General features: G+C 32.7%; 204 protein-coding genes, 1 other RNA gene and 5 pseudogenes (1 of these 210 cut by a window edge). 161 read left to right on the forward strand and 49 right to left on the reverse strand.

The window, feature by feature from the left end; genetic code table 11:
• Positions 1 to 151 precede the first annotated feature (151 nt).
• The 4 genes from guaB to G9F72_RS02300 all read left to right on the forward strand — a co-directional run bounded on the left by guaB (position 152) and on the right by G9F72_RS02300 (position 4055).
• Positions 152 to 1606, forward strand: coding sequence for an IMP dehydrogenase (guaB, locus tag G9F72_RS02285; protein WP_164959525.1), 1455 nt, complete (start codon positions 152 to 154; stop codon positions 1604 to 1606).
• A 72-nt stretch (positions 1607 to 1678) separates the two neighbouring features.
• Positions 1679 to 3211, forward strand: a complete 1533-nt coding sequence (guaA, locus tag G9F72_RS02290) for a glutamine-hydrolyzing GMP synthase (protein WP_164959524.1) — start codon at positions 1679 to 1681, stop codon at positions 3209 to 3211.
• Between the two features lie 213 nt (positions 3212 to 3424).
• Complete coding sequence (locus tag G9F72_RS02295) at positions 3425 to 3664, forward strand: MerR family transcriptional regulator (protein WP_164959523.1); 240 nt, start codon at positions 3425 to 3427, stop codon at positions 3662 to 3664.
• A gap of 1 nt (position 3665) precedes the next feature.
• A complete protein-coding gene (locus G9F72_RS02300; RefSeq protein WP_164959522.1) occupies positions 3666 to 4055 on the forward strand; it encodes a recombinase family protein in 390 nt (129 codons plus the stop codon).
• A 543-nt stretch (positions 4056 to 4598) separates the two neighbouring features.
• Here the strand turns inward: G9F72_RS02300 and G9F72_RS02305 are convergent.
• Positions 4599 to 5156, reverse strand: coding sequence for an OB-fold protein (locus G9F72_RS02305; protein WP_164959521.1), 558 nt, complete (start codon positions 5154 to 5156; stop codon positions 4599 to 4601).
• Between the two features lie 792 nt (positions 5157 to 5948).
• The gene (locus tag G9F72_RS02310) at positions 5949 to 6227 is read right to left on the reverse strand and encodes a hypothetical protein (protein WP_164959520.1); all 279 of its coding nucleotides are present in this window, start codon (positions 6225 to 6227) and stop codon (positions 5949 to 5951) included.
• A 310-nt stretch (positions 6228 to 6537) separates the two neighbouring features.
• Between G9F72_RS02310 and G9F72_RS02315 the strand changes: the two genes are divergently transcribed.
• The 3 genes from G9F72_RS02315 to G9F72_RS02325 all read left to right on the forward strand — a co-directional run bounded on the left by G9F72_RS02315 (position 6538) and on the right by G9F72_RS02325 (position 8813).
• On the forward strand, positions 6538 to 6870 hold the full coding sequence (locus tag G9F72_RS02315) for a hypothetical protein (protein WP_164959519.1): 333 nt from the start codon (positions 6538 to 6540) through the stop codon (positions 6868 to 6870).
• A 91-nt stretch (positions 6871 to 6961) separates the two neighbouring features.
• Positions 6962 to 7645: a response regulator transcription factor gene (locus G9F72_RS02320; RefSeq protein ID WP_164959518.1), complete on the forward strand. Its 684-nt coding sequence runs from the start codon at positions 6962 to 6964 to the stop codon at positions 7643 to 7645.
• On the forward strand, positions 7638 to 8813 hold the full coding sequence (locus G9F72_RS02325) for a sensor histidine kinase (RefSeq protein ID WP_164959517.1): 1176 nt from the start codon (positions 7638 to 7640) through the stop codon (positions 8811 to 8813). Before G9F72_RS02320 ends, G9F72_RS02325 begins: the two co-directional genes overlap by 8 nt.
• Positions 8814 to 8994: 181 nt before the next feature.
• Here the strand turns inward: G9F72_RS02325 and G9F72_RS02330 are convergent, their stop codons facing one another.
• A complete protein-coding gene (locus G9F72_RS02330) occupies positions 8995 to 10710 on the reverse strand; it encodes a methyl-accepting chemotaxis protein (protein WP_164959516.1) in 1716 nt (571 codons plus the stop codon).
• 347 nt (positions 10711 to 11057) lie between these two features.
• On the opposite strand from G9F72_RS02330, the gene G9F72_RS02335 reads away from it, so the two are divergent.
• Positions 11058 to 11615: a DUF1697 domain-containing protein gene (locus G9F72_RS02335; RefSeq protein WP_164959515.1), complete on the forward strand. Its 558-nt coding sequence runs from the start codon at positions 11058 to 11060 to the stop codon at positions 11613 to 11615.
• Positions 11616 to 11990: 375 nt separating this feature from the next.
• Here G9F72_RS02335 and G9F72_RS02340 read toward each other — a convergent pair whose 3' ends face one another.
• Both G9F72_RS02340 and G9F72_RS02345 read right to left on the reverse strand, forming a co-directional pair.
• Positions 11991 to 12560, reverse strand: a complete 570-nt coding sequence (locus tag G9F72_RS02340; RefSeq protein WP_164959514.1) for a dihydrofolate reductase family protein — start codon at positions 12558 to 12560, stop codon at positions 11991 to 11993.
• Positions 12561 to 12797: 237 nt separating this feature from the next.
• Positions 12798 to 12911, reverse strand: a pseudogene (locus tag G9F72_RS02345) (IS1595 family transposase); the annotation flags it as partial.
• A 129-nt stretch (positions 12912 to 13040) separates the two neighbouring features.
• Here G9F72_RS02345 and G9F72_RS02350 point away from each other — a divergent pair.
• From G9F72_RS02350 to G9F72_RS02360, 3 genes are all read left to right on the forward strand, one after another.
• Positions 13041 to 13190, forward strand: a complete 150-nt coding sequence (locus G9F72_RS02350; RefSeq protein WP_224675927.1) for a hypothetical protein — start codon at positions 13041 to 13043, stop codon at positions 13188 to 13190.
• A gap of 108 nt (positions 13191 to 13298) precedes the next feature.
• Positions 13299 to 13592, forward strand: a complete 294-nt coding sequence (locus G9F72_RS02355; protein ID WP_263486688.1) for a Fic family protein — start codon at positions 13299 to 13301, stop codon at positions 13590 to 13592.
• Positions 13514 to 13771, forward strand: a complete 258-nt coding sequence (locus tag G9F72_RS02360; protein WP_263486689.1) for a Fic family protein — start codon at positions 13514 to 13516, stop codon at positions 13769 to 13771. The genes G9F72_RS02355 and G9F72_RS02360 overlap by 79 nt, the downstream gene beginning before the upstream one ends.
• 96 nt (positions 13772 to 13867) lie before the next feature.
• Here G9F72_RS02360 and G9F72_RS02365 read toward each other — a convergent pair whose 3' ends face one another.
• On the reverse strand, positions 13868 to 15148 hold the full coding sequence (locus tag G9F72_RS02365) for a glycosyl hydrolase family 18 protein (RefSeq protein ID WP_164959513.1): 1281 nt from the start codon (positions 15146 to 15148) through the stop codon (positions 13868 to 13870).
• Positions 15149 to 15561: 413 nt separating this feature from the next.
• Here G9F72_RS02365 and G9F72_RS02370 point away from each other — a divergent pair, with 413 nt between their 5' ends.
• Together G9F72_RS02370 and G9F72_RS02375 are read left to right on the forward strand one after the other, a co-directional pair.
• Positions 15562 to 16911 (forward strand): glucose-6-phosphate isomerase, encoded by a 1350-nt coding sequence (locus G9F72_RS02370; RefSeq protein WP_164959512.1) that lies wholly within the window; start codon positions 15562 to 15564, stop codon positions 16909 to 16911.
• 4 nt (positions 16912 to 16915) lie between these two features.
• Positions 16916 to 17368 carry a YaiI/YqxD family protein gene (locus tag G9F72_RS02375; protein WP_164959511.1) on the forward strand — a complete coding sequence of 151 codons (453 nt, stop codon included), beginning with the start codon at positions 16916 to 16918 and terminating at the stop codon, positions 17366 to 17368.
• A 116-nt stretch (positions 17369 to 17484) separates the two neighbouring features.
• Here G9F72_RS02375 and G9F72_RS02380 read toward each other — a convergent pair whose 3' ends face one another.
• The gene (locus G9F72_RS02380; RefSeq protein WP_164959510.1) at positions 17485 to 17664 is read right to left on the reverse strand and encodes a hypothetical protein; all 180 of its coding nucleotides are present in this window, start codon (positions 17662 to 17664) and stop codon (positions 17485 to 17487) included.
• 286 nt (positions 17665 to 17950) lie between these two features.
• Here G9F72_RS02380 and G9F72_RS02385 point away from each other — a divergent pair, with 286 nt between their 5' ends.
• The 14 genes from G9F72_RS02385 (at position 17951) to G9F72_RS02450 (ending at position 32963) form a co-directional block, all read left to right on the forward strand.
• The gene (locus G9F72_RS02385; RefSeq protein WP_164959509.1) at positions 17951 to 19957 is read left to right on the forward strand and encodes a triple tyrosine motif-containing protein; all 2007 of its coding nucleotides are present in this window, start codon (positions 17951 to 17953) and stop codon (positions 19955 to 19957) included.
• A 121-nt stretch (positions 19958 to 20078) separates the two neighbouring features.
• Positions 20079 to 20795: a pseudouridine synthase gene (locus tag G9F72_RS02390; protein WP_164959508.1), complete on the forward strand. Its 717-nt coding sequence runs from the start codon at positions 20079 to 20081 to the stop codon at positions 20793 to 20795.
• 502 nt (positions 20796 to 21297) lie between these two features.
• Complete coding sequence (gene rnr, locus G9F72_RS02395) at positions 21298 to 23490, forward strand: ribonuclease R (protein WP_164959507.1); 2193 nt, start codon at positions 21298 to 21300, stop codon at positions 23488 to 23490.
• Positions 23491 to 23655: 165 nt separating this feature from the next.
• Entirely contained in the window at positions 23656 to 24123 is a 468-nt protein-coding gene (gene smpB / locus G9F72_RS02400) for an SsrA-binding protein SmpB (protein ID WP_164959506.1), read from the forward strand.
• Positions 24124 to 24349: 226 nt separating this feature from the next.
• Positions 24350 to 24701: a transfer-messenger RNA gene (gene ssrA, locus G9F72_RS02405) on the forward strand.
• A gap of 622 nt (positions 24702 to 25323) precedes the next feature.
• Positions 25324 to 27201: an acyltransferase family protein gene (locus G9F72_RS02410; protein WP_164959505.1), complete on the forward strand. Its 1878-nt coding sequence runs from the start codon at positions 25324 to 25326 to the stop codon at positions 27199 to 27201.
• A gap of 187 nt (positions 27202 to 27388) precedes the next feature.
• On the forward strand, positions 27389 to 27865 hold the full coding sequence (locus tag G9F72_RS02415; protein ID WP_164959504.1) for an RNA polymerase sigma factor: 477 nt from the start codon (positions 27389 to 27391) through the stop codon (positions 27863 to 27865).
• A gap of 22 nt (positions 27866 to 27887) precedes the next feature.
• Complete coding sequence (locus G9F72_RS02420) at positions 27888 to 28790, forward strand: DUF3298 and DUF4163 domain-containing protein (RefSeq protein WP_164959503.1); 903 nt, start codon at positions 27888 to 27890, stop codon at positions 28788 to 28790.
• Positions 28791 to 29016: 226 nt separating this feature from the next.
• On the forward strand, positions 29017 to 29313 hold the full coding sequence (locus tag G9F72_RS02425) for a hypothetical protein (protein WP_224675928.1): 297 nt from the start codon (positions 29017 to 29019) through the stop codon (positions 29311 to 29313).
• A gap of 140 nt (positions 29314 to 29453) precedes the next feature.
• Entirely contained in the window at positions 29454 to 29615 is a 162-nt protein-coding gene (locus tag G9F72_RS02430) for a hypothetical protein (protein WP_164959501.1), read from the forward strand.
• Between the two features lie 286 nt (positions 29616 to 29901).
• A complete protein-coding gene (locus G9F72_RS02435) occupies positions 29902 to 31071 on the forward strand; it encodes a TIR domain-containing protein (protein ID WP_164959500.1) in 1170 nt (389 codons plus the stop codon).
• Positions 31072 to 31253: 182 nt separating this feature from the next.
• Positions 31254 to 31634: a hypothetical protein gene (locus tag G9F72_RS02440; RefSeq protein ID WP_164959499.1), complete on the forward strand. Its 381-nt coding sequence runs from the start codon at positions 31254 to 31256 to the stop codon at positions 31632 to 31634.
• Between the two features lie 411 nt (positions 31635 to 32045).
• Positions 32046 to 32183, forward strand: a complete 138-nt coding sequence (locus G9F72_RS02445) for a hypothetical protein (RefSeq protein WP_224675929.1) — start codon at positions 32046 to 32048, stop codon at positions 32181 to 32183.
• 15 nt (positions 32184 to 32198) lie between these two features.
• Positions 32199 to 32963: a recombinase zinc beta ribbon domain-containing protein gene (locus tag G9F72_RS02450; protein ID WP_263487097.1), complete on the forward strand. Its 765-nt coding sequence runs from the start codon at positions 32199 to 32201 to the stop codon at positions 32961 to 32963.
• Positions 32964 to 33460: 497 nt separating this feature from the next.
• On the opposite strand, the gene G9F72_RS02455 is transcribed toward G9F72_RS02450, so the two are convergent.
• On the reverse strand, positions 33461 to 35155 hold the full coding sequence (locus G9F72_RS02455) for a CocE/NonD family hydrolase (RefSeq protein WP_164959498.1): 1695 nt from the start codon (positions 35153 to 35155) through the stop codon (positions 33461 to 33463).
• 284 nt (positions 35156 to 35439) lie between these two features.
• Between G9F72_RS02455 and G9F72_RS02460 the strand changes: the two genes are divergently transcribed.
• Positions 35440 to 36024: a TetR/AcrR family transcriptional regulator gene (locus G9F72_RS02460; RefSeq protein ID WP_164959497.1), complete on the forward strand. Its 585-nt coding sequence runs from the start codon at positions 35440 to 35442 to the stop codon at positions 36022 to 36024.
• 199 nt (positions 36025 to 36223) lie between these two features.
• On the opposite strand, the gene G9F72_RS27315 is transcribed toward G9F72_RS02460, so the two are convergent.
• A complete protein-coding gene (locus G9F72_RS27315; protein WP_164959496.1) occupies positions 36224 to 37045 on the reverse strand; it encodes a methyl-accepting chemotaxis protein in 822 nt (273 codons plus the stop codon).
• A gap of 204 nt (positions 37046 to 37249) precedes the next feature.
• Between G9F72_RS27315 and G9F72_RS02470 the strand changes: the two genes are divergently transcribed.
• Positions 37250 to 38524, forward strand: coding sequence for a thiolase family protein (locus G9F72_RS02470; protein WP_202054898.1), 1275 nt, complete (start codon positions 37250 to 37252; stop codon positions 38522 to 38524).
• 16 nt (positions 38525 to 38540) lie between these two features.
• Positions 38541 to 38975 carry a Zn-ribbon domain-containing OB-fold protein gene (locus tag G9F72_RS02475; protein ID WP_164959495.1) on the forward strand — a complete coding sequence of 145 codons (435 nt, stop codon included), beginning with the start codon at positions 38541 to 38543 and terminating at the stop codon, positions 38973 to 38975.
• Between the two features lie 147 nt (positions 38976 to 39122).
• Here G9F72_RS02475 and G9F72_RS02480 read toward each other — a convergent pair whose 3' ends face one another.
• Positions 39123 to 40040, reverse strand: coding sequence for a LysR family transcriptional regulator (locus G9F72_RS02480; protein ID WP_164959494.1), 918 nt, complete (start codon positions 40038 to 40040; stop codon positions 39123 to 39125).
• 411 nt (positions 40041 to 40451) lie between these two features.
• On the opposite strand from G9F72_RS02480, the gene G9F72_RS02485 reads away from it, so the two are divergent.
• The 5 genes from G9F72_RS02485 (at position 40452) to G9F72_RS27505 (ending at position 43304) form a co-directional block, all read left to right on the forward strand.
• Entirely contained in the window at positions 40452 to 40955 is a 504-nt protein-coding gene (locus G9F72_RS02485) for a VOC family protein (RefSeq protein ID WP_164959493.1), read from the forward strand.
• A 44-nt stretch (positions 40956 to 40999) separates the two neighbouring features.
• The gene (locus G9F72_RS02490; RefSeq protein ID WP_164959492.1) at positions 41000 to 41473 is read left to right on the forward strand and encodes a VOC family protein; all 474 of its coding nucleotides are present in this window, start codon (positions 41000 to 41002) and stop codon (positions 41471 to 41473) included.
• 85 nt (positions 41474 to 41558) lie between these two features.
• Positions 41559 to 42104 (forward strand): nuclear transport factor 2 family protein, encoded by a 546-nt coding sequence (locus G9F72_RS02495; protein WP_202054897.1) that lies wholly within the window; start codon positions 41559 to 41561, stop codon positions 42102 to 42104.
• Between the two features lie 105 nt (positions 42105 to 42209).
• On the forward strand, positions 42210 to 42599 hold the full coding sequence (locus tag G9F72_RS02500) for a DUF4286 family protein (RefSeq protein ID WP_164959491.1): 390 nt from the start codon (positions 42210 to 42212) through the stop codon (positions 42597 to 42599).
• A 522-nt stretch (positions 42600 to 43121) separates the two neighbouring features.
• Positions 43122 to 43304, forward strand: coding sequence for a CoA-transferase (locus tag G9F72_RS27505; protein WP_411955946.1), 183 nt, complete (start codon positions 43122 to 43124; stop codon positions 43302 to 43304).
• On the opposite strand, the gene G9F72_RS02510 is transcribed toward G9F72_RS27505, so the two are convergent.
• Positions 43235 to 44446: an AraC family transcriptional regulator gene (locus G9F72_RS02510; protein WP_164959489.1), complete on the reverse strand. Its 1212-nt coding sequence runs from the start codon at positions 44444 to 44446 to the stop codon at positions 43235 to 43237. The two genes, G9F72_RS27505 and G9F72_RS02510, sit on opposite strands and share 70 nt — an antisense overlap.
• Before the next feature lie 399 nt (positions 44447 to 44845).
• Here G9F72_RS02510 and G9F72_RS02515 point away from each other — a divergent pair.
• The 7 genes and pseudogenes from G9F72_RS02515 (at position 44846) to G9F72_RS02545 (ending at position 55976) form a co-directional block, all read left to right on the forward strand.
• A pseudogene (locus tag G9F72_RS02515) lies at positions 44846 to 45742 on the forward strand (alpha/beta hydrolase).
• A gap of 271 nt (positions 45743 to 46013) precedes the next feature.
• Positions 46014 to 48305 carry a glycoside hydrolase family 3 C-terminal domain-containing protein gene (locus tag G9F72_RS02520; protein WP_224676259.1) on the forward strand — a complete coding sequence of 764 codons (2292 nt, stop codon included), beginning with the start codon at positions 46014 to 46016 and terminating at the stop codon, positions 48303 to 48305.
• 143 nt (positions 48306 to 48448) lie between these two features.
• Positions 48449 to 49231 (forward strand): MBL fold metallo-hydrolase, encoded by a 783-nt coding sequence (locus G9F72_RS02525; protein ID WP_164959485.1) that lies wholly within the window; start codon positions 48449 to 48451, stop codon positions 49229 to 49231.
• A gap of 130 nt (positions 49232 to 49361) precedes the next feature.
• Positions 49362 to 50375, forward strand: a complete 1014-nt coding sequence (locus G9F72_RS02530; RefSeq protein ID WP_164959484.1) for an NAD-dependent epimerase/dehydratase family protein — start codon at positions 49362 to 49364, stop codon at positions 50373 to 50375.
• Between the two features lie 7 nt (positions 50376 to 50382).
• Positions 50383 to 51897, forward strand: coding sequence for an NAD-dependent epimerase/dehydratase family protein (locus tag G9F72_RS02535; protein ID WP_164959483.1), 1515 nt, complete (start codon positions 50383 to 50385; stop codon positions 51895 to 51897).
• Positions 51898 to 52537: 640 nt separating this feature from the next.
• Positions 52538 to 53824, forward strand: coding sequence for an MFS transporter (locus G9F72_RS02540; RefSeq protein WP_164959482.1), 1287 nt, complete (start codon positions 52538 to 52540; stop codon positions 53822 to 53824).
• A 592-nt stretch (positions 53825 to 54416) separates the two neighbouring features.
• Positions 54417 to 55976 (forward strand): carboxylesterase/lipase family protein, encoded by a 1560-nt coding sequence (locus G9F72_RS02545; RefSeq protein ID WP_164959481.1) that lies wholly within the window; start codon positions 54417 to 54419, stop codon positions 55974 to 55976.
• Between the two features lie 1035 nt (positions 55977 to 57011).
• On the opposite strand, the gene G9F72_RS02550 is transcribed toward G9F72_RS02545, so the two are convergent.
• Entirely contained in the window at positions 57012 to 57761 is a 750-nt protein-coding gene (locus G9F72_RS02550; protein ID WP_224675930.1) for a recombinase family protein, read from the reverse strand.
• Positions 57762 to 58106: 345 nt separating this feature from the next.
• Between G9F72_RS02550 and G9F72_RS02555 the strand changes: the two genes are divergently transcribed.
• The 7 genes from G9F72_RS02555 to G9F72_RS02585 all read left to right on the forward strand — a co-directional run bounded on the left by G9F72_RS02555 (position 58107) and on the right by G9F72_RS02585 (position 63017).
• Complete coding sequence (locus G9F72_RS02555; protein WP_164959480.1) at positions 58107 to 58367, forward strand: TfoX/Sxy family protein; 261 nt, start codon at positions 58107 to 58109, stop codon at positions 58365 to 58367.
• Between the two features lie 193 nt (positions 58368 to 58560).
• Positions 58561 to 58971: a peptide deformylase gene (locus tag G9F72_RS02560; RefSeq protein WP_164959479.1), complete on the forward strand. Its 411-nt coding sequence runs from the start codon at positions 58561 to 58563 to the stop codon at positions 58969 to 58971.
• Between the two features lie 184 nt (positions 58972 to 59155).
• Positions 59156 to 59416 (forward strand): hypothetical protein, encoded by a 261-nt coding sequence (locus tag G9F72_RS02565; RefSeq protein ID WP_164959478.1) that lies wholly within the window; start codon positions 59156 to 59158, stop codon positions 59414 to 59416.
• Between the two features lie 527 nt (positions 59417 to 59943).
• Positions 59944 to 60942 carry a hypothetical protein gene (locus tag G9F72_RS02570; protein WP_202054896.1) on the forward strand — a complete coding sequence of 333 codons (999 nt, stop codon included), beginning with the start codon at positions 59944 to 59946 and terminating at the stop codon, positions 60940 to 60942.
• Positions 60943 to 60999: 57 nt separating this feature from the next.
• Positions 61000 to 61347 (forward strand): hypothetical protein, encoded by a 348-nt coding sequence (locus G9F72_RS02575; RefSeq protein ID WP_164959477.1) that lies wholly within the window; start codon positions 61000 to 61002, stop codon positions 61345 to 61347.
• Positions 61348 to 61361: 14 nt separating this feature from the next.
• A complete protein-coding gene (locus G9F72_RS02580; RefSeq protein ID WP_164959476.1) occupies positions 61362 to 61958 on the forward strand; it encodes a hypothetical protein in 597 nt (198 codons plus the stop codon).
• Positions 61959 to 62381: 423 nt separating this feature from the next.
• The gene (locus G9F72_RS02585) at positions 62382 to 63017 is read left to right on the forward strand and encodes a Type 1 glutamine amidotransferase-like domain-containing protein (protein WP_164959475.1); all 636 of its coding nucleotides are present in this window, start codon (positions 62382 to 62384) and stop codon (positions 63015 to 63017) included.
• A 653-nt stretch (positions 63018 to 63670) separates the two neighbouring features.
• Here G9F72_RS02585 and G9F72_RS02590 read toward each other — a convergent pair.
• The gene (locus G9F72_RS02590; protein WP_318010969.1) at positions 63671 to 64141 is read right to left on the reverse strand and encodes a recombinase family protein; all 471 of its coding nucleotides are present in this window, start codon (positions 64139 to 64141) and stop codon (positions 63671 to 63673) included.
• A gap of 400 nt (positions 64142 to 64541) precedes the next feature.
• Between G9F72_RS02590 and G9F72_RS02595 the strand changes: the two genes are divergently transcribed.
• The 6 genes from G9F72_RS02595 to G9F72_RS02620 all read left to right on the forward strand — a co-directional run bounded on the left by G9F72_RS02595 (position 64542) and on the right by G9F72_RS02620 (position 70512).
• Positions 64542 to 65021, forward strand: a complete 480-nt coding sequence (locus G9F72_RS02595; RefSeq protein ID WP_164959473.1) for a MarR family transcriptional regulator — start codon at positions 64542 to 64544, stop codon at positions 65019 to 65021.
• Positions 65022 to 65537: 516 nt separating this feature from the next.
• Positions 65538 to 65921 carry a RidA family protein gene (locus G9F72_RS02600; RefSeq protein WP_164959472.1) on the forward strand — a complete coding sequence of 128 codons (384 nt, stop codon included), beginning with the start codon at positions 65538 to 65540 and terminating at the stop codon, positions 65919 to 65921.
• A gap of 19 nt (positions 65922 to 65940) precedes the next feature.
• Positions 65941 to 67125: a MalY/PatB family protein gene (locus G9F72_RS02605; protein WP_164959471.1), complete on the forward strand. Its 1185-nt coding sequence runs from the start codon at positions 65941 to 65943 to the stop codon at positions 67123 to 67125.
• Positions 67126 to 67167: 42 nt separating this feature from the next.
• Positions 67168 to 68433, forward strand: coding sequence for a dicarboxylate/amino acid:cation symporter (locus G9F72_RS02610; RefSeq protein WP_164959470.1), 1266 nt, complete (start codon positions 67168 to 67170; stop codon positions 68431 to 68433).
• Positions 68434 to 69092: 659 nt separating this feature from the next.
• Entirely contained in the window at positions 69093 to 69683 is a 591-nt protein-coding gene (locus G9F72_RS02615; RefSeq protein ID WP_164959469.1) for a type IV toxin-antitoxin system AbiEi family antitoxin domain-containing protein, read from the forward strand.
• 55 nt (positions 69684 to 69738) lie between these two features.
• Positions 69739 to 70512: a nucleotidyl transferase AbiEii/AbiGii toxin family protein gene (locus G9F72_RS02620; protein ID WP_164959468.1), complete on the forward strand. Its 774-nt coding sequence runs from the start codon at positions 69739 to 69741 to the stop codon at positions 70510 to 70512.
• Positions 70513 to 70710: 198 nt separating this feature from the next.
• Here G9F72_RS02620 and G9F72_RS02625 read toward each other — a convergent pair whose 3' ends face one another.
• Positions 70711 to 71292 carry an NAD(P)H-dependent oxidoreductase gene (locus G9F72_RS02625; RefSeq protein ID WP_164959467.1) on the reverse strand — a complete coding sequence of 194 codons (582 nt, stop codon included), beginning with the start codon at positions 71290 to 71292 and terminating at the stop codon, positions 70711 to 70713.
• Between the two features lie 81 nt (positions 71293 to 71373).
• Positions 71374 to 72561 carry an MFS transporter gene (locus G9F72_RS02630; RefSeq protein WP_224675931.1) on the reverse strand — a complete coding sequence of 396 codons (1188 nt, stop codon included), beginning with the start codon at positions 72559 to 72561 and terminating at the stop codon, positions 71374 to 71376.
• Between the two features lie 169 nt (positions 72562 to 72730).
• Between G9F72_RS02630 and G9F72_RS02635 the strand changes: the two genes are divergently transcribed.
• Positions 72731 to 73615 carry a LysR family transcriptional regulator gene (locus tag G9F72_RS02635; protein WP_164959465.1) on the forward strand — a complete coding sequence of 295 codons (885 nt, stop codon included), beginning with the start codon at positions 72731 to 72733 and terminating at the stop codon, positions 73613 to 73615.
• 256 nt (positions 73616 to 73871) lie between these two features.
• On the opposite strand, the gene G9F72_RS02640 is transcribed toward G9F72_RS02635, so the two are convergent.
• Both G9F72_RS02640 and G9F72_RS27510 read right to left on the reverse strand, forming a co-directional pair.
• On the reverse strand, positions 73872 to 74078 hold the full coding sequence (locus G9F72_RS02640; protein ID WP_164959464.1) for a recombinase family protein: 207 nt from the start codon (positions 74076 to 74078) through the stop codon (positions 73872 to 73874).
• Positions 74079 to 74146: 68 nt separating this feature from the next.
• Complete coding sequence (locus tag G9F72_RS27510) at positions 74147 to 74629, reverse strand: hypothetical protein (RefSeq protein WP_411955926.1); 483 nt, start codon at positions 74627 to 74629, stop codon at positions 74147 to 74149.
• Between the two features lie 129 nt (positions 74630 to 74758).
• On the opposite strand from G9F72_RS27510, the gene G9F72_RS02650 reads away from it, so the two are divergent.
• The 3 genes from G9F72_RS02650 to G9F72_RS02660 all read left to right on the forward strand — a co-directional run bounded on the left by G9F72_RS02650 (position 74759) and on the right by G9F72_RS02660 (position 76379).
• Positions 74759 to 74953, forward strand: coding sequence for a transcription initiation factor TFIIIB (locus tag G9F72_RS02650; protein ID WP_164959463.1), 195 nt, complete (start codon positions 74759 to 74761; stop codon positions 74951 to 74953).
• Between the two features lie 235 nt (positions 74954 to 75188).
• Positions 75189 to 75455, forward strand: a complete 267-nt coding sequence (locus tag G9F72_RS02655) for a transposase zinc-binding domain-containing protein (RefSeq protein WP_224676260.1) — start codon at positions 75189 to 75191, stop codon at positions 75453 to 75455.
• A 405-nt stretch (positions 75456 to 75860) separates the two neighbouring features.
• Positions 75861 to 76379 (forward strand): IS3 family transposase, encoded by a 519-nt coding sequence (locus tag G9F72_RS02660; RefSeq protein WP_164959461.1) that lies wholly within the window; start codon positions 75861 to 75863, stop codon positions 76377 to 76379.
• Here G9F72_RS02660 and G9F72_RS02665 read toward each other — a convergent pair.
• On the reverse strand, positions 76329 to 76691 hold the full coding sequence (locus G9F72_RS02665) for a DUF6155 family protein (RefSeq protein ID WP_164959460.1): 363 nt from the start codon (positions 76689 to 76691) through the stop codon (positions 76329 to 76331). The two genes, G9F72_RS02660 and G9F72_RS02665, sit on opposite strands and share 51 nt — an antisense overlap.
• 689 nt (positions 76692 to 77380) lie before the next feature.
• Between G9F72_RS02665 and G9F72_RS02670 the strand changes: the two genes are divergently transcribed.
• Positions 77381 to 78031, forward strand: coding sequence for a hypothetical protein (locus G9F72_RS02670; protein WP_224675932.1), 651 nt, complete (start codon positions 77381 to 77383; stop codon positions 78029 to 78031).
• Positions 78032 to 78164: 133 nt separating this feature from the next.
• On the opposite strand, the gene G9F72_RS02675 is transcribed toward G9F72_RS02670, so the two are convergent.
• The gene (locus G9F72_RS02675; protein ID WP_224675933.1) at positions 78165 to 78869 is read right to left on the reverse strand and encodes a BTAD domain-containing putative transcriptional regulator; all 705 of its coding nucleotides are present in this window, start codon (positions 78867 to 78869) and stop codon (positions 78165 to 78167) included.
• 437 nt (positions 78870 to 79306) lie between these two features.
• On the opposite strand from G9F72_RS02675, the gene G9F72_RS02680 reads away from it, so the two are divergent.
• The 17 genes and pseudogenes from G9F72_RS02680 (at position 79307) to G9F72_RS02760 (ending at position 99964) form a co-directional block, all read left to right on the forward strand.
• A complete protein-coding gene (locus tag G9F72_RS02680) occupies positions 79307 to 80623 on the forward strand; it encodes a YjiH family protein (RefSeq protein WP_164960179.1) in 1317 nt (438 codons plus the stop codon).
• Between the two features lie 376 nt (positions 80624 to 80999).
• Positions 81000 to 83087 (forward strand): methyl-accepting chemotaxis protein, encoded by a 2088-nt coding sequence (locus tag G9F72_RS02685; RefSeq protein WP_164960178.1) that lies wholly within the window; start codon positions 81000 to 81002, stop codon positions 83085 to 83087.
• A 40-nt stretch (positions 83088 to 83127) separates the two neighbouring features.
• On the forward strand, positions 83128 to 83907 hold the full coding sequence (locus G9F72_RS02690; RefSeq protein WP_164960177.1) for an amidohydrolase family protein: 780 nt from the start codon (positions 83128 to 83130) through the stop codon (positions 83905 to 83907).
• Positions 83908 to 84083: 176 nt separating this feature from the next.
• Positions 84084 to 84590, forward strand: a pseudogene (locus G9F72_RS02695) (amidohydrolase family protein); the annotation flags it as partial.
• Between the two features lie 255 nt (positions 84591 to 84845).
• Entirely contained in the window at positions 84846 to 87881 is a 3036-nt protein-coding gene (locus G9F72_RS02700; protein ID WP_224675934.1) for a tetratricopeptide repeat protein, read from the forward strand.
• A 287-nt stretch (positions 87882 to 88168) separates the two neighbouring features.
• Positions 88169 to 90196 (forward strand): urocanate hydratase, encoded by a 2028-nt coding sequence (locus G9F72_RS02705; protein WP_164959733.1) that lies wholly within the window; start codon positions 88169 to 88171, stop codon positions 90194 to 90196.
• A 22-nt stretch (positions 90197 to 90218) separates the two neighbouring features.
• Entirely contained in the window at positions 90219 to 91472 is a 1254-nt protein-coding gene (hutI, locus tag G9F72_RS02710) for an imidazolonepropionase (RefSeq protein WP_164959734.1), read from the forward strand.
• Between the two features lie 30 nt (positions 91473 to 91502).
• Entirely contained in the window at positions 91503 to 92399 is an 897-nt protein-coding gene (gene ftcD, locus G9F72_RS02715; protein WP_164959735.1) for a glutamate formimidoyltransferase, read from the forward strand.
• A gap of 42 nt (positions 92400 to 92441) precedes the next feature.
• Positions 92442 to 94121: a formate--tetrahydrofolate ligase gene (locus G9F72_RS02720; RefSeq protein ID WP_164959736.1), complete on the forward strand. Its 1680-nt coding sequence runs from the start codon at positions 92442 to 92444 to the stop codon at positions 94119 to 94121.
• Positions 94122 to 94157: 36 nt separating this feature from the next.
• Positions 94158 to 94778 (forward strand): cyclodeaminase/cyclohydrolase family protein, encoded by a 621-nt coding sequence (locus G9F72_RS02725; RefSeq protein WP_164959737.1) that lies wholly within the window; start codon positions 94158 to 94160, stop codon positions 94776 to 94778.
• A gap of 153 nt (positions 94779 to 94931) precedes the next feature.
• A complete protein-coding gene (gene hutG / locus G9F72_RS02730) occupies positions 94932 to 95945 on the forward strand; it encodes a formimidoylglutamase (RefSeq protein ID WP_164959738.1) in 1014 nt (337 codons plus the stop codon).
• 75 nt (positions 95946 to 96020) lie between these two features.
• The gene (locus tag G9F72_RS02735; RefSeq protein ID WP_164959739.1) at positions 96021 to 96803 is read left to right on the forward strand and encodes a folate family ECF transporter S component; all 783 of its coding nucleotides are present in this window, start codon (positions 96021 to 96023) and stop codon (positions 96801 to 96803) included.
• A 59-nt stretch (positions 96804 to 96862) separates the two neighbouring features.
• Complete coding sequence (locus G9F72_RS02740; protein WP_164959740.1) at positions 96863 to 97723, forward strand: formate/nitrite transporter family protein; 861 nt, start codon at positions 96863 to 96865, stop codon at positions 97721 to 97723.
• Positions 97724 to 97874: 151 nt separating this feature from the next.
• Positions 97875 to 97997: pseudogene (locus G9F72_RS02745) on the forward strand (DUF2935 domain-containing protein); the annotation flags it as partial.
• Positions 97998 to 98664: 667 nt separating this feature from the next.
• A complete protein-coding gene (locus G9F72_RS02750; RefSeq protein WP_224675935.1) occupies positions 98665 to 98931 on the forward strand; it encodes a transposase zinc-binding domain-containing protein in 267 nt (88 codons plus the stop codon).
• Between the two features lie 21 nt (positions 98932 to 98952).
• Complete coding sequence (locus tag G9F72_RS02755; protein ID WP_164959742.1) at positions 98953 to 99624, forward strand: transposase; 672 nt, start codon at positions 98953 to 98955, stop codon at positions 99622 to 99624.
• A 154-nt stretch (positions 99625 to 99778) separates the two neighbouring features.
• Entirely contained in the window at positions 99779 to 99964 is a 186-nt protein-coding gene (locus G9F72_RS02760) for a hypothetical protein (RefSeq protein WP_164959731.1), read from the forward strand.
• 79 nt (positions 99965 to 100043) lie between these two features.
• On the opposite strand, the gene G9F72_RS02765 is transcribed toward G9F72_RS02760, so the two are convergent.
• Both G9F72_RS02765 and G9F72_RS02770 read right to left on the reverse strand, forming a co-directional pair.
• A complete protein-coding gene (locus G9F72_RS02765) occupies positions 100044 to 100310 on the reverse strand; it encodes an IS3 family transposase (RefSeq protein ID WP_164959743.1) in 267 nt (88 codons plus the stop codon).
• 53 nt (positions 100311 to 100363) lie between these two features.
• Positions 100364 to 100636 (reverse strand): transposase, encoded by a 273-nt coding sequence (locus G9F72_RS02770; RefSeq protein WP_164959744.1) that lies wholly within the window; start codon positions 100634 to 100636, stop codon positions 100364 to 100366.
• 146 nt (positions 100637 to 100782) lie between these two features.
• Between G9F72_RS02770 and G9F72_RS02775 the strand changes: the two genes are divergently transcribed.
• The 8 genes from G9F72_RS02775 to G9F72_RS02810 all read left to right on the forward strand — a co-directional run bounded on the left by G9F72_RS02775 (position 100783) and on the right by G9F72_RS02810 (position 108991).
• A complete protein-coding gene (locus tag G9F72_RS02775) occupies positions 100783 to 101589 on the forward strand; it encodes a hypothetical protein (RefSeq protein WP_164959745.1) in 807 nt (268 codons plus the stop codon).
• A 439-nt stretch (positions 101590 to 102028) separates the two neighbouring features.
• Positions 102029 to 102247, forward strand: coding sequence for a hypothetical protein (locus G9F72_RS02780; RefSeq protein ID WP_164959746.1), 219 nt, complete (start codon positions 102029 to 102031; stop codon positions 102245 to 102247).
• Between the two features lie 30 nt (positions 102248 to 102277).
• A complete protein-coding gene (locus G9F72_RS02785) occupies positions 102278 to 102634 on the forward strand; it encodes a hypothetical protein (protein WP_164959747.1) in 357 nt (118 codons plus the stop codon).
• Between the two features lie 771 nt (positions 102635 to 103405).
• Complete coding sequence (locus G9F72_RS02790; RefSeq protein ID WP_164959748.1) at positions 103406 to 105313, forward strand: acyl-CoA dehydrogenase family protein; 1908 nt, start codon at positions 103406 to 103408, stop codon at positions 105311 to 105313.
• A 58-nt stretch (positions 105314 to 105371) separates the two neighbouring features.
• Positions 105372 to 106571, forward strand: coding sequence for an FprA family A-type flavoprotein (locus tag G9F72_RS02795; protein ID WP_164959749.1), 1200 nt, complete (start codon positions 105372 to 105374; stop codon positions 106569 to 106571).
• A gap of 288 nt (positions 106572 to 106859) precedes the next feature.
• Positions 106860 to 107576: a CoA transferase subunit A gene (locus G9F72_RS02800; protein WP_164959750.1), complete on the forward strand. Its 717-nt coding sequence runs from the start codon at positions 106860 to 106862 to the stop codon at positions 107574 to 107576.
• Between the two features lie 34 nt (positions 107577 to 107610).
• Positions 107611 to 108270, forward strand: coding sequence for a 3-oxoacid CoA-transferase subunit B (locus G9F72_RS02805; protein WP_164959751.1), 660 nt, complete (start codon positions 107611 to 107613; stop codon positions 108268 to 108270).
• Positions 108271 to 108577: 307 nt separating this feature from the next.
• Positions 108578 to 108991 (forward strand): RrF2 family transcriptional regulator, encoded by a 414-nt coding sequence (locus G9F72_RS02810; RefSeq protein WP_164959752.1) that lies wholly within the window; start codon positions 108578 to 108580, stop codon positions 108989 to 108991.
• Positions 108992 to 109625: 634 nt separating this feature from the next.
• Here G9F72_RS02810 and G9F72_RS02815 read toward each other — a convergent pair.
• On the reverse strand, positions 109626 to 110072 hold the full coding sequence (locus tag G9F72_RS02815) for a hypothetical protein (protein WP_224675936.1): 447 nt from the start codon (positions 110070 to 110072) through the stop codon (positions 109626 to 109628).
• A 168-nt stretch (positions 110073 to 110240) separates the two neighbouring features.
• Here G9F72_RS02815 and G9F72_RS02820 point away from each other — a divergent pair, with 168 nt between their 5' ends.
• The 3 genes from G9F72_RS02820 to G9F72_RS02830 all read left to right on the forward strand — a co-directional run bounded on the left by G9F72_RS02820 (position 110241) and on the right by G9F72_RS02830 (position 113014).
• On the forward strand, positions 110241 to 110435 hold the full coding sequence (locus G9F72_RS02820) for a transcription initiation factor TFIIIB (protein ID WP_164959754.1): 195 nt from the start codon (positions 110241 to 110243) through the stop codon (positions 110433 to 110435).
• A gap of 597 nt (positions 110436 to 111032) precedes the next feature.
• Entirely contained in the window at positions 111033 to 111674 is a 642-nt protein-coding gene (locus G9F72_RS02825; RefSeq protein WP_164959755.1) for a hypothetical protein, read from the forward strand.
• A 47-nt stretch (positions 111675 to 111721) separates the two neighbouring features.
• Complete coding sequence (locus tag G9F72_RS02830; RefSeq protein ID WP_164959756.1) at positions 111722 to 113014, forward strand: VanW family protein; 1293 nt, start codon at positions 111722 to 111724, stop codon at positions 113012 to 113014.
• A 323-nt stretch (positions 113015 to 113337) separates the two neighbouring features.
• On the opposite strand, the gene G9F72_RS02835 is transcribed toward G9F72_RS02830, so the two are convergent.
• Positions 113338 to 114744: an amino acid permease gene (locus G9F72_RS02835; RefSeq protein ID WP_164959757.1), complete on the reverse strand. Its 1407-nt coding sequence runs from the start codon at positions 114742 to 114744 to the stop codon at positions 113338 to 113340.
• A gap of 642 nt (positions 114745 to 115386) precedes the next feature.
• On the opposite strand from G9F72_RS02835, the gene G9F72_RS02840 reads away from it, so the two are divergent.
• The 10 genes from G9F72_RS02840 (at position 115387) to G9F72_RS02885 (ending at position 129625) form a co-directional block, all read left to right on the forward strand.
• A complete protein-coding gene (locus G9F72_RS02840; protein WP_164959758.1) occupies positions 115387 to 117780 on the forward strand; it encodes a hypothetical protein in 2394 nt (797 codons plus the stop codon).
• The gene (locus G9F72_RS02845; RefSeq protein ID WP_164959759.1) at positions 117780 to 118715 is read left to right on the forward strand and encodes an ATP-binding cassette domain-containing protein; all 936 of its coding nucleotides are present in this window, start codon (positions 117780 to 117782) and stop codon (positions 118713 to 118715) included. Before G9F72_RS02840 ends, G9F72_RS02845 begins: the two co-directional genes overlap by 1 nt.
• Positions 118712 to 119593: an ABC transporter permease gene (locus G9F72_RS02850; protein ID WP_164959760.1), complete on the forward strand. Its 882-nt coding sequence runs from the start codon at positions 118712 to 118714 to the stop codon at positions 119591 to 119593. Before G9F72_RS02845 ends, G9F72_RS02850 begins: the two co-directional genes overlap by 4 nt.
• A gap of 16 nt (positions 119594 to 119609) precedes the next feature.
• The gene (locus G9F72_RS02855; RefSeq protein WP_164959761.1) at positions 119610 to 121214 is read left to right on the forward strand and encodes a hypothetical protein; all 1605 of its coding nucleotides are present in this window, start codon (positions 119610 to 119612) and stop codon (positions 121212 to 121214) included.
• Positions 121215 to 121227: 13 nt separating this feature from the next.
• On the forward strand, positions 121228 to 122211 hold the full coding sequence (locus G9F72_RS02860) for an AAA family ATPase (protein WP_164959762.1): 984 nt from the start codon (positions 121228 to 121230) through the stop codon (positions 122209 to 122211).
• Between the two features lie 12 nt (positions 122212 to 122223).
• Positions 122224 to 123096, forward strand: coding sequence for a DUF58 domain-containing protein (locus tag G9F72_RS02865; RefSeq protein ID WP_164959763.1), 873 nt, complete (start codon positions 122224 to 122226; stop codon positions 123094 to 123096).
• The gene (locus tag G9F72_RS02870; RefSeq protein ID WP_164959764.1) at positions 123093 to 124883 is read left to right on the forward strand and encodes a vWA domain-containing protein; all 1791 of its coding nucleotides are present in this window, start codon (positions 123093 to 123095) and stop codon (positions 124881 to 124883) included. Before G9F72_RS02865 ends, G9F72_RS02870 begins: the two co-directional genes overlap by 4 nt.
• Positions 124884 to 124896: 13 nt before the next feature.
• Positions 124897 to 127674, forward strand: coding sequence for a VWA domain-containing protein (locus G9F72_RS02875; RefSeq protein WP_164959765.1), 2778 nt, complete (start codon positions 124897 to 124899; stop codon positions 127672 to 127674).
• Between the two features lie 331 nt (positions 127675 to 128005).
• Entirely contained in the window at positions 128006 to 128947 is a 942-nt protein-coding gene (locus G9F72_RS02880) for a tRNA dihydrouridine synthase (protein ID WP_164959766.1), read from the forward strand.
• 300 nt (positions 128948 to 129247) lie between these two features.
• On the forward strand, positions 129248 to 129625 hold the full coding sequence (locus G9F72_RS02885; RefSeq protein ID WP_164959767.1) for a hypothetical protein: 378 nt from the start codon (positions 129248 to 129250) through the stop codon (positions 129623 to 129625).
• Positions 129626 to 129652: 27 nt separating this feature from the next.
• Here G9F72_RS02885 and G9F72_RS02890 read toward each other — a convergent pair whose 3' ends face one another.
• Positions 129653 to 130642 carry a 3-oxoacyl-[acyl-carrier-protein] synthase III C-terminal domain-containing protein gene (locus G9F72_RS02890; protein ID WP_164959768.1) on the reverse strand — a complete coding sequence of 330 codons (990 nt, stop codon included), beginning with the start codon at positions 130640 to 130642 and terminating at the stop codon, positions 129653 to 129655.
• Between the two features lie 438 nt (positions 130643 to 131080).
• On the opposite strand from G9F72_RS02890, the gene G9F72_RS02895 reads away from it, so the two are divergent.
• The 6 genes from G9F72_RS02895 (at position 131081) to G9F72_RS02920 (ending at position 138611) form a co-directional block, all read left to right on the forward strand.
• On the forward strand, positions 131081 to 132013 hold the full coding sequence (locus tag G9F72_RS02895; protein WP_164959769.1) for an NDP-sugar synthase: 933 nt from the start codon (positions 131081 to 131083) through the stop codon (positions 132011 to 132013).
• Positions 132003 to 133112 carry an aminoglycoside phosphotransferase family protein gene (locus G9F72_RS02900; protein ID WP_164959770.1) on the forward strand — a complete coding sequence of 370 codons (1110 nt, stop codon included), beginning with the start codon at positions 132003 to 132005 and terminating at the stop codon, positions 133110 to 133112. The genes G9F72_RS02895 and G9F72_RS02900 overlap by 11 nt, the downstream gene beginning before the upstream one ends.
• A 68-nt stretch (positions 133113 to 133180) precedes the next feature.
• Complete coding sequence (locus tag G9F72_RS02905) at positions 133181 to 134065, forward strand: AraC family transcriptional regulator (protein WP_164959771.1); 885 nt, start codon at positions 133181 to 133183, stop codon at positions 134063 to 134065.
• A 208-nt stretch (positions 134066 to 134273) separates the two neighbouring features.
• Positions 134274 to 135287 carry a UDP-glucose 4-epimerase GalE gene (gene galE / locus G9F72_RS02910; RefSeq protein ID WP_164959772.1) on the forward strand — a complete coding sequence of 338 codons (1014 nt, stop codon included), beginning with the start codon at positions 134274 to 134276 and terminating at the stop codon, positions 135285 to 135287.
• A 477-nt stretch (positions 135288 to 135764) separates the two neighbouring features.
• Complete coding sequence (locus tag G9F72_RS02915) at positions 135765 to 137096, forward strand: FAD-dependent oxidoreductase (protein WP_164959773.1); 1332 nt, start codon at positions 135765 to 135767, stop codon at positions 137094 to 137096.
• A gap of 312 nt (positions 137097 to 137408) precedes the next feature.
• Positions 137409 to 138611: an NAD(P)/FAD-dependent oxidoreductase gene (locus tag G9F72_RS02920; protein ID WP_164959774.1), complete on the forward strand. Its 1203-nt coding sequence runs from the start codon at positions 137409 to 137411 to the stop codon at positions 138609 to 138611.
• Positions 138612 to 138698: 87 nt separating this feature from the next.
• On the opposite strand, the gene G9F72_RS02925 is transcribed toward G9F72_RS02920, so the two are convergent.
• Positions 138699 to 138869, reverse strand: coding sequence for a GyrI-like domain-containing protein (locus G9F72_RS02925; RefSeq protein WP_164959784.1), 171 nt, complete (start codon positions 138867 to 138869; stop codon positions 138699 to 138701).
• Positions 138870 to 139007: 138 nt separating this feature from the next.
• Here G9F72_RS02925 and G9F72_RS02930 point away from each other — a divergent pair, with 138 nt between their 5' ends.
• From G9F72_RS02930 to dhaM, 4 genes are all read left to right on the forward strand, one after another.
• Complete coding sequence (locus G9F72_RS02930; RefSeq protein WP_164959775.1) at positions 139008 to 139979, forward strand: aromatic acid exporter family protein; 972 nt, start codon at positions 139008 to 139010, stop codon at positions 139977 to 139979.
• A gap of 90 nt (positions 139980 to 140069) precedes the next feature.
• Positions 140070 to 141068 carry a dihydroxyacetone kinase subunit DhaK gene (gene dhaK / locus G9F72_RS02935; protein ID WP_164959776.1) on the forward strand — a complete coding sequence of 333 codons (999 nt, stop codon included), beginning with the start codon at positions 140070 to 140072 and terminating at the stop codon, positions 141066 to 141068.
• Between the two features lie 62 nt (positions 141069 to 141130).
• On the forward strand, positions 141131 to 141781 hold the full coding sequence (gene dhaL / locus G9F72_RS02940) for a dihydroxyacetone kinase subunit DhaL (RefSeq protein ID WP_164959777.1): 651 nt from the start codon (positions 141131 to 141133) through the stop codon (positions 141779 to 141781).
• Between the two features lie 3 nt (positions 141782 to 141784).
• The gene (gene dhaM / locus G9F72_RS02945) at positions 141785 to 142174 is read left to right on the forward strand and encodes a dihydroxyacetone kinase phosphoryl donor subunit DhaM (RefSeq protein ID WP_164959778.1); all 390 of its coding nucleotides are present in this window, start codon (positions 141785 to 141787) and stop codon (positions 142172 to 142174) included.
• A 46-nt stretch (positions 142175 to 142220) separates the two neighbouring features.
• Here dhaM and G9F72_RS02950 read toward each other — a convergent pair whose 3' ends face one another.
• From G9F72_RS02950 to G9F72_RS02980, 7 genes are all read right to left on the reverse strand, one after another.
• Positions 142221 to 142637 (reverse strand): MaoC family dehydratase, encoded by a 417-nt coding sequence (locus tag G9F72_RS02950; protein WP_164959779.1) that lies wholly within the window; start codon positions 142635 to 142637, stop codon positions 142221 to 142223.
• A gap of 33 nt (positions 142638 to 142670) precedes the next feature.
• The gene (locus G9F72_RS02955; protein ID WP_164959780.1) at positions 142671 to 144050 is read right to left on the reverse strand and encodes a GntP family permease; all 1380 of its coding nucleotides are present in this window, start codon (positions 144048 to 144050) and stop codon (positions 142671 to 142673) included.
• A gap of 71 nt (positions 144051 to 144121) precedes the next feature.
• Positions 144122 to 145669, reverse strand: a complete 1548-nt coding sequence (locus G9F72_RS02960; protein WP_164959781.1) for an acyl CoA:acetate/3-ketoacid CoA transferase — start codon at positions 145667 to 145669, stop codon at positions 144122 to 144124.
• 252 nt (positions 145670 to 145921) lie between these two features.
• Positions 145922 to 147280: a sigma-54 interaction domain-containing protein gene (locus G9F72_RS02965; protein WP_164959782.1), complete on the reverse strand. Its 1359-nt coding sequence runs from the start codon at positions 147278 to 147280 to the stop codon at positions 145922 to 145924.
• 300 nt (positions 147281 to 147580) lie between these two features.
• Complete coding sequence (locus G9F72_RS02970; RefSeq protein WP_224675937.1) at positions 147581 to 148591, reverse strand: electron transfer flavoprotein subunit alpha/FixB family protein; 1011 nt, start codon at positions 148589 to 148591, stop codon at positions 147581 to 147583.
• A 14-nt stretch (positions 148592 to 148605) separates the two neighbouring features.
• Positions 148606 to 149388, reverse strand: coding sequence for an electron transfer flavoprotein subunit beta/FixA family protein (locus G9F72_RS02975; RefSeq protein WP_224675925.1), 783 nt, complete (start codon positions 149386 to 149388; stop codon positions 148606 to 148608).
• A 14-nt stretch (positions 149389 to 149402) separates the two neighbouring features.
• Positions 149403 to 150542 carry an acyl-CoA dehydrogenase gene (locus tag G9F72_RS02980; RefSeq protein ID WP_224675938.1) on the reverse strand — a complete coding sequence of 380 codons (1140 nt, stop codon included), beginning with the start codon at positions 150540 to 150542 and terminating at the stop codon, positions 149403 to 149405.
• A 453-nt stretch (positions 150543 to 150995) separates the two neighbouring features.
• Between G9F72_RS02980 and G9F72_RS02985 the strand changes: the two genes are divergently transcribed.
• From G9F72_RS02985 to pssA, 10 genes are all read left to right on the forward strand, one after another.
• Positions 150996 to 152132: a sensor histidine kinase gene (locus G9F72_RS02985; protein WP_164959186.1), complete on the forward strand. Its 1137-nt coding sequence runs from the start codon at positions 150996 to 150998 to the stop codon at positions 152130 to 152132.
• Positions 152133 to 152157: 25 nt separating this feature from the next.
• A complete protein-coding gene (locus G9F72_RS02990; protein ID WP_164959185.1) occupies positions 152158 to 153867 on the forward strand; it encodes a tetratricopeptide repeat protein in 1710 nt (569 codons plus the stop codon).
• Between the two features lie 227 nt (positions 153868 to 154094).
• Positions 154095 to 154529, forward strand: coding sequence for a hydrogenase maturation protease (locus G9F72_RS02995; RefSeq protein ID WP_164959184.1), 435 nt, complete (start codon positions 154095 to 154097; stop codon positions 154527 to 154529).
• 130 nt (positions 154530 to 154659) lie between these two features.
• Positions 154660 to 155898 (forward strand): ATP-binding protein, encoded by a 1239-nt coding sequence (locus G9F72_RS03000; RefSeq protein WP_164959183.1) that lies wholly within the window; start codon positions 154660 to 154662, stop codon positions 155896 to 155898.
• A gap of 2 nt (positions 155899 to 155900) precedes the next feature.
• A complete protein-coding gene (locus G9F72_RS03005; protein WP_164959182.1) occupies positions 155901 to 156779 on the forward strand; it encodes a response regulator in 879 nt (292 codons plus the stop codon).
• Positions 156780 to 156939: 160 nt separating this feature from the next.
• Entirely contained in the window at positions 156940 to 158151 is a 1212-nt protein-coding gene (gltS, locus tag G9F72_RS03010) for a sodium/glutamate symporter (RefSeq protein WP_164959181.1), read from the forward strand.
• Between the two features lie 227 nt (positions 158152 to 158378).
• Positions 158379 to 158567 (forward strand): ferredoxin, encoded by a 189-nt coding sequence (locus G9F72_RS03015; RefSeq protein ID WP_164959180.1) that lies wholly within the window; start codon positions 158379 to 158381, stop codon positions 158565 to 158567.
• A gap of 254 nt (positions 158568 to 158821) precedes the next feature.
• On the forward strand, positions 158822 to 160534 hold the full coding sequence (locus G9F72_RS03020) for a sigma-54 interaction domain-containing protein (RefSeq protein WP_164959179.1): 1713 nt from the start codon (positions 158822 to 158824) through the stop codon (positions 160532 to 160534).
• A gap of 389 nt (positions 160535 to 160923) precedes the next feature.
• A complete protein-coding gene (locus G9F72_RS03025; protein WP_164959178.1) occupies positions 160924 to 162102 on the forward strand; it encodes an acetyl-CoA C-acetyltransferase in 1179 nt (392 codons plus the stop codon).
• Positions 162103 to 162347: 245 nt separating this feature from the next.
• Entirely contained in the window at positions 162348 to 162866 is a 519-nt protein-coding gene (gene pssA / locus G9F72_RS03030) for a CDP-diacylglycerol--serine O-phosphatidyltransferase (protein WP_164959177.1), read from the forward strand.
• Between the two features lie 122 nt (positions 162867 to 162988).
• On the opposite strand, the gene G9F72_RS03035 is transcribed toward pssA, so the two are convergent.
• Positions 162989 to 163759, reverse strand: coding sequence for a polysaccharide deacetylase family protein (locus tag G9F72_RS03035; RefSeq protein ID WP_164959176.1), 771 nt, complete (start codon positions 163757 to 163759; stop codon positions 162989 to 162991).
• A 376-nt stretch (positions 163760 to 164135) separates the two neighbouring features.
• On the opposite strand from G9F72_RS03035, the gene G9F72_RS03040 reads away from it, so the two are divergent.
• The 8 genes and pseudogenes from G9F72_RS03040 (at position 164136) to G9F72_RS03075 (ending at position 172178) form a co-directional block, all read left to right on the forward strand.
• The gene (locus G9F72_RS03040; RefSeq protein WP_164959175.1) at positions 164136 to 164381 is read left to right on the forward strand and encodes a TM1266 family iron-only hydrogenase system putative regulator; all 246 of its coding nucleotides are present in this window, start codon (positions 164136 to 164138) and stop codon (positions 164379 to 164381) included.
• A 69-nt stretch (positions 164382 to 164450) separates the two neighbouring features.
• A complete protein-coding gene (gene hydG / locus G9F72_RS03045; protein ID WP_164959174.1) occupies positions 164451 to 165866 on the forward strand; it encodes a [FeFe] hydrogenase H-cluster radical SAM maturase HydG in 1416 nt (471 codons plus the stop codon).
• Between the two features lie 584 nt (positions 165867 to 166450).
• On the forward strand, positions 166451 to 167656 hold the full coding sequence (gene hydF, locus G9F72_RS03050; RefSeq protein ID WP_164959173.1) for a [FeFe] hydrogenase H-cluster maturation GTPase HydF: 1206 nt from the start codon (positions 166451 to 166453) through the stop codon (positions 167654 to 167656).
• 181 nt (positions 167657 to 167837) lie between these two features.
• A pseudogene (locus G9F72_RS03055) lies at positions 167838 to 168581 on the forward strand (IS1595 family transposase); the annotation flags it as partial.
• A gap of 113 nt (positions 168582 to 168694) precedes the next feature.
• Entirely contained in the window at positions 168695 to 169171 is a 477-nt protein-coding gene (locus G9F72_RS03060; RefSeq protein WP_164959172.1) for a hypothetical protein, read from the forward strand.
• A 1017-nt stretch (positions 169172 to 170188) separates the two neighbouring features.
• A complete protein-coding gene (locus G9F72_RS03065; RefSeq protein WP_164959171.1) occupies positions 170189 to 170749 on the forward strand; it encodes a hypothetical protein in 561 nt (186 codons plus the stop codon).
• 460 nt (positions 170750 to 171209) lie between these two features.
• Positions 171210 to 171599, forward strand: coding sequence for a hypothetical protein (locus tag G9F72_RS03070; RefSeq protein WP_164959170.1), 390 nt, complete (start codon positions 171210 to 171212; stop codon positions 171597 to 171599).
• Between the two features lie 210 nt (positions 171600 to 171809).
• The gene (locus G9F72_RS03075) at positions 171810 to 172178 is read left to right on the forward strand and encodes a DUF3888 domain-containing protein (protein WP_164959169.1); all 369 of its coding nucleotides are present in this window, start codon (positions 171810 to 171812) and stop codon (positions 172176 to 172178) included.
• Positions 172179 to 172193: 15 nt separating this feature from the next.
• Here the strand turns inward: G9F72_RS03075 and G9F72_RS03080 are convergent, their stop codons facing one another.
• The 3 genes from G9F72_RS03080 to G9F72_RS03090 all read right to left on the reverse strand — a co-directional run bounded on the left by G9F72_RS03080 (position 172194) and on the right by G9F72_RS03090 (position 175579).
• Positions 172194 to 173828, reverse strand: coding sequence for an ABC transporter ATP-binding protein (locus tag G9F72_RS03080; protein WP_164959168.1), 1635 nt, complete (start codon positions 173826 to 173828; stop codon positions 172194 to 172196).
• Between the two features lie 349 nt (positions 173829 to 174177).
• On the reverse strand, positions 174178 to 174498 hold the full coding sequence (locus tag G9F72_RS03085; protein WP_164959167.1) for a hypothetical protein: 321 nt from the start codon (positions 174496 to 174498) through the stop codon (positions 174178 to 174180).
• Between the two features lie 469 nt (positions 174499 to 174967).
• A complete protein-coding gene (locus G9F72_RS03090) occupies positions 174968 to 175579 on the reverse strand; it encodes a hypothetical protein (RefSeq protein ID WP_164959165.1) in 612 nt (203 codons plus the stop codon).
• Between the two features lie 222 nt (positions 175580 to 175801).
• On the opposite strand from G9F72_RS03090, the gene G9F72_RS03095 reads away from it, so the two are divergent.
• The 4 genes from G9F72_RS03095 to G9F72_RS03110 all read left to right on the forward strand — a co-directional run bounded on the left by G9F72_RS03095 (position 175802) and on the right by G9F72_RS03110 (position 180334).
• Positions 175802 to 176815: a tyrosine-type recombinase/integrase gene (locus G9F72_RS03095; RefSeq protein ID WP_164959164.1), complete on the forward strand. Its 1014-nt coding sequence runs from the start codon at positions 175802 to 175804 to the stop codon at positions 176813 to 176815.
• Positions 176816 to 177194: 379 nt separating this feature from the next.
• Positions 177195 to 177449 (forward strand): (2Fe-2S) ferredoxin domain-containing protein, encoded by a 255-nt coding sequence (locus tag G9F72_RS03100; RefSeq protein WP_164959163.1) that lies wholly within the window; start codon positions 177195 to 177197, stop codon positions 177447 to 177449.
• Entirely contained in the window at positions 177442 to 179160 is a 1719-nt protein-coding gene (locus tag G9F72_RS03105; protein WP_164959162.1) for a [Fe-Fe] hydrogenase large subunit C-terminal domain-containing protein, read from the forward strand. Before G9F72_RS03100 ends, G9F72_RS03105 begins: the two co-directional genes overlap by 8 nt.
• Position 179161: 1 nt before the next feature.
• Positions 179162 to 180334, forward strand: a complete 1173-nt coding sequence (locus tag G9F72_RS03110) for a SpoIIE family protein phosphatase (RefSeq protein ID WP_164959189.1) — start codon at positions 179162 to 179164, stop codon at positions 180332 to 180334.
• Positions 180335 to 180381: 47 nt separating this feature from the next.
• On the opposite strand, the gene G9F72_RS03115 is transcribed toward G9F72_RS03110, so the two are convergent.
• The 3 genes from G9F72_RS03115 to G9F72_RS03125 are packed head-to-tail and all read right to left on the reverse strand — an operon-like array spanning position 180382 to position 184555.
• Positions 180382 to 182118 carry an NADH-dependent [FeFe] hydrogenase, group A6 gene (locus tag G9F72_RS03115; RefSeq protein ID WP_164959161.1) on the reverse strand — a complete coding sequence of 579 codons (1737 nt, stop codon included), beginning with the start codon at positions 182116 to 182118 and terminating at the stop codon, positions 180382 to 180384.
• A 49-nt stretch (positions 182119 to 182167) separates the two neighbouring features.
• Positions 182168 to 184063 (reverse strand): NADH-ubiquinone oxidoreductase-F iron-sulfur binding region domain-containing protein, encoded by a 1896-nt coding sequence (locus G9F72_RS03120; protein WP_164959160.1) that lies wholly within the window; start codon positions 184061 to 184063, stop codon positions 182168 to 182170.
• Positions 184064 to 184075: 12 nt separating this feature from the next.
• A complete protein-coding gene (locus tag G9F72_RS03125) occupies positions 184076 to 184555 on the reverse strand; it encodes an NAD(P)H-dependent oxidoreductase subunit E (protein WP_164959159.1) in 480 nt (159 codons plus the stop codon).
• A gap of 582 nt (positions 184556 to 185137) precedes the next feature.
• Between G9F72_RS03125 and G9F72_RS03130 the strand changes: the two genes are divergently transcribed.
• From G9F72_RS03130 to G9F72_RS03150, 5 genes are all read left to right on the forward strand, one after another.
• Positions 185138 to 185764, forward strand: a complete 627-nt coding sequence (locus G9F72_RS03130; RefSeq protein ID WP_164959158.1) for a hypothetical protein — start codon at positions 185138 to 185140, stop codon at positions 185762 to 185764.
• Positions 185765 to 186062: 298 nt separating this feature from the next.
• Positions 186063 to 187331: an HD-GYP domain-containing protein gene (locus G9F72_RS03135; protein WP_164959157.1), complete on the forward strand. Its 1269-nt coding sequence runs from the start codon at positions 186063 to 186065 to the stop codon at positions 187329 to 187331.
• 13 nt (positions 187332 to 187344) lie between these two features.
• On the forward strand, positions 187345 to 187878 hold the full coding sequence (locus G9F72_RS03140) for a DUF5317 domain-containing protein (protein WP_164959156.1): 534 nt from the start codon (positions 187345 to 187347) through the stop codon (positions 187876 to 187878).
• A 137-nt stretch (positions 187879 to 188015) separates the two neighbouring features.
• Complete coding sequence (locus G9F72_RS03145) at positions 188016 to 188219, forward strand: hypothetical protein (RefSeq protein WP_164959155.1); 204 nt, start codon at positions 188016 to 188018, stop codon at positions 188217 to 188219.
• A gap of 184 nt (positions 188220 to 188403) precedes the next feature.
• Positions 188404 to 188616: a heavy-metal-associated domain-containing protein gene (locus G9F72_RS03150; protein ID WP_164959154.1), complete on the forward strand. Its 213-nt coding sequence runs from the start codon at positions 188404 to 188406 to the stop codon at positions 188614 to 188616.
• A gap of 179 nt (positions 188617 to 188795) precedes the next feature.
• Here G9F72_RS03150 and G9F72_RS03155 read toward each other — a convergent pair whose 3' ends face one another.
• Both G9F72_RS03155 and G9F72_RS03160 read right to left on the reverse strand, forming a co-directional pair.
• The gene (locus G9F72_RS03155) at positions 188796 to 189653 is read right to left on the reverse strand and encodes a phage holin family protein (RefSeq protein WP_164959153.1); all 858 of its coding nucleotides are present in this window, start codon (positions 189651 to 189653) and stop codon (positions 188796 to 188798) included.
• 170 nt (positions 189654 to 189823) lie between these two features.
• On the reverse strand, positions 189824 to 190315 hold the full coding sequence (locus G9F72_RS03160) for a metallophosphoesterase family protein (RefSeq protein ID WP_164959152.1): 492 nt from the start codon (positions 190313 to 190315) through the stop codon (positions 189824 to 189826).
• Positions 190316 to 190557: 242 nt separating this feature from the next.
• Here G9F72_RS03160 and G9F72_RS03165 point away from each other — a divergent pair, with 242 nt between their 5' ends.
• From G9F72_RS03165 to G9F72_RS03180, 4 genes are all read left to right on the forward strand, one after another.
• Complete coding sequence (locus G9F72_RS03165) at positions 190558 to 190914, forward strand: DUF2500 domain-containing protein (protein ID WP_164959188.1); 357 nt, start codon at positions 190558 to 190560, stop codon at positions 190912 to 190914.
• Positions 190915 to 190937: 23 nt separating this feature from the next.
• Complete coding sequence (locus G9F72_RS03170; protein ID WP_164959151.1) at positions 190938 to 191648, forward strand: hypothetical protein; 711 nt, start codon at positions 190938 to 190940, stop codon at positions 191646 to 191648.
• Between the two features lie 127 nt (positions 191649 to 191775).
• Entirely contained in the window at positions 191776 to 192423 is a 648-nt protein-coding gene (locus tag G9F72_RS03175) for a murein L,D-transpeptidase family protein (protein ID WP_164959150.1), read from the forward strand.
• Positions 192424 to 192619: 196 nt separating this feature from the next.
• Positions 192620 to 193597 (forward strand): 2-hydroxyacid dehydrogenase, encoded by a 978-nt coding sequence (locus tag G9F72_RS03180; protein ID WP_164959149.1) that lies wholly within the window; start codon positions 192620 to 192622, stop codon positions 193595 to 193597.
• Positions 193598 to 193656: 59 nt separating this feature from the next.
• On the opposite strand, the gene G9F72_RS03185 is transcribed toward G9F72_RS03180, so the two are convergent.
• Both G9F72_RS03185 and G9F72_RS03190 read right to left on the reverse strand, forming a co-directional pair.
• The gene (locus G9F72_RS03185) at positions 193657 to 194121 is read right to left on the reverse strand and encodes a nucleoside deaminase (RefSeq protein WP_164959148.1); all 465 of its coding nucleotides are present in this window, start codon (positions 194119 to 194121) and stop codon (positions 193657 to 193659) included.
• Positions 194122 to 194137: 16 nt separating this feature from the next.
• On the reverse strand, positions 194138 to 194779 hold the full coding sequence (locus G9F72_RS03190; RefSeq protein WP_164959147.1) for a transcriptional regulator: 642 nt from the start codon (positions 194777 to 194779) through the stop codon (positions 194138 to 194140).
• Positions 194780 to 195140: 361 nt separating this feature from the next.
• Between G9F72_RS03190 and ade the strand changes: the two genes are divergently transcribed.
• From ade to G9F72_RS03225, 7 genes are all read left to right on the forward strand, one after another.
• The gene (gene ade / locus G9F72_RS03195) at positions 195141 to 196865 is read left to right on the forward strand and encodes an adenine deaminase (RefSeq protein ID WP_164959146.1); all 1725 of its coding nucleotides are present in this window, start codon (positions 195141 to 195143) and stop codon (positions 196863 to 196865) included.
• 102 nt (positions 196866 to 196967) lie between these two features.
• Positions 196968 to 198326, forward strand: coding sequence for an 8-oxoguanine deaminase (locus tag G9F72_RS03200; RefSeq protein ID WP_164959145.1), 1359 nt, complete (start codon positions 196968 to 196970; stop codon positions 198324 to 198326).
• A 19-nt stretch (positions 198327 to 198345) separates the two neighbouring features.
• Positions 198346 to 198972 carry a transcriptional regulator gene (locus G9F72_RS03205; protein WP_164959144.1) on the forward strand — a complete coding sequence of 209 codons (627 nt, stop codon included), beginning with the start codon at positions 198346 to 198348 and terminating at the stop codon, positions 198970 to 198972.
• A 37-nt stretch (positions 198973 to 199009) separates the two neighbouring features.
• Positions 199010 to 201289: a xanthine dehydrogenase subunit XdhA gene (gene xdhA, locus G9F72_RS03210; protein WP_164959143.1), complete on the forward strand. Its 2280-nt coding sequence runs from the start codon at positions 199010 to 199012 to the stop codon at positions 201287 to 201289.
• Positions 201290 to 201308: 19 nt separating this feature from the next.
• Positions 201309 to 202196: a xanthine dehydrogenase subunit XdhB gene (xdhB, locus tag G9F72_RS03215; RefSeq protein WP_164959142.1), complete on the forward strand. Its 888-nt coding sequence runs from the start codon at positions 201309 to 201311 to the stop codon at positions 202194 to 202196.
• Entirely contained in the window at positions 202189 to 202677 is a 489-nt protein-coding gene (gene xdhC / locus G9F72_RS03220) for a xanthine dehydrogenase subunit XdhC (RefSeq protein WP_164959141.1), read from the forward strand. Before xdhB ends, xdhC begins: the two co-directional genes overlap by 8 nt.
• An 81-nt stretch (positions 202678 to 202758) precedes the next feature.
• Positions 202759 to 204123 (forward strand): NCS2 family permease, encoded by a 1365-nt coding sequence (locus G9F72_RS03225; protein ID WP_164959140.1) that lies wholly within the window; start codon positions 202759 to 202761, stop codon positions 204121 to 204123.
• Positions 204124 to 204221: 98 nt separating this feature from the next.
• Here G9F72_RS03225 and G9F72_RS03230 read toward each other — a convergent pair whose 3' ends face one another.
• From G9F72_RS03230 to dpaL (G9F72_RS03255), 6 genes are all read right to left on the reverse strand, one after another.
• A complete protein-coding gene (locus G9F72_RS03230) occupies positions 204222 to 205565 on the reverse strand; it encodes a uracil-xanthine permease family protein (RefSeq protein ID WP_164959139.1) in 1344 nt (447 codons plus the stop codon).
• A 29-nt stretch (positions 205566 to 205594) separates the two neighbouring features.
• Positions 205595 to 206524, reverse strand: coding sequence for a carbamate kinase (arcC, locus tag G9F72_RS03235; protein ID WP_164959138.1), 930 nt, complete (start codon positions 206522 to 206524; stop codon positions 205595 to 205597).
• A gap of 107 nt (positions 206525 to 206631) precedes the next feature.
• The gene (locus G9F72_RS03240; protein ID WP_164959137.1) at positions 206632 to 208005 is read right to left on the reverse strand and encodes a nucleobase:cation symporter-2 family protein; all 1374 of its coding nucleotides are present in this window, start codon (positions 208003 to 208005) and stop codon (positions 206632 to 206634) included.
• Between the two features lie 207 nt (positions 208006 to 208212).
• The gene (ygeW, locus tag G9F72_RS03245; protein ID WP_164959136.1) at positions 208213 to 209406 is read right to left on the reverse strand and encodes a knotted carbamoyltransferase YgeW; all 1194 of its coding nucleotides are present in this window, start codon (positions 209404 to 209406) and stop codon (positions 208213 to 208215) included.
• A 26-nt stretch (positions 209407 to 209432) separates the two neighbouring features.
• Positions 209433 to 210743, reverse strand: a complete 1311-nt coding sequence (locus G9F72_RS03250; protein ID WP_164959135.1) for a YgeY family selenium metabolism-linked hydrolase — start codon at positions 210741 to 210743, stop codon at positions 209433 to 209435.
• 51 nt (positions 210744 to 210794) lie between these two features.
• Positions 210795 to 212006 carry a diaminopropionate ammonia-lyase gene (gene dpaL, locus G9F72_RS03255; RefSeq protein ID WP_164959134.1) on the reverse strand — a complete coding sequence of 404 codons (1212 nt, stop codon included), beginning with the start codon at positions 212004 to 212006 and terminating at the stop codon, positions 210795 to 210797.
• A gap of 383 nt (positions 212007 to 212389) precedes the next feature.
• Between dpaL (G9F72_RS03255) and xdh the strand changes: the two genes are divergently transcribed.
• From xdh to G9F72_RS03330, 15 genes are all read left to right on the forward strand, one after another.
• Positions 212390 to 214948 (forward strand): selenium-dependent xanthine dehydrogenase, encoded by a 2559-nt coding sequence (gene xdh / locus G9F72_RS03260; RefSeq protein ID WP_164959133.1) that lies wholly within the window; start codon positions 212390 to 212392, stop codon positions 214946 to 214948.
• Between the two features lie 110 nt (positions 214949 to 215058).
• Positions 215059 to 215793: a selenium cofactor biosynthesis protein YqeC gene (gene yqeC, locus G9F72_RS03265; protein ID WP_164959132.1), complete on the forward strand. Its 735-nt coding sequence runs from the start codon at positions 215059 to 215061 to the stop codon at positions 215791 to 215793.
• Between the two features lie 396 nt (positions 215794 to 216189).
• Positions 216190 to 216786, forward strand: a complete 597-nt coding sequence (gene mocA / locus G9F72_RS03270) for a molybdenum cofactor cytidylyltransferase (RefSeq protein WP_164959131.1) — start codon at positions 216190 to 216192, stop codon at positions 216784 to 216786.
• The gene (gene yqeB, locus G9F72_RS03275) at positions 216779 to 217588 is read left to right on the forward strand and encodes a selenium-dependent molybdenum cofactor biosynthesis protein YqeB (RefSeq protein ID WP_164959130.1); all 810 of its coding nucleotides are present in this window, start codon (positions 216779 to 216781) and stop codon (positions 217586 to 217588) included. Before mocA ends, yqeB begins: the two co-directional genes overlap by 8 nt.
• A gap of 4 nt (positions 217589 to 217592) precedes the next feature.
• A complete protein-coding gene (locus G9F72_RS03280) occupies positions 217593 to 218402 on the forward strand; it encodes an XdhC family protein (protein ID WP_164959129.1) in 810 nt (269 codons plus the stop codon).
• A gap of 29 nt (positions 218403 to 218431) precedes the next feature.
• Positions 218432 to 219454, forward strand: coding sequence for a molybdopterin-binding protein (locus G9F72_RS03285; protein ID WP_164959128.1), 1023 nt, complete (start codon positions 218432 to 218434; stop codon positions 219452 to 219454).
• Positions 219455 to 219721: 267 nt separating this feature from the next.
• Positions 219722 to 220972: a diaminopropionate ammonia-lyase gene (gene dpaL / locus G9F72_RS03290; RefSeq protein ID WP_164959127.1), complete on the forward strand. Its 1251-nt coding sequence runs from the start codon at positions 219722 to 219724 to the stop codon at positions 220970 to 220972.
• Between the two features lie 93 nt (positions 220973 to 221065).
• Complete coding sequence (locus G9F72_RS03295) at positions 221066 to 222373, forward strand: dihydroorotase (RefSeq protein WP_164959126.1); 1308 nt, start codon at positions 221066 to 221068, stop codon at positions 222371 to 222373.
• A 32-nt stretch (positions 222374 to 222405) separates the two neighbouring features.
• Entirely contained in the window at positions 222406 to 224088 is a 1683-nt protein-coding gene (locus G9F72_RS03300) for a PucR family transcriptional regulator (protein WP_164959125.1), read from the forward strand.
• Positions 224089 to 224151: 63 nt separating this feature from the next.
• On the forward strand, positions 224152 to 225246 hold the full coding sequence (locus G9F72_RS03305) for a DUF2877 domain-containing protein (protein WP_224675939.1): 1095 nt from the start codon (positions 224152 to 224154) through the stop codon (positions 225244 to 225246).
• Positions 225224 to 226792, forward strand: coding sequence for an acyl-CoA synthetase FdrA (gene fdrA, locus G9F72_RS03310; protein ID WP_164959123.1), 1569 nt, complete (start codon positions 225224 to 225226; stop codon positions 226790 to 226792). Before G9F72_RS03305 ends, fdrA begins: the two co-directional genes overlap by 23 nt.
• A gap of 14 nt (positions 226793 to 226806) precedes the next feature.
• A complete protein-coding gene (locus G9F72_RS03315; RefSeq protein WP_164959122.1) occupies positions 226807 to 228231 on the forward strand; it encodes a DUF1116 domain-containing protein in 1425 nt (474 codons plus the stop codon).
• A gap of 14 nt (positions 228232 to 228245) precedes the next feature.
• Positions 228246 to 229037 (forward strand): cyclase family protein, encoded by a 792-nt coding sequence (locus tag G9F72_RS03320; protein ID WP_164959121.1) that lies wholly within the window; start codon positions 228246 to 228248, stop codon positions 229035 to 229037.
• A gap of 55 nt (positions 229038 to 229092) precedes the next feature.
• A complete protein-coding gene (locus G9F72_RS03325; protein ID WP_164959120.1) occupies positions 229093 to 229767 on the forward strand; it encodes a hypothetical protein in 675 nt (224 codons plus the stop codon).
• A protein-coding gene (locus tag G9F72_RS03330; protein WP_164959119.1) for a thiolase C-terminal domain-containing protein crosses the window boundary here: on the forward strand, positions 229764 to 230686 show its 5' portion. It continues 274 nt past the right edge of the window; 923 of the gene's 1197 nt are visible here — the first part of the coding sequence; it begins with the start codon at positions 229764 to 229766; its stop codon lies beyond the right edge, outside the window. Before G9F72_RS03325 ends, G9F72_RS03330 begins: the two co-directional genes overlap by 4 nt.

Raw genomic sequence — 230686 nt, forward strand, 5'->3', positions numbered from 1 at the left:
TTTCTATATTAATTTTAAAAAGTTGTATATATAAATATTTTTATGCTAATTATAAAGATAAATAAGGCCCACTTTAATAAAAAACATGTGTGCATGTTGGTCTCTTTATTTTCATTTATATAAAATAGAATTCTGAAAGGGTGTTGATTAAATGGCAAAGATATTAAAACAAGCATATACATTTGATGATGTATTATTAGTTCCAAATAAGTCAGAGGTTTTACCAAGGGACGTTAGCTTAGTTACTTACCTTACAAAAAAAATAAAACTTAACATACCTCTAATAAGTGCAGGTATGGACACAGTTACTGAATCTAGAATGGCTATTGCTATGGCTAGAGAAGGTGGAATAGGAATCATACATAAGAACATGAGTATTGAAAGCCAAGCTATCGAAGTAGACAGAGTTAAAAGACAAGAAAATGGTGTAATTACAGATCCGTTCTTCCTATCTCCAGATAATATTTTAGAAGATGCACTAGCATTAATGAGCAAATATAGAATATCAGGAGTGCCAATTACAACTAATGGTAAATTAGTTGGAATAATTACTAATAGAGATATAGTTTTTGAAACTGATTATAGTAAAAAAATTAAAGACATAATGACAAGTGAGAATTTAATTACTGCATCAGAAGGAACAAGCATGGAAGAGGCTAAGCAGCTTCTTAAAAAACATAAAATAGAGAAGTTACCTTTAGTAGATAGCGAAAATAATTTAAGAGGACTTATTACAATAAAAGATATAGAGAAAACAATAAAATTTCCTAATGCTGCAAAGGATTCTAGAGGAAGATTATTATGTGGCGCATCTGTTGGAGTAACTTCCGATATGATGGCGAGAATAGAAGCCTTAGTAAAGGCTGGAGTAGATGTAATAAATATAGATACAGCTCATGGTCATCATATAGGAGTAATCGACGGAGTAAGGAAAATAAGATCTGAATACCCAGAACTTCAAATAATAGCAGGAAATATTGCAACAGCTGAGGCAACTCGTGATTTAATCCAGGCAGGAGCAGATTGTGTAAAAGTAGGCATAGGCCCTGGATCAATTTGTACTACAAGAATTGTAGCAGGAGTAGGAGTTCCACAACTCACAGCAGTTATGGATTGCGTTTACGAAGCGAATAAATATGGAGTACCTGTAATTGCAGATGGTGGTATAAAGTACTCAGGAGACATCGTTAAGGCATTAGCAGCAGGGGCTAAAGTGGTTATGATGGGATCTATGTTTGCAGGTTGCGAAGAAGCACCTGGTGAAATGGAAATCTACCAAGGAAGAAGCTATAAGGTATACAGAGGCATGGGTTCACTAAGTGCTATGGCTTGTGGAAGTAAGGATAGATATTTCCAAGAAGGAAATAAAAAGTTAGTGCCTGAGGGCGTAGAAGGAAGAATAGCTTTCAAAGGAACTGTTGTTGAAACTATATATCAGATGATTGGTGGTATACGTTCAGGGATGGGATATTTAGGATCTGCAACCCTTGAACAATTATTTGAGACTTCAACCTTTGTTATACAAAGTTCGGCAGGGCTAAGAGAAAGTCATCCACATGATGTGCACATTACAAAAGAAGCACCAAATTACAGTGTGAACAGCTAAGAATAGCTGAAAATAGCTAAGAATAGCTAAAAATAGTTAAGAAAAAGCCTTAAGGTTATAGGAGGAAAAACATTGAACAATAGAGAATTAATTTTAGTAGTTGACTTTGGTGGTCAATATAATCAACTTATTGCAAGAAGAGTTAGAGAAAATAATGTTTACTGTGAGATAATACCCTACACATTTTCTGCAGAAAAAATAAAAAATATGAATCCAAAAGGTATAATATTCACTGGTGGTCCAAATAGTGTTTATGCGCAGGGCGCTCCAAAAGTGGAGAAAGAAATATTTGAGATGGGGGTTCCTATTTTAGGAATATGTTATGGTGCTCAATTAATGGCACAGTCCTTTGGTGGAAAAGTTATAACTCCTGATGTTCGTGAATATGGGAAAATAGAAGTTGACTTATGTAAGGATGCTATTATTTTCAAAGGAATAGAAGAAAATCAATGCTGGATGAGTCATACAGACCATATATCCATGGCGCCAGAAGGATTTGATATAATAGCAACTTCTAAAGATTGTCCAGTAGCTGCTATGGCTAATGTTTCTAAAAAACTCTATGGAGTTCAGTTCCACCCAGAAGTAAAACATACTCTTTTTGGTGAAGAAATGATTAGAAAGTTCCTATATGGTGTATGCGAAGTTAAGGGTGATTGGTCAATGTCATCTTTCGCAGAAGAAAAAATTAAATCTATACGCGAATTAGTTGGAGACAAAAAAGTACTTTGTGCTTTTTCAGGAGGAGTAGATTCTTCAGTTGCCGCAATGCTTGTACATAAAGCAATAGGTAAGCAGCTAACTTGCGTATTTGTAGATCATGGTCTTTTAAGAAAAGATGAAGGCGATCAAGTTGAGACAATATTTAAAGATGAATTTGATATGAATATAATAAGAGTTAATGTTCAAGATAGATTCTTAGGTAAGCTTAAAGGCGTAAGTGATCCAGAGCAAAAGAGAAAGATAATTGGAGAAGAATTTATAAGAGTTTTTGAAGAAGAGTCTAATAAACTTGGACAATTAGATTTCCTTGTGCAAGGCACAATATATCCGGATGTAGTTGAAAGTGGTACTGCAACTTCTGCTACTATAAAAAGTCATCATAATGTTGGTGGACTTCCAGAGGATATGCACTTTAAACTAATAGAGCCTCTACGCGAACTATTTAAAGATGAGGTCAGAGCAGTGGGAGAAGAACTTGGAATTCCTCACCACCTTGTGTGGAGACAGCCATTCCCAGGACCAGGCCTTGCTATAAGAGTGCTTGGAGAAATAACACCGGAAAAATTATTTATAACTAGCGAAGCAGACGCAATATTTAGAGATGAAGTGGCTAAAGCAGGGCTAGAAAGTGAAATATGGCAATACTTTGCATGTCTGCCTAACATCCAATCCGTTGGAGTAATGGGAGATGAGCGAACATACTGTCATACAGTTGCTCTAAGAGCTGTAACTAGTTCAGATGGAATGACTTCAGATTGGTCGAGAATACCATACGAAGTATTAGATAAGGTGTCTAGAAGGATTGTTAATGAAGTTAAAGGAGTAAACAGAATTGTTTATGACATAACCTCAAAACCGCCTTCAACTATTGAGTGGGAATAAGATAAACTCCTCTAGATGCAGTAATATCAACGTTTATATAAAATAAAAAGTGTCTTAGATTTATTTTTTAATTAAGATAAATTTAAGGCACTTTTGTATTTTTTGTGCCTTAAAAAGGAGGTATAAGCAGCTATAATATATATGAACATTTAATAACATTTATATACATATAAATACTATTATTGTTTAACCTAATAGTAGAGGTGATCGTATATGCATGAATATGTAAGTATAACAAAAGCTGCTCAATTTTTAACACCTAAAACTATGAGAGTGTGGGACAAAGAAGGGATACTAAAAAGTTATAAAACTCCCAAAGGTCATAGAAGGTATTTACTAGACGAAATAGAAACTTTAACGCTCGGCAGAGTTGCGAATAGCACTGTAAATATAGATAATAAAGTTTATATATATTCAAGAGTTTCTACAAAAAAAACAATTTGTAAGCGGTAATTTGGATAGACAAACTCAAAGATTAAAAGAATATTGCTTAAATAAAAATTATGAAGTTATTGAGACATATAGCGAAATAGCCTTAGGATTAAATGACAAAAAGGTAAAGTTAATTAAAATGTTATCTAACTTAAATGGGATAAGTAAAATAATTGTAGAATATCCAGATAGTTTAACTAGATTTGGTTTAAACTATTTAATAATAATGCTAAAAAACCTAGGGATAATTGTAGAATTCGTTGAAAGTAATGAAAATAACTCTGTTAACGAAGATATGACTAAAGATATTATAAGTATAATAACCTGCTTTTCTGCTAAATTGTACGGTGCTAGAGGTGGGCGAAAAGTTAAAAGGACTTTAAAGGAATTAGCTCTAAATAAAGCTGAGTAGAACAGGTGGTGAATATAATTATGAAGGTAGCTTTTCAATCTGTAGCAAGGAGCATTGATTAATGCACATGGGTTCAACCCTGCTATTCTGTGTATAGAATTTGATACCAAAATACCTCTGTAAATGGCATGGTTATGCCATTTTTTTCATTTTCTCTTATTCTTATTTAGTATACTAATTAAATCAAGTTTGAACTTTACAACCTCAAAAAATATAATTATATACAAAAAGAAGATTTCAACTCCTGTAATCATTGCAGGAGTATTTTTTATTTTAAATAAAATTTAGGAGGAAGAGAAATGAAAAGTAATATCGTTGTAGTAAAGGAAAAAGGAATTGCGTTAGTTTTTGCAAGAAATAGAAGGGATAAGGCATTCAGTACACCACACGTGCCTTATTCTCAATTCTAAGGTACTTTAAATAGCATGGAGTGTAGCGATACATAATTGTTGAAAAAATAATACCCCCAACCTCTTTTTTAAAAAGGTCAAGGGTATTATTTCAAGCAATATATCATTCTTTATAATTGCATTTCATTAAAAATTATTTTAACGTACATTTATTGACACCGACATTCATTGATTTTCCATCAACAACACCTTGAATAGTAACTTTATCACCTTTTTTCAAACTAGCTATCTTATCAATTTCTGTTTTTTCATCAAAGAAACATTGAACATTTGTTATTGCAAAATCTTTTTCTGCTGAAAGAGTAATGAAAGTTTGTCCAAGCAAAACACCAATATCGTCTATTTTCCCTGTTGTTTCAATAGTTTTATCTTTGTAATTTTTATCTGCATTTACTTCATTTGCTTCATATGCTTTTGCTAAATCAGCTGCCGAAACCTTTAATGCTTCTACCTTTTTTTCTACAGGTTTATCTTTAGTAGTTGTACTTGTAGCAGGAGCAGTTGTACTAGCACTATCTTTATCTCCACCCATTGCCGAGCCGATACCACCTAAAATAACAAGTGCTAAAATAACAGTTAATACCTTATGTTTCATAAAAAAGTTTCTTTGGTCTTTACCACAATGAACGCATTTGTTTACACCTTTTGCAATTTCTTTATTACATGCCTTACAATTTACCATTTTTGTCATTTGTTTGTCCACCTTTTGTTTTTTTATTTATTTATTTAATTTTCCATTCACAAGTATATTGTATCTTTTGCATTGTGTCAATTGAAATCCTTAATTGTAATTATATGTATTAAATTATACCATTTATTTGAAATATATTTTCATTACAGTATGTGATTACGGAGCATTAAATAGGCAAAACAAGGCGAAATAGGGTAATTGGGTGTATGGTCAATGGTTTGCCTGTGCCTGTAATATAAGTGACATACCGTCATTAACCCATTACAAAAATCTAATATCAAACTGTCTAATTTGACTATATTTGACTATATTAAACCGTATAATCCAATTAGGTTCGGAGTAGTCCCGATAAACCTTTCATTTGCTCTGTTTTAAGAGATTGTTTAATAAAAGGGGGACTATGACACCTTTTGACCCTGTAATGTCTTTAAATCAAGTGTAATGGGTGTAAGTCATCATAGCGAATACTACACTCTACCCTGTTACGTTCATATTAAAAGGTTGTTGATATAGGGTATACCCTAAAAATGTTAAGTTAAAAAACCATAATAATATCAAATTCATTAAAGGTATTAAAATAGAATTTTTAAATTGAAATTATATACCATTAATTGTACAATGGATATATATATGGTCGGTTCGGGTGTGTAATAAATATGAAATAGTTGAAAAAATCATTAATTAAAGATATTACTAAGTAGCTGATTGCAAAACTCTAAAAGATTTTAGTGTGCTATCTATCTGATATTTTAGCGAACTTAATAAGCATTAACTTAATCATAAAAAAAATGATTAGGCTATTAAAGATTTTATAGATAAGAGATGAGATTTTTTATCAAGCTTATCAGCAATCAAAATTACAATTTGTTGTGTTATTGCAGCGAGGATTACTTCAACCTTAAGGGAAACTGTATTTTTAAGCTTTGTATATCCAAGTCCCATAGGGAATTTTACCATGAAGTTTGTTCTTTCTATTATTGTTCTTTTTTTATAAAGCTGAATCCATTTATCTGATCCTCTTGGGATAACAGTATTTAATCTGTAATTATCATTAACATTAGTATGATGCATTCTACCACAAGGGGATGTAGTACAAGGTTTTTCACAGGATAGAGTATAAGTTGTTTTACCTTTTATAGTTTTCTTCTTTGGAAGTGGTTCTGCTGTATGCTATTAAATGGGTATATCATAACCACTTTTTTAATGTTTTTAAATAAATAATAGAGGGAGTTATGAAATTGAAAAAGGGGATATCTAAAGGACAACAAATAATTTAAATATATCATTAAGAAATAAAAATTAACCTTGATTTTACATTGACTATGCTAATATGAAAATGTACTTAGCAATAAGTAACAAATTATATTAGGAGGACAAAAAAATGAAAAAATTACAATTAGGAGCACTAGCATTAGTAGCAGTATTAACAGTAGGTGGAGCTACTACTTTTGCATCACAAAATGAGAATGAAAATAAATTAGGTACAGCAAGTATAGCAGCTACACTAACTACAACAGCAACAAAAGCCACGGCTGAAGAAATAGCTCAACATGAAAAGATGGTTAAAGATGGTACAGCAACTTCAGCAACTGCAAGTACATCAGCAATAAAAGCTACAGCAGAAGAAATAGCTCAACATGAAAAGATGATTAAAGATGGTACTTTAGCTACACCATCTACAGCTGCAACTTTAACTGAAGCTTCAACTAAATAAATAGTAGCTCAGGATGCTGGTTATATTAATGATTATTGATTATAATTATTGATATAATCGGCATTTATTATATATAGATAAGGAGATCTTTATGAGATTGTTAATTGTGGAAGATGAAATCAGTATATTAGAAGCACTCCAAAAAGGTCTAAAAAAGGATGGCTACGCAGTAGATATGGCACCAGATGGAGATGAGGCTATAGAGCTTATAAGTTTTAACACCTATGATTTAATTGTGCTAGATATTAATTTGCCTGGGGTGGATGGTTTCTCTATTCTAAAGGATTTAAGAGAAAATAACCCAGATACTAGAGTAATAATTGTATCTGCTAATAGAGAAATTGAAGATCGCATAAAAGGATTAGATTTAGGGGCTAATGATTATTTAGTTAAACCCTTTGATTTCCAAGAGTTAAAGGCAAGAATACGGTGTTTATTACGAAGAGAATTTGTTAGTAAACCTAATATTCTAAAGGAAGACGGTCTTGAACTTAACTTTTCTACTCTTAAAATAAGTTATGACGGAAAGGATATTCCGTTAACACTAAAGGAATATTCTATATTAAAATACTTGCTTCAAAATAAAGGAAGGGCCGTGAGTAGTGAGGAGTTATTTAATCATATTTGGGATGATCATACAGACCCTTTCACAAAGGTTATTAGAGTGCATATTTATTCCTTGAGAAAAAAATTGATAAGTGCTACAGGTAAAGAGGATATCATCACCACACTAAAAGGCGTTGGATACCTATTTAGAGGTGCTCAAAATGAATAAACTAAATATCACACTTAAATGGAGATTTACTCTATTAACAGTTATTCTTATCGCCATATCCTGTGTTGCTATTGTAACTTCTATGAATATCGATATTAAAAGAACAATACCAACTGGTAGTCTTACTAGTAGCTATACTGAAAATTTTAAGGCAAAAGAAAATGGGATCTCACCAGCCCTGCCAACGGGTTCTATAGATAATAGTCAATCATCTACAGCAGCCATTGTAGCATCTGAAGCCACAATGGCAAAGGCTGTTTCTAGTATATATACGGGATCTATCATAACTCTACTCATAATTATTTCTCTAGGAGGCATAAGTGCCTATCTCATTGCAGATAAGGCTTTAAAACCTGTACAGGTCCTAAATGAAAATATAAAAAATATTAGTGAAAATAATTTATTAGCCAATCTAGAGGTCCAAGGTCCACATGATGAAATTAAGGAGCTTACCATTTCATTTAATCAAATGTTAGCAAAGCTTAACAACGCCTTTACCTCTCAAAAACGATTTAATGCCAGTGTAGCCCATGAACTTAAAACACCTTTAGCCGCCATGAAGATTAATATAGATGTATTAAATGACGGAGAACAAAAAACGGTAGAAGAGTATAAAGAAACGCTAGATATTGTAGAAAAATCAGTAGGTAAGATGAACAGCATGATAGAAACTCTTTTAGACTTAGTTAGAGAGGAAAATACTTCTTTAGATGACCAGGTTTATGTGGTTAATATTATAGAGGATGTAGTTGAGGATTTAACAATCATTGCAGAAACCAATCATATAGCGTTAGATTTCAAAATATTGACATCCGTTTCATCTATTAAAGGAAATGAAGTGCTCCTCTACAGAGCGATTTATAATGTGGTAGAAAATAGTATAAAATATAACAAGTTAAATGGAAAAGTTACAGTTAACTGCGAACAGGAGAAGGATACCATAAGGATTGAAATTAAGGATACAGGTAAAGGTATACCTATAGAAGAAATTAATAATATCTTTGAACCCTTTTATAGAGTGGATAGATTTAATGTAAACTCAAGTAATGGCATGGGATTAGGCTTATCCTTAACTAAGTCAACTATCACCATTCATGGCGGTGAGATTAAGGTTTATAGTGAACCTGATAGGGGAACTAGGGTTACAATCAGCTTACCTGTAATTTGACCCCATAGCCATCAACCTAAGGACACTCAGTTGTTAGGGGAGAATTGAATTACAATAAGGTAAAAAAGAAACCCAAAAATATATATTGGAATTTTAAAGTCACACTTTACTTTAATATAAAAAGCTGTGAATTAACAATTCACAGCTTTTTCATTATATTCTAAAATAGAACAGCCAAATATTATATTTTAAATACAGATATTCCTTTATTTAATCCTTCTACACTTTCTGTGGTTTTTTTTACTTCCTCAATAATTCCATTAGATCTTTCAGTTATATCAGATACCTTTTGGGCTATGTTTGTGGTTCCTTCTGCGCCTTCATTTGAAGCCTGTGATACCTGCTCTATGGTCTTTATCACATCTTGAATTGAAGCTAAAAGTTCCTCTGAAGTTGAGCTAAATTCTAATACAAGATTGTTTACAAAGTCTGCATCATTGCTATATTCCCCTGCCACATTTAATAATGTATTATAGTCATTCAGAACATCCTCCGATACAAAATTTAATAATTCATTAGAGCTTGCGGATAAATCCGTTACTGAACTAGTTACTTTCTCTGTTATGCTTTGTATTTCAGTCACTGTATTTCTTGATTCTTCTGCAAGTTTTCTTATTTCATCTGCAACTACTGCAAAACCACGCCCTGCCTCACCAGCTCTTGCTGCCTCAATGGATGCATTTAATGCCAAAAGATTAGTTTGGGAAGATATCTGCATGATGGATTCAGATAATACACTAATTTGTGCCACTACTTTGGAATTTTCAATTGCTATTTCTAATTTATCTTTGGTTTTTGAAAATACCTGTAGTGCTTTGTCTTTTGATTCTGTAACATTATTTTTAGTAGCCATTGCTCTTTTGTTTATCTCTTGAGCTTCGATAGCCCCTTCTTGTGCTTTTTTTGATATAGATTGAACTGCTCTTTCTATTTCATCAGCTGTTGCATTCATCTCTTGGGTGGAGGCTGCTGTTTCTTCCATTCCTGCGGATAATTCCTCCGTAGTTGCAGATACGTCCTCTATGTTCATATTTAAAATTTTTACATTTTCAGAAGCACTATGTACTACTGATTTAATCGTATTAGATTCTTGACTTACATTTGTAATTAAAAGTTTTAATGAATTTTGCATACCGTTAATTGCCTTTGCTATATCGCCCATTTCATCTTTTCTCTTTTTAGTCTCTTCTGGAACATCCTTTGTAAAATCGCCACTAGCTATGAGATTTAAATGATTTACAGATAAAACTAATGGATTCGCAATAGCTTTTTTAAGTATAGAGGTTAAACCTACGCCAATACATAATGCAAGTAAAAATATTGCCAGAGTTATATTTTGGGAAGCATTAAAATCTTTATTGTTTTGTACACTTAAATCATTAGCTATTTTTATGTTATATTGTGCCAGTTCTTTTAAACTCTGTTGAAATGCTACTTCATAATTTTCAACAGAGCTTAATTCGGCCATAGATTCTCCCAATTTCCCCGACATTGCTAGTTTAATAGCCATATCTCTTCCTTTTATGAATTTTTCTCGATTGGCTTCAATAACAAGAATTCTATCTTTTTCATATTGATCATTATCGGTTTGTTTGTAATTTGACCAATTTGTGGCAAATGTTTTTTGCCTAACTTCTATGTCTTTAATTTTTTCATTTTGCTTATCTTTATCGGCTCTATTCAATAATATATAATATGTATCCCCCTCTATGCCCCTAGTTTGATTTCTATTATCATTTAAGTATTGAATGCTTAATAGATGTTCCTTATACATTGTTGTCATATCTTTGTGTTCTTTTGAAAGATAATAATATCCAACTCCACTCATCATGGTAATAAGTAATAATGCAGCCATTGAAAAAACTATGAGTTTTGATTTTACCTTTAAGTTATTCATTTTAAGCTCCTTCTTTTGTGTTTTGTCATAATTGTACACTAGACTAATAAATTTAACAATATTTATGAATATATATATAAATACTTAATTTTTGATAAAAATTTTTTTATAGAACATCAGATTTTTTAGATTATGTATACCATATTGGTGTTACAGCTGCTGAAAATAAAGGTATATATTCGGAAAACACATTTATATAGAAGTTTAATTTTAATGTTATAAGGAAAGCAATTCTTTCAGATATATTGAATAATATATTTTAGATTAAGGAAGGATAAACTTGCAATTATATTATATAATTGTATTAACAAATTTTTAAATAAACATCTGAAAGAAGAGGTTAAATTATGACTATTTATATCGCACTATTACGAGGCATTAACGTAGGCGGAAAGAATATTATTAAGATGGCTGATTTGAAACGTACATTTGAAACTATAGGCCTTAGTTCAGTGCAAACATATATTCAAAGTGGAAATGTTTTATTTAAATCAAATGAAGAGGAAGAAACTCTGCGTAAGAAAATTGAACATGAGATTGAGGGGGTTTTTGGATTTTCTGTAACAATTGTTTTGAGAACGGCCGCAGAGATAGAATGGATTATCCGCAATTGCCCATTCTCCCAGGAAGAAGTAACAGATGCAGAAGCCTCATCGAAAGTAGAATGCCTATACGTCTCACTGTTAACAAATGCCCCATCACAAGAAAAAATTCAACACTTGAACTCTTACACAAGTGAAAGTGATAAGTATAAAATTGAAGGGCGAGAGGTATTTCTTTTATTTCATAATAGTATTAGAAATTCCAAGCTTGTAAACAATCTTAAAAAATTAGAGGTACCGTGGACTGTGCGTAACTTTAAAACCATGAACAAGCTGAATGAGCTAACAAAACATATGATGTAATGAACAAATATTAGCACACAAAAACAGGAAGATTTTTCGCCTTTATTATAAGAGAATTTCGGCAGCATTAACAAAGTATAAATTCCTGTTATGTATTAATACTTTAATTATATAATATCTCTTGGGTAGCATTTTTAATTATAGTTTATATATCGACATAATAATTGAATAAAAATTATATAGTGCTTATCATATATGATAAGCACTATATAATAGAATTTTTTATTTTTAATTTAGGCTATGTTTAATAACAGTGTTGATAATATGACAATTTTTAAGGGAAGCCAAAAATGGCTTCCCTTAATTCACATTTAAAGAATTTTGCGACGCTCCCTTTACATTTTAAACTTTATTTTGCTTTTGGTCTGTTAAAAATTAATTACCATTCCAATGATAGATTAGTTGTACAACGCCAGAAGAGAACGTTCTGGTATTAACCATTTTTAAATTCAATCTCTGTTTTATATCAATAAACAACGGTTTTCCTTCTCCCAAAATAACAGGGTGAATAGATAATCTAAATTCATCAACAAGCCCTAAATTTATAAAAGTTGTAATGAGACTTGCTCCTCCATATAGCCAAATGTCTTTACCAGGCTTATTCTTCAATTTATTTACTTCTCCAAGAATATTTTCATTTATAAATATTGCTTGATTATCAGTATCTATTTGTGTTCTGGAAAACACATATTTCTCTTTACTATGAACCAATTTCCAAATTTCTTTTTCATTATCAGAATCTTCATCTTGGGGAATATATTGTCCCCATAAATCGTAACTTTTTCTACCATATAAAATAGTGTCAATTTCATTCAAGAAATTAGTGAACCCCATATCAGTGTCCATAATGCACCAATCAACTTCCCCATTTTTCCCTTCAATAAAGCCATCTAAAGTAGTTGCTAAATCTAAAATTATTCTTCTCTGCTCTACGTTATTTGACATAACTCTTCCTCCTTCTTATATTCTTCCTTGAAAAACTTTAATTGTGACACAATATTTTACTATTGTATCTGTATTTAATTATACAACTTAGTAATGTAATTATTTAAATATTTAACAAAATTAAATATAAATCGCTTCCCTAATTTTAAAATCTTTTAACTTTGTATCAGAATGAGATGTATGCGACGGGACTTATAAATGTTTGGTTTTTACAGTATCCTTCTCTGTATTAAAAAACTGTAACCATTTAAACCAGTACATGTAGTTAGCAAGATATTTTGTGGCTACACTATGAAAACTATACATCCATTCTTTTAGTTTGCTATGAAAAGCATTTATGTGCTGTATATACATTTATCTTAAACATAGCCTTAATTTAATATAATTAAGACTAGTACATTTCATAAATATATAGGATATAATATAAATAGTGAATTTTTATTAGTAGGAAAAGAGATAATTTAGACAGGGGGTATAATTATGTTTAAGGAAATAGATGAGAAAAAGGTTTTATTAGATAGTAAAAGACCGTTAAGCGGGAATGCTATAGACAATTTAAAAAAGTATTTTGATGTGGAACTTACATATAATTCAAATGCCATAGAGGGAAATACTCTAACAATTACATAAACTAAAGTCATTATAGAAGAGGGATTAACAATAGGAAGAGGAAAGAGCTTACGAGAACATCTAGAAGTAATAAATCATAAAGAAGCAATAGATTATATTGATGATATATTGAGTAAGAGCATAAATATATCAGAAAGAGTTATAAAAGATTTGCACTATATAATATTGAAAAGTATAGATAGTAAAAATGCTGGAGAATATAGAAAAACAAATGTTTTAATTAGTGGTAGCCAGCATAGGCCCGTTGAGCATTTCTTAGTACATGAAAGAATGGAAGAATTAATTGGTATAATGAAAATAAAGATAAATTACATCCAATCCATTTGGCTGCTGAATTTCATTGTAAATATGTATATATTCATCCCTTTATTGATGGCAATGGGCGAACAGCAAGATTACTAATGAATTTGATTTTAATGATCAATGGGTATCCTATTACTGTTATAAAAACTGAGAATAGAGATATTTATATGAAAGCATTAGAAAAAGCTAGTGCTCAAGGTGATATTAGTGAATTTATAAATATTTTTTTAGAAGCTGTGGATAGAAGCCTGGATATATATCTTTATATAGTATCCTAATATAGTATCCTAATATAATAGATTATGCTAACAAAAGGATATATTGCGTAAAATGCAACATATCCTTTTCTCTATAGCGTAATCTAGGAAAAACCTCTAAAGCAATTTCTTTACATCGAATAGTGAATTTTGAACCAGCCAAGCTTGAGGGAAGTATTTTCCGATTGTCCAATAACTAACTCCGCCCAAATTATATGCACTAGCAGTCCTAAGCTTAGCATTCATGCTCCTAGCATCCTCGAACCATACTTCATGTCTTTTTCCATTAGCATCGTAATAGTTAAAGAATGGCGCTTGAGAAGTATAGTCATATTGAATAGATGCAAATACTTTTCTTGCAAGATCTACTGCGTCTACATTACCTAATGCAGTTGCCGTAGTCCCTTTTACGAAAGGCAGCGTCCAATCATAGCCATAATTAGGTATTCCCATAAAAATTTTCTTGCTTGGTATTACTGTTACAGCATAATCAAGGACTTTTTTAACTTGATTAATTGGAGCTACCGCCATTGCTGGTCCAGCAGTGTATCCCCACTCATAAGTCATCAGTATAACATGGTCAGCTAAAAGACCATGAACTGGATAATCATGAGCTTCATAAAGCAATCCTTTTAGGTCACCAGAGGTTTTAGGTGCTAAGGCTGTAGTAACAATATAGCCTAATGGTTTTAGTTTGCTTACTGTTTTGCGTAAAAAATTATTATAATTTTTTCTATCTTCAGGAAAGACATACTCTATATCCAGATCTAAACCATAATAATTTTTATTTTTTAATGTATTAACTATGTTATCCAATAATGTGTTTTGTATTTTTTCATCTGTAAGTATAGTATGGGCTAGGTCACTATCAAATCCCCCACCCTCCTTTAAATTTGTAACTACCATCATAGGAGCTACTTTAGCTTTTCTAGCGGCTTGTATTAAAGGAACATCATTTATGTCTTTTAGAGTTCCATTAGCTAGTATCTGATAACTAAATATACTGAGGTAAGTGAGACTTGGAAGAGTCTTTACAAGAACATCCATATCCGTAGTAGGAAGAGCATAGCCATTAACTTCAATAGACCCTAATTTTTGTGTGGATGGTGGTATAATAATAATTTTACCAGGGTAAATTGGTGTAGTGGCATTAATGTTAGGATTTGCAGTTAGTATATTTAAAACAGTTACGCCATACATTTTAGCTATCATGTAAAGGGATTGACCAGGAAGAATTTTATGTGACCTTGTACCTTCAAGTATTACAATGGTTTGGCCTACCACAAGGTCATTTGGGTTTGTGAGTTCATTATCAGAAATAATTTTATTATATGAAACTCCATATAATTTAGAAATTTCATATAAACTTTCTCCGCTTTTTACAACATGAATAATCAAAAAAAATCACACCTCGTATAGTAATATAATTTAATATATGCAACATAATGCATGGGAGTACATAGTATATTATTTTTAATTTATTATTTGGGAAATTATTAGAATAAATAGAACATTCACAGAAAATACTAAAGCTAGTAAGTAGGAGGAACTTCTGATTTTATGATATCATTATCTTAGATTCAATTATATAAGTTTTGACAAAGCATGATAACATAATATGTTATAAATACTAATTTCTATTTAAAAACTTGATTTATTTAAGTGAATAAACTAAAATTAATTATGTTGTTTTAACAAGCTAACGTATAAGCAGATAAAAGTTTATAGTTTTTATCTGCTAAATGAGAATATATGCAGCAAAGCAATTAATAATTATTTTGCTGCCAGAAGATAAACAAGGAGGAATATTAATGGAAAAAATCTTATCTTTAGATTTAAGTAAAACAGTTCCCTATTTAGGTGAACATGAAGTTTCTTATTTTCAACCAATGGTATCTACTGCACATAAAATGCTTAGGGATAAAACGGGTCCAGGAAGTGATTTTTTAGGATGGATAGACCTTCCTGTAAATTATGATAAATCAGAATTTGATAGAATTAAAGTGGCCGCAGAAAAAATAAGAAGTAATTCTGAAGTACTGATAGTAATTGGAATAGGTGGGTCTTACCTAGGAGCTAGAGCCGCTATAGAAGCATTATCTCATAGCTTTTATAACAGCCTAACAAACGAAAAAAGAAAATCACCCGCAATATTCTTTGCTGGAAATAATATAAGTTCTACATATATGGCAGATTTGCTTGATGCTGTAGAGGGAAAAGATATTTCAGTAAATGTAATATCAAAATCAGGAACCACTACAGAACCTGCTATTGCTTTTAGAATCTTCAAAGAACTATTAGAAAAGAAATATGGAAAAGCAGGAGCAAAAGAAAGAATTTTTGCGACTACGGATAAGTCCAAAGGAGCTCTAAAAAAATTAGCAGATGCAGAGGGCTATGAAACTTTTGTTATTCCAGATGATATAGGAGGAAGATTCACAGTGCTCACTCCTGTAGGATTGCTTCCAATAGCAACAGCGGGTATAGACATTGATGAAATGATGAAGGGTGCAGCGGACGCTAGGGAAGTATACAGCAATGAGGATATAAATAATAATGATTGTTATAAATATGCTGCAGCTAGAAATGCACTATATAGAAAAGGAAAGGTTACAGAAATTTTAGTTAACTATGAGCCAGCACTTCAATATTTTGGGGAGTGGTGGAAACAGCTTTATGGCGAAAGTGAAGGAAAAGACCAAAAGGGAATATTCCCAGCAGCAGTTAATTTCTCTACAGATTTGCATTCAATGGGACAGTATATTCAAGAAGGTGTAAGAAATATATTTGAAACAGTTGTAAATGTAGAAAAGCCAAGAAAAGAAATAGTAGTTAAAGAAGAAAGTGGAGATCTGGATGGATTAAACTTTTTAGCAGGTAAAACTATGGATTTCGTTAATAAAAAAGCTTTTCAAGGAACAGTACTTGCACATAATGATGGAGATGTACCTAATATTATTTTAAATGTGCCAGCATTAACAGCATATAATTTTGGGCACATGGCTTATTTCTTTGAGAAATCTTGTGCAGTAAGCGGATATTTATCAGGTGTTAATCCTTTTGATCAACCAGGAGTAGAAGCATACAAGAAGAATATGTTCGCGCTTCTTGGAAAATCAGGATATGAAGATATTAAAGCAGAACTTGAAAAAAGGCTTTAAATAAATGAGGATTATTGTAGATGCAGATGGGTGCCCAGGGAAAAATCTAATAGAAAAAGCAGCTAGGGAAAACTCTATAGAGCTCATTATGTATTGTGATATTAATCATGTTTTAAGTAGCGAGTATGCCTCAATAAGATATGTAGATAGTGGATTTCAAAGTGTTGATATGAAAGTAGCTAATGAAGCAAGACCTAAGGACATAATAATTACTCAAGACTTTGGGGTTGCTGCTATGGTTTTAGCTAAAGGCGCTTATGCTATGGGACCTAAAGGACATATATATGACGATGATAACATTGATAAATTATTATTTGAAAGACATATGTCTGGTAAATTAAGACGTAGTGGAGGCAAAACCTTTGGTCCTAAAAAGAGAACAAGCGAAGATGATGAAAAACTTTATAATAATTTAATTAAGCTTATTTTAAAAGGGCAATTAGTAGAAGAAAAATGATTTCCATATAACATAAAAAATAGCTAGTAACTGTTTTTTTATAGCTATTTTAAAGGTATTTTAGAGGGCTAAGCAATTCATAATTGTTTAGCCCTCTAAAATTTTTAAGTTATAAGTTAATCAAAGGTATTTAGATCTTGCATATCAATACTGTTTTTAATAGCTTCTGGATATAGTGAACCGTTATTTACCTGCTCTATCATAGGATAGCCAGCCTTATTACCTTTATCAATAGTTATATCTTCTTTTTTATAAGTATAATCGGGGTTATAATGATCTAATTTTTCCTTGGTCATAATATTGCTCCTTTCACCAATTATTAAAAAACAATTTATGTTTATAATAGTTTTACCCTATTAACAAATTTTATAATAACAACATCACTACCATAAAAAATTATAAAATTTAAAATATTATTATTTTTAATTAAAATAATGAGTGTTTATGTCTATAAATAAAGGAAAAAAAAGAAAGTAAGTACTGTTACAAATAATGGAATTATAGTATAATATACCATAATAGAGAACGTTTTAAAAAAATATTTCCATTGTTTAGCTTATTTATAAAGGTAGGTGAACTAAAATGAATGAAATGAATATATTGTTTAGTTTAGAAAATCCTGAGGAAAAACATAAGGAAATTGTAATAAGTGTTGAAAATGAATTAGAGGATAATTTGAACTATAAATTTCTTGTAGGACTTGAAGGAACATGGACTACATTAAGGGAATTAAGTGCAACTAGTGCCGTTGTATGGAAACCAGAAACAGATGCTAAGTACTCTATAATGGTACAAGCTAAAAGAAAAGAAAGCAAAAGAGCATTTGATTTCATGTCGAAAACAGAATATGTAGTTGGAAATATTGAAGAAAAACTAATAAATGATATTTACATAGACAAAAAAGAAGTAATGGTTGGTGAAAAAATCACCTTAACAGTAGAGGCCAAAAAGGTTCCTATTATGTATAGATATTGGATACGTAAAAAGGGAAATTGGCAGCTTATAAAGGACTATTCAGCAGAAAATGTAATGACTTGGACTTCAAAATATTCTGGAGAGCAAGAATTTTTGGTGGAATGCAAGGATTTAGATTCTAAAAATGTTTTTGATGACTTTATGAAAATACAATTCAATGTACGCGCTGTGAAACCCTTAGAAATTATGAGGTTTAAATGTTTGACACAGGAAATGCTTTCAGGTAGGGAACTAGTTTTTGACGTGGAGGCGAATCATGAGGATAGCAGAATGATTTTATACAAATTTGTAAAAATTAATCCTGAGGGGAATTGTATTTGTATACAAGATTATTCAACTAAAAAATTAGTTAGTTATGTTGAAGAAAATATGGGCAATTATAAGCTATTGTGCATGGCAAAGGATATGTATTCACTGCATGAATTTGATGATAGAGCGTTAATTCATTATACCGTAAAGCCTTATGAAGAAATAAATATACAAAGTTTCACTAGTGATTTAAGTTCACCACAACTATGCGATACTCCTATTAATTTAAGATGTATTGCTAGAGGTGGAAAGGACTTATTGTACAAATTCAAAATCAATGGAAAATGCCTAGAGGATTCTGGTTATACTAGAAAAACCAATTATGTATGGACACCAAGTGAAGCAGGAAATTATAAAGTTTATTTATGGGTTAAGGACTCATCTTTTCAAGGAGAATATGAGAAGAGTGTTTGTTTGGACTTTATGATTGATGATATAGGTAATACAAATGTTATTATCGACGATATAATTTTGGATAAGAAAAACACTGTACTAATAGGTGAAATTGTTCATGTAAAAGTTAAAGCAACAGGGGGAACTTCTTTAAGATATAGTTTTTCGGTTTTCGAAAATGATAGCGAAATAGAAAAAATTGAATTTGGAACACATGACTTTGTAGATTTTACTCCAGATAAAAGTGGCAAATTCAAAATAGAGGTAAGAGTAAAAGATAAATATTCTAAAAGAGAATTTGATTGTCATGCAGTGGTATATATTGAGGCTTTAGTGTGTATTCCAGCTAAAATAGACTATGTTTTAATGCCACCACTAGAATATTATATGGTAGGAGATACTATTGCACTAGAAGTAATATCTGAGAACACGAGAAATACCCTTGTAAATTATGTTTTAAAAATAAATGGACACTTAGTAGAGCAAACAAACTTTGTGCAGCATAAGAATTATGAGCTTAAGCCTAAATGTAGTGGAACTTATTTAATAGAACTAAGAGCTAAAAATAAAGCTAGCATAGAGGAATATGATTGTATGAAGGAAATAAAAATACAAGTACATGAGACATTACCTATAACAGATACAAAGATTTTATGCGATAAGACAAATTTTAAGACCAATGAAGCAATAACCGTTGCAGCGCAAAGTCTAGGAGGAAAAGATGTTGTGTATGAGTTCTATCTTATGGAAAAGGGCGAATGGACATTAGTACAAAGATTTAGTAAGAAAAATGATTATACCTTTATGGCCTTTACTAAAGGAATTTATAGAGTACTAGTATTATCAAAAAACTTTTATAAGAGTATTTCATATGAAGATTATGATATAATGGAGATAGAAGTTATAGAATAAATTTAAAACAGCTTTTCAAGGCTGTTTTTTTTATGAGAAAAGGGTTTATACTAAGTAGGTACAATACTATTTTATATGTTTTACTTGAAGTTTTAAGAAACAGTTGAGGAGATGAATTTATATGGAAAGAATAGACAAAATATTATCAAATTTAGGCCACGGAACAAGAAAAGAAGTAAAGGGATTGTTAAAAAAAGGAAAAGTAGAGATTGATGGAGTTATAGCATCAGATAGTGCTATGAAGATTGATCCAGATAAGGCTGTAATAAAGGTATCAGGTGAAGAAATTAAATATAGAAAATTTATATATTTAATTATGAATAAGCCAGCAGGTGTTGTTTCTGCTACTGTAGATAATCATGATGAAACTGTAATTGATTTGTTAGATGAGGAGTACCATTCCTTCAAGCCATTCCCTATAGGCAGGCTTGATAAAGATACAGTAGGTTTACTACTAATTACTAATGATGGGGAATTGAATCATAAATTAATAGCACCTAAGAATCATGTAGATAAAGTGTACTATGCTGAAATCAATAAATTTATAGATACAAAGGATATTGCTACCTTTAAGAATGGCGTTGTAATAGACGATGGCTACAAGTGTATGCCAGCCATATTAGAAGTGTTAAATGCAAATGAGGATGGATCAGAAGTAATGGTTACTATTCAAGAAGGTAAATTTCATCAAGTAAAAAGAATGTTTGAAAGTGTAGATAAAAAAGTCGTATTTTTAAGGAGAATTAGTTTTGGACCACTAAAATTAGATGAAAATTTACAAGAAGGACAATACCGAGAATTGTCGGAAGAAGAGATAAATTTATTAAAACAGGTTTAATTGAATCTATAATATAATAATATACGGTGAAAATGAATAAAATATGAATAAAACACTACCATTTTAAAAATTATTTACAATAAAATGTCTAAAACCCCTTGCAAAATTAAGCTAAGTTTAATATAATTAAAGAGTAAAGATAAATAGAGAGATAAATAGCCCCCTTTTTATTTATTATAAAACAGCCCAACCCCAAGGGCTGTTTTATTTTGTAAAAAAAAGTCGATTTCTGAGAAGAAATGATTATACAGTATATTTCGACAATATGCCCACATTAAATAAAACTATTTAATGTGGGCATTTTTTAATTGAAAATGGGGAAGTATATAATCATATAGTATATACTAGATGTATTTTTTGGATTATAATGAATGTAAGTAAATATAGAATTAGATGTATAATTCGCCATAATAGGTAGTTATTTCTAAAGTCGTAATGAATATTATTCAGGAATAATTTAAAAATAAATTAATGAAAAAAATTATATAGGAGGAAAATTTTTATGGAAATAAAAGAAGCACTAATAAGTTTTATGACAGAACAAGCATACAAACCTATGAACATAGCAGAACTTTCTAAAGTATTTAGTATAAAAAAAGCGAGTATGAAAGAATTTACTAACTTACTAACGGAGATGGAGAAAAATGGTCAAATAGTTAAAACACGCACAGAACATTATGGTATTCCAGAGAAAATGGGCATTGTAATAGGTAAATTTCAAGGTCATCAAAGAGGCTTTGGATTTGTAATAGCCCGAGAAGAAAGACCGGATATATTTATACCAGCAGATAATGTAAATGGAGCAATGAATGGTGATATAGTTCTTGCAAAAATTTTAAAAGAACAAAATAACGGTAAGAAATGTGAAGGCGAGATTACAAGAATAGTAGAAAGAACTAATAAAACAATTATAGGGACTTACGATGATAGTAAAAACTTTGGTTTTGTAGTAGCTGACGACAAGAGAATTGCCCAAGATATATTTATTCCTAAAGCAGAAAGAAATGGTGCAAAAACTGGGCAAATAGTAATAGCTGAAATAACTGAGTGGCCAGAACAAAGAAGAAACCCTGAAGGTAGAATTATTGAAATTCTCGGAAATAAAGGAGACGCTGGCATTGATATATTAACTATAATTAAAAAACATAAGTTGCCAGAGGAGTTTCCACAAAAGGTTGAAGATTATGCAAGCAATATTGATGAAAAAATTCCAGAAGAAGAATATAACAGGAGAACAGATCTGCGAGGCTTGCAGATGGTAACTATAGATGGAGAAGATGCTAAAGATTTAGATGACGCTGTGTCTATTGAAATTTTAGCTAATGGCAACTATCGTTTAGGTGTTCATATAGCGGATGTTTCTAACTACGTTAAAGAGAAAAACCCACTGGATATAGAAGCTTTAAATAGAGCGACTTCAGTATACTTAATTGATAGGGTTATACCAATGCTTCCTAAAAAATTATCTAATGGAGTTTGTAGTTTAAATCCTAAAGTGGATAGATTGGCTCTTACTTGCTTTATGGAAATAGACAAGAATGGTAAAACTGTAGATCATGAGATAGTAGAAACCATTATAAAAACAAATGAGAGAATGACCTATACTGATGTTACAAAAATACTAAAAGATAAAGATGCCGAAACAATCAAGAAATATGATTATTTATATGAAGATTTTAAACACATGGAAGATTTATGTGGCATTCTTAATAAAAAGAGAATGGGTAGAGGCGCTATAGATTTTGATTTTGATGAGTGTAAAATAATATTAAATGAATTTGGAAAACCTGTAGACGTTGTGCCTTATGAAAGAGGCATTGCCAATAGAGTCATTGAAGAATTCATGTTAACGGCTAATGAAACCGTAGCTGAGCATATGTTCTGGCTCAACGTACCTTTTGTATACAGAATCCATGAGGATCCAGATGAAGAAAAATTAATACATTTTAGTGAATTTGCGCATAATTTAGGATACCCTATAAAGTGGGGAAAAGAGATACACCCTAGAATGCTTCAGGAAGTAATAGCAAGAGTAAAAGGAAAGAAAGAAGAGATGGTGCTAAGTACATTATTACTTCGTTCTATGATGAAAGCAAAATATTCTCCAGAATGTAGCGGTCATTTTGGTTTGGCATCAAAATATTACTGCCACTTTACGTCACCAATTAGAAGGTATCCTGATTTAATAATCCATAGGATAATTAAAGAGGTTATAAATGGCGGGCTAAGTGAAAAAAGAACAGAAAAATTAAAAAAAGAAGTAGAGATAGCATCAAAGCAATCCTCAGATATGGAAAGAGTGGCAATGGAAGCTGAAAGAGAAGTAGATGATCTTAAGAAAGCAGAGTACATGAGTGAAAGAATAGGTCAAGAATTTGATGGTATTATTTCTTCAGTAACTAATTTTGGATTGTTTGTGGAACTTCCAAATACTATAGAAGGATTAGTTCATATGAGTAGCTTAGATGATGATTATTATGTTTTTGATGAAAGGCATTTAACCCTTGTAGGTGAGAGAACTAAGAAAATGTATAGATTGGGAGAAGAGGTAAAAATCATAGTAAGTAAAGTTGATTTAGCTTCTCATGAGGTTTATTTTGATATAATTAAAGATGATGAAGATGAAGAAGAAAAGGACGAAGAATATTCCGTTAAAGATTTAGATGAACTTATAAAAGATGATTCTGCAAAGTAGGATTATGTTGTAGAAAAAATCAAAAACAAAAATACAGAAGGGGATAAACCGCCTCTTCTGTTTATTGTTTTTAAGATTGTTTTGTGAAAATAACCCATATATTCTTGAAAAACAATGTATTATATAGTATAATGATATATTAATAAGAATAAAGCAGGTGAAGTTATGGCAAAGGAAACAGGAAATAAAACACTAGTGGAAAATAGAAAAGCAAGACATGATTATTTTATAGAGGAAGCAATGGAAGCTGGCATAGAACTGGTTGGTACGGAGGTAAAATCTATTAGAGCTGGAAAGGCAAATTTAAAAGATAGTTATGCAGATGTTATAAATGGTGAAGTATTTATTAAAAATATGCATATAAGTCATTATGAAAATGGGAATCAATTTAATGCCGATCCATTAAGAGTCAGAAAATTATTGCTCCATAAAGAGCAAATAAATAGACTTCAAGGATTTACATCGCAAAAGGGGTTTACTCTAGTTCCATTATCTCTTTATCTTAAAGATACTAAAGTTAAAGTTAATCTTGGTGTTGTTCGCGGTAAGAAAGATTACGATAAGAGAGATGCAATGCTAGAAAAAGATGCTAAGAGAGACATGGCTAGACAATTAAAGGAAAGAATGAGATAACAAGCAGTAATACACAGTAAGTCCATAATATTAGCACTTGATAAAGCGCCTAATATAGTGTATTATTAAGACATAGACAGCAAGGCAGTAAAACATTAAAGACTAATATTTAATCCATTAACAAGAATACAAAAATAAAATAAATATAAAATTGCGTTATAAATATGCAATAAGTTACACACAATATTGCATTGCAAAGGATTTGAATTAAATCTTTTGACAATACGGGGGCGTACTTGGTTTCGACGGGGGTACGTTGCATCGAGGAAGCGAGCCGAGGGAACCTATGGACCCGCGTAAAAAACTATAGGGACAATTTAAACGCAAACGATAATTTAGCACTAGCAGCTTAGTCTGCTACGTCTTACCTTTGATTACCGCGACTTAGGATAGGGCGCCGACAGCGGTGAACCGAGTCTGGGAAAGCTTTGACCCAGAAACGGAAAATATGAAGCTACCAAAACCTAAACCCGGCCAGTAGGGGTTAAGTAGAGGGAAATTTAAAGTATTGGCTACGCTCGTAGATGCCTAGGTGTTATGGCTTTCGGACAGGGGTTCGACACCCCTCGCCTCCACCAGTGAAACCCTCGACTAATTAATTTTAGTCGAGGGTTTTCTTATGCCCCAATTTAGCTGGATTAGAATAATGAGTGGTGAACATTATCACAAGTAACGTGGGTTTTCTTTAAAACCATTGATATGACTGGTTTAAAGAGATATGCCAAGCGCCTAAATCCTATCATAATCCAAACAAATTATAAAAGCTCCAGAAGATAAGAAAACTTTATTACAATTGATTATAAGTAATATGAATATAAAAAACAAGAAGATATAGACAGTATTGAGCTACACTTAGATGGAAAAGTATAGAAATATTTCATAAATAATAAAGAAGAGATCCTCAATAATGGGGATTCTCTTTATTGGGTTTATTACAGTTAGAATAGAGTTGGTTTAGAAAATCAAAGCGGACTTTTGAAATGGTTTAGGTTGTTGAAAAATTTTTTTGATAAAATATGCAAAAAGATAAACTTTTTGCATACCCTCCTGCGTCTATTATTATGAAAGCCAATTAATTCAACTAATTTTGAATAACATTACCGCAGTAGTACTAGAAATATTTTATGTTCCAGTTTTAAGCCGCATAATTGTTATTAATTATATTATACTTTGAGAAAAATAGTAGGGGGATAGAATGTTATGTTAATTAATTCGAAGAATAATCAATATATTGCAGCATTAGATGGACTTCGTGCCTTTGCTGTATTAGCAGTGTTTGCCTATCATTTAGGATTAAGCTGGGCCGGAGGTGGCTTTTTAGGGGTTGATATCTTTTTCGTTATATCTGGTTATCTTATAACATCAAATATATTGCTTTCATTGGAAAGTGAAGATGGTTTTAGTTTGCAGAAATTTTGGATTGGGCGTATTCGACGGTTGATACCAGCTGCTTACGTTATGATAATAACCACTTTCATGTGGGTAACTTTTTATAACGGAAACATAGTAACTGAAACTTTATGGGATGGATTGTCATCCATTTTTTATGCTAATAATTGGTGGTTTATTTTTCATAAAGTATCATATTTCGATAGTTTTGGTTCACCTTCACCTTTTAAGAATCTATGGTCCTTAGCAGTAGAAGAGCAATTCTATATTGTATGGCCAATTCTTATGCTAATAGGACTTAAGGTTTTTAAGAGGCGAATGAAGTTTGCTAAAATTATTTTTATAGGGGCATTATGCTCAGCTACGTTAATGGCGATATTGTATAAACCTGGGATGGATCCTAGCCGTGTTTATTATGGGACAGATACTCGTGCTTTTGAATTACTTATAGGAAGTTTACTAGCAATTATTTGTCCAACACAAAAACTTTTATCACGGAAAATTTCTATTAAAAAAAAGAAAGAGCTAAATATAACTGGCATAATTACTTTCGCTGTCTTTGTTCTCAGTGTTGTCTATATGAATGAATATCAAACATTTATTTACAGAGGCGGCATGTTACTAATTTGCTTAAATACAGCTGTACTTATAGTTTGTATTTCCCATAGAAACAGCTATTTAAGTGGTTTATTTTCTTGGAAGCCGCTGCGCTGGGTTGGAAAAAGATCCTATGGGATTTATCTTTGGCATTACCCTATCATTGTTTTGAGTACTCCTGTCCATGAAATTGGGAATATACCCTACTGGCGTATGTGCATGCAGCTGGTAATTACGTTTATTATTGCAGAGCTTTCATACCGTTTTATAGAAATGCCTATACGAAAATATGGATTTCGCGGATTCCTTAGAAAATATAGATCCACTAATACTTTTAAGAGAAGAAGGATAGCTTTCACCACAATAACTTCATTATTAATTGTTTTTTTTATGATTGGGTGTGATCTCCATATCAGTACTATCTCAACAAGTGCTGGACAACAAATTGATATGCCTCAGTCATCTCAATCTGAAAAAATAACAAACAATAAAGATGCATCAATTAGTACAAATACAGATATAAGCTCTGACAAAAACAATGAGGTAAGTACAAATACAGATATAAGTTCTGATAAAAATAATGAGTCTAGTTCTTCAACTAAAACTAAAGCTAAATCTAAATCCTATAACGGAATACTTGCTATAGGAGATTCTATCATGTTGGACATTGAACCACGGTTGACAGAAATGTATCCAAACATTACAGTTGATGGTAAGGTTGGAAGGCAATTAAGTCAAGTGATTGAACCTCCATCAGCTTATAAAACTTTTAATGATCCAAATAAAGCTGTAATTATTGAACTGGGCACAAATGGTTATTTTACAGATAAGCAGCTTGATAGTTTACTCAACCATTTTTCTGAAGCACATATTTTTTTAGTAAACATACGGGTCCCAAGACAATGGGAAAATGAAGTGAATAAAGTAATAGATAGAAAAGCTAAAGAAAATAAAAATATAACTCTAATTGATTGGCATTCAGCTTCAATTAATAACCCAGAATACTTTTCATCTGACGGTGTGCATTTGCAGCCTAAAGGGATTGAAGCGTTAACATCCTTAATAGATCAGGCATTAATAAATCAAGATTAATATTTTATTTAACTTAACAACTTTTTTATACTGCTTAAACGTCTATTATATTAGAGAACAGATATGGTACCTATCTGGAAAGTTCATATTAAATTATTATGCATTGTGTAGAATTTAAAGAAAGAAGGACAATTTTTAATAAAGTATGCATATTTATCAAGACATAACAAAGGAGTTTGTGTTATCCATGGAGAAGAATTGCTTGCAACAAGAAATAGCTGAGTATGTTATTAGATATAAGGAAAATCACTATAGGTTAGCATATAGTTATGTGAAGAATGCTGATGATGCGATGGACATTGTCCAAGAATCTATATATAAGGCAATTGCCTCTATAGACTCACTTAAATCATCCAGCAGCATTAAGACCTGGTTTTACAGGATTATTGTAAATACATCACTGGATTTCCTTAGAAAACAAAGAAAGGTAAGTGTCGTAGAAGATGAGACCATGCTGAGGCTAGACTCAGGAGTTCTTGATGAGTATGAAAACTTTGATTTACAAAGGGAATTGGATAATCTACCGGATGACTATCGTACGATAATAAAGCTACGATATTTTGAGGATCTGAAGATAGGTGAAATTGCAGAAATTCTTAACGAAAATCTCAGTACAGTAAAATCTCGATTATATAAAGCACTTGAAATATTAAAATTGAAGTGAAGGAAGACGAGGTGGTTTAATTATGAAAAATAAAAATATAAAGGAACTTAAAAAGGAATATATGGAGGTTCCTATCCCCGATGAATTAGATTTTTTAGTAAAAAAAGCCTTAAAAGATAGTGGCGCTTATAAAAAGAAAGGAAATTGGGCTACTAAAGGATTAGGTATAGCAGCTGCTGCAGTGATTTTAGCTGTAGGTATAACTACAGTTGGGGTTAATACTAATCAAGCATTTGCGTCTACTTTATCAAAGGTACCTATATTAGGTAGTCTCATAAAGGTTGTGACTTTTAGAGAATATAATGTAAATGAAAACACATATAAAGCAGATATAAAGGTACCTTCTGTAAAAGGTTTGGATAACAATAAAGCATTAGAAAACAGCCTAAATGAAAAATATGTTACAGAAAATAAAAAGCTATATGAAGCCTTTATGGCTGATATGGAAAAACTAAAGAAAAATGAAGGTGGTCATTTAGGTATAAAGAGTGGATATGAAGTAAAAACAGATACAGATAATATACTATCAATAAAACGTTATTCTGCAAGTACTGTAAATAGTTATTCGAGTACTAAGTACGATACTATAGATAAGAAGAATCAAGTTTTAATTACTTTGCCAAGCTTATTTAAAGATGATAGTTATGTGAAAATAATAAGTGATAACATCAAGAAACAAATGATTCAACAAAACAACGCTGATAGCAGTAAGCATTTTTGGGTAGAAGGTATAGAAAAGAATCCTAATTTGTGCGTATTTAAAGAAATCTCTAAAGAGCAAAACTTCTATATTAATTCAGAAAACAAATTAGTGATTTGTTTTGATAAATATGAAGTTGCACCAGGAGCTATGGGAAGCCCAGAGTTTGTAATTGCAACTGACATAATATCTAATGTATTAGTAGGTAATGAGTATATAAAATAAATATTAGAAATCTTGAATGCTTTATTACAATAGTCCAAAGAAATATATTAAGAATGAACGATGTTATCTATTTGGTTTTCTTATTAAAGTATATAAAAAATGGCTTACTTCAAGGAGGTAAGTCTATTTTTATATCTATTTAGCAGCAACTTAAGAAGTCTTCGTTATAACCGTTACGGTGAACCGTACCATAAATAACGTAGACTTTTTTGTGTGTTAGTAATTTATGGTTTTATTAAAAAAGGTATTTTTATATTTGAGTCTAATAAGTGATATGGCAGTTGATTTTAATATATCATTAATCAATAAAGAATTTCAGTATTTAGACTTATTATTCAAAAATATAGATAGTAAATTTGGAACGCAGGTTGTTGAATGTGTATGTTGTAAAAAAAATGAAAATTACAAAGGCCAAGGGTTTCTAATTGACCATAAATATATTGATGAAGTGTGCTTTAAGAACTACATTGGTAAATGGCTCTGTTCTCAAGAATGCAAAGAGAGCTTTAATGGATGGAAGTAAGATTATATATACAAAACTAAGTAAAAGATTATATTAAAGATGTGGGTTAATAGGCAAGGATTGAGAAAATTGATAAGCAGATTAATAATAGAGTTAGTGCAATTATGCAAGGATTTGCGCATGAGGGGTTTAAAACAAAGATGGATGACTTAAAGGATAGAAAAACTAAACTTGAAGTTACACTAAAAGAGAAAGAAAATAGAAGTCAAGCTCCTAAGATAACAGAAGAGCTGGTAAAGAATTTGTTTTCAATGTTCAGAGGCTTTGTAACAGAGCGGAATATGCCAGAGTATAAGAAATAATACAGAATTATGCTGATAAAGTAATTGTTTATAAAGACCTCGTTGAAGTAATATTCAACGTGGTCTTTGATTTTTTGAAGAATAAAGAAAGTATAATAATCAAGTATTCTGTAAAGAAGACTTTCTATTTGAGAGGTATAGAAATATTGCTTAATTACAAATACAAGAAGTATATATGAATATTAAATTAATAAAACAAAAAAAGTAAATGGCAATTTGGTAAACATTGAAATATTAAAAAAATAATAGTATAATAGTATAAAAATGTATTTAAATGGAGGGTATAATGGAAGGTATAATGGAAGAAAATAAAGAAAATAAGCAGATATTAAAGGAAATATGTAATAAGAAACCAAGAAACCGAATAAGTCAAACAGATATACCACTATATACACTTAAACAAGCATTAGTAGTGCCAAAGGCTATTTTAGATAATTTTGCTGGAAGACCTATAGCCCCAATTCAGGTTGCATTAGCTTTAAATATATCGCCAGGAAGTACTAATTGGAGATATTTAGCAGGTGCTTCAACGGCTTATGGTCTCACAAATGGAGGTTATAATTCAAAGGATATTTCTTTGACTGATTTGGGAAAAAGGATAATAGCACCTCTAGAAGAAGGAAAAGATATAACTGCAATTATAGAAGCTGTTTTAAAACCAACACTATTAAATAAATTTTATAATAGCTATAATAATGCAAAGTTTCCTAAAGACAATATCGCAGAAAGTGTATTAGTTAGTATGGGTGTGCCAATAGAAAAAGTTAAAAATGTGTTGGGTTTAGTAAAAGATAATGGTGAATTTGCAGATATTATTGCTGATACTAAAAATGGGTGGTTTGTATTTATTAATCCTGAGCGGGTTGTAGCAAGTGAGAGTGATTATTCTGGTCAAGAGGAAGAATGTAAATTTGAAGATGATATTATGAAAGAAGAACCAGATGAGATTATACCAGATGTAGTGCTACAAAGAATGAATATAAAAAAGGAAGAAAATAAAATACAACCTATTCAAGATTATGTAAAACCTTTGAAACAAAAGGTTTTTATTTCACATGGTAAGAATAAAAAAATTGTTGAGCAGTTAAAGGAACTATTGACTTTTGGACAATTTGAACCAGTAGTTTCTGTTGAACGAGAAACTACTGCAATACCTGTACCAGAAAAAGTGTTTTCTGATATGTCTGAATGCCAGGCTGGAATTATTCATATTGAAGGAGAAATTAAACTTCTTGATGAGAAAGGAAATGAGCATCATAAGATTAATGAGAATGTTTTGATAGAAATTGGTGCAGCAATAGCTTATTATAAGAAAAAGGTCACCTTACTTTGTCAAAAGGGTGTGGTGCTTCCTTCAAATTTACAAGGGTTATATAGATGCGAATATGAAGGGGAACAATTAGATTATCCAGCAACAATGAAATTACTTAAAACATTTAATGAGTTTAGGAATTAATAGAATAGATAATTAATAAAAAACAAACAAGCAATGTTAAGAAGAAAGGACATCGTTATGGATAGAGATGAAGTATTGAAAAAAATATCGGAGTCATTAATTTTTGGGAATTTGGGTTATTAAGTTTACTTCTAAAAGAATCTACTACAATATTTATTGGTTATGGATTAGGAGATTTTAATGTGTTAACTGAAGTTGATTGGGCAAATAATGTCCTTGTAAACTACAATAATGATTATCCGCATTATTTAATACAAGTTGTTTATAAAGAGGATAACCCAGCTGACAACCCATATGAAAGTGGTAATGGAGTTATTATTATAGAAACAAACAATCTAAATAACTTCATGATAGAATTAAATGAATTTCATAATAAGGAACTTACTCAGTATAATTTAGAAATTAGCAAAACAGCTAATTTCAGAGCGGAACTAGTTTCTGCTTCTAAGTGTGACTTTGATAGATTTATTGATGATGATGTTGTTAGATTTAATATATTGGATAAGTTTAATATGTGTAGAATAGAAACTTCTTCCGCGTTTTTAACTTTCTTAACAAGTTGATTAGATGTTTCTTGGGAAAGGACTAGACCTAAAGGTGCATTTAGCGCTTATGCAGATGTATTAAAAGTAATCATCGATATATTTAGTCTTATAAATGATAAGATATTTCCAGAAGTTATATTAAACTATATAGTTTCATCCTTTGACGGACTGGCTTTTCATATAGGTAAAGGTTATGGTGATAGTTATGTTGCATACGAGTATTCGGATAAAAATAAATCAAGAATAACACCATATATGTTAGAGTATTTAAAAACTTATGCCGATATATGTGGCATATAAAAATAAAGAATTTATTATAATTTGTGGGTTTCACCTACCACGCTTCGCCTCCACCAAGAAGAAAGCCGTAGTATTTCAGAAAACGTTACATGGGGCCAGCGCAAGAGGCTTGCTGATGGTAAGGTAAGCATGCCCTATGGACAGTTCCTTGGATATGAAAAAGGTGAAGATGCCATACCTAAAATTGTAGAAAAGGAAGCCGCAGTTGTGAGGTTGATTTATAAACTTTTCCTTGAGGGAAAGACACCAGCAGGTAAAGAGATTTGACAGCCTAGCACAGTACTGAGCATACTTAAAAATGAAAAGTATAAAGGTGATGCTATGCTACAAAAAAGCTTTACTGTGGATTTTCTTACGAAGGAAAAGAAGGTTAATAAGGGAGAAATCCCTCAGTATTATGTTGAAAACAGCCATCCTGCAATTATTACTCCAGAGGTATTTGACCTGGTTCAACATGAATTTAATAAACGCAAAAACGTCAAGGGTTATAAAACAGGAGGAGAATGTTTTTCAGGAAAAACCATCTGTGGTGAGTGCGGTAGCTTCTACGGGAGTAAGGTGTGGCACTCAACCAGCAAATACCGAAGGATGATATGGCAGTGCAACGCAAAATTCAAAAACGATAAAAAATGTGGCACACCTCATCTTTACGAGGATACTTTAAAACTCGCCTTTACTGAGGCCTTTAATAACATTCTTGAAAACAAAGAAGAAATATTACAAGGCTATGAAGCTATAATTCAAGCATTGACCGATACTTCAAAGCTTGATAAGGAGAGTGTAAAGCTACAGAGTGAAACTGAGGTTGTTAATGAACTGCTCCAAAAGTGTGTGGAGGAAAATGCTCATAGCGCATTAGACCAAGCGGAATATGAAGAACGTTACAAAGCCTTAGCAGAGAGATATGGAAATATAAAAAATGGGATTGAGGGGATAAATGAAAAGCGTCTTGAACGAAGAGCTAAACAAGAAAACATTGTGACTTTTATTAAAGAGCTTGAACAAAGAGAATATATTGTGGATTTTTTTATTATAAATCGAATATAAGTGAAGTATAGTGTTTAAATGTAAATATTGTAATATGGTTGATGTTTGAACGTATGGTGTTATAAACACTCTTCATTACCAACATCCTCTAATAGTTAAAATTTTTTAATTGTTGCAGAGGCTTAATTAAAAAACTGTAGTTTTTCAGTGGCCTCTGGCTCAGGTGGTCCAAACGCATCACTTTCTAAAACTCCAATACCATTTTGTACCCTTCTGAAAACCTTTCAAGGGTATCAATTACCTCCACATTTGATATTTCAGGTTCCGGCTGTTTACGAGCCAACTGGGGAGTCTGTAAGTAGATAACCTCTTGCTCTTGTGTGTCAGAATACTTTATCAGCTTTCTTTTAACGCCTCTTAACATAATATACACATTTTTTCAAATTGATATATTAATTAAAGTTACTATAGGACTCCTTATAGTAACTTACCCACTGGGATTATTTTGCTGAGTCCCACCAGCGGAATTTGCACACTTGACGGGACTCAAACTTTCACTAATCTTTCTTTGGAATTAACGGTACTAGAAGGAATGAATCATACTTCCCGCCAACATAAATGGAATGAGTTCCTTTATTAACTGTATCATTATGTGCATATCCCCTTGAAATCCCTGATGTGGTTTCTTCTATGACTATCTGGCTGCCTTTTATAACTAGCACTAGACTTTCTCCACCTTTTAGAAGAACACTTGAAGGTAATATTTCAATTTCTACTGGCACAATTTCATTTTTATTAAGCTTCAGTAGGTTCCTGTGCTTAAGTACTGGTTGATAAGGCGTAGATCTTTCAGTATCTAGCTCTCTATGCGAAACTCTCAGCCAACCATTTGCCACCTGACCATTTTCACTATGATTAAAATCAGGTAAAAACACTTCATTGCCACGTTTGTCGTACTTCTTAATACCGATAAAAATATCCATATCATCTGCGTCATCTGCAGAAACCCAAAGCTTAAGCTTCATATTTCCGGTGATCTCCATATCCTTTTCAGCGGTGAATTTAAACTTCAACTCATTGTTTTCGCTTTGATTAGGCTCCGCATTATATGTAAGTTTAGTTTCCTTTTGGGCCTGGACGTTCTGCATGGACATTCCTTCCCCATTAAGATAATACTCAGAATATACTGTATGAGCTATTGGCCATTCATTTCCAACTCGCATTTGTCCCTTATAGAATTTCTCTCTAACTTCATAACGTACTCTAGGTGTATCCATCCAATCATTTTCAATGCCCTTTAGGAAATAATCAAAGAACTCCTTCTGTTGTTCTAGGGATTCACGCAAATGGTAGGTTTCCCACTCTTTGCGGCCATGGACAAGCAGCCACTTGTCTTTGGAGGAAGACTGTTTAAAACCTTCAAAGGTTCCACGACAATGCAAACCTTGGGTGGACCAACTAGCGCAAACAAACATTGGCACCTTTATATCGGACAATTTCACCTGTCTATCTTCCCAGTGCTCATCCAGTAGTGGATGCTGTTTTTGAGCTTCTACCTGAGCTTCTACCTTATTGTTTGGCCATCTGGTTTTCAGTAACTTCTCAAAATCTGATGAGAAACCTGTTTCTGGTATTCCGCCGTGAAAGAACCATTCCCTATATAGATCACTTGTACCTTCCCAAGGAATTATAGCCTTTAGATGTGGTGGATTCAAAGCAGCCACCCTCCATTGGGTCATTGCAAGGTAGGACACTCCGTTTAACGCCACATTGCCATCTGACCAATCCTGAACTCCAGCCCATTCGATAACTTCATAATAATCTTCAGTTTCATTTTTACTCCAAGGATAGAGTTCCCCTTCAGAATTTGAGCTTCCTCTAGCAGCAATTTTGATCAATATATAGTCGTTTGGAACCCAGAAACCTGGATCTGGTGACTCCATTGGTGTAAAAAGAGATGTGTCGATACCTCCTAAGGTAGGCCAGTTTGGACGTAAAAATGCATAGGGAGGTAAACCATCTTTATTATAAGGGTCCATACTCATTACCACTGGAAACTTTCCAGGTTGATTTGGACGAAATACATTGACGTATATAGTGACTCCATCACGCATTTTGATAGGAACATCCTTCTCCATTATCATCTCTTGATTACCGTAATGAGCAGTAGTCATAACTATTTTATTTAAACCTGATGTAGCCTCACTAGGATGTGTAGGCTTTAAGTCGGGGCGGCCCATGAATTTAATCATTGTACATCTACTTCCTTTCAATTAGAAATTGATTGCTGGAACCCATAAGCTCTTTAACGTTAAATTTGTTATTCCATCAATCCTTAATCAAATAATACTCTGCTCTATATTTCTAAACAACCATCAAAGCTTTGAACTTATGTTTGTTAAGCAACGAAATACAATAAAATGTTGCTTAACAAACATAGTTTCATCAAAACATTTTATATTTATAGATACATGCTGTTACATTCTTGTTGTCTAGGTTATAATATATCTATAAAATACGAAATTTAAGAGGTATTATGGAACACAAAAAGGATTTAAGAATAATTAAGACAGAGAACAATATAAGAACCACCTTTATTCAATTGATAAACGAAAAGGACTTTAACTCCATAACTGTGCAAGATATATTGGACAGGGCTTTAATTAACCGCTCAACCTTTTATAAGCACTATACTGATAAATATAATTTAGCAGAAACAATCGCTGAGAACTTTATAGATGAGTTCAAGTCTTTAGCTAATTTTAGACTCTTAAATAGAGAAACCTTTAAAGAACTATTAAATGTTAAGAATAAGTTACTTAAAGAACTTTACGCACAAAAGATGACTATTCTTGGTTTGTGGAAGATTCACACAGAGAAGATTCATGTATATGATGATATGCAGGCAATTCTAAAACAGAGATATATTGAGCTTATAGATGCTGCGCTTAAAGAGAATAACGATAATGAATACGAATCTTATATTTGTGCTTCAATTTTATTATCAACTCTTAAATTTATTTTGGAAGGTCAGAGGGTTTACACAGTTAATGAAATAACGGACGGACTACGAAACTTTCACAATTCTTTTGTTTCTACCGCTATAAAAAATAATGAGTAGAAGGTTGGTAAGGAATTAAAGAGTTTCATTTACTCCACTAATTTTTAAGCCTTTCCAATTATCCTTTTCATTGACAATCGCAGTGAAGTAGTTAAAGTTTTGAGTGTATATAAAACTTTAGCTACTTCAGCGAAATCTTTCAAATATATATTTCCATGAAATTTCTAGAAATCAATAAAAGCACTATGGATTGATTAATTTAAATTGTTTTAGCCATGGACTCTAGGATTTTAAGAGCAACAGCCATTTCTGATATAGTTGCTGTAATTTCTTCAGTAGCAGCGGCTTGGGTTTCAGCTATTACATTTGAATCACTAATAACCGTTACAATGTCCTGTATAGATTTTCTTATCTCGAGCAAGGTTTCAGATACTTTTTTTGCAGAGGAACTACTTAGTTGAGATAGCTTTTTTATTTCCGAGGCAACAACACTAAAACCTTTTCCTGACTCACCAGCTCTTGCAGCTTCTATGGCAGCATTTAATGCCAATAAATTAGACTGTGAAGCTATATTTTGAATGGATGTGAGAATTGAAGCAGTATCATTTATTTTTTGTTCAGCGAATTCTCCAGAAGTTACTACAACTCCGATTGTATTTACCAGTCTTTGCGAACCTTCTGCAATGTCTTCTATACTTAAACTAGTTTGCTCCATAGAGGAGTGAAGATCCGTAGCCGCATTTGTAAATTCAATTATCCTCTCCATGTTTGTAGCAACAGTAATTGCTCCAAATACATTTCCTGAATCATCAACAAGAGGATAAGTTATTATCTTAAGATCAGCACCCACAGTTTTCTTATTAACAAAACCCACAAAAGTTTTTTTAGTTTTCATCACCATCAATGTAGGAGATCCTTCTTTAAGGTGATCACCTACTTTTATTGCTGCTGGAACTTTTTCATTTGGCCAAAAACCAATAATTTTTTCCTTGTCGCTAAGTGTTATAGCTACATCATCTTGCAGCACCTTCTTAAATATGGGTAAGGTTTCAATTAGCGATTGAAATATTCCTTCATTCATAATTATGACCACCTTTCAATTTAAAACACAGTTTATGCTGTGAATTTTAACATATTTTTAAACACACTGCAATTACATTATTTATTGGTGTATACATTTAATGAATACAAAGCTGCAATGGTTTTCACATATACAAAAAAACAATTTTACGGGATACGGTAAATTAAGATATAGTTAATTCATAAGAAAGAAAGGAGATAAATTATGGAAACTAAACTTACACGCCCCGTTTCAATTATTGGAACCAGCACTCTTCCACAGAGATATTTTGATGACCCTATGTATGAAGGCCTTTCCATCTATGAACTTTGGACCTGTGCCTGCCACCAGGCACTGGAGGACGCTGGTGTTAAACCTAAAGATATTGATAAAATAGTATATTCCCAAATGGCCAATTTTGTAACTTCAGGAAATACCCTAGCCATGGTAGGTACCCTAGAGGAGTGGATCGGTATGGCTGGAAAACCTATCATGCATATTGAACAGGCCTGTGCCAGCGGCTATATTGCTTTTATGGAAGCCTGCAACGCTGTTGCTTCTGGTAAATATGACATCGTTTTGTGTGCTGGTATTGAATCACCAAAGCACTTCATTCCAAGAAATCAGCCTGCACATAAGATACGTCCTATTTCTGAGTATGATGGATGGTGGTCACCAGGTAGATCCTTGTTTGACACCACATATTCCCGTTTTGACGGCGTTAGCGATAATTTGCTTACCGAGGAGCAGGGCAAATACTATATACAGAACTATGGTATCTCTGAGGAAACTATTGACGACACATATAACGCTATGGCAGTGAATTTGCGTCGTAATGCTTCGCGGAATCCTAGAGCCATTGAGAGAGAGGAATATACCGATATCGCCAAGAAGTGTGGATATGACGATGTTATGGAATACATGAGATCGAAATACAATCCCAAGATCACTCAATATATTCGCAAGGGTGGCAGCCTTGTCCACAATGTAGCCGCTGGAGCCATTGTTGTTTGTGCTTCTGATATTGCAAAGAAGTTTAAGGAGAAGCCTATTGAAGTGGTTGACTATGCGAGCTCTTCTAACACGCAGAGATTCCCTTTCAATTTCCACCAAATGAATGTAGACGTTCGTAATGCCCTCTACAAAGACGGCATAGATCCTAAGGAACTCGATTTAATGATTACCACAGTTATGACCTCAGGTGAGCAGTTGGATAGTGCCGAAGTGTTTGGTTATCTGCCAGAAGGAAAGGGCTACCAATATGAATTAGATGGCAGAACCTGTTTCGATGGAGACAAGCCTATTAACCCACATGGTGGTGACCTTAGCTTTGGACATGCATTTGGTGTTGCTGGCATCAATATGATTAGTGAAGCTATTCTCCAAATGCGCGGTGAGGCCGGAGACTGCCAGGTAAAGAAACCTGTCAACAAGTGCCTAGTACGTGGTATGGGCGGCGGTCATACTACTGTTGGTATAATTCTTGAGGTAAAGGAATAAGAGGGGGGGATTAGATATGTTTGAACTGCGACCAATTTTGAAGACCTATTATGATGCACTGGAAGAGGGTAAAATTCTTGGAATGAAATGTGAGGAATGTGGTGATGTTGTATGGCCTCCTTTGCCTACCTGCCAGAAATGCGGCAGCACAGAATTGAATTGGATTGATATGGGCCATGAAGCCATTATTGATGAAATAAGATATGAGGATTCTAGTGTGGGAGGAGATTATACTTTCAGAAAAGCCAATGATTATTTCGTAAATAAAGAGCCATACTGCATATGTGTTGGACACTTCCAAGAGGGAACACGTCAGTTTCATGCAGCATTATATGGTGTAACCAAAGATAATGTGGATGAATTGATTAGTAAGCTACCTTTTAATGCCAAGGTAGAGTTTATTCAGATGGACGGCGGCTTTAAATCTGTTGGATTCAGGGTAAAAGATTGAGCTTAGTGTTTACCAGGTTTAATTGTTAGAATCATATTAACTAAGAATATATAGCCAGGCTATATAATGAGGGCTTGGAAGCTTTCCCGCTTCCAAGCCCTCATTATATATTGCTCTATTTTGCGCTCTGCAGAGTTTACACCAAACTTAGGTCACACCTATGTTAGTTGCTGGGTTCATTAATCCAGCAACTAACATAGGAATGATTGGATTTACGTTATCTCTTTTGAATGCTAATACGAAATTCAAATCGTTATCAAGTTGTTCTATGCTTAGCACCTTAATATCATAGGATTCATCGGGACTCTTTATGTTGTTTGTAGAATGTAGAAAGGCGATGCCCTTGCCTGAACCAACTAAAAGCAACGCTTTTTCTGCATCATTAACGTAATAGGAAGCATTTGGCGAAAATCCATTTTTCATACACAGACTGGTAGCGTAATCTACGGTAAATGGAGAAATTTTACGTTCAAGCATTATAAAATTCTCATTGGCCAATTCCTTCATATCAATAGAGTCGTACTTTGATAATCTGTGGCTTCGTGGAACTGCTATTTGTAGTTTATTTTCTTGGAGCTTTATACATTCTATATTTGGAATAGAGGCAAAACATGTATTTAATGCAAATACCACATCATATTTGTTAATTAAAAGATGATGTCTTAGTTCGGCAGGATTACCCCGCGCCAGCGAAAAATCAATACGCGGATGCTTTTGGGTTAAAGATTTTAGCGTATTATGCATGAGTTTGGTATCAAGGAAACCTTGATATCCTATGCTTAGCAATCCTATTACGGTGCCATCATCATGTTCCTGCTTCACGATGTCCCGAATATTATCACATCTTCTTATGATCTCCGTTGCTTCAGGCAAAAAACGACTACCTTGCTCTGTCAAAGATAGAGAGTGCCTGCCACGTACGAAAAGTTGTACACCTAGCTCTTCTTCAAGGTCTAGTATTTGCCTGCTTAAAGTTGGTTGTGTTACATATAGGTGCTCGGATGCTTTCGTAAAACTTGAATATTCCGCTATAGAAATAAAATATCTCATACTAAGTAAATTCATGTGGGATCCCCTCTCAGTATTAAAAAACACTGGTTTTATTGGCAATTAGTCTGGGCAAATTTAAAAAGAGTATTAGATACATATTTTAATTGTATCTAATTTTCGTCAACAAGTAAACAGACATATCGACTATGATGTATACAAAGATAAACAAAAAATAATGTGTCCAAATATAAATTGTAACTTTCACGGTGAGATGGGTATCCCCGCTTACACTGTAGATGAAGCTATAGTGTAAACGGCTTCTTTTTTCGTGAGGCACTGTCGGGCGATATACTTATTTTGTATGGTTGTTTGAATGCGTATACTTATCAGGCATTTCATTTTTGGGAGGGCGTTGGTTATAATAAGTACATACAAATTGACGGAATTACCGATCATTTGATTTGACTATGAGGAGATGAATTCAACATGCTTATTAAAAAACTCATGCACGTCTGCATAGCCGTGCCGGACCTTAACGAAGCGCTCAAGTTCTATCGGGACGTGTTGGGATTTCAATCTGTTTTTCAAACAGAAAATGACAAAGCTGATGGGAAACTCTTGGGATTTGACACGGAAGAGATAGGCCTTCGTGCCCATCACTTACTGTCAGTAGGCGCACAGCCCGATCAAGCGACTGAAATAAACATCATTGAATATACCAACCCAAAGATGATCATCGGTGAAGGTCCTTATAACCAGATGAACCATGTGGGGATAACCCGCCTAGCTTTACTTGTTGACAATGTGGACGAAGCATTAAATGAAATCCGAAATTTTAAGGGCGTTGAAATCGTCTGCGAGACGAAGGACATTCTTATTGTTGAGCCTGAGGTTACCATTACAGCAACGTGGTGTAGTTTCAAAGATCCTTTCGGGATATTTATAACGTTGTCTCAGCCCCCTAAGGTAGAACCCAAAACAGTAAAATAGCCAATGGCATCAAAAAAATCAAGTAACTAAGGAGAGATATTATTATGGAAAAATACATTACAAGACTGTTTCACGTTTGCATTACGGTGGAGGATATCGAAGAAGCGCTTAAATTTTATTGCGACGTACTGGGGCTCGAGTCTATTGGAAGTCTGAGGAACGAGAAGGCCGATGGCGCGGTGCTTGGTTTCCCGGGGCAGGAAATTGAAATTAACGCAGACCATCTGGTTGGTACTACGAAGGAAAATGCTACTGTCATCGACCTGATTGAGTATATCACCCCTAAGACCGTATATGGTGACGGACCTATCAAGGAAATGAACCGTGTAGGCCTTACCCGTATGGCTTTTGGTGTGGATAACATTGATGAAATTTACCAAAAACTTTTGAAGCGCGGAGATATTGAATTTTTCTGCGAGCCTATAAAATTAAACGCCGTTGATGGAGGCTGGCTAAAGGTCGTGACTTTTAGGGATCCATTCGGTATTACTATGGAGTTCATTGAAAGCGGGCATTAATTTTAGTAGGATTCAAATGAGGAACCAATTCAGAAAAAAAGCCATTTGGCATTGCACAATCAATGAGTAAAGCAGATTTTCAATAATGAGTAAAGGAGATTTGATTAATATGAGCAACAACGACACTACTGAGATCATCCAAATCATCAACCTCTACGGTCTAGCGCTGGACTCCCATTCGTGGGACCTGATGCCTGAAATATTCACGGAGGACGTTATAGCGGACTTCGGACCTGCCGGGGCTCTTTGGGTGGGCGTCGAAAAGCTCACGTACGCCTTCAAGATCTTCCACGAGACCCTCGACAACCACATGCACACGATGTATGGTCACGTGGTGCACGTGGAAGGTGACAAGGCCCATGCGTTCACATATGGCGATTGGCTGCTCGTGCGCGATTTAGCAGAGGGTGGTCCGTCCTGGTTGGGGCGTGGCTGGTATGACGATGAGCTCGTCCGCACTGAAAAAGGCTGGCGCATTAGTAAGCGCGTCTGCCGGCTGGCCTCTTGGAGCGGCAACCCGTCCGTTCCGCAACCCTCCTACGAACAACATCCGGTTATGGACACCTTCGTGGTTCGTAAGTTCCGCGAAGAGGGAAAGCTTGAGACACTGAAGGTGATCTCAGCGAAGTAGAAGCCCCCTAGTGTAGTCTATAATTATACAAATCAAGATGACGGGATTACCGATATTTTGATTTGTGAATATGATAAATAAAAGAAAAAATAAAGGAGTATTTTTATGAGTCAAGATATAAACGGACTGTTTAACGTATGCAACGGTGTGATATGGATTGTTGGAACCCAATGCAGACCTGGTGTAGATGAAGATAAATTTAACAAATGGTATGATGAAGTTCATGTCCCTATGTTACTAGAAGGCAATTTGGTTAAGAAAGTAACCCGCAACAAGATTTCAGATAAAACTTACCATGTAGCAAATGCAACCCATGAGTGTGCCAAATATCTCACTATATATGAATTTGAAAATCTAGAAGCATTTGAATCATGGATGACGGCACCAGAACGCGCCGCTGCTGGAGAGGACAAGCTGGCAACATGGGGCGATGGCGGAGGATACGAAGTCTTCTGGGCAACACGGTATGACAACATGCAAACTTGGGAAGGATAGAGCCTGCCGTATTCTTTAGCAAAAGGTAATTTGATGATGAGTGACCACATGAAGCATAATCCCTGGAATTTCTCATAGGTTTCAATTTTAATCTATGCTTAACAGTGGATTTTTATAAGTTTTAGGGCAAAGAACAGAGTATCATTTTGATGCTCTGTTCTTTGTGTAATGCCTCATTGCAACAAATATCGCAAGAATGAACGTTAGTTTCAGGCTCGAGTGGATGTACAAAATTTAAGGTATAATTGAACTTGAATTGTTACTTATAATCACATATAATTACTGTAAAAAATTGGAGTTGTTGGAGGGGTGCTTGTGAACCTGTTGACCTTGAGATAGTTCATCACACATACTTATTAAAAAACTCATGCACGTCTGCATAGCCGTGCCGGACCTTAACGAAGCATTAAAGAAAATTCGGAATTTTCTGCATTCAAAATAGAAGGAGAGGAAATCATAATGAAAAACAAGATTATGACAGCGAAGGAAGCTGTTGCTGGTATTCAGGACGGCGCAACTATCATGGTAGGAGGCTTCATGGCTTGTGGTACCCCTGAAGTCCTTATCGATGCATTGGTAGAAAAGAACGCAAAAGATCTTACCATCATATGCAACGATGTTAATTTGTACATAAATTATAAATCTGATTTGGCGTCTCGAAATCTGTTTGGGGTTATGCCGGTATATTTTTTAAATACTGTTTGAAAATGACTTTGCGAGGAAAAAGCTAGATGCAATGCAATTTCAGAAATACTTTTGTTAGTAAACTGCAGTAATCGCTGAGATTCTAAAATTTTTTTCTGCAAAATATATTGCGTTAAGGTAATACCGGTTTGTTTATGAAACTGAGTACATAAACGACAGCGTGATATTCCAAATTCGGCAGCCATTTCTTCAACTTTGATATTGTCAAACAAATTTTCGGAAACATAATTTGCACATCTTAAAAATAATTTAGAGGAGTTATTGCAATTATATTTTGCCTGTTTTGTACGTTCGGCAAAATCTAATAACATTTGCTTGATTAATGGGTATATGGATGCAGAATTGCGAAGCATTTCAAACTTTTGAATATACAAATCGGATAAATGAAATGCAGTCTGGACATTTAATCCCCCTTCGATTGAGGCCCGAGAAGCCACGGTAGCGCAACAAATTCCCATGTCCTTAAGTTGGCGCAAGGTATCATTGGCCATTGTTCCGGCCTTTATTTTTGGAAAGGCACTGAACAATTCTTTTAAGTTTTCAGGCTGACCGTTTTTTATATAGAACAATAGCATTTTTTCATTTTGATAGTTATCGACAATAAGAGTATTGGCTTCTTTTTCATCAGAAAAAAGAAATGTATTCTGTATACTGCTATTCATAATATCATGTTGATGATTCTCTGATTTGGTTTCTACAAATACGTCTTCTACAAAAAGAGGATTCTTATTGATGGCGGAAGCAATAAAGGAAAGGAGCCATCCTATACGTTCGGCAGAGATAGAGGGGGCGCACTCCAGTTTACCAATATATTCTTCCTTATATTTTTCTTTTACATCCAATAAAAATAAAAGGTTATCCATTTTATCTTTGTCTTTCGTTAAAATGGAAGATGGACCTATCACAATTCGATAATCCCCATCCAAAGAAACATAACCATAAAATTGAAACAAGTCGGTAGTAATGATACCAGCAGTTTGCTCAGACTGTAGCATATCTTTCTCATAAAGCAGAAAAGGATCAGGGTTCATGGGATATACCGAGTAGTAGTAGACTTGATTTTCTCTTTGGTAAAGTCGGACAGAAGCACTTGTGGATTTGGCAAGTGCTTTACTTAAATATTCTAATTCATTTAAATTCATGTATATTACCCCCTTTCTCAGATTCGTGCTTTTTATATAATTTATAAAACAAATCTGAAATACAAGTATAATTTTACCATATAAAATGTAATTAATCAAAAAAATATATCGCTGTAATAATGCGTAACCCAAAACGGATAGCAGAGCAGAAAAGGAGGAACAGGCTAAATGAAAAGAAAATATCATGAGGATCTTTTAGAAGCAATAAAACAAAATGAAAAAGAGGAAGTAGTAAATGGTATTAAAGTATTGGTCAAGCCTATTCCAGAAGGTGGAGAACCGGGAGATATGGATCCACGGCTTTATAAATCAATGAGGAAAGTTGCTATGTTGATAAAGTTTATGCCAAAGCCCAAAAAGAATCAAAGTGCTTTGAAAAGAATAAAGCCTATGCGAAAGATGTTTAATGAGTATAAGGGAATTCAGCTGGTTGAAGAGGGTGTTACCACACAATACTTTAATGTAAGCAGCGCAGATGGTTATCAAGTACCGGTTCGAGTGTATAAAGGAACGAACGCCGGCACAAATTTACCCATGTTTGTTTACTTTCACGGTGGTGGATTTTTTGGCGGTTCTGCCGATGTTGTAGAACAGATGTGCAAAGTTCTGGTACAAAATATTGATTGTGTAGCCTTTAATGTTGATTACCGTCTATGCCCAGAGAACCACTATCCACAGCCTTTTGATGATTGTTTCTTTGCAACAAAGTGGGCATATGATAACGCAGAAAAATTTGGTGCTGATAAAAACAAAATAGCAGTATCTGGAGACAGTGCGGGTGGGAATTTGGCAGCAGCAGTTACCTTGCGTGACAGGGAAGAAAAAACCGGAATGGTAAAACTTCAGGTCCTAATTTATCCTGCGGTCAACATTTCGGGAAATAAAACGGAATTTTATCAAGGTGTGGATTTAAGCAAATATCAGCGCAGCAAAAAGCATGGGAAGGTTTTGGATGCTACGTTGTCTATGATGAACAGTTAGTTGGAGGGTGGCGGTGACATCAGTATGCTGGAGGAGGTCTATTTGCAAGGGAACATAAATCCGGAACATATATATGCATCTCCATTATTGGATGATATGCATAATTTACCTCCTGTTTTATTGATCTTCGGAGAACATGATTTCTTAGTATTTGAAGATTTTGCTTATGCAAGAACATTTGCAAAAGCTGGTGGAAAAATAAAGACAATTGTATATCGCGGATTGGGGCATGGGTTTGCGGATCAAATCGGAGTAATACCACAGGCTGAAGATTGTATGAAAGAAATTGCTTCTTATATGAAAGAAATTTTATAGTATCAAAATTAGAAGGTAATCAGAAGCGGTAAAAAAGAGAGGGTTATTAAAAAAAGAGAGATAGAAAGAAGCTAAATATGCAATTGTTATGGCTCAAAAGAGCGCAGAAAGGAGTTTGAACATGGAAAAAGTTAATCATACGTTAAAAAGTGTTTTACCAAGAGCAAAGGAACTTGTAAAGAAGATGTCTCTTGAGGAAAAAGCTAGTCTTTGTTCTGGAAAGGATTTCTGGCATACAAAAGAAATAGAACGTCTTGGAATAAAATCAATAATGGTAACGGATGGGCCACACGGTTTACGTAAACAGGGAGGAGATTCCGATCACTTGGGTATTAATAATTCGGTATTATCTACTTGTTTCCCTACGGCTGTAGCAACAGCCTGTAGCTTTGATCGTGATTTAGTGTATGAAATGGGTATTGCACTTGGAGAGGAATGTGTACAAGAAGAGGTTGCTGTGATTCTGGGACCAGCAGCAAATATAAAGCGTAGTCCACTTTGTGGCCGTAATTTCGAATACTTTTCAGAAGATCCACTTCTGACTGGAGAAATGGCTGCGGCACTCATTGGTGGAATACAGAGTAAAAACATAGGTACCAGCCTGAAGCATTATCTTGCGAATAATCAGGAAAAAGCGCGTCTTATCTCAAATTCGGTAATTGATGAGCGTGCATTGAGAGAAATATATCTTACTGGATTTGAAATAGCTATAAAGAAAGCAGAACCTTGGACATTGATGTGTTCGTATAATAAGATTAACGATATTTATGCTTCAGGACATAAACGCCTTATGACAGACATCCCTCGTGGTGAATGGGGATTTGAGGGAGCAATAATGACGGACTGGGGAGCAATGAGTGACAGAGTTGAAGGTGTACAGGCAGGGTTAGATTTGGAGATGCCAGCTTTTGATGGAGCTACGGACCGATTGATTGTTGATATGGTTCGAGCAGGGAAATTGGATGAAAAACTTGTTGATCTTTGTGCTGTGAGAATGACGGCTATTGCACTACAGGCAGAGAAAACACAGAAAACATCATATGATGTAGAAGCACATAATGAATTGGCACGACGTATTGCACGTGAAAGTGCAGTGTTGCTAAAGTTAGGAAATGTACTGCCGGTAGATAAAAATAATAAGATAGCTTTAATAGGTGAATTTGCCAAAGTTCCTCGTTATCAAGGTGCAGGAAGCTCAAAGATATCTCCAATCAGGATTACTTCCGTAACTGATGCCTTTGATGCGGAAAATATAAGCTATTCTTTTGCACCAGGTTATTCGGTAGCCAGTGATGAACCGAATGAAGCTTTGATTAGCGAAGCAGTTGGAGTAGCAAAAGAAGCGGATGTGATATTTGCCTTTGTTGGATTACCGGATAGCTATGAAAGCGAGGGCTTTGACCGTACTCATTTAAATATGCCAAAAGCACACACTAGATTGATAGATGAACTGGTTGCTACGGGAAAAAAGATAGTAGCTGTTATAAGTTCAGGGGGAGTTGTAAATATTCCGTGGCGTGACAAAGTTGATTCAATACTTTTAATGAATCTTTCGGGACAAAACAGCGGTTACGCCGCATATGATTTGCTTTTTGGGGATTATTCTCCATGTGGTAAACTAGCAGAAACCTATCCGTTAACACTTACTGAAACTTCTAGTATTGCTCATTTTGGCACAGGAGGCAATATTGAATACCGAGAAAGTATCTATGTGGGGTATCGTTACTTTGATAAAGCACAAAAACAGGTAATGTTTCCATTTGGACACGGGCTTTCCTATACAACATTTACCTATTCGGGATTAAAGCTTAGTGCAAAAAAGATTGGAGACAGAGATACACTTCAAGTAGAGGTAGTGGTTACCAATACCGGAAAGTGTGCCGGAAAGGAAATAGTTCAGTTGTATGTTTCAGCACCAGAAAGTACTGTTTATAAATCTGTGCGTGAACTTAGAGATTTCGCAAAAGTGGAATTGCAGATGAATGAAAGTAAAACTGTTACATTTACATTGGAAAGTCGTGCATTTGCCTACTATAATGTTAATGTGAAAGACTGGTTTGTGGAAAGTGGCGATTACAAGATTGAAATTGGTGCATCCTCAAGAGATATACGATTAAATGATACGGTTACCGTTGAAAGTAAACAAGAGGGAGCCATACCTGATTATCGTACATCAGCACCTGGCTATTACAATCTTTTAAAACCAGGAATTTATGATGTTCCAAAGGAACAATTTGAGGTAGTTTTAGGAAGAAAAGTACCGGAAGAGCGTAGTCTAAGACCATTTGACATTAATTCTACTTTGGGAGATATCAGAGCTCACTGGATTGGACGTATGATGAATAAGCAAGTAGAAAAGTCTGTAATGAAGATGTTCTCAGGGGATGAAGCTAATTCAGATAACGAGGTTGTGAAGATAATACAGGCAATGATGGTAGATATGCCACTTCGTCAGTTGGGTATGATGTCACAAGGTGCGTTATCAATTAAAATTATTGATGGACTAGTAGATATAATGAATGGACATATTCTAAAGGGACTTCGTGGATTAATGAAAAAATAAAACGCAGTAGTACCTTATCCAGCATTAGGAGATTTAGTTTACTTGAGATTATTCAATTCTTAAAGTGAATTAATAAAAAGGTTAAAATTGATATGAACTATGGCTTTTTGGCAAATAGGGAAAATTAAGCGAGGAAATATAAGATGGATAATATAAAATCAGGTTTACACACGGTTGAACAGATAGCACCTAACACCTACCGAATAGATGAGAATGGTGCCGTCAATTGCTATCTTGCGGTGGGCAAAGATAGGGCATTACTCATAGACACGGGCTGCGGCATAGGAAACCTTAAAAGTACCGTGGAACAGATTACGGCCCTGCCGGTAGATGTTGTTCTAACTCATGCCCACTGTGACCATGCAGGTGGTGTGGGTTGGTATGAGCGTTTTTTTGTACACGAAGCTGACCGTGCTTTTGCATATAGAATTCTGAGCTCTCGTTTAGCAGCAAGAACTATCGTGAGAAAAACTGCCAGTAAAAGTGACTTTGCAAAACTACCCTTTAAATCAAAGCCTATGCCCATAAGCAACGGGCATATTTTTGAACTTGGTGGTAGAAGTATTAGTGTCATTCATACTCCTGGGCACACCCGAGGTTCAATAGTGCTGCTAGATGACAAACATAAAATAATGTTTACAGGTGACGATATCAATCCGTTTTTGTTGATGTGCCTTCCAGGATGTACCTCTTTGAAAGAATGGCTGACTGGTGGAGAAAAGATATTAGAATTTTCAAAGGAATATACAGCATATTATGGACATGGTGATGGAGTTCAGACGGTAGAACAAATGGAAAAAACCATAAACTACATTCGTGATATCCTCTCTAGCAAGGTAAAGAATACATTTTTTTCAAAAAATATAAATTACACTGATAATAATGGGGATATTCAAATAGTTTACGACTCCCGGAAGGTAGTTTGATTTGAAATGTGACAAGCCATAAGCAACAAAAGAAACCATAAAAGGTTCCAATACCAGGAGTATTACCATAATGAAATCGGCATAGTATGGCATATAGAGTTATACAAAATAAAGGGAGGTTAGCGGTAAAATGAAAGTATTTATGATTGGAGGAACAGGTTTACTTGGTTCAGAAGGAGCAAAAGAATTGATTCGTAGGGGACATGAGGTATCTTCAATTGCACTGCCTCCAATTCCGGAGGGCGCAAATTTACCACCAAAGATGAAATTGTCTTTTGGTAACTACATGGAATTAACAGATGCAGAAATTAGAAGCTTCATGGAGGGCTGCGAAGGTTTTGTATTTGCGGCTGGAGTAGATGAAAGGGTAGAAGGACCGGCACCAATATATGATATGTTTTACAAGTACAATATTAAACCATTGGAGAAGCTGTTAAGAATTGCTAAGGAGACCGGAGTAAAACATGTTGTTGTGCTGGGTTCATACTTCGCATATTTAAATAGAGCATGGAAAGACCAAAATCTATATGATACCCATCCTTATATAAGAAGCCGCGTAGATCAAGCCAATATGGCATTATCCTTTGCAGATGAAAATATGGATGTATCTGTTTTGGAATTGCCTTATATATTTGGCTCTCAACCAGGACGTAAGCCTGTATGGGTTTTCTTAATAGAACAGATAAGTAAAATGAAAGGCTCCACCCTCTACCCTAAAGGCGGAACAACTATGGTTACAGTTAGACAAGTCGGGCAATGTATTGCAGGAGCCCTTGAACGTGGCAAAGGTGGGAAAAATTATCCTGTAGGCTACTTTAATCTAACTTGGAAGGAAATGCTTAAAATCATTCATAAACATCTGAATGTCCCAGACAAGAGGATTATTACAATACCAAAATTTTTATATAGGCTTGGTATGAAATCTATAATAAATGAATATAAGCAAAAGCACATAGAGCCAGGACTTGATCCCATTGGTTTGGTTGAAATAATGACCAGGCAAGCGTTTATTGATAAAAAAACAATTGTAGAAGAACTGGGTGTAGAAGAGGATGATATTGATATGGCTATTGGTGAATCTGTTAGACTTTGCATGGAAGTTATAGATGGAAAGCAGCAGACAATTAGTATGAAAGGTGAGTGAAGATATTATGATAAAAAAGAAAACAGTTTTTCTTACTGGAGCGACAGGTTCTATGGGTTTTTGCGGTTTAAAAGAACTGTTGAAAGAACCATTAAAATATAACGTTGTTATCTTAGCGAGACCATCAGCGAAGAATAAGCAAATACTTAAGCAATACGAAGGACTCGACAATCTGAAAATAGTCTGGGGTGATTTGAATAACTATAATGATGTTAAGACATGTGTTAATGGTGTGGACATTATTCTTCATGTAGCTGCATTTGTATCTCCTGAGGCTGATTATAACCCGGAACAAGCTATGAAAATTAACTATGGCTCAACAGTGAATATCATTAACGCCATAAAGAAAAGCGGAAATTGTGACAACATTAAGCTTGTTTATATAGGAACGGTTGCACAGACCGGAGATAGAATGCCTCCTATTCATTGGGGGAGAGTGGGAGATCCTATAAAGCCAAGTGTTCATGACTATTATGCAGTATCAAAAATTGCAGCGGAAAGGGCTGTCATTGAATCTGGACTAAAGTATTGGGTTTCTCTAAGACAGACAGGAATCATCTCACAACATATGTTAGATATAAAAGACGGTATCACGTTCCACAATTGCCTGGACAATGTTCTTGAATATGTGAGTGATCACGACTCAGGTGTTCTTCTAAAAAATGCTTGTGAGGATCTGCCGGAAGATTTCTGGGGTCATATATACAACATTGGCGGAGGGGAAAAGGCAAGACTAGGCACATATCAAATGTTTAAGGACTTATTTGAAGTGATGGGACTTACTAAAATGGAGTATGCCATTGACGCAAACTGGTTTGCCACAAGAAATTTCCATGGGCAATACTATTTGGATTCGGATAAACTGGAGAACTATTTACACTTCAGAAGCCAAGGTGCAGAATATTACATTGATCTTTACAAGAAAAACAATGAAAGTGCCATTAGGGCGGCTAAAATAATTACAAAGTTCCCAGGTGGACAAAAGCTTATTGGTAATAGTGTAAGAAAGCAGTTTGAGAAAATAGCAAGAACAGAGCATGGCCCACTTTTCTGGGTAGAAAACAACAAGCTTGAGTACATTGAGACCTTCTTTATCTCCAAGGAGGCAAGAGATGCTATTTCACCAAGTATAAAGGATTTTAAGCCGTATTCAAATTATGACAGAGTAGTTCATATCGATCACGGTTATGATGAAACAAAGCCTGAGAGCAAGCTTGATATTGAAGATTTAAAAAAAGCAGCAGCTTTCCGTGGGGGCAAATGCATGTCTGATAATATGACAATGGGAGATATGAGGACAAAGCTCGGTTTCAAGTGTGCTTTCGGTCATGCCTTTGATGCAAGTCCAAGGCTTATATTGGAAGGCGGCCATTGGTGTCCTCAGTGTGAGCGTGAAAGCTGGAACTACCATGAAATTGCAAAAACAAGTGAGTTTTTTGCTCAAGTATGGTATACGCTTCATAGTAAAAATGAACCAAGTAAGGTTTATCCAAAGAAGGTTAATGAACTCGACTATATTTAAATTAAGAATGTGAAAATTTTTTATGTATATTAGGCAATAGTTGAACAGGTTCATGAGTTAGCTGAACATGTTTTCAATATACGTATTTCTTGCTATGGCGTGACATTGCTTGTTTTGATAAAATTAACAAAATAAATAAATATGGTATATATGATCGTTTGAAAAACAGCTTATTAAAGAAAGAAAGCGCAAAACATCTCCTTAAACACAGCAAAAATTGCATATTAAGCTTCCAAAAATTGTGTTATATTATAGCAAATGTATTTTATAAAAGGAGTTTTGGTGGGGAATTTACAAGCCATGCCATTCTATCTGACTGATGAAGACTCCTAGTTATAAGCATAAACTCCATGTTGAAAACGTTTAAAAAGGAGGGATAAATGTTTAAATAAATGAGCGATTCCTGACCCAGATTACCAGCAAAGCAACTGCCACGGATATTGAGAATTTAATGATAATGAATTATGTGTATGCTGTTACTGATTACTATAACAAATTAATATTAATAGAGAGAAATGACCTTGAAACAACTATTAATAATAAATAAAATATTTTCGAAAAATTATAAAATATTAACAAACTTATATTTTATTACACAGTTTGAAAAGTTACAAACTAACTCAATAGGGGGGGAAATATTATGGAAACAATTAAAACACCTTTTCCGCGATTAGCTGCGGGTATCGTAATTGGTTTTGGGCTGATGATTATGGGGTTCCTGACCACTGGTGCACTATTGGTGCCACTCAAGGTTATGGCTATCGCTCCTAATGGTTACGCCTCATCCTATGGTCTGGTGGCAGGTGTAAGCGCAATTTTTGCTTTAATCGGTAACCCGATTGGTGGTGCCATCAGCGACCGAAGCACTGTGGCTTTTGGAAGACGCCGTCTTTGGATTTTACTGGGTTCGTTGATTGGCTCATTATGCATCATGTTCATTTTATTTTCGAAAACGATTTTAGGCGTTGTGATAGGATGGTCAGCAGCACAGTTTTTCTTTAATTTTACCTGGGCGGCTTATACAGCTTTGATTCCCGATCAGGTTGAGGAATCCAAACGCGGTACAATGTCGGGTATATTTGGCATTATTATGCCTGCTTTTATGACTGTAGGAATGATATTGATTAATGTCATTGTCCATGCTACCGATGCAGTTAAGTTCACCACGTTCGCATGTATTAGCATTATCGGACCAATCATCAGCTTGTTTATTATAAAAGAAGGCAAGGTGGAATTCGTCAAAAAGAGCGATAATATATCCTTTGGTAAAAAGATCAGCAAGGTTTTCCCAAGTCCTAAAAAATATCCTGAGTTTACATGGGCTTTGTTCTCAAAGTTCCTTCTGATGATGGGCTATTGCAGTATGTTTTATATAACAGTTATGCTGGGTGGCCGTATGCATATGGATCCAGCACAGATAACATCCACTTACTCCATAATCATGATTTTGGGCTTTGCTTTTACTATTATTACCAGCCTTCTGGGTGGTATTTTATCAGACAAAATCAGAAAGCAAAAAATCTTTCTTTATATTTCTACCGTGATTATCACAATCGGTATTTTGATGTTCATTATACCAAACGTTAAGGTCTTTTTTATTGCAGCTATAGTGCTTAACATAGGTGGAGGCTGTTTTATGGCTGTAGATACGGCTATGGTTGCCCGTGTATTGCCCAATAAAGAGGATACTGCCAAGGACTTTGGACTCATGAACGTTGCCAATTGTCTACCACAATCGATAGTGCCTGCAATAGGACCGTTGCTACTTTTCATTGGAGGCTGGAACTTCTTTTATATATTCCTTGCGATCATGCCGATTATAGGTATATTCACCATTATGCCTATACCGGAAGTAGGTCATAAGCTGAAGTCCGAAAGAGAAGCGGAAACAAATATCCTTGCTGGTACGGTAGTTGAAACAGAATAAGGAAGTAAGATATATGGTTCCTTCAGAAGCACAAACTACTGCTGGCGCTTACCGGAAACTTGTGGATGTTCTTGGAACCAAGTACGATGTTGTGGACCGCAAGGGAATCGACATGGTGGTCAAAAAGATTCTTCCACTCTTGAGCCCACACAGCAACTTAGTGCCATGAGGACTTCAATGGGTTGGGATAATGCAGATGGAAGGCTTGCAAATAAAAATGAAATGACAAGGAGTTCTGATTATGATAGAGGCCGACTTGAAAGCAAGACGTGAAACCTCATCTCAGAATGCTGAACAAGTTGCTACTCAAAAAAATTAAACAATTTGGTCCGTGGGGCCTTTTGCCCCACGGAGTTTTTGTATTGAAAGGGTTGATAAATAGCCCGGCAGACATAATTACGAGATACTTCCAAAATATGAGAAAATTGTGTTTGGTATGTTAGATATGATGCACGCTTTTCTTGACAGCATGGGTGTACTGCCACAGGCCGAGGACCGCGTGCTTGAGGTTATCGAATTTGTAAAAAGGACGCTGAAAGCGTAGTTTAAAGGAGTGCTGAGAATTAAAAACATAATATTGGAGGTAAAAAGGATGGTAAAAAAATTTTTATTTGATGAATTACCTGTTGTTCAGACAAAAGCAGGTCAATTAAAAGGTTATTTTTATGACGGGATTTATATTTTCAAAGGAATTCCTTATGCACAGGCAAAAAGGTTTCAGATGCCAGAGGAAGTAACTCCATGGGAAGGCATCAAGGATGCTACGTCTTATGGATATGTATGTCCACTTATGGAACAGGATCGTCCAGGTGCAGAATTGATGGTGCCACACCGTTACTGGCTTCAGGATGAAAATTGCCAGAATCTTAATATCTGGACGAAAGCTCTTGATGAGAATGCTAAAAAGCCAGTTTTAATATGGCTCCACGGTGGCGGATTCACTGCTGGATCATCCATTGAACAGGTAGCATATGACGGTTTTAATATGAGTCAACTTGGGGACGTAGTGGTAGTGAGTGTGAATCACCGTCTCAATATCCTTGGATATATGGATCTTTCACCTTTTAGAGAGAAATATAAAAATTCCCAGAATTCCGGTCATGCTGATCTTGTAGCATCTTTGAAATGGGTTCACGAAAACATAGCCCAATTTGGCGGAGACCCTGAAAATGTTACACTGTTCGGACAGTCTGGCGGCGGTATGAAAATTACCGGTCTGATGCAGATACCGGATGCGGATGGACTCTTCCATAAGGGAATTGTTATGAGCGGAATTGACGATGGTAAGCTGATGCCTCAACCACATGGAGATGGAAGAATGATTGTAACAGCCATGTTGGAAGAAATGGGGCTTTCAGAAAATGAAGTGGAAGCTCTAGAAACACTTCCTTACCATGAACTGGTAAAAACTTATGGCAAGGTATGTCCGATGGTTATGCAAAAGGGCGGCTATATGGGCTGTGCGCCAATGAAAAATGATTATTATTATGGAGAGCCTCTCATACATGGATTTACAGAACATGCAAAAACAATTCCACTGATGGTAGGCTCTGTATTTGGTGAGTTTGCATTTAAACCAATGCCTTTTAATAAATATGAGCTTTCTGATGAGGAGGAAAAAGCAATCCTTGGTCAGCGTTATGGCCAGCATGCACAGGAGCTTACAGATTTGTTTGTCAAAGCTTATCCTGACAAGAAAGCAGTTGATTTATTGACGCTTGACAGGATTTTCCGTATGCCTTCCAAGGCACTGGCAAAACTGCAGGCAGAAGGAGGAAAGGCTCCTGCGTACCTGTATCATTTCACTCTGGAATTTCCTTATGCGTATGGAAAGGCAGCTTGGCATTGTTCAGACATTCCTTTTGTCTTCCATAATTCAGATAAAGTTGAAATCTGTAATATTGATGGCGTTTCAGATGAACTGGAAGAAAAGATTTTCCAAGCGGTCATCCATTTTGCACATACCGGTAATCCAAATCACCCAGGGCTACCTGAGTGGCAAGCTGTGAAACCAGAAGACGAGCCTACCATGATTTTTGACCGAGATTGCAAGATCTGTCATAATTATGATGATGAATTGATAAAGTTGTATGATGAAGTAAGTGGTCCTATTAGCCTTGCCGATTTATTCTCGCAGGACGTTCAGCATTAAGAAGTTAGTACATGAGGTTACATTGCTTGGGCGTTATGATCTTATAAAGGAATATGATCACGTTTATATCTCAAAGGTATTCTCTTTTTATAAGGCACCGGAAAATCTCATTGACTATAAAAATATAACAATTTCTAATAAATACAAATGAATAATTTATATTCTTCATTTTAAGCCTTTTAGTATCATACATGTATATAAAGCATCACAAAATAACAATATTATAAAAGAATAAATGACAAGAATACATTTTCTCTTAACTTAAGTGTGATGTGCTTTTATGTAAAATAGTATTTATGCATATTAGAATTATTTTTCAAAAACACATATGGACACGTCTTACCTTTGATTACCGCAACTTAGGATAGGGCACCGACAACGGTGAACCGAGTTTGGGAAAGCTTTGACCCGGAAACGGAAAATATGAAGCTACCAAAACTAAAACCCGGGCAGTAGGGGTTAAGTAGAGGGAAATTTAAAGTATTGGCTACGCTCGTAGATGCCTAGGTGTTATGGCTTTCGGACAGGGGTTCGACACCCCTCGCCTCCACCATACATAAACAACAATTTTGATACAATGGAAAACCCTTGAATTCAGGGGTTTTTGTTGTTTTTTGGGCAAAATGCAAGCTAGAATTTGAGACTGAAAGCACGAAAACTTGGATCGAATTGAAATAAATGCACACCCCCTATGAAATTTAGTGTAGGGGGTGTGCATTTTTAGTAGGGGGTGTGCACTTTTTAGCGGAAATAGAAAGCTAGTGTTTTAGGGACTTTGAGTATAATTACGAAATAAATGCAGCAATTCTCTCACCAATCATTATCTGATAGAAAATTTAGCCTACTCAACATTGTTTTCTGTTATTGTTGATCTTTTCATACTGTAGTGAGTAGTTTTGCGAGTCGCATTATCATCAACTACCTGAATATTGCTGCGTCTTGTTTTTTTCAACTGAACTTTATCAAATAATTCCTGTGAAATAATAGGAAAGTGGCAGTCTATTGCTAAATATTTCTGGAAGTCACCTTTGTTGATTATTCTTTTATTGTTAGGATATTCAAGGCCGTAAGTTTTCCAACCACCACATTGCCCGTGTATTTTTCATTTGACAGCATTGTATCAATTGTACGCTTAGCCCAATGTTCTTTGCCTGTTGGAGACTTTATACATTTTTCTTCAAGGTAACGAATTATTGCTAGAATGCTATATCCATTAAGATATAACTCATAAATTTTTTGTACTACTTTGGATTGATCTTCATCTATAACAATATTTCCATCAGAAGCATTAATATAGCCATAACACTTGCGATTATAAAATTTTGAGTTTCCGGTCTCAAAGCCACGCTGAATACCCCACCTAATATTTTGGCTTCTTGATTCACTATCAGCTTGTGCCACTGCGTTGAGAATGGATAATAGAAAAGTCTTACTTGTCTCTGAAATATTAATGTTTTCAACCTCAAAGTGCACATCAATAAGTAGGCTATGCAATTTATTTATCACATCTAGTGTATCCACTGTATTGCGTCCAAAGCGACTTACTGATTTGGTAATTATTAAGTCAATTTTGTGGTCATAGCAATCTGAGAGCATTCTTTGGAATTCTACCCTGTCGGTAGTATTTTTCCCGGATTTAATATCTGCATATATATCAACCAGTTCCCAATCAAGGTGCCGCTTAACCATCTGCTTATATTGGTGGATTTGGTTGTTAAGGCTTTCTATTTGATCAGCATGCGCCGTGCTGACTCTGCAGTATATTGCTACCTTTACTTTTAGCATGAGAGGTATTCTCTCAATTTTTGTGACTTTTCTTTCATTACTAATAATCGCATCATTCCTTTAAAAGAATTGAAAAGATAAAATTTTCCTACTCACATGTATCTCATATGAAAATTTCATCCAATATAATGATTATTGCCAAAATGTATTAAAATAATTAGCCTAACCATCTCACTTCGGAATTAGATTTATATTTAGGCTATGTTAAAGAGTAGTGATGAAAATCATACACACCAATTATAGCCAATATTATCCTTTTGTTGTATAATGGTGTTAATTCAGACTTGTAAAAAAAGACGAAGTGGAGATAATATGCAACAAATAGTAATTTGAAGGGGTGTTGTTATGGGAGAATTATCAAAACTATCTAATATTGGAAAAGAAGTTGAAAGTCAGTTAAATATAATAGGTATATTTACTTATGATCAATTAAAAGATATTGGCACAGAACAAGCGTGGCTGAAAATACAAGAAGTTGATGCTTCTGCGTGTATTCATAGATTATTAGCACTGGAAGGTGCAATTCAAGGGGTTAGGAAAACAGCCTTACCACAGGAACGAAAAGCAGAACTAAAAGATTTTTATAATTGGCATAAATGTAAATAGTAATTTGTCATTGAGTTAAACATAAATTTCTTACAGTGCAATGTATCATAATAAACAATTTGTAAAAAATTCTAAAAATTGCAACTCGATCAGTGTCATTGATGTGCCAACTGTGTGTTGGACTAGATGTGGTAATTTTATATATGATATAGTATGATTTATAAAAAATATAACTGAAAAAGAGGTATAAATTATGATAAAACCAATTATAAAAGACATATTGTTTTTAGAACAAAAATCAGAAGATGCAACTAAAAATGATATAGCAGTAATTGATGATTTAGTAGATACATTAAGAGCAAACTTAGAGTATTGTGTTGGATTGGCTGGGAACATGATTGGAGTAAAAAAACGTATATTGGTATTTACTGTAGTCAACCTTATTATACCTATGATAAATCCAGTTATATTAAAGAAAGAAAAGCTTTATGAAACAGAAGAGAGTTGTTTATCTTTAATTGGCTTTAGAAAAACAAATAGATATGAAAAGATAGAAGTGGAGTATCTTGATAGAAATTTTAAGAAGCAAAAGCAAGTGTTTACTGGATTTATAGCACAAATAATTCAACATGAAATGGATCATTTTGAAGGTATAATAATCTAATTGAATAATTAAAATATGAAGTAATTATTAGCCTAGAGGTCATTGAGAACCATGTGAGTTTGATAAGTGAGGTTTTCCTCTGATCATTAATTAATAATGATTAGGGCTACTGTTATTTAGAAACATAGTATATACTTGATTTGAAGAGAAATAGGTATTTTAAAAAAGAAAGAGAGTGAAAAGAATGGAAAAATTTTTTAAAGCAATAGAGGAAAAGATAAGAAAGTCAGGATATCCTGGAGAAGTCAGTGGCGAAGAAATCTACGCTGAAATAAGTGATGAGGCCGAGGATCAAGAAGAAGGAAGTTACTTATTCATGAAGAAGCAAAATGATAATATCATGTTCGAGTACAGAGTGGATATTTTAGAGGACAATATTAATTTAGCAACCCTCACGATACATACATCAGAGAGAAATTACTTTATTGATTTTGATGCTGAGTAGATAGACGTATTGGGGATGAAGTATGTTACTGGTAAAATAAAATTGGATTTTAAGAATTTTTGTGATTTTTTAATTAAGAAATAAATTTGTTGATAATAACTATGGTGTGATTACACTGGAAGGAAACTTATTTCCAGTTAGAAAGCCTAGCGACAGGTATAGAAATAATAATATTGAAGCAATAACAAAAAGAAATTCTGAAATTTTTGCATAAATTTAAAGACAAATTCCAATTTGTAGAGCTGAATTAACATGATTTTAGACGCAATTATTTCACATTTTTCATATATTAAGTAATAAAGGCAGCCTTGAGAGGTTGCCTTTCAATTTCAACATTATTCTTAAACAGAGCCTTTATTTAACATAAAAACCTTTGATTTTAAAGAGTCATCATAAAAAATGGCTGGGTGGAAGATGACCTGGCGATGGATAATATATCATTGCTACATTCAAAACTTACCAGCGATGAGATAATAAACTATTTTGAAGTAAGCGCCGATTCGATTGACAGCGTTCTGGATATCTTTGTGCGCGTTAATTCCGGCGGTACGGTCTTATCTAAGAGTGACCTTTTGTTTTCAACTATTATTTCTCACTGGGATAAGGCAAGAGACGAAATCGATAAACTGCTAGCTGAAATAAATAAGATCGGAGAAGGATATAAATTTACAAATGATTTTGTAATGCGTACTTGCCTCTATCTATTAGATATGTCTGTAACTTTAAAAGTTGAGACCTTCAAAAGGGATAGCGTATTAAAAATAAAAGATAATTGGGCAGCAATCAGTACCTCTGTAAAAGATACTGTACATTTGTTAAATGAATTTGGATTTAACTCTAATAACATAATTTCTTATGTTGCAATAACGCCTATTGTTTATTATAAGTATAAAGGCGGTGCCTTTGACACTGGCAGTAAATCAGAATTAAGAAAATATATTGTAATGGCACAAGTTAAACAGATCTTTGGTGCAGCAACTAATTCGGCTCTTGCAAATATTAGAGAAGCACTTAAGATTTCGCCATCTGATTCGTTCAAAATGAGCTACTTAACAAATGTGCGCTTTACAGGCGATAGAAGCTTGCGGTATACAGCGGATGAGATCGATGCGTTGTTTGACACGTTTGGGATTGGTGCTTATACATTTATGCTTTTATCTCTGCTGTACCCGAATTTGAAATATAGTCAAAAAGGCTTCCATCAAGACCATATGCATCCACATACAGGATTTGAGGAAGAAAAGATCAAGGACCTAGTTTTACCGGATGGTATTGTTATTGATGATGACAGAAAAGTTGAATGGTGCCGTAGAAGAAATACTCTCGCAAATCTTCAATTGCTTGAAGGTAGAGAAAACGAAAGTAAAAATGCTATGCCTTTAGTGGACTGGTTAAAGATTCCGGAGAACAGTGATAATGTTAAATATCTGCCTACTTTTGTTTCTTGTGAATTAGCACATTTTGAGGAGTTCATGGAAAAAAGGCAGAAATTAATGAGTGACGCATTAAAAGCAATCCTATTGTAATTATGAACAATTGTGTACCGTGAGGAATTAGTTTCATTGAAGGAGGAAGAAATATACATGTATATAGGTTCGTTAGAAGAACGCCGAGCTAGAGGAAGTGAAATAAAACTTGTAACTGCTGCTTTGTATGAAGCAAAAGTTAAGGACGAAGAAATCGTGCGAGTATTGATGAAGGTATGTGATGCAGATAGAGAGGAAGCAACTAATGCGTTTCGTAATGAAAAGTTCATGTTGTATCCACGTAGAGAATTGTATCAATACCTGATTCTAGAAAAAGGCTTTGAAGAACATGACGCTGATGTGTTTATACGCAATAAAGCTACACGCGCGTTGGCTGACAACAGGGAGCTAAGTAAATTATCACCAGCTAAAATGTTTGACGCTATTAATAAGGCTAATAAATAAGTGGAGGAAAACTAATGGCTAAAAGAGATCGTTATAATGCGCTGGTTATTCTTACAAATAATGCGGCTCTCATATGGAAAGAAGCTCGTGGGATAGCGCCGGATTCGGCGTCAGATAAGCTGGACGATGCTATGCTCGAATGGCAAAGCGAATTAACTAAAACATTGAAAATTTGGATTGATAAAGGTCTCACAATGACTACAGGTGAGCTGATTCTTGCACGTGCAAACCTTGGTGCAGTCGTTGAATCGTGGCTTAAATTCTTTTACTGTGTTTATTATGAAGATTATTGTAAGAGCCCGATTACAAATAATAAAGGCAAAATGATAGAGCCGGAAAAAGCGTCGTTCGATAATCTTAAAGAATTTAGTAGTGGAAAGCTATGGGATGATGTAAAGTCACCAGAGTACGCTTGGGTTGATTCTGTACAGCATAAAAGGAATGCAATTCATTCGTTCAGATACAGAAATATTGGAACTCCACAGGAATTTTTGGATGATATTGATCATCTTTATGATTTTGTAGATAATGTGCTTTCACACTTTCCACCGCTTGAGGACTATATCGAGGCATATCCAGCGGGCTATGTGATGAATCCATATTTTGATTGATATGTTCCCGAGAACCCTAAAACCGTTGATATGTTCTCGCATACTACGAAAAACGTAAAAAACGGTTGACCTGTTCCCGAGAACCCTGACGTAAATAATGGCAACTCGGGCCACGTAGAGTGCGTGGTAGGACTATGTCGAATGTACTCTTGAAAGTGGCGGAATTTAGGCATTTATGTGAGTTTTATTCATTCGATAGAGAGAATAAGGGTTATGGTAAACGTAGCACACAGACTGAGGTTACGGTTTGTGTGGCCGTTGGCATTGGGAGTTAAAAACACCGTAAAGTCACAATTTCAAGACTATGTAAAAGTTGTTGACTTGTAATTTCTTGCAGTTTATTATGTATATAATCTCAATAATCATTTGATGATTGGTTTGAGTGGTTAATTTAGTTAATTTATATTTACGGAGGGATACGAAATGAAATTATTATTATCAGGAGGCAACGCCGAAGGCGTTGTCACACTTGACGAATTTTTTGCTTCTCAAATTGATTTAAGTCGAACAGTATTATATGTACCAGTCGCTGATAAAGAAACTAATTACGACCAACGCTTTGAATGGTTCAAACGCACTTATAATAAATATGGAATTTTCAATATAGAAATGTGCATTGACCTGAACAAAGCAGTTATAAGCGATATATACACCGCAATATATATCGGAGGTGGCAACACTTTTAAGCTTTTGAAGGAAATAAAAGAGAGTGGATTTGATAAAAAGCTCATTGATTTTATAAATCGAGGTGGATTTGTATATGGCTTATCAGCAGGAAGCATTATTTTTAGTGAAGATATAACGAGTACAACCTATGATAGTGAAAACACTATTGGCTTTGAAGATTCAACAGGACTAAATTTGGTAAAAGGTTTTAACATTTGTTGTCATTATGGGAATGGGGATTATGATAATACAAACTATAAACGAAATAGGATTCAAGAGTATTCAGCGCAGTCATATGGCACAATCGCATTGCCGGATGGTTGTGCGGCTTATATTCAAGATGATACAATTACTTTTATGGGTAGCGGAGTTGTACTGTTTAAGAAGCCTTAACGTTTATCCATATCGTCGTATGTTATAAGCAAACTACCGTTTAAATTACACTTTGACTACTTTTAGAGAAAATAAAAATACTCGACATTTAACATTACAAATTTATGTCTGAAAGTATAGGCCGTATGACTGAAGACGGCACGGCAGAACCCTACTACAGTATATTCGTATTTAAGACAGGTTACACAACTACAGCAATGGCTGAAGAACCTCGCAGAAACAAGCGTTCTATTATATGTTCTCATAACGGTGACACTCCATCCAGTATGGGGAAACATATCAAAAAATAGAGGGGTGTGCACCTTTTAGCAGAAACCCCATACAATTTAGCGATAATAAAATTAATTCCTTCATTGATAAACTTGATAAATTGCATCAAAATCATAGTTGTTAGACATACATAAACAATGATTTTGATACAATGGAAAACCCTTGAATTCAGGGGTTTTCGTTGTTTTTTGGATATTTTAGAGTAGGGATTTTTAAGGTTTAGAGATTAAATTTATAGATTTTTATGTTGGACATGCACACCCCTATGGATTTTGAAGTTAGGGGTGTGCATTTTTAGGGTGGGGTGTGCACTTTTTAGCGGAAAGAATATGTAATATGTAGAATGAAAACATATGTGCAAGTTATAAAAAGAAAATTTTAGCCTACTCATCATGAACACGACATAAGGAAGATTTCTTCATACTGTAGCGTGTATGCTTTATTTTTGAATTATTTCCATCAATCTGGATGTTGCTTCTTCTGATTTTTTCTGCTTGTACTTGATCAAACTGTTCCTGGGTTATTATAGGAGTGCGGTTACTATTAATTAAGTATTTCTGATATTCGCCTTTATTGACCCTGCGCTCATTATAAGGGAAATCAAGTGCGAAAGTTTTACCAACAATTACGTTACCTATATATATTTCGTTAGAAAGCATTGTATCGATTGTACGCTTTGACCGGTGGGCTTTGCCAGTAGGAGATTTTATTTCTTGTTTCTTAAGTTCACGAATTATGGCCAGGATACTATAACCACTAAGATATAAATCAAAAATCATTTGTACTATTTTTGATCCTTGCTCATCTAATATAATATTTTCTTCTGATTCGTGACGATAGCCATAACAATTGATTTACAAACTGCCACTATTGAAACTGTTGTGGTGCATTCAGAACATGAGATAACTTTTACATTTAAAGATGGAATGAATATATAAGAATACAAAAACATACAGAGTTAATGTATTGATATGCTCCCCTTAAAGGTGTTTTTTAAAAATTATAAAATGATTTTGTTTTATGAAAAATATTAGTAAGTTAGCCCTAAACAAATGTTTTGTATTGGTTGCGAATAAAATAATTTTATGTTACAGTAAATTTACTGGAAAATGTTGAAAACCTTATTAATTTAAAATTTAGCAAAAAATCTGATTATTAATGGAATACCAACTTGTTTAAGTTTAAGTATAAAAAATTTAAATTTATATTTTTTATGAAACAATATAATATAACTCGGGTAGAAGGAGCGGTAGAATGTCTGAATATAGTAACAAAAGTGAGATTGATATGATATATGAACAGCTTAGTCCTCGGGCAAATGAACTATATCAATTTGTAATTCATTACAACGCATATATGAATCAACCTCGTGATTATGATGGTTCTGGTGAACTTATTAATATGGTAGAGATACATATATTAACTATAATCGAAGACCAACCTGGTATTACAGTAAGTCAACTTGCAATAAAATGGGGTACAACTAAAGGAGCTGTTTCACAAACTCTTAAAAAACTTGAAAAGAAAGAATTGATTTTTAGACAAAATGAAAATGATAATGCTAAGACAATTCACCTTTATCCTACAGAAAAGGGAGATCGCTTAAGTACTGCTCACAAGTCTTATGATAATGCGGACATCCTTCAAACTCAACATGAATTATTAAAAAGTTGCACATTAGAAGAAGTTGATACATTTTATAAGGTAGTACATGAATATATTAAATTGTTTTAAAAACAATTGAAGAATGCAAGTATTTTGTTTAGATGATAAATAAAATACTTGTATTTTTTTAATTTATAAATCGACATAAGAAATTGAAAGATTACGGTAATTTTTTTTAAACTATAATAACATATATTATAAAAAGGTATATCTGATAAACAAAATTGATTAGATAAACGATTATATTTATAAATATAGCAAATAAAAGGAGAAACAAAGCATGAAAACTTAAAAAGATACGTATATAGTATATCAACTAAACAAAATATATAAATTTTAAAAATATTATAAATTTTAAAAATATTATAAAATTATATTGACTTATTATTTAACTTTGATTATAATAAAGAAATAAATAGTTTAGCAGCTAAACATAAATTTGAAACAATAATTATTATTGTAGTAAATTAATGGCCATATAATTTATGATAATTATGAAAACGTTATGAAAAGCATTTAAACAAATATCAACCACAATTTATAATATTTACTAGTTAATTAAAGATTGAAGGAGGAGTATTTTACATGGGAAAAATTATTATATCAACATTAAAAGCCCCACAAGCCATCGGACCTTATTCACAAGCAACAGGTATTTCAGAACTAGTTTTTGTATCTGGTCAACTTCCAATTAATAATGAAAGTGGAAAAATTACTGATAACGATATTGAAGAACAAACCAAACAATCGTTAACTAATTTATCTGAAATTCTTCAAGCAGCAGGAAGCGATTTAAATAAAGTTTTAAGAACAACTGTCTATTTAAGTGATATGAAAAATTTTGAAAAGATGAATAAAGTTTATAAAACATTTTTTAAACCAGGAAACTATCCTGCTAGGACTGCAATTGAGGTATCTAAATTACCAAAAGATGCATTAGTTGAAGTTGAAGCAATAGCTCATTTATAAATAAATAGGAGGTTTTATTATGAATATTAAAGAATTTTGCGAAAAGTATGCAATAAATAGACTAGGTACAAATTGCCTAAAATGGGATGCGCTAGATAAGCGTTATGGAAATAAAGATTTAATTGCTATGTGGGTTGCAGATATGGAATTTAAAACTCCAGAAGTCGTAATTGAAGCAATGAAAAAAAGAATTGAACATGGAATATTTGGATATTCTTTTGTGCCTGAGTCATATTATAATGCCTTTATTAATTGGGAAAAGAATGAACATAACTATGAAATAAATAAAGAATGGATACGTTTTACAACCGGTGTTGTTGTTGCCTTATATTGGTTTGTTAATGCTTTCACAAAACCAAATGATTCAGTAATTATTATGACTCCAGTTTATTATCCTTTCTTTAATGCTGTTAAGGATAATGGAAGAAAACTAGTTACCTCAGGATTAATTAACACTAACGGAATATATACCATTGATTTTGAGAATTTCGAAAAGAATATTATTGAAAACGATGTTAAATTATATATCCAGTGTTCTCCTCATAATCCAGCTGGTAGGGTTTGGACAGAAAAAGAATTGGATACAGTTTTATCTATATGTAAAAAACACAATGTACTTGTTGTTTCAGATGAAATTCATCAAGATATTATAATTGGAAATAATAAACATTTGCCAGCAGCTATTGTAAGTGGCGGAAAATATGCAGATAATTTAATAACAGTTACAGCACCTTCAAAAACTTTCAATCTAGCTGGGTTATTAAATTCTCACGTAATCATATCCAATGAAGAAATAAGGGCACAATATGATGCTTATGCAAAAACTGTTAATCAAACAGAAGTAAATATTATGGGATTAACTGCAACTGAAGCTGCTTATACTCATGGAAAAGAATGGTTAGAATCTCTATTAGATGTGATAAGACACAATTATAACAATGTTAAAACTAGATTGAATGAAAAAGCACCGAAAATAGTTATCACTCCATTAGAAGGAACTTATCTTGCTTGGTTAGATTTACGAGCATATATGGATCCTAATGACACAAAAGTCTTTATACAAGATAAATGTAATCTTGCTATTGATTTTGGTGAATGGTTTAGCGAAGATTGTAAAGGTTTTGTTAGACTCAATATGGCTACGGATCCGAAATATGTTGAACAGGCTATAGATAACATTATAAAAAATATCAATTGTTTATAAAAAATATCAATTATTTATAAAAACAAAAGGAGGCGAACATAAATGCAATTTTTAAAAAATTATAAATTTTCTTTTATTCTTCTGGGAGGAATGTTACTAGGGTCCATTCTAGGATTAATACTTGGACCCAAAGCTGTAATCCTTACTCCTATAGCAGATATTTTTCTAAATTTATTATATTGTTGTGTGGTACCTATGATTTTCGTATCATTAGTATCTTCCATTGCCAATATGGAGAATCTACATAAGCTAGGTAAAATATTATCTATCATGATGATATTGTTTATTGTAACAGAAATTATAGCCAGCATTTACATGGCTGTCATCTGTGGTGTGTTTGATCCAGCTCGTGGAGCAAATATAGTTATGAACGAAACAGTGAAAGATATGACGAGTAATAGTAATTTCTTATCAATGTTTACTGTAAATGACTTCTCACTATTATGGTCAAGAAAAAATTTGATGGCTTTAATTATTTTTTCAATGATTTTCGGGGTATCTACCGTTGCTATAGGAGAAAAAGGAAAGCCTGTTGTGCAATTCTTTGACTCACTATCTAATGTTATTATGAAAATGGTTGGGTATGTTATGCTTTTAGCACCAATAGGACTAGGTGCATTCTTCGCTACTTTAATTGGGCAGTATGGTGAACAAATCGCCGGCCCACTATCAAGAGCATTAATAATATATTTTATAGCTGCAATAGTATATTTCTTCTTATCAAATACTATTTTCGCTTTCATTGGTGATGGTACTAGAGGAATTAAGAATTTTTGGAAAAATATTGTGCCACCAACTCTAACATCTTTAGGTACATGCTCTAGTGCTGCATCTATTCCAAGTAATCTTATCGCCTCAAAAAACATTGGCATTCCAGAAGATATTAAGAATATTACTATTCCTATGGGCTGTAATCTTCATAAAGATGGAGCGTGCTTAATTTCAATTTTAAAAATTGCATTTATGTGTTCTATTTTTAAGATTAACTTTCTAGATCCTAAAAACTTATTGACTGCTATTGTGGTATCTGTAGTAGCATCATCAGTAATGGGTGCAATACCAGCGGGTGGATATGTTGGAGAAATATTTATTGTAGCTGCTTTTGGATTCCCTGCTGTTTCAATTCCAATTATGGTCTTAATTGGAACGATAACAGACGCACCAGCAACAGCAATTAACGCTACTGGTGATACTGGGATTGCAATGATTATTTCTCGCATCATTGAGGGTAAGCATTGGGCTGATAAAAAAATTGAGAAGGTTGTCACTAATAAAAAAGTTCATATAGAAACAAAAATATCTATGTAAATTAGAAACAAGCTAATATAATTCCAGCAAAGGTAATATTTTGACTGGAATTATATTTTTTCTATTTAATTGAAACTTCGAATAATAAAACAACAAAAACTTAAAAGAAATTTAAACCAATAAATATTCCAAGGGAATAAAGAAAAACTTTAGTGTGGGTAAAACATAACTTGAAGTTTTTTGTTAACTGTATATATGCTTCTTTCAATGGACAGTGATATAGTTAGTAGAGGTTCGCCTCCACCATACATAAACAATGATTTTGATACAATGGAAAACCCTTGAATTCAGGGGTTCTCATTGTTTTTTGGATTAAAACGCAGTGTGAAAATTAAACTTGAAAGCATAAAAAATTGGATTAAATTGAAAAAATGCACACCCCCTATGGATTTTAGTGTAGGGGGTGTGCATTTTTAGGGTGGGGTGTGCACTTTTAAGCGGAATTATAAAGGCTTGTTTAATATGGTCCATGAAGGTACATGTTGAGATAGTATTAACTCTGAAGTGAAATTTAACTAGAAAATAAAGATTATACTATAATTACGCGGACTAGTGAGGAATTTTTAGCTTTATAAATTTTCTGATTTATACTGCAAAATTCTTTACAAATATACTGACTTCAAGTATAACATCAGTATGTTTGTGATGAGGTGAAGTAAATGGATTATTTAAATAAATTAGAAAATTTAATTGAGCAAAATAATGGTATATTATTTACATCAGATTTAGCGCGTCTAAATATTCCACGAACGTATTTATCTAAGCTTGTGAGTATAGGGAAATTAGAACGAGTAAGCAGAGGTGTATATATTTTGTCGGGTGAAATTGAAGATGAGATGTATTATATGCAGATTAAATATCCAAAGTTAATTTATTCACATGAAACAGCTCTGTTTATACATGGGTTATCTGACAGAACGCCATTTGAATATTCAGCAACTGTACCAAGTAGTTATAAGGTTGTAGAAAATATTTCTGAAAACAACAAGATTTATTATATAAAAAATGAACTACATTCTTTAGGTGTTACTGCTGCAAAAACTTCTTTTGGAAATGATATTAAATTGTATAATATTGAAAGGACAATTTGTGATATCGTACGAAGCAGAAACAAAATAGACATTCAAATTTTAAATGATGCTTTAAAGAGATATATTAAATTAAAATATGCTGATTTTAATTTGCTAGGCGAATATGCGAAAAAGTTCCATGTAGACAAAATAATAAAAAAATATATGGTACTTTTATGAGTAGCAAAGGCATGAGTTAAAGGCGAAAATTAAAAACCTTGCCAAAAGCAAAGATATGTCTGCACAAGTTGTTTTGCAAAACTATATGTTTGAGAGGTTTTTAGAACGCATATCAAAATCTGAATACAAGAATAAGTTTATATTAAAGGGTGGGATGTTAATAGCTGCCATTGTGGATATAGATAATCGTTCAACAATGGATATGGATGCAACGTTAAAAGGATATACATTAAATGAGGATTCATTATCAAAGGCTATAAATGATATTTGCTCAATTGATGTAGACGATGACGTAATCTTTTCTTATATTAAGGTTGAGCCTACCAGAGAAGATGATGATTATGGTGGGTATAGGGTAAGTATACAATCTGTTTACGATACCATTATAACTCCAATGCAAATTGATATTACAACAGGAGATGCTATAACTCCAAGAGAAATCCTATATAGATTTAAAATGATTTTTGATGATAATACTATTGATATTTGGGCATATAACATAGAAACAGTTTTAGCGGAAAAATACGAGACCATATTAAGGCGCGGAGAATTTAACACAAGATTAAGAGATTTTTATGATATATATATTTTGACAAAAACACAAGACTTCAATAAAAAGCTGTTCAATGAAGCAATTTTAAAAACATCGAAACATAGGGGAACAACACATATCTTCAAAAATATTGAAAAAAGAATATCAGTTGTTGAAAACAGTAAAGATTTAAAAAAGCTATGGGATAAATATAAGAAAAATTATAGCTATGCAAAAGATATTTCATTCGAGGATATAGCTTTTGTTTTGAAGGAATTGTTAGTAGTAATAAAGTAAAGTTAAAAGCATTTCATTTTGGAGTGTCTTTACTTAGTAAGTTCAGTCAAGTCAGTCTCTTTCAGCCAATGGATGTGTTCCCTCATACGTTTTGAGGGAATTTTTCATTTTTTATTTTACTATGAAAATAGGCTGCCAACTATTGTTGTTGACAGCCCGAAGTTATGTAGACTATCTATATAACTCCTTAATTATTATTTATTGTTGGTCAAAATAACCTCTGATTTCATTCAACTTTTCTTCAGCATAAGGTCTACCACCAGTTGCAATTTGATCAATTTGAAAATGTTTTAAAACTTCAAAACCGCAGGTTTGAAGAGTATCTTTTATAAAGCTGCCAGTAATAGGATTTTGCAATTGATTGTTATAGTAGTCGTTAGGTGTTTGCATAGTTGTAATAACGACTGCTTTTTTATTTTTTAATAATCCAATCATTGTTCCATTTGCTCCATATTTATATGCCCAGCCAAGCTGAAAAACTTTATCACAAAATCCTTTTAAAGCAGCAGGCATTGATGCCCACCATAGTGGAATTGGAAATACCACTACATCCGCTTTATCTATTTCTGCTTTATATTTTAACACCAATGGATCTTCTATCTGTCCTTTTCTCCACTGCAACAAGTCTTGCCCTGTCATAAGAGGGTTAAATCCATCTTTTACCAAATCGATGCATTCAACAGAATGCCCATTTTTTGAAACAGTTTCAGCAACAGTTTTTGCTACTCCTGCGTTAAAGCTTCCTTCATAAGGGTGGCTGCTAACAATTAAATAATTCATACTATCAATCTCCTTTTTTATTATATAGATTTGTTATATTGTATTAATGTCACAGAGATCTGTAACATGCGACATTCGTCATTAAAACTTTGCAATAATCGCCATTATGATTCCAAATATGCCAACAGGCACAACAGCAAGCCCGGCCTTAGTATAATCACCGCCGCAAATACCTATGATGGAGGGGAAAGTAGCTGTGGCAAGGAAAAACCCTATATTCTGAAAAGTAATTACTACCCCTGTACCTATACCCACAAATTTATGATTTTTTACAATAGAATTAATAGAAATAAAAATCATAGCAGGGCCAGCAAGACCAATAAGTCCTAAAAATATTGTAGCAGTAAGTATAATAGGTATTGATGGTATAAAGCACAGCGCAGTAGCTACAGTAGATACTATAACGGTTATCACAAAAATCGGTTTAGCACCTGTGGATTCAGAAAGCTTACCTAATATAGGACAACCTATAATAGAGGCAATCATTGGAATAGAAGCAATAAAGCCTGCTTGTGATACACCCATTAACCTGCTATGTGCAGCAAAGCTAGGAAAGAAAATGATAACACAAAACAACAAATAAGCGCTTGAAGCAAATGCAAGAGACGCACAGATTAAATCCTTATTTTTTATAACCTCTAAAAAGCTTACTTTTTCTTGATTTTGATAAGAAGTATCGACTCCTTCAGGGGCCTTGATTACAAAATGTACAGCAAGTGTAGTGATCAAGCTAACGACTGCAAATACAACCCAGATAGAGTGCCAACTTAATTTCATGGTATTAAACATAAAAGGTGTTGCATTAAAAGCAATAATTTGTCCAATAGGCATCCAAACGGCAAATATACCCATTGCGCTACCAATCTTGGCTGGAGCACAATACGAAATTATTGTCATAGGAGCACCTACACAAAGAAAAATAAATCCTATACCTTCAATTGCACGACTAACTATCATTACGGCTGCTGTTGTTGAAAGTGCACCAAGAAGAGCACCAGCCGTTGCCATTAATCCGGCCATAATAATAATTTTCTTTGGACCATATTTCTGCGATAAAGTACCCGCTGGAAGCGCAAATGCAATACCAATCAGTGTGTAGATTGACATAAGCCATGGAGCAGAAGACTCTCCCATATGCAGGCTTGCTGCCACATCTTTCATGATCATAGGAACCTTAAACTGATTCATAGCGATAGCAGCCGCTACGATCATAATAACTAGTCCAATGACTTTATAGTCTTGGTACTTAACGTTTTTATCATTTTCCATTATTCAATACTCCTTATAATTTTTAACTCGCTTCTTAAGTTAAGCGGTGTGCTATATTTTAGCGGGATTTTAAAATCATTTTAATTATACATCTTGAAACTTCATAAGTAAAATAGTATAATTTTATTATATGTATAGTCAATTACCTATGGAAAGAGGTGTATAATAAATGACCTTGAGGCATTTTAGGATTTTTATTGCAGTTTGTGAGAACAATAGTATAACTGCTACTGGCAAAAAACTTCACATTACACAGCCATCTGTAAGTATTGCCATTCGTGAACTTGAAGAAAACTATGGAGTTAAACTTTTTGACAGAGTGTCACGAAGGCTATATATTACAGAGACTGGTAAGCAATTATTAGAGTATGCAACGCATATTGTTTCGCTAACTGACGAAGTGGAAGTAGGAATAAAAGATTGGGACTCCTTCGGCACTCTACGTGTGGGATCAAGTATTGCAATCGGTTTTGGTATATTGCCTTCTTATGTCAAAGCTTTTGAGCAGCAGATCCCTTCCGTTAAAGTAAATGTCGCTGTAAATGATACTAAAACAATAGAAGAATATATTTTAAGAAATACTGTTGATATTGCCCTAATTGAAGGTAAAGTACAGAGTCCAAATATTGAACAAATTAAGTTTATGGATGATGAATTGGTTTTAGTTTGCGGTAAAAAACACCCATTTAGCCGTTACGATGAAATAGAGCTAAACATGCTAGATGGACAAGATTTTATACTACGAGAAAGAGGTAGTGATGACAGAGAATTTTTTGAGAGTTTCTTAGCAGCACACGAATTAGAAATCAATACACGATGGGAGAGTATAAGCATACTAATCATTTTTGAGGCAGTAAAAGCAGGGTTAGGATTAACCATTCTTCCTGAGGTAATAGTAAAAGCAGGTGTATCATTAGGTAATATCCATGTTTTAAAAATTAAAAACGTTTCGCTAAAACGTCAATTTTCTATTATTTATCAAAAAAATAAATTTCTTACCAAATCAGCAAAAAAATTTATCAGTCTTTGTATTAATAATAACGTAAACCCATAGTTTCCCAATCTAATAAAATGCAAACGGAACGCCACTTAGTCTTCTGATTAGGTGGCGTTTTAAGTTTTGCTTTAGACGAAAAATCATAAAGTGAATTGTTATAACTTTTGTTGAGTCGTATTTTATAGTTATATCCATATAAAATGAGGAAACAAATGCCCTTGGGGTGTTTATTTTTACATGTATGTAAAAATAAGTTAATATGCTATTTAATTTGTATATTCATAACCCTGCGCTCATTATAAGGAAAATCATTTCAATAAGTTTTTCCAATTATTACATTGTCGATGAATTTTTCATTGCTAAGCATGGTATCAATTGTACGTTTTGACCAATTCTCTTTACCAGTTAGTGATTTAAACCCTTGCTTTTCAAGTTCATGAATGATAGCTAGGATACTGTATCCACTAAGGTATAAATTGAAAATCTTTTGAACTATTTTTGATTCTTGTTCATCTATCATAATATTTTCTTCTGAATCATGGCTATAGCCATAGCACTTACGATTATATAGTTTTGAACTTCCGTTTTCTAAACTATGTTTGATTCCTCATTTGATATTTTGGCTTTAGTAGTGTAAGAATAATTATAGTCATGTTTTGATTTGAATTTAGGAAAATCAGTATGTGCTTTAAAGAATTTATGATAAGCATTATCTAAATTATAAATAGAATTAGTTAAAGCAAATTTATATACGTCTTTATCATCTTTATTTCTTAAGTTAAAATCTAAAATATTTGATAACTTGTTTATATCGCCATTAAACACAAAACTTAATAATTTGTTTTCATCAAAAATTAGATAACAAGGTGGTTCATTTTCAGGAATTAAGATATATACTTCACTTACAAGTGCATTGAATGACTTACAGTTCACCTTAACAATTGGGTCTAAAGGAATCTTTACCACATATCCATCGTCAGTAGCGGGGTCGTTTTTATATAATCCTTCTAAATTGGTAATCCAACTTGTAATCATATCTTGAATTTGTGGATTTGATTGGACTACTTTCACAACTTTATCTTGTTTCGGGTCAAAAATTTCAACATATTTAAAACCCTCAGCATTTACACATAGTCATAATAATTAAATTTTCTGAATAGTAGTATCTTATGGAAAAAAATATTGCAGGAGGATAATCTAATGGAACGAGAAAAGAAATGTCCAGAATGTGGTTGTGAAAAAATTGCACAGGCTAAACTTGATATTAATGCAAAATTATATCCTATTGACGCATTTTTCAAAATTATGAATGGGTCAGAAGTGAATGCAGAGGTATGTACAAAATGTGGTTATATTTTAAATATGAGGGTATTAACACCAGAGAAATTCAAGTGATAATTCACATTTTTCATATATCCTGTCTCAATAAATTATGAAAACCCTTGAATTCAGAGGTTTTTGTTGTTTTTTTGTTATATAGGAAACAGCTTGCGGAAGTGGCTGTGGATAACAGTTTACAGAAAAAACATATGGAAAAATTCAGAAAAATATGAGATGATAAAACTATGGAAAAAAATAAGATTACTATAAAACAAATATTTAAAGACCAATCAAGAATTTTGGAAAAAGAATAAAGAAAAGTACCAAGTACCCTGAAAAAATGAGAGAACATATGCACATAGAAGTTATGAAAATGATAGGATGCGGGGATATTTCTTTAGGTTTTGTGGCATATATATGCTTAAAATGTTTAGAAGTATTTAAAGTAGGATTTACATGCAAAAGTAGATTTTGCAGTAAATGCGGTAAAAAATATATAAATGAGTGGGTAGAGAAACAAGTGAGTAAAATTTTAGATGTACCACATAGACATTGTGTATTTTATAAGAGTTTTTAACTCTTATTTTAAAGGGAGTAATTACGTATACACAGGAATTTAGGGAGTTTTTTGTTAGAGAATATGAAAATGGTAACACACCTGCTCAGATATTGAGAAAAGCTGGTTTCGAGCCAAAGATGTTTGGAAAACCACGTCTTCATAGCATTTGTACAAATATGCGAAAAATGGCCAGTCGCAAAGAAGGGCTTACAGATACAAGAAAAGGATAGTCTGGAAGAATATCGACTAAGGGTTTTACTCCTGAGGAAGAAATACAACGTCTCAAGCAGAAAGTAAAATATCTTGAACAGGAAAATACCTTTTTAAAAAAATCAGATTCTTAGACAAGAAAGTTCAACATGCGCACGACCGGAAGAAAAATTCAAAATCATCCAGGCTATGATTTCTCATGATAATAATGAATTGAATATATGTTGGTTATGTGAAAATGCAGGTGTATCACGAAGCGGATACTATAATTGGCTAAAGACAGAAAGTAAACGAATGAATAAAGAAGCCAAGGATCGTGCTGACTTTGAATTAATTCTTATCGCATACCAATACCGTGGGTATGACAAGGGAAGGCGTGGCATCTACATGCATCTTCTACATATGGGAATCATAATGAACCAGAAAAAGATACGTAGGTTGATGAAAAAGTACAATCTATTCTGTCCTATTCGAAAGGCAAATCCATACCGAAGAATGGCTAAAGCTATTCATACTGATTCTGTATCAGATAACCTGGTAAATAGAGAATTCCGTGAGCAAGGTGCAGGCATGATTATTCTAACTGACATAACATATCTTTTTTACAATAAAGGTGATAAAGCATATTTATCCGTAATGAAAGATGCTTGTACCAATCAAATTTTAGCATATGTACCAAGCTTAGCTGATATCACCATACTCATTAATAAATTCTACACCCATTTCTACTGAAAACAGCATTAAATCAATAATATGCTTGTCATCCTTTGAAATCGGCTTAAAGTCTACAATTACTTTTTCAACAATAGCTACTCTTAGCTTTCCAAAGCCTTTTTCAGGCAGGAATTCATTTTTTATTTTCTCCTTGCATGGGCTCAGTAAATCAGCAACGCCAGTATCGCCTTTAAGCCTAGCATTAATAAGGTTTTTAACTTTATCGCTCATCTTATAAGTTTCAACTAGAAGCTTCATAAGTTCTTCTGGTTGTAGTTGTTTGAGCTGCTTTTTAAGTTCAGTTATTGATAGATTTTTATCTTTTATCATTTGAAGTTCCACCCCAACTTATTTTTTATAATTCCATTTTATTTAAAGTAAAGTAACACCTCATGCACATTAATATGTTACTTTATCTAATTCACTATCACACCTCAAACATTTTTGCACTGCATGACCTTTTTCTTCATCTTCATAACTACACTGATCACAATAGTTCACCTTACATTTTGGACAATCAAAAATTGCATTTACCTGTCCGCCTGTTCGCTCACTAATTTCTCCTTAGATAATTCCTCAATATAATAAAAACTATTCAAAAGAACTACTTGAAACTTTAGATAATGTAAGAAGCCCTTAATCTGTATCTCTAATTTGTGTAGCTCTTGGTTTTATAGCTAATGAGGATGCAATCCCAATTATATATGATAAATACTTTGAATTGAAAAAAATATATAAGAATGAAAGTTATGCACAAGGTCCTTTACTTACTCTTTTTAAGTTGAAGGAAAGATTTTATATGCAGAAAAAATAATATAATGCCTCAAATAATATTCATAGGATGGATTAATAATGGAATACATAGGCGGTATAGTAGAAAGAATTACATATGAGAATGAAGAAAATGGATTTTGTGTTATTAAAATAAAGTCTAAGGGGTATTCTGATCTGAAATAGACCATAAAAAGAAAATAATACTTATTTTTGAAGATATTCAGTGGATTGATTATGGTAGTTTAATGTTTTTAAGTAGCATGATTTTGCATGGACATACTAATCTTTTGTGTTTAATGACATATAGAAACGAATACAACATCGAAATAGATAAATTTCTAGTTTCTGCAAATAAACATAATAAAATTTTAAGGTTGGATTTATTAAGATTTGATAATAATGAAGTAGAAAATTTTATTAAAATTGGTCTTCCAAAAAAGAATTTCACTAAAGAGATATTAAATAAAATTTATAATGAAACTGAAGGAAATGCATTTTTTTTAACAGAATATATTAATACTATAAAGTTTAATAGTGATATAAATATTATGTCCTCGAAAATGCAGGATGTAATGAAAAGCAGGTTTTTAGATATTTCAGAGGAGTGTAAAAACATTTTAAGAATTTCATCTTTATTTTTGGATGAAATTCCTTTATATATTTTGCATGAACTTACAGGGGAAGATGAACTTAAGATAATGGACGCAATAGAAGGACTTGAAAATAAATTCTCTATAAAGATTTCCCATAAAAGTGGAATTTCTATGTTTTCATTTTTCATGATTTCAGAAAGTTTAGATACTATAACATTCCACGGCTTTAAAATTAATCCTTTTCAAATTGAAAACAATAAGTTTCTAAAACATAAGCTGTATTCTTATCTACTATATCTATAAACTTATCTTTCAGCATAGTTTTACCTATACCAGCTTCGCCTACTAAAAACACTGCTTTCGAACAGTCATTTTTTATAAAATCATTATAATTGTTTTATAGTATCCTTATTTCATTATATCTTCCAAAGAAAAATTAAATAGCTTTTTTAGTAACTTCCTTAGTATTCATAATATCTATTATTTCATTAATTATATTTAATATTTTATCATCAAGAGAAATAGATAATTCATCTTTAAATAAATTTTTAACACCATTGTATGTTTCAATTGCCATGTTATATTTACCTTGATTTTTATAACTTTGTAGTAAATATAAGTAAGCATCTTCATTAAATTCATCTGTTTTTATTAATAATTTTGAATATTTTTCAACAATATCATAATTGTTATTATGTAAAGCATTTTCTATTTTTTTATTCAATCTATTGGTATACATACATTTTAAACTTTCACGAATTTCTAAAAGCCAAATTTCAAAGTTAGTAGCATTTTTAGGGCAAAATCCTTGTAGAAATTCCCCATTAAAAACATCTATTTCGTTTTCATCATTCATAAATCTATATACGTCTAACTCTATTTCTATATCTGGATTAATCATAACTATTGATTTTTGAGGAGATATTAACACAGGTACATTAGAGAATTTATTTATTTTATAAATAGCATTTCTTAGATTTTTTATAGCGTCGCCTTCTTCTTGGTTAGCCCAAAAAAGTTCTGAGATATGTTTTCTATCATCTTGTTTATTCAAAAGTAAATAACAAAAAAGGCCTTGGGCTTTACTGTAAGGCAAGAAAATTTCTTTTTCATTGACAGTTAAATAAAAATTACCAAACATCTTTCAATGTATATAATGCATAAAAACACTCCCGGTTAGTGACATAAACTTTCTTATATAAAATATATAACACTATAGATTATACTACATTATAAACATAATTCCAAAATTAAATTCTTACTGAAAGTTTTTATTAATAATAAGTAACTATTTATAATATTCATTTATTTGACGTTTTGATGTTCTAATTAATTTATAATAATGATAAAGGAGGAAGTGATAAAGATAATGTTACATTTCATCAAAGTAAATCTAGAAAAACCTTGTACAGAAGAAGGACTAAATAAAAATAGTATCAGACTTAAAACGAGTGGAGGCGAGTTTTGAGCAAATGCTACATATTTATGCTTTTGGTTAAAGCAACTAAGTAATCGTTTAGAGATGTATATTAGTAAAGTTAAAGAATTTGTTTGAAATTCAGGGGGGGAAGGTAAATCATGATTAATACAGAACATGTAAGCGCAACCAGAACTAGCGATATATTTAAATTTGTAGGTTATAGTGTAATTGGAATATTTATGTTTTTTATAACAATAACTATAAATGGAAAGACGACTATTCCAATAGACCATGTGGTTACAGCATTAAAAGGATTATCTGGGGGAGGTGGTGGAATCTATGGGCTAATAGTTATCATTTTAGGAGGAGTATATCCTTTCTATAAAAAAACATGGAATAAAGATAAGGTAACATTAGTATTTTCTATACTTAAATTATTAGGTATAGTAATAGGGTTCATGGCGTTCTTTAATTTTGGACCTAGCTTTCTATTTGAGAAAGATATGATTCCATTCTTATTTAATTCATTAGCTATCCCAGTAGGAATAATTGTTCCCGTAGGTTCAGTATTTTTAGCATTTTTAGTTGGGTATGGACTTATGGAATTTATAGGCGTTATAATGAAACCGGTTATGAGACCTTTGTGGAAAACTCCAGGACGTTCTGCTGTTGATGCAGTTGCTTCCTTTGTGGGAAGTTATTCTATTGCATTGTTAATTACCAATAGGGTATATAAAGAGGGGAAATATACAACAAAAGAGGCTGCAATAATTGCTACAGGATTTTCTACCGTATCTGCAACTTTTATGATTATAGTGGCAAAGACATTAGGAATAATGAATTTGTGGACTAAATACTTTTGGGTAACATTAGTAGTTACATTTATTGTTACAGCTATCACGGCAAGGTTAAGACCATTAAGCAAAAAGTCTGATGAATACTATAATAATCAAAAGGGTGATCCGGAAATACCTAGACAAGGAAATATGCTTAAAAATGCATGGGAGGAAGGAATTAAAGCTTCTAAAAGTTCAGTATCAATAGGAAAAAATATTGTTGATAATTTAAAAGATGGATTTGTTATGGCTATGGGAATCCTACCATCAATAATGTCTGTAGGATTAATAGGGTTAATTCTTGCAAAATATACCCCTGTGTTCAATATAATAGGGTATGTTTTTTACCCAATAGCGTTATTGTTTAAATTGCCAGAACCATTGCTTGCATCAAAAGCATGTGCAGTGGGTATAGCTGAAATGTTTTTACCAGCATTATTAGTTGTTGGCGCTCCTCTTGTAACAAAATTTGTAGTTGCTGTAGTATCAATTTCAGCAATACTGTTTTTCTCTGCATCAATACCATGCATACTGTCAACAGATATACCAATAAGTATACCTGAGATAATTGTAATATGGTTTGAAAGAACTGTTCTCACATTAATGATAACCATACCTATTGCGTATCTAATATTATAAGTAAGTTCCACTGGCAATTAAGGTGAAAAAAGGTAACCAATAGTAAATATATAAGGATAAAAAGTTAAAATATTAAATAGATATAAAAAATCTAGGAGCATAATCCATTATGTATGAATTATGCTCCTAGATTATTATATTTCAACTAATTCCTTTAATCGGTGCAGATGGGGTACGGCAACATAGCCATCAAGCTAAACTAGAGATAATTGTTTTAAATTTGATTGCATGGAATTCTCTCCCTTCGGTGAATTTAGTTGTGATGAATATAAATTCGACGAAAGTGGGGAAATTCTTATATGATTGTAGAGCCTTGCAGTCACTTGATTACAAGGTTATGCAATTAACTAAAACTATATTCTAAAGGGGGATATTGGTGAAAAATAAAATTAGCACTAAAATAGTTATTGCTATAGTGAGTTGTTCAATTTTAGTATCAGCGATGGTAGGAATTACGAGTATTGTTAAATCCACAAGTATAATTAAGCAGGAAGCCACAGAGAAACTATTAAATATAGCTTCTAGTAGAGGAAATGAATACACAGTACAAACTACAAAGGTTGAAAACACTGTAAAGGAGTTATCAGGACTAGTTTTAAACACAATAGAAGTTTCTAAGGTTAAAGACCCAAGCTATATAAGTACATACGAAAAACAGATAAGTTCTTTAATGAAGAGTTTAGGTGATAGTAATAATGGGCTTGTAGGGCTATATATAATTTTTGATCCTAAATTTACAGGTGGAAGTAAGACTTATGATGTAGCTTATAATTATGATGAGCAGAAAAAGCAAAGCTATATGACTAATGATGGTTTAAATTTAGCGGATTTTAAGGAAAGCAATGCCGCTATGGATTGGTATTATAAATCAATTAAGGATAAACTAGGAGTGTGGTCAAAACCTTGTGTGGACCCAGTACGTAAAATAAATGTGATATCTTATACCATGCCTGTATATTCTAATAATGAATTAGTTGGAGTTACAGGTATGGATATTTCCTTTGAAAGTTTGAGAGGGATAATTTTAAATACAAAGATATATGATACTGGTTCTGCATTTTTGCTAGATAAGCATTATAGTTTTATAGTTGATGGAAAGAAAAAATCAACTGATAAATTAGATACCTTAGAAAGTGGAAAATATAAATTTATAACTGATGAATTAAAAAATAAAAAATCAATTGCGCTGGAGACAAACTTTGAAGGACATAAGCAAATGATGGGTTATTATACTTTGAATAATGATCAAATTATGGGATTAAAAGTGCCTAGCTCAGAAGTGTTCAAAAATTTAAATAAAACAATATATATTATTGTTTTAATTATAGCTCTAGGAATTATAGCTTCAATAATTATTGCATTAGTTATTGGCAGGAGAATATCTAGACCAATAGAAGTTGCAACAAGTTTTATAGGCAAATTAGCTAAACTAGACCTAACCTATAATGACAAGAACCTAAACCAAATGCTATCAAGTAAAGATGAAATAGGTGTTATGGGAAATAGTTTAATAGAGCTAAGGGAAGAATTAATAAAGGTTGTTGAGGAATTAAAGAAGGATTCTGATGAGGTAGTGGAATATTCAAATACTATTTCTGTCAATGCGGAGGAAACATCATATGCTATTACTGTTCTTTCACAAACAGTTGAAGAATTAGCTAAGGGAACTGTTGAACAAGCAAGTGAGGCTCAGGATGGCTCATATAAATTGAATATACTTGCCGGTGAGATAGAAGAAGTTGTGGCTAGCATTACTAGTCTTAAAGAATATTCAATAGAAATGGAAAAAATGCAAGAGAAGGGTAGCAAAGCAATTAAAGAGCTTAATGTAAAGCTCCAATTAAATGTACAAGCCACTGAAAAAGTTGCTAATAATATAGATGGACTATCAGATAAATCAAGCTTAATAGGAGAAATTATAAGTACTATTCAATCTATTGCAAGCCAGACAAATCTACTAGCTTTAAATGCGGCAATTGAAGCAGCAAGAGCAGGTGAGAGTGGAAAAGGTTTTGCAGTGGTAGCAGAGGAAATTAGAAAGCTTGCAGAAAAAACAGCTACGTCCACACATCAAATAGATGATATAGTAAAGCAAATTCAAAGTGAAATAAGTTTAGGCAAAAACAATATGGATGAAGCTAAAAATACTGCTAAAGAAGCAAATTTTGTAATGGAAACGTCTACAGAAGCCTTTGAGGTTATTGGAGAGGCAATATATAATACTAAATCAAAAATACAAAGCATTGCATCTAGCATCAATACAGTAGATAAAGGAAAAGAGGATATAGTTGAAGCCATTCAAGGAATATCTGCAATAACTGAGGAAGCAGCAGCATCAACGCAGGAAGTGGCTGCAACTATGGAAGAACAAGAAGCCGCAATTAAAACTGTATCAGAAACAGTAGAGGAATTAAAAGAATTAGCAGTTGTATTAGATAAAATAGTAGGTAAATTCACTGTGTAAAATAATATAGTGCTAGAGGAGGGGAAATTATGAAAAAAATATGTCCTATTTCGTAGTGCTTGTGTTAAGTATTGGCCTAATGGTAGGATGCACAGAAAATGCATCAAAAACAGCAGACATGATTCTTACTAATGGTACTATTTATACGGAAGATGCAAACAATACAGTAGCTAAAAATGTTGCAGTTAAAGACGGTAAGATTCTGTCTGTAGGTACAACATCAGATATTGAAAACTACAAAGGAGCTTCTACTCAAATTATTGATTTAAAATGCGAAACAGTTATGCCGGGGTTCTTTGACAGTCATATGCATCCTGCAATGTCAGCAGTAGATTATGTATTCTCTGTTGTTGTTTCAGATGTTAGTGGAGTAGAAAGCTATGCAAAGAAGATTAAAGAATTTGCTGTTGCCAATCCTGATTTGAAAGTTATTCAAGGAGCAGGCTATTATCGTTCTGATTGGGATGAACTTGGTCCACGAAAAGAAACTTTGGATGCAATCGATTCAACTAGCCCCATTATCATGCTCTCAAATGATGGACACTCGATGTGGGTAAACTCAAAAGCACTTAAAATGGATGAAATTACAAAAGATACTCCAAATCCAGAAGGAGGAATAATCCAAAAAGATCCTAAAACAGGAGAGCCATCAGGTCTTCTTCAGGAAAGTGCTATGGATCTTATGAAAGATATTTCTATTAAATATTCAAAAGAGCAATATAAAGAAGCTATCCTTTGGGTTCAAAAACTATTAAATTCTAGAGGAATAGCTAATGTATTTGATGCAAATGCTAATTTGGACAACCCTAATTATTATTAAGCTTATAACGAACTTGCTAATGAAGGGAAATTAACTATAAGAGTAAAAGGAGGTTGGTTATTAGAACCTACAATGGGCGATAAAGTAAGCTCAAATATTGATAAAAGTATTGAACTTTCAAAAACATTTACTTCACCATATTTTAAAGTAAATGCATTTAATTTTTTGCAGACAAAGTATTGGAAGAAGAAACAGGTCTTTTGTTAAAGCCTTATGCACACAGATCAGATAACTGGTATGGACTTAAAGTATGGACAGATGAATCAATGAAAGCAGCATTTGAAAAAATTGATGCAGCTAGATTCCAAATTCATGTTCATTCAATAGGTGATGGTGCTGCTAAATATACTCTAAATGCGCTAGAATCTGTAAGGAAGACTAACAGTGAAAGAGACTCAAGACATACATTGGCACATTGTCAATTTATGGCGCCTGAAGATATGAAAAGAATGGCGGATATGGGAATGACAGCTGTTGTAGCTCCTTATTGGATGCAAGTTGATGATTACTTTTGGAATCTGTATTACCCATATTTAGGCAAGGAACGTGCATCGATACAATATCCTTATAAGAGTCTATCTGATTCTGGTATACTTAATTCCTTTCGGATTGAATTTTTACAAACACCTTTAAAATGCTTTTTTTTCATAATTTTCACAAAAGCTATTGAAATCAATATTTAATTGTATTATGATGTTCTTAGGGTTTTTTGTTGTAGTTAAATCCTAAACAAAAGCACAAGTTGTATTCAATACATCTTGTGCTTTTCTATACAACATATTTACAGTTGCTGATATTCATGTCTAAAATGGAGGATTTACTGCAAATTAAAGTGTCCTCTAACAACAAAATCTAGGTAGATAAGCTCTTGATTGTTTGTATATATAAATATTATGGTCTTATAAGGGAGTGATATGGTGAATAGTATATATTGTGAGATGTTTGGAAATTTTTGTTTAACTGTCAATGAAAAAGAAATATTCTTACCTTACAGTAAAGCGCAAGGGCTCTTTTGTTATTTACTTATAAATAAACAAGATAACAGAGAACATATCTCAGAACTTTTTTGGGCTAATCAAGAAGAAGGCAATGCTAAAAAAAATTTAAGAAATGCTATATATAAAATAAATAAATGCTCTAATATTCCAGTATTGGTATCGCCTCAAAAATCAATAATTATGCTTAATCCAGATATAAAAATAGATGCGGATGTATATAAGTTTATGGGTGATGAAAATGAAATAAATGTTTTTAAGGGAGAATTTCTACAAGGATTTTGTCCTAAAAATGCAGAGAATTTTGAAGTTTGGCTATTAGAAATGCGGGAAAATTTGGAGTGTATTTATATTGAACGATTAAATGCGAAAATAGAAAAAGAATTAAAAAATAATAATTATGATATTGTTGAAAAATATTCAAAGCTATTAATAAAGGTAGATGAATTCAATGAAAATGCATATATATATTTACTTGAAAGTTATAAAAACCAAGGCAAATATAACATGGCAATTGAAACATATAATAATGTTAAAAAATTATTTAAAGATGAATTATCGATTACTCTTGATGATAAAATATTAAACGTAATTAATGAAGTAATAGATGTTATGAATACAAAAGAAAGTAATAAAAAAACTGATGAATTTTTCTATGGAAGATATAATGAATTAAGAATATTACAAAATAATTATAATGATTTTATAAAGAATGAACCTTCTAAAGCCATGTTTTTGGTAGGGGAAGCCGGCATAGGAAAAACAAGATTAAAAGATAAATTTGTAGAAATAATAGATAATGAAACAGCTTATATTTTAGAAACTTATTGTTTTCAATTTGAAAAGGATTGCATTTTGAAGCCTTGGAATGTTATATTATCTAAGCTTTCTCAAATTATGAAAAATGAAAATGTAAAAATTCCAACTTTGTGGGAAAATATTATAGAACATTGTTTTTCTGAGTTTAATGATTTAGATAATAAAGAACAAAGTACTAAAATTTTAGAGAGTAATTATGCGTTAAAATATGAGGTTATTGAGAATATAATAACTAATATTCTTACTGAAATAGACCATAAAAAGAAAATAATACTTATTTTTGAAGATATTCAGTGGATTGATTATGGTAGTTTAATGTTTTTAAGTAGCATGATTTTGCATGGACATACTAATCTTTTGTGTTTAATGACATATAGAAACGAATACAACATCGAAATAGATAAATTTCTAGTTTCTGCAAATAAACATAATAAAATTTTAAGGTTGGATTTATTAAGATTTGATAATAATGAAGTAGAAAATTTTATTAAAATTGGTCTTCCAAAAAAGAATTTCACTAAAGAGATATTAAATAAAATTTATAATGAAACTGAAGGAAATGCATTTTTTTTAACAGAATATATTAATACTATAAAGTTTAATAGTGATATAAATATTATGTCCTCGAAAATGCAGGATGTAATGAAAAGCAGGTTTTTAGATATTTCAGAGGAGTGTAAAAACATTTTAAGAATTTCATCTTTATTTTTTGATGAAATTCCTTTATATATTTTGCATGAACTTACAGGGGAAGATGAACTTAAGATAATGGACGCAATAGAAGAACTTGAAAATAAATTCATTTTAAAGGAAATAAATAACGATAATATTATAAGCTTTATGTTTACCCATCAGAAATTAAGAGAATTTATTTATATTAATCTATCCACGGCAAGAAGAAAAATTTTTCATAATAGGGTGGGTTATATTCTTGAAAAGAATTTAACAAACAATAGAAGCGACGTAACCGTTTACAATAAACTTGTTTATCATTTTTCAAATGCAGATAATAATTTAGCAACATTAAAATATAGCATAAAAAATTTAAATGTATATTTAAATTTTAGTCATGAACTTTATCCCATACTATATGATAAGGATGTTAATTTTTATAATAACTTATATTTTAGCAACAGTAAAACCATTAAAAGCATAAAGAAAATAGAAATTCTACTATTAAAAGTAAAAAATGACTGTAAAGATTCTAAGGAAGTTTTAAAATTAGACATAGAGTTTCTACATATTAAAGGAAGATATCTTATAAGAGAAGGAGATTATGAAAAAGGTGTTGAGTTTATAAATGAAATGATAGAAAAGGCTAATGAAATTAGTGATTCAGATTACGCTATAGAAGGATACAGGCAGATGATTTATTATTGTATACAGACCAATAGTATTGATGATATGATAAAATATGTAAGCCTTGGTTTAGATAAAGCCGCGGATTGTAATTATCATATGGAAATAGGCATTTTTCTAAGGTTTAAAGCATTATATAAAAAAATGCAAGGAAATTATAGCGAAGCAGAAAAACTCTTTAATGAATCTATAAATATCTTTAATGTAACTAAAAGTGTAGCTGATAAATATGCCTTGAGTATAGCAGCTGCTTATAATTACATCGGAGATATAAGAAGACAACAAATGAAATTTGAAGAGGCTTTAGAATTTTTCACTAAAGCAATAGAAATATGTGAAGAAAAAAACATATTTACCAGTCTTTCAATTTTTAATATAAATGCTGGTGAAACATGTTTTAATATGGGAGAGTATTCTCATGCGAAAAAATATTTTCAAAAGTCTATGGATATATATAAACAATTCGATTTAATGTGGGAAAAGTCTATCGTAGAAGCATTTATGTCTCGAATAATAATTAGTGAAGGAAATTATGAAAGTGCTTTAGAATATTTAAAAAATTCGGATTCCCATTCAAGGTTGCTAAAAAATCCTCATGAAATCGGGATAGTAAATATGGTAAAAGCTCAAATAAAATATGAAATGAAAAATAACGATAAATTAAATAGAGTTTTTAATATATACTTGAATGAAACTTTACAATCTTATTGTGAAAATAGTATTAAATTTTTAACCACATCAAGGGATAATTATGAAATAAATTTGTTGAAAACTTTAATAAAACAAGAGAGTATTATCTGATGGGGGTATGATATTCTATTCTCTGAGAGCTAATATATCTATAGTTATACTATTGATATATTAGCTCTCTATTTATTTTACCAATAAAAGTATTTTATTAACTTACAAAAATATTTTATTAACTTACATTCTTAGCAATTCAAAAAAAAGTTGTGAGTTTTCTAAAAGATAAGAGATAAAGCTGAAAAATAGACGTTTTAATGACTAGCTAGTATTAAAATATGATTATAAGTAAAAAAAATCGGTGTACAAGCAAGTACACTAGATATATTAAGGAGGGACAAGTGATGATTAATAATATTGACATAAAAGATGCAATGACAATTGCTTTAGATGATTATTTACCTAATATGCCTGAATTTACTAAGGGAATAAGAAGAGCTCCAGATAGAGGGTTTCATCTTTCAAAAGCTCAGACGGAAATAGCAATTAAGAACGCACTTCGTTATATTCCAGAAAAGTATCATGAGGAGCTTATACCAGAATTTATGGAGGAGCTTACAACAAGAGGTAGAATATACGGATACAGGTATCGTCCTGAAGGAAGAATATATGGAAAATCAATAGATGAATATGAAGGAAGATGTACTGAAGGTAAAGCTTTTCAGGTTATGATTGATAATAATCTTGATTCTGATGTGGCTTTATATCCTTATGAACTTGTTACTTATGGTGAAACAGGAAGTGTATGCCCAAATTGGATGCAATATAGATTAATAAAAAAATATCTAGAAATAATGACTCAAGACCAAACCTTGGTTTTAGAATCAGGACATCCTCTTGGACTTTTCAAATCAAAACCTGAAGCACCAAGAGTAATAATTACAAATGCGTTAATGATAGGCATGTTCGATAATCAAAAGGATTGGGAAATAGCAGAGGAAATGGGTGTTGCAAATTATGGACAAATGACTGCAGGCGGATGGATGTATATAGGACCTCAGGGCATAGTTCATGGTACATACAATACACTATTAAATGCAGGGAGGATGAAGCTAGGAATCCCAAATGATGGTGATTTAAGAGGTCATATATTTGTAACATCAGGTTTGGGCGGTATGAGTGGTGCTCAGCCAAAGGCGATTGAAATAGCAAATGCTGTAGGAATTGTAGCGGAGGTTGATGAATCAAGAATTCAAACAAGACTGGATCAGGGATGGATTATGAGACAATCTTCAGACCTTGATGAGGTATTCAAAATTGCTGAAGAATATTTGGAAAAGAAAGAGCCGATGTCAATTGGATATCATGGAAATATAGTTGATTTATTGGAGTATATAGTAAAAAATAATAAAAAAATTGATTTATTATCTGACCAAACATCTTGCCATGCGGTATATGAAGGTGGATATTGTCCGAGGGGAGTAACATTTGAGGAAAGAACAAATCTACTTGCGAAAGACAGAGATACTTTTTGTAAATTGGTAAATAAGAGCTTAAGAATTCACTTTGAACTTATAAAAATATTAGTTGAAAGAGGAACATACTTCTTCGACTATGGAAATTCATTTATGAAAGCAATTTATGATGCTGGCGCTGTGGAAATATCCAAAAATGGAGTAGATGAAAAAGATGGTTTTATATTCCCATCTTACGTAGAAGATATAATGGGGCCACAGCTATTTGACTATGGTTATGGACCATTCAGATGGGTATGCTTAAGTGGAAAAAATGAAGATTTAATAAAAACAGATCATGCTGCAATGGGATGCATAGATCCAAAGAGAAGATATCAAGATAGAGATAACTACAACTGGATAAGGGATGCAGAAAAAAATAATCTTGTGGTAGGCACCAAAGCAAGAATACTTTATCAGGATGCTACAGGAAGAATAAACATAGCTCTTAAATTCAATGAAATGGTAAGAACCGGCGAGATAGGACCTGTTATGATGGGTAGAGATCATCATGATGTAAGTGGTACTGATTCACCATTTAGAGAAACTTCCAACATAAAAGATGGAAGTAACGTTATGGCAGATATGGCTGTTCAGTGCTATGCAGGAAATGCAGCAAGAGGTATGAGTCTTGTAGCACTTCATAACGGTGGAGGTGTAGGAATCGGGAAATCAATAAATGGAGGATTTGGTCTTGTACTTGATGGAAGTTATAGGGTAGATGAGATAATTAAATCTGCACTTTCATGGGATGTTATGAGTGGAGTTGCAAGACGTTCATGGGCAAGAAATGAACATTCTATAGAGACAGTTATAGAATTTAATAATACACATAAAGGTACAGACCATGTTACTATTCCTTTTTTAACGAATGAAAAGCTTGTAGCGGATGGAGTTAGTAAGTATTTCGATAAGTAATATAGTTGAGAGGGATGCATTTATGAAAAAAAAGAATTTACTTATAAAAAATGCCTCGGAGCTTGTTACCTGCAGCGGTAGCAAGGCAAAATACGGTGAAGAAATGAAAAATATTTATACCATTAAAAATGGAGCCGTTGTCATTGAAGATGGAATAATTAAAGCTGTTAATACTACAGAAGAAATATTGAAAATTTACAATGAAGAAGATTATGAAGTTATAGATGCATCTAACAAATGTGTACTTCCAGGATTTGTAGATTCTCACACTCATTTTATATTTGGTGGCTACAGGGCAGATGAATTTGCTTGGAGACTCCGTGGAGACAGTTATATGGATATAATGGAGAGAGGCGGTGGAATACAAAGTACAGTAACCTCAACAAGGAATTCTTCTGAAGAAGAACTTTATAATGTTGGATTTGAAAGGCTTAATGACATGCTTAAGCTTGGAGTAACAACTGTAGAAGGTAAAAGCGGTTATGGCCTTGATTTTGACACAGAAATAAAGCAGCTTAAGGTTATGAAGAAGCTTAATAAAGATCATGCTATGGACCTGGCAATTACATTTTTAGGTGCACATTCAGTTCCACCTGAATACAAAGGGAAAAATAATGAGTATATTGACTTCATTATAACGAAGGTACTCCCTGTGATTAAAGATGAAAATCTTGCAGAGTTTTGCGATGTTTTTTGTGAAGACAAAGTTTTTTCTATAGATGAATCAAGAAAACTTCTTTTAAAAGCAAAGGAAATGGGTTTTAAACTTAAACTTCATGCGGATGAAATAATCACTCTTGGAGGGTCGGAGCTTGCAGCAGAAGTTGGCGCTATATCAGCCGACCATCTATTGCATGCGTCAGACGATGGAATAAAAGCCATGGCAGAGAAAAAGGTGATTTCTACTCTCCTTCCATGTACTGCATTTTGCTTAAAAGAGCCATATGCAAGGGCAAGGGAAATGATTAGTAGTGGTTGCGCGGTAGCACTGGCATCAGATTTTAATCCAGGGAGCTGTTTTACATATTCAATACCCTTGGTATTTGCAGTGGCAGCTATATATATGAAGATGAGTATGGAAGAGGCTATAACAGCACTTACAATAAACGGTGCTGCTGCTATTGGTAGAGCAGATTCTATTGGAAGTATAGACCCTGGTAAAAAGGGCGATATTGTTATTTTGAAATATCCTTCTTATAATTTTATACCATATAATACAGGCATAAACATTGTAGAGACCGTAATTAAAAATGGGAATGTAGTTGTTAACCTATAATTAATCTTAAATAGTAAAGGAGATAATATTATGGCAAAATTAGTGGAATGTGTTCCAAATTTCAGTGAAGGAAGAGATAAGCAAATAATTGAAAGTATAGTTGATGAGGTAAGAAATACAGAAAATGTAAAACTACTTGACTATTCTTCAGATAAGGATCATAACAGGACAGTTGTTACATTTGTTGCTACACCTGAAGATGCTAAAAATGCGGCTTTTAAGCTAATTAAGAGAGCATCAGAGCTTATAGATATGCGAAATCAACAAGGTGCTCATCCAAGAATGGGTGCTACAGATGTGGTTCCATTTATTCCAATTCAGGATATTACTACAGAAGAATGTATCGAATTGGCTAAAGACCTTGGTAGAAAGGTTGGAGAAGAATTAAATATACCTGTTTATCTTTACGAAGATGCAGCTACTTGTAAGGAACGAACAAATCTTGCTAATATTAGAAAAGGACAGTATGAAGGATTTTTTGAAAAAATAAAACTTCCAGAATGGAAACCTGATTTTGGACCATGTGAGATGAATGAAAAAAGTGGTTGTACAGTTATAGGTGCTAGATTTCCGCTTGTAGCATACAATGTGAACTTAGGCACAGACAATATGGAAATAGCAACTGCTATTGGCAAGAATGTAAGATTTATAGGCGGAGGACTTAGATTTGTAAAGGCTATGGGCGTTAAACTTCATGAAAGAAATATAGTGCAGATTTCTATGAATCTCGTAAATTATGAAAAGACTGCTGTATATAGAGCGCATGAAATGGTTAAGATGGAAGCTCTGCGATATGGCGTTTCAGTTGTAGGTAGTGAAGTTATTGGATTAGTTCCTATGAAAGCATTGATAGATTGTGCTGAATATTACCTTCAAATAGAAAACTTTGATATAAGTCAAATACTTGAAAAAAGAATAGCGGAATAAGGAATTCAAAAAATAATTAAATACGATGAGGGGTTGAATTATATGAATATAGTTCCAAGTGATATTGAAATAGCTCAAAAGGCTAATATGCTACCCATTACAAAAATTGCTGAAAAATACGGAATTGGTGAGGATGAATTAGAATCTTATGGTAAGTACAAGGCAAAGGTCTCTTTAAGTATTTTTAATAGATTAAAAGATGAAGTGGATGGGAAATTGATACTTGTAACAGCCATCACTCCAACCCCTGCAGGTGAGGGGAAATCAACCACTACTATTGGTCTTGGAGATGCTTTAAATAGAATAGGCAAGAAGACATGTATAGCATTAAGAGAGCCTTCTTTGGGACCTGTATTTGGAATAAAGGGAGGAGCAGCAGGCGGCGGATATGCTCAAGTAGTTCCTATGGAGGATATTAACCTTCACTTTACAGGAGATATGCATGCTATAACTGCATCAAATAATCTTCTTTCAGCAGCACTAGATAATCATGTTCATCAAGGTAATAACCTTAAGATAGACATTAGACAGATTGCTTTTAAAAGAGTAATGGATATGAATGACAGAGCTCTTAGAAATATAGTTGTTGGTCTTGGCGGAAAGGTATGCGGTTTCCCAAGAGAAGATGGTTTTATGATTACCGTTGCATCAGAGGTCATGGCTATTCTTTGTCTTTCTAAGGATTTAATGGATCTTAAAGAAAGACTTGGTAAAATAATAGTAGCTTATAACATGGATGGTAATCCAGTAACTGCAAAGGATCTTCAGGTTAATGGAGCAATGGCTCTTTTGATGAAGGATGCTATAAAGCCAAATTTAGTTCAGACATTAGAAAATTCGCCAGCAATAATACATGGTGGACCATTCGCGAATATAGCTCATGGTTGCAATAGTCTTATAGCTACAAAGTTAGGACTTAAATTGGGAGATTATTTAGTAACTGAGGCAGGTTTTGGTGCTGACCTTGGGGGAGAAAAGTTCTTTGATATAAAATGTAGATATGGAGAGTTAAAACCAGCTGCTACAGTTATAGTTGCTACAATAAGAGCATTAAAAATGCATGGTGGAGTAGCTAAATCAGATTTGGGAATGGAAAATCTTAAAGCTCTTGATAGTGGGTTTGAGAATTTAATAAAGCAAGTCGAAAATATAAGAAAGTTTAATGTACCTGTAATGGTTGCTGTAAACAGATTTAGTAATGATACAGAAAAAGAAATAGAACTTCTTATATCAAAATGTAAAGATTTTGGAGTTGAAGTAGCACTTAATGAAGTATGGGCTAAAGGCTCAGAAGGCGGAGTTGAGATGGCACGAAAGCTTGTAAAACTTGTAGAAACAGAGGAATCAAATTTCAAACCTATTTATGATGTAAATAGTTCCATAAAAGAAAAGCTTAACATTATTGTTCGCGAAATATATGGTGGAGATGGAGTAGTATTTGAAGCAAATGCTAAAAAACAAATGAAAAAGATTGAAGAATTAGGTCTTGATAATATGCCTGTATGTATTGCTAAGACTCAATACTCTTTCTCTGATGATAGTAAACTTCTTGGAGCTCCAAAAGGCTTTAATATTACAATTAAAACTGTAAGGGTTTCTGCAGGTGCAGGCTTTATTGTATGTGAAGCTGGAGATATAATGACACTACCAGGACTTCCTAAAGTTCCAGCTGCACAAAAGATGGATATAGACGAAAATGGAGTTATAACAGGATTATTTTAAGCATATGTAAAGGGATAGAAAAAGGAGGGATTTACTATGTTATTAGTTAATAAAAGTGTTAGAGAATTCATTGATCAAACATCCCAAAATTGTCCTGTACCAGGAGGGGGAAGTATTGCGGCACTATCAGGTGCATCTGCAGCCGCACTTGTTTCAATGGTTGCAAGTTTAACCATTGGTAAAAAGGGTTATGAAGATACTGAAGTAGAGATGAAAGAAGTTTATGAACAGGCCAACAAATATAAAGAAAAGTTTATAGAGTATATCGATGCAGACTCAGAATCTTTTCATGGGGTAATGGATGCTTTCAAATTACCAAAAAACACTGATGAAGAAAAAGCTGCAAGGAAAGAAACTATTCAAAATGCATTAAAACATGCATCAGAGACTCCATACAAAATAGCAGAAGATGCATATAACCTTATGGATTACTCAGAAAAAGTAGTAAAACACGGAAATAAAAATGCAGTAACAGATGGTGCTGTATCTGCTATGATGGCAAGAAGTGCAGTTTTATCAGCACTTTACAATGTAAAAATAAATCTATCCTCAATCAAGGATAGTGAGTTTGTAGCTGCCTTTGAAAAAAAAGTATCTGCTCTTGAAACAAATGTAGTAGAAAGAGAAAAACAAATACTTAGCAAAGTAGTTATATAATAGGGTTACACCCCCAAGCCATAAACCCAATGCAAATCAACATTTGCCTTGGGTTATTTTTTAATATGTTTACATACTGAAAATTATATTTGAAATAAAATGATGCTAGCGGTGTAATTATAAATATATAAATAATTTGGGAGGCCAAATAAGATGTTTGATAAAAATTACAAAATAACAAATAAAACAGATTGGCAGGGACGAACTGATAGTGAAAACAATTATGATGCTTTTAGATGGCATCAATGTGTAAAGATAATAAATTTAAAAAGAGATGATTTAATTGCCTACACAGGAAAACTCGGATTTGCTTTTATTGGTTTTTGTTGTGATGAAGGCGTAAGGCTTAACAGCGGCAGGATAGGTGCAGCAAAGGGGCCGAAAAGCATTAGAAAAGAATTATCTAACCTACCATGTAATTTTTCACAAGAAGTAACACTTTTTGATGTAGGCGATATATCATGTGAGGACTGCACTCTTCCGGAAAGTCAAGCTCTTCTATCAAAAGCAATCGAAAAGATTTTAAGTTTAAATCTTTTTCCTATTATTTTGGGTGGTGGTCACGAAGTTGCTTTTGGAAGTTATATGGGTACGTTAAATTACTTATCACAAAAAAGTAAAGAACCTAATATTGGGATAATAAATTTTGATGCTCATTTTGATTTAAGACCTTACACAAAAGTAGCCAGTTCCGGAACAATGTTTAGACAAATAGCAGATATTTGTAGTGATAGAAATCTTCAATATTCTTATCTGTGCATTGGTGTTCAAAAGCACAGTAACACCATAGATCTTTTTAAAACAGCTGATAGCCTTGGCGTTAAATATATGCTTGCGAAAGATATTATAGATAGGGACAATTGGCATTTTATGGAGGAAATCGGTAATTTCATAAAATTAAGAGATCATATATATGTAACTATATGTTCCGATGTATTTTCTACAGCTTTTGCTCCAGGAGTAAGTTCGTCTCAACCCCTTGGGCTTGATCCTGAACGTGTATTAAAGTTCCTTAAATACATTTTAAGATCAAATAAAGTAGTAAGCTTTGATATAGCTGAAGTTTCGCCAAGATTTGACCAAGACGATGTTACAGCAAACTTAGCAGCTGTATTGATTTTTTCTGTTATCAATACACTTTGTGAAATAAATAATTTATCTATATAGATAGTGGGTATTGGAGTTGAGTTTAACAAGTCCAATGAATCATGTTTTTTAAAATAAATTACCGGAGGTTTTTAAATGAAAGGAAAAATGAGTACAAAGACTTTGGTTTCAACTTCCGTTTTCATTGCAATTGCAGTAATTCTAAGATCAATTAGTATAATGATTCCAATTGGTGGTGCAGGGGCTATGAGAATTAGCATTGATGGTATTTTCTATATTCTTCCTGGGATTATTTTCGGACCAATTTATGGGGCATTTGCTGGTGGTATTGTGGATATTCTTGCATATATTCTAAGACCTATGGGACCCTATATTCCACTATTTACTTTAACAACAATGCTTTCAGGTTTTATCCCGGGACTAATATGGAAATATACAAAGTTTGCGGGCACTGAGAAATTAGTAAAATACTATATTGCTTGTTTTACAACTTTAGGACTAACAGGAATTGTTAATACTATTGTAATATTGGTATTTCCAAAATCTAATTTAGGAAAATTAATATTTTCACTTGGAAAGAAAACTCAGTTTATTGGTATTGGACTCGAGATTATAGCACTGCTTGGCTTTGTAATTTTGTTTATTAATAATGTGATTAAAAGAAACAATAGTGAAAATAAACTATATGATAACTATATTAAAATGATTTTAGCAATAGGATTGCCTGCAATTCTAATTTCATCTATTAACACTTATTTTCTAATATTATTTATACCAGGACTTTCTAGTGTAGGTTTTATGGTTTTGTGGATTCCTAGAATTACTGAGGCATGTCTAATGATATTGATACAGTCATATATAATATCTATACTTTTAAATGTTTATGAATTAGTGTTTAGAATAGATCTTAAATGTTAAGTTTGGGATAAGTTATATATAAATTACAAATAAATTAAAATTGCAAAAGGAGAATCATAATGGAAAAACCAATGTTAAGCCCAAAGGAAATATGTAATTATGTAGAGGCCATGGGAATAAAAAAAGCAAATAATAAATTCGAACAAACCTTTATTCTAGGAATATTAGCAGGAGCATTTATAGCTATTGGAGGATTTGCAGCAGCTATGGCATCACATAGTATAGAAAATGTAGGCGTAGCTAAACTTGTTTCCGGAATAGTATTTCCAGTTGGACTTATGCTGGTTTTGATTTGTGGTGCTGAGCTTTTTACCGGGAATTGTTTACTTACTGTAGCCTACGCTCAAAAGAAAATAACACTAAAGAAAATGCTTAAGAATTGGACAATCGTATATTTTGCAAATTTCCTTGGCGCATTTATTATAGTGGTTTTAATATATTATAGTGGTTTATTAAGTACTAACGGGGGAAAGCTAGGAGGGTATGTAATAAAAGTAGCGGCTAATAAATGTGCGCTCACCTTTACTCAGGCTTTTACCAGCGGGATACTTTGTAATATTGTAGTCTCACTAGCAGTGTGGGGCTCCTATGCAGCAAAGGACGTAGTAGGCAAGGTATTTATTTCTTTTTTTCCAATAATGGCATTTGTTATTGCAGGATTTGAGCATTGTGTAGCAAATATGTATTATTTGTTATTAGGAGTGTTTGCAAAGACTAATCCTAATTATATAGAATTGTCCCACCAAACTGCAGAGAAAATAGGCAATATTAATTTTATACATGTAGTTCAAAACCTGATACCATCTACATTAGGAAATATAGTGGGGGGCGGAATTTTTGTAGGAATAGCTTACTGGTTAGTTTATATGAAAGCAACACCAAAAGTCGTTGACGTACTCATACAACAAAGGCATATATGAATTATTTCAAGTTATTTATATAATGGGCTTTAGGTTACTACAAAATTTCTTATTCTGTATATGACTTTAATACATCTAACTTTATTTTTTAGTAAAATCTAAAAGCATAAATGCAATTTGTATTTCTGCATCATTCATTAATAATAAATAAGGTACGCAAGGATTGGTAGAATGTAAAATCAAATCCATAGTTATACCATTGTTAGGTGACCATACTTTACGTGAAGCAAATCACTATTTACGTTTATTAAAAATATTTACAAAAGGAGTGTAAATCATAAAAAGTATGCAGTAGAATTTCTCTGCATACTTTTTATTTTACAAGTTTTTAAAGTTTAACATTTTTCATTATTGATTATGAGCAAAGCCTCCTACTTTTTCACCCTTTTCAATTTGCTTAGGTGCCGAGCATTTTTTAGCCTGTTTGATTATTTGAGAAAAATCTTTTGGTTTTCCAGTCACCCCATATAATTGAAACCTTAACTATTTTTACATCCTTAATGATCTATTGATTTAAGATTATTTTGGTTCAATATATGTCCTCCTTTTATATTAATTAATATTTAAGCCATATACTCCTATATATATTTTTATCAGATTGGGTTAGTGCCACTTAGAACTTGAGGAAGTAAGACATGCATAGTTTTGTAAGTTTTGTATAATAGAAATCCACATGATAAAACGACAAATCATGACAATGCAAAGACTCTTATTATACATTTTTATTTAATATAATATGTATTCTTCCTGACTTTTCATTATATAGGAAACAGCTTGCGGAAACCGCTGTGGATAACATTCTAGGTAAAATTCAGGTAGAAAAATTAAGATAAATATGAGATGATTAAATTATGAAAAAAAGTAAAATTACTATAAAACAAATATTTGAAGACCATTATCAAGAATTCTGGAAAAAGAATAAATAAAAATATCCTGAAAAAATGAGAAAACACATGAATGTCGAAGTAATGAAAATGATAGGATATGGAGATATTTCATTAGGGTTTGTTGCGTATATATGTTTAAAATGTCTAGAAGTATTTAAAATAGGGTTTACATGTAAAAGTAGATTTTGTAGTAAATGTGGTAAAAAATATATAAGCGAATGTGTAGAAAAACAAGTGAATAAAATTTTAGATGTACCACATAGACACTGTGTATTTACAATACCAGCTGAATATAGGAACTATTTTTACTGGAATAGGTAGGGTTTAAAAGATCTACAAGATATGGTATATGAGACTATAAACGGGTTTGCAAATGGTGTAAACTATAAAAATAGAGAAGACTATCAAAAAAAGAAAAGGAGTAAAAAAGGAGGAGTACTTTGGCAAAGTGGAATGATAGGAGCAGTGCATACATTTGGAAGGAATGTAGGTTTTAATCCACATGTCCATGCATTGATTCCAGAAATAAAAACAAGAGGTAAAGAAGTTAAGGATATGGAATACTTTGACTATAAATATTTTAGAAAAGTATGGCAGTTCAAATTGATAAATTACATGATTAGTAAAAGGCCAGAGAGGAAAGTAGAATACTTAAAAATGTTTAAAGATTATCCTAATGGATTTTATATAAATGCCAAATCGAGAATGAAAAGTGCAAGAGGTGCAGCAAGATACATAGGTAGGTACTTAGCCAGACCAGCAATAGCAGAATATAGAATAATTAGTTATGATGGAAAGAATGTAACGTTTTGGTATAAGAGTCATGAAACCAATGAGAAAGTAGAAGAAACAGTTACTGCACAAGTCTTTGTAGGTAGATTATTAATGCATATTACCCCAAAATATTTTAAGATGGTTAGACTATACGGAGTATATGCAGGCAGTATAAGTGTAAAAGTCCGGAAGTGTTTTGGGTTATTGCATTATATAAAAAGTGGTCTTAAGGCAATTTAGTGCACGCTAAAAATAAATTGGAAAAAGGAAACAAGAAAAATGAGTTACAGAGAATTAATGATTATTAATTTTTCAAAAGATCCGAGAAAGAGTTTAAAATGCGGCCAGCTAATGGAGTTATGGCAAATTTGGCATAGAAAGTATGGTTATATATATGATATGGGAACGTATTAAAAGAATTTTTCCAAGTAAAGTGAATGAAGATAGCATACCATTTCAACAAGAACGTGAAAAAATGATACTTTTTAAATGTAAAAAATGTGGGTATGAAGAAGAAGTGCCTGACTTTGTTGCGTTTGAATGTTATACGCCTGAAGAATTCACCCAGAAAAAGTGGTAGTCCTATTGTTTTGTGTATAGAATGTGGTTCAGATATGATAATTAAGAGATGATGCTACACTTTTTAGTGGAGCATCACTTTAATACTCGCCGTAGGGAGATTTTGTTCCTATTAAAGATTTTATACCCAATTTTTTCATCAATCTTTGTGTTCTTTTTAAACTAATAGTTATCCCCAGTGCATTTAGTGATTTATTTATTTTAGGAGCTTCATATCGATTTTTGCTTGCGCTGTGGATATCTATAATTTCGTTTTCTATTCTCTTGTTTTCAATTTCTCGTTTGCTTGGTTTCTTGTGTAAATGCTTGTAATAAGAGCTTCTTGCAACACCTAAAACCTCACACATTAGTTTGATATCATGATATTTTTGATTGTTAGTAATGAATTCAAATACAGTATTTATTTCCTTGCGAATATGCCCATTGCTTTTTTTAATATTTCAATTTCCTCTTCAAGTTTAGCGTTTTTCTTTAATAAGTTTTTGTATCCTTCTGCTGTTAGGGTTATATTTTTATCCACAGCTACCGGCTTATTTTTATTTATCCAACCTGTTATTGCTGATTTTGAAAGGGCATATTCACTGCTTAACTCTGCTAAGCTTTTTCCAGAGTTATATAGCTCTACTATTGTATTTTTGAATTCATCTGTATATTGTTTTTGACCTCTTGCCATTATAAACACATCCTTATCTTATTTATATTTTAATGTGTTCGGCTTTCTGTGTCTACAATATTATACTAACACCAAGTTTTTATTGACTAAAATCATATAATTTATGAGTTTATAACAAATACTTTTGAAAAGTGAGGTGAAAGTGGTTGAAAATTATTTTATCGCGAAAAGGTTTTGATAGTAAAGCTGGTGGAATTGCAAGTCCGATTATGCCGGATGGGTTCCTGTTATCGATGCCTATTCCTTCTATTGATGGAGTTGCTTATAGTAATTTACAATATAATGATGTGAATTATTCAAAGATTTTAGAGGATTTGGGACATAAAGGTTGCAAAGGAAATTGTCATGTTGATCCTGACATACGGCCCGATATACGAAGTAATGTTATAAGAGAATGGAAGTCGGCCTTTGGACAAACTGACACTGCTCAAGGATACTTACATAGCGCTGGTGTTGAGAAGGACTACCTATTTTTGTTTTTTGGTTGGTTCCGAAGAGTTGAACTTAAGGATGGTAAATTTAAATATGTTTCTAAGAGTGTGAAGGATTTTTATTTGGGTAATGCGATGCAGATTGTATTTGCTTATTTACAGATTGGTGAAATTATTACTAATCCCACTAGGATTAAAAAATACAGTTGGCATCCACATGCAGATAAAAGCCGACTTTATAATAATACGAATGCTCATTATATTCCGAGAGAGACATTATCATTTGACGATAAGTTGCCAGGGTATGGAACGCTTGATTTTGATAATAAACTAGTGCTTACAAAGAAAGGATGCACATCGGCTATATGGAATGAACATCCATTTCTTATGCCTAACATGGTTATTGGAAAAAGAAAGAACTCTGCAAAAGAGAAAGGCTTGTATTATCAAGGACAATGGCAAGAGCTAGTGCTCAAAGAGAGTGAAGAGGCTATGAAATGGGCATTACAGATTATTTCATAAGAGGTGAGAAGAATTGGAATTAAAAGATTTGACCACAGAAGAAATAATGAATATTTACGCTCAGGTGCTGATAATGAATTAGGAAATTTTGTGAGTTCTTTACTTTTGATGAAGACAAACATGTTAGAAAAAATCTACCTAGTAAAATCATTTTTTAGTGAAATTTGGACGGTATCTTTGAGGAATACCAACCAAGTACTCAAGATGTTATGGAGGTGAGCGATGTGGCAAAAATAAGTTTATTGAAAACATTTCAAAATACAATTACGAAACAACTTGCAAATATCAAAAAAGTGTTCCCATAGCCAGGTGTCCAGACAATTATGTCGGAGCCGTAAATATTATCAACAATATTGTTCAGGACTCTAAATTATGGTTTTGTCGTAATCTACGTATTAACAATCACAATATAGTTAACGAAAGTATAGGTCTAGAAGGTTTGAAAGGAACATTTAAAACTATAGTTATCATACTTGAAAGTCCTCATATAGACGAGTATGATAAGGCAAAATGCAAAATTACGCCTGCTCCTGCATTGGGTATTACAGGGTATAATCTTGATAATGGCTTTGTGGATAAATTGAATGACTTTATGACAGCTACCGAGGGTATGATAAAAGATGGTATTTACCAAGTTATTCTTATGAATGCTATTTAATTTCAATGCAGTTTGGGATTAGAGCCGATTGTGGGAAAAATTAGAGATGAGAATTTCTTGTCTTTATGGGCAAGTGATAATATAGTGGAAAACTTCAAACAAAGGCTGATGAAGTATCAACCCCACATTATCATCAATTGTTGTACAATCGGTAATATAACTAAAGGTATGGTTAATAAAATATTTGTAAAGCCTAAAAAGGACTGGGAATTTACAAAATACAAAAAAATACCTTTAAATAGTACAGAACGTAAAAAATATTTTTTATATAGATTTGTTCAAAATGTTATTGATGAATTATTCAGTGTATACAAGTTAAATAAATTAAGATGTACACATCTAAGTAGTTGGGAAAGAAATAAAAAGGATGCAAAAATCACAAAATAAAATCATAGTCCTTAGACATACATAAACAATAATTTTGATACAATGGAAACCCTTGAATTCAAGGGTTTTTATTGTTTTTTGGATTAAAATACAGTGTGAAAATTAAGCAAAAAGTCATAAAATTATAGGTTAGAATAGGAATAAATGCACACCCCTTATGGATTTTGAATTTAGGGGTGTGCATTTTTAGAGTGGGGATGTGCACTTTTTAGCGGAATTATTTAAGGTGTTTTTTATGTTTCCACAGACGGCTAATGTGGAGTGCGTTGTGAGGATGGCGTTAGGCCCTCTTTTGTCGTGTGAATAATTTTGAGGGTATTTTGCGTAAAGATATAGGGTTTTGCAAAATTGTATAGGAAAAATAAGATTTGAACCCCTCTAGGTTAGCTAGTAGTAATAAAGTCCCTTGAGAGAACAGCAAAAGAGACAATGGCAGAGTAACTTGAACAAAGTGAAAGGCTTATAGACTTAAAACCATGCCACACGTTTTTACGGGTGCTCATGACGAAAAGGAAGCTTGAGTTAAATTTGTATTGTATACCTTTTAGGTATACAATACATTTATAGGGTTTTGGTATACATTTAAGGAACGTGTTTACAATTATGGTTGATGAAGTAAAACATACTGATTAGATGGATTCCAAAGGTAAAAAAGAATGGAGAAGTCACCTGAGTTTGATGAGTTTTGCTTGCGGCAACTCGATGTTGTGGTTTTACAGATTTCACAAAGCGACATTCATGAAACCGCATTAATTAAAAGGAGGTACATTTATGTTTTTTAAGACTATGGAACAACATGAAAATTTGAGGACAAAAATCAGAGAGTTTGCGCAGGAAGAAGTTAAACCTATTGCATTTATGTTAGATCAGGAAAATAAATTCCCGACGGGCGTAATTAATAAGTTAGCTGATATGGGGATGCTGGGAATCCCATATCCAAAAGAGTATGGTGGAGCAGGTCTGGACATAATCAGTTATGCAATCGCCGTTGAGGAATTATCAAGAGTTGACGGTGGTACAGGCGTAATTCTTTCCGCTCATACATCTTTGGGTGCATACCCAATTTATGCCTACGGAACAGAGGAGCAGAAACAAAAATACTTAGTGCCACTCGCAAAGGGAGAGAAACTTGGTGCATTCGGTCTTACCGAAGAAAATGCTGGTAGTGATGCTGGGGGTACGGAGACTACTGCAGTACTCGATGGTGATAATTACATTTTGAATGGTGAAAAAATCTTCATCACAAATGCTGGTAAGGCTGATATTTATGTTGTTTTTGCAATTACTACGCCGGATATAGGTATTCGTGGTATAAGTGCATTTATTGTGGAAAAAGACACAGAAGGCTTTAGCTTTGGACAACATTACGACAAGATGGGTATTAGATCATCTGCAACTGCAGAGCTAATATTCAATGATGTGAAAGTCCCTAAGGAAAATCTACTAGGTAATGAGAGTGACGGGTTCAAGATTGCTATGGCAACTTTGGATGGTGGTCGTATTGGTATTGCAGCTCAGGCTCTAGGAATAGCTCAAGGCGCTTATGAAAATGCTTTAGAGTACTCAAAAGAAAGAGTTCAATTTGGCAAACCTATATGTCAGCAACAGATTATCTCTTTTAAGTTGGCAGATATGGCGACAAAACTTAGAGCAGCTAGATTACTTATTTACAGTGCAGCAGAGCTTAAAGAAAATCATGAGAGTTACAGTATGGAAGCTGCTATGGCGAAACAATATGCTTCAGATGTTTGCCTTGAGATTGTGAACGACGCTCTTCAAATATTTGGTGGAAACGGCTATTTAAAAGGTATGGAAGTTGAGCGTGCTTACAGAGATGCTAAGATTTGTACAATATATGAAGGAACTAATGAGATTCAACGTGTCGTTATTGCTGCTCACATCATAGGTAAGATGCCGAAAAACGAGAACACAGGTAAAGCTACTAAACGTGGACCTGCAACGGGCTATCGTAAAAAAGTGATTTTCAAGGAAGGAACTGCGAGTGAAAAAGTAAATGCACTTGTGGAGGCTCTTAAGGCAGATAAATATGATTTTACAGTTGGAATTCCAATGGACACTCCTATAACTAAGGCTGAAAGGGTTGTCAGCGTAGGTCTAGGCATAGGGGAAAAAGAAAACATGAAACTTATAGAAGACTTGGCAGTTCAAGCTGGTGCAGCTATAGGGTCTTCGCGTCCAGTAGCTGAAACACTTAAATATTTACCACTAAATCGTTATGTTGGTATGTCTGGTCAAAAATTCAAAGGAAATCTTTATATTGCTTGTGGTATTTCAGGTGCAGGTCAGCATTTGAAGGGCATAAAGGATGCTGCTACAATAGTTGCTATAAATATCGATTCCAAAGCGAAAATTTTTAAGAACTCTGATTACGGTATCGTTGGCGATTTAATGGAGATATTACCATTACTTACTGCTGCTTTAGATAATGGAGAGGCAAAGAAAGATGCTCCACCAATGGTGAAGATGAAGTCAACTGCTCCTAAGAAAGCTATTCAAACTTGGAAACATTATGTATGTAACGGATGCGGTTATGAATACGATCCTGGTATGGGTGATCCAGAAGGTGAAGTATCTCCCGGAACTCTATTTGAAAAAATACCTGAAGAGTGGACTTGCCCTGCTTGTTGTGAAGAAAAAAATATGTTTATAGAAGTCTAATTTTTATAATAATTAAATATAATAATGTGTTTTTAGTATAAAGGAGGATTATATATATATGTATTGTGTTAGAAATATAACTGAGGATATTTATTGGGTTGGTGGCAACGATCGTCGCCTTGCCCTTTTCGAAAACATTCATCCAATTCCACGAGGCGTTTCTTATAACTCATATTTGCTAATGGACGAGAAGACAGTACTCTTTGATACAGTAGACTGGTCAATTTGCCGCCAGTTCATTGAAAACATTCAATCGATTCTAAAAGGCAAACCTTTAGATTATATGGTAATTAACCATATGGAACCGGATCATGCAGCGTGCATTGAAGAAATTATTCTTCGTTATCCAGATGTAAAGATTGTATGCACTCAAAAAGCGTCATTGTTCATGCATCAGTTCGGTTTCGCTATCGATGGCAAAATAATGGAAGTTAAAGAAGGCGATACTATGTCCTTTGGAAAACATGTCGTTGCATTTGTGTCTGCTCCAATGGTACATTGGCCAGAAGCTATGGTTACATATGATGCTACAGATGGTGTACTATTTTCCGCTGATGCCTTTGGTTCTTTCGGCTCATTGGATGGTCAGCTGTTTAATGACGAGATGAACATTGAACGCGATTGGATTGATGAGGCCAGGAGGTATTATACAAACATTGTAGGCAAGTATGGTCCTCATGTTCAGAATCTTTTGAAGAAGGCGAGCAGTATCGACATCAAGATTATCTGCCCGCTACATGGACCGGTATGGCGTAATGATTTGGGGTACTTACTAGATAAGTACGACAAGTGGAGTAGGTATGAACCTGAGGAAAATGGCGTAATGATCGTTTATGGAACAATGTACGGAAATACGGAGGCCGCTGCAAGCGACTTGGCAACAAGACTAGTGGAAAAGGGAATGACGAATGTGGTTATGTATGACGTTTCAAAAACTCATGTATCCTATTTGATTTCTGAGACATTCAAATATAGTCATGTGGTTCTTGCATCTGTAACCTACAACTTGAAGATTTATCCACCGATGTTGAATTATATAATGGATATGAAGGCATTAAATCTTCAAAAACGAACTTTTGCTCTTATAGAAAATGGCTCATGGGCTCCTCAATCCGGCAAATTGATGCGTGAACTTTTGGATGAGATGAAAGAAATTACTATTTTAGACAATGAGATGTCATTGAACTCCAGCATGAAAGAAGAGGATACGGATTCGATGGATTCAATTGCTGACAGCATTATCGAGTCAATGAAATAATTTCAGAAAAACATAAATTTGGGATCGGCTCATGGATAAAATTCATGAGCGGATCTCTTTTGACAAAAAAGTGGGGTATGCATTGTGCATAGAGCTATGACAAAAGTACAAAAAGATTTAAATGCAGATTAGAAAGTATAAATTTTGGGCAACTAGTAGATGGAGAAGATTAGGTATGCAATAAAGATTAGTTATGCATACCTAATCTTACAAATAAAACTATACCAAAAAGGTATACTATAATAGCGTACGTAAAATATCAAGCTATTAGTGAAAGGGGATAATTTCATGAACAAAGTTATGGATTTAGATGGAGTAATGGAAAAGGTTCACGATGGAGCGACAATTATGTTTGGTGGCTTTCTAGGGGTGGGTGCACCGCTTAAAGCGATTGATAAATTAGTAGAAAAAGGCGTTAAAGATTTAACTATAATATCAGTAACTAATGCCTATCCTGGTCAAGATTTTGATATTGCACGATTGTACAAAAACAAGCAAGTTAAAAAATTAATTACCGCTCATTCTGGTACATGTCAGCTTGCGCTGGAACAATTTAAGAACGGAGATATTGAAATTGAATACTTTCCAATGGGTAGTCTTGTTGAAAAAATTAGGGCAGCTGGTTCTGGATTAGGTGGAGTTCTTACCCCTACAGGTGTAGGTACATTAGTTGAAGAAGGTAAACAAAAACTTATAATAGAGGGTAAAATGTATTTAATTGAATTGCCACTCAAAGCTGATTTTGCATTTATTAAAGGTTATAAAGGCGATAGATTAGGAAATATACAATATCGTGGCTTAGCCATTAATACCAATCCAATTATGGCAATGGGTGCAGACTATACAGTAGCAGAAGTGAATGAGATAGTTGATGTTGGTGGTATTGAACCTGAATGCGTAGGTACACCAAGTGTATTTGTACAAGCTGTTGTACAAGGATATTCATTTGATGAACATAAACAAGTATATACTGATTTGTGGGTTAATTCTAAGCAATTAAACTAATTAATTATTTATAAATCAAAGGAGGTAATTAAGTATGGAAGCAAGAGAAATAATTGCTGGTCGGGCAGCTAAGGAACTAAGTAATGGTCAAGTAGTGAATTTAGGGTTTGGAATGCCTACAGCAGTTGCCAATTATTTAGCTGAGGGTGTGGAAGTAATATTGCAATCTGAAAATGGTTGCTTAATGTTTGGCCCTACGCCAAAACTAGGCAAGGAAGATCCAGATGTTGCAAACGCTGGTGGTCAACCTATTAGCTTACTATCCGGAGCCGCGGTTTTTGATTTGGCTACATCATTTTGCATTATTCGTGGAGGGCATGTTGACGCCACAGTACTAGGTGCACTTGAAGTAGATCAAGAGGGTAATATTGCAAACTGGGCTATGCCACTTGCTCCAGGGAGATTTGCACCAGGTATGGGTGGGGCTATGGATTTAGTAAATGGAGCTCGCAAAGTTATTGCTACATTGAAGCATTCTAGTAAGAGTGGATCTAAGATATTAAAAAAATGTCTTCTTCCAATTACAGGCAAAGGAGTAGTTGATGTTATCATTACTGAAAAAGCAGTATTTGAAGTAACGCCTACTGGACTGGTACTTACTGAAATATTTGAAGGCCTAACTGTTGATGACATTCGTAGCATTACAGAGGCTGATTTTACAGTTTCTGATAAGGTAGCTGTGTATAGGTTGTAGATGTTTGTTTTCAAAATTGTTTATATACTAGAACTAAATCTTCTAAAACAAAACTCCCACTTTTATAAGTAGGAGTTTTGTTTTAGTGTGCCCGGCATGGGCGGTTACTCGTCGGTGAAAGTCTGAAACCATCGGTGTAAATGTAGCAGGGGACCTACCAACATTTATCTGAAGGGGGTTTGTGTAGCAATGGAACCAAAACAGCAATTTAAATGTGAAAATTTTCAAAAACCTCATTGACAAAACAGGGTAAAGGTCTTAAACTAAAAGGTATACCAAATGAGTATACTTTAAGGAGAAATATAAAATGAAAATAACACAAGAAGCAGATTACGGACTTAGAGTAGTACTTCACTTAAGTAAATTAGGCTATGGTGAAAAGGTAGAATCAAAAGTAATTTCAGAAAAAGAGGGTATACCGCTAAGATTTCTTTTAAAACTTTTAAGAAAGCTTATACAAGTAGATATTCTAAGATCTTACAAGGGAGTCAAGGGAGGATATGCTATAAATAAATTGCCAGAGCAAATAACATTAAAAGCTGTTATAGAAGCAATAGACGGTCCAGTATGTGTTAATAGATGTGTAATTGATCCAATCTTTTGTAATTTGAATAGAAGTAGTGTATGCATTCTGCATAGAGCTATGACAAAAGTACAAAAGAGTTTAAACGAACAACTAGAAAGTATAAATTTTAAACAACTAGTAGATGGAGAAGTTTAGTTATGCAATAATGCTGACAAAGTGCGGTTCACATCCACCATTGAAAACCCTGGACTAATTAATTAGTCCAGGGTTTTCTTATGCTTTAATTTGTTGGATCATAGTGATGAATGGTTAATCGCGTAATAAAAATACCTTGTATACTTAGATAGATTTACTCCCGTGTATCCGTAAAAATATAAAATTCTGTTTACCGTTCGAATGTTTAAGAACCCTTTATCCACTTTCTTTACAATTTCAAACATAGCTATGATCTTTTGAGCTGAACGACAAGGAAGTTCTTCTTTCAAATTTAAGATGTCTTTTAGCAATTCTTCTGGTATTTACAAAAATCATTGAAATCAATATTTAATTGTATTATGATGTTCTTAGGGTTTTTCTTCGTAATTAAGGCCTAAAAAAAAGCACAAGTTGTATTCAATACATCTTGTGCTTTTCTATATAACATATTTACAGTTGCTGATATTCATGTCTAAAAAGGAGGATTTACTGCAGATTAAAGTGTCCTCTAACACTAATGTTCTTTACAATATGATATTCCTCTTTATTAAAGTATCTTATGCCTATAATCCTCAATAGATATTGTACATTTGATATCATGAGTCACAACTGTAGAATATTACGTATTTATTAGTCATTTATTATCTTTATTTCTTAAGTTAAAATCTAAAATATTTGATAACTTGTTTATATCACCATTAAACACCAAACTTAATAATTTGTTTTCATCTTCAAAAATTAGATAACAAGGTGGTTCATTTTCAGGAATTAAGATATATACTTCACTTACAAGTGCATTCAATGACTTACAGTTCACTTTAACAATTGGATCTAAAGGAATCTTTACCACATATCCATCGTCAGTAGCGGGGTCATTTTTATATAATCCTTCTAAATTGGTAATCCAACTTGTAATCATATCTTGAATTTGCGGATTTGATTGGACTACTTTCACAACTTTTTCTTGTTTCGGGTCAAAAATCTCAACATATTTAAAACCTTCAGCATTTACACATGTTGAATGTAAGAGTATAACGAAAAGAGTTAAGAAAACTAATAACTTTTTAATCATATTAATCACCTCTTTGTTAAGATTCCCATGATAGGCTGGAATTATTATGGATTAATGTTTAACACGCACTTTTCCAAAAGGGTGTCACGATGGTAAATTATTCCTACGATGTTATAATAATTAAATTTTCTGAATAGTAGTATCTTGTGGAAATAAATATTGCAGGAGGATAATCTAATGGAACGAGAAAAGAAATGTCCAGAATGTGGTTGTGAAAAAATTGCACAGGCTAAACTTGATATTAATGCAAAATTATATCCTATTGACACATTTTTCAAAATTATGAATGGGTCAGAAGTGAGTGCAGAGGTATGTACAAAATGTGGTTATATTTTAAATATGAGAGTATTAACACCAGAGAAATTCAAGTGATAATTCACATTTTTCATATATTCTGTCTCAATAAATTATGAAAAGGGGCAGCCTATAACTTTGTTTATTTTATTCATTGTTGTATCCGCTAAAGTGTATTAAAATATGAGTTTAGCCTAATCGTCTCATTGAAACTCTCGACTAATAAATTTTAGTTGAGGTTTTGCTTATGTTTTAATTTAGTTAGATTAGAGCATAAGGAATGAGTTGCATCCTAAAAGAGGTGTTTTTTTTATTTAATTTTGTATTAATTTAGTGAATTAACATATATATTGCAGTAGCTTGCTGAATAGTATATAATTAAATTAATAATGTAATTAAATAATGATGATATATATATATCAAGTAGGTGGGATTAAAGGGTGATAATATTTTTTTTCGTTGTAGTTGTAGTTTTATCAATTTCACTATTTTTGTGCGATAGTATATTGAAATTATTTGAAAAAAAATTATCTGAGACGACATATAAAGTTACAGCTAAATTTCGTTATTTTCTTTCTTGTTTAATTATAATAATGTTAGGAATAACAGTAGGGAAAATGATCATCGGTAGGTTAATATAATTGAATTGAAGTTTTATTTTAAGGAGTGTATACTATGTCGAAAATAATGTCTATACTAGAAAAATATAATTTGGTTGAAAAGGGTATCATAGAAAAACCCCAAAATACCGATTCAAATTGGGAAAATAATATTCAGTTAAGTGAAGTATTAAATAATGAGAATAATATTCTTGAAATTGAGGCTATTGATCTTAAAGAAGAATTTAAATTACTTGAACCAGTTATTAAAGAAAAATCTAAAGTGGAAACAAATACAGCATATGAAAAGAAAATGATGATAAATGAGATATATTCTTTGTATGAACTTGAAAATAGTGACATTAATACGGTTTTCATGTTGCAGAACTTTATCAATGCTTTGCCACAAAATTTACCAAAGGATGTAATAAAAGAATCTGTTATAAATATAATTAATGCTTCCAAAGTTGATTTAAATCATCTCCTTTCTGATGGAGAACAAAGACTAGAAGTATTAGGTAAGGTAATGGATGGATATTATAATCAAACTAATAAGCGTATTTCTGAATATAAAGAAGAGATAGCCAAGCTATTAAGTTTAATTAATGATTCTCAAGAACAAATAAAAATTAAAGAAAGTGTATTGGAAGAGCAAATATACCTAATTAAATCCGAATCTCTAAAAATAGATGGTATTATTAATTTTTTTGCCAAATAACATTATCATATATTTTCTTAATTTAAAATTGATTTATGAGGTGCTATATGAAGGAAAAATATTGTATCACTATTGCTTTTAAAATGTTAATAGCTCAATTCATTTTAAGTTTTATTGCGGTAACACTTGGTTGTATGTGGGGATTAAATATAGAAAATAATAAATGGAGCAAGTTAATTTATAGTGATATAAAAATAGCGAATATTGCTTTAGGTGGTAAAACCAAGGAAGAGGCAAAAAATATAATTAAATACCAATATATAGATGATATAAAAAACAGGAAACTATATGTAACCGTTGACGATAAAGTTTACTCGGTAGACAACTCCAATTTAATTAAGGGTTATGATATGGATAATGTTATAGATAAAGCATTTAACTTTGGAAAGAATTTAAGCATAATTGAAAAACATAAACTTATAAAGACTGGAAGTAAGGAAAGATATAGTTTAGATTTTACTTGCGATAATGACTCTATTGAGGAATTTACAAGGAATATTGAGAAGGAAAACAATAAGAAGCCTGTAAATGCAACTATAGAAATGACAGCAGAAGGTGCAATTAAAATAGATGCTGATAAAAAAGGATATAAGATTGAAAAAGAAAAACTTAATAAAGATATTGAGAATAAAATTAAAGCTGGAGTAATTGACGACATACATATAACGGCACCTGTTAAAAAGACGGAAGCGGCAGTTACACAAGCTACACTTTTTCTTATTAATACATGTATAGCATCATTTAGTACAAAATTTGAGTCATCATCTTTTATGAGAGCTAATAATATTGATATTTCTGTTAGAGCTATAAATGGTAAGGTTTTAATTCCAGGTGAGAGCTTTAGTTTTAATGAAATGCTAGGCCAGAGGACAAGAGAACGAGGTTACATGGAGGCTCCTGTTATAATTAACAATAAAATTGAATCCGGAATAGGTGGTGGTATATGCCAGGTATCATCTACTCTATATAATGCAATTTTAAAAACAGGAATACAGGATATAGGAAGAATGCATCATTCAGTACCTTCTTCATATGTAGGGCTTGGACTTGATGCTACAGTTGATTGGGGAAATATAGACTTTAAGTTTAAAAATACTCTTGAATACCCAATATATATAGAGGCGCGTACTCAAAATAAAATTTTGTATATCAATATTTTTTCAAATTCAGACCTAAACAAAAAAAAGTATATTATTGAGAATAATATAAATGAGGATGCCAATGGTTATAAAGTAAAGGTTATAAGAAAAACATATGAAAATGGAATGATAATTAACTCAGAGGTTATTTCTAATGATGTATATACTCCTGTAGGCTCTGCGATTAAAAAAAACACTTAAAACCAATCCTCGACAGAGATGTCGAGGGTTTTCTTATGCTTTACTAAAGGGGCTTGAATTAAAACAACTTTGAATCATGGCATATAGATTATTGTCTTTATAAATTTGTTTGGAGTAAATTTCTTTTAGCTCGGAATTAGAGTGTTTTTAATAATAATGTAATTAACAAAATATAAACTTGCATTATTAATGATATAAAAAAATAACACCTGCTAAAGTGCTATCTTTTTCAATACTCTTTTTTATAAATTCTATATATAAACCTAGCTCACCTTTATCTATCCAAATATAAGAAGATCAAAATAAAATGTTAATACACAATATTAAGCTACCATATCTTTATCTTCTTTATTAGAACTAAATCGTTTATTAAGACCACTACCATAATAATAGGCAACTAATATTCCTAACCAAAGTGGTCCTACAATAACTGCTACTAGTGTATCTGGGTTCAAGCACATTACTACTATTATGAAGACTAAAAATGCAACACTAATATAATTAGTAAAAGGATATCCCTTCATTGGAAATTTTAAGTTCTTTACTTGTTCAGATGTAAGAGATTTTCTGAATTTCATTTGTGCGAGTAAAATCATAAACCATGAAAAAACACCTGCAAAGGTTGCAAGACTTGTAACATAAGCAAATACTTTAGCTGGAACAATAAAATTAAGAAAAACACCAACGAGCATGAACCCTGCAGAAATTAAAATTGCATTTTTAGGAACTTGTGCTTTACTAAGATTTCCAAAAGGTTTTGGTGCTGAACCTTGAAGTGAAAGGTTATAAAGCATACGACCTGTAGTAAAAATACCACTGTTACATGCGGATAGCGCTGCAGTTAATACAACAAAATTTATAATACCTGCTGCGGCACCTATTCCAAGTTTACTAAAAGTAGCAACAAATGGACTACCTATTGTTCCCAGTGAAGCCCATGGATAAAGCGACATAATTACAAATATTGCACCTACATAGAAAATCATTATTCTATAAAAAACTTTATTTATAGCTGATGGTATTGTTTTTTCTGGATTTTTTGCTTCACCTGCTGTAACACCAATAAGCTCAACTCCAACAAAAGCAAATGCAACCATAACCATAGCCATAACTGGACCTTTTACTCCTTTAGCGAAGAAACCTCCATTATTCCATAAATTTGAAATACCAGTAGGATGTCCTCCATTACCAAATCCAGTTGTAATCATAACCATACCTAAAATGATCATAAAAATAATTGTAATAACTTTTATAAGTGCAAACCAAAATTCAAATTCTCCAAAAGCCTTTACTGCAATTAAGTTTACTACTGTCATACAAGCAACAGCAGCAAGAGCTGAGACCCATTGTGGAATACCTGGTAACCAAAAATTAACATAAACACCTACCGCAGTAACTTCTGCCATGCAAGTTACAATCCACATAAACCAATAAGTCCATCCTGTTAAATATCCAGCTAGAGGTCCGATAAATTGATTAGCATATGCACTAAAGGAACCTGCGATTGGATTCTCAACTGCCATTTCTCCAAGTGCACGCATAATGCAGAATAAAAAGATTCCGGTAATGGCATAACATGCTAAAATGGCAGGGCCTGCTGTCTTAATTGCTGATGCTGATCCTAAAAATAGACCCACACCAATTGCTCCACCAATTGCCATCATTTGAATATGTCTCTCTTCTAGACCACGATGAAGATCATCATTTAAAGCATTATCTTTTTCACTCATTTTAATTCCTCCCATATAAATTTTATTATCTATTTATTACATTTTTATCTATTAATTCTATATATTCGTTATCTATTATTAGGTTATATTAACGATTCTAGCCACTGTTCCTAAGATAACGGTTACAAAGAAGACCGACAAGAATTTACAAAGCTAAGGTTAATTTAATTCTCTTCATGAACATTCCCACCCCTTCTTTAATAATTATATTTTTTTAATTTTCCATCTATTATTTACCTTGGTATGATTGTATATTTAAAACTATAAAATCCAACAAAAAACTACAAAATATAACTAATATTCTGACTTTTTTAAAAAATGAATTTTATCAAGGAGAACAATTCATTTGAAAGATAATTACTTTACTTTGGTTTTTATTGCAATCATTGTTATTTTAGAATTTAAGTTCTATCCCTTTCAGGGAAGGTTTAGAAGTAACTCTGCCAAACTCTTTCCAGAGTTATGTAGCTCTACTATTGCATTTTTAAATTCATCTGTATATTGTTTTTGACCTTGTCTATTATAAAAGTTAATAAACAGTTAATGAATTACAAGTGTTTTCATGATATAATTAGTAATGTTGTATAAAAATGTAATATAATAATGGATTTACCAGAAATTTATTTGGAAAGAAGGGATTTTATGAGAAAACTCGCAAATGCATTTATAGTTTTTTTAATGGCTTTAACCGTATTTACAGGTATTGGAACAAGGGTAGAGGCAGCTGTAAATAAAGATGTTAATGTTAAGGTGGAAGTAGGCTTTAATAAAAATTATAAAGTAGGGTATTCTGCACCTATAACCATGACTATAGACAATAAATATAAAGATATAAAAGGGGAAGTAGAAATAAGGGTGCCTAGTTCTTCAGGCAAGTATGTTAGTTATGTTAAGCAATTAAGCATGCAAAAAAATTCCCAAAAGGATATTATAATCAACGTTCCTATTAGTGGAGCACGTACTGATTATAAGATTGTAATTAGTAATGGAAAAGAAATAGTTTATGAGGATAAATTAACAATAAATAATACTTCAAATAACGTGACCCAATTTATTGGAATATTAAGTGAGGATAGTGATAGTGTTACTTATATAAATGCAGTACCTTCAAACATAGGTACTACCCTAGTAACAAAAACTATAATGCTTACTGAAAAAAGTTTTCCAGAAGACTTCCTTGCTTTAAAGAATTTTGATGTATTGGTAATAAATAATTTTGATACTACTAAATTAAATAAAGCACAATATGAGGTATTAAAACAGTGGGTTAAAGATGGTGGGACCCTAATAATAGGAACAGGAGTCAATCAGGCTAAAACCTTAGGTGTATTTAAAGATGATTTTATTAAAGGTAGTATAGGTAAAGTTTCAACCATAACTACTTCGAAAATAAACAATGTAGCTACTAATGGAGATAACAACAGCAAAGTAAATATTGAAGTTTTAGATATGAAGATTGAAAATAGCAAAGTGAATATGGTGGAAAACGGAGTAAGTTTGGTACAGAGTCTTTCTGTGGGAAAGGGAGTTATTGGGATAGTAGCTTTTGATTTAGGGTTGCCCCCCTTTATAGGCTGGAGTAATAATTCTGTGTTTGCACAAAAGTTAATAGAAATTATTAATCCAGATCTAGTTAAGGTAAATCAAAGGAATAGCATGCAACCAGGACAAGATATATGGGTACTTAGAGACATAATGAATCAATTTAGTGAACTTGCATCTGCAAAGACTGGAAAATTCTATATAATAATTTTTATCTATATAATAATAGTTGCCCCCCTAAGCTATATCCTACTTAAGAAGTTTGATAAGCGGGAATTTATGTGGATTACAGTACCTGTTTTGGCTGTGATTTTTGGCTTTATAGTATTTATCTCAGGGGCCAGTGGAAGAATTAACAAGGTTACAGCAAATATAGTTTCAGCCATTTATATGGATGAAAAAGGTAATGCGGGAGTTTCTACTTATGCAGGAATATTTACTACAAACAAAATGAAATTGAAGGTTCAAAGTAAAGCTGGGAAACAGTTATTTGCTATGGTTGATTCTAATAATGGAAATGGTAATAATATGGTTACTGGTAATGAAGTGTTAGAAGCAAAGATATATGTAGATGGAAATAAGGGATTAGAATATGTTAACACTAGTATTTTAGAAAATAAAGTAATGCGAATAGAGCAGCAAAATTTGGAACTCGGGAAAATAGAAACTGATGTAAAAATGAAGAATGGTAGTATAACTGGAAATATTAAAAATTCAACAAAAATTGATTTAGAGGATTGTTATATAGTAACTACTGGAGAATATTATAAAATTGGGGATGTGAAAGCAGGAGAGAGTAAGGTTATACCTACTTCAGGAGGGACATACGGAGGTAATATGGATCAATTTTCTAATCAAGTCATAATGGGATATAACCAAAATGGAAATCAAGGAAATATGGCTCAAGTAAATTCTAATAAGTTTATAGATAATAATCAAAAGCAAGGAATGTTAAGGTTAATGTTCCAAGGGAATAATATGATGGTTGATGATATTAAGCTTATTGGTTTTTCTAAAACCCCAATTGAAGCGCCAATTATAATTAACGGTGGAACTAATGTAGCTAAAAATGAGAGGATTGTACTAGTAATGCCTATAAGTGTAAACTTCATTGATGGGAATAATGTTAATTATCCCATGGGATTTATACCTTTTGAAGTAGTCCCAAACAATTCTATTAAATATGATACCTTTAATAACAGGATTTTTGGGAATGGGTATGCTGAAATAGAATACTCCATAGATAAAAAAGTAAATGTAGAACAAGTTGGTATTGAAACTACCAATCTAACTAATGGAAATCCACAACAACCTATTATTTATGTTTATAATTTTATTAGCAGTAGTTATGAAAAATTACTGGATGCAACAATTAGCGTAGATAACCTTAAAAAATATTTAAACAAGGATAATAAAATTAAAATCAAGCTAGAAATTAAAAACGCTGGGGATTGTGCAATTCCTAAAATTTCTGCCAGTGGGAAGGTGAAATAATGCTAAGAATAGAGAATTTGTGTAAAAGTTATGGATCTTTTCAAGCAGTTAATAATTTAACTCTTCATATTCCCAAAGGGGAAATATTTGGATTTGTTGGACCCAACGGTGCAGGAAAAACCACCACCATGAAGATAGTATGTGGTCTATTGACTGCAACTTCAGGACAAGTGTTTATGGATGGAATAGACCTTTCTAATAACATAAGATTGCTTAAAAGTAGAATAGGGTACATGCCAGATTTCTTTGGGGTATATGATAATTTAAAGGTTATTGAGTATTTAGAATTCTATGCATCTATATATAACATAAAGGGCAAGGAAAGTGTAAAGATATGTAATGATCTTTTGGAGCTCGTGGATTTAACTGATAAAAAAAATATTTATGTGGATAGTCTTTCTAGAGGCATGAAACAGAGACTTTGTCTTGCTAGAAGTTTAGTTCATAATCCAGATTTATTAGTGTTAGATGAACCAGCCTCAGGAATGGACCCAAGAGCTAGAGTTGAGATGAAAGAAATCCTAAGGACTTTAAGGGGTATGGGGAAAACAATACTAGTTAGTTCTCACATATTACCAGAGCTTGCGGAGCTGTGCACTATTATAGGGATAATTGACAAGGGTAAAGTTTTAATGAGCGGCACAGTTGATGAGATAGTGCAAAAGGTTTATCACTCACAGAGGATTAGAGTGAAAGTTATAGATAAAGTAGAAGATACAATAAGAATACTTAAGGAATTCCCAGATATAGTGGAAGTAAATACTGTAGGAAATAATATTATTGAGGCAGATTTTAAGGGTGATGATGCTTTTATGAGTGCAATTCTAATACGTTTAGTGCAGGGTAATATTAAAGTAGTATCTTTTAATGCTCTAGATGGAAATCTTGAGGATATATTTATGAAGGTAACTACTTCAATGGAGGAAAAGGTATGAATAAAAATAGTTTGAGAATTAACCCAGTTTTATTAAAAGAACTTAAAGTTAAGATGAGAGGGTGGAAGGCTGTATTTCTTATTGGGGGGTATAACCTTGTACTAGCATTACTTACTATGTTTATTATGAAGATGACTATGAATAATAATATGGGAAGAGTCAATCAAAGCAATATATTTGCTACCTATGTGTTTATGGTAATAGTACAGTTTTGTCTTATAGGTCTTATCGCTCCTGCATTAACTGCTGGTGCAATATCAGGAGAACGAGAAAAACAGACTTTAGATATGCTTATGTCAACAACACTCAGACCTGTGTCAATAATCACAGGAAAACTATTCGCATCTCTTAGTCATATAATATTGCTAGTAATATCCTCTATTCCAATATTTTCAGTAATATTTCTTTATGGAATTATAGGTGTAAAAGAGCTTGCACAGGTGTTTATATTTTATATAATTATAGCTATAACACTAGGTAGTATAGGAATTTTCTTTTCTACTTTTATAAGGAGAAGTACAGCAGCTAATGTACTTTCTTACGCTTTAGTAATATTTTTAGCCCTGGGAACCTTATTAATATCTATCTTTTATATACAATTGGTAATAATGAAAAATCATCCTAATACCCCCTATAACCAGACCTTTTGGCTAATGTATTGTAATCCTTTTGCAGGACTTGCATCTCTTCTAACAACTCAATTAGGGCAAGGCGGTGGACAAATATTTCCTGGTATATATTTAACAGGAAAACAGAATGGTTTGTTATTATGGCACATTAACTCTATATTTAATATAGGCTTATCAGTTATTTTACTTGGGTTAAGTGCTTTAAAGTTAAATCCTGCAAGGCGAAAACTGTTTAGAAAAAACAAATAGGTGAGGTGAATAAGCTATGAATAATTCCTATAAAGAAATTTATAGTATTCTTAAGAAAATAAGAGGTCGATTTGTATTAAGGAATATCTTTGTAAATATCTGTATAGGTTCTTTAGTAGCAGTGAATGTTGGTATAATTCTAAGCTTAATATCAAGGTTTATACCAATATATAATGTTTATCAGAAGGTTACGTATATTTGTGAGACAGCTATAGTGATGGCTTTCTTCTATTCTTTAATAGTAAAGCCTGATTTAAAAATCATTGCGTCGACGGTGGACTCATTTGAGCTTAAAGAGAGAGTTTCCACAGCAATTGAAATAGAAAAGAAAGAGTGTCTTTACAAGGAGCTTCTAGTCAAGGATGCTCTTAATAATTTAAAACAATTGAATTATAAAAAATATATATCCTTAATACCTAAAAAGAATTTTCTTGTAAGTCTTTGTGTTTTACTAGTTATCTTATTGGGTTCTACTTTACTACCTGACCCTCTTAAGACATTAGCAGAAAAGAATCATGCTTTAGCTGTCTATAAAAAAGAGGAAGTTAAAAAAGTTAATGCTTCTGTAAAGAAGGTTGAAGAGGATAAGAGACTAAGTACTGAGCAGAAAAAAGACTTAATAGCAAAACTTCAAGAATTAAAGGCTGAATTAAAGACTACAAAGGATATTAAGGAAGTCCATAAAGCAGTAGAGAAAACTACAGAGAAATTAGCTTTAAAGAAAAATGAGGAGTTGTCAAAAGATCTTAAGAACTTGGAAGCTAGACTTAAAGAAAATAAAGATACTCAAAAACTTTCAGAGGCTATGAAGAAAAGTGATAAAGAATTAGTAAAAAAAGAATTAGACAAGTTAAAAGAAGAAGTAAAGACTATGGATGAGAATAGTAAAAAGAATTTAAAGGACACGCTTTCAAAAGCTTCAGCATCTACTAGTAATAGTGATTTAAAAGATGGTTTAGATGCTTTGAAGGCCGGCTTATCAAGTGGTGATGAAAACGCCTTAAATAGCAGTGTGGATCAGATAGCTAAAACTGTAAAGAAGGGAACTTCAAGTGAGGATATGAATAAAGCCTTGGCACAAGTACAGGAAGACCTTCAAGGAGAAACACCGGAAGGCCAAGTACAACAAGCTCAGGGCCAGGGTTCAGGCCAAGGTTCAGGTCAAGGTCAAGGCCAAGGCCAAGGTCAAGGCCAAGGCCAAGGTCAAGGCCAAGGCCAAGGCCAAGGCCAAGGCTCAGGTCAGGGACAAGGATCAGGGGGCAGTGGAGCCGGAAATGGAAGTGGCAATAAGGACTCAGGAGTAACAGCTTATGGTTCAGGGGGAATTGCTAATAAAGCGACCGGACAAGGCACTGAAAAGAGTTATGAAAAAATCTTCACTCCTAATAGCTTAGGGGGAACTAGTAATGCTTCAGGGCTTACAGGAAAAAAGAATGGAAATTCAGGAAGTAGTGATAGTTTTATAACGAATAAACCAAATGCAGAATTAGGAAACTTAAAACCTTATGATCAGGTTATAGGAGAGTATACTGATAAGGCGATGGAGAGTCTAAACAATAATGAGATACCTGATGGTATGAAGGATGTTATTAAAGGGTATTTCTCTTCGCTGCAAGACTAAAGGAGGAAAAATAATGGATGAAAAAGAAATAAAAATTATAGTTGATAAGATTAAGGCTATTGAACTTGAAATAGGAAAGGCTATTATCGGACAAAAGGATATAGTAAAACTTGTCCTTATAGCAATTTTTTCCGGTGGAAATGTGCTTTTAGAAGGAGCACCTGGTCTTGGAAAAACTCAGCTAGTAAAGACACTTTCAAAGGTTTTAGATTTATCCTTTTCTAGGATTCAGTTTACACCTGATTTAATGCCAGCGGATGTAGTTGGTACTAATATTATAGTTAAAAGTAAGTTAGGTAATAATGCCTTTGAATTTCAAAAGGGTCCAGTATTTGCACATCTTTTATTGGCAGATGAAATAAATAGAGCAACACCTAAAACACAGTCAGCTTTACTGGAAGCTATGCAGGAGCATACTGTGACCGTTGGAGTTAATACCTATAAATTAAGTGAACCCTTTATGGTACTTGCAACTCAAAATCCACTAGAGAATGAAGGTACCTATCCTTTACCAGAAGCTCAATTGGATAGGTTTTTATTTAAGTTAATGGTACCTTTCCCGAGTCTTGAAGAATTAAAGGGAATAATAGACGTAACTATTAATAACAAGGCTACGCAACTTAATAAGATAATTGATGGGGATGAAATTTTTGAAATAAGAAAAGTTTTAAAGGAAGTGCCCATGTCAAAAGCAGTGGAGGAATACGCTCTTAAGGTTATTCTTGCTACTCATGCAGACTATACGGAAGCTCCAGAGCTTACTAAAAAATATATTAGGTATGGAGCTAGTCCTAGAGCGGCCCAAGCTATTATTTCTACGGCTAGAGTGAGAGCGGTGATGGAAGGTAGATATAATGTAGCCTTTGAGGATATAAGATTTGTAGCTTTTTCAGCTTTAAGACACCGCTTCTTCCTTAATTTTGATGCCATGGCAGATGGAGTAACCGCTGAAGAAATTATTGAAGAGATATTACAAAGTCAGCTTAAAGAATCGTAGGGTAGTGATAATATGAAAGAAAAAATATTTGATACAGAATTTTTTAAAAAGCTTGAAAACATTTCGATAAAAGCTACTATGTCCATGACGGAAGGTACCGCTGGAGGGAGAAAGTCAAAGGTGAAAGGAAGTTCTGTAGAGTTTTCAGACTTTAGAGAATACAGCTCAGGAGATGATTTTAGAAGAATAGATTGGAATGCTTATGGGCGTTTTGATAAGTTATTTGTAAAATTATTCATGGAGGAACGGGAAGCTCTTATAAATATATTTGTAGATTGTAGCAAGTCCATGGATTTTGGAGAAAAAAACAAGGGGGCCATGGCCTTAAGGATAAGTGGAATACTTACATATTTTGCTCTGAATAATTTAGATAGAGTATGTATTAATAAGGTTCAAGGAAATACCCTACAGCAAGCATACTCTTATATGGGCAAGAGTATGTTTCAATCAGCTATTCAGTTTATGGAAAGAACTGAGTTTGAAGGATCAACAATTTTGTCAGAAGCTATTAAAAAGAAGGATTTAAAAAACAGAGGAATCTCAATTATCATCTCAGATTTTTTTACTACAGGTTCTATTGAAGAGATGATAAAGTATCTTGCCTATAAAAAGCAGCAAATTATATTTGTTCAGGTGCTTTGTGAAGAAGAACTAGCACCTGCCTTAGGTGGGGAAGTACGCCTTATTGACAGTGAAACAGGTGAAGAGGTAAATATCAGCATAACACCAAAATTACTAAAAACCTATAATTCAAAGTTAAAAGCCATGTCTGTAGTTATTAAAGAAGGGGTTAAGAAATATGGAGGAACTTTTATGCAGGTTTCCTCATCACACCCTTTAGAAAAGATAGTATTTGAACAGTTTGCAAGGGAGGGAATAATATGAAGCTTTTGTCTCCGCTTGCTTTATGGTTTTTAGTTTTAATACCGCTACTGATTCTAATGTACATATTAAAACAAAAATTTCAAGAGAGAGAAATCTCTAGTCTTTATCTATGGCATCAAGTATTACTGGATACAAAAGCTGCCACACCCTTTCAGCGGTTTAGAAGAAATATATTGTTTTTCCTTCAATTATTAATATTACTTTTAGTTATATTTTCTCTTACCAAGCCCTTTCTACTATGGAATAACAAAAACTATGAAAATGTTGTTATGGTTATTGATACTACTGGAAGTATGAGTGCCCTTTGGGAAAAAGATAGTAGACTTGACGAGGCAAAGAAGAAGGCAACGGCTACAGTTAATTCTTTGGCTTCTGGAAGTAAAATAACAATAATATCTTCAGGCAAAAACTCTAGAGTTGAAGTAAGCGGTTCTACAGATAAATCCGCTACTATAAAGAAAATAAAAGAAATTAAAGGAACTAACAGTGCGGGAAATATAGATGAGGTAAATTCACTAGTTAAAGCTATATGCAAGGAATATAAAAGCTATAAAGTTATTTTCTTTACTGATAAAGCAGTTAATATGAAGGAAGTAAATGGTGAAGTTGTAGATTTAGCTACAAAAAGAAATAATATGAGTTTAGATTATATAGCTCACTCACAGATGGAGAAAGGCTTAAAGGTTATGGTTAGAGTCACAAATCATGGAGATGAAGACAATAAAATAGAACTTTGTTTATATGGTGAAACTAAGCTTGTAGCCTATAAGGACTTAAATATGAAAGCTAGTGAAACTCAAACCGTATATTTTGAAAATGTTCCACAAAATAATAAATATATTTATGGTGAAATATCTGAAAAGGATGCCTTAATGGAGGATAACAGTATTTATTCTATAGTGAAACAGAGTAATGCAGGTCGAATTCTTTTATGTACAGATGGAAATGTATTCCTTGAAAAGGCTATAACTACACTTAAGGATATAGAGTTATTTAAATCTTCTTCTAGTGAGAAGGTTCCTCCGGATTTTGATTTATATATTTTTGATGGGAAAGTACCTGAGACATTACCTAAAAAAGGAAGTATGTTATTTATTAATCCAAATAAAAGCAATGAGTTTTTTAAGGTTTCAGAGGAAGTAGGCGGGGGCACAGCCTCTGTTGTTACCCATGCTATAACCAAATATATGGGTAATGGTGATTTTATTATCTCAAAGCTTAGACAAATAGAAACTCCATATTGGGGAAATCCACTTTTGAAAGTTGGGGAAAAGCAAGTTTCTTTTGTTGGAGCACAAAAGGATCAGAAAATTGGAGTGTTAGGTTTTGATCTTCATAACACGGATTTGCCTTTAACCACGGAATTTCCGATTTTCATAAATAATCTAATATCCTACCTCATTGATAGAGATACCCTTACGGTTAACAAATATAACTGTGGCGAAAGTGTAAATATAATACCACTTCCCCAGGCAGAAAAAATAAATGTAATTACTCCTGATAAAATTAAAGAAGCGGTAAGCACTAAGTATCCTGTAAAGCCTTTTGAGGACACAGCTAAACCGGGTATTTATGAGATAAAACAAAAACTTTTCGAAAAGGAAGATAGTAAGCTTATTGCTATTAATTTTCCAAGCTCTGAGAGTGATATAAGTGTTCAAAAATCAAGTACTACCAATACTTTTGGCAGTTTGTTAAATAAAGGTGGAATAGATTTAAGTAGTTTTTTATTAATACTAGCTTTGATGATCATTATTATTGAATGGTTAGTATATACAAGATCATAAGGGGATGACTTACATGGGATTAAATTTTGTTAGACCATATTTATTGATTTTAATTCCCCTATTGCTGGCAGGGGTCATATATTCTTCAAGATGGCTTATTAGATTGCCTAAAAACAAGAAACGCTTTATTGTAATACTAAGAAGTTTAGTAGTTACTTTAATAATTTTAGCTCTTTGTGGTTCAAGCCTTTATTGGAAAGTAGACTCTACAACCACACTTTTTTTAATAGATGCTTCAGATTCAACTAAAGCTAGTAGAAATAGTATGGAAGTTTTTATAAAGGAAGCAAGTCAATATAAAGGAAAAAAAGATGGGGTTGGAGTATTATCCTTTGGTGAAAATACACAGGTGGAAAGCTTTATTAGTAAGGATAACGAATTTTCTAAGGTAGAAGGTAAGATTAATGGTAATTATACTAACATTGATAACGCCATGGCTACAGCCTTATCTTTATTCCCAGATAATTCTAATAAAAGGATTGTATTAATTTCTGACGGCGAAGAGAATTCGGGATCAGTAAGTAAAATAGCACCCTATCTTCAAGAGCAGGGCATAGATTTAAAATATTATAAAATACAAAAAAATGATGGTGAGGAAGTTGCTGTAGAGAAAATTAGTGTTCCACAAAAATTGGCCCTAGATGAGGAATTTAATATTGTTGTGACCTTAAATAGTACAATAGCGCAGGAAGCCAATGTAAATCTTTTTAATGGAAGAGCCGAGGTGAGTCAGCAGAAGGTACAGCTCCAAAAGGGAGAAAATAAATTTATCTTCAAGGATAAGGCTGATTCGGGAGGTTTTAGAAATTATAAAGTGGTGGTAGAAGGAAGTAAAGATAGTGAACTGAAAAATAATGAAGCAGCTACTTTTACTAATGTATTAGCTAAATCTAAAGTTTTAGTAATAGAAGATAGTATTGGGGAAGCTAATGAATTAATAAAAATGCTGAAGGCATCTTCTATGGATTTCAATCTAATTGAAGCTGCTTCAGCCCCTAGAACACTTCAAGAAATGACAAGTTATAAATCTATAATAACCTGCAATGTTTCTGCAGATAATCTTAATGATGGATTTATAAATTCTTTGGACAGTTATGTTAAGGACTTTGGTGGTGGCTTTATTGCCACCGGTGGAGATAATTCCTTTGCACTAGGTGGATATGCTAAAACTCCCTTAGAAAAAATCCTACCAGTATACATGGATATGAGGGGGAAAAAGGAAGTACCTAAAATGGCCATGGTATTAATTATTGATAAATCTGGTAGTATGTCTGAAGGTGTTGCAGGGATTAGCAAGGTAGATATGGCCAAGGAAGCTGCCATAAGGACTTTGGACTCCCTTAGACCCGGCGCGGATGAAATTGGTGTTTTAGCTTTTGATGGAGCCTATAGCTGGGTGGTTAAAGAACAACCCATTAAAGATGCTAAGGCCATTGAAGCAGATATTGGAACCATAAGAGCAGATGGCGGAACTAGTATATTACCAGCTCTTGAAGAAGGGTATAAAGCATTAAAGAAAAGTGATGCAAAAATAAAACATATAATTTTACTTACAGATGGACAGGCAGAAAGAACAGGTTATGATAGTTTGATTAAGGATATTAATAAAGATAATATAACCGTATCTACAGTATCTGTTGGAAGAGATGCAGATAAAGAGCTCTTAGATACTATAGCAAAGCAGTGTGGTGGAAGAGCTTACGTCACTGATGAATATACTAATATACCTAAAATATTTTCAAAGGAAACCTTTATGGCAGCTAGAATGTATCTCAATAATAGAGAGTTTACACCCATAATAAGCAACAATCACAATGTTTTAAGTGGAGTTGCTGAAGCTGGAATTCCATCTTTATTAGGATATGTTGGAGCCTCGGCTAAGGAAACAGCTAGAGAAGTTCTTAAGAGTGATGAGGATGATCCTATACTAACGGTTTGGCAGTATGGATTGGGTAAAACTGCAGCTTGGAATTCAGATATTTCAGGTAAATGGAGTGGAAACTATATAAATTGGAATAAGAACTTGAAGCTGTGGCAGAATCTCATAAACTTTACTAGAGAGAACTATGCGAGTGGAAATGTCACTATGAATGTTTCAGAGCAAGAAGGAAAAGCTACTGTAACCCTTAAAAACAAAAATAGTGATGAACCACTTCAATCTAGTATAGTTGTAGTTTCTCCTTCTGGTGAAAGTAGTGAGGAAAAATTATACGAAACAGCACCTGGTGAGTATGGAGGGGTAATAGCTTTAAAAGAAACTGGAGTGTACATGATCAATGGAAAGCAGGTTAAAAATGGAGAGGTAATAAATTCTGTTAATACAGGGTATGCGCTGCAGTATTCTCCAGAATATAAAATAAATAATAATAGTAGTAACATAGATAAATTTATAACTTTTATTGGTGGGAAAAACATTACAAATCCTAAAGAGGTTTTTGTTAAAGCTATGACAGATAAAAGTGGACATAGGGATATCACTACCTTTTTAATTTCCCTTGCTCTAATACTTTTTATGCTTGATATAGCATTTAGAAGGTTAAACTTAAATAAACTTAAGGCTATGTTTAGTAAAATAAATACTTCTGCTGTAGCTTTCGCGGGGCTAAGTGTAAATAAAATCAGGAAAAAATATAAGAAAGAGAAAAGTACCTATTATGAGGTATTGGTAGATGAGGATGTTCCTGTAGAGAAAGTTATTAAAGAAGATAAGGAAAAAGTATCTGAAGAGAAATTCAGTATAGACAGCCTTGACACTAGTCAACTGTTAAAAAATAAGAGATTTAAAAAATAATAAAGTTTGTAGTTTAACGACATTTCAGAAGGAAACTGTATTGGAAATTTTCCAATACAGTTTTTGCTTTTTTGATATAAGAAAAAAAGCTATTCTAGAAACCTTGGCAGGGTTATTTTTGCATGTATTTTTCATGAAGATTATTATGGTATAGAGGGAGATAATAAATGCTTAGTTAAGTAGCTTTTTTCTTCAAGTTTGATTATATGTTTACTCCATCAATAATATTAAAATCTAAATAAACATGGTATAATAAAGTGAAAAAATTGTATGAACAAAGAACGATCACAAATAGAAAGGGAACTACTTAAATAAAGGAGCTATTAGATATATGAATTTTTATTTCGCACCTATGGAAGGCTTGACTGGGTATATTTATAGAAATGCCCATAATGCTTTTTTCAATAATATAGATAAATACTTTTCACCTTTTATTCCTGCAAATCAAAGTGAAAGTTTTAAAACTCGAGAATTAAATGATATTTTGCCTGAAAACAACCAAGGACTAGTTTTGATTCCACAATTACTAACCAATAATGCAAAAGATTTTATTCATACTTCAAAGAAAATAAAGCTGTTGGGATATAATGAGATCAATTTAAATTTAGGATGCCCTTCTGGAACTGTAGTTTCAAAAAATAGAGGGTCCGGATTTCTTTCAAAAAGAGAAGAACTTGATGTGTTTTTAGACGAAATTTTTTCTCAATCCATAACTAAAATCTCAATAAAAACCAGAATAGGAAAAGACCAACCCGAAGAATTTTATGATTTAATCGAAATATTTAACAAATACCCTATAGAAGAGCTTATTATTCATCCAAGAATTCAAAAGGATTTCTATAAAAATAAGCCTAATCTGAGAATATTTAAGGAAGCAATGATTTTAAGTAAAAATCCTGTTTGCTACAATGGTGACATTTTTACAATTAATGATTACAAGGAGTTTTCGGCTGATTTCCCTAGTGTAGATACTTTAATGTTTGGGAGGGGATTATTAGCCAATCCTGGACTGATCAGCGATATTACAAATAATATTAAACTTGAAAAAAAATTACTAAAAGACTTTCATGATAAAATTTATGAAGATTATAAAAGAATACTATTTGGAGATAGGAATGTCTTGTTTAAAATGAAAGAACTATGGTTTTATATGATTCCGGTGTTTTCTGATAATGCAAAATATGCAAAAAAAATTAAAAAATCAGAAAGATTATACGATTATGATGAAGCTGTTTCAAGCTTATTCAGAGAACAGGATGTTTTAGAAAACTGAGAAATATTCATATTGAAAAATTAAAAATCGATATGATAACTGAGGATATTGTAAAATATTAGAAATAATAAGAAAAGCCGAAATAAATTGTAAGGTGAAAATTGTGCTTGGACCATAAAGCTTTTGTGTTAAATTAAAATAAATGTACATCATTGCCCGCATCTACTGAAATTATATCTAATGATCAACCCCTTTTTTTAAGTCGCAAATTAATTTTTACAAAAAAAACTAAAGATTTTACCTTTACATTTCGATAATTAAAAATAATTGTAAATAATTATAAAAAAAAATAAGAAGGATGTGTTTTATATCACAACAGCTAATAATAAATACGAACTGAAATTAGATAAAACAAAAAAAATACTATTCGCAAAGGCGTTTGGCTCATTTGGTCCTGCTGATGCTAATGCTTTTGTAAGTGATTACAATGTAATTCTTAAAGGTGCTAATGCAAACGATCTTGAACTTCAATTTGACTGCAAAGAGTTAAAAGTTTCAGGAAAAGATGCTAAATCAGGTGCTGATATGACTAGTATGTTAAGGGCTTGTATGGAAATGTATAAAAGTGATGGGTTTAAGAATATTGTTTTTGATTGTGAAAAAAACTTAGTTCTAAAAATGCAACTACAAAGACTTGGAAAAGAAGTATCACTTCCAAACTTTACGGTTAAGTCATAAAAAAACGTGGGATATCCCACGTTTTTTTTAATACTTAATAAGCATAGTGCAAATGGTCCAATTAATTGCAACTGACCAGAGACAAACAATGTCTCCTCTTTTTATTTTACCCGTTTTAATTCCTTCATGAAATGCTATAAATGGGCTACTTGTACCTGTATAACCATATACATCGCCTACATAAATAAATTTATTGATGTCTACGCCTAATTTTTCTGAACCAAGATTTGAAAATGCTCTTGAGTATTGAGAAAAACAAAAGCTCTTTATTTGTTCCATTTTTAAGTTATTCCTATTTAATAATGTATGAATTGAAGTTACTGCGTTGTCAATTATAAATAAACCTTCAAAAGGTATCCATTGTAGTTTTCTATCTCTAATTGATAAATCTTTCTTATATACTTTTGACAGTCCGCAAGCGGGATATTTAACCGCTTCCCATGTAGCACCGTTACTTTTACACATGCTATCTATAAAACCTTGTCCTTCTGTTTTCTCCAAAATAATAGCGGCCGCACCATCTGCAAAATTAGGGTAAGTTAACTCATCATCGTTTCTACAATGTATTGAAGTATAATCGGAACCTATCACTAATGCTCGTTTTACATGAGGATTGCCCATCATAGCTCTTATAGTATGCTCAACTGTAACCAACATACCCGCACAGTTCGTATTTGTGTCCATACACATACAATCTTCTTTCCCGTTTATTGCATTATGGACTATTAGTGATTGACTTGGAAATGTATATTCGGGGAATTGAGAAGAAAACAGAACCATGTCAATATCTTTACCTTCTAAGCCTACACTCTTTAATGCTTTATTAGCTACTTCTACACCCATAGTAATAGTATTTTCATAGTCATTATCTATAATATATCTCTTTTCCCGTCCAAAAGCTTTTAATAAATCTGTGATGTCCTTTCCTTGAGATTTAAAATGTTTAAGATAATAGCTATTATCTACCTGTTTTTCAGGATGATAAATATCCACCGTTAAAATTTTTACATTATTCATTATGCAAGTCTCCTTTGATGTTAATTAGGGTATGTGTTTTGTTTTTCAAATAAACCAATTTTTGGTCTCTATTTAATATCGACTTAATTATTTTATAATTTACCATAAAATTTAAAAATGCACCAAATAATTAATAAGTCTCCACTCCTTCATTATTTTATAGTGGTGGAGACTTATTAATTATAGTGATAGATACATTTTAATCGCTTATTAATTTGATACAGTAATTACCATCTAGATGGGGTAGCGTATACGAAAATGGAGATGCGTCTACTAGTCTTAATTTAGAAATTTGTTCTTCAGGCTTTATTTTTTGTCTTAAAGTGCAAATAAAAAGACTGTTTTGATAAATAATATGACGACAATTCAAGGTATTATTTTAGTATGAAGTAGTTGTTTCAGATAATCCTAAGATAGTATTGAAGGGAGAAATAAATTATGGTAAAACCTACTCTTGTTGTTATGGCGGCTGGTATGGGAAGTAGATATGGAGGGTTAAAACAGATTGACCCTGTAGGGCCAAGTGGCGAAATTATTATTGATTATTCAATACATGACGCTTTAAAGGTTGGTTTCGGAAAGGTTGTATTTATAATTAAAGAAGAAATGTTGGAAGATTTTAAAGATATTATTGGTAGAAGAGTAGAAGAGTTAGTTGAAATAGCTTATGTATTTCAAAAGGTAGAAGATGTTCCAGTGGGATTCATCGCCCCCGCGGAGAGAACTAAGCCTTGGGGAACTGCTCATGCGGTTATGTGTTGCAAAGATGTAGTAAATACACCTTTTCTTGTTATTAATTCCGATGATTTTTATGGTGCTTCAACATTTAAATTAATTTATGATTATTTGATCGATATTAAAGATAGCCAAGCCTTTTATGAATATTCTATGGTTGGGTTCAAACTTGAAAATACACTTACAGACAATGGACATGTGGCAAGGGGAGTTTGTTCTGTTGATGAATGTGGGTATCTAAATGGTATTAAAGAAAGAACTAGAATTAAAAAATATAAAGATGGGGCTAAGTATACTGAAGATGGTGAGAATTGGGTTAAGTTGCCAGAAGGAAGTACTGTATCTATGAATACTTGGGGGTTTACTCCCAGTATATTCGACGAACTAGAAAAAAAATTCCCCGAATTTTTAGAGAAAAATAAAAATAATCTGCCGAAAGCTGAATATTTTTTACCAATGGTTATTGATGATTTAATTGCTGAAAATAAGGCCAAAGTGAAGGTTCTTACTTCCAGTGAACAATGGTATGGAGTTACTTATAAAGAGGATAAGCCAACCATTAAGGCAGCAATAATGCAATTGGTGAATAAAGGTGTATATCCAATTAATTTATGGGGGTATGGAAATGAAGAATAAGTATGACCTTGAAGATGTATTAAAGCAATTTGATTTTAAAAGTAAGGTTATGGAGGTAAAGCCATATGGATTAGGACATATTAATGATACCTATATTGTAAGCTGTGAAAAAGAAAATGGATCATCAATTAGATTTATACTTCAAAGAATTAACACTAGTATATTTAAAACTCCTCAAAACCTAATGGAAAATATAAAAAATGTAACATCACATTTAAGAGAAAAGATAGTTGCTGAAGGTAGGGATCCAGACAGGGAAACTTTAAATCTAATACAAACATTTGATGGAAATGTATTCTATAAAAGTTCAAGTGCCGATTATTGGAGAAGTTATAAATTTATTGAAGGTGCTCAAACCTATCAGGTGGTAGAAAATCTGAAACATTTTTATAATGCAGGGAAGGCTTTAGGAAGATTTGAAGAAATGCTTAAGGATTATCCAGCTGATAAATTGTATGAAATAATACCTGATTTTCATAACACTCAAAAGCGCTATCAAGCTTTTGTAGAGGTAGCCACAAAGGATATTATGAATAGAGGTAAAGATGTACAGGCAGAAATAAATTTTGTTTTAGCCCGTGAAAGTGAAGTTTCAGTATTAGTAAATTTGCTTAAGGCTGGTAAATTACCTTTAAGAGTTACCCATAATGATACTAAATTTAACAACGTCATGATTGACGATATTACTGGAGAAGGTATATGTGTAATAGATTTAGATACAATAATGCCTGGGTTATCCTTGTATGACTTTGGAGATTCTATTCGTTCAGGTGCTAATCCAGCAGAAGAAGATGAAAAAGATTTATCAAAGGTTTGTATGGATCTTGAACTTTTTGAACAGTTTACTAAGGGATTTCTAGAGGGTACGGACAATTCATTAACAGCACTTGAATTAGAGTATTTGCCATTCTCAGCAAAGTTAATGACCTTGGAATGTGGCATAAGATTTCTTACAGATCATTTAAATGGAGATACTTATTTTAAGATTCATAGAGAGAATCATAATCTAGATAGGGCGCGAACCCAATTTAAAATGGTTAAGGATATGGAAGAAAAGTTTGAAAAAATGCAATCCGTAGTAAAAAGACATAGCAAGTAGTCTATATGCATGTTTTCATAAAAGAAATTGCTTATCATTAAGTATTAGATTCACAAAGGAGAATTTATATGGTTTTTGAGAATACTGTTTTACGTGAAGAATTTGTTATAGAGAGTATAGTTACAGTACATTATTTTGAATTCGCTAAGAACTATGTATTTGAAGGTGAAAAACATAGTTTTTGGGAATTTGTTTATGTAGATAAAGGCGAGTTAGAGATAATGGCGGAGGATAAGGGCTATAAACTGAAGCAGGGTGAAATGATTTTTCATAAGCCAAATGAGTTTCACAATCTTTGGGCAAATGGTAAAATAGCTCCTAATATAATAGTTATGACATTTGTATGCGATTCAGAAGCAATGAAGTATTTTGAAAATAAATTAATATTAACTGGGGATACAGTTAAGGATTTGTTATCAAAGATAATTAAAGAAGCTTTGATGGCATTTTCAACTCCACTAAATATTTCGTCAACCACGAAGCTAGATAAAGAGTGCAAGTCGGTTTTTGGATGTGAGCAGTTATTAAAAATATACCTTCAGCAATTACTTATTTATTTAGTGAGAAAAGGAGAGAATATCCTATCTAATGAAAGACTTTCTTCATTAGTTAGAGAAAGAAGCCATAATGATATGGCGAAGAAGATTATTAATTATCTTAAGAATAACGTATCTAAGAATATTTCATTTGATGATGTTTGTTTATATAGCAAACTATGTAGTACAAACTTAAAGGCTATGTTCAAAGAACAAATGGGAATGGGAGTAATGGAATTTTATAAGACCTTGAAAATTGAGGAAGTTAAAAAATTTATTAGAGAAGAGCAATTCAATTTTACTGAAATTGCTGAAAAGCTAGGATACGCTTCTATTCATTACTTATCAAGGCATTTTAAGAAAGCTATGGGAATGACACTATCAGAATATGCTTCTTCTGTTAAGGCTAGAATATAAATAAATTATCGCCAACCAAAAGAATTCTCACATTCATAAACAGTTATTATAGTATCCCATCTTTTTTAGTAAGAAAGAACCGAAAATCCAAATTAAAAGACCATTTTGGTAAATATAAAACTATCTATAAAATGTATTATTTTATTATGAGTAAAATAATCGGTGTAGCGTGTGTTACACTAGACATACCAAGGAGGTAGATAGATATATGGAAATATTAGTAACTGGCGGAGCTGGATACATTGGAAGTCATACCTGTGTGGAACTTTTAGAGGCTGGCTATGAGGTAATAGTAGTAGATAATCTTAAAAACAGCAATGAGGAATCACTCAGAAGGGTAAAAGAAATAACAGGGAAGGATTTGAAATTCTACAAAATTGATATGGTTGATAAAGTAGCTTTAGAAGAGGTATTTAAAGAAAATAATATCCAAGCAGTAATTCATTTTGCGGGATTTAAGGCAGTAGGTGAATCAGTAGCGGAGCCATTAAAATATTATTACAATAATATTGTTAGTACCTTAGTTTTAGCTGAAGTGATGAAAAATTACAAGGTTGATAAATTAGTTTTTAGTTCATCAGCTACAGTTTATGGGGACCCAAGAACAGTTCCAATAACTGAGGATTTTGAGCTAAGTGCAACAAACCCTTATGGGCGTACTAAACTTTTTATAGAAGAAATACTAAGAGATCTGTATATATCTGATACGAACTGGAATATTGCTATTCTTAGATATTTTAATCCAGTAGGGGCTCATCCTAGTGGAAGAATTGGAGAAGATCCTAATGGCATACCTAATAATTTAGTGCCATATATCTCACAGGTAGCAGTAGGAAAGTTAAAGCAATTGAGTATATTTGGGAATGATTATCCTACCACTGATGGAACTGGTGTAAGAGACTATATTCATGTAGTAGATCTAGCTAAGGGTCATATTAAAGCCTTAGAGAAATTAGTTTCAAAACCAGGGGTAGTAACTTATAATTTAGGCAATGGTAGGGGTTTTAGTGTTTTAGAAATGGTAGAGGCTTTCGCAAAAGCATCTTCTAAGGAGATCCCATATAAGTTAGTTAACAGAAGACCTGGAGATGTAGCTGAATGCTATGCAGATAATTCAAAAGCAGAAGAGCAATTGAGCTTTGTAGCAACTAAAACCGTTGAGGACATGTGTGTAGATTCTTGGCGTTGGCAACTCAATAACCCTAATGGATATAGTAAATAGCAAGAACTGGAATGTAAGTAGATTTGTATAAACAAATCTACTTACATTTTTTTGTGCATTTAATGTTTTATATACTTTTGCATATAGAAAGCCAAGAGATGGAAACTAGCAGCGAAAAGGCAATGCTTGCATTTAAAGAGCTCAAATCAAAAAAATGAAAGCACTATAAATGGAGTTTCACAGATTGCTAAAAGTATTGGAGTTTTAGTAAAGGAGACTGAAGATATTGGTCAAATATAATTTGAGCTTTTTTAATCATCGAATCTTTGCGAAAGTTTGTTGATATTAAAGCAAACATGGGTATAGTAGATCGTATTTGAGTATAAAGGCTAAAATCAATATTGAAAAAATAGGAAAGTAGAGTTATATTATAAATAGTGACTGTTAGATGATAAACAATATCATAAAAGAAAAAAGATAATTTAACAAAGATTGTCTTTTATAATAAAGTAAAATTTAAGGGAGGCCAATATATATATGAAAATTGCAGTTGTAGGATGTACTCATGCAGGTACAGCAGTTGTAGTAAACGCAAAGGAGCTTTATCCAGATAGTGAAATTACTGTCTATGAAAGGAACGATAATGTATCCTTTCTTTCCTGTGGTATAGCTTTAAGTGTGTCAAGTATAGTTAATGAACCAGAAAAACTATTTTATAATTCAGTAGAAAATTTGAGAAACAATGGAATAAATATGCGAATGAATTATGATGTAACAGATATAGACATAGAAGGGAAAATGATTATAGCCAAAAACTTAAAAAATAATGATATAGTAAAGGAAAAATACGATAAAATAGTTCTTACCTTAGGGTCATGGCCAATAGTTCCTAATTTTGAAGGCAAGAATCTTGAAAATATATTACTTTGTAAGAACTATGATCATGCCAAGACAATTATAGAAAAATCTAATGAAGCTACGAATGTAGTAGTTATAGGTGCGGGATATATAGGAGTGGAACTAGCTGAAGCTTTTGAAATAAAGGGTAAGAATATAACATTAATTGATGCAGAAGAGAGAATAATGAGTAAGTACCTTGATAAAGAGTTTACAGATATAGCAGAAGGAGAATTTAGAGACCATGGAATAAATTTAATTCTAGGGGGAAAAGTTCAAAAATTCGAAGGGGAAGATGGAAAGGTAACTAAAGTGGTTACTGATAAAAATACTATAGAAGCAGACTTAGTTATACTTTGTATAGGCTTTGTACCAAATACAATGATTGTTAAAGATAAATTAGACACTCTTCCAAATGGAGCTATAATAATAGATGAGTATATGAGAACTAGTGCTGAGGGAGTATATGCAGCAGGAGATTGTTGTGTGGTAGAATATAATCCAGCAAAGGATAAGAGATATATACCACTAGCAACAAATGCAGTTAGAATGGGAACCCTTGTAGCTAAAAATTTACTTGAGCCAACTCTTAAGTACATGGGTACCCAAGGAACCTCAGGAATAAAGATATATGACAAGTGCATTGCGTCTACTGGCCTTACTGAGGAGGTAGCAAAACGTACTACATCTATGGATATAGGTTCTGTAACTATAAATGAGAATAATAGACCAGAGTTTATGCCAACCTTTAGTGAAGCTATGTTAAAGCTTGTATATGAAAAAAATACAAGAAGAATACTTGGAGGACAAATAATATCTGAAGAGGACTTGACTCAGCATATGAATACCTTATCTGTGGTAATACAAAACAATATGACCATAGAAGAATTGGCAATGACAGATTTCTTCTTCCAGCCGCACTTCAATAAACCATGGAGTTTATTAAACACAGTGGCACTTAAAGCATTATAGAAAATAAAAAATTAGAAGTTAAGAAAATACTAGAATAAAAGAAGAATTAATAGTTTGAGTTGGAACTGTTCTTGACAGTGAAACGGTGAAAAAATAAAAGAAGCAAGAAAGTGATTTGCGAGATTATTGCAAGTAAAATCTTATCTATATCTATTAGAAAGCACCTAAATTATAGGTTTGTTTAGTGCAATTATATGCAGTAAGCATATACACTTTCATATTTTTCATATATAATTGTAACTTACTTGGGTTTAAAAGTGGTTAAATATATTTAAATGAAAATAAGAAAATGAAACTTAGTGAGGTGTATGTATGTTAAAAGTTATTGTTGTTGGCGGAGGACCTGCCGGTATTATGGCAGCTATTAGTGCAGCAAAAAATAGTGAAGTTATATTAATAGAAAGAAATAAAGAAATAGGTACCAAGCTAAAACTTACAGGTGGAGGCAGATGCAATATTACAAATAATAGAGATATAGAGGAATTTTTTGATAAAATAGTGAGTAATAAAAAATTCTTATATAGCGCTCTTTATACATTTTCAAATCATCAACTTTTAGAATACTTTAAAGGAAATGGATTAGAATATAAAGAAGAGCTTGACCAAAAAATATATACCAAAAGTAATAAGGCCGATGAAGTTATAGAATTATTAAAGAATGATTTAGCAAGAAATAACGTTAAGATTATGTATAACAGTAAAGTCCAAGAGTTAATAGTTGAAGATGGAGAAATTAAAGGGGTAGTAACTGACGATGGTAAGCGGATTTTAGGTGAAAAGGTAATTGTTACAACAGGAGGAAAGAGCTACCCAGATTCAGGTTCAGATGGGTCTATGTTTGAAGTATTAAGGAAGAATGGACACACTATAACTCCTTTATATGCAGCCTTAATTCCACTAGTTATAAAGGAAGAGTTTGTTAAGAGCCTGCAAGGTGTTGCAATGAAGGATGTTGTAATTTCAGCTAAGATTAAAAAGAATAGAATAGAGAAGTTTGGTGATATGATATTTACTCATTTTGGAATATCAGGACCAGCGGTGTTAAAGCTTTCATCTTATATAAATAAAGCTTTAGTAGAGGGAGAAGTAGAAGTTACTTTAGACTTTTTAAGAGATAAATCTAAGGATGAAATATCAGAAATTATGAGGAGTAATCTAAATAAGACTGTACTTAATAATTTAAAAGGTATTCTTCCACAAAATTTCTTAAAGGAAATCTTTGATCTGTTAGGACTAACAGAGGTTAAGATTAGTGATTTAAAGAAGGCAGACGAGAATAATATAATTGAGTATATGAAGGAAATGAAGCTAACGGCTAGAGAAACACTATCAATTAAAGCAGCTCAAGTAACTTCAGGTGGAGTTAAAGTCAAAGAAATAAATGCTTCAACTATGGAATCAAAGCTTATAAAAAATCTTTATTTTGCAGGAGAAGTTATAGATATCGATGCTGAAACAGGTGGATACAATCTTCAAATGGCGTTTTCTACAGGATACTTAGCGGGAAGTAATTAATCTGCAAAGAAACTAAAGCATAATGGCAATTTATTATAAAGCCATAAGGATTAATTTTCTTATGGCTTTTTTATAGAATGAAAAATATTACTTAATAGGTATATATATGTCAAATTCTCCATTGCTCATAAATCTCTCATCGTATAACTCTAGTTGAGGTCTACAATCCATTTCATAGCCTGAGGCTGGAATGAACCTTTCAAATATATCATTGAAAAACTCACCTAAATCTTTTATAGCACCTTTATAAGTATATATGTTACAAAGTAATAAAAAATTAGATTAAATCTATAAAAGAATTTCCTTAAAGTAAGAGTAGAGACGTTATACGGTAATGAGTAATTGAAGTGTAAAAAAAAATATACCATATTAATGGTAGTAGGAGAAAATTGAGAAATGCTAAAATTTTTACAATCAAAAACAGTGAAAATAACCTTGGCTGCCACAATAGCAATTGTCATATCCAATTATTTGGGATTAGAATTTGGAGTAACTTCGGGTATAATTGCAATATTAAGTATTCAAGATACGAAGAAAGAAGCACTATTAGTTGGGGGGAGGAGAATAATCTCATCTGTAGTAGCTATATTTTTATCCTTTATGCTATACATGTTACTTGGAAATAATCCTATGGTATTTGGACTATTTTTACTTGTATTTATACCAATAACAAATGTATTAAAAATAAGCGAGGGAATGGTTATTGGAGCAGTATTATCAACACATCTTTTAATAAGTACAAATATTAATATTTCTTTTATTATAAATGAAGTAGGCTTAACTATAATAGGTATTGGGGTTGCAATGATATTTAATTTATATACAGCATCACTAGAGGAGAGTTTTAAAAAAAATAAAGAGAAGATAGAAGAACAATATAGATTAATATTATCAGATATGGCAATAAGTTTACTTACCCAAGCCGTACCAATTTATGAGCAAGAAGTAATTTTGAGTATAGAACAATTAATTAAAAATACTAAATTGATGACACAAATAATAAATAATAATAATTTATTTAAGTACAATAATTACTATGAAAGTTATATAGATATGAGAATGACACAATTAGATGCTATAAAAAGAATGAAAAGACATTTTTTAAGGTTTTATATGACCTATGAACAAACTAGAACATTATCAGAATTTACTGATAATGTTGCAATTAATATTCATGAAGATAATGATTGTATTGAACTTATAAGTAAACTAACTTTGCTTAGGAAAGATTATAAAATGATGGAATTACCAAAGAACAGGAATGAATTTGAAAATAGGGCATTGTTGTTTCAATTTTTAAATGATTTAGAAGATTTTTTAATTATTAAAAAAGAATTCAAAGAATCCTATCCAGGTTTATATATATAAAAAATAATGAATAACTTGGAGGAATGCTCATTATTGTGTAGAACATAGAATATATACTAAGTTTTATTTATTAAATGGAGGCGATTATAAATGAAAAAACTAATTAACAACCCAGAATTTGTTGTTGAGGAGATGATAGAAGGTATAGTAATGGCACATCCAGATTATGTTAGAAAACTTGAAAATGAAGATGTACTTGTTAGAAAAAATTCTCCTATATCTGGGAAAGTTGCATTAGTTAGTGGGGGCGGAAGTGGGCATGAGCCAGCACATGGAGGATATGTAGGAATGGGAATGTTAGATGCAGCAGTGTGTGGTGCGGTATTTACATCACCAACTCCAGATCCAATATATGAAGCTGTAAAAGCAGTTCATGGAGGACTTGGAGTTCTTTTAGTAGTTAAAAACTATACAGGAGATATAATGAATTTTGAAATGGCCAGTGAAATGGCTGAGATGGATGGAATAAAAATTGAAAGCGTTGTTGTTAATGACGATGTTGCAGTTGAAAATAGTCTTTTTACAGCTGGAAGAAGAGGAATAGCTGGAACTGTATTTGTACATAAAATAGCTGGGGCAAAAGCAGAAACAGGAGCAAGCCTTGCGGAAGTTAAGGCTGTAGCTGAAAAGGTAATAGCGAATGTACGAAGTATGGGGATGGCATTAACACCCTGCATAGTTCCTGCAGCAGGGAAGCCTAATTTTAGTTTAGCTGAAGATGAAGTTGAAATTGGCATGGGTATACATGGAGAACCGGGTACTCATAGAGAAACCCTAAGTCCTGTTGATGAAATAGTAGGCCACATTGTAGGAAAAATATTAACTGATATGCAACTCCAGCCAGGTGCTGAAGTTGCAGTTATGATTAATGGACTATCATCTACGCCATTAATGGAGCTTTATATTGTTAATAGAGAAGTTCATAAAATGTTAGAAGAAAGGGGAGTAACGGTTTATAGAACTTTTGTTGGAGAATTTATGACCTCCCTTGAAATGGCGGGATTTTCTGTTACATTATTAAAACTTGATGATGAGTTAAAGGTTCTATTAGATGCACCTGCAGATACTCCAGCATTAAAAGTGCTATAGCATAATAAGGCCTCTGATAACTTAAAATATAATACAGTATATATATATAGGGAGGTAATAAAATGGGTATTTCAGGATTACAAGTAATTGTAATATTAAATAAAATCGCAGATGTAATTGAAGAAAACAAGAGCTACTTATGTGAGCTAGATGCAGCTATAGGTGATGGAGATCATGGAATTAACATGAATAAGGGATTTATTGTTGTTAAAGAAAAATTAAGAGGCGATAATGGAAATAACATTGGAGAAATTCTTAAGAGGACCGGAATGGCATTAGTAACAAACGTAGGAGGAGCATCAGGTCCACTATATGGAACAGCCTTTATGAAAGCTTCTATGGAAGTTAATGGGAGAGAAAATATAGATATTGAGGATTTCATTAGAATATTGGAAGCTGCCTTAGGTGGAATAAAAATGAGAGGAAAAGCTGAAAGAGGAGAAAAAACGATGATAGATGCTATTGCTCCAGCTATTGATGCTATGAAAGAAGCTCTAAAAGATGGTTTAATGCCAATAGATATTCTAAAAGCCTCTAAAGATGCAGCAATTAAGGGAGTAGAATATACAAAAACTATAATTGCGACTAAGGGAAGAGCGAGTTACCTTGGAGAAAGAAGTATTGGTCATCAAGATGCAGGAGCAACTTCAAGTTACTTAATGTTAAATACTATTTATGAAGAAGTAAAAAGCATAAAGGAAGGAATGGTGTAATAGATGGTAGGAATTGTAATAATTTCTCATAGTAGCAAAGTGGCAGAAGGAGTAAAAGAGTTAGCACTTCAAATGGCTGATAATACACCTATTGTAGCAGCGGGTGGGACTAGTGATAATAGGCTCGGAACGGATATAGAAAAAATTATTTTAGCCATAAATCAAGTATATTCAGAAGAGGGTGTAGCAATATTATTTGATCTTGGCAGTGCATATATGAATGCACAAATGGCTATTGAAACTCTTCCAGAGGAAATGCAGAAAAATGTTGTACTTATTGATGCGGCTTTAGTTGAGGGAGCTATTGTAGTAGCGGTGGAAAGTAGCATTGGTAAAAATTTAAAAGAGATTCAACAAGCGGTTAAAGGTCTATGCCTTCATAAAATGCCATAAAAATAAAAACTGTATTGGGAAATTCCAATACAGTTTTTGTTTTTTATTATTTAGGAGGCATAACAGTTGCAATACCTTTAAGAACAATAGCTCCATCTTGATTAGTACAGGTTGTACTCAATTTCATAATGTTTTTTTCGTCGAACTTTTCTATAACTTCAACTTCAGCCTTTATTGTATCTCCAAATCTAACTGGTGCTGAAAATCTAAGTTCTTGGCCTAGATAAATAGTTCCTGCTCCTGGCATTTTCATACCGAGTACTGCTGATACGAGACCTGCTGTGAGCATCCCATGTGCGATTCTGCCTTTGAACATTGTTGTTTCAGCTTCTCTTTGATTTATATGAGCAGGATTTAAATCACCTGTTATTCCTGCATAAAGATATACATCTGATTCACTTATAGTTTTTTCAAAAGAGTCTTTATCACCTATATTTAATTCTTTCATAGTTAAACCTTTCATTAATAACTCCTCCTTAATATTTATTTTTACTCATTATACAACTCCAAATGATGCAAATATAATACATACTGCTGTAGCTATAAGTGGGATAACAACTGTACACATTCCTATATCTACGTAGGATTGTTTATGAGTCATACCTGTTATACCTAGTAGAGTTATTACGGCACCATTATGTGGAAGTGTATCAAGCCCACCGCAAGCTATTGCGGCTATTCTATGGAATACTTGAGGACTAAGTCCTAGAGCTTGGGCCTTTGCCATATACGTTTTACCTAATATTCCAAGAGCAATACTCATTCCACCTGAAGCTGAACCCGTAATCCCTGCAAGAATACTTGTAGATGCTGCTAGTGAAATAAGAGGTGTTCCTGGTATAGCAAGTATCCCTGCTTGAAGTATAGCGAATCCTGCTAATGTTTTAATAACATTCCCATAACCAACTTCTGAGGAGGTATTTGCAATTGCAAGTAGTGAACCTATAGCCCCTTTATTAACCGTATTCGTAACGTTTTCAAGGTTCTTCCAAAATAAAATCAAACTAATAATTATAGCAACAACTAACGCTGAAATCAAACTCCATATACCTTGTACACTTGATAGCTTAATTCCACCGAAGTCTTTTAAGAATGTTCCATCCATAGTGGCAAAAACAAATTGACCTAATATGTAATTAACAACTAGTACTAAAATTATTGGGGTTATAGCCAGTGCAAGTTTAGGCAATTTAGATAAGTCAACTTCTTTTGTTGATTCCTCCTTATGATCACCATATCCTTCACCTTTGACCATAGCATTTTTTGCTCTTCTTGTAAGCCAAACCATACCACCGCCAAACATTACTGCTGATCCTATAAGTCCTATAATTGGAGCTGCATATGCATTTGTGCCAAAGAAAGGCATCGGAATAGCATTTTGTATTTGTGGTGTTCCTGGTAACGCTGTCATAGTGAATGTAAAGGCACCAAGCGCTATAGTACCAGGTAAAAATCTTTTTGGAATATCTGCTTCTCTAAATAATGCTGCTGCAATAGGATATACTGCAAATGCAACTACAAATAATGAAACGCCGCCATAAGTTAATATAGCACAAGATAAAACTACTGCCAGGATCGCTTTATCTTTACCTAGCTTACTACTAATGGCATAGGCTATAGATTTTGCAGCTCCTGAATCATCCATTATTTTACCGAATATTGCTCCTAGTAAGAATACTGGGAAATATGTCTTAGCATATGATGCAAAGTTAACCATAAAGACTTCTGTATAGTTAGCTAAAACATGGCTCTGACCGCTTTGAAACAAAACCGCCAGTATTGCTAAAACTGGTGCCAAAATAAGAACTGTAATCCCTCTATAGGCCAAATACATTAAAAGTCCTAAAGAAATAATAATACCAATAAGTCCTAACATGATAGTTCCTCCCTTTAATTTAAAATATTTTACATTAGTTTACAAAATGTAACAACTATTATGGTTGAAATTTAGAATTTCAATCCCATGAGTTTTTCCTGGAAAATTCTTTCATCCATAAAAGCTAGATTCTCTGAAATTATTGGTTTGAAATCCATATGAGCTAAAACATCCTTTTCAAGGTCAACTCCTGGAGCAATTTCAGTAAGTACTACGCCTTTACTACTAAGTTCAAAAACAGCTCTTTCAGTAATATATAAGACTGGTTGGGTTACATCTATAGCATAATTACCACTAAAAGTAATTTGCTCAACAGTTTTAATGAATTTATTAGCTTTACCTTCTTGTAGTATATTTAATTTTTCGTTTTTTATTTCAACCTTTAAACCACCTGCAGTAAAAGTTCCGCAAAACACAACCTTTTTAGCGTTTTGAGTTATATTGATAAAGCCGCCACAACCTGCAATTTTAGGTCCGAATTTACTTACGTTAATGTTCCCACTTTCATCGCATTGAGCGAGTCCCAGGAAGGCTATATCAAGGCCACCTCCGTCATAGAAATCAAATTGACTACTCTGATCTAGTATTATTTCAGGGTTTACCGCAGCACCAAAGCTTAAGCCACCAGCAGGAATACCTCCTATTGGGCCTGATTCCAAAGTAAGTTTCATCTCACTTCCAATGTCTTCTTCATTTGCTACCATGGATATTCCTTCAGGAACTCCTATTCCAAGGTTAGTAATAGCATTAGGAATAAGTTCCATAGCTGCTCTTCTAGCTATTACTTTTCTTTCATCTAGTTTTAAACCTTTAAGATTACTTACTGACATTTTTACTTCCCCATTATAAGAAGGATTGTATTGTTCGGCAAAAGTTTGCATATGATTTTCAGGTTTTGAAATTACAATAGCATCTACAAGTATTCCTGGAATCTTAACTTTTCTTGGATCAAGTGAACCATTTTCTACAACTTTTTCAACCTGAAGTATTACAATTCCTCCAGAGTTTTTAGCTGCTTGGGCCATAGACAGAGCATCTAATGTTACGGCTTCTTTTTCCAAAGTAGCATTTCCACTCTCGTCCGCATAAGTAGCTCTAATAAGTGCCACATTTATAGGAAAAGCTTTATAAAATAAGTATTCCTTATTATCAATTTCAATAACCTTTACCATATCATCTTTTGTGATATCGTTTAACTTACCTCCGTCAATTCTAGGATCTACAAAGGTTTTTAAGCCAACGTGAGTAATAGTTCCCGGTTTGCCTGCTGCAATGTCCCTGTAAAGGTGGGAGATTACTCCTTGAGGAAGATTATAAGCCTGTATTTTATTTTCAATAGCTAGTTTGGCAAGTTTAGGAGCAAGTCCCCAGTGACCGCCTATTACTTTTGAAACTAAACCTTCTTCGCCAAAATGATTTAAACCTTTTTCCTTTGAGTCTCCTTGTCCTGCTGCATATACTAAATTTAGACTGTTTGGTATTCCTTTTTTAAGAAAGCACTCATTAATTTTTAAGGTTAATTCTTCAGGGTGACCGCAACCGATAAAGCCTCCCACTGCAACGGTGTCTCCATTTTTAATTAAAGCAATGGCATCGTCACTAGACATAATTTTTGTCATTTTGTTACCTCCTGTTATTATATTAGTGAAGCTTGTTAATAATATAATTAGCAAATATCATGCCAACAAAAAAATATAAAAAACAGATTATTTGTGCAATTTTACTGTTTTTACATGGGGTCTTGTATATTGAATATATGTATGTGTACGATAAAGAGAACATGTTTTATGTAAACCTTATCATTATGTTCGAAAAAACGAACTGTATTCTTGTGTTTTAAGAATACAGTTCGTTAAAAGGAACGATTACAATCATATTTTATGTTTTTGAATTTTTTCATATAAGCTTGTTCTTCCGATTTCTAGATTTTTTGCTGTTTTAGTTTTATTTCCATCAGCAGCATTAAGAGCATCTATAATAGCTTGTTTTTCTGTTGCTACCATGGTCTCCTCAAGGCTTTTAATAATTTTGATTTCCTTTATTCCTGTAATTTCTTCAGGTAAATCTATAGGGGAAATAAAATTACTGTCTTCTATTATATTAATAGCTCTTTCTAATATATTTTCAAGTTCGCGAATATTTCCTTCCCAGGTATAGTTTTTTAGATAATATTCTGATTCTTTAGAAATACCTATTACCTTTTTATTTAAATCCATAGATATTTTTTTAATAAGGTGATTCGCAATAAGCATAATATCATCGGCACGCTCACGAAGAGCAGGAATATGAATAGTTACGACATTCAATCTATAATAAAGATCTTGCCTAAAGGTGCCTTCATGCATAGATTGTTCAAGATTTGTATTTGTTGCAGCTATTATGCGAACATCAATTTTTTTGCTACCTATGGAGCCTATTTTTTCAACTTCTTTTTCCTGGAGCACTCTTAACAGCTTTACCTGCATATGAAGAGGCATATCCCCAATTTCATCTAAAAATATGGTTCCTCCATCAGCTTGCTCAAATTTTCCTACTTTACCTTCTTTTTTAGCACCTGTAAAGGCGCCTCCTTCGTAACCAAAAAGCTCAGATTCTAATAAACCAGTAGGAATAGCCGCACAGTTTACTTTTACAAAAGGCGCATACTGGCGATTACTAGCTAAGTGTATTGAATGGGCAAAGAGCTCTTTGCCAGTGCCACTTTCACCAAGTATAAGCACATTGGAATGCGTTTTAGCAGCTTTACGTGAAATAGAGATAGCGGTGGTAATTGAATCGCTTATACCTATGATGTCATCAAAGCAATAACTTGCGGTGTTCAGCTGATTTAAACGATTTTTATAGGTTTCGAGTTCTTTTTCCATGGTTTTAATTTTATTATAAAGATTGTTCAGCGCTTTAACATTTCTAAATAACACTTTACCAATTGCACCAATTATTTCTCCATTTTTAAATATAGGAATCCTACTTGCAATCATGTAGCTTCCTTTTATCTTTTGCAGTTGAGCAGTTTCTTGTTCTCCTGTTTGTATAACTTTGTGCATTCTTGTATGCTCTATAACATCTGTAATTACTTTTCCTATAGCATCTTCCTGAGTGGTTCCTAAAAAATCACAATATGATTTGCTAATCATAGTTATAATTGCATTTTTATCTACAATGAGAAGACCGTCATTATCATTATCTACAAGCGTTTTTAATACTTCCATAGCATCCTTTTGAAAATCCATTATAAAATCAGCTCCCTCATATGTATTGTGCTTAAAGGTTTACTATAATACTATTATTCTAGTTTATTTAAGGCAATTTGAATAGTGGTAATTATATTATTTTTAGAATTGACTGAAAAATTAGGATATTATGTATAAATTCGGTTTTAATAATCTTTATAATAAAAAAAAGCAATATTGCTGTAAAAATACATCAAAACCACGTTAGCTTTTATACCTATAAATGCTTTAAAACTTGCTCTAATACTAAATTTTAGCATTAGAGCAAGTTCACCTTAATTAAAACTATTTAAAATTGAATTATTTATCTTCATTTAATGCATTGATTTGAGCTACTATTTCTGGAAGAACTTTTGTATAATCTCCAGCTATTGCAATATCTGCAACTTTCATGATAGGTGCTGTTGCATCTTTGTTTATAGCTATTATAAAATCAGATTCTTGCATACCAGCTAAATGCTGAATTGCCCCTGATATACCACAAGCTATATATACAGTTGGTCTAACTGTTTTCCCTGTTTGTCCAACTTGAAGTGATTTATCTACCCAACCATTTTCAACTGCTGCTCTAGATCCTCCAACAACTCCGCCAAGGCTAGATGCTAGAGTTTCGAGTAGTGCGAAGTTTTCTTTAGATCCAACTCCACGACCACCAGATACGATGATGTTAGCTTCTCCGATATCTGCTATATCTTTAGCAAGTTTTACAACTTCTAAAGTTTTAGTTCTGATATCAGCTTCTGTTAGGTTTACAGTAACCTTTTCAATAATGCAGGTTCTATTTTTATCTTTAGCTAATTTTTCAAAAACTCCTGGTCTAATAGTAGCCATTTGTGGCCTATGATCTCCACAAACTATAGTAGCCATTAGGTTTCCTCCAAATGCTGGTCTTGTCATAAGTAGATTTTTAGTTTCTGTATCTATATCTAAAGAAGTACAATCAGCTGTAAGTCCTGTTGCAAGTCTTGCTGATACTCTTGGTCCTAAATCTCTTCCTAAATAACTTGCTCCGATAAAAATTATTTCTGGTTTTCGCTCGCTGGCTAGTTCACAAATAACTTTTGCATAGGCATCAGTTGAAAAGTGGCCGAGTAATGGACTCTCAGCTACTATTACTTTATCAGCGCCATAAGCTACGAGTTCGCGAACCATAGCATCTGTTTTGTCTCCAAGCACTACAGCTGTTAACTCTTCGCCTAATTTATTAGCTATTTCACGTCCCTTACCTAAAATTTCAAGTGATACCTTTTGAAGTTCTCCGTCTCTTTGCTCAGCAAAGACCCAGACTCCTTTATAATCTTCTATATTCATTGCTTGATCCCTCCTTAAATAAAGTGGTTTTCTTTTAATTTTGAAACTACATATTGAGCTGCTTCTTTAGGTGGTAACTTTACAAGTTCTCCATTTCCTTTAGGTTCTTTAGTCATAGACTTTTTAACCTTTGTTGGTGAACCGCTTAGACCTAGAAGAGCTTTGTCTGCATCAATATTGTCTGCATTCCAAACTTTAACTTCTTTATTTTGGTACATATCAAAAATGTTTTTTATGTTCATATATCTTGGCTGATTTAATTCTTTTATAGCTGTTAAAAGAACTGGAGATTTTACTTCTATGTCTTCATATCCATCTTCCCAAGCTTTTCTAACTTTTAATCCACCCTTAATTACTTCAACTTTTTCAACGTAAGTTATTTGTGGAAGACCTAAGTGTTCTGCTATTTCTGGACCAACTTGCGCTGTATCTCCATCTATAGCTTGTCTACCTGCAAAAACAATGTCGTAGTCTAATTTTCTTAAAGTTGCTGCCAGGGCATGAGATGTAGCTAATGTATCTGCTCCTGCAAAGGCTCTGTCAGATACTAATATTGCGGCGTCCGCTCCCATAGCTAGTGCTTCTCTTAGTGCTTTTTCTGCTTGTGGTGGTCCCATACTTATAACTGTTATATGGGCACCATTGCTATCTTTTAATCTTAATGCTTCTTCTAGTGCATTTTTATCATCTGGATTTATAATGGATGGAACTCCTTCTCTTATAAGGGTTCCTGTCTTTGGATCTATTTTAACTTCATTTGTATCTGGAACTTGTTTTAAACATACAACTATATTCATTTCTTAAACCCCTCCTACTTTAATAAGTTTCCAGCGATAACCATTTTTTGAACTTGTGAAGTTCCTTCATAAATCTCAGTTATCTTAGCATCTCTCATCATTCTTTCTACTGGGTATTCTTTTGTATATCCATATCCACCGAAGATTTGAACAGCTTTAGTTGTAACTTCCATAGCTGTTTCTGATGCATATAATTTTGCTCTAGCAGCTTCTACACTATATGGAAGACCATTATCCTTGTTCCATGCTGCCTTATATACTAAAAGTTTTGAAGCTTCAACTTTAACATCTAGTTCTGCCATCATCCATTGAAGTCCTTGGAATGCTGATAATGGTTTCCCAAATTGTTTTCTTTCTTTCATGTATTTAGCTGCTGCTTCTAGTGCACCTTCTGCAATTCCTAGTGCTTGAGCTGCTATACCAATTCTTCCTCCGTCAAGAGTTTTCATTGCTATACCAAATCCTCTTCCTTCTTTTCCCAGCATATTTTCTTTTGGAACTATACAGTTTTCAAATATAAGCTCACCAGTTGAAGATGCTCTTATTCCTAATTTATCTTCTAATTTACCAATTGAGAATCCAGGAAACTCTTTTTCAACTATGAAAGCAGTAATTCCTTTTGTTCCTTTGCTCTTATCAGTCATAGCAAAGACTATAAATAAATCTGCTACTGCAGCATTAGTGATAAATATTTTTGAACCATTTAATATATAATTATCTCCGTCTAAAATTGCTGTAGTTTGTTGCTCAGACGCATCTGTTCCTGCATTAGGTTCAGTTAATCCAAAAGCACCTAATTTTTCACCTTTTGCAAGTGGAATTAAGTATTTGTTCTTTTGCTCTAATGTTCCAAACATATCTATTGGGCCAGCACATAATGAAGTATGGGCTGAAAGTATAACTCCCGTAGTTCCACATGCTTTTGATAGTTCTTCAACAGCAATAGCGTAAGATAAATTGTCTCCGCCAGCTCCACCAAATTCAGTAGAAATTGGAATACCAAGCATACGATATCTAGCCATTTTCTCTACAGTTTCTGTAGGAAATCTTTCCGTTCTATCTATTTCCGCGGCTATTGGTTCAACTTCATTTATTGTAAATTCCCTTACCATTTGTTTTACAAATTCTTGTTGTTTTGTAAGTGTAAAATCCATAAACCTTCCTCCTCACTATTCTCTTGCTTTTATAACGTTTACAAATTGAAATTTTGTATTCATAAATTATATAAGCAAGTATAATGCCATGTTTATTAAATTGTGTTTTCCAATTTAAATGTAGTAAATCCTTCAAATATAGTGGTTTTATTATTTATAAATAATTGAATTTTCATTATTTTAATACTATTTCACCTTTTAGCATATATTTTTAGTTTTTTTGTTCCTTTAATCGTACAATTCAATACAATTCATTGAACCTATGCCTTATTTTGTGAACACTTTGTTATAATTAAGGTAATTAATGTACACTAATCCGGACACTTATCTATAATGTTGAAACATAATTCTATATTAATAATTTGTCATATTAAAACAACAATGTAGAGGATTTTATAGCATGATGTCGAATAATATTTATACGTATGATATTTATTATAAGAGAGGTTTAATATGAAGAAAGTGCGAACTAATTATATACTGGTATTAACAATAGGTTTATGTTTAATTTTATCCTTGGGAATTGTTGTATATGAGGATCTTAATATGGAACACATTTTTAACAGGTCAGCTAGCTATAATTATTCTGTAGTTCATGTATTTACTAGAAACATATCTGCCCTTTTATTTATTATGGGAATAGTAACTGCAATATTAGTATTTTTACTCACTAAGAGAATATATGAAAATAGAAGCATTACCAAATATAATACTATAGATAGAGAATTAGAATTAAGGTCTAAAAACAAGGAACTTGAAACCATAGTTAAAGACTTTAAAGAAAAAGAAGAAAAGCTTGAATATGATAAGCTTAAAACAGATTTTTTTGCTAATATATCTCACGAATTTAAAACACCCTTGAACATCATTATGGGAGCCATGCAACTATTGGAATTGTATGCATCAAATGGAACCATATTAGATCCTAACTTAAAGCTTGATAAATACCTTAAAACTATGAAGCAAAATGCACTGAGGTTACTTAGACTTATCAATAATATTATTGATTTAACAAAGATAGATTCTGATTATTTTTATGTTGAACTACATAACTATGATATTGTTGAGATTATAGAAGGGGTTATTCAGTCCATAAACTTATATGCAAAAGTGAAATCAGTTAATATAATATTCGAAAAGAAAATTAAAAATCAAATTATGGCAATAGACGCAGATAAAATAGAGCGAATACTATTGAATCTTCTATCAAATGCACTGAAATTTACAGATGAAAATGGTAATATTGAAGTAGAGGTCGGAACCCAGGAAAATTCTGTGTATATTTTAGTTAAAGATGATGGAATAGGAATACAGGAAGATAAGCTAGAGGTTATTTTTCATAGGTTTAGGCAGGTGGACAAATCTTTTACTAGAAATAGAGAGGGAAGTGGCATAGGGTTGTCGCTAGTTAAGTCACTTGTAGAAATGCATAAAGGAAATATAATTGTCAAGAGTGAATATGGCAAGGGGTCTGAATTTATAGTTGAATTACCAATTGTTACACTTGGTGAAGAAGTACAGACTCAGTTGTATTGCCAACATGAAGATAGTAGATTAGAAAGAATAAAAGTAGAATTTTCAGATATATAATACAAAGTTGTGCTAGGGGGTAGACATGAATAGTAATTTAGAAGGGGATATAAATAACCTTGAAGCGGAACTGACAATATGTAAGGCTCCGGATAAAGATAATGAAAAATTTAATTTACAAATAAAGCTAGGAGATTTAATTGAAAAAAGTGGGGATATAGATAGGAGCCTTGAATATTTCAAAAGTGCCTACGATACTGCTGTGATTTTAGAAGATAAAAAATATCAAGTAGATGCGTTAGTTAAAATAACAGAAGGTTATTTTTACAAGGGTGAAATAGAAGAAAGTATAAAGTATGCAGAAATAGCTGAAGAGCTTCTTAAAAACTTAGATTATATTAAAGGAAAATTAGACATTAGCCTATATTTGCTTAAAGTATATTATATGAAAAATGAATATTATAAAGCTAGAGAAATTGGAAATGCAGCCTTAAAACTTTGCACTGATGAATATATTATTTATAAGGGAAGAATTCTAAATGCGTTATCAAATTTATATCGTGAAATAACTAGTGTAGATGAGCATTTAGACTTATTACAACAAGCATTATCCTGTTTTGAAAGTGCAAATGAATTAAGAGGCATCTTAGGGGTTCTAAATAACATTGGCGTAGTATATGCAGAAAAGTTACAAAATAATGAAAAGGCACTAGAGTTTTTCTTTAAACTAAAGGAGCGAAGTGAAGATAGTAACTACTCAGAATTCAATGTATTTGCTCATGTTAATATTGGAGAAGCGTATTTTAAATGCTTAAAATACGAAGAAGCACTCTATTGGTGTAAACTGGCTTTAAAAAAAGCTCAGGGAGCACAATTGGAAGCTATGGTATTCTATTCATATGTAATTTTAACTAATATAAATCTAAAATTAAATAATTATAAAGAAGCTCATCTTTATTTTAATTTATCTAAGGAGGAACTTAAAACTTATCCTGATCAAGGAGCAATATTACCTTGGTTTTATAAATGTTCATCTAGTTTATTCTTAGAATTTGGTGACCTTCCTAAAGCTAAGCATAATATAAAACTAGCTTTAGATATCTTAGGTGATGAACAGTCAATAATTAAATTGAACACAGGAATCGTTTATGAATTCATGAAACTTAAAGCAGCTAAGAATAAAACGGAAATCTTAGGTGCTCTAGAGGGAATCAAATATTTACTATCAAAATATAAAAATCCAGAGGATATCTCAAATATAGTGTGTGATGTTGTACTACAACTCATGGACTTAGGAGAGAGTGAACTAGCTTCTAAGTTAGTAGATGAATATAAGGATATAAGAGCAGATAATGGAGACACAGTGTTAAAGCGTAACTACATAGACGCATTAAGGTACAATAATGAAGAAAAAGAGCAGATACTAAATAATGTGCTTGGATTAGCAGTGGAAATAAAAAATAATAAGTTGCATATGAAAATTTCTAGTAGTTTAGGGGAATATTATTTTAAAGTATATAACTATGAAAAAGCTATAACTAGTTACTTGGATGCCTGTAGACAGTTAAAAAAAATAGTTATTTCTGTTCCGCAGCAATTTAGAGTTTCATATATCAATTTTAATAATTTACTTAAGTACTATAATATATTAGTCCGTATAAAAGAGGATTATTCTGAGGTTAAGGGTGATACTTATAAAAAATATGACTATATTAATGATGAGGCTGAATTAATAGAGTTTTTTGAAGAGCTAGATAAAATTTTAAGTGTTCGAATAAAAGCATGTAATTTATAAATGAAAATTATAAGTGGATCAGAGATTATATATCTCTGGTCTTATTTTTTTATGTGAATCATATAATGATAAATACTGCATAATGGAAAGTTTTTTTCAGTATATATTAAGGAAGGAAAGATTTTTCAAACCTCCTGCACTGAAAATCTTGGAATAGATGAATTTTGTGAATGGATTTTACAAGAGGTAAAGAAAAAAGTTATATTTTAATGGAGGGGTGAGTTAATATGGGCAAAAAAGTCATTGCTATAGGAAATAGGTTAATGATGGATGATGCAGTAGCGGTAATGATTTTAGAAAGAATAAAGAATAAATTAGAGGACAAAAATATAGAGACTATTATAGGAGAAACAGATGTGGACTTTTGTTTTTCAAAATTAAACCAGCAAGATATATTTTATATTATAGATTCAACATATTATGGAAATGTTCCAGGCACGGTAACTTTTAAAAATTTGAAAGATATTAAAAACACTAGAGGCTACTGTAGGTCTATTCATTCTTTAGGGTTAATGGAACTAGTAAATATGCACAAGATGGATATTAAAGGTTATTTTATAGGGATAGAGATTGCTAATATAGATATAAATATTGGGTTAAGCAATCTTTTACAAGGACAACTAGATTATATATCTAGAGACATATTGAACTTTATAATATAAGGTGATTTATTATGATACACAAATAGACTAACCTACGACTTGTTATTTATTTGAATGTGCCTTATTATTAAAGCGTATATCTATACAAAAAATATACGGTTTAATAATATTTACTTTTTTGGAGGGCTACATGTCAAAAATAAACAAATACATTATAATATCATTAGCTGTATCGCTATTCGGCGAGCTATATTTTTATCCTGTTGAAAGTGGACTTAAATTTTCCGCAGGCGTAATAATTTTTAATTTATGTGTGCTTATGATGGAAGATATGTCAGAAGTAGTAATAGCAATTTTATGTGGTCTGGGGGTATTTATGACAAGAAACATTTTTGGCATATTACTATTGCACCATGACATTATAGAAACATTGGTTCTTAATTTTCCCTCACTTTTATATTATTTAATCTATGGAGTTCTTCTTAAGATTACCAAACTTAAAAAATATAAAAACAGTATAGTTAATACAATATTTATATTAGCATTAACTGATTCGCTGAGCAATATAATTGAAGCTGTCATGAGAAATAGTATTAATATCCATATTGTAAGAATTATAATTTTTGTAGGGTTTATAAGAGGATCTATAACTTATCTCTCTTACCTCACTTATAATAAACAAAAATTATTTATTTTGAATAGTGAACATCAAAAGAGATATACTGAGTTAAACTTATTGATTTCAAATATACAGGCAGAAATGTTTTATTTAAAGAAGTCTATGAAGGATATTGAAAAGGTGATGTCGAAAAGTTACAGTTTGTATGAAACCTATAAAAACAATGAATATTTAAGAGAAAAGACTTTGGACATTGCTAGAGAGGTTCATGAGATAAAAAAAGATCATTATAGAGTTTTAAAAGGATTTGAGGCCCTTATAAATAATTTTGAAAATGAGGATGCTATGACTCTCTCAAATATTTTTACTATTATTAGAGATAACACTAGCAGATATATAAAAGAAAGTAATAAAGAAATAGGAATATCATTTCATTTTCAAAATGACTTTGCTGTTGTGGCTCATTATAATATATTTGTTATGCTCAATAATTTAATTATAAATAGTATAGATGATTGTGAAAATAGTGCTTTCATTGAAATATCAGAAAAAGAGGATGAAGATAATATATATTTTGAGGTAACTGATACAGGAAAAGGTATCGAGGAAGATATTCTACCCTATATTTTTAATCCAGGGTTTACCACTAAATATGATGATATAACAGGGAAATCCTCTACGGGCATAGGGCTTTCACATGTAAAGAATATTATAGATGATTTAGGCGGCAATATTGAAGTAAAATCAGAAATAAATGTAGGGACTACATTTATTTTAAAAATACCTAAAAATTCACTGAATGGAGGATAATTATGGAAAAAACTTTTTTGATTGTTGACGATGACATTAATATTATAAAAATGCTAGGACTTCTCATAAAAAAAAACAATCTTGGAAAAGTTATATGTGAAATAGATAGTGGCAGGGATGCTGTGCAAGAGATTATCTTCTATAATCCGGATATAGTACTTATTGATCTTTTGTTACCAATAGTGGATGGAATTGAAATAATGAAAGCTAGCAAGAAGCAAGGATATAAGGGGAAGTTTATTATGATATCCCAGGTTGAAGATGAGGCCGTGGTATCAAAAGCATATGAAAATGGAATAATTTTCTTTATAAGCAAACCTATAAACAGTATAGAGGTTATTAATGTTATAAAAGGAATATGTCATAATATTGAGCTAGAAAATTCACTAGCCCTCATAAAGAGCGCAGTATTCAATTTAAATAGTGATAAAAATGTACCAAAAGAATTATTTTTAGATGAGCAAATAGCTAATATTTTCGCTGATATAGGTATTGCTGGAGCTGTAGGAAGTAATGAGTTAATAGTGATTATACATAAAATAATAAATTTTAAAAAAAGAAACCCTACGTCTACCTACAAGTTACAAAAGATATACGATGAAATCCTACAACAAGAAAATGGTGAGGTGGACGTAAACATAAAAGCAAATAAAAAAGCCTTAGAACAAAGAATTAGGAGAACTATACAAAAGGCTTTGGAAACTATATCTGAGCTGGGTTGTGATGATTATAGCAGCAGTGTTTTTATGGAATATAGCACCTTGCTATTTGACTTCAAACAAGTAAGGCAAGAAATGCGACATATAAACAATCCTTTAGAGGAACCTGGAAAAATAAATACTAAAAAGTTTATTGAAAGTATCATTACAAAATTAAGTTGATAATAATTTTAGTATATAATAAGCTTACAATAAATTCTATGAATAGTTTGAAAATTTAATCTTTGAATGAAGTATTTTGTAGTATTCTGTTGTTATTTGTATAGGCCACTTATAATATATTATATAATGTAATGTAAAAAATTATAAGGAGGCAAAACAAATGGCTTTTAAATTAGATATGATTCAAGCAGCCGCACTAGCAGTCGTTGTTTTATTTATAGGACAACAAATAAAAAATAAATTAGTTTTTTTAGATAGGTATTGTATACCTGCACCAGTAATTGGAGGACTAATTTTTGCAATTATAACATTAGTACTAAAAGTAAGTAATATTTTAATTTTTGATATGGATATAACACTACAAAAATTATTTATGACGGCGTTCTTTACAACTATTGGTTTTACTGCAAGTCTTAAACTACTAAAAAAAGGTGGAAAAGGAGTTTTTATTTTTTTAGGAATATCTATAGTACTGTGTGTTCTTCAAGACATTACAGGGGTAACACTTGCTAAGATGTTTGGTCTAAATCCACTTATTGGTCTTAGCACAGCGTCTGTTCCAATGGTTGGTGGACATGGAACATCAGGTGCATTTGGTCCAATCTTTGAAAAAGCAGGAGCAGTAGGTGCAACTACAGTAGCAATGGCATCAGCAACTTTTGGTTTAATTATGGGTAGTATCATTGGCGGACCTTTAGCAAAACGTTTAATTGATAAGAATAATCTTTCATATCCTATGAAAACGATTAAAGGCGAGGCTATTAAAGAGGCTGCAGCAACGATAGAAGAAAACACTGGAAAACAGTTAAATTCTGAAAACTTTATGGGTGCTGCATCTATGATTTTACTCGCTATGGGAATAGGTACAATTATATCCATGCTTTTAGAAAAAACAGGCATGACTTTTCCACCATACATAGGTGCTATGTTTGCAGCTGCAATACTAAGAAATATATCTGATTCTACAAATTCCTTTAAAGTTCACTTAGATGAAATCGATATAATAGGAGGCATTTCCTTATCACTATTCTTATCTATGGCATTAATGGGATTAAAGCTATGGCAATTAGCAGATTTAGCTTTACCATTAATAGTAATGTTATTAGCTCAGACCGTATTAATGGGATTGTTTGCATATTTTGTAACCTTCAACTTAATGGGGAGAGATTATGATGCAGCAGTAATGTGTGCTGGTAATTGTGGGTTTGGTATGGGCGCTACTCCAAATGCAATGGCTAACATGGGAGCTATGACAGACAAATATGGTATTGCTCCAAGGGCATTTTTTATAGTACCACTGGTGGGAAGTTTATTTATAGATTTCTGTAATGCTGGAGTAATTACAACGTTTATGAATGTTTTCGGAAAATAAAAAGTTCTTACATTTTTAATATTCTATAATTTAATATATTTTAAAGTATGTATTACTAAAAGAATACTTTTAGTAATACATACTTTTTTAATAAAAATTCATAATGGTAATGTATACTTTTGGTAACGATGGTTACATATTATTAAAGGTAAGTATATTATTATATTACTGTGGAAGTATATATAAATAGTTATTTCAATATAATTTAACTTAAAGGAGTGATCTTAATGAAAGCGTATGTAGATAAAGATGGATGTATCAGTTGTGGATTATGTACAGAGGTATGTCCAGAAATTTTCAAGATGGAGGATGATGGGAAAGCTGGGGCATCTAAAGATGAAATTGCAGATGATTTAATTGTTAGTGCAAAAGACGCAGAAGAAGAGTGCCCAGTTAGTGTAATTACAGTAGAATAAATTTAAAATCATACATTTAGTTAATAGTAACAAGAATAAGTAATGATAAGAAAGTCAAAAATAGCGAGATAATATCTCGCTATTTTCATTTGTCTAAGCCACAAACCAAGTCTTTATAATGGATTTTGAACTTAATACTTGATTAAAAAAACTATGAACTTTATAATTGTGTTATAAGCTTAGGAAAATGAAAATAATTAGACGATTATACTGACTTGTTATTTATTTAAATGTACATTTAAGGAAGGTGACAAATGTATAAAATTAATGATTATTATAATGAAGTTATATGCAATATTAATGAGGGTGTTATTGTTATAGATAAAATAGGTAGCATAAAAATTATTAATAATGCTGCAGAAAAAATGTTAAGAGTTAATGCAGAAAATAGCGTAGGAAAATACATTTTAAATGTATTCCCTTTTAGTGAATTATTAAGTGTAATTGAAAATGGAGAAGTAAGTGTAAATAAAGAGCAGGGGGAATTTATTGTAACTCATAGGGCAATAACTCAAAATGGTGAAGTCATAGGCGCACTTGAAATATTTAGTAAAAATCCTGACAATAATCTATTTGGGAACGTGCAAGATGAAGGCAACGCTTCCGAAAATATTTTAAATACAATTATTAATACTGTAAATGAATGTGTAGTTGTAGTAGACAAAAATGGAATAATAACTATGATGAGTAATGCATATAAAGAACTTATTAATTGTGAAAATCCGGAGGGAAAGCATGTAACCCAAGTTATTGAAAACACAAAATTACATATAGTAGCAAAAACTGGTGAAAAGCAATTTGGAGAACTTCAAGAGGCCAATGGGCATAAAATGATTTCTATGAGAGTTCCTATAAAGGAAGATGGTAAAGTTATAGGAGCCATTGGAAAAGTAATGTTTAAGGATTTGAGCAATTTCAAAATATTGAGTAATAAATTGTGGAATTTGGAAAAAGAAGTTGAATACTATAAAAAAGAGTTGTGTGGGGATGGAAAAGCAATATATACTTTTAATAATATTATAGGACATAGTGCTAGAAGTCTTGAGGTAATGAAAATGGCTAGAAGAGTAGCTAAAATAGATTCAAACGTTTTAATTACTGGTGAGAGTGGAACTGGTAAAGAACTTTTTGCTCATGCTATTCACAATGCCAGTGGAAGATGTTTAAAACCTTTTGTAAAGATCAACTGTGGAGCTATCCCGGCAGAGCTTTTTGAGTCAGAAATGTTTGGATATGAAGAAGGCGCATTTACTGGTGCTAAAAGATCAGGTAAGAAAGGTAAGTTTGAACATGCAACTGGGGGAACAATTTTATTAGATGAGATTGGTGATATGCCTCTGAATATGCAAGTTAAGCTCCTAAGGGTTATTCAAGAAAAAGAGTTAGTGAGGGTTGGTGGAAACGATGTAATTAAAGTTGATGTACGAGTTATTGCCTCCACTAATAAGTCGCTAGAAGGGTTAATAAGTGATGGAAAATTTAGAGAAGATTTGTATTATAGATTGGATGTTATGCATTTGAGATTACCAGCTTTAAGAGAAAGAATAGAAGATATTGAGGAATTATCAAACGAACTTCGAATAAAAATAAGTAAAAAATATGGTGTTTACTCTGAAGGTATTTCTAGCGAAGCCATTGATTATTTAAAGTCATATAGTTGGCCGGGGAATATAAGGCAATTGGAAAATGTAATAGAAAGAGCTATAAACTTGCTTGATGCAGATCTTTTTATAATGCCAAAGCATTTGCCAGAAAAGCTAACTAAAAATAAGATAAAAAAATATTTATTAGAAAATAATTATTTGAAAGATGTTGTTGAAACTATTGAAAAGGATCTTATTATGGAGTGTATAAGAAAAACAGGTGGAAATAAAAAAGAAACAGCAAAACAATTGGGGCTTAGCAGAGCTGGATTATATAAAAAATTAAACCGGTATAATTTAATGGAGACATGCAATCTACAATAGTACACATGTAAACTTTGTTTACATTAGCTAATTTTATATAAATAACAGTTATAGTATTTTAGGGGAGAATTATAAAAAAAACTAAATGCATACCCATATGAAAGCATTGAAAATACTTTTAGTGATTTTTTTAACAATAAGGTTATAATATTAACAAACTTAGCGCATGAGAATTATGGCGGTTATTTATGTTAACTAAGTTTACACTCGAAGTTGTAATTTGTGCTATAATGGAAATAAGATGTTGATATAGTGTGCTTTACAAGGATTTATTAACTTGGCATGAAAAGTGCTAGTAGTATATACATAGGAATAAAATTAAAGCAAATGATGAATTCCTATTATATTGTAATAATCTATTAGAGAAATAAATAATTGGAGGTTAAAACATGAGAGACGTAGTAATTGTAGCAGCAACAAGAACAGCAATAGGAAGTTTTGGAGGAGCATTATCAAAATTGTCAGCTGTAGAAATAGGAACTATTGCAGCTAAAGAGGCTATAAAAAGATCAGGTGTTAAACCAGAATTAATACAGGAAGCTATTATCGGCAACGTAATACAAGCAGGGCTTGGACAGAATGTTGCAAGACAAATATCTATAAATGCAGGTATGTCTGAAGAATCTTCAGCACTTACAATAAATAAAGTATGTGGTTCAGGTCTAAGAGCTGTAAGCATGGCAGCACAATTTATAATGTGTGGAGATGCAGATATAGTACTAGCCGGTGGAACTGAAAGCATGAGTAATGCTCCATACGCACTTCCAAACAATAGATGGGGTGCAAAAATGGGAGATGGAAAAGTAGTTGATACTATGATTAACGATTCTCTTTGGGATGCGTTTAATAATTATCATATGGGAGTTACTGCAGAAAATATCGCAGAAAAATGGAATATAACAAGAGAAGATCAAGATCAATTCTCTTTAAAAAGTCAATTAAAAACAGAAAAAGCTATAAAAGAAGGCAAATTTAAAGATGAGATAGTTCCAGTTACAATTCCTCAAAGAAAAGGTGATCCAATAGTATTTGATACAGATGAATATCCAAAGGCTGGAACAACTATAGAAAAATTAAGGAAATTAAAACCTGCCTTTAAAAAAGATGGTACTGTAACAGCAGGTAATGCGTCAGGAATAAATGATGGTGCAGCTATGTTTATAGTAATGTCAAAGGCTAAAGCTGATGAACTAGGAGTTAAACCTCTAGTTACAATAAAAGCTTATGCATCAGGTGGAGTAGATCCAAAAATAATGGGATATGGTCCAGTTCCTGCAACTAGAAAAGCATTACAAAAAGCAGGAATTACTGTAGCTGATTTAGATTTAATAGAAGCTAACGAAGCATTTGCTGCTCAATCCTTAGCTGTTGCTAAAGATTTAGGCTTTAATACGGAAATAGTAAATGTTAATGGTGGAGCTATAGCATTAGGACACCCAGTAGGAGGTTCAGGAGCAAGAATACTTGTTACATTAATACATGAAATGATAAAAAGAGATTCTAAAACTGGACTTGCTACCCTATGTATAGGCGGAGGCCAAGGTACTGCCATTATTGTACAAAGATAAATTAAGTAGGGATCAGCAAAAAAAATGCTGGTCTTTTTTATTTGTAAAAAAACTTGTATTTATTTGCTAACTTTTCTTAAATCGAAAAAGTGCTTAAATTTTCATGTTATACCATAAATTAAGCTGATTTTTTATCATAAATTAGGAATAGAAAAAATTTAAGATGGATTTAATAATAATGTATCATAATACTAAAGAATAAGTGCTACTATTATGGTATAATCATAATCATAGGAGTGATATAGATGGTTAAAATAAAAAATGCTGTACCAAACATTTTCACCTTAAGCAACATGTCTTGTGGGATTATGTCTATACTTATGAGCTTTGAAAGCAATTATAAATTAGCAGCACTATTTATTCTTTTAGCAGGAATATTTGATAGATATGATGGAAGGATAGCTAGGTATTTAAAAGTAGATAATGATTTAGGAAAAGAGCTAGATTCATTATGTGATTTAATATCTTTTGGTGTAGCACCTTCAATATTGATATTTAATATTTATAATTTTGTTAAGTTAGGATCTATTGGATATTTAATGGTTTTAGTTTTTCCAATAGCAGGAGCATATAGATTAGCAAAATATAATATTACAGATTTTGATGGAGTTTTTTCAGGGATTCCAATCACCATTACAGGCACATTCTTGGCGCTATATGCACTATTCGTGTTTAATAAACCTTTAAATTTAGGACCTACTATTTTTTTATTGATTGTATTATCTTATTTGATGTTATGTAAATTTAAATTTAAAAAAATGTAGCAGTATGATTATAATAAGATATAAATGTAATTTAAATTTAAATGAGATTACTATGAAATTTTAATAAAATATGTTTTAAACCGCAATTATTATAGTTGCCTCACCTTATGGTGAGGCTTTTTTTAGTTTTTGAATCTATAATAATATTCTGGGGTATCCTCAGTAATAACTTTAAATATATAACCTGAATCTTTATAATATTCTATGATGTCGGGTAGGGCTTTTACAGTATTTTTATTATTAAAATTGCAATGCATTAGAACTATTGCTACATTTTTATTGCCTTTATTGATTTTTGAGTTGCGAGTGAGCTGAGAGGGCATTAAATTAGGATTTATGCCATCGTATATATTAACATTCCAATCATAGACTTTAAAATTATTTTTATGAAGAGAATCTAAGAAAAAAGTATTTAGACGTTTAGAGCTACCACCTGGAAACCTAATAATCTTAGGGGCAAAACCAACGACTTGTTCAATTTTTTTAGAGGTTCTTGTCATTTCATCAATAAAATCTTCTGTACTTCTATAAATTTTTTTGAAATTATGACTATAGGTGTGAAGACCTATACTATGACCTTCATCATATATTCTCTTAAGAATTGACTCCTTTCCTTCAATTTCTTTACCTACCACAAAAAAAGTAGCTTTTACATTTTGTTTTTTTAATATATCTAATAATGCAGCTGTAACAACATGAGTGGGACCATCATCAAAGGTTAAATAAACATATTTTAAAGGTTTTATGTCACCAGAGTCTTTAAATAAAAGATTTAAAGATGCGGATGCAGGGATGTTTTTCACAATAGTGTTTTTGTAGGCACTGTTAGTTAATAATAATATAATAATTGGGATAGTAAAAAAAAGAAGAATACGTCTTTTTTTTAGAGTCATATTATCACCTACCTTTAATTTTTTTCATAGTTAGTTTACCCAAATAAATCACTATTAAAGCAGTATATTTTTATTTATAATTTATTGATAAATCATTGACAATCAACACTAAAATTTTGTATAATCAATTTGTTCGGTATAGCTAGAATCTTCTGACTATATGGAAAAATAAGCTAATTGTTCAGCACTCTAGGTGATGATTAATTATTAAAAATTCGAACCTAATTGTTAAGAGTTTTCTAAACAAAAGGAGGGAAAAGTATTAAACACTAATGGTGTACTTTGACCTTTTACATTTTGTAGAAGGTTTTATTATTTGGGAAAAATTTTGGATCCCGTCGAGCAAAAAAACATGATAAAAGAATAGAGGAGTAATATGGAAAAAAGAATTGGCGTTGTAGGAATTATAATAGAAGAATTTACTAATGCGACATTTGTTAACGACATACTTCACGATTTTGGACATTTAATTGTAGGAAGAATTGGAGTACCTTATAAAGATAGAGGAATATTTGTTATTTCTATAATTGTTGACGGAACAATGGATGAAATAAGCGCGATGACAGGTAAGATTGGGAAAATTCCTGGGGTAAATGTTAAATCTGCAATAACTAAACAATAGAGAAAAATTAGCGAGAATAACAAAAAAATATAGCAATGAAACAAAAAAATATATTGGAGGAATTTAAAAATGAGTGAATATAAAGCTGAAGATTTTATAATTGATTCTGAAATAGTGCGGTCCATAGAATACGGAAAGAAAATGGCTGAGGATAAAGCTTTTGTAGTGGAACTTTTAAATAAAGCTAAAACCTGTGTTGGGCTTACTCATAGAGAAGCTTCTGTGCTTTTAAACATAGAAGATCCTGATTTATTGCAAGAAATGTTTAAAAGTGCTAAAGAAATTAAAGAAAAAATATATGGCAGGCGAATAGTAATTTTTGCACCACTATATGTAAGTAATTATTGCATAAATAACTGTCAGTATTGTGGGTACAAGCATTCAAACGATAGTATTTCAAGAAAAAAACTTAATATAGAAGAGCTAAAAGAAGAAGTGAAAATTTTAGAAAGTTTAGGCCATAAAAGGTTAGCTCTTGAAGTTGGAGAAGATCCAGTTAATACACCAATTGAATATGTACTTGATTGCATTAAAAATATTTACTCAATAAAATTTGAGAATGGTAGTATCAGAAGAATAAATGTAAATATTGCTGCTACAACTGTTGAAGAATACAAAATGCTTAAAGATGCAGAGATAGGAACTTATATATTGTTCCAAGAAACTTACCATAAAGAAACCTATGAAAGAATTCACCCACAAGGACCAAAACATAATTATAATTATCATACAACAGCAATGGACAGAGCAAAAGAGGCAGGTATAGATGACGTAGGTATTGGAGTTCTATATGGCTTATATGAATATAAATACGATACAATAGCAATGCTAATGCATGCAGAACACTTAGAAGCATCTACAGGTGTAGGACCTCATACTGTATCAGTACCAAGATTAAGACCTGCAGAAAATGTAAGTCTTAAAGATTATCCATATTTAGTAACAGATGAACACTTTAAAAAATTGGTGGCAGTGTTAAGACTTGCCGTTCCTTATGCAGGAATGCTTTTATCCACAAGAGAGGATATAAAATTCAGAGAAGAAGTTTTAGCCTTAGGTGTATCTCAAGTTAGTGCAGGTTCTTGTACTGGGGTTGGTGGATATGCTGATGAATATAGTGGTCATATAAGTGATGAAAAACCACAATTTGAGATTGGAGATCATAGATCCCCAAAAGAAATTATAGAAAGCCTATGTGAAAGTGGATATATTCCAAGTTATTGTACTGCTTGCTATAGAGAAGGAAGAACTGGAGATAGATTCATGAGACTTGCAAAGAGTGGACAGATACACAACGTATGTCAGCCTAATGCACTTTTAACTTTAAAGGAATTTATTTTGGATTATGGTGATGAGAATATTAAAAAAATAGTGGAAGAAACTATAAGAAAAGGACTAGAAGAGATACCAAATGAAAAATCAAGAGAGGCAACGAAGGAGAAATTAGACAGAATAGAAAAGGGCGAGAGAGATTTAAGATTCTAGTAGATATAGGGTTAAAAAAGTATGAAGTTTATCCTACGTGATTTGCATAAGAACTCAAACTGGAAATTTGATTAAGAAATTCTAATTTTTTGCGAATGTAAAACTTTCTAGCGCTCACACTCGGCGTCCTGCCTCGGGTTCGCTAGCCTGACTTCCTGTCAGGCTTACGAAAGTTTTACATTCGCAAAAGAAGAATTTCTAAATCAAATTTCAATGTTTATGCGTTACTTACTGCAAATCACTACGGATAAACTTCATACTTGATATAATGTAATATCTATCGTAATTTAATCATCTTAGGAAGTAATAAGAATAGAAACATAGAATCATATAAAAATATATAGATAATTGTAGAGTTTAAAAGTAAAAGTTGTGGATAATTTTTTTAGATTGAGATTAAAATGTGGATAAATTATGCTCTCATCTTCTGTGGATAAAATTTTGTTTATTACAATTATTTTCTGGTAGTGGAGGGAAAGATAATAGCCTACCGGCTAAAAGCGTAGGATAGTCGAGGGTTTTGTAAATTTAATTTTATGTTTATAATTTTAGAAAATACATATAGAACAAGGGAGGTATAGAGGATGCAGCAAACACCGAATTCTAATAGGCTTCATATAGCTATTTTTGGAAAAAGGAATGTGGGTAAGTCCAGTTTGATCAATGCACTTACTGCGCAAGATATTGCTTTAGTATCGGAGGTAGCTGGGACTACAACGGATCCTGTATATAAGGCTATGGAGCTACTTCCAATAGGGCCTGTTGTTATTATAGATACTGCGGGACTTGATGATAAGGGAGAAATTGGAGAGCTTAGAATAAAGAAGACTAAAGAAGTTATGGATAAAACGGATTTAGCACTGCTTGTTATAGATGGAAATGTGGAAGATTTAACCTTTGAGAGTGAGTGGTATGAAGATTTAAAGAAAAGAAAAATCCCTGTAGTTGGAGTTATCAATAAGGTTGATAAAGGCGATGTGGAATTAGATAGGATTCAAAAGGTTATAAATATAGATTTTGTTAAGGTTAGCGCTAAGGATAAAGTGAATATTGATGAACTTAAAAAGGCTGTTATGAAGATGGCCCCAGAGGATTTTGAAAAAAGTACAATTGTTGGTGATATAGTAAAACCAAAGGCAATAGTACTCGTTGTAGCTCCACAAGATATTCAGGCACCGAAAGGGAGATTAATACTTCCACAGGTTCAAATAATAAGGGATCTTCTTGATAATGATGCAATGGCTCTAGTGGTAAAGGATAGTGAACTTGAGGACATTTTAGCTACTCTAAAGAATAAGCCTGATTTAGTAATTACGGATTCTCAGGTGTTTAAGAAAGTTAATTCTATTATACCAAAGGATGTACCGCTTACCTCTTTTTCTATACTTATGGCTAGGTATAAAGGAGATTTAAACAGTTTAGTTAAGGGTGCGAGGGCTATCGATACTCTAAAACCAGGGGATAAGGTTCTTATAGCAGAAGCTTGTACTCATCATCCTCTAGAAGGAGATATAGGGCGAGAAAAACTTCCTATGTGGCTTCAGGAAAAAGTAGGTGGTAAGTTAGATATCACAGTCTGTGCGGGAAGTTCCTTCCCAGAGGATTTAAGCGAATATAAGCTGATACTTCATTGTGGAGCTTGTATGTTCAATAGGCAACAGTTAATGTCTAGAATTAAAAGGGCTAATATTGAACAAATGCCTATTACCAATTTTGGTATAGCTATAGCCCATATAAATGGTATATTAGATAGAGTGCTTAGCGCTTTTGAAGAAGATGCTATAAAATAAATTAATATCCACAACTAAGACTGATTAAAGGTTTTGCTGTGGATATTTTTTATTATTTTTATAAATTTATATAAAAAACATTCCCCCTATTGATACAATTGAAAAAATAATTATATAAATAAAATCTTCTTTCATATTTAAATCTACCTTTATAATTATGAACACCTCATCTATACATTCTTTAGAAAAATGGATAAATTATGCTAAATGTATGGTTATGGGAAACAGTATAAGAAAAAGTGCTGAAATCATAGAAGTTTGTGTTAAAACCTCATTTTATATGAGACATAAAATACTTGATTGTATAGGAACATTTATGGATACAGGAGATGTTGATGGCATTGTAGAAATGGATGAAACCTTTCTTGCCGAGTCGTTCAAAGGAAATCATATTAAAAGTGGCTTTATAATGCCGAGACGTGCTCGAAAAAGAGGTAAAGAAATTAGAACACGTGGTATAAGTAATGAGCAGATATGTGTAGCCACAGCAATAGATAGAAATAACAATATTATCCTTGAAATGATATGTAAGGGCAGAGTGGGTTATAGAGACCTCGAAAGGCTTTACGGTGGTCATATAGACAATGAGGCTATTATTTGTACAGATAGTCACAAAAGTTATATTCGATTTGGTAGAGACCTTAATTTAGACCATAAACGTATTATGAGAGACCATCATAAGAATGGCATTTATCATATTAATCATGTTAATAATTTACATAGCCAGTTCAAAAAATGGATGGTAAGATTTAATGGAGTATCGACTAAATTTTTGGCTAATTATCTACATTGGTTCAAGTGGCTACAATGTTTCAAAGATGATAAAGACATAATTAAAAGCAAAAATATTATAGTTCATAGTACCACAAACTTTGTAGATACCAGAATTGCTACTTACAAAGGTAGAGAACCAATTTTTAGATGATTTAATCCGTTATACTTGAAATTTATGTTATTTTTAGTGTATAAATAAACTATAATTTAGTAAACACTTGTAGAAAATGGCGATGTAAATTATTTTGGGGGAGGTATAGGATTTTGAGTAATAAAAAGAATTGCTTATTAATTTCACTATTAATTTTAGTTTTTGTGTTTACATCTTGTTCCAGTGGTCCAAAGTTTATTACAAATCAAGGCGAATTATCCCAACCAAAGTCTGATACTATGGCAGTTGAATATACTATTAAATCAAGTAAAGGTTTTTTTGTTTCCCTTGGTTTTAAATTAACAGAGGGTAAAGTTGATTGGGAAATTATTAATCCGAAAAATGAAACTGTTTTTAAAGGTTATATGCTTTATGAGAATGGAAAGGTATATAGAAATGGAAATTTAAATGAAAAAGAAGAAGTACAAAGTGAAGTAGATGATAAAGGGAATAAAACGGATATTCGCAAGGTTGGTTATCTTCAATTTGACCCAGGTAACATACCTGGTAAATACACCCTTAAATTAAGACCTGTAAATGCAGAAGGAAGTTATGAAGTGATATGGAGTGACAAATTACTACGAAAATGATACATGGATAATGGTTGTCATAACTTCATAATATTCTTATATAGTTCATCAATCATAAATTTACGATACTTTAATAATTAGGGAAAAGTTTATGGGCTTGTTTTTACGACAAGCCCATTTTATATTCTTTTATCCTCAATATTGTCTAACATAGCCTAATATTAAGATAAAAGTAACCGTTGCAATGGTTCTTGGTAGTGTGGAAGAATCTTTTACAATTGAAAATATAATTTACTTCAGTTATAATATTAAAAGGTATATCTGGAGAGCATAGCAAACTTGCTTCGAACAATAGCATTATATAACGAAACAATTTTAAGGAGGTAATTTAGGAAATTGGTATATTTCGTTTTTTGTAGTTTATTTATATTATTAGGTGTAACCGCTATATGGCTTGGCAAGTATTTATCAGTAGAAAGAATATTGCGTAAGCAAGCGAGCTTTAATATAATTGATGAAAAGAATTATATTAAGTATTGTAGAATATTACTTTATGTTTTAGGGTTATTTCTTATATTACTTAGTATTGCATTGTTCTTTCTACATACACGGTCTCTAGCTACTATTCTTTTTTTCTGTATTTTTGCAATAATAACAATATTATTAATTACGGTAATTTTCTCATTGAAATTGCGAAAATATACCGAGTCTACAAATCAGCTTAATAATAAAAAATAACCATGAATTTGTTTTATAAACAAATTATGATATTACTCTTCTTTTATTTAGTGCGAATTATACAAATAAAAATCTCTATATTAAAGAAAATAATATAGAGGTTTTTTGAGTTATTTTATAAGTGATTATAGGTGCTAAAACGAGTATTATTTTCTAATTTGCACCTCTGAACGGAACGGGTTGGTTAAATAGGATACTTCTTTCTATTTTATTTAAGTAAAAATAGAATTAATGTAATTAGCACTCGTCTGCCACCGTTTTTAGCGGTTTAGTTCTATTCATATATTGTGTCGCAACTGTAATTCAATGCGACAAAAACATATTTTTGGAGGCGAAGTAATGACAAAATCAGAAATTAAAGAAATTGTTAATCGTAGTATTGAGCAACGAAATCTTTGCAGAGTGTTTTTTCGATATGATGTTAATTATAGATATTATTTTCCTCTAATTTCAAATGATAAGTTGTTTTTAGGTGCAGAGGAAGATGATTTCATACTCGATGGGTATTCAATTCGTCGGTATGTGGATGTAACAAAAGTTCAGATTAAAGAAGACAAATGTGTTGAAATTCTTAAAAGTGAGGGAATCATTGAAAGCATAAAAACACCAAATATAGATATTTCAAATTGGGAAACAGTTTTTGCCACTTTGAAAAAAATGAACAAGAATATTATTGTAGAATGTGAAAGTTTATTTGAAGATGAATGTGAATTTGTGATTGGAAGAATAGATAGTGTATTTAAGAAATTTGCTTATGTTTGTCATTTTGATGCAGATGGCATCTGGCAAGAGGAACCGTTTAAAATTCCATATACAGGAATCACAAGTGTTACTTTTGGAACACGATATGTTGAAACTTTTTCAAAGTATCTTAATGAATTACAAATAAAATCTATATAGGGTAGTTTTACCTATCCCGCCAAAAAGGTATATTAGGAGCAAAATATATTATTAATGTGGATTTTGGGTGTTTTGAAAGTTACACAATGTACTTGTGTAACTTTCACTTTCTTTATTTAGCAATGATTTTGAATATTTTATATGAAAAGCATAAATTGGATGTTACTTAATACTAATAATTGATATTATTATGTAACATAATTTCTACTTTGCTCCTAACTCATAACCTCCAATATGCTAATATACCTTTTTGTCGGGCAAGTTGAAAACACCCATATAATAAAAAATATCCGACTTCTTATTAACTTGCAATATTCTTAAAGTGTGCCACAATAGTATAATTAGACGGAGCAAAGATTATTATTCATATTTTATTAGTAAATACCATTATAAAAGATATATTTATATGGAAGGGAGATATGAAACCAAAATTAAAACAACAATAGGGGAATAACATAATATGAAAAAAAATAGTTTATTTAAACTAACAAACATCGTATATGCTTTATTTATAGTAAGTACAATAATTACGATATTTATTGTATATAAGAATATTGATAATTATTTGTCTTTTAAATTTGTAATAGGATATGCAATTTTTCTTTTACTTTATTCAGGTTACTTAACCTTTGTAACAATTAAAAATATGAGAACATTAAAATGGTTGGATATAAGAAAAAGATTGTTTAAATCTATCGTTTCTTTTGTTTTGTTTTATTCTTTAAATTTTATCCTTAATTATGTATTTAAACATAAAATAGATTTCATAAGTGGAGTGGGTTCTTCCTTAGGACTGTCTGTAGGGACATACTTTTATGACTTAGCGTTCTTAAAAAACAAGATAGATTAAAATAATTTATAGTAATAGAGATTACAAAGTGTTTTATAATAATTATAAGTTACGGATTAAGTAGTTGAAAGTTAGTTCGCAGTTTTCTTAAGTGACGACATAGTAATTTATGACGGTGCTTAGGTTATATGAAGAATGAACAGTGAAAAAGGAGATAATTATGAATTGGTATAGGGTGCTAAAAAACATTTTCATAGCTGGGGGAATTAGATGAAGCGGATTTTACTAGTTATTTTGTTAGTTATAGGTTTAGTTGTTGGCAGTAATAATAATGATGTAAAGGCAAGTGTTTTAAACAATGGAGCTAGTGGTTTTAAAACAAATAAGGCGGTCCTAACTGGTCCTAATTGCCAAGATTTAATTAATTTCGACCTATATCCCAAAGATCAAGTTATGGGATGGTTAATTATAAATTTTTTATCACCGTATATACAAAAACCACTATACAGTTATTATGGAGGATTTGTGCCATATGAGTTAGATACATTTACCTCCCAGGTATTAGAGGTTAACTATTCAAAAGAATCTTCATGTTTCATTGTTAAACTTCAAATAGTGCCTTTTCTTGGGGCACATTAAAACATTAAAACATTATCATATTTCAATAACTCTATTAAGAAAATCCATACCTTCTATGACGTGAGAAACAACAATTAATGTTCCCTCAAAATCCTTGTCCCTTAAAATACCTAGAATTAAGTCTCTTGTTTCAGCATCTACATTTGAAATTGGTTCATCTAAAATTATTACATCTTTATTAGAAAGAATAACTCTTATGAAGGCTATAACCTGTGCTTGTCCACCTGAAATTCCAGAATTGTTTTGAGTTATTTCAGTGGCCAAACCTTTAGGTAATCTATTAATATATTCCTGAAGTCCTAATTTTTTTATAAGTTCTTCCACATCTTTAAGTTTCTTTTTAGTTTGTCCATACAATATATTAGCTAAAACAGTTCCCTTAAATAGAAATATACTCTGAGAAACAATCCCTATTCTTTCCCTTAGATTTTTGGTGTTAATCATAGACAGATCTATATTGTTGCATAATATTCTACCCTCTACTGGATTATACAAGCCTATCAGTAATTTTATAATTGTAGATTTACCCGAACCATTTTCCCCTTTAATAAGAACTTTTTCGCCTTTAATTATTTCAAAATTTATATTATTCAGCACATTTTTTGTATTGTTTTTATATTTAAAATCTACATTTTCAAGTTTAATACTCTTAATTTCTTGATTTAAGTTTTGGTCTTTACCACTATTTTCATCATCCATATCTAAAAGTTCGTAAACCCTCTCAATACTGAGACATACTGGCTTTATCATAGTTCCCATAGTACCTATTCCTTGAATGCTACTAAAAACCTTAGTTATATATAAAGAAAAAGATGTGTATAGTCCTACTGTAAATTCTCCCTTTAAAATCAAAATTCCTGCAATAAGTAATACCAAAAGAGATCCAAAATTATTAATAAACGTTATATTCCCCATGAATATAATCATAGATTTGCTTTGCTTTAAGCTGCTCTTTACAAACTTAGATAGTTTATCATTAAACTTTTTAAGATGATTACTTTTTCCATTAAGTATCTTTATGTCCTCAATTCCATTGATTATTTCAAAACATTCCCCATTTAGAGTTGCATTATATTCTAGCATTTCTCTTGTATTCTTCATGAAACTCCCCATGGACATCTTAGAAGAAAAGAAAAATAATGGTGTCAAAATGAGGATTACTATAGATAGTTTATAATTTATAGCAAACATTGTCACCAATGCAAGTACAGCATCGGTTAGGCTTAAAACTATACCAACATAAGATGGTGAAAATATACTACCAACAGTACTACATTCTGCTATTCGACTCTGCACATATCCTTTCTCAGTATTTGCAAGATAACTCATAGGTAGTTCCATAACTTTATCCATTACAGTACATCTAAGCTCATTAACCACTAAATTGTTAATCTTTACAAACATGTAGTTTGAAAAGATTGAAAGAAAATAACGCAAAACATATAATACAGCTATTATACCAATATAATTATAGAGCTGATTATATCCCTTTTTCGCTATGAGCACCTTATCCATAATAGTTCCTATTATATATGGAATTGGAGTAGCAATAATTGAACCTACTAACATGCCTATAATTCCTGCCATAAAAATCAACTTATGTTTTTTTATAAACGGTGTTAACTTTAATAAACTACTTATTTTGCCCATAATATCTCCTTTAAATAACAATAAGATCAAATTAATCTTTTTCTGAACTGAAACTAATTTACATTATATACATATTGAATTATACAGAATAACCACATATATTTCAAATATTGAAAAATAATTACTCAACTTTTACAGATAGATTATAATGTTGACAATTCAACTCATTTTGCAATGACTCAATCCTATTATTGATATTTTGAATGTAACACAATAGTAATTGTGTTACATTCAAAAAAAGGTGTCATGATGAACACCTCTTTTGAATGCATTATAGTTAATTATTCGGAATTTTTTTAGACATAATTTCAAATTATTATAACGTAATATATATAGTGATTAAATCACCTTAATCTTTAGGTACTATTATATATTTGCTAGCAAATATTAAAGTTAGAAAAATTAAACAGGCAGAAAATGTATTTTCACTTGTTATACTTGAAGTTTTTAGTATTTCTAGTGAAACTAACCCATTTAATACAAAGAATATAATGAACAGCCCATATGAAGCAATACAAATATAATTCCCAAATAATATTCTTGTATATTTCGAGTTATCAGGTTTAATAATCTTTCTTACATTAATAGTATCTCCTATCTGTCTTATAAAGGCATATACAAATGAAATTAAAAACAAAGTTAAAATTAAATATCCAACTATATCATTCAATATTAATTCGACCTCCCTTAAAAATTTATTACTGCACAATAATTTATTATTATGTCATTATTAAATTATACAACATAATAATATTATTACATAGAAGGTTACGACGCTGTTGGTGTTACCCTAATTAAGAAGGGTTTTAATAAAAATATGTGTGTAATTTTTAGGTGGTATGCCCATATATATTAATCTAATATATTAATATAAACCTATAAAAATATTGGTAATCAATATTTTTATAGGTTTATATTAATAATAATTTAACCAGCTAACTCTCCAATGATTCTATAGCTAATATATACTTTTGATGGATTTTCTTTCGAATCTAATCGAAAATAGGCAGTTATGGAATCTTCGTGTGAATATATTGCGATTCCACCACTTCCCATGTAGTTTACTGTATAATTTGCATAGGATACAGCTCTATCGCCTACATTTAATGCTGACTGAACACTTATACCAGTTGATCTATTTATAAGTACAGGGAAGACGCTTGATGTACCTGATTAGTGGTTTCAATTGTTATGCCAGTACCACTTACTCTAAAATCTGTATTTAACACTTCTTTCCCATCAGGATACAATACATACTCTAATATTTCAGTTACAGTATTTGTATAATAACCATAAAGGCTATACGTACTTTCTCCTGTAACCGTACCCATTGTTGACATTTGAGATTCAGGTATTTTTTCTACAACCTTATCTTTTATGACAATAAAACTTCCATCATCCATAACAACTATTTTTTTTGATTCTACTCCTAATTTAGTTGTATCAATCTCAGAATTGTTAGTCAAGAGGCTTAATTTTTCATTTATCTTTTCTGTATCAAACTTATCAAAAGAATTTGTATATTCTTTTATTAAATTAGGGTTTCCTTTAAACAATTCACGATATTTTTTAACAAGACTTAGATCATCAATCTTATTCTCTTCATCATTCTGTACAAGTTTTAGCAGTTGAGTATTTAACGTTTTTAGCTCTTGTAAGTTTAATTTATCATTCTGTTTAGCCGAGACAGATTGTCCTAACGAGCTGAATACTAAAAGAGAAGTTAATACTAATGCTGCAATTTTTCTCATTTTTAAAACCTCCTAAAATTTTGTGTTTTCAGTTTTATTATTAAATCTAATTGTAAAATATGATAGATAATTTTTATATAAATACAAACTTATCTCCGGAAACAGGAAATATTTTATAAAAACTACTATTTTCAAATTTAACGTGTTTTAAATATAGCAAGAGGGTAAAGTTGTTGATCAGATGGCAGCCTATACCTCTTGTGTTTTCCCGGAGGTATCGGAATGAAAACAACCTTATTTATACAGCAGCTGGGAAAATATTTCGAAATATATCTCCCAAAGACGGGTGGATATAGCCAAAACACCATATCTTCGTACAAAGATGCATTTCGTCTCCTGTTTAAATTCATGGATGAAATAAAAGGGATACGCCATTATCTGATTGACTATAAACATTTTACTGTAGAACTCATGGAAGAGTTTATTCTTTGGCTCGAAGAGGAGCGTAATTACAGCGCATCATCGAGAAACCAGCGGCATGCTTCGATATCCGCTTACTTCAAATATGCATCTAGGCGTGAAATGGATGCACTTTCTGCTTTCAATCGCATCAGCGCTGTGCCGTCTAAGAAAACACCAAGTGTTGCCTTTCCCTACTTTACAGTTAAAGAAATTGGCATTCTCCTTAAGGTGCCAGACGTATCAAACCGGCTAGGAAGAAGAGATCAGGCTTTGTTATGCTTGCTCTATGATAGTGCTTCCAGGGCTCAGGAGCTTTGTGGCGTTACTGTCGTCGATGTTAGGTTTGGTCGCCCAACCCGAATAAAGCTGCATGGCAAGGGGAGAAAAACACGAGAAATCCCGTTGACAGACGAATGCTCCAAGCTGATAAAGCAATATATAAAATCTCAAAAGCTTGATAATGAAGATTCTCACGCTCATCCGCTATTTAGCAGCCAAACCCATGAAAAAATGACTACATCATGCATCCGCAATATTGTTGAAAAATATGTGGGGTTGGCAAGGATAAAATGTCCAGAAATGTTTAGGGAAGCGAATTACTCGCCGCACAGTTTTCGGCATAGTAAAAGTGTTCATATGGTTGAAGCCGGTATCCAGATCATATACATTCGAGACTTCCTCGGTCACACTACGATCCAGTCTACTGAGCGTTATGCAAAGGTTAGCCAGATGGCGATAACAAAGGCTCTTACAGAACGGAAAATTCCAAACGTGATCCCTGTAAATGAATCAGACGAAACAGTAAAGAAATCATTTCCAGGATTTCTAGAATAAATTTCCCATTACAAATTCAAAAAATTATGTGAGGTAATTTCAGTATTTCACTTGGTAATTCAAGGCTTTCATCGCCTTTATACTCAATTTTGAATTACCTCACATAACTTACATTATGTGACTTGCTAGATAATGCAAGAGTATCTACTCAAGATAAGTATTTAGAATAATAAACGGATGCTTTAAAAAAAGCTGGAAGTGAAAAGATTTTTACAAATATAGCAAGAGGTGCTAAAACTGATTAGATTAAAGGCATTGTTAAAAAAAAATCAAAGTCCCTATATTAATTTTTGAGTAATTGGTGTAAAATTTAATTATGTAAAAATAAGCAATAGCTTAAAATAAATATAAGGTAACTTAACTTGAAGGGATGATAATAATGGTAACTATTAGTGTTTGTGTTGGAAGTGCCTGTCATTTAAAAGGGTCTTATAAAGTAATAGAAGGGTTACAAAGGTTAATTAAAGAAAATAACGTTGAAAATCAGGTGGAAATTAAAGGCGCGTTTTGTATTGGTAGATGCACAGAAGGGGTTTCTGCTATGGTAAACGATGAAGATTTCTTTTCCTTAAATGAAAATAATGTAGATTCATTTTTTCATGAAACTATCATAAGAGGCCTATCAAATGAGTAATATAAATTTTTCTAAAGCATATTGTAAAAATTGTTATAAATGCCTTCGCTCATGTCCTGTGAAGGCAATAAAATTTGAAAATGAACAAGCTACTATAGATGAGGAAAGATGTATAGAATGTGGCCATTGTCTTACTATATGCCCGCAAAATGCTAGGGAAATTAAAAGTGATGTGGAGGTTGTTAAAAGCGCTATAAATTCAGGGAAAAAAATTATAGCAAGTTTAGCACCATCCTTTGCTGGTTATTTTGATATGGAGCAAGGCCTCGTGGTGGCAGCTTTAAAGAAGTTAGGATTTAGTATAATAGAAGAAACTGCAGTAGGGGCAGAAATAGTAGCTGATTTATATAATGATTATATTGTAGAGCATAAGAGAGATGTTTATATAACCACAGCATGCCCATCGGCTAACTACTTAGTAGAAAAATACTTTGAAGAAATTATTCCATACTTGATTCCTGTGGTATCACCAATGATAGCTCATGGAAAAGTATTAAAGGAGAAATTTGGTGGAGATAGCTTTGTTGTATTTATAGGGCCATGCCTTGCAAAAAAATCTGAGTTTGAATATTTTCAAAAAGATAATGTAATTGATGCAGTATTAACTTTCGATGAATTAAATTCGTGGATTACTGAATCCAGTATAGAAATACATAATTTAGAGGAAGAAAATTTTAACATTAACTCATATAGTAAAGGTCAAGGCTTTCCTATGGGTGGCGGTATCATTGAGGCAATGGGAGAAAAATTAAAACAAAGTTCGATTAGTATTATTACTGTAAGTGGTATGGAAGAGTGCATAGAAGTATTTAATAGTATTAAAAATGGTGATTTAAAGGGAGTATTAATTGAAGCTAGTGCATGTAAGGGAAGTTGCATTGGTGGGCCCGTCATGGTTAAAAATGGTGAGAATTACTATACAAAACTACGAAAAGTTAAAAGCTATATAAAGAGTCGTAAAAACTACAATGATCCAATTAATACAGAGATTCCAAATAATATTAATTTCAATAGGAAATTCATAGAAAAATCTATTAAAAAATCTATAGCCACAAAAGAACAGATTGCAGCTATTATGAAAAAAATGGGTAAATATGAACTTATAGATGAACTAAATTGTGGAGTCTGCGGATATAATTCTTGTAGGGAAAAGGCCCAAGCTGTTTTCGAAGGTATGGCTGAAACTACTATGTGTCTCCACTATATGAGAACTAGAGCAGAAAGTCTTTCTAACGAAATTGTTGAAAATACGGCGTCTAATTTAATTTTATTAGATGGAGAAATGAATGTAGTAGAGATTAATCCAGCTGCCAAGGCTATATTTAAAATACAATCTCAAAATATCATAGGTAAGCCTATATCTCTACTTATTGATGATACGAATTTTAAAAAGGTAAGAGAATCTGGAGAAAATATGATAGGAAAAAAAGTTGCTTATCCACAGTATGGTGTAGTGTTTATAGAGAATATAGTATATCTACCTAAGCAAGACATGGTCCTTGCAAGTATGATTAATATTATGACAGAAGAGAAAAATAAAAAAGAACTAATGAAGGTTAAAGAAAACACTTTAAATGCTGCTCAAGAGGTTATAGAAAAGCAAATGAGAGTTGCACAAGAAATAGCAAGTTTGCTAGGCGAAACCACCGCAGAAACAAAAATTATCTTAACTAAGTTAAAGAAAATAGTGGCAGGCGAAGATGGTGAATAAAATGGAATTATTTATTGATGTAGCTTACGATAGTTTGATTAAAAAAGATGAGGAGCTCTGCGGGGATAGGGTAGAAATAATAAGACTTAAGGACAGTACTATAATTGTCATGGCAGATGGCTTAGGTAGTGGCGTAAAAGCTAATATATTAGCCTCATTAACATCTAAAATTGCTAGTACTATGCTTAAGGAAGGTGCAGATATTTATGAAACTGTAGATACTATAGTAAACACTCTACCTGTTTGTAAGGTTAGGGAAATTGCTTATTGTACCTTTACACTAATGAAAATTTATAATGATGGCAGGGCTTATATTGCAGAATATGATAATCCACCTTTCTTTTTAATAAGGAACAATAAGGGCATTGATGTGGAGAAAAAGGAAAGTATTATTAACGAGAAAAAAGTAGTTGAAAGTCATTTTATACTTAAAGAGGGGGATGTTATTACAGTAGTAAGTGATGGATGTATTCATGCTGGCATCGGGAATATATTAAATTTAGGCTGGAGCTGGGATAATGTACAGAATTATTTGACTCGGAATACACAATGTAGGCGAAGTGCAAAAAACATTGAAAAAGATTTAATTCAGGTATGTTGGGATTTATATGGAGGAAAACCTGGAGATGATACTACGGTTGTATGTGTAAAAGCTAGAAAGCCAGAGGTTATTGATCTATTTACCGGACCTCCTCAGGACGCGCGAAATGATAGCTATGTTATTAAAGAATTCATGAGTGGACCTGGAAAGAAGGTAATTTGTGGGGGGACAACCTCTAATATTGTAAAGAGAGAACTTGGGCGCGAACTTAAAGTAAACTTAGACTTTTATGATAAGGATGTACCACCTACGGCAACTATGGAGGGAATAGATCTAATAACTGAAGGGGTTTTAACTTTAAGCAAGGCACTAGAAAAGTTAAGTAGTTATGAATCGAGTTTTTCAAAACAGGAATCTTACTGTGATTTAGATGGTAAAGACGGAGCTAGCAGACTTGTTAAAATGCTAATAGAGGATTGTACACATTTTAATTTATGGGTAGGAAAGGCTATAAATCCAGCACATCAAAATCCGAATTTTCCAATAGATTTGAGTATTAAGCTTAAACTTGTGAATGAACTAGCAGAGCACATGAAAAAATTAGGAAAGCATGTTAACATTAATTATCTATAAAAAAACAGCAGGTATATCTGGTATATCTGCTGTTTTTTTATTTATTACTATTTACGTTTCACGTATTCTGTATGAAGAAGTTCATGAGCTTTTTCACCATATGGCTCTCCAAGGAATTCATCATATATTTTTTTGATGTATGGATTTTCGTGAGATTTTCTTATAGTTTTGTTTTTATCTTCACTATATAAAACAGACATTCTCTTTGCTAAAATATCTTCATGATCATTTGCATAAGGCTGTCCTCCACCATTAATACATCCACCAGGGCAAGCCATGATTTCAATTAAGTGATAGTCAGCTTTTCCGGCACGAATAGCTTCTAATAATTTACGAGCATTTCCAAGTCCACTTGCAATAGCTACTTTAACAACAAGGTCGTTAATTTTTACGCAAGCTTCTTTTATGCCTTCCATACCTCTTACTGCTTCAAAATCTACTTTCTCAAGTGTCTCATTTGTTAACCATTCATAAGCAGTACGGAGTGCTGCTTCCATAACTCCACCAGATGTACCGAATATAACCCCAGCACCAGTAGATTCGCCCAATGGATTATCGAACTCTCCTTCTGGTAATGAATTAAAATCAATTCCAGCTTCTTTAATCATTTTAGCCAGTTCTCTTGTACTTATAACTATATCAACGTCTGGTACTCCATTTGTAGCCATCTCAGGTCTAGCAGCTTCATATTTCTTTGCAAGACAAGGCATTACAGATACAACTATCATGTCCTTTGCCTCTACATTCATTTTTTCAGCAAGATATGTTTTAGCAACAGCGCCCCACATTTGTTGTGGTGATTTACAAGTAGATGGAATATCTAATAAATCATTAAATTGATGCTCAAAGAATTTAACCCAACCAGGACAACAGCTGGTAAGCATTGGAAGCTTTCCGCCATGTTGCACTCTATGAATAAATTCGCTAGCTTCTTCCATTATTGTTAAGTCAGCTGCAAAATCTGTATCAAATACTTTAGTAAATCCTAAAGCTCTTAATGCAGAAACCATTTTACCGGTAACAGGAGTACCCTGCGGAAGCCCAAATTCTTCACCTAGTGCAGCTCTAACTGCAGGAGCAGTTTGAACAACAACAACTTTTTCCTTTTGATCAAGAGCATTCCAAACTTTAGAAGTGTTATTAACTTCTGTTAATGCACCAGTTGGACATACAGAAACGCATTTTCCACAGAAGGTACAAGTTGTTTCTCCCATTGGTAGTCCAAAAGCAGGAGATACAACAGTTTGAAAGCCTCTGCCTACACCGGATAAAACTCCAACAGTTTGAACTTCATTACACATAGTTTCGCAACGTCTACATAATATACATTTATCTAAATTTCTGACAATAGAATAACTTGAATTATCTACAGGATAAGTAGACATTTCACCTTGATAGCGAACTTCACGAATACCGAGTTCTGCAGCTAATCTTTGCAATTCACAAACAGTATTTTTTTCGCATAATAAACAGTCTTGTGGATGGTCAGATAAAATTAATTCAAGCACAGTTCTACGTGCTTTAATAGCTCTAATTGAAGTTGTTTTTATAACCATTCCCTCTGTAGCAGGAGTTGAACAGGCAGGGGCTAAGTTTCTTCTTCCCTCTACTTCAACAACGCATACACGACAAGAACCTGGATGGTTTGTAGTTTTTCCATCATGCATATTCAAGTGACATAATGTAGGAATGTTTATATTTAACATTCTAGCAGCTTGTAGAATAGTTGTGCCTTGTTCTACGTGGATTTTTTTATCGTTTATAGTAAGAGTAATTAAACTCACAGCGTGCACCTCTTTCTTATATTATATATTTTAAAAACTTATTGAGATGTTATTTTTTGATGATTGCATTAACTGGACATGCAGTTTGGCATGCGCCACATTTGATACATTTATCTTGGTCAATAACATGTAATGTTTTAACTTTTCCACTAATACAGTTAACTGGACATTGTCTTGCACATTTTGTACAGCCGATACATTTATCAGTGATAGTGTATCTTAATAAGTTCTTACATACTCCAGCTGGGCAGGTTTTATCATATACGTGAGCTTCGTATTCACTTTTAAAGTATTTCATTGTGCTTAATACTGGATTTGGAGCTGTTTGTCCTAGTCCACATAGAGAAGTATCCTTTATTGTATTTGCAAGTGATTTTAGCTTATGCAGATCTTCCTTTGTTCCATTTCCTTTTGAAATTTTTTCTAACATTTCAAGAAGACGTTTATTTCCTATTCTACAAGGAGAACATTTACCACAAGATTCTTCTACAGTGAATTCTAAGTAGAATTTAGCTATATCAATCATACAATTATCTTCATCCATAACAATCATACCGCCAGAACCCATCATAGATCCTATAGCACTTAGTGATTCATAATCTATTGGAGTATCTAAGAATTCTGCTGTAATACATCCACCGGATGGACCTCCTGTTTGAACAGCTTTAAATTCACGGCCGTTCTTAATTCCGCCACCGATATCAAATATAATTTCTCGGAGTGTAGTACCCATTGGGACTTCTACGAGGCCTACGTTATTTATTTTACCAGCAAGAGCGAAAACTTTTGTTCCCTTGGATGTTGCTGTTCCTATAGAACTATACCAAGCGGCACCTTTGTTAATGATAGCTGGAATATTTGCAAGGGTTTCAACATTGTTAACACAAGTTGGCTTATTCCATAGTCCACTCTGAGCTGGGAATGGTGGTTTATTAGTTGGTTCTCCACGTGAACCTTCAATAGATTGAATTAATGCAGTTTCTTCTCCACATACGAAAGCACCAGCACCATATTTAATCTCTATATCAAAGCTAAAATCAGTTCCTAAAATATTTTTCCCAAGAAGCCCTAATTCACGAGCTTGGCCTATAGCTGTTCGAAGTCGACTAATTGCAAGAGGGTATTCTGCTCTGATATAAATATCTCCAATTGAAGCACCAATACTGTAACCTGCTATTGCCATAGCTTCTAGAACACTGTGAGGGTCACCTTCAAGAATAGAACGATCCATGAAAGCACCTGGGTCTCCTTCATCAGCATTACAAATTATATATTTTTGATCAGCGTCGTACATTTTAGCAAAAGCCCATTTCTTACCTGTTGGGAAGCCACCGCCACCCCTGCCTCTTAAACCTGAATCAATCATTAATTTTATAATCTCATCTTGGGACATTTCTGTAATTACTTTACCTAATGCTAAGTAACCATCCTCAGCTATGTATTCTTTTATGTCTTCAGGATTAATAAGACCACAATTTCTAAGTGCAATTCTTACTTGCTTCTTATAAAAAGGCATATCTTCCTGTTTTTTTATTTTTGTTTTTACACTTGGTTCTTCAAATAAAAGTCTATCAACAATGTTACCTTTTAATAAGTGCTCTTTAACTATTTCCGCAGCATCAGAAGGTTTAACATTAACGTAAAATACGTTATCAGGAGAAACCTTAACGATGGGACCTTTTTCACAAAATCCAAAACAACCAGTTATAGCAGCAGTTACTTCATCAGTTAATCCGTTTGCTGCGATTTCCTTTTGTAGATTTGCTAGTATTTCATCACTTTGAGCGGACTTACAGCCAGTACCACCACAAACTGATAAATACCTTGTACATCGCTTTCCTTCAGAAGCTAGCTCTTTTTCTTCGCTCATTTCCCTAAGTTCTAGTAATGTATTATATTTATTTTGAATTTTTTTAAGTTCATCAAAAGAATTAATTTTATTCAATGTATTTCCCCCCTATTCAGCATACTCAGCTAGTATCTTATCTACTTGATCTACTGTAACATGACCATAAACTTTATCGTTTATAGTTACAACAGGTGCAAGACCACAGGCACCTACACATCTTAATGAGCCTAATGTAAATCTACCATTATCAGTAGTTTCACCATTCTTCACCTTTAACTTCTTTTGAAACTCATCAAGTACATCTCCAGAACCTCTAACAAAACAAGCAGTTCCCATGCAAACATTAATTACATATTCGCCTCTTGGTTTAATAGTGAAGTAAGAATAGAAAGTCACAACACCGTAAACTTTTGAAGCTGGAATATTTAACTTTTCTGCTACAAAAGCTTGTACCTCTTGAGGTAAGTAGCCAAATAAACCTTGTGCCTTGTGAAGCACTTCGATAAGAGCACCTTCTTTACTTGGAAGGTCATTAATAAATTTTTCTAAAACTATAAAATTTTCTCCGCTTAAACAATTAGAACACACTAAAATATACCTCCTTTAAGATCTATGATTACATATGTACGCATTACAAATTTAATTTATAACCCGTTGAAATAATTGTGCATTATTTAAAAGCATTGTGAAAAATTAATCTTTAACAAATGTTATTTTTTTTAAAAGAAAATATATGAAAATAGTGTAAGTAATAGATGAAATATACTTAAAAATTATAGAGGTACATCCTTATATATTTCAAAATGAAAGGCATTATTCATATATATAAAAATTCCAACAATAATGCATCAAATATATTATAATAGAATATTATCAAAAAATCTACTAAATAATTAGTTTATTTTGATTATTATAAATACATGGAAAACTATACTAAAAAAATTAAAATACACATTAATTATGTTAGAATGTGGAAAAGGTTTCAAGCATATTTATTTATGAAAATTTAGAAAAAAATAGTATTATTTAAGGAAAATTATATATATTAATTCCTAGCAATATGTTAATATTAGGTGAATGAAATGTTAAAATAAAAAATATGTAAAATCTTGTATAGTGTTACTGAATATGATATAATTTGCTTATTGTTGAAGGAATGGGGTATATATTATGGATTTTAATGTTTTTCAAGAAATGATAAATAAAATAAATGGGGTTATTAGCACAAAAATAATACATCAGGATAATGATATTCAAGAGATGCATATATTAGCTAATACACTAAGGGCACCAAAGCAAATAGTGAGGGATATTGAGTCTATTCTTTTAACCACTTTTGATTATAGAATAGATAGAAAAGTAATAAGTATTGCACAAATTGAAACAGAGGACAATGACCCTATTAAAAGAATAAAATTTGGGGGTATTTCCTTAGATGTACAAGCAAATGTTTTAGAATGCAGCGTTAAGCTCATGTATGAAGAACAAGAATTTTTTGTAACACAAGTAGGCATTAAAACTGCAGCCAACAGAAAGAAAATAGTTGCAAAAGCCACTATTGATGCTGTAGAAAAAATTCTTGGACAAACCTTTATATTTGATGTACAAGATGTAATAAGTACTACGAATAGGGATGTAACCTTTATATCAGTGCTTGTAAATATGGTTATAAATGAAACAGAAGAAACCATGGTAGGGTCTGCAATTGTTAAAAATGATATAAATGAAGCTATTGCAAAAGCCACCCTAGCAGCTATAAATAGAAGAGTACAAAAAACAAATTTTAACAACGGTTAGAGTTGTTAAAAAGCCACTGTGTGGCTTATGAAATTGCTTTAAGGGCCGATGCCGATAATCTATAATTTTTTTAAATTAGTTTCAAATTTATTATTTTAGCTTTTTACCCTAGCGGAAATAAATTATGATAGGTTATAGCGAAGCCCTATTAATTTAAGTCGAAGGGGGATTTTAATAATGAAAAAATTAACTACAATATTATTAGCTATATTAGCACTTGCTATAGCTGGTGGATCAACAGTTACTTGGATTTTTTAGTTTAATAGGTATTCGGCCTTTATTATATAGGAGGATGGAAATGAAAAAGCTATCATTGAAACTTAAAATATATTTTATATCTATATATTTAATAACATTAATCTTCATTTTTTATTCTGCCTTTAATAATTTTTTACCTATTACATATATAAACTATATAGATGGATTATTTTTTATTATATTAGTTGCTATAACTGAAAGTTTTTCCGTTCCTTTTCAAAGTATGTCTTTTAGCACTAGTTTTTCAATAGAATTAGCAAGTTATATATTGTTTGGACCATTTATATCTTTATTGATAATTATTTTAGGGTTTTCTGCTAGGGTATTAAAAGTCAAAAGTGGTTATAAGCATATTTTAAATACACCTATTTATGGTACCCTATTTAATTACTGTATTTTTGTGTTGTCCATATTATCTAGTAATTATATTTACTTACAATATGGCGGGTCTTTCTCAATTGATAAACTATCAAGCAATGTATTTCAAATAATCTTGTTTTGCATGGTGTTTTTTATTGTAAACAATATAATAATTTCAAGTTTATCATCGGTAATGTTTAATAAAAACATTACTTATGTATTCATTAGTAATATAAGACTTATGATTTTAAATATTCTAGTTATGGCTCCTTTTGGTATAGTAGTAGCCTTCGTATTCAATTTATACAGTTATGGGGGTGTATTTCTTGTATTAGTTCCTATAGTATTAGCAAAATATACGTTCTCGTTATATATTCAAACAAAATCTCAATACGTTGAAACTATAGATGCACTTATGCTTGCTATGGAGGCAAGAGATAGATACACAGAAGGACATTCAAAAAGAGTGGCTGAGATTTCAGCGGTCATAGCAAAAGAACTCAAATATTCACAACTAAAAATTGAACAATTAAACATGGCAGCTCTACTTCATGACGTGGGAAAAATCGGTATTGATGATTGCATTTTAAATAAACCCGGTAAACTAACAAAGGAAGAATTTGATACAATAAAAACCCATCCTCAGATAGGCTATAATATTTTAAAAGATATTAAGAATCTTGAAAATATACTACCCATTATACGTAATCATCATGAACGATATGACGGAACAGGATATCCAGATGGTAAAAGTGCTGAGGAGTTAGGTTTGGATGTATTTATTGTTCAACTGGCAGACTCTATAGATGCTATGTCTACAGATAGACCTTATAGAAAAGCCTTACACCCGGACGTAGTTGTAGAAGAAGTGAAAAAATATTCTGGAACTCAATTTCATCCAAAGGTAGTGGAAGCATATTTTAAAGTATTAGAAAAACAAAAAAAATAAGGTGAGGTTTAAAATGTTTATTGAAGCGTTAATTTTTGCACTGATTATTGGATACATATTAAAGGGTAAGATAAAAAATTTAGAAAATGTAGATATAAAACGCACATATCTTGTTTTTATATCTTTCTTTATAGAATTTTTTATAATTATTACTATAAGAAAAGGTTTTTTTAATATAGGTATATTTACATATATATTAGATTCTATAATGTATCTTTTATTAGCAGCTTTTATCTATTTTAATAGAAAAAATAAGTATATTGTGCTTATGGGATTAGGATTTTTGCTAAATGCTATTCCGATTTTCTTAAATGGAGGGGCCATGCCAGTGAGCGCTACAGCCGCAGAAACTGCTGGGCTTAGTTTAAATATGAGCAAGGAAGGTCTTTATTGCTTAATAAATGGAAATACTAGAGTATGGTTTTTAGGAGATATTATTCCACTGACTTTCTTAAGGCATTTTGCCATAAGTATAGGAGATATTATGGCAGCCCTAGGGCTAATGTTATTTATAATTACAGGAATGAAGAAAACAGCTAAAAATTAGCTGTTTTTATTTTAGAATATATAAAAATTAATTTCATATAAGGAGAGGATAACGCAGCAAACAAGTTTGAAAAAATAGCTAGTTCTATTGGTAAGGTCTCACAAAAGGTAGAAGAAGTATCATCAGCAACTGAGGAAATGTCAGCAAATACAGCTACTATAAATAATCAGATTGAAAGTTTGGTAAATATTTCGAAAGAAAATAATGATGCTACGGAAAGTGTAGCAGTTAGTATTCAGTATGGAGTAGATGAGATAACAAGTTTGCAACTTGTATTAAAGGAATTAGAAAACTCTACTTTAGAATTAATGAAGAGGCTGTCAAAATTAAAATTAAATTAAATGTAAGATATATAAAATAGAATTTATTGCGGGTTTTTGGATATAATACTTTAAATATAACAATAGCTAACCTAAATAAAAAAAAATGTGGCAATAATATAAAATTAAGTTGACTTATTGATTATATAATCTAAAATGAAACATATATAATAATATAAATTAACAATTGAAAGGGGAATTATAAATGAAGAAAAAAATATATATTGATGGAATGAGTTGCAGTCATTGCGTAAGTCATGTTAAGGAAGCCCTATTGGACATTGGTGCTATGAAAGTAAAAGTTGACTTAGAAGAAAAATTTGCTACAGCAGAATTTGACGATGAAATAAGTGATAGTGAAATTACAGAAGCTATTGAAGATGTAGGCTATGAAGTTACCGAAATAGAAGAAGATTAACACAATATATATGACCCCTGTTCATTTTAATGGACAGGGGTCATGCAATTTTTATGATGTGATAAGTAAATACTATTTATGTAAATATAACGGGATATGGAACACCTAAAACAAATTTTTCAAATTATAAATAAATAAAATTAATGAATCCTAGATCTATTTAAATCTAGGATTCATAATTATATGATTTTACGTGCGTTAATTATCGTTTGATATAATACTATTACAATACAATCAATAATCTCAGTTTTTTTCTCCCTTGTTGTTTTTGCAGAATAACAAATAATTTTTAGTTTTGCTAAACAATTATCTTCTTTAGGTTGATTAACTTTGGAAAAAGTTTCAATATATTTAGCTGGAATTTTTTCTTCTGACCATTTCTTGTTCATATCCTTAAGACCTAACTCTATCGTAGAAAGTATCCTATAAAATAATATATCTGGATTTTCATTAGTAGTCTCATCTATAAGCAGGATTTGATTAATAATAGATTTCATTACATTACATTTAATTTCTAAAAAATTTCGTATATATTTATCCTCAAAAGCAGGAATTTGATAATTTATTATATCATCAATGTCAGAAAATTCACTATGCTTGTCCTTCGAAGCCTCTATCATAGTATTTAACCCTGGTACCTTTAAGGTTTTGATTAGTATAGGCAGAATATTAGAAGGTATAGGAACACCCATTAGGGTTAGATTTTCTAAAATACTAACACCCTCTGTAATTGCTAGGAAAGCTATAATAATTTGGGATAACATGGTGGTGGTTATTAGAGGAGTTAAAATAGTCTCCAGCAATCTAACTGTAATTACGCAAATGGAATAAGTGATAATTTTTTTAGTAGCTTTACGCAATCCTGTACTGGAAAATCTTTTATATTTTATAGCAGTAGATATTCCTATAATAGTATCTAAAATAATAAGCACCAAAAGAATGATATAGGAGGTTTGCATGCTATTAAGCATTTCGCTAAGAAAACCTAATATTCCAGATACTCCATATATTTTTAACAAGAAGTCATTCTTGTGCATTTTTTCATCTCCATTAATACGTGGCAAATATAAATATGGAATAAATAATTTAAATAAATTATTTATTCCATATAATATATGCTGTATTAAAGAAAAATGCTATTCATGTATTCTGATGTATTCCAAAGCCTCTTTGCCTGCTTAAAATTGCAGCCCAGTAGCTATGAATATTAATTAAAAAATTTCAATTGAACATTTATTTTCTTATCCTCAATCTCTAAAATAACATAAGAATACCATGGTTCCCGCCTCTTGTAAGAGGGTGAACCTGGATTTATCATAAGAACTTTATTTTTAGTTATTATCAGTGGTTGATGACTGTGACCGAAGATGATTATATCTACTTTATCTCCACTAAATTCATCATAAGCTCTCTCTAGGGTATTTTTGTCATTACCATGACCGTGGTACAAACCAATTTTATATCCTTCCACGGGTATAATTACCTTTTCTTTTAATAGATCTCTGATGTAGCCCTTATCATTATTTCCCCATACTCCAATAAAGTTTTTATGCTCTCTTAATTTTGATACCACGCTAGAGGAGACATAATCACCTGCATGAATTATCATATCAGATTCTCTAGATATATTATCTATGAATTTGAAAAGTTTATCACTATGTTTTTTTACATGAGTATCAGACAATATCGCAATTTTCATATTCATCACCTTCTAATAGTATATTATTCTATAGTGTGCCTTGATACACAAATAGTATTTAAGTATAAAATAGATTACACTTTATATATCAATATTAATATTCTATTTTGAGGAACCAATAAATTCTCTATATAAATATAATACAAAACATTTCCAATTTAATTTCTTTATCATGACATTTTTGGTATGATTATTATATAATATATTATAACTAAATAATAGGAGATGAAAAATTAGTGTTTATGTTTAGTATTATCCAATTTATGGTTCCTGCTATATTTCTGTTGGTGTTTGGTATAATTATATTCAGCATAATTAAAGGCATAGGTCAATGGTCAAATAATAATAGACAACCTGTTTTATCAGTAAAAGCAAAGGTAGTAACTAAAAGGACAGATACGTCGAGTAGCAGTAGCATGAATGATAATCAGCCTATTCATAGTAGCAGTACATTCTATCATGCAACCTTTGAAGTGGAGAGTGGAGATAGGATGGAACTACAAATAAGCGGTAGTGAATTTGGCTTACTCGCAGAAGGGGACGTTGGAAAGCTTACATTTCAAGGAACTAGATATAAAAACTTTGAAAGAGAATTTTAATATATATAATGTGAGGAGAAAAAATGGGAGAAACAGAAGATATAGTCTATATTGTGGAGCAATCAGGAATAAACATAAACAATGAGAAATCACTGCATTCATCCATTAAGCAATGGTATGCTATGCCTGGGGATAGATTAGAGGTAAAGGTAGATAAATATATAATCGATTTAGTAAGGGAAGATTCATTAATAGAAATACAAACAAGGAATTTTAGTGCCATTGGCAATAAGCTAAGAGCCTTGGTTAAATATAATGTGGTTACACTAGTGCACCCTATAGCTGTAGAAAAATATATAGTAACAATGGAAGGTGTGGGTAAAGTAATTAGTAGAAGAAAATCCCCTAAAAAAGGGAAATTGGTGGATTTATTTGATGAGTTAATTAGGATACCTGATTTGATAGATGAAGAAAATTTCATACTAGAAATCTTAATGACCAAAGAGGAAGAAATAAGGTGTAAGGATGGCAAAGGAAGCTGGAGAAGAAAAGGTATTAGTATCGTGGATAGAAAGTTAGTACAGGTAGTAGAGAAAGTAACATTTAAAGAAGGAAAAGATTTTTTGAGATTTTTACCAGAAGAACTACCCGGGAATTTTACAAATAAGGAATTATCTAAAATATTGAAAATAACTATCTATAAAGCAAGAAAAGTAACATATTGCTTAAGGAAAATGAAGGTTATAAAAGAAGTAGGCAAACAGAGAAATGAACTTATATTTGAAAGATGGTAAATAGTAGTACTGCATTAACAGAAAGTATAGAAATTAGAATTTGATATATTTGAAATTATATGATAAATTAAATTTAAAGTAAAGATAATAGATAATATAGAGTGAAAACCAAGAAAGGAAGATATAAATGAGTAAAAAGAATATAGTTATTGGCGCATTGCTTACAGTAGGGGCAGTAGGAGCCTACGAATTATATAAAAAAAATTCTATAATTAACGATTCCAGTTTTTATAAAGTGGATGAAGCAGATAGACAATTTACATGGTCTCTCGAGGAGGAGGATTTCTTTTTTAAAAAGCCAGAAGAAAAACCACAGGATGTAGCTATAAAGGTATATAAAAGCATAAGGATATTAGAATTATATGGAGATGATAACCTAATAGGTAAATTTAAAATTGCATTAGGGGGAGACCCTATTGGTGATAAAATTGTGGAAGGTGATAGGAAAACACCTGAAGGCAAATATCATATTTGCACAAGAAATGATAAAAGTAAATATACCCTATTCTTAGGACTTAATTATCCTAATGTGGAAGATGCCCAGAGGGGATTAGAAAATGGTTTAATAGACGAACTAGAATTTAAAGAAGTAGAAATTAAAATTCAAACTGGGAAAAGACCAAACTTTAGTACTCCTTTAGGTGGGGCAATAGGAATACATGGTGGGGGAACCCTAGGCGATTGGACTGCTGGATGCATTGCTCTATCAGATGATGATATTAGGATTATTTGGGAATACACTAAAATAAATACTTCTGTGGAAATCTATGAATAATTCTAAAAATAGATTATAGGCAACTAGAGTAGAATATATTATGTATTATTTAAAAATTAACTTTTTGCGTGGTATATGATGAAGTATAATATAAATATATCATTTATATATAGGAACTAAAATTAGATATTAACTGTAAAAATCAATGAAATATACTATTATAGGTGGGCAGTATAATTGCAGGAGGTAGAATGTAATGGATAAGAAAAAGGTCTACATAACAAGAAGAATCCCAGATGAGGCTATTGAACTTTTAGAAGAACATTTTTATGTAGAAATAAATTCACTAGATAGAGTTTTAACAAAAGAAGAATTATTAGAAAAGGTTATAGGCATGGATGCAGTTTTATGTCTTATAACTGATAATATTGACAGTGAGGTGCTAGAGGCAGCCGGTGATAAGTGTAAGATATTTGCTAACTATGGTGTAGGCTTCAACAATATTGATACAGCAGCAGCTACTGAAAGAGGAATAATAATTACAAACACTCCTGGAGTTTTAGATGATGCAACTGCAGACCTGGCATGGACACTTCTTATGGCGGTATCTAGAAGAATAGTGGCAGCAGATAAATTTACAAGAAATGGTGCTTTTCAATCTTGGGATCCTATGATGTTTCTTGGACGAGACATCACTGGTAAAACATTAGGACTTATAGGTGCAGGACGAATTGGGTTTAATTTTGCAAAGAAAGCTAAGGCTTTCGATATGAAAATACTTTACACTGGTCTAAGGCATAATTTTAAAATAGAAGAGGAGTTAGGCGCTATTTATGTGGATAAAGAAACCTTGCTCAGGGAAGCGGACTTTGTTTCATTACACGTACCACTAGTACCTTCTACTACTCATTACATCGGCGAAAAGGAATTTTCCCTTATGAAAAAAACTTCGGTTATTGTTAATACATCTAGAGGCCCAGTAATTGATGAAAAAGCATTAGTTAAAGCTCTTAAGCAAGGTGAAATATGGGGAGCTGGACTTGATGTGTATGAGAATGAACCAGAACTTGAGCCAGAGCTTTTAGATATGTATAATGTTGTAATTGTTCCACATATTGCTTCAGCTACTATGGAAACCAGAAGAAATATGGGATTAATTGCAGCTAACAACATTATTAAAGTGCTTATGGATGAAAAGCCAGATACTTGTGTTAATACAGAAGTATTAAAATAATGTAACTAAGCATTGCACTGCCCTTCAGAGTACTGAATGGCAGCGTCTTGTTTTATGGTCTAATATTGGACTCTATCCATTTTACTTTTCCATTCTTTAAAAGGTTCAAGGCTTTCTTCTCTGTTGATTTGTAGCACTTCAACTTGCAATACCTTTGCAGTTCCTTTTATTACATCATAAATATATTGGTCATCAAAATCTATATTTGCAGCATCTTCTCTAGTTGAGCCATAATAAAGTTTTTTTATTTTAGCCCAGTGAATTGCGGAAAAACACATAGGACAAGGTTCACAAGAGGAGTATATTTCACAGTCGGATAAATCAAATCTACCAAGGGCACTAGAAGCTTTTCTTAGTGCTACCACCTCAGCATGTGCTGTAGGGTCATTGGTCTTAACAACTTCATTATGAGCTTTACTAATAATCTCACCATTTCTAACAACCACAGCACCAAAAGGACCGCCCTCATCGTTTTTCATTCCGTGTAGTGCTTCCTCGATAGCGATTTTCATAAATTCGTTCATTTTTACACCGCCTTATTTAAAATTTATTTTTAATGTCTACGTAATTGTATATGGAGTACTTTGAAATACTGAAAAAATCTGCTATTTTATCCCCAGCCTTTGTAATTAAGAAGGCACCAGCATCATTAAGAAATTGAATTGCTTGTATCTTTTGTTCTTTAGTCATAAGAGCAACTGGTTTACCTATTTTTTTTACAGATTCCTCTAATAAGTCCTCTAATAGTTGATTTACATTTTGAGGAATTTTGTCCGCATTTTTAATATCCTCCTTATGACTAAGCAAGGAGTCTATACAATTTTTAGCTATAGTGAGCTCTGTAATATCGTAATTTATGGAGAATATTCCCATAGGTTTATTTTGATTATCTCGTATATATATAGTACTTGATTTTAAAATTTTACCATCGTGAGTCTTGGTAAGATAATTTAATTTATCTTCTAGTGAATCAGAAACATGCTTTAGTGCATTTAAGACAACACGTGAAGCACTAGTGCTAGTTGTTCTGTGTGTTACATGGCCATTTTCAATAAATATAATTGGATAATCTACATGGCCGGAAGATAAATCATGAATAACTACTTCACAATTTCGTCCAAATTGAGCTGAAATACCCTTTGCTAATCTTTTTAAAAAATCTAAACTATAATCGCTATTCATGTAAGACCTCACAATTCAAATAATATAATAAAAAATTAAATAATTTTATATGTTTTTTATAGATTAAGTATATCAATCTTTTTTTTCAAAATCAATATAATCTACAAAAATTTTTTGAATTGCTAAAATATTTTGCAAATTACGTTGACTTTTATTTGTCAAAATGGTAATCTGAACAAATAAAGCACATATTATAAATATCTTATAGCAGGCTTCGTAATGCTGGTCCTAATACATCCTTTTCTCAAAATGTTGGTCTATTCAATGCATTCAAAAACAATTGCACAAAAACATATATCAAAGGAAAACTTAACACAGGGAAAATACATCAATATAATTTAAAACAAGGGGATGTATTATTATGAATTCAAGCAGGACTAAAAACTTAATTCAGGTAGCTACAAGCAGAAAAAAAGCAGACCTAGTTATTGAAAATTGTAATGTTATAAATGTTTTTTCACAAGAAATTATATATGGTAAATTAGCCATTAGCGATGGTGTATTTATTGGTATAGGTGATTATGAAGGAATAGAGACCATCGATGGTGAGGGGAAATATATAGTACCAGGATTAATTGATTCTCATGTTCATATAGAGTCATCTATGGGTTCGCCATACCAATTTGCAAGGGCGGTATTACCAAGGGGAACCACCACAGTTATCTCTGATTGTCACGAAATAGCTAATGTTAAAGGACTTGAGGGTATTAAATATATGATTGAATCCAGTAAGAACTTACCCCTTGACGTATATATTATGCTACCATCTTGCGTTCCTGCCACTATATATGAAACCTCAGGCGCAATACTAGAAGCAGAGGATTTAGAGGGATTTATGCAACATGAAAGAGTTTTGGGCCTTGGAGAGCTTATGAATTATCAAGGAGTTGTTTTTACAGATGAAGGCATCCTTAAGAAGCTTGAGCTTACTGATAAATATAATAAAATAGTAGATGGCCACGGCCCTATTATCAAAGAAAAAGAATTAAATGCCTATTCACTAGCTGGTGTTAAAACAGATCACGAATGTATGAACCATAAAGAGGTAATGGATAGACTTAGGAATGGTATTTATGTTGCAGTAAGAGAGGGCTCCGCTGCGAAGAATTTACTAGATTTAGTTGGTGCTGTAAATCCTAGCAACGAGCGTAGATTTACATTTTGTACAGATGACAGGCATCCTAAGGATATACTAAAGGAAGGTCATATAGACAATAATATTAGACTTGCCATAAAAGGTGGCGTAAATCCTATTACTGCAATTAGAATGGCAACATTAAATTCAGCAGAATGCTACGGCCTTAAAAACCTTGGAGCAATTGCTCCCGGTTATATAGCGGATTTTATAATAGTTGATAATTTAACAGATTTCAATGTGCTAAAAACCTTTAAAAAGGGCAAACAAATATTGCCGGATTGGTATACACACATAAAGGAAGATAGTGAACTGTTAGAAATGGTTTCTAATAGCGTTAGTATAAGAGACTTTACGCAGGAGGATTTAAAAATAAAATTATCATCTGAAACTGCAAAAGTCATTAAAATTATGGATCACAGTCTTTTTACGGAAAATGTAAATAGAGAGGTCAAAGTAGATGAAAACGGATATTATGTATATAATGAAGCAACTGATATTTTGCCTATTTATGTATTTGAAAGACATAATGGCACCGGTAATATTGGAAAAGGGTTAATTGAGGGATATGGTCTTAAGAATGGAGCTATTGCATCCACTATAGCACATGATTCACATAACTTAATTGTTATAGGTAGTAGCCCCTTGAATGTTAAAATAGCGGTGGAAAAAATAATTGAAATTGGTGGAGGTCTTGTAGTTGTAGTAGATGGTAAGGTAAAGGGGAGTTTACCACTTGATATTGCAGGTATTATGTCAAGTTCAGATTTAGAAACTGTATCAAAAGGTCATGGAAAGCTTAATAAAATTGCTATGGAAGAATTGAAAATCAATGAAAATGTCAACGCATTTATGACTCTAGCTTTTATGGCATTACCAGTTATCCCTAAGCTGAAAATCACTGATAGAGGGTTGTTTGATGTGATAAAATTTCAGCATACCAGCCTATAAAAATATTTTTAAAAATACAATTGACATACTAATTATGAGGTGAGATACTGATTTTAAAAGAGTATATTAAATATTATCTAATAATTAGTTTAGGAGAAAATTATGAAAAATTCTATACTTGTAAAAAATATTAAATACCTTGTTACCTGTGATGATGATGACAATGTATTTGAAAATATAAATATGTACATTGAAAATGGTGAAATTAAATATATTGGTAAGGAATTTAAATTAGCCGAGGAGACTATAGATGCAACAAACATGGTAGTGTATCCAGGGCTTATTAATACTCATCATCATCTTTATCAGATTTTTAGCAGAAATATTCCGCAGGTTCAAAATATGGAATTATTTCCATGGTTAAAATATTTGTATGAGATTTGGAAAAATATGAACAGTGATGTTATTATGTACAGCTCGCTTTGCGGAATGGGAGAACTTTTAAAAACAGGTTGTACAACTTGTTTTGATCACCACTACGTATTCCCAGAGAATCAAAACAATCTCATTGAAACCCAGTTTGAGGCCGCAAAAAAACTTGGTATAAGAATGTATGCATCAAGAGGAAGTATGTCTCTAAGTATTAAGGATGGAGGCCTACCACCAGATACTGTGGTTCAGACGGTTGATGATATTTTAAAAGACAGTGAGCGCTTGGTGAAGAAATTTCATGACAAAAGTCGTTTTTCTATGAGTAGAGTAGCCCTTGCTCCTTGCTCACCATTTAGTGTTTCGCGAGATTTAATGCGTGAATCAGCAAAACTTGCAAGAGAACTTGGGGTTAGACTCCATACACATCTTGCGGAAACAATGGATGAGGAAAAATTCACTTTAGAAAAATTTAATATGAGGCCACTACAGTATATGGAAAGTTTGGGTTGGTTAGGTTCTGATGTGTGGTTTGCACACGGTATTCACTTTACAGAGGATGAGCTAAAATTGCTTGCAAGCACTGGGACAGGGATTGCACATTGTCCTATATCTAACATGAAATTGTCATCTGGTATTGCAAAGATTTCACAAATGTTAAAGCACAATGTACCCGTTGGGCTTGGGGTTGACGGAAGTGCAAGTAACGATGGCTCAAATATGCTAGAAGAGATGAGAGTTGCATTTTTGCTCCACAGATTAAACTCAGGTAAAAATGCCCCTACAGCATATGATATATTGAAAATAGCCACAAAGGGTGGAGCAAAAGTTTTGGGACGTGATGATATTGGAAAATTATCTGTTGGAATGGCAGGAGATTTATTTATGATAAATATTAATAGGCTAGAACTTGTAGGTGCGGATCTAGATCCTAGATCATTACTAAGTACTGTTGGATACAAAGGTACTGTAGATTATACCATTGTAAATGGTAAAGTTGTAGTAAAAAATGGTATACTTGTAAATATTGATGAAGATAAACTCTATTATGAAAGTGATGCTGTGGCAAAAAAATTTATAAGAGGAATCTAAATATAGAAAGGGATACATTATGAAAGAGGATATGAATTTAGACTTTTTAAAAAGGTTAGCAAAGGGCATTGTACAACACTTTGGAAATGATTGTGAAGTAGTTATACATGATTTAAAAGCGGAAAATTTACAAAATACAATTATTGGCATAGAAAATGGTCGTGTCACTAATAGGAAAATTGGTGATGGAGCATCTCATATTGTAATAGAAGCATTAAATAATGCAAAACATGATTCAAAAGATTCACTAGGCTATTTAACAAAAACTCATGATGGACGTACTTTAAAATCTAGTAGTATTTATATAAGAGATGAGAATAATGAACCCACAGGAATTTTTTGTATAAATTATGATATTACACAATTAACTATAGCTGAAAATTCTATAAAATCCTTGTTGAATCATCAAGAGGAAAGTACTGAGGTAGAAAAAATTCCTCGAAATGTAAATGACTTATTGGATGATCTTATAGATCAATCAGTGAAGGTGATAGGCAAACCTCTTGCACTTATGAATAAAGAAGATAAAATAAAGGCTATACAGTTTTTGAATGAAGCTGGAGCTTTTCTTATAACAAAATCAGGAGATAAAATTTCAGAATATTTCGGTATCTCTAAATTTAGTATATATAACTATATAAAATAAAAGCTCATATTTTGATAATTATATAAGGAGGGACAAAATGAGTATTGGAAAAAGTGTTAATAGGGTTGATGCTTTTGATAAAGTAACTGGGCGTGCACAATTTACAGATGATTTTAAATTAAATAATGCTCTTGTTGCTAAAATTCTTCATAGTACTATTGCCAGCGGCATTGTTAAAGCCATTGATATTTCAGAGGCCATGAAACTAAAGGGAGTTGTGAAAATTGTAACCTGCTTTGACGTTCCTGACATCCAATATCCAACAGCGGGGCATCCATATTCACTAGACCCTGCTCATATGGATATTGCAGACAGGAAATTACTAAATAAAATAGTTAGATATTATGGTGACGACATAGCAGCTGTAGTGGCTACAGATAGCGTAACCGCCACAAGAGCAATTAATCTTATAAAAGTTGAATATGAGGAATATGAGCCAATAATTTCTATTGAATCTGCTTTAAAAGAAGGAGCAAAAAGAATTCATGAGGAGTATCCAGGCAATATTCTTGCACACACAAGCTATGAAATCGGCAATTATGAAAGTGCTATAAAAGAAGAAGGACTTATTGTTTTTGAAGGAGAGTATGAACTTTCCCCTGTTAAACATTGTCATCTTGAAAATCCAATATCCTATGCTTATGCTGAGGGGAAAAGATTGGTTGTGGTGTCATCAACTCAGATTCCTCATATTGCACGCCGTGTAATTGGGCAAGCTCTTGGTATTGATTGGGGTAAAATTAGAGTTATTAAACCATATATAGGTGGAGGATTTGGGAATAAACAAGAGGTTCTTTATGAGCCACTTAATGCATTTTTGTGTCAGGCTATTGGCGGCAGATGTGTTAAACTCGATATTTCAAGAGAAGAAGATTTTGTTAATACTCGTCTACGTACTGCTATGAAAATTAAAATTAAAAGCTATGTAAGAGCTAATGGACGTTTTGTTGCGAGAAAGTTAGAAATGTATGGTAACAAAGGGGCTTATGCATCCCATGGACATAGTGTGACAAATAAAGCAGGGCATGCATTTAAACAAATATATCAAGATGAAGTTGCAACTAAAGGTGATATGTACTCAGTGTATACAAATATGCCAGCATCTGGTGCTATGCGTGGTTATGGTATACCACAAATAACCTTTGCTCTTGAATCTCATGTTGATGATGTAGCAACAAAACTGGGTGTCGACAAGATTGAAATGAGAAAACTTAACGCTATGAAGCTAGGGTTTGTTGATAATCAGGTTAAATGTAATAGTAATGGTCTTGTGGAATGTATTGAAAAAGGTAGAAAGTACATTGATTGGGATAATAAACTTATAGAATATCAAAATCAAACAGGGCCAGTAAGGCGCGGTGTTGGTATGGGAATATTTAGTTATGCAGTAGGGGTTTTCCCAATATCACTAGAAACAGCAGCTTGTAGGATTATACTTAATCAAGATGGATCTGTGCAAGTTCAAATGGGAGCCACAGAGATAGGTCAAGGAGCTGACACCATATTTGCACAAATGGTATCAGAAGTGCTAGACATTCCTATTGATAATGTTCACACCGTATCAACTCAAGATACTGATATTACACCTTTTGATACAGCAGCTTATGCATCTAGGCAATCTTATGTATCAGGTATGGCTGCTAAAAAGGCCGCTATGGAACTAAAAGTAAAAATTTTAGAGCATGCAAATTTTATGCTAAGACTTCCTATAGGAAATCTTGACCTTAAAGATAATAATATTGTAAATAGTGAAAACGGTGAAATTTTAGCTTCACTTAATGAAGTTTCTATGCATGCACTTTATAATACAGAAAAATCCGTTCACATTACATCAGAGGTAACAAACCAATGCAAATCAAATACATTTGCCTTTGGAGTATGCTTTGTTGAAGTTGAAGTTGATATCCCAGTGGGCAAAATTAAAGTTATTAAAGTTATTAATGTTCATGATAGTGGTACAATTCTTAATCCTGTACTTGCTGCAGGACAGGTACATGGTGGCATGAGTATGAGCTTGGGTTATGGCTTAACTGAGCAGCTTTTATTTGATGAAAAGACAGGTAGAATGCTCAACGATAATCTACTTGACTATAAGCTTCCAACTATTATGGACACGCCACATTTGGAAGCACAGTTTGTAGAAACCTACGATGTGTCAGGGCCTTTTGGTAACAAGGCTCTAGGAGAGCCACCTGCTATTCCTGTTGCACCTGCAATTAGAAATGCGGTACTACATGCCACAGGAGTTAATTTTAATATGGCTCCACTAACTCCACAAAGACTTGTAGAAAAATTTAAGAAGGAAAATTTGATATAAACATGGAGGCGAAATAACAATGTATGATATAGAAAAAATATATCAAGCAACTTCAGTACAAGATGCAATAAACCATCTTGTACTGGATCCTAAATCCATAATTATTGCAGGTGGAAGTGATGTACTTATCAGCATTCGTCATGGCAAGCTTGCGGGGTGCTCCCTTGTTAGTATTTATGGAATAAAGGAGCTAAGAGGAATAACACTTAGTGAAGATGGTAGTATAAAAATAGGTGCCCTTACTAGTTTTTCACATATAACAAGAAATGAGATTATTCAAAAATATATTCCAATCCTTGGAGAAGCTGTTGATGATATAGGTGGACCACAATTAAGAAACATTGGAACAATTGGAGGGAATATATCAAATGGAGTTACAAGTGCGGATAGTGCATCCACGTTATTTGCTCTAAATGCTAAACTTCAAATTGAAGGACCTACTGGCGTTCGAATTATTCCTATTTCAGAGTACTATGTAGGACCAGGAAAAGTTAGTTTGAAAAATGGAGAATTGCTTACAGCCATCTATATTTCAAAAGAAAATTACGAGAATTTTACAGGCAATTATATTAAATATGCTATGCGTAATGCAATGGACATTGCAACCCTTGGGTGCAGTGTAACTTGTAAACTTAGTGTAGAGAAAGATACTATTGAAGATGTACATCTTGCCTTTGGTGTTGCAGGTCCTATTCCTATGAGATGTCCTAAAGCCGAAGACGCTATAAAGGGAATGAAAATTTCTGATGAAATGCTTAATATTTTTGCAGAAGTCGCAAAAGGTGAAGTGAGTCCTCGTTCTTCTTGGCGTGCATCTAAAGACTTCCGTCTTCAGCTTGTATGCGAACTCAGCAAACGGGCTTTGAAAGAGTCAATAAGGAAATCGGGAGGCGTAATCAATGGCTAATGGAATTTTAAACTGCATAGTAAATGGTGAAGCTAAACAAATTATGATAGATGATAGAGAGTCACTCACAGATGTTTTGAGAAATCAGCTAGGCCTTACAAGTGTTAAAAAAGGTTGTGAGGTTGGAGAATGTGGAGCTTGTACAGTTCTTATTGATGGTGAAGCTTTTGATTCTTGTATTTACCTAGCAATTTGGGCAGAGGGTAAAGAAATCCGTACAGTTGAGGGTTTAATGGATGCTGAGGGGAATATATCAGATATTCAAGAAGCATTTATTGATGAAGGAGCTGTTCAATGTGGTTTTTGTACCTGTGGATTTGTTATGTCAGCTGTTCCTATTATTGAAGATAAAAAAGAGTATACCACAGATGAAATTAAAAAAGATCTTTCCGGTAATCTTTGCCGTTGTACCGGTTATGAAAATATATTAAATGCTGTAGAAAAAACTAAAAAACATCATTGTAAAGATTGTAAACATTAGAACTAGGATAAAATGTTTTTAATTATGCCCTAGGAATAACTCCTAGGGCATATTAAAATAAAAAAACATGGGGGGAACTAAATGGAATACTTTAAGATTAAAGAAAATGGAAGTGACGTAAGAAAAGAAATTATTGGAGGAATTACTACATTTTTAACAATGGCCTATATTATTGCAGTTAATGCAAATATATTAGGGGACCCAGCTGTAGGAATGCCTGCGGCTGCTGTAGTAACAGTAACTTGTTTAACGGCAGGACTTACTACAATCTTTATGGGATTATATGCCAATCTACCTTTTGCACTAGCATCTGGAATGGGACTCAATGCATACTTTGCTTATACTGTAGTAATAGGAATGAAAGTTCCATGGCAAGTAGCACTAGCAGCTGTGTTTGTAGAAGGAGTTATTTTTATTATATTATCATTAACTAGTGTTAGAGAAGCAGTAGTTAACGCTATACCTACAACTTTAAAATTAGCGGTTACAGCAGGTATTGGACTTTTCATAGCATTTATTGGTTTTGTAGATTCTGGTATTGTAGTTACTAGTAAAGCAACGAAGGTAGCTATGGGTAACTTTACACAGCCTACAGTATTAATAACTGTAATAGGAGTAATTATAATTGTAGTGTTATCAAAGAAAAAGGTTAGAGGAGCTATATTATGGGGAATAGTTGCAAGCACCCTATTGGCTTGGTTACTTACGATAGTATCACCGGAAGCAGCAGCAACTTATAGAATAAGCACACCAAAAGGTATATTTAAATTTGAATCAATTGCACCAATTGCAAATAAACTAGATTTTTCATACTTAAAAGATACATCTAGGATATTAGATTTTTTAGTAATAATGTTAACCTTCTTATTTGTTGATTTTTTCGATACTGTAGGAACTTTAGTAGGAGTTGCATCAAAGGTTGGAATGGTTGATAAAGATGGTAATGTGAAAAATTGTGGACGTGCGCTACTGGTAGACGCCGTTGGTACTACAGCAGGAGCCTTCCTTGGGACTTCAACTGTAACCACTTATGTAGAGAGTGCAGCGGGATTTGCAGAAGGCGCTAGGACTGGACTTGCTTCTGTTGTGACAGGTACATTATTTTTGATAGCTATGTTCTTCTCACCAATATTTATTGCAATACCATCCTGTGCAACTGCACCCGCACTAATAGTTGTAGGATTTTTCATGATGGAAAGTATAGTTAAGATAGATTTCAGTGATTTTACAGAGGGCGTTCCTGCTTTCTTAACAATCTCATTAATGCCACTAACTTATAGTATAGGAGACGGGTTAACTATAGGAATTCTTTCTTATGCAGTGTTAAACCTTATAAACAATATATTTACTAGAGATGCTAGTAAAAGGAAGAAAGTTTCAGTTGTAATTTATATTTTGGCAGTATTGTTTATTCTTAAATTGTTTTTTACTGGTTGGAATAAATAATAAAGATATTACAAATTAATTTAGCAGAAATAAAAAAACAATTCGCTTTATCAATAAAGCGGATTGTTTTTTATTATATAGAAATTACTTAATTTTTTTTAAACAGCTTCTGATATGCCTTTAGCTTTGCTACTATCAGGTTTGTCTTTCGGTAAGATAAGATTTAGACCTATTGCAAATAATGTTGTAACGACTATAGCTGAGTGCCCAAATATAGATATAAACCATGTTGGGAATAGAGCAAATGCACCAGGAACTTGAACAATGCCCATACCTAATGCAACTGAAATTCCTACAACTGCTGAGTTTCTCATGGTAAGGTTACTTGAAGCAATCATTCTAATTCCTGTCGTTGTTATTGTGGCAAAAACAGATATTGTTGCTCCACCAAGAACACATTGAGGAATAGTTGTAAGTAAAGAAGAAAATTTAGGGATAAAGCCAGCTAAAATAACAACAAAAGCAGCAAAAGCAAATATCCATTTATTTATAACTTTATTTACAATTACTATACCAACATTTTGACCATATGTCGAAGTTGGCATACAACCAAATATAGAACCAACCATACTTACGACACCACTCCCAATAATACCACCGGAAAGCTCTTTATCAGTAGGGGTTCTATCCATAGCTCCAACTGTGGTAGCGGATAACTCACCTATAGCTTGAACAGAATTTACAATATACATTATAACCATAGATACTATAGCTGTAGTGTTAAAGTTCATTCCAAAATGTAGTAGCTTTGGAGCTTGAAAATATCCTGCTGAAGCCACTGCATCAAAGGATACCATTCCAAGAAGCATAGTAATAACATATCCTACACCCATACCTATTAAAAGAGAAGCTAGTTTGATCGAACCTTTAGTAAAGTGATTTAAAAACATTACAACAGCCAGGGTTATCATAGCAACAGCCCAGTTTTGAGGAGAACCGAAAGTTTTAGAACCAACACCACCAGCTATATATTGAATAGCAACTGGGTAGAGTGATAATCCTATAGAGAATATAACTGTACCAGTAACAAGAGGTGGGAAAAATTTCATGAATTTCTTTAAATAGATTCCGAAAAATATTGACACTAAAGCACCTATTAGTTGGGCTCCAAAGATTGTAGCAATATTAAATTCACCAGTAATAGCAGCTAAGGTTGGAACGTATGCAAAACTTACTCCCATAATTACAGGCAGCCGTGAACCAATATGTTTACCTAGTGTAAAAACTTGAATTAATGTTGCTATACCAGCAAAAAACAGTGAGGATTGTACAAGTAAAACTTTGTCGGCTACAGTGAGGTTTGCAACTCCAGCAATTATTAGAGCTGGCGTAACACACCCCACAATCATAGCAACAACGTGTTGTAATCCTAATGGTATAATTTCTTTAAGTGAAGGTCTGCCATCGTATTGGAATAGTAAGGATTTTTGATTAGAACTCATAAAAATTCCTCCCCGTGATTTAACTTGCGTTATTTTATAATAGTACCTGTAATACCTGCTATACCATCTTTAGCTTTTTCAAGTAGAGTTATAAGTGAATATCTTTCATCTTTTGATGATGCAAAATCAACTGCAGCTTCTACTTTAGGTAGCATTGATCCAGGTGCAAAGTGTCCTTCTTTTGCATACTGCTTAATTTCATCAATTGTAACTTTATCAAGCCATTTTTCATTTGGTTTGCCATAGTTTATAGCAACTTTTTCTACAGCTGTTAAAATAATAAGACAATCTGCGTTGAGTTCCTTTGCAAGAGTACAACTAGCAAAATCCTTATCAATAACAGCGCTTACACCTTTTAGGTGATTACCTTCTCTTATAACAGGTATACCACCGCCACCGCAGGCAATGATAACTTGTCCTATGTTAACTAATGATTTTATTGTTTCAATTTCTACAATACCTACTGGTTTTGGGGAGGCAACAACTTCTCTATATCCACGACCTGCATCCTCAATAACTTTTTTGCCGTTTTTCACAGCAATATCTGCTTCTTCTTTTGTCATGAAACTTCCTATAGGTTTGGTTGGGTTTTCAAAGGCTTTATCACTCGGATTTACTTCAACTTGTGTTATTATTGTTGAAACGTTTTTGTTTATATTACGATTTAGAAGTTCTTCTCTTAGTGCATTTTGCAAATCATAACCAATATAAGCTTGGCTCATTGCAACACAAACAGACATAGGACATAGTGAATATTTAGGATTATTTTTATGTAATTCACTCATTGCAATGTTAATCATGCCTACTTGAGGACCATTTCCGTGAGAAATAACAACGTCGTTTCCAGCTTCTATAAGATCAACTATGGCTTTAGCAGTAGATTTTACAGCTGCCATTTGTTCCTCTAAATTAGTACCAAGAGCATTACCACCTAATGCAATTACTATTTTTTTGTTCATAAAATTATACCCCCTATAAATTAATTTTTTTGTATTAAAAGGCTATATGGAATGCAGGATTCCATATAGCCTTTTGTTGCTTTCATAAACTATATTTTATACTATATTTATGAAGCGAGCTCATCCGGAATTTCAACGATTGGTTTTAAAGTACTGAATATTTCCTTCCAATTAAAAAAGATATTTAAGATAATTGCTGACATTGCAGCTGCAATAGGCCCTTCTTCAAGTATCATCTTTATAAAGTGTGGAAGCTGTGAAAATGCTGTTGGTGCAATACTTCCTCCCATTCCAAGAGCAACTGATGTAGCTATGATTAATAAATTACTTGATTTGCTCATATCTACTGTAGATAAAATTCTCATACCTGTTACAGCCACCATACCAAACATTACAAGCGTTGCTCCGCCAAGAACTGGTGCTGGAATAGTTGTTGCTAAAGCTGCAAATTTAGGAATAAGACCGAGTGTCACTAGAATGGCACCTGCACATACACATACAAAACGGGTACGAACTTTTGATAAAACTAAAAGCCCAACATTTTGTGAAAATGTACTGTATGGAAATGAATTAAATATACCTCCAAGAATTTGGGCTACACCCTCACCTTGAATACCTTTTACAAGAGATTTAGTGGATGTAGGTTTTTCAACTATATCCCCTACAGCGATAAATACACCAAGGGCTTCAACTGCTGTGATTAAAGAAACAATTGTCATGGTTATTATTGCATCAAGTTTGAAAACTGGAGCTCCAAAGTAAAATGGAGTAACTATATGTAGCCAACTTGCATCACTTACTGCTGAAAAGTTCACCATTCCCATAAAGGATGCAGCTATTGTACCGACTATAAGGCCTATTAGAACTGCTATTGCTTGTATAAAGCCTTTACAATACTTATTTATGATTAAAATAATCACAAGTGTAAATGCTGCAAGACCAAGGTTTTTAGGATCACCAAAGGTTTTACTTCCAATACCCCCTGCAGCGCTATTAAAAGCAACTGAAGTAAGTGAGAGTCCTACTACTGTAATGAGAGACCCTGTTACAACTGGTGAGAAAATTCGAATTACTTTACCGAATACCGGAGCCAATAGAGCAAGCATAAAACCGGCCACTATTACTGAACCATAGATAGTGGGAAGACCATATTCTTTACCTATGGAAATCATAGGTGAAACGGCAATAAAGGAGCAAGCAAGAATAACTGGCAACTTAACGCCCAGCACATTTCCAATTCCAAAAGACTGAAGGAGTGTTGCAAGACCGCAAGTAAATAGGTCAGCTGCAATTAAAAATGTAACTTGCTGCGCCGTAAGCCCTAGTGCGTTACCTATAATTAGTGGAACGGCTACAGCACCCGCATACATTGCTAAAACATGCTGCATCCCAAGTGGAAATAGCTCTCTAAAGGGTAGCTTGGAATCCACGTGATTGTTTTCTGTCTTTATTTCGTTACTTGTTAAAGTTCTTTTTCTCATCTTAATCCTCCTTGAATAACCGCAGTAAATACGACTTCTATTCTTCGTAGGTAGGTATTTGGTTTTGAGTAAAAAGTCCCTGTATTTGCTACAGAATATATTATTATTATTATTATTATTATTATCTACACAAATGTAACCCTTTGCAGTGAGGGTTATATAAAATTTAGATTCCATGAAGTCTCTCATGGAATCTAGTTTAAATTGTTATTTTACCTTGCGCTCTTTATTACGCTTTTCAAGCATAGCTAAAGTTTCTTGAGGATTTTTAACTTTACTTAAGAAAATCATAGAAGCTATTGCATAAGGTTTATAAGAAGCTTGTTTATAAAGTGGTTTTCTATAACGATCAAACACAGATGCGTCAACTTCTCCAACTTCGCAACTAACTCCTGAGATATCAGCTGGAAGGCAATGCATGTAAAGTGCTTTCCCATCTTTTGTTGTTTTCATAAGCTCTTCAGTACATTGCCAATCTTTATGCTCAGCATTTTGTGCAAGAAGTTCTTTTTCAAGTGATTTTATACCAGCATCGTCACCTTTTCCATATAAATCTGTACGTTTTTCCATAGCCACAAAAGGAGCCCAACTCTTAGGATAAACTATGTCAGCATCTTTGAAGGCTTCTTCCATAGAGTTTGTTTTTGTAAAGGAACCACCAGATTCTTTAGCATTTTTTATTGCAATTTCTTCAACGGAGCTCATAACTTCATAACCTTCAGGGTGTGCAAGGACAACATCCATACCAAGACGGGTTAAAAGTCCAATTATTCCTTGTGGAACTGAAAGTGGCTTGCCATAAGATGGAGAATATGCCCAAGACATAGCTATTTTTTTACCTTTTAGGTTTTCAATACCGCCAAACTCATTTATAAGATGAAGAGCATCCGCCATACACTGAGTAGGGTGGTCTATATCGCATTGTAAATTAACAAGAGTTGGGCGTTGTTCTAGTACTCCCTCATCATTACCTACTTTCACAGCATTTGATACTTCGCGCATATAAGTGTTTCCTTTTCCGATATACATATCATCACGGATACCTATAACATCTGCCATGAAAGAAATCATGTTAGCAGTTTCTCTTACTGTTTCACCATGGGCAACCTGAGATTTTCCCTCATCAAGATCTTGAACTTCAAGTCCAAGGAGGTTACAAGCAGAAGCAAAGCTAAATCTAGTACGAGTTGAATTGTCACGGAATAGTGAAATTCCAAGACCACTATCAAAAATCTTTGAAGATATGTTGTTTTCACGAAGTTCCCTAAGAGATTCTGCCACAGTGAAAACTGCTTCTAATTCATCCATTGATTTTTCCCAGGTAAGTAAAAAATCATTATTGTACATTTTTGTGAAATCAAGTGAGTTAAGTTTGGTAATATGTTTATCCATTAAAGTCATTTTTAAACACTCCTTTATATTTAGAATTATTTATTTTTGCAATAAATTGTTGGAAGAGCAGCATATACAGCAGCACATTTAACTAAGTCTTCTTTCCAACTTATTTCATTTGGAGCATGTGCCTGAGATTCTGCGCCAGGTCCGAATCCTATGCATGGTATTCCATGACGACCCATTATAGCAACACCGTTTGTTGAGAATGTCCATTTATCAGTAAGCGGACGAGCTTTTCTCATTGCATCAGTGCTAACAGCACCGCTTCTTGTTGTTCCGTACATTCCTTTGTAGGATTCTTCCATTGCCTTAACAACATCATGATCTTCAGGAATAACCCATGTAGGAAAGTAGCAATCCTGAGGGTATGAAAGTCCAGTCCAACTAGCTTTCTCATATTTATACATAGTAACTTCTGCATTGTATTTTTTAGCAGCTGGAAGTTGACGAATTTCTTCTAAGCAGCTTTCCCAAGTTTCTCCAGATGTCATACGACGGTCTAATGAAACTGAGCAAGAGTCAGCTACAGCGCAACGGCTTGGTGAAGTAAAGAATATTTCTGATGTAGTTACAGTACCACGTCCTAAGAATTGAGCTTCTTTGAAATTAGGGTTGTATTTTTCTTCTAACATTTTTACGAGACCTTTGATTTCTGTAGAATCAGCAGCATCATTTGTGTTAAGGTTTTTGACATCCATTAATATTTCAGCCATTTTGTATATTGCGTTGTCTCCTCTTTCTGGAGCTGAACCGTGGCATGAAACACCCTTAACATCAACACGGATTTCCATACGTCCTCTATGTCCTCTGTAGATACCGCTATCAGTTGGCTCTGTGCTTACAACGAATTCAGGTTTGATCTTGTCCTGTTCTATGATGTGCAGCCAGCAGTTTCCATCACAGTCCTCTTCCTGTACTGATCCAACTACGAGAACTGTGTAGTCTTCGCTTAACATGCCAAGATCTCTCATTATCTTAGCGCCGTATACAGATGATACGATACCACCAAGTTGGTCAGACGTACCACGTCCACCAATTTCTTCCTCATTTTCATAACCAATGTAGGGATCAAAAGTCCAGTTACTGAGTTCACCAAGACCAACAGTGTCAATATGAGCATCAAACGCTATAAGAGTTTTACCTGTTCCAACATAACCTAAAATATTTCCCTGTGGATCAATTTCTACTCTGTCAAAACCAAGAGAAATCATTTCTTGCTCTATTCTTTTAACAACACCCTCTTCTCCACAGCTCTCACCTGGGATAGCAACTAAATCACGTAAAAATTTTGTCATTTGAACTTCATAACCCTCTGATTTTTGTTTAATAGCGTTAAAATCCATAATACATTCCTCCTATAATTAATATAAATTTTTACCTAATATTAATACATATTATAATGATGAATAATCACCATTCCAAACAATTTCACGGAAAAAATCAGGATCAGTATTTCCTTCGGTGGAAAATAATAGAACTCTTGAGTTCTCATCAAGCTTTATAGCTTCTTTTAGATCTTTTAAGTCATCATTTTTCATAATTTCAAAAATCATACCCATTGTAACAGCTCCAGATTCACCAGAAATAACTTTAGGATCTCCCTTAAGAGGTACAGCGTATATTCTCATACCTTTAGCAGAAATAAAATCTGGGCAAGATATAAAGAAAGAACTATTGTTTTTTAAAATATCCCAGGCTATAGTATTTGGTTCACCACAGGCAAGGCCTGCCATAATGGTTTGCATATTATCACTAACAATTCTTATGTCTCCATCTTTAGCTTCAGCTGAGCGGAATAAACAATCTGCCATATTTGGTTCTACTACAACTACTGTTGGGGGATTCTCAGGATACATATTTGCAAAATATCCTTGAACTGCTCCAGCAAGAGAACCAACACCTGCTTGTATGAAAATATGAGTTGGTGCATCACAACCCGCAGCATGAAGCTGATCATTGGCTTCTTTTGCCATTGTTCCATAACCCTGCATAATCCAAGTAGGGATTTCTGTGTATCCCTCCCAAGCTGTATCTTGAATAACCACAGAATTCGGGATTTTTGCTGATTCAGCCATTGCAATGCGAACACATTCATCGTAATTTACATCCTCTATTGTAGCGGTAGCGCCTTCCTTTTGAATGTTTTGGAGTCTAATTTCGGATGATCCTTTTGGCATAAAAACAACACATTTCTGATTTAATTTATTAGCGGCCCATGCAAGACCTCTTCCATGATTACCATCTGTTGCTGTAAAAAAGGTTGTTTGTCCAAATTCTTTAAGAAGTTCTTTTGACGTAAGAGTATTATAAGGAAGCTCGGATATATCTCTTCCTAATTTTTTCGCAATATAACATCCTATAGCAAAAGATCCACCTAAAACTTTAAAAGCATTTAATCCAAATCTGAAAGACTCATCTTTTACATATAAATTTTTAAGCCCAAGGAATTTAGCCATATTATCTAGCTCAGCTAAAGGTGTCTGTTTATATTGAGGGAAACTTTTATGAAAAGCAGTGGCTTTAGCCACCTTTTCAGGGGACATTATATCTAGCATTTCATTATCGGTTTTGGGTAGTTTATTTGATACCCACTTTATTTTATTCATAGCAAGGCCTCCTAATTTATTAAGGTACGTTAAAGTTTATTTTTTATATTTACATTTTTGTATAGTTTCTATTTTTTCGTCTTTACTCATCAATGTAACTGGGGTACCTATTTCATTACAGATGCCTCTAATTAAATAATAAAGTGGAAAATTTAAAGAATTTTATAAATATTGTATAAATTCAGTATATCAACATTTATTTCTAAAATCAATGATATTTGCAAAATTTTTTTAAAAATACAAAAATATTTTGAAAAATAATTGACTATAGTCAGAAAATAATGATAAAATGAATTTAGAAAATATAAACAATAAGAATAATCAATTAATTGATTAAAGCTTTTATATCTTATTTTAAAAATACATAAAATGAGGTGGCAATAATGTTTAAATTTGTTGTAAATGGTAATAGTGTTCAGGCCAAGGAAGATAAAAAATTAATTACTTTTTTAAGAGAAGATTTGAATTTAACTTCAGTTAAGAATGGTTGCTCTGAAGGTGCTTGTGGAACCTGTATGGTACTAGTTGACGGAATTGCAAAAAAAGCCTGCGTGTTAAAAACAAGTAAACTTGTAGATAAAAATATTATAACCGTTGATGGTATCTCAGATAGAGAAAAAGATGTATATGGATATGCTTTTATGGAATCTGGAGCAGTACAATGTGGCTTTTGTACTCCAGGAATGGTTATAAGTGCAAAAGGGTTGATTGATAAGGTAGACAATCCAACAGAACAAGAAATAAAAAATGCCTTGAAAAATAATATTTGTCGCTGCACTGGATATGTAAAAATAATACAGGCAGTGAAACTCGCTGCTAAAATTTTAAGAGAGAATACACAAGTACCTAAAGAGACTTGTAGTGCACTTGTTGGAGAGAATTTAAATAGAATTGATGCTGCATCTAAAGTTCTCGGCACAGCAGAATATGTAGATGATATGCGAATAGAGGGCATGATTTACGGTGGAGCAGTAAGAACTATATATCCACGTGCCCTAGTAAAGAGTATAGACATTAGTGAAGCTAAAAATTTGCAAGGTGTTTATTTAGCAATTACAGCGGATGAGCTTCCTGGAAGTCAAAAACTAGGACATATTGTAAAGGATTGGGATGTACTAATACCTCGTGGTAAGATAACTCACTGCATAGGAGATGCTATAGTTTTAATTGCGGCCCAGACCCCAGAAATATTGGAAAAAGCTAAAGCATTAGTTAAAATTGATTATGAAGAATTAACCCCTATTACAAATCCTTACGAATCGTTAAAGGGAGATGCCCCAGAATTACATGCAAGTGGTAATGTACTTACAACTGAAAATCTGGTATTTGGTAATGCAGACAAATATATAAAGAGTTCAAAATATGTAGTAACTAATAAATATAGCACACCATTTACAGAACATGCTTTTTTAGAAACTGAAACAGCAGTTGCAAACCCCGATGGAAATGGTGGAATAATAATATATTGCGCAGACCAAGGAATTTATCAAACAAGGAAGGAATGTGCAGAAGCACTAGGAATAGATCAAAGCAAAGTAAGAGTTATAAGTAAAATAGTTGGCGGTGGGTTTGGTGGAAAAGAAGATATGAGTGTTCAACACCATGCTGCCATTCTTGCTTATATATCAAACAAACGTGTAAAGGTTTCCCTAAGTCGAAAAGAAAGTATAATGGTACATCCAAAACGTCATGCAATGGAGATGGAGGTTACAACCGCTTGTGATGAAAACGGATATTTGACTGCTATGAAAGCTATTATAATTGCTGATACAGGAGCTTATGCTTCACTAGGCGGTCCTGTACTGCAAAGAGCTTGTACTCACGCAGCGGGTCCATATAATTATCATAATGTGGATATAGTTGGGAAAGCAGTATATACAAATAATCCACCAGCTGGTGCGTTTAGGGGATTTGGAGTGCCACAGAGTTGTTTTGCAACAGAGTGTAATTTAAATCAGCTTGCGCAAATGGTTAAAATAAGTCCCTTTGAGATAAGGTATAGAAATGCTATCAGACCAGGGCAAATACTTCCTAATGGTCAAATCGCAGATCCATCCACAGCGCTTGTGGAGACACTAGATGCAGTAAAAAAAATATGTGAAGAAAATCCTAAAGCAGGAATAGCTTGTGCTATGAAAAACAGTGGAATAGGGGTTGGACTTCCTGATATTGGGCGTTGTAAATTGATTATAAAGGATAGCAAAGTATATATTCATACAAGTGCCGCTTGTATTGGACAAGGACTTGGGACTGTATTAACGCAGATAGTTTGTGAAACGCTTAATATGCCAGGGAGTAGTGTTATACATGCAGCGCCAGATACTTTGACTTGCCCTGATTCAGGAAATACAACTGCGTCACGTCAAACACTATTTACAGGTGAAGCAGCTAAAAGAGCAGCTGTGCAACTTCAGGATGCACTAAGCTATCAAACATTAGAAAATTTAGAGGGTGAAGAATTTTACGGAGAATTTAAAGGAATAACTGATAAGATGAATTCAATTAAGCAAAACCCTGTTAGTCATGTATCCTATGGATATGCAACCCAAGTTGTTATTTTGGATGATGAGGGTAAACTTGAAAAAGTTATTGCAGTTCATGATGTTGGTACTGCTGTAAATCCGAAAAATATAGAGGGGCAAATTGAGGGTGGCGTTGTTATGAGTCTTGGATATGCACTAACAGAAGATTATCCGCTTATTGATAGTATGCCAACGGCAAAATTTGCAACACTAGGATTATTTAAAGCAACAGAGGTACCAAAAATACAATCTATTATATTAGGTAGAGGAAATACTAAACTTGCATATGGTGCAAAAGGAATAGGTGAGATATGCTCAATACCTACTGCTCCTGCTGTAGCTGGTGCTTATTATAATTATGATGGAGAATTTAGGACGAAGCTTCCTCTTTGCAATACACCCTACAGTAAGAAAAAATAAATTATTTTAGATTATAAAAGGTTTTAAACGAATACTAGAGAAATATACAAAATGGGTCTTGATGGACTTATTTTGTATATTTAAGTACTTTAAATTAAGTAGGTGCTATTATGAAGGTGAATAATTATATGGAATTAAAGAAAAAAGAAATTATATCTTTTGTAGGCGCAGGTGGAAAAACTACAATGATGTTTAAACTTGCAGAAGAACTAAGGCTGAATAATAAGGTGTTAGTAACTACAACTACTAAGATATTTATTCCATTAGATAATAAGTATGATTTTATCTGCACTGATAGTGAAAGTTTGCCTAGGTATATGGCCATGCAGGAAAACGGAATTTATGTATTAGGGTTAGGTGTAAACAAGGATAAGAAAATATTAGGACTAAGCAAAAGCGAGCTAGATAAGCTTGCACCACATTTTGACTATACATTAATAGAAGCAGATGGAGCAAAGGAAAAACAGCTAAAAGCATGGAATGAATTTGAGCCAGTTATATACGAAAAAACTACAAAAACTATAGGAATTATGGATATACAATCATTAGGGATAATAATTAATGAGGATAATATTCATAGAAGTGAGATATTCTGTGAATTAACAGGGACCCATGAGGGAGATACTGTTAAACTTGAACACCTATCTAAGTTAATATTACATCCGCGAGGGTTGTTTAAGTCAGCCATAGGGGATAAAATATTATATATCAATAAAGTAGAAGGACCCAATGATTTAATATTAGCTAAGTCCTTGGTTAAGCAAGTAAATTTAGTGAATAAGCAGTTATTAAATAGTGTAATCATTGGAAGTTTAAAAACTGACGTATATTACAGTAAAGTATGAAATTTCTCCTGCGTGCCTTGCAAACGAACTCCAAATAAGAAATTTAATTAAGAATTCTAATCTTTTGCAAATCTAAAATTCTCTAACACTCACATTCGGCGTCCTGCCTCAGGTTCGCTAGCCTGCCGTCCTGGCAGGCTCACGAGAATTTTATATTTACAAAAGAAGAATTTCTAAATCAAATTTCAATAGTTTGTCGTTTCGTATTGCAAGTCACTCCGGATAAATTCCATACTACTTCAGTACTCGTTATAGTATGTTTACGGTAAATTTTCATTGCATAAATTATGGTTCTATAAAACTTATTTTGCATTTAAAATGCGGGTACAGAGTAGTCTGTAAAAAAGAAGAAATTTAGTGAATTAAATGTAGTTAAGAGCGAAAGTGGGTGATATAATGAGCATAAGCGCGATAATATTAGCAGCAGGGTACTCAAGGAGAATGGGTAAGAATAAGCTTCTTTTAAAATATAGGGGAGAATCTCTGATAGAGAACACTATAGAAACTATTGAAAAGTGTGGGTTTTCAGAGATTATTCTTGTAGGCAGAGACGAAAAAATATTAGAAATCGGGAATAGGCATGGGTTAGTGGTTATTGAGAATAAAAAGGCAGTTAAGGGAATAAGTGAATCTATTAAATTGGGTGTAAGGAATGCTTCAAAAACAGATGGATATATGTTTTTCACTGCAGATCAACCTTTTTTAGATGTAGATACAGTAAAAAGCTTAACCCGTGAGTTTACAGAAGATTCGACTTATATAATAGTTCCTCGATGTAATGGAAGGCGAGGGAATCCTGTAATATTTCCTTACAGCTTTAAGGAAGACTTTTTAAAGTTACAGGGAGATGTTGGCGGAAAAACAATAATAAATAAAAATTTATATGGGGTTAAATTTATAGAAATATGTGATAGTTGGGCATTATTTGATGTTGATACTAATGAAAATTATGAGTATATTCTAAAACTAGAGGAGAATAATGAATATGTTTAATGATATTGTCATTATACGTGGTGGAGGAGATTTAGCATCTGGTACAATTCAAAAGTTGCATAGAAGTGGGTTTAGGGTCTTAGTTTTAGAAGTAGCAAAACCTACTTCTATAAGGCGAAATGTTTCTTTTAGTGAAGCGATATATCAAGGACTAGTAGAAATAGAAGGAATTACAGCGGTGCATGTATGCTCTTTAAGTGAAATAGAAAATGCCTGGACTAGGAAAAAAGTTCCAGTTGTTATAGATGAACAAGGTAAATATATTAAAATAATAAAACCTAAAATTGTAGTAGATGCTATTATTGCTAAGAAAAATATGGGAACAACAAGGGATATGGCAGATATAACTATTGCTCTTGGACCTGGATTTACAGCAGGTATTGATGTAGATGTGGTGATTGAGACTGCTAGAGGGCATGATCTTGGTAGATTGATTTTTCACGGAGAAGCGGAGAAAAATACTGGGATTCCAGGTACCATTATGGGTTATTCTAAAGAAAGAGTTATACATTCCCCCTGCAGTGGAGTAATGAAGAATGTTGCGGGTATTGGTTCTGTGGTCCAAGTGGATGAAATTATTGCTTATATAGGAGAAACCGAAATAAAAGCAACAATGGCAGGATTATTAAGAGGAATATTACGCAATGGAAGTATTGTACCTTATGGGTTTAAAATTGCAGATATTGATCCAAGGCTGCCTGAAAAAATAAATTGTTATACCATTTCTGATAAAGCAAGAAACATAGCAGGTGGAGTATTGGAAGCGGTACTGTATTTAATGACTCAAACTATGGAGGGTTAATAATATGGAAGAGAGAATTTTAAAAGAGGTTTATGAGAGCTTAGCAAGTGGACACAAGGCGGCTTTAGTGACCATTACGGATATAAAGGGCTCTACCCCAAGGAAAAAAGGTTCTCTTATGGCAGTATGGGAAGATGGAACAATTGAGGGAAGTGTTGGTGGAGGTAATATTGAGTATGCGGTGATAGAAAAAGCTATAGAATGTATTAAGGAAGAAACTGATAGAGAATTTGAATTCCAGTTGAACGATGAAGGTGATTTGCATATGCAGTGCGGAGGCAAAGCTATTTTATATGTAAAGATATTTAAACCTAGATCAAAGCTGCTTATAATAGGTGCTGGGCATATAGGAGTAGAGCTTTTTAAGCTGGCAAAGCTATTAGATTTTTATACTGTAATATTTGATGATCGGGAAGAATTTGCAAATGAAAAGCGATTTGCCTGCGCCGATGAAATAATTGTAGGAGATATTGGGGAAAAGGTTTCAAGTTATCCTATTAACAAAAATACCTATATTATCATTGTAACAAGAGGTCATAAATGTGATGCGGATGCGCTTAAGGTTACTGCAGAATCTGAAGCTGCTTATATTGGAATGATCGGAAGTAAGAAAAAAACAGAATTTGTTATGAATAATCTAATTAGTGAAGGAATTGGAAAAGAAGCATTAAAAAAGGTATATGCACCAATAGGAATTAATATCTCTTCAGAAGAGCCAAATGAAATTGCCCTTGGGATTATGAGTGAAATATTATTGGTTAAAAATAGTGGTTCGCTGCAACATTTAAAGGACATAAAAAAGGTGGATTTTTAGATATACTATAATAATTAGAGGTGACTGATATGAAAAAAATACCAGTGAGTGAGGCAGTTGGATCGGTTTTATGTCATGATATTACACAAATTATTCCAGGAGTAATAAAGGATGTAGCATTTAAAAAAGGACATATAATTAAAGAGGAAGATATACCAGTATTACTTTCCATAGGCAAAGAAAATCTATTTGTTTGGGAGAAAAAAGAAGGATTTCTTCATGAAAATGATGCGGCAGAACGTTTGAGAGCCCTTACAGCAGGAGCTGGACTTACCTTTAGTGAAGTAAAAGAGGGAAAAATTAATTTTATAGCAGATTACCCAGGACTGCTTGTAATTAATACAAACCTATTATACCAGCTTAACTCATTAGGGGAGATAATTTTAGTTACATTGCATAATAACTACCCTGTAAAAAAGGGACAAAAGGTTGCAGGCACAAGAGTTATTCCTCTTGTAATTGAGGAGGCTAAAATAAAAAGAGCAGAGACTTTAATAGGTGATGAGAAAATTGTAAGTATATTACCCTTTACGCCAATGAAAGTTGGAATTGTTACTACAGGCAGTGAAGTGTATCACGGTAGAATAGTGGATGCTTTTGGCCCAGTAATAAGAAGAAAAGTTGAGGAATACGGTTGCGAAGTAATTGGACAATCTATACTTGCAGATGATGAGAATAAGATAAAGGAAGCAATTGAAGCATGGATAGAAAAGGGCGCTGACATGGTAATTTGTACAGGTGGTATGTCAGTAGATCCTGATGATGTTACTCCATCAGCAATTTTAAAAACAGGAGCAGAGCTTATAACTTATGGTGCACCAGTGCTTCCAGGAGCAATGTTTTTATTAGCTTATTGTGGGGATATTCCAATACTTGGACTTCCAGGATGCGTAATGTATAGTAGAACAACTATCTTTGATTTGGTTTTGCCAAGAATACTTGCAAGGGAAAGATTGTGCTTTGCTGATTTTGCTGCTTATGGACATGGCGGACTTTGCAATGAATGTGAGGAGTGCAAATATCCTGATTGTGCCTTTGGAAAAGGAGTTTAAATAAGTAAGGATTTAATAATATTAAATAGCAGGTAAAGCCTGGAAGTGCTTAAAAAAGGTGCTTAACAAAGCACTGCCATCCATTTTGGAGGGCTATGCTTTGTTTTTATTTTCACGGTTATGTAATTTTTTTATCTGTTTGTAAATATGATATTGGTAATAGAAAAAATTAAATATAAATGTTATAACAACAAAAGGCATAATAATTATTGGAAATAATTGGACTTGAGATTAAAAATTTCAATACAAAAGGAATAGGTGATATTTATGAATTTATTACATGAAAATAAAATACAAGCTATTTTTTCTAAAAATATGCATAGAGATAAAAAAGCCAATTATCCAGCATTTTTATGTGAGGATGAGTTACAAAAGGTAAGATCCTTCCATGAAACCATTAAAGATTATAACATAACTCCATTAGTGGATCTTAAGTGTTTAGCCACTGAGCTTGGCGTAAGGAATATATTTGTTAAGGACGAATCTAAAAGAATAGACCAAAACTCCTTTAAGATGCTAGGTGCATCCTACGCCATTGGTAAGTTTTTATGCCAAAAACTAGGTGTAGATATAGAAGATACAAGTTTTGAAGATTTGAAGTCTAGTGTGGTACGTAAAAGGATTGGAGAAATTACTTTTGTTACCTGTTCAGATGGTAACCATGGCAGAGGAGTGGCTTGGACTGCGAAGCAATTAGGTCAAAGGGCAGTAATATATTTGCCAAAGGGTACAGCAATAAGACGTGTACAAGCTATTAAAGACTTAGGTGCAGAGGCAGAAGTAACTGATTTAAACTATGATGATACCGTTAGATATGCTTTGCAAAAGGCTAAGGATAATGGTTGGCAAATGGTGCAAGATACATCTTGGGAGGGCTACACTGAAATACCTATGTGGATTATGCAGGGTTATTCTGATATGGGATATGAGGCTTTTTCGCAACTTAATGATTTAGGAGTTTCTAGGCCCACTCATGTTTTTCTCCAAGCAGGGGTAGGAGCTATGGCAGGAGGGGTACTGGGAGCATATGTGAATTTATATAAGGATAATCATCCAATAGTAACAATTATGGAACCAACTAATGCAGCATGTATGTTTAAGTCAGCATCCATTAATGATGGAAGTCCACATAAGGTAGAAGGAACACTTCACTCTATTATGGCAGGACTAGCTTGTGGAGAACCTATTCCTATGGGGTGGGAGATAATAAGAGATTTTGCATATTGCTATTGTACATGCCCTGATTATGTAACTGCAAGAGGAATGAGAGTTCTAGCAAATCCACTAGGGCAGGATGAAAAAATTGTTTCAGGAGAATCAGGAGCTGTTGGCATAGGCTTATTATCCATTCTTATGCAAAAAAAACACGTAGAGTCCATAAAAAAACAGCTTAAATTAGATAAAAATTCTATTGTACTTTTATTTAGTACTGAAGGAGATACAGATCCCATAAATTATAGAGATATACTTTGGGATGGTATGTATGAACTGCCATGCTTTGATTGTGAGACCCATTAAAATAAACAGATGAGAGACAACTATTTCCATCTATTCAAAAGGATTTTTTATGTATATGCATTTGCTTTATAAACAGAGGGGAAGGTGTAGTGGATGTTTGATTTAGGCATTGTAAATGGAAGGATTTATATAGAAGGTCATTGGTATGAAGGCAATCTGTATATAAAGGATAATAAAATATCAACGATTTCCCATGCAACACTCGAAGCTAGTGAAGAATATGATGCAAAGGGACGAGACATATTACCCGGTTTTATTGATCCTCATGTTCATTTTCAACTTACATGTGGAAAAAATACTTCAGTAGATGATTTTTATAATGGATCAAAAACCGCAGCTTTTGGTGGTATTACCACATATATTGATTTTTTAGACCCAGTAAAAAATAATATAGCTTTAAAAAAAGCTTTTGTGGAAAGACGGGCTCTGGCTTTGAACAGTGTAACTGATTATGCGTTTCATGCAACAATTGCGGGTTTAGATGAAGACCCTATTAGTTTTATGAATGAAGCTAAAAACTTAGGAATTCCTACAATAAAGTTATTTACTACTTATTCAAGTTCTGATAGGCGTACAAATGATAGAACTATAGATAGACTACTCAGGAATACTAAAGAAACAGGAACCCTTTTACTTGCGCATTCAGAAAATGATGGACTGATACTTGAAGGTGGAAAAATACATGTGTCACAGCATGAAAGCTCGAGACCTGCATTGGCAGAAATAAGTGAGGTAATAAAGCTTGCTGAAATGACTAAGTATAGAGATGGAAGGATGTATATTGTTCATACCAATTGTGGCACAACTATTGAGAGACTTAAAGAAAATTATAAATCTATTCTCAATAAGGATTTTATCATTGAAAGTTGTCCACATTACTTTATTTTTTCTTCTTCTAAATATCTACAGAGAAATGGATATTTGTTCACCATGACCCCACCACTTCGAAGTGATAGAGAAGTTAAAAAATTAAATGATGAAATAGATAATGTTTTTACAATAGGCACAGATCATTGTCCATTTAACTCCACGGAGAAAAACAGGGAATTTGTTGATGAGGTTCCCATGGGTATAGGGGGAGTAGAATATTCTTTTCCACTTATGTACGCAAGGTTCGGGGAAAAAATAATTGATAAGTTCACGAAAAACCCTGCAATGGTACATGGATTATGGCCTAAAAAAGGAACACTACTTCCAGGCGCAGATGCAGACATAGTTATATTTGACAAGAATGTGCATTATATTATAAAGGAAAATAACTCAAATGTGGACTACAATATATACAATGATATGGAGCTAACAGGTAAGGTTTGTTCTACTATTTCTAAGGGCAAATTTGTAGTTAAAGATGGTGTTTTTATAGGGGGAAAGGGTGAATATTTGAGTCGTCAGTTGAAGTAAGTTAGATTGATGGAAACAAAGGATGTGATTACTTGTATCGATATTTGGGAATTTCCTTAGAAAAATTATTAACCCTTGAGACATTTAATGGGGCTAAAATTTTAGCTGGAGCTAGAGGCATGTCTAAAAGAATTACAAAAGTAAATGTTATGGAGGTACCTGATATTATAGAGTGGGTTAGCCCGGGAGAGTTTTTACTTACAACTGCCTACTCTATAAAGGATAATATTAAAATACTTATTGAACTTATCCCTAAATTAAATGCAAAAGGTGTTGCTGGACTTGGCATTAAGGTAGGTAGATATGTTAGTGAACTACCTTGTGATATTATTGAGCTAGCAGATGAATTAGGATTTCCCATTATCGAAGTACCCTTTTGTGTTTCTCATACTGATGTAATATCAACTATACTTACTGAGGTAATTAATGATCAAATGAATATGCTCATAAAAATTAACGGATTTAACAGGGAAGTCATGAACATAATGATGAAGGGTGGTAGTCTAAAGGAAATAGCTACAAAGCTTTATGAAAATATAGGTAATTCTTTAGCTATATACGAAAATATGAGTGATAGTTGTGAAATCATTTGTAATGAAGAGGATAGAAATATAATTGATAATATTATATATGAGCATATAAGTCTTAAGTATAGTGAAGAGAGCAATTATGATGATGAAGGAAGTTATAAAGTACGTGTGGATGAGATTCGAGGAAGGATTATTGAAAGGGTATCAATTCCAATAATTATAGAAAACGTAGAATATGGATATATTTTTATTTGGCTTGATAAAAAGAATTTAACTCCCCTAGATAATATGCTTATAGAATCATATGTACATATAATAGCGCTGGATTTTGTTAAAAAGCTTTCACTATATAATATGGAGAACAATTATAAACTTGAGTTTTTTGATGATTTACTTAGTGATAATGAAAATAGGCAGAAAAGAGCAATAGAGAGAGCAAAGACATTTAAATTTTACAAAACACTTAAATATACAGTAATAGTAATTTTTTTAAAAGATATTTATTCTTTAAGTAAACTGATAATTGATAAGGTAAGTTCATCCCAGGAGAGCATAAGTGATTTATTGTTTATAATTGGTAGAATAGCAAAGCGTCAAAGAGAAAGAATAGTATATGTGGATAAAAGTGATAGAATATTAATACTTTATGGGAGTGAGAAAAATAAAAATTCTCAAACAATAAAGAATGAGGTAATTAATTTTTGTCAGAAGATACTAGAGGAGGCCTTGAAAAAATTTGATGGAAATAAGATAACAATAGGCATAGGACGTTCCTATGACAAGGTTGAACAATTATATAAAAGCCATGGGCAAGCAAAATTAATTGTTGAAAATTTAAGCAAAACAAATATCAGAAATATTAAACACTACGATGATTTAGGACTGTATAGAATTCTGGCATTTGAGGGTCTTCAGGGTGAACTTATTGAATTTTGTTCAGATACAATAAAGCCACTTATAGAATATGATAAGATAAATAATTCAGAACTTATCAAAACCTTAAGAATATATTTTGAATGCGATGGAAATATGAAAAAAATATCTGAAAAAATGTACATGCATTATAATACAATCATATATAGGGTACAACAAATAAAGGATATTACTGGCCTTGATTTAGAGAATGGGGACAGTAGACTTAATCTTGAAATTGCACTTAAGGCAATGGACTTAATACAAATATAGTAAAAAGCTGGCTCCTTGTGAGTCAGCTTTTGTTATTTTTTTTGTAATTAGTAAATGTTAACAATGAATTATAAGAATGTTTATGAAATACATATAAAGGTATTAATGAATAAAAATAGAAATTGGACAATAAGATTTAAATATAAAGGGATGATTTTATTGAAAGGATTATTTATATGCGAAAATCTACAAAAGATCATTTTGAAAAGAGGAACCATATGCGGATATGTTCACTCTGTATTTAAAAGTGCATGTAACATTGAATGTGATGGCTTATTCATAACACTGCTAAGCAGTGGAAAAAAAATGTCCCCAATGAGTATAGTTGTGGATGGATTAGAACAAGTTGATTTTAGGGGTCTAGATATAACACAAAATTTGATATTCGAATTTAGTGAAAGTAAAATTTATTGTGCAGAAGTGAATTTATTTATAACCATGAATAATGTTGAAAAGTGGTCTTCCTGTGTAGAGACAAATACTTCAAACTGCTTAGAATATCAACTTTTAGAGAACATAAAGATTATTGGACAAGGGGTAAAAACACTTGGAAAGAACTATGGTATGGGGCCACTTGTAAATATGATTGCAGGTAAACTACCAGACCTTGAATTAGTTGCTTTTCATGAAGATACTTTTGATAAAAGCTTTGAATTTATAGTGGATAGGTTTATGAATTTTATTCAAGCTTTTCTAAGAGCAGATGTGATTGGAATAGGAAATATAGCACAGAGTGTTATAGGTTTTGGCTATGGACTTACACCAGCCATGGATGATTTTATTAGCGGGTTAATGATTTCATACATATATATGGGAACTTATTATAAGTTAAATCTTGAACAAATATATGATTTTAACAGTAAAATAATTAGCTCGGGATTACATAAAACAACTAGAGTTAGCTCTGAAATGTTAAGGCATTCATCAGTGGGAGAGATAAATGAGGCTGTGAAGAATCTAATGGCAGTAATTTTAAACTTTGATGATGATAATGAGGATGAGAATCATAAAAATATTATTAAATCACTGACAGAGGTTATTGGATATGGTGAAACATCTGGAACTGACACAACATTTGGAATTTATGTAGGACTTAAGATTTTGACTAATTTAAGGTATAGGAGGGTTTGGATAAATGAATCATTGCGTGGATATTAGAAAAAATACTTACTATGATTCGGTGGCACTCATGTTAATAAGTAAGGAAATTAAAAAAATGCCAAATGTCAAACAAGTTATAGTTGGTATGGGAACAGATCTGAATAAAGAGCTAACAGAAAATTTAGGATTATCAAATGACGCAGTAATGGCCTTAACACCAAATGATTTTTTCATAGCGGCATGGAGTGATGATGAAAATGCATTAGAAATCATAGTTGAAAAGGTTAATGAACTATTAAATACTAAGGGGCCTGACAATGACTTGGCCAGCGAGTATAAACCCACAACGCTTAGTGCTGCGATTGTGCATCTAGAAGGAGCTAACATGGCAATTATATCCTTGCCTGGAAAATACGCTGCATATGAAGCAAAAAAAGCGTTAGATAATAACCTTCATGTAATGTTATTTAGCGATAATGTGACAGTAGAAGAAGAAATTGAGTTAAAAGAAATAGGCAGAGATAAGGGACTTTTAGTTATGGGACCAGATTGTGGAACTGCAATTATTAATGGTGTACCCCTTTGTTTTGCAAATGTTGTGAGAAGGGGTGACATAGGTATTGTGGGGGCCTCTGGTACAGGAACACAGGAGGTTACTGTTATTATAGATAAAATGGGTGGTGGAGTATCTCAGGTTATTGGAACAGGTGGAAGAGATCTTAAAAGTGAAGTTGGCGGAATTATGATGATTGAGGGTTTTAAGGCCTTAATAGATGACTACGATACAAAGGTTATAGTTTTAATATCTAAACCACCAGCACCAGAAGTGGCAGAAAAAATATTGAATATGGTGAGGACCACAGATAAGCCAGTTGTTGTAAGCTTTATAGGTGGCGATAGATGCGTTATTGAAAATCAGGGTGCGTACTCATGTGTGAATTTAGAGGATGCAGCAAGAAAGGCAGTATTGCTATCAAATGGTAAAAAAATATACGATTTTACTGGCTTTACATTATCAGATCTGGAAATTGATACAATTGTTCAAGATGAATATAAAAAGTTTAGTAGTGGCCAGAAGTATCTGAGAGCACTATATACCGGTGGAACCTTGGCGGATGAAGCAATGAAGATGCTACGCACGGAGGGCTATAGGATATACTCTAATATCCCCTTGTCAGCTGAACTTAAACTCGCCGATGTGCACAAAAGCGTGGAACACACAATTGTTGACCTAGGGGACGATGATTTCACTGTTGGAAAGCCACATCCTATGATAGATCCAGTGGCTAGGGTAGAAAGACTACCTAAGGAAGCTGCGGATGATGAAGTTGCTATAGTACTTATGGATTTTGTGCTGGGTTATGGATCAAACATAGATCCAGCTGGCGAAATGCTTCAATCTATAATAGATGCAAAAAAAGCTATGCAAAACAAAAATAAATATTTATGTGTAATTGGCTATATATGTGGTACAGAAGGAGACCCTCAAAATTACAAATACCAACATGAAATGCTAGAAAATGTAGGGGTTATACTAATGCCATCTAATGCTCAAGCCGTTAAACTATCCTCATTAATTCTCGGAAGATTAAATAAAAGATAAGGGAGGTGTGTGCATTGCCTAAGATAAATAAATTATTCAGTATGAAACTTAAGGTTATAAATATGGGACTACCGTCTTTCCATAGTGATTTAAAGAAGCAAAATGTAGAGAGTATGCATGTTAATTGGAGACCGCCAAGCGAGGCAAGTAAAAAGCTTTCTGTTTTAGAAGCAGCCAGCATAAGTGAAAAAATTGAAATTGCAAACAAGGAGGCACTTACAAGACTTCTTGCAGCACAACCAATAATTGTTGGTATAGGCACCGCAGGAACTCATATACCAGGCATGACAAAAAAGACAATTCTTCATGCAGGCCCACCTATATCTTGGGGTGAAATGAGTGAACCACTTAAAGGCGCAATTGTTGGTGGACTTATATATGAAAAATTAGCGACAAATGAAGAAGATGGAAGGAGGCTTGCGTCTTCTGGGGAGATATTATTTGATTCCTGTCATCATCATTCCACAGTAGGACCCATGGCAGGGGTAGTTACAAGTTCAATGCCAGTTTGGATTTTGCAAAATAAGACCTTTGGAAATTTTGCATATTGTACATTGAACGAAGGTTTAGGTAAGGTACTAAGGTTTGGAGCATTTAGCCCAGAAGTCATTGATAGACTTAATTGGATGGAAAAGGTACTTGCACCGGTACTTAGGGAAGCTCTGGAAATAAAGGGAACTGTAGATTTAAAAACTATAATAGCTCAAAGTCTTCAAATGGGTGATGAAGGACATAACAGAAACAAGGCAGGAACATCCTTATTATTTAGGGAACTTGCACCTTGTATTGTTAAAACCAAATTTTCCGATGATGAAAAAGCTGCAGTACTAATCTTTATAGATAAAAACGATCATTTTTTCCTAAATGTATCCATGCCAGCATGTAAATGTAGCTTAGACCCACTAAGTGATATTCCAAATAGCACTGTAGTTTATACAATGTCAAGGAATGGTACTAATTTTGGTATAAGGGTAGCCGGTACAGGAGATGAATGGTTTACCGCACCTTGCGAACTGGTGAATGGTCTTTATTTTCCAGGCTTTGAGGAAAAGGATGCGAATCCTGATATTGGAGATAGCTGTATAACAGAAACAGCAGGAATAGGTGGATTTGCTATGGCAACTGCTCCAGCAATTGTTCAATTTGTAGGAGGAACACCAAAGGATGCTATAAATTACACGACCAGCATGTACGAAATAACCTGCGGCGAAAATAATGCCTTTAAAATACCAAATATTAATTTTAGGGGAACACCAACTGGAATTGATCTTAGAAAAGTTATTGAAACAAGAATATTACCAGTAATTAATACTGGAATTGCATGTAATAGAGCCGGTGTTGGGCAAGTAGGGGCAGGCATAGTTCATCCTCCAATGAAATGTTTTGAAGATGCGCTTACCTCTTTTATTAAAAAAACAGTTGAAAATAATTTATTATAAATGGAGGGTATATTATGAATATTATTGATGCTTTTAAAAATGTAAAAATGTATGATTTAACTCAAAAAATTAGCCATTTAACACCAGCGTGGCCAACTTATGAACCACTTGAAATTAAGTTTTTCAAAAGACTTTCATCCAATGGTGCAAATGGCCAGGTACTAACTCATTCAAATCATGTTGGTACTCACCTTGATGGGTCCCTACATTTTTGTACACATGGAAGAGATATAGCAAGTATTCCACTTGAAGAACTTGTGGCACCTGGAGTTGTTGTTGATATTTCAGATATAGCTGAGGATTATGGAATATATACTTCAAAGGACATAATGGATAGGGCAGATGTTAGAAAAGGTGACATTTTAATTATACATACCGGCTATCATAAATATGGCTGGGATGAACCAGAGGCAGATGAGGAAAGAGTAATGATGAGACATCCAGGACCTACAAAGGAATTTGCAAATTGGTGTAAGGAAATGGAATTTAAATGGATAGGCGTTGACTGTGGTTCTGCAGATCATCCGATGAACACAAAGATTCGTGAATGGGCTCCGAAGGAAGCAAGGCGCGCAGATAAATATTTGAAAGCTAAATATGGTAAGGGCATAGAAGATTTTTGGCCAGAGGATGATTATCAATTAATGCATTATGACTTATTCCCTATTAATATTATTCATGCTGAAAACATTGGCGGAGATATTGATAAAGTTCTAGGTAAGAGATTAATAATAGGCTGCTTCCCATGGAGATTTGAAGGTGGAGAATCCTGCATATCACGTATAGTAGCTTTTGACGCAGAATAGCTTTTGATAAAGAGTAGTTTTTGAAAAAAATACGAATTTGAAAGGATGATAAATAATGATAGTAGATAAAATGGAACAAAGTTTGAGGCCAGTAGAGTCAGAAATGGTGCCTTATCCAGCTAAGTATATTACAATGGCCACTGGAGAAAAATTAGTAATTCGCCAAATCAAAAGGGAAGAAGTGCCACATATTTTAGAAGCGGTAAAGCCACTTATGACAGTGGAAGTTGATTTTTATGATATTGTCGCATCTAGAATATACTCTGAACTTTTAGGTTACTACAGATATAGAGTAAAGGATGAATATTGCCTAATTGGAACAATAGATGGAATTTTAGTCGGTATTGTTAATGGACGTTTAGTTGATGATAAAGTAGGTATGTCATATCATACCATGACATTAAAGCAAGGGCTTAGAATTGGAGCACAATTATTTGCAGCAAAAATGGAATATCATTTGGACTTCTTAAATCAAGAAGAAGTACTAATTGTTGCCGAGAGTCCAAATGGATTCAAGAGATGGATGATTGAATATGAACTTGAATCAAGACCAGAAACTTGGCATGAGCTAGGTGGAGTACCAACCTATGTGTTAACTAAAGCCTTGTGGGAAAAACATAAAGGTACTAAACTAGGTGGCCGCCGTCCAGTATCTGAAGAACTACTTAAAACTGCAGAGCACCCAATGCTTCCAGAAACTTATGCTCAAATTCCAGGATATAAAAGATGAGAGAAGTTGGTATTGTAGGGATAGGCCATAGTAAATTTGGTAAAATGTCAGGCGGGACATTCACTGATATGCTAAGTATGGCTGCTGTGCAGGCACTAGATGATGCTGGTGTAAAAACAGGTATTGGACACGGTGTTGATCAGGTTTTTGTATCAACTATGGGCGCTGGTATCCTTAATAAACAAAGCGGTATTGCCTCAGCGCTTGTGGATTATTTGAATTTAAGACCAGCAATGGCTGAAACAATAGAAAATGGTCCAGCCTCAGGAGCATCCGCTATAAAACTTGGATATATGGCTATAGCAAGTGGTATGTGTGATTGTGTTCTTGTGGTTGGTGGAGAAATGATGAGGGTTGTTAGCGGTTGGGAGGGAACAGATTTTGTTGCCACAATGCTTCATCCAGAAGCTGAATATAACTATGGGCTAACTTTACCAGCTTTTGCAGGACTATTTACAAAATTATGTATGGAGAAATATGGAGTAACTGAAAAGGATTTATCAATAGTAGCAGTTAAAAATCATGAAAATGCAACCCATAATCCAGTAGCACATATACACGTGGTGCCTAATCTGTATTGCATAACAGAGGATGAGGATGCACATATAATGAACCCATATGTTGCAGAGCCACTTCGAATGTATCATTGTTGTCCTGTATCTGACGGGTCAGCGGCAGTTTTATTATGTGCCATGGACAAAGCAGATAGATTTATTAAAAAACCAATAAAAATAGCAGGCATAGGGCAAGCGACAGATACGCACGCAGTAGCTGAAAGAGAAGTGCCTACTGATCTACTTGCAGTTCGTCTTGCAGCACAAATGGCATATAAAATGTCTGGACTTACTCCAAAGGATATTGATGTTGCAGAGCTTCATGATGCCTTCCAAATACTGGAGATAGTTGAATCTGAAGAGGT

Source organism: Clostridium estertheticum, assembly GCF_011065935.2.
Taxonomy (GTDB): domain Bacteria; phylum Bacillota; class Clostridia; order Clostridiales; family Clostridiaceae; genus Clostridium_AD; species Clostridium_AD estertheticum_A.

Excerpts from the sequence above, each read along its gene's own strand:
- G9F72_RS03240 (WP_164959137.1), bottom strand. The coding sequence starts at position 208,005 with ATGAGAAAAAGAACTTTAACAAGTAACGAAATAAAGACAGAAAACAAT.
- G9F72_RS03165 (WP_164959188.1), top strand. The coding sequence starts at position 190,558 with ATGTTTAGTATTATCCAATTTATGGTTCCTGCTATATTTCTGTTGGTG.
- G9F72_RS02540 (WP_164959482.1), top strand. The coding sequence starts at position 52,538 with ATGGAAACAATTAAAACACCTTTTCCGCGATTAGCTGCGGGTATCGTA.
- G9F72_RS02320 (WP_164959518.1), top strand. The coding sequence starts at position 6,962 with ATGAGATTGTTAATTGTGGAAGATGAAATCAGTATATTAGAAGCACTC.
- G9F72_RS03155 (WP_164959153.1), bottom strand. The coding sequence starts at position 189,653 with ATGCACAAGAATGACTTCTTGTTAAAAATATATGGAGTATCTGGAATA.
- G9F72_RS02805 (WP_164959751.1), top strand. The coding sequence starts at position 107,611 with ATGGAAGCAAGAGAAATAATTGCTGGTCGGGCAGCTAAGGAACTAAGT.
- G9F72_RS02845 (WP_164959759.1), top strand. The coding sequence starts at position 117,780 with ATGCTAAGAATAGAGAATTTGTGTAAAAGTTATGGATCTTTTCAAGCA.
- G9F72_RS02600 (WP_164959472.1), top strand. The coding sequence starts at position 65,538 with ATGGGAAAAATTATTATATCAACATTAAAAGCCCCACAAGCCATCGGA.
- G9F72_RS02955 (WP_164959780.1), bottom strand. The coding sequence starts at position 144,050 with ATGTTAGGACTTATTGGTATTATTATTTCTTTAGGACTTTTAATGTAT.
- G9F72_RS02485 (WP_164959493.1), top strand. The coding sequence starts at position 40,452 with ATGCTTATTAAAAAACTCATGCACGTCTGCATAGCCGTGCCGGACCTT.
- G9F72_RS03135 (WP_164959157.1), top strand. The coding sequence starts at position 186,063 with ATGAAAAAGCTATCATTGAAACTTAAAATATATTTTATATCTATATAT.
- G9F72_RS02750 (WP_224675935.1), top strand. The coding sequence starts at position 98,665 with ATGAGAAAACACATGAATGTCGAAGTAATGAAAATGATAGGATATGGA.
- G9F72_RS02415 (WP_164959504.1), top strand. The coding sequence starts at position 27,389 with ATGGAGAAGAATTGCTTGCAACAAGAAATAGCTGAGTATGTTATTAGA.
- G9F72_RS02475 (WP_164959495.1), top strand. The coding sequence starts at position 38,541 with ATGTTTGAACTGCGACCAATTTTGAAGACCTATTATGATGCACTGGAA.
- G9F72_RS02480 (WP_164959494.1), bottom strand. The coding sequence starts at position 40,040 with ATGAATTTACTTAGTATGAGATATTTTATTTCTATAGCGGAATATTCA.
- G9F72_RS02315 (WP_164959519.1), top strand. The coding sequence starts at position 6,538 with ATGAAAAAATTACAATTAGGAGCACTAGCATTAGTAGCAGTATTAACA.
- G9F72_RS02760 (WP_164959731.1), top strand. The coding sequence starts at position 99,779 with ATGATATGGGAACGTATTAAAAGAATTTTTCCAAGTAAAGTGAATGAA.
- G9F72_RS03175 (WP_164959150.1), top strand. The coding sequence starts at position 191,776 with ATGAGTAAAAAGAATATAGTTATTGGCGCATTGCTTACAGTAGGGGCA.
- G9F72_RS02500 (WP_164959491.1), top strand. The coding sequence starts at position 42,210 with ATGAGTCAAGATATAAACGGACTGTTTAACGTATGCAACGGTGTGATA.
- dhaM (WP_164959778.1), top strand. The coding sequence starts at position 141,785 with ATGGTAGGAATTGTAATAATTTCTCATAGTAGCAAAGTGGCAGAAGGA.
- G9F72_RS02430 (WP_164959501.1), top strand. The coding sequence starts at position 29,454 with ATGGATGACTTAAAGGATAGAAAAACTAAACTTGAAGTTACACTAAAA.
- G9F72_RS02985 (WP_164959186.1), top strand. The coding sequence starts at position 150,996 with ATGAAGAAAGTGCGAACTAATTATATACTGGTATTAACAATAGGTTTA.
- G9F72_RS02640 (WP_164959464.1), bottom strand. The coding sequence starts at position 74,078 with ATGATAGATGAACAAGAATCAAAAATAGTTCAAAAGATTTTCAATTTA.
- G9F72_RS02890 (WP_164959768.1), bottom strand. The coding sequence starts at position 130,642 with ATGAATAATGTAAAAATTTTAACGGTGGATATTTATCATCCTGAAAAA.
- G9F72_RS02385 (WP_164959509.1), top strand. The coding sequence starts at position 17,951 with ATGAATGAAATGAATATATTGTTTAGTTTAGAAAATCCTGAGGAAAAA.
- G9F72_RS03170 (WP_164959151.1), top strand. The coding sequence starts at position 190,938 with ATGGGAGAAACAGAAGATATAGTCTATATTGTGGAGCAATCAGGAATA.
- G9F72_RS02535 (WP_164959483.1), top strand. The coding sequence starts at position 50,383 with ATGATAAAAAAGAAAACAGTTTTTCTTACTGGAGCGACAGGTTCTATG.
- G9F72_RS02800 (WP_164959750.1), top strand. The coding sequence starts at position 106,860 with ATGAACAAAGTTATGGATTTAGATGGAGTAATGGAAAAGGTTCACGAT.
- G9F72_RS02375 (WP_164959511.1), top strand. The coding sequence starts at position 16,916 with ATGAGGATTATTGTAGATGCAGATGGGTGCCCAGGGAAAAATCTAATA.
- G9F72_RS02875 (WP_164959765.1), top strand. The coding sequence starts at position 124,897 with ATGGGATTAAATTTTGTTAGACCATATTTATTGATTTTAATTCCCCTA.
- G9F72_RS03230 (WP_164959139.1), bottom strand. The coding sequence starts at position 205,565 with ATGAGTTCTAATCAAAAATCCTTACTATTCCAATACGATGGCAGACCT.
- G9F72_RS03025 (WP_164959178.1), top strand. The coding sequence starts at position 160,924 with ATGAGAGACGTAGTAATTGTAGCAGCAACAAGAACAGCAATAGGAAGT.
- G9F72_RS02835 (WP_164959757.1), bottom strand. The coding sequence starts at position 114,744 with ATGAGTGAAAAAGATAATGCTTTAAATGATGATCTTCATCGTGGTCTA.
- G9F72_RS03015 (WP_164959180.1), top strand. The coding sequence starts at position 158,379 with ATGAAAGCGTATGTAGATAAAGATGGATGTATCAGTTGTGGATTATGT.
- G9F72_RS02900 (WP_164959770.1), top strand. The coding sequence starts at position 132,003 with ATGAAGAATAAGTATGACCTTGAAGATGTATTAAAGCAATTTGATTTT.
- G9F72_RS02420 (WP_164959503.1), top strand. The coding sequence starts at position 27,888 with ATGAAAAATAAAAATATAAAGGAACTTAAAAAGGAATATATGGAGGTT.
- G9F72_RS02635 (WP_164959465.1), top strand. The coding sequence starts at position 72,731 with ATGACCTTGAGGCATTTTAGGATTTTTATTGCAGTTTGTGAGAACAAT.
- G9F72_RS03200 (WP_164959145.1), top strand. The coding sequence starts at position 196,968 with ATGAAAAATTCTATACTTGTAAAAAATATTAAATACCTTGTTACCTGT.
- G9F72_RS02920 (WP_164959774.1), top strand. The coding sequence starts at position 137,409 with ATGTTAAAAGTTATTGTTGTTGGCGGAGGACCTGCCGGTATTATGGCA.
- G9F72_RS02795 (WP_164959749.1), top strand. The coding sequence starts at position 105,372 with ATGTATTGTGTTAGAAATATAACTGAGGATATTTATTGGGTTGGTGGC.
- G9F72_RS02970 (WP_224675937.1), bottom strand. The coding sequence starts at position 148,591 with ATGAATATAGAAGATTATAAAGGAGTCTGGGTCTTTGCTGAGCAAAGA.
- G9F72_RS02525 (WP_164959485.1), top strand. The coding sequence starts at position 48,449 with ATGGATAATATAAAATCAGGTTTACACACGGTTGAACAGATAGCACCT.
- G9F72_RS02650 (WP_164959463.1), top strand. The coding sequence starts at position 74,759 with ATGGAACGAGAAAAGAAATGTCCAGAATGTGGTTGTGAAAAAATTGCA.
- dpaL (WP_164959127.1), top strand. The coding sequence starts at position 219,722 with ATGAATTTATTACATGAAAATAAAATACAAGCTATTTTTTCTAAAAAT.
- yqeB (WP_164959130.1), top strand. The coding sequence starts at position 216,779 with ATGTTTAATGATATTGTCATTATACGTGGTGGAGGAGATTTAGCATCT.
- G9F72_RS03100 (WP_164959163.1), top strand. The coding sequence starts at position 177,195 with ATGGTAACTATTAGTGTTTGTGTTGGAAGTGCCTGTCATTTAAAAGGG.
- hutG (WP_164959738.1), top strand. The coding sequence starts at position 94,932 with ATGTTTGATAAAAATTACAAAATAACAAATAAAACAGATTGGCAGGGA.
- hydF (WP_164959173.1), top strand. The coding sequence starts at position 166,451 with ATGCAGCAAACACCGAATTCTAATAGGCTTCATATAGCTATTTTTGGA.
- G9F72_RS02575 (WP_164959477.1), top strand. The coding sequence starts at position 61,000 with ATGTATATAGGTTCGTTAGAAGAACGCCGAGCTAGAGGAAGTGAAATA.
- rnr (WP_164959507.1), top strand. The coding sequence starts at position 21,298 with ATGGAAATAAAAGAAGCACTAATAAGTTTTATGACAGAACAAGCATAC.
- G9F72_RS02990 (WP_164959185.1), top strand. The coding sequence starts at position 152,158 with ATGAATAGTAATTTAGAAGGGGATATAAATAACCTTGAAGCGGAACTG.
- G9F72_RS03225 (WP_164959140.1), top strand. The coding sequence starts at position 202,759 with ATGGAATACTTTAAGATTAAAGAAAATGGAAGTGACGTAAGAAAAGAA.
- G9F72_RS03080 (WP_164959168.1), bottom strand. The coding sequence starts at position 173,828 with ATGGGCAAAATAAGTAGTTTATTAAAGTTAACACCGTTTATAAAAAAA.
- G9F72_RS02350 (WP_224675927.1), top strand. The coding sequence starts at position 13,041 with ATGTTTAAGGAAATAGATGAGAAAAAGGTTTTATTAGATAGTAAAAGA.
- G9F72_RS02720 (WP_164959736.1), top strand. The coding sequence starts at position 92,442 with ATGAATATAGTTCCAAGTGATATTGAAATAGCTCAAAAGGCTAATATG.
- G9F72_RS03295 (WP_164959126.1), top strand. The coding sequence starts at position 221,066 with ATGTTTGATTTAGGCATTGTAAATGGAAGGATTTATATAGAAGGTCAT.
- G9F72_RS02765 (WP_164959743.1), bottom strand. The coding sequence starts at position 100,310 with ATGTGTGAGGTTTTAGGTGTTGCAAGAAGCTCTTATTACAAGCATTTA.
- G9F72_RS02790 (WP_164959748.1), top strand. The coding sequence starts at position 103,406 with ATGTTTTTTAAGACTATGGAACAACATGAAAATTTGAGGACAAAAATC.
- G9F72_RS02860 (WP_164959762.1), top strand. The coding sequence starts at position 121,228 with ATGGATGAAAAAGAAATAAAAATTATAGTTGATAAGATTAAGGCTATT.
- G9F72_RS02625 (WP_164959467.1), bottom strand. The coding sequence starts at position 71,292 with ATGAATTATTTAATTGTTAGCAGCCACCCTTATGAAGGAAGCTTTAAC.
- G9F72_RS27315 (WP_164959496.1), bottom strand. The coding sequence starts at position 37,045 with ATGAATGAAGGAATATTTCAATCGCTAATTGAAACCTTACCCATATTT.
- G9F72_RS02825 (WP_164959755.1), top strand. The coding sequence starts at position 111,033 with ATGTCGAAAATAATGTCTATACTAGAAAAATATAATTTGGTTGAAAAG.
- G9F72_RS03185 (WP_164959148.1), bottom strand. The coding sequence starts at position 194,121 with ATGAACGAATTTATGAAAATCGCTATCGAGGAAGCACTACACGGAATG.
- G9F72_RS02605 (WP_164959471.1), top strand. The coding sequence starts at position 65,941 with ATGAATATTAAAGAATTTTGCGAAAAGTATGCAATAAATAGACTAGGT.
- dpaL (WP_164959134.1), bottom strand. The coding sequence starts at position 212,006 with ATGAATAAAATAAAGTGGGTATCAAATAAACTACCCAAAACCGATAAT.
- dhaK (WP_164959776.1), top strand. The coding sequence starts at position 140,070 with ATGAAAAAACTAATTAACAACCCAGAATTTGTTGTTGAGGAGATGATA.
- G9F72_RS03320 (WP_164959121.1), top strand. The coding sequence starts at position 228,246 with ATGAATATTATTGATGCTTTTAAAAATGTAAAAATGTATGATTTAACT.
- G9F72_RS27505 (WP_411955946.1), top strand. The coding sequence starts at position 43,122 with ATGGTAGGAGGCTTCATGGCTTGTGGTACCCCTGAAGTCCTTATCGAT.
- G9F72_RS02325 (WP_164959517.1), top strand. The coding sequence starts at position 7,638 with ATGAATAAACTAAATATCACACTTAAATGGAGATTTACTCTATTAACA.
- G9F72_RS02520 (WP_224676259.1), top strand. The coding sequence starts at position 46,014 with ATGGTAACGGATGGGCCACACGGTTTACGTAAACAGGGAGGAGATTCC.
- ftcD (WP_164959735.1), top strand. The coding sequence starts at position 91,503 with ATGGCAAAATTAGTGGAATGTGTTCCAAATTTCAGTGAAGGAAGAGAT.
- G9F72_RS03095 (WP_164959164.1), top strand. The coding sequence starts at position 175,802 with ATGAAAACAACCTTATTTATACAGCAGCTGGGAAAATATTTCGAAATA.
- G9F72_RS02700 (WP_224675934.1), top strand. The coding sequence starts at position 84,846 with ATGTTTGGAAATTTTTGTTTAACTGTCAATGAAAAAGAAATATTCTTA.
- G9F72_RS02665 (WP_164959460.1), bottom strand. The coding sequence starts at position 76,691 with ATGATAAAAGATAAAAATCTATCAATAACTGAACTTAAAAAGCAGCTC.
- G9F72_RS02895 (WP_164959769.1), top strand. The coding sequence starts at position 131,081 with ATGGTAAAACCTACTCTTGTTGTTATGGCGGCTGGTATGGGAAGTAGA.
- G9F72_RS02305 (WP_164959521.1), bottom strand. The coding sequence starts at position 5,156 with ATGACAAAAATGGTAAATTGTAAGGCATGTAATAAAGAAATTGCAAAA.
- G9F72_RS02915 (WP_164959773.1), top strand. The coding sequence starts at position 135,765 with ATGAAAATTGCAGTTGTAGGATGTACTCATGCAGGTACAGCAGTTGTA.
- G9F72_RS02740 (WP_164959740.1), top strand. The coding sequence starts at position 96,863 with ATGGAAAAACCAATGTTAAGCCCAAAGGAAATATGTAATTATGTAGAG.
- G9F72_RS02850 (WP_164959760.1), top strand. The coding sequence starts at position 118,712 with ATGAATAAAAATAGTTTGAGAATTAACCCAGTTTTATTAAAAGAACTT.
- xdhC (WP_164959141.1), top strand. The coding sequence starts at position 202,189 with ATGGCTAATGGAATTTTAAACTGCATAGTAAATGGTGAAGCTAAACAA.
- G9F72_RS02445 (WP_224675929.1), top strand. The coding sequence starts at position 32,046 with ATGCCCTATGGACAGTTCCTTGGATATGAAAAAGGTGAAGATGCCATA.
- G9F72_RS03070 (WP_164959170.1), top strand. The coding sequence starts at position 171,210 with ATGAAAAAAAATAGTTTATTTAAACTAACAAACATCGTATATGCTTTA.
- G9F72_RS03325 (WP_164959120.1), top strand. The coding sequence starts at position 229,093 with ATGATAGTAGATAAAATGGAACAAAGTTTGAGGCCAGTAGAGTCAGAA.
- G9F72_RS02670 (WP_224675932.1), top strand. The coding sequence starts at position 77,381 with ATGTTTTTAAGTAGCATGATTTTGCATGGACATACTAATCTTTTGTGT.
- G9F72_RS02370 (WP_164959512.1), top strand. The coding sequence starts at position 15,562 with ATGGAAAAAATCTTATCTTTAGATTTAAGTAAAACAGTTCCCTATTTA.
- G9F72_RS02950 (WP_164959779.1), bottom strand. The coding sequence starts at position 142,637 with ATGAAAGGTTTAACTATGAAAGAATTAAATATAGGTGATAAAGACTCT.
- G9F72_RS02820 (WP_164959754.1), top strand. The coding sequence starts at position 110,241 with ATGGAACGAGAAAAGAAATGTCCAGAATGTGGTTGTGAAAAAATTGCA.
- G9F72_RS03020 (WP_164959179.1), top strand. The coding sequence starts at position 158,822 with ATGTATAAAATTAATGATTATTATAATGAAGTTATATGCAATATTAAT.
- G9F72_RS02770 (WP_164959744.1), bottom strand. The coding sequence starts at position 100,636 with ATGGCAAGAGGTCAAAAACAATATACAGATGAATTCAAAAATACAATA.
- pssA (WP_164959177.1), top strand. The coding sequence starts at position 162,348 with ATGGTTAAAATAAAAAATGCTGTACCAAACATTTTCACCTTAAGCAAC.
- G9F72_RS02380 (WP_164959510.1), bottom strand. The coding sequence starts at position 17,664 with ATGACCAAGGAAAAATTAGATCATTATAACCCCGATTATACTTATAAA.
- G9F72_RS02690 (WP_164960177.1), top strand. The coding sequence starts at position 83,128 with ATGTCCTATTTCGTAGTGCTTGTGTTAAGTATTGGCCTAATGGTAGGA.
- xdhB (WP_164959142.1), top strand. The coding sequence starts at position 201,309 with ATGTATGATATAGAAAAAATATATCAAGCAACTTCAGTACAAGATGCA.
- G9F72_RS02675 (WP_224675933.1), bottom strand. The coding sequence starts at position 78,869 with ATGTTTGGTAATTTTTATTTAACTGTCAATGAAAAAGAAATTTTCTTG.
- G9F72_RS03280 (WP_164959129.1), top strand. The coding sequence starts at position 217,593 with ATGGAAGAGAGAATTTTAAAAGAGGTTTATGAGAGCTTAGCAAGTGGA.
- G9F72_RS02565 (WP_164959478.1), top strand. The coding sequence starts at position 59,156 with ATGGAAAAATTTTTTAAAGCAATAGAGGAAAAGATAAGAAAGTCAGGA.
- G9F72_RS02870 (WP_164959764.1), top strand. The coding sequence starts at position 123,093 with ATGAAGCTTTTGTCTCCGCTTGCTTTATGGTTTTTAGTTTTAATACCG.
- G9F72_RS03035 (WP_164959176.1), bottom strand. The coding sequence starts at position 163,759 with ATGACTCTAAAAAAAAGACGTATTCTTCTTTTTTTTACTATCCCAATT.
- G9F72_RS02735 (WP_164959739.1), top strand. The coding sequence starts at position 96,021 with ATGAAAGGAAAAATGAGTACAAAGACTTTGGTTTCAACTTCCGTTTTC.
- G9F72_RS02510 (WP_164959489.1), bottom strand. The coding sequence starts at position 44,446 with ATGAATTTAAATGAATTAGAATATTTAAGTAAAGCACTTGCCAAATCC.
- G9F72_RS02340 (WP_164959514.1), bottom strand. The coding sequence starts at position 12,560 with ATGTCAAATAACGTAGAGCAGAGAAGAATAATTTTAGATTTAGCAACT.
- G9F72_RS02630 (WP_224675931.1), bottom strand. The coding sequence starts at position 72,561 with ATGGAAAATGATAAAAACGTTAAGTACCAAGACTATAAAGTCATTGGA.
- G9F72_RS03090 (WP_164959165.1), bottom strand. The coding sequence starts at position 175,579 with ATGAGAAAAATTGCAGCATTAGTATTAACTTCTCTTTTAGTATTCAGC.
- G9F72_RS03190 (WP_164959147.1), bottom strand. The coding sequence starts at position 194,779 with ATGAATAGCGATTATAGTTTAGATTTTTTAAAAAGATTAGCAAAGGGT.
- gltS (WP_164959181.1), top strand. The coding sequence starts at position 156,940 with ATGGCTTTTAAATTAGATATGATTCAAGCAGCCGCACTAGCAGTCGTT.
- ygeW (WP_164959136.1), bottom strand. The coding sequence starts at position 209,406 with ATGACTTTAATGGATAAACATATTACCAAACTTAACTCACTTGATTTC.
- guaB (WP_164959525.1), top strand. The coding sequence starts at position 152 with ATGGCAAAGATATTAAAACAAGCATATACATTTGATGATGTATTATTA.
- G9F72_RS02530 (WP_164959484.1), top strand. The coding sequence starts at position 49,362 with ATGAAAGTATTTATGATTGGAGGAACAGGTTTACTTGGTTCAGAAGGA.
- G9F72_RS03180 (WP_164959149.1), top strand. The coding sequence starts at position 192,620 with ATGGATAAGAAAAAGGTCTACATAACAAGAAGAATCCCAGATGAGGCT.
- G9F72_RS03205 (WP_164959144.1), top strand. The coding sequence starts at position 198,346 with ATGAAAGAGGATATGAATTTAGACTTTTTAAAAAGGTTAGCAAAGGGC.
- G9F72_RS02880 (WP_164959766.1), top strand. The coding sequence starts at position 128,006 with ATGAATTTTTATTTCGCACCTATGGAAGGCTTGACTGGGTATATTTAT.
- xdhA (WP_164959143.1), top strand. The coding sequence starts at position 199,010 with ATGAGTATTGGAAAAAGTGTTAATAGGGTTGATGCTTTTGATAAAGTA.
- G9F72_RS02855 (WP_164959761.1), top strand. The coding sequence starts at position 119,610 with ATGAATAATTCCTATAAAGAAATTTATAGTATTCTTAAGAAAATAAGA.
- G9F72_RS02810 (WP_164959752.1), top strand. The coding sequence starts at position 108,578 with ATGAAAATAACACAAGAAGCAGATTACGGACTTAGAGTAGTACTTCAC.
- G9F72_RS03160 (WP_164959152.1), bottom strand. The coding sequence starts at position 190,315 with ATGAAAATTGCGATATTGTCTGATACTCATGTAAAAAAACATAGTGAT.
- xdh (WP_164959133.1), top strand. The coding sequence starts at position 212,390 with ATGTTTAAATTTGTTGTAAATGGTAATAGTGTTCAGGCCAAGGAAGAT.
- G9F72_RS02620 (WP_164959468.1), top strand. The coding sequence starts at position 69,739 with ATGTCTGCACAAGTTGTTTTGCAAAACTATATGTTTGAGAGGTTTTTA.
- G9F72_RS02495 (WP_202054897.1), top strand. The coding sequence starts at position 41,559 with ATGAGTAAAGGAGATTTGATTAATATGAGCAACAACGACACTACTGAG.
- G9F72_RS02830 (WP_164959756.1), top strand. The coding sequence starts at position 111,722 with ATGAAGGAAAAATATTGTATCACTATTGCTTTTAAAATGTTAATAGCT.
- G9F72_RS02680 (WP_164960179.1), top strand. The coding sequence starts at position 79,307 with ATGATTAATACAGAACATGTAAGCGCAACCAGAACTAGCGATATATTT.
- G9F72_RS02410 (WP_164959505.1), top strand. The coding sequence starts at position 25,324 with ATGTTAATTAATTCGAAGAATAATCAATATATTGCAGCATTAGATGGA.
- G9F72_RS02975 (WP_224675925.1), bottom strand. The coding sequence starts at position 149,388 with ATGAATATAGTTGTATGTTTAAAACAAGTTCCAGATACAAATGAAGTT.
- G9F72_RS02585 (WP_164959475.1), top strand. The coding sequence starts at position 62,382 with ATGAAATTATTATTATCAGGAGGCAACGCCGAAGGCGTTGTCACACTT.
- G9F72_RS02330 (WP_164959516.1), bottom strand. The coding sequence starts at position 10,710 with ATGAATAACTTAAAGGTAAAATCAAAACTCATAGTTTTTTCAATGGCT.
- G9F72_RS03075 (WP_164959169.1), top strand. The coding sequence starts at position 171,810 with ATGAAGCGGATTTTACTAGTTATTTTGTTAGTTATAGGTTTAGTTGTT.
- G9F72_RS03040 (WP_164959175.1), top strand. The coding sequence starts at position 164,136 with ATGGAAAAAAGAATTGGCGTTGTAGGAATTATAATAGAAGAATTTACT.
- G9F72_RS02615 (WP_164959469.1), top strand. The coding sequence starts at position 69,093 with ATGGATTATTTAAATAAATTAGAAAATTTAATTGAGCAAAATAATGGT.
- hutI (WP_164959734.1), top strand. The coding sequence starts at position 90,219 with ATGAAAAAAAAGAATTTACTTATAAAAAATGCCTCGGAGCTTGTTACC.
- G9F72_RS03150 (WP_164959154.1), top strand. The coding sequence starts at position 188,404 with ATGAAGAAAAAAATATATATTGATGGAATGAGTTGCAGTCATTGCGTA.
- G9F72_RS02555 (WP_164959480.1), top strand. The coding sequence starts at position 58,107 with ATGGGAGAATTATCAAAACTATCTAATATTGGAAAAGAAGTTGAAAGT.
- G9F72_RS03065 (WP_164959171.1), top strand. The coding sequence starts at position 170,189 with ATGACAAAATCAGAAATTAAAGAAATTGTTAATCGTAGTATTGAGCAA.
- arcC (WP_164959138.1), bottom strand. The coding sequence starts at position 206,524 with ATGAACAAAAAAATAGTAATTGCATTAGGTGGTAATGCTCTTGGTACT.
- G9F72_RS02865 (WP_164959763.1), top strand. The coding sequence starts at position 122,224 with ATGAAAGAAAAAATATTTGATACAGAATTTTTTAAAAAGCTTGAAAAC.
- G9F72_RS02960 (WP_164959781.1), bottom strand. The coding sequence starts at position 145,669 with ATGACAAAAATTATGTCTAGTGACGATGCCATTGCTTTAATTAAAAAT.
- G9F72_RS02560 (WP_164959479.1), top strand. The coding sequence starts at position 58,561 with ATGATAAAACCAATTATAAAAGACATATTGTTTTTAGAACAAAAATCA.
- G9F72_RS03285 (WP_164959128.1), top strand. The coding sequence starts at position 218,432 with ATGAAAAAAATACCAGTGAGTGAGGCAGTTGGATCGGTTTTATGTCAT.
- G9F72_RS02595 (WP_164959473.1), top strand. The coding sequence starts at position 64,542 with ATGTCTGAATATAGTAACAAAAGTGAGATTGATATGATATATGAACAG.
- G9F72_RS02580 (WP_164959476.1), top strand. The coding sequence starts at position 61,362 with ATGGCTAAAAGAGATCGTTATAATGCGCTGGTTATTCTTACAAATAAT.
- G9F72_RS03110 (WP_164959189.1), top strand. The coding sequence starts at position 179,162 with ATGGAATTATTTATTGATGTAGCTTACGATAGTTTGATTAAAAAAGAT.
- G9F72_RS02965 (WP_164959782.1), bottom strand. The coding sequence starts at position 147,280 with ATGGATTTTCAAAAGGATGCTATGGAAGTATTAAAAACGCTTGTAGAT.
- fdrA (WP_164959123.1), top strand. The coding sequence starts at position 225,224 with ATGAATCATTGCGTGGATATTAGAAAAAATACTTACTATGATTCGGTG.
- G9F72_RS03145 (WP_164959155.1), top strand. The coding sequence starts at position 188,016 with ATGTCAGCAAATACAGCTACTATAAATAATCAGATTGAAAGTTTGGTA.
- G9F72_RS02390 (WP_164959508.1), top strand. The coding sequence starts at position 20,079 with ATGGAAAGAATAGACAAAATATTATCAAATTTAGGCCACGGAACAAGA.
- G9F72_RS02755 (WP_164959742.1), top strand. The coding sequence starts at position 98,953 with ATGGTATATGAGACTATAAACGGGTTTGCAAATGGTGTAAACTATAAA.
- G9F72_RS02610 (WP_164959470.1), top strand. The coding sequence starts at position 67,168 with ATGCAATTTTTAAAAAATTATAAATTTTCTTTTATTCTTCTGGGAGGA.
- G9F72_RS02905 (WP_164959771.1), top strand. The coding sequence starts at position 133,181 with ATGGTTTTTGAGAATACTGTTTTACGTGAAGAATTTGTTATAGAGAGT.
- G9F72_RS03250 (WP_164959135.1), bottom strand. The coding sequence starts at position 210,743 with ATGGATTTTAACGCTATTAAACAAAAATCAGAGGGTTATGAAGTTCAA.
- G9F72_RS02545 (WP_164959481.1), top strand. The coding sequence starts at position 54,417 with ATGGTAAAAAAATTTTTATTTGATGAATTACCTGTTGTTCAGACAAAA.
- mocA (WP_164959131.1), top strand. The coding sequence starts at position 216,190 with ATGAGCATAAGCGCGATAATATTAGCAGCAGGGTACTCAAGGAGAATG.
- G9F72_RS02980 (WP_224675938.1), bottom strand. The coding sequence starts at position 150,542 with ATGGATTTTACACTTACAAAACAACAAGAATTTGTAAAACAAATGGTA.
- G9F72_RS02295 (WP_164959523.1), top strand. The coding sequence starts at position 3,425 with ATGCATGAATATGTAAGTATAACAAAAGCTGCTCAATTTTTAACACCT.
- G9F72_RS02550 (WP_224675930.1), bottom strand. The coding sequence starts at position 57,761 with ATGCTAAAAGTAAAGGTAGCAATATACTGCAGAGTCAGCACGGCGCAT.
- G9F72_RS02490 (WP_164959492.1), top strand. The coding sequence starts at position 41,000 with ATGGAAAAATACATTACAAGACTGTTTCACGTTTGCATTACGGTGGAG.
- G9F72_RS02840 (WP_164959758.1), top strand. The coding sequence starts at position 115,387 with ATGAGAAAACTCGCAAATGCATTTATAGTTTTTTTAATGGCTTTAACC.
- G9F72_RS02455 (WP_164959498.1), bottom strand. The coding sequence starts at position 35,155 with ATGATTAAATTCATGGGCCGCCCCGACTTAAAGCCTACACATCCTAGT.
- hydG (WP_164959174.1), top strand. The coding sequence starts at position 164,451 with ATGAGTGAATATAAAGCTGAAGATTTTATAATTGATTCTGAAATAGTG.
- G9F72_RS03000 (WP_164959183.1), top strand. The coding sequence starts at position 154,660 with ATGTCAAAAATAAACAAATACATTATAATATCATTAGCTGTATCGCTA.
- G9F72_RS03105 (WP_164959162.1), top strand. The coding sequence starts at position 177,442 with ATGAGTAATATAAATTTTTCTAAAGCATATTGTAAAAATTGTTATAAA.
- G9F72_RS02930 (WP_164959775.1), top strand. The coding sequence starts at position 139,008 with ATGCTAAAATTTTTACAATCAAAAACAGTGAAAATAACCTTGGCTGCC.
- G9F72_RS02435 (WP_164959500.1), top strand. The coding sequence starts at position 29,902 with ATGGAAGGTATAATGGAAGAAAATAAAGAAAATAAGCAGATATTAAAG.
- galE (WP_164959772.1), top strand. The coding sequence starts at position 134,274 with ATGGAAATATTAGTAACTGGCGGAGCTGGATACATTGGAAGTCATACC.
- G9F72_RS02705 (WP_164959733.1), top strand. The coding sequence starts at position 88,169 with ATGATTAATAATATTGACATAAAAGATGCAATGACAATTGCTTTAGAT.
- dhaL (WP_164959777.1), top strand. The coding sequence starts at position 141,131 with ATGGGTATTTCAGGATTACAAGTAATTGTAATATTAAATAAAATCGCA.
- yqeC (WP_164959132.1), top strand. The coding sequence starts at position 215,059 with ATGAAGGTGAATAATTATATGGAATTAAAGAAAAAAGAAATTATATCT.
- G9F72_RS02335 (WP_164959515.1), top strand. The coding sequence starts at position 11,058 with ATGACTATTTATATCGCACTATTACGAGGCATTAACGTAGGCGGAAAG.
- ade (WP_164959146.1), top strand. The coding sequence starts at position 195,141 with ATGAATTCAAGCAGGACTAAAAACTTAATTCAGGTAGCTACAAGCAGA.
- G9F72_RS02725 (WP_164959737.1), top strand. The coding sequence starts at position 94,158 with ATGTTATTAGTTAATAAAAGTGTTAGAGAATTCATTGATCAAACATCC.
- G9F72_RS02995 (WP_164959184.1), top strand. The coding sequence starts at position 154,095 with ATGGGCAAAAAAGTCATTGCTATAGGAAATAGGTTAATGATGGATGAT.
- G9F72_RS03005 (WP_164959182.1), top strand. The coding sequence starts at position 155,901 with ATGGAAAAAACTTTTTTGATTGTTGACGATGACATTAATATTATAAAA.
- G9F72_RS02425 (WP_224675928.1), top strand. The coding sequence starts at position 29,017 with ATGGTTTTATTAAAAAAGGTATTTTTATATTTGAGTCTAATAAGTGAT.
- G9F72_RS03140 (WP_164959156.1), top strand. The coding sequence starts at position 187,345 with ATGTTTATTGAAGCGTTAATTTTTGCACTGATTATTGGATACATATTA.
- G9F72_RS02470 (WP_202054898.1), top strand. The coding sequence starts at position 37,250 with ATGGAAACTAAACTTACACGCCCCGTTTCAATTATTGGAACCAGCACT.
- G9F72_RS03130 (WP_164959158.1), top strand. The coding sequence starts at position 185,138 with ATGGATTTTAATGTTTTTCAAGAAATGATAAATAAAATAAATGGGGTT.
- G9F72_RS02310 (WP_164959520.1), bottom strand. The coding sequence starts at position 6,227 with ATGCATCATACTAATGTTAATGATAATTACAGATTAAATACTGTTATC.
- G9F72_RS03305 (WP_224675939.1), top strand. The coding sequence starts at position 224,152 with ATGAATTATAAGAATGTTTATGAAATACATATAAAGGTATTAATGAAT.
- smpB (WP_164959506.1), top strand. The coding sequence starts at position 23,656 with ATGGCAAAGGAAACAGGAAATAAAACACTAGTGGAAAATAGAAAAGCA.
- G9F72_RS02460 (WP_164959497.1), top strand. The coding sequence starts at position 35,440 with ATGGAACACAAAAAGGATTTAAGAATAATTAAGACAGAGAACAATATA.